Source organism: Schaalia vaccimaxillae DSM 15804, assembly GCF_000420425.1.
GTDB lineage: Bacteria > Actinomycetota > Actinomycetes > Actinomycetales > Actinomycetaceae > Pauljensenia > Pauljensenia vaccimaxillae.
In genome coordinates this window covers 1-230,686 of sequence record NZ_ATUX01000007.1, presented here as the reverse complement: position 1 = coordinate 230,686, position 230,686 = coordinate 1, and the positions used below count along the sequence as shown (strand labels likewise).

Here is a 230,686-nt window from a genome sequence, read left to right as displayed (position 1 = left end):
CTGGGTCCCGCTCCCGAACCGAATATCACGATCTTCTGGGATGAGAACCTGCCCAAGGGTTACAAGGACTTCTGCGCAGCAATCTCGATTGAGACCTCGTCCATCCAGTACGAGTCTGACGGCCAGATCCGCGACCACTGGGGCGACGATGCCGCCATTGCCTGCTGCGTCTCCCCGATGAAGGTCGGTAAGCAGATGCAATTCTTCGGTGCCCGTGTTAACGCCGCTAAGGCCCTGCTTTACGCTCTTAACGGTGGCCGCGACGAAATGTCCGGAAAGCAGGTCGTCGAAGGGCTGCCCGGCATCGAAGGCGACGGCCCGCTCGACTTCGATGAGGTCTGGAGCAAGTACGAGGAAATGCTGGATTGGGTTGTGGGCACCTACGTTGAGGCCCTCAACATCATCCACTACTGCCATGACCGCTACGCCTACGAGTCCATCGAAATGGCGTTGCACGACTCCGAGATCATCCGCACCATGGGCTGCGGTATCGCTGGCCTGTCGATCGTCGCCGATTCTTTGGCTGCGATCAAGTACGCGAAGGTTACTCCGATTCGCGACGAAACCGGACTGATCGTTGATTACAAGACCGAGGGTGACTTCCCGACCTACGGCAATGACGACGATCGCGCCGACGATATTGCCGCAACCATCGTTCACACGGTGATGGACAAGATTCGTGCGATCCCCATGTACCGCGACGCCATCCCGACCCAGTCGGTGCTGACCATCACCTCGAATGTCGTCTACGGCAAGGCCACCGGTAACTTCCCGTCGGGTCACCGCGCAGGCACCCCCTTCGCCCCCGGCGCCAACCCGGAAAACGGCATCGACACCCATGGCATGGTCGCCTCGATGCTCTCTGTAGGCAAGCTCGACTACAACGATGCTCTCGACGGTATCTCCCTGACCAACACGATCACTCCGTCTGGTCTGGGACGCACCAAAGAAGAGCAGATTGAAAACCTCGTCGGCATCCTCGATGCGGGCTTCGTGCCCGACGATGAGTGCGCTGTCGAAATGACCGCTCAGAAGTGACCAATCAGCTCTGGGAGGCCACAAGCCTCCCAGAGCACCCCTAACCGCCACACCCCACCAAGGAGAATCATCATGGCAACCAAGACTTACGAAGAACGTCTGGCCGACATGCGCGCAGCCCGCGCCCAGAACGAGGTCACCGACGGCCTGTACCACGCCAACATCAATGTGCTCGACCGCGCTACCCTCGAGGACGCCATCGAGAACCCCGAGAAGTACCCGAACCTGACGGTGCGTGTCTCCGGCTACGCCGTCAACTTCGTCAAGCTCACTCGCGAACAGCAGCTCGACGTCCTTTCGCGCACCTTCCACCAGTCCGCCTGAGAGCGATCACTACGTTCGAGCTGACGTTCGGCGTGGCTTCTCCTCAAACTCCTGTGGGGCGCAGACCAGGTCTGCGCCCCACAGTATTGGCCCACCATTTCAATTGAGGCACTATGACAACGCAGATTCCGCCCATCATCCCCGTCGGTGACGGTTCAAGCATTGTCTCGCGCGGACCGCGTACCAACGACAGCTCCAAGTCCCTGCAGGATCAAGACTTCCAAGCCCCCACGGCGCGCGCAATGGGATTGGGCACCGCCGGCCTCGTTGAGCTCACCGATATTGAACGCCACGAACGTCTCCAACGCATGCACGACGGCACTTTGGGGTCAGTTCACTCCTGGGAGTTGGTGACGGCCGTTGACGGACCAGGAACCCGCCTGACAGTGTTTCTCAACGGCTGCGGCTTGCGCTGCCTGTACTGCCACAACCCCGACACCTTCCTCATGAAGGACGGGGCTCCGGTGTCTATCGACGAAATCCTGGGCCGTATTCGTCGCTACCGCCGCATCTTCCGCACCACCGGCGGAGGGGTGACAATTTCCGGGGGCGAAGCAATGATGCAACCGGAATTCGTCCGTCGAATCTTCCACGGCGCCAAAGAGATGGGCGTGCACACCTGTCTGGACACCTCCGGTTTCCTGGGCGTCAATTGTGACGACGACATCCTCGATCACCTCGACCTGTGTCTCCTCGACGTCAAAGCCGGAATCCCCGAGCTCTATAAGCGGGTCACCACCGGCGCCCTCCAGCCCACCATCGACTTCGGCGATCGCCTATCGGCTCGAAATAAGACGCGCGTATGGATCAGGTTCGTCCTCGTGCCAGGACTGACCGACGATCCCGAAAACATCCGAGCCATCGGTGACATTATCGGCAGGTGGAAGAATGTCATTGATCGCGTGGAAGTACTCCCCTTCCACCAGATGGGGCGAGACAAATGGAAGAACCTGGGTCTGACGTACGAGCTTGATTCGACAACCCCCCCGACGCCACAAAATACGCAAGAGGTCCGCGACTACTTCAAGAGCCTAGGTTTCGAGGTCCACTGAAAGCCGGGTCTGCCCCAGCCTTCACTTTCGATCGCCTGGCGACTGGCTGACTTCCACGGTTGATCAAGACGGTCCACGTAGAGCGTGCCTGCAAGGTGGTCGTACTCGTGCTGGAAGATTCGGGCAAGCCAGCCCCAAGCCTCAATCTCGATTCGCTGTCCCCTCAACGACAGTCCAGTCAATACGACATTGCCTGCTCGTCGCAGTGGATATTGGTATCCGGGAATTGACAGGCACCCTTCGCACTCACGATCCTCATCCAATTGAGCGGGCAGACCGGCGTTCGCATCCCACTTGTATTCCAATTGTGGGTTGACGACGACACCGGAACTGGGTGCACAAGGTGTGCGAAGCCCCAAAGTGGAACCGTAGAGATCATCAAAGGCAGATTGGCCCGAAAAGCGCCAAACGAAGAGTCTTTGGCCCACACCCACTTGGGGCGCAGCCAAACCGACACCGGGGGCAACCACCATTGTGTCAATCATGTCGTGCGCAAGATCCGCCACTGAACTATCAATCACGTCGATCTCCTGCGCCCGTTGGTGGAGCACAGGATCTCCCGTGATGACAATTGGCAAAATGCTCATGCGACGAGGGTAGTTGCCTTGCGCTGGAGGCGAGGAACGCAAGCTTGAGCTAAATATTCCAAGAGGTTCTGGAGCCCTTCGAGATCAGCGGCAGGATCTTCGGGATGCCATTGAACTCCAAGAACGGGCGCGTATTGATGTTCGATGGCCTCGATCGTGGAGTCTTCGGCGCGCGCTGACACTTTGAGTTCATCGGCAACCTGGTCGATGCACTGGTGGTGGGCTGAGGACACCTCAACGCGACGGTGTGCGTCCAGCACCGATCCAAGAGCTTTTTCCAAGGCAGAGCCCTCTTCAACTTGCACACCGTGACGCGCAAAGCGTTGCTGCGCAACAACCTCGGGGTTGAGATGCTGATCAAGACCATTTTCGATGTGTTGAACGAGGCTTCCGCCCAGCGCCACATTGATCAGTTGCATCCCGCGGCAGATTCCCACAAGTGGAGTTCCCGTTGAAATCGCATGGCGAACCAGCTCAATCTGTCCCAGATCAGCGCGATACCAGTGTCGCCCTTCGCCTTCGTAGCCCTGCTCTCCCGAGTAGACGCAGGGGTGAATATCTTCCCCACCCATAATGACGATGGCATCAGCTTGCTGTGCTTTGAGCACGGATCCTTCTGCACCGTCGAGTTGGGCGTAGTGGCGAATGATGTTCCAGTACGTTCCAGCTGCTTCAATAATGCGGTCCCACAGGCACATGACCAGGACGTTGTATGCGTCGTCCCACGGGCGGTCTGGCAGGACGTTGGAGATCAACAACGTCGGCTTTTCACTGGTCATGGGAATATATTGGCCACTTCAGTTGAGATGACTGCGCCCTCGTCCACTGTTCAGTCGAATGTGAATTCGACTCCGGGACGAGGGCGAGCAGATCAGCTTGCGCTGGTGCGCTTACTGAGCGGCGAGGAAGTCATCGAGTAGTCCAAGCAGACGGGCCCGTTCATCCTCGTCCACCCAGGACACTTCCAGAGAGTTGCGCGCAAGGGTGGCGAGTTCTTCTTGCCCCAACCCGTAGTGCTCGGCCATTGACAGGTAGTTATCTGCAACATAGCCCCCAAAGTAAGCCGGATCGTCAGAGTTGAGCGTGACTTTGGCTCCGCGACGCATGAGATCAATGATCTCCGTGCCCTTCATGTCCTCGGTGACAAAACCATTGGACATGGGACAGCAGGTCAGGCCAATCCCCTTGTCGATGACAAGTTCAACGAGGCTGTCATCTTCAACAATGTTCGTACCATGGTCGAGACGCTCAGTACCCAGTTCGGTAAGCGCGCGGCGGATATTGTCAATGGATCCCACCTGGTCGATATCGCAGTGCATGGTGACGCGTAGCCCGTGTTCTTTGGCCAAAGCGAAAGCATCAGCGAACTTCTCAGGCGGATTGTCGCGTTCGTCCGAATCGAGCCCCACACCAATGAACTTATCCTTGTAGGGCAGTGCAGCTTTTAGGGTTTCGAGAGCGGACTCGGCTGACATATCGCGCAGGAAGCACAGGATGAGGTCTGCTGAAAGGCCGATCGCGCGTGCTTCGTCAACGGCGCGGTAATAGCCGTTGATCACGGTTTCAATGGCGACGCCACGGCTGGTGTGAGCCTGCGGATCAAAGAAGCATTCGGCGCGAACCACACCGTTTTGCCGGGCGCGCTCAAAGTAAGCGGCGGCCAGGTCATGGAAGTCGTCCTCGTCTTGCAAAACATTCATCGCCGGATAGTACACGGCCAGGAATGAGGACAGGTCGTTGAACTGGTATGAAGCTTGGACTTCCTCAATGGTCTTTTGTCCAATGTCGATCCCGTGCTTATTCGCAAGTGCGAGCTTGAGATCTGGTTCGAGGGTGCCTTCCAGGTGCAAGTGAAGTTCGGCTTTGGGGATGCCGCAGGCGAATTCACGGGTGACGGTTGTGGTCACGATTCCTCCATATAGTCATGTGCATGAAAGATCATGCGCGGACTCCTCGATCTTCCCATATTGCCAGCGTGCAGGAGGTCTATCCCTGCAGGTCACCACGGTGGCGTGGATATTGCAGATGACTACTCTTCGCGACCCTGGTCAGCCTCGTAGCCATTCCAATCATCGGCAAAGTCATGTCGTTAGCCAGGGTCTTGAAGGGGACGAGGGCGGGGTCAACGACGCCAGAGTTATTCATCAACGCATCGTCTCATGTTTGCGTCCCCTCCAAGCTGTGGAGGGGACGCAAGCACTGTGAACGAGATCGACTGATCTTAGGCAAGTGTGCCCATCGGATCCCATGCCGGCAGGTGACGCATATCGGCGCTCAGAGCCGGTCGCAGGTCGTCAGGAAGAGCATCAATGTGAACAACAACCTCGAAGACATACTCGGTGAACCAGTCGTCATCCATGGTGAAGAAACCTGAGTCACCGGGCTGATCACCCCAGGAATTTTCAACCCGCCAGCGCCGGCTGCGCCCGTCAGTGTCCAGGTCGACACCAGTAAAAAGCATGGCGTGATTCATCGCGGATTCGCCTGTGAGGACTCGCTGTTCCTTCGTCGTCGACAAGTCCAATCCAAACAACCCGCAGTAGTCGTGCACGCCCTCGACGTACAGTCCTTGGTCACGGTCAGCCTGTTGAGAACAATCAGCCCCGAACCACACTGGCTGGCCTGCAGCAATGGTCTGCGCCGCAATCTCTTTAATCGTTGCCATTTCAGCGTTGATATAGCGAATCTCGCGTCCTCCCACCACGTTACCCAGGTGGTCGACGGTCATCGCTTCGCCCTTGGCATGGCAGGTGCGCGGATCGTCGACAAGGCAGACGTATTGCGTGAGGTCGATGTCGACATAGCGTTCGTAGAACTCTTGCGGAGTCATCACAGGATCACGATGGAATTCGCCTTCGTCATCTTGCCATTCCCACTCAAACTCAGTAGGTGGAACGCCCAAGCTTATGGTCAGGATCCTCCACACGCCCTCGAGCACCTGTTCTTTGGCGCTTTCGACGTCCTCTGCAGGCGCACCACCTGCCACCATGTCACGCAACTCAAGGGCCGAGCGGCGCAGAAGTACTTGGAGTTGAGTATTCATCCGGTGCGTATTGGATGAGGCCTCTGTTTCTGGCATGGCCTGGATCGGCACCAGCCCGTGTTTGAGGTAAAGCGAGACTGCCATGTCCCACTGGCCGCCGTCTCCCAGAACGTCCGCGAGCAAGAATTGGAGAAGGCGCCCGTCCAGAGGTTCGTGTGCCGTATCAATGATGTCGGTGAGGAACCAGTTAGCGCGTTCGAATTTGTCCCAGAACAGAACGTAGTTTTCAGAGAACTCGAAGTTCTTTAACCCCATCTTCTTTCGGGCTGACGAACGCAGAAGATTCAGAGACGAAAAAAGCCAGCAGCGTCCCGATTTCTTCTGCCAGGTGACTTTCCAGTCATCAATCCGATGAGAGACAACTGGAGGATTGGCGATAACTTTCGCCCGATCTAAGCTCACCGAATCAATTCCGCTGGTGGTCACCGCATTGCGCGCAATATGGGCAGCAGTGTCCGTAGCAGTCTCACGCATCCGCTCAATCAGGGCCTGATCGATTACGCCAGCGGATCGGCTTTTCACCATTTCCCGCTCTTCCTTTCATCGGATCATCAACGAAGCATCTGGCTGTGTGCCCGATGCACTCGCACAGGCTACTCGTCGTCATCGCTGACCTCAACGCTGGTGCCGTAGAATCTGATCGGAGCAACGCCGCTCCAATTTTGCGAAAGTGAGGACCATCGTGACTGCACGCACTGCTTCGGGCACCGAAATTGTTTTATATTCGGGAGATTATCAAGCTCGAATTGTCACAGTCGGCGCAGGATTGGCGTCGCTGACCTTGGATGGTCACGATCTCATCATTGGCCATCGCGCCGATGAGATTCCTCAGGGCTACCTCGGCAAAACACTCATGCCGTGGCCAAACCGTATCGCCCACTCCAGCTACACGTGGGAAGGCGTCGAATACCAGCTCCCCATCAACGAACCATCCACCGGAGCAGCCCTCCACGGCCTCGTCGTGTGGCAGGACTGGTCAATCATTCACTCAGATCTGGACTCAGCCACGCTGGGCACCACGATTGCTCCTCAGCCGGGATACCCGTGGCCCCTGGACGTATGGGTGACATACGCGTTGGACGCTAAGCGTGGGCTCAGCGTCACTCTCACCGCTAAGAATGTGGGAAGTGGTCCTGCTCCCTATGGGGTCTCCCTGCACCCATACCTAACGGTAGACCTGGCACCCACAGACAGCTACGAGCTCACTGCTCCCGTGGCAACCGTCCTCTTGACCGATGAAAAGCTCAACCCTGCGGGCTTGGAACCCAGCGCAGATCATGGCTTTGATTTCACCGAAACTCGGGTTGTGGGGTCCACGCAGATCGACAACGCGTTCACCGATCTTCCAGAGGGCGAGTGGACTGTCACCCTGCGTGACCCGTCCACTGGAATTTCCTCTTCTCTGACTTCTAACTGCCGTTGGGTTCAGCTCTTCACCGCCGACAACATTGGCCGTACCGGCGTAGCTGTCGAGCCTATGACCTGCCCGCCCAACGCTTTCAACACAGGCGAGGATGTCATTGTGTTGGCTCCCGAAGAAGAACACACCATGACCTTTACGATCAGCGGTCAGATCCCCCAGGCATAACCAGACATCCCAGAGATATCTATAGGTGACCTGCGGTCTCATGGCCGCAGGCCAACAGCATCAAAACGATTGGTTATAGGCGGCTGGCTGCCGCACTGACAAGAGTGACAGCCACTGCACCAGCAGTGGAGGAACGCAGCACGTTGCGTCCCAAACCGACCAGGTGTGCACCCGCTGCCTCTAGTGCGGCAGTTTCATCAGGATCAATACCTCCCTCGGGCCCAACGACAACCACGCACGCATTTCCCACCGCACAAGAGGCTGTGCGTTCATGATCCGGTCCGTGGTTAAGAATGCGTTCGGTCAGAGGCATAGTCGCTTCTTCGTGGCAGACAAAGGCTGCGCCGCCCTCGTTGACGATTGCCTGAACGAGGGCGACCAGTTTCTTTGAATCCACCACCTCATGTACCTCAGGTACTGTGCTCCTGCGCGACTGTTTGGCTGCTGCACGCACAACCGATTCCCATTTGGCATGCCCTTTGGCGGCTTTGGGACCTGTCCATCTGACGATCGCACGATTCGACTGCCAGGGCACCACTTCGTCAACACCAAGCTCCGTGCACGTCTCAACAGCCTGTTCGTCTCTACCGCCCTTAGCCAGAGCTTGAACGAGGACGATGCGTGGAGTAACGCCGGCCTCCTCCATGCGTTCTACGACCGTAAGGATGAGCCCCTGTTTCGATGATGCTTCGACGAGGCAGCGTAGGCGTAGCCCCCGCCCATCAACGATGTCGATGCTCTCGCCCGCCTCGATCCGACGGACGGTTGCGGCGTGGCGCCCCTCCTGGCCGCCCAACTCAACACGGTCACCAATCTGGACCTGGGCTGAGGAGGGGCTCAGGTCATCACTGAAGAAAACGGGGCGAGTCATTAGCCACCAAAGGTGTCACGGAGTCGATCAAAGAACCCCTTGTCCTGGCGATGCGGTTCAAAACGGACCTCTTGGCGAAGCGCCGCCAACTCCTCGAGAAGTTCACGCGATTTTGCGTCGAGCTTCTTAGGAATCTCCACGTCAATATGGACGTGCAAGTCTCCCCTACCTTGGCGTTGGAGGCGCCCCACGCCCAGGTCGTCCAGAACAATATCGTCGTGGGGCTGAGTACCAGCTTTAATCGTCAAAGTCTTCTTGCCGTCGAGAGTATCGAGCTCGAATTCAGTGCCCAACGCGGCCGTGGTCATTGGGATCGTGATCCACGTATGCAGATCATCGCCTCGCCGATCAAAAATCGGGTGTTTCTTTTCGCGGATCAGCAGGTAGAGGTCGCCGTTGGGGCCGCCCCCTTCACCAACCTCAGCCTGACCGGTTGCTCGGATCTGGGTACCTTCATCCGCACCGGCTGGAATATCAACTGTAATGGTGCGACTGGTACGCACTCGACCTTTACCCGCACACTCCGAACAGGGATTCGGGATGGTCGTGCCAAAGCCCTGACATGCTGCGCACGGGGACTGCGTCTGCATGCGTCCAAAGAGCGTGGACTGGACACGAGTGATGAAACCCGAACCCGAACATGTCGAACAGGTGACGGGTTGGGTACCCGGCTGGCACATATCGCCGCCACAGGTCTCACACGTGGCATAGGTCGTGTACTTGACGTCTTTCTTCGCTCCGAAGGTTGCCTCCTCAAGGGTGATGTCGACAGCGACTCGTTGGTCTTTACCTCGCTTGACCCGCGAGGCCTGGCCTGCGCCTCCACCCGAGAATCCTGTGGAGAAGCCACCGCCAAACATGGCATCGAAAATATCCCCGAAGCCGCCTGCACCAAATGGTGAGCCTGCGCCGGCTCCTCCTCGCAGAGCTTCCGGGCCACCAATGTCATACATCTGGCGTTTCTCCGGATCTGACAGGGTTTCGTATGCCACTGAAAGCTCTTTGAAAGCCTCTTCTGAATCGGGGCCAGCGTAGTCGGGATGAAGCAGCCGAGCCTTCTTACGGTAGGCCTTTTTGATCTCTTCTTGGCTAGCATCCCGGGCCACGCCCAGGATCTCGTAGTAATCGTTCACTCGGTCGGCTTCCTCATCGGGTTGAAACAGTGTGATGGTCTCATGGTGGCTTAGTGATCTGCCTCAGCGGGTCAAATATCTGGATAGATAGGAGGAGATGGCTCGCACCGACGACATTGTCCGCGAGTAGTCCATTCGGGTCGGGCCAATGATTCCAAGATGCGCGGCGGGCCCCTCCTGAGCGTCAGAAACGCGGTAGGTGCCGGTAATAATTGAGGCTTCGGAAAGCCCATCGTGGGTGTTCTCGGTGCCAATTGAGACATGCAGGTCCTGGTCGGTGTCGAGTTCGGCGAAAAGCCTCATGAGGACCACTTGTTCTTCAAGAGCATCCAGGACAGGAGCAATATCGCGAAAATCGACGGCGCCTCGCGCAAGGTTCGAAATTCCGGCCATCATGATGCGCGATTCAGCCGCTGGTGTCATGAGGTCAATGATGGCACTGCGGATCATTTCTGCGGCTGGGCGCACGTTCGCAGGAGTGGCTTCAACAACCGCTTCGAGAGGCTCTACCATCGCGCGAGAGTTCTTTGATTCGGCTGCTTCATTGAAGCGAGCCCGCATGTCTGAGATGGTTACTTCATCCAATTCGCAGCCCGGCTCCAGAGTGCGTTCTTGAACGCGACCAGCGTCCGTAATGACAATAACGAGGAGGCGTCCGAGCCCAAGATCTACCAGTTCAGCCCTGCGGAGGGTCTGGTTTTCTAGAGTCGGATATTCGACAACGGCGACTTGGCGAGTTACCTGGGCTAGAAGTCGCACCGTGCCAGCCACGACCTCGTCAATGTCGGTGCTTTGAGACAGGAACTTCTCCACGGCCTGGCGTTCCGGAGCACTCATGGGTTTGAAGGCGGCCAGGCGGTCAACAAATACGCGGTAGCCCTTGTCCGTGGGGACGCGTCCGGCACTGGTATGGGGTTGGTAGATCAATCCAGCTTCTTCGAGGACGGCCATGTCGTTGCGTATTGTCGCCGACGAGACTCCGAGGTCATGAGTTTGGGCGATGACTTTGGAGCCCACGGGTTCGCGGGTGTGGACGTATTCGGTGACGATTGCTCGCAGCACGTCAAGCCTGCGCTCTTCACTCATGTCCACTCTCCCTTCCCTCATTCAGCAGCTTGCGTGGCGTTGGCACTCGGTGTTCCTGAGTGCCAATCTTACTCCGAGGCCTCGACGACTTCCTGTTCGCTTAGGGTGATTCAGATCAGCCATGGCCTCCACCAACTCCCCTGCTGCCAAGTCACTCGGTTCCCACAGCGGTCACAAAGTCAATGAGTTCCTCCACTCGCCCCAGGAGGGCTGGCTCGAGGTCACGGTAGTTACGCACAGTGGACAGAATTCGTTTCCATCCCATTGCAATATCTGTCTGGTTAGCGTGAGGCCAGCCCAACGCCTGAAGTGTGCCAACCTTAATATCAGTGCCGCGTGGGATATTCGGCCACCTATGAAGGCCGACACGCTCAGGCTTCACTGCCTGCCACACATCCACGTACGGGTGGCCTAACACCAAGACAGAGTCACCCCAGCGGCGCATCACTGCCTCGGCAATCCGGTACTCTTTCGAACCCGACACCATGTGGTCGACGAGGATTCCCGCGCGCCGCGTGGTTGATGGGCCGTAGATCTGAAGGATTTCTTCAAGGTTGTCTACACCCTCGAGCAGTTGGACAACAACTCCTTCTCCTGCCAGATCGTCACCCCACACATGCTGAATGAGCTCTGCGTCGTGACGCCCCTCGACCCAGATGCGGGAGGCTCGGGCAACGCGAGCACCACGTTCGGGGGCGGCAATGGAGCCGGAGTTCGTCACCACGCGCCCTCCAGGAGTCGTCATAGTCGAGGACGTTCGCCCTCGTGCCAAGGTGGGGTCATCTGCGCCAGGTTTCGGAGGAAGCGCCTCAATGGGCCGTCCTTCCAGCCAAAAGCCGCCACCAAGGGGGAAAGAGCGGACTCGGCCTCGTCGATCCTCCAACTCGACCAGGTACACACCACCCGACTTTTCTACGCGGGTCACAGCGCCCACCCACCCCGTCCCCACGTCTTCTAGAACCATTCCGATCTGGATATGGACCTGGGTGGAACGAGGCCGCCTCGCATTGGGACCGTCGCGGTGCGGATCAGACTCGAAGATATTGGTCCCATAGGGATCGAAAGAAGGGCTTACAGTCACCCGCACACTCTATGGCGCTTTGACGCATGCCATCACCGGCGAAACGCCGTCGGCCCGGCCCTCGTAAAAAGAGGACCGGGCCGACGGCCTTGCGTGATGAGGTTACTTCTTCGAAGCACCGTCCTTGCGCATCTTCGAGTACAAGAAGCCCACGATCGCTGCGAAGAGCAGGACGCCGATCCACTGCGCGGCAGTTGCAAAGGAATCAGGGACCACAGCAAGAGGTTCGTCGGAACCGGAGAAGCCCACGATGCCCGCATAGATGACTCCCCACAGGGATTCGCCGACGATCAAACCTGTAGCAATCAGCGTGCCCATCCGCTTAGCTTTCTCTGGGTCAGCCTGCTTGGAAGCCCACTTGTCGTGGATCATGCCCAGCAGCGCACCGATCGGAACCATGATGGTCACCGACATCGGCAGATACATACCCATGCCGACCGCCAGTCCCGGCAGAGACAGGTTCTTGGTGGTGTGAGTGAGGATCTCGTTGATGATCACCACGACAATGCCAATGATCGCGCCAATACCGATGAGCTTCCAGTTGAGGTCACCACCGAACACTCCCTTGATGAGGTCGGAAATCAGCGAGGCCTGCGGTGCTGCTAGGGCTTTTTCTCCTGCGCCGGGAGCACCGACAAAACCGAAAGCCGTGTGCATGAGGTCAAGGACCGGCGGAATAATGACGGAACCAAAGACCACGCCGATGACGAGCGCCACCTGCTGGCGCCACGGTGTCGCGCCCACGAGTTGGCCGGTCTTGAGGTCCTGGAGGTTGTCATTGGAAATAGTGGCAATGCCGAAGACAATGGCCGCCGTGAACAATGTGTAAGCAACCATGGTGGTGAGCTGGTCGCCGGTGATAGCTCCGTGAACCACCTTGACCACTAGGGCCGCGGAGATGGCAACAATAATGCCTACGCCTGAAATCGGAGAGTTTGAGGCGCCAATGAGGCCTGCCATGTAACCGCAGACCGATGCCACTGCCAGGCCGGTCAATAGGATGAAGAGGATCGAGATAATGACGAGCCCCACCCAGCCGTGAGCCAAGGGAGTGTCTTTAAGGAAAAGCCATAGCAGCAATCCGATGGGCAGCATCGACGCCAGGGTGATGCCAATGACGACCTTTCCTGACAGGTCCTGTTCGGTTAGCGGAACGGTTTCACCTGCGGCGCGCTTGGAGGTCGAAGCCAAGGAATCGCGGATGCCTCCAATGATGGGGCCGATGAGTTTGAGCAGCGTCCATACAGCTGCCACCGCGATAGCGCCTGCGCCGATGAGTCGAACCTCTTGAGAGAAGGTCGAAGAGACGACATCAGCGAACTTTGCCGGGTCATTGATACCTTCTGCATTCGAGCTCAGGATCGGCAACAGTACACCGTAGGAAATGAGCAGGCCAATGATCATAGCGACGCCGACGCCGATTCCAACCAGGTGGCCGATGCCAATCAGAGCCAGGGAGAGGGATCCAGCAAAGAGGGAGCCGCCCGCTCCGACTTTGAAGACGCCTGAAACCTGGGTGGCGACCACTTTCATCGAGCCGAGCAAGGCAAATCCTGCTGAGCACAGCGAGCCCCACAGGATTGCCACCAGACCACGGTGGGATTCTTCTTGGCCTTCAGCCGAGTCTCCGACCTTGAGCACCTCGGCGGCTGCGACGCCTTCGGGGTAGGGCAGGGTGGAGTGGGTGACGAGGGCGCGACGCAGGGGGATGGAGTACATGACGCCCAGAATGCCGCCCAGGGCGATGACGAAGACCGACTGCCAGTAAGGGAATCCGTCTTTCCAGTACCCGACCATGACGAGGCCGGGCAGAACAAAGATAATGGCTGACAGAGTTCCTGCCGCCGAAGCGATTGTCTGGACGATGTTGTTTTCTTGGATCGTGTGACCCTTGAAGTTACGCAGGATGGCCATTGAGATGACCGCTGCGGGAATCGAAGTCGCGAAGGTCAGGCCGGCCTTGAGTCCCAGATAGACATTCGCCGCAGTGAAGACGACGGTGATGAGGCCACCGATGATGACGCCGCGTAACGTCATCTCAGTGACTGTCCTTTGAGCGGATACTTTTTCAGTAGACATGAAAAAATTCTCTCTGTCATGGGATGTGCAAGAAAAAGCTACCACCCCAGAAAAACGATCGATCCCAGACAATGGAGAAAATGATGTCTAGCACACAAATTTTAAGAGAACGTAACATCCAATCCGCCGCCTCGCTCAGCCACCCTCGAGTTATGCCTCCGTCAATGAAAATTGCCATTGTGACCTGCATGGATGCCCGAATTGACGTGTACTACGCCCTAGGCCTACACCCGGGTGAAGCCCATGTCATTCGCAACGCCGGCGGGGTCATCAGTGACGACGTCTTACGCTCCTTGGCAGTGAGCCAAAGAAAGCTCGGAACCGAAGAAATTCTGGTCATCCACCACAGCGACTGCGGCATGCTCACCTTCACCGATGAAGTATTGGAACAAGAAATCGTGAGCGAGACGGGCCACACTCCCACGTGGACGGCCCACACGTTCACCGATCTTGCCCAGGACGTGCGTGACGGAGTTAAAAAAATCCGCAACGCCCCAGAGCTCATCCATAAAGATCGGGTCTCGGGCTACATCCTCGACGTGGAAACCTACGAGTTAACTCCTGTCACCAACTAATCCCCAGCACAGATCGCAGCCGTGCTCCTGTCATTCAATTGATGACGGGAGCGCGGCCTCGTTCAAAATCCCATTAGCTTGCCGGTCACCCGATCAGCAAGTAGACGCCCTCGCAACGTCAGAATCACCCTGCCACGGCGCAATGATGCCTCTTCGATTAAACCGTCGGCAACGAGTTCATCGACTGTGTCGGGACAAACCGCATCCCCGATAGCAACCCCCTCAGCGGTGCGAATATTGAGCAGAACCGTTTCGAGGCTGCGCGTATCCGCGTCTAAAACTTCGCCTGCAGACGCTGGGCTTGCACCGCCAGACACCCGGCCTGCGTATGCCAATGGATGTTTGGCATTCCACCAGCGGTAACGCCCAATGTGGGAGTGGGCACCAGGGCCCAAACCCCACCAATCCCAGTCGTGCCAGTAGGCCAGATTATGGCGCGACGCGTGGCGTAACTGAGCGGCCGGAATATCAGCTTCGTCCTCGTCGACGCGTGCAAAGTTCGAGATTTCGTACCAGCGGTAGCCGGCCTCTGCCAAGACGTCATCGGCGATCTCATACTTGGCAGCCTCGTCATCTGGCTCCGGTGTCGGCAATTCACCTCGACTCACCTGCCCCCACATCTTGGTCCCTTCCTCAATGACGAGGGCGTAGGCGCTGATGTGGTCGGGATTCATCTCCAGAGCCGATTCCAAAGACCGGCGCCAATCTGACAGAGTTTCACCTGGAGTTCCGTAGATGAGATCCACCGAAACGTCTAGTCCCACAGCCCGAGCAGCATCAACAACTTCGGGAACCTTACGCGGATCATGGGTCCGATCAAGGGTGCGCAAAACGTGCGGTACAGCCGACTGCATTCCAAAGGAAATCCTGGTAAATCCGGCGTCCGCAAGGGCCTGAAGGGTCCGATGGTCGACCGTGTCCGGATTTGCTTCGGTAGTGATCTCGGCGCCCTCGGCAATACCGAAACTATCGCGCAATCCAGCAAGGATGGCGCCTAACTCGCCGGCGTCAAGCATAGTGGGTGTGCCTCCGCCGAAGAACACGGTCGAAGCAGGACGTGCTGGCATCCCTGCTCGCTCCAAGATAGACGTCGCCAAATTTGCTTCGGTTAGCACCGAGGACGCGTAGGCTCCAGGCTCAGCTCCCGGACCAAAACCCGTGGTGTAGGTGTTGAAGTCGCAGTAGCCGCATCTCACGCGGCAAAAGGGAACGTGGACGTACAGGCTCAGTGGACGGTCAGATTCGCTTTCAACGAGGACAGGGTCGACAGATCCGTCAGCTGGCCAGGCAATTCCGTCGGGTTGGGATGGGCTCATGCTCCCTCCTCGGTTAGATCAATACGGCCTCGGGCTGCGATTTGCGAGGACACGGTCATCACGAGGAGGGACACAATGAGCGTCAGGAGAGGAGCCATCCAAGTGCCGCTTCGCGAATACAGCCACCCCACAAAGATCGGTCCGACGGCTGCGATGAGATAACCGACGGACTGAACGAACGCCACTACGCGCCGATTAATGTCGATGGTCTGGGAATGTTCGATCACCAAAGTGAAAAGAGCAGTAAAGAGCGCTCCATGTCCCATCCCACAGCACAGGGAGCACAATGGCCACAAGGTCGGCGCCAGGAGAAGACCAATCGGCATCGCCAACCACAGGGCAGATACCGCAAGGAGCACCGTCGCAGTCGAACATCCGAAGCTGCGCCGCATGAACGGCGGAAGCAGCGATCCAATAATGCCCGTGACGTGGAAAACGGTGGCAGCAAGGCCCGCGTCCGTTTCAGTCATTGAACGCAGGTCTGCCAGCATCGTGGGCAGCCATGAGGCGAAGGAATAGTAGACGAAAGTGTGACCGCCAAAGGCCGCTGCCAGAGCCAAAGCCGTCCGCATTTTCCACACAGGCTGACGTTTGACGGCAGGTGCTGAGGTCGACAACGCTTTGTCGTTTGACTGCGTTACGTCACTCTTCGGTGGCCGCCGCGGTGGGAACACCTTGATCCACGCAGCGGTCATCAGGAGTGTTGGCGCCAGTGACCATGCCAGCGTGGCTCCTTTCCAGCCAATTGCCTGAGCGGTTGGGACAGCAACCCCCGTCACCACTGTCACACCAATATTGGACGCAACCGTGTATAGCCCAGTCATGAGCGCTGCCCTCGTGGCAAAGTCGCGTCCAATAATCATCGGGATCACAACATTGGCGATGGCTGTGCCTAAACCCATGATGATGGTGCCTGCAAAGAGCATCCAAACTGACGAGCTTGACCTGATGATCGCCCCGACAACCAGCAGAACCAAAAAGACCAGAGCCGAAGTATTAGGTCCGAGGCGTTTCACCCACGCCGACCCGAGCGGCGTCAAAAAGCCAAAGCAGAGGACAGGAACGGCAGTCAAAGCGCCTAGCGCGACCTCGTCCATTGCCAGGTCGTCGCCGATTCTGGTCAGCAGAGGCGGGACGATATTGAGGGGCGCGCGGACCAATAGGCACAAGCACAGCAAAATTGTCGCTGCAACCAGGGTTCGCCAAGCGTCCCACTGGCCTGACGCTCTGCGTTGCCCTTGCCCGTCAGGCATCAGTACACGAAGTTTCGCCGTCGCCTCGCGGCAAACGCACGCCGACAATGTCGTGAGCTACGCGTCCGGCATCAATCCCACGGGTTTCAAAGTGCGTGACAATGCGGCCGTCAAAGCGGGGGGCAAAACCTCCGCGCTCTGGCTGGGGATCAGCCGGGTCTGGGCGTTCACCCTCGTACGGATTCGCTAGAAGGTCGCAGCCCTCAATGACATCACGCATCTGCCAAGCGTAGTCATCCCAATCCGTTGCAAGTCGCCACACTCCCCCGTCGACCAGGAGCCTGGAGATCTCACGTGCAAACGCATCCGATACGAGGCGCCGCTTGCGGTGACGCGCCTTGCGCCATGGGTCCGGGAAGAATGTCCACACCTCATCAAGGCAGGCTTCGTCGAGGATCACAGGCAACGCTTGGGCAGCGTCGGCTTCTAGGACGCGCACATTCGTCACTCCCGCGGCTACCGCTTTGGACATGAGCTTGGCAATTCCTGGGACCCATACTTCCAGAGCGAGGTAATCGCGTTCCGGGTGACGCGCTGCCGCAGAAACGATCTGTTCTCCCGTTCCCGAGCCAATCTCGAGGGTGACAGGAGCTTTGCGACCGAAGACCTCTTGTAGGTTCAGATGAAAATCCTCAGCCACCGTCGTGTAGCCCAACCCCCGTTCGGGTTCAATGAGGTAAACGTGAGACCACTGGTTCCAGGTACGTTGCAAGTTGGGCGGCAGATCGCGTGAACGACGAGTAAAGGACTTTGTGCGCGCCATAAAGATTTGGCCTTCTCCGGCTTCACCCGGTCGCAAAGTCCGTCGCGATCCTGCCACGCTAGGTCGATCAACCATGACAGCCGATCATTTCTTGCCTGTAGGAACGTCCGAGGTCAAAGCAGCAATGAAGGCCTCTTGCGGGACGTCAACTCGCCCAATGGACTTCATACGCTTCTTGCCCTCTTTCTGCTTCTCCAAGAGTTTGCGCTTACGAGTAATGTCACCGCCGTAGCACTTGGCCAGCATGTCTTTACGCAGTGCCTTAATGGTTTCACGGGCAATGATGCGCGCCCCAACCGCAGCCTGGACTGGGATCTCGAACTGCTGACGAGGAATTAACTCTTTGAGTCGTTTAGTCATCCGCACGCCGTAGGAGTACGCCTGATCCTTGTGAACAATCGCCGAGAACGCATCGACTCGATCGCCGTTGAGAAGAATATCGACCTTGACGAGGTCGGCCACCTGTTCGCCGGACTCCTGGTAATCCAAGGAGGCATATCCGCGAGTGCGGGATTTGAGTTGGTCGAAGAAGTCGAAAACGATCTCGGCCAACGGCAGTTCGTAATGCAACTCGACTCGTTCTTCGGACAGGTAATCCATGCCCTTCATGGTGCCGCGCCGTTCTTGGCACAGTTCCATGATGGTGCCGGTGAAATCGGTCGGTGTCAGGATTGTGGCGTTAACGGTGGGTTCGTGAACCTCTTGGATTTTGCCTTCCGGGAACTCAGACGGGTTATCCACCGTGACCTCGGATCCGTCTTCCTTGACTACCGTGTAGACGACGTTCGGCGCGGTGGCAATCAGGTCAAGGTTGAATTCGCGTTCGAGGCGTTCACGAATGATCTCTAGGTGCAACAAACCAAGGAAGCCGCAGCGGAAACCAAAGCCCAGCGCTGCCGATGACTCGGGCTCATAGGTCAGTGCGGCGTCATTGAGTTGGAGGCGTTCTAGAGCATCACGCAGAACCGGGAAATCGGTGCCATCAACTGGGTAAATACCGGAGAACACCATTGGCTTGGCTTCCTGGTATCCAGCAAGAGGAGTGGTGGCGCCGCGTACCTGCGAGGTGACGGTGTCGCCCACCTTGGACTGGCGAACATCTTTCACACCGGTGATGAGGTAACCGACCTCTCCAGCGCCAATACCCTCAGAGGGAGTGGGCTCAGGTGAGATCACACCAATTTCGAGCAGTTCGTGGGTGGCACCAGTCGACATCATTTTGACGCGCTGGCGGGTTGTCAAGCGCCCGTCGATGACACGCACATAGGTGACCACGCCACGATAGGTGTCATAGACGGAGTCGAAGATCATGGCGCGGGTGGCTGCGTCGGCCTCGCCCTCGGGCGAGGGAACTAACTCGACGATTCTGTCGAGCAACTCAGCCACGCCCTCACCGGTCTTACCCGACACCTTAAGGACTTCGTCTTCTTCGCAGCCAATGAGCTGGGCGACCTCGTGAGCGTACTTTTCCGGTTGAGCACCGGGCAGGTCAATCTTGTTGAGCACGGGAATAATGACGAGGTCATTTTCCATCGCCAGGTAGAGGTTGGCCAATGTTTGGGCCTCAATACCCTGCGCGGCGTCAATAAGGAGGACCGCGCCTTCACATGCGGCCAGAGACCTGGACACCTCGTAGGTGAAGTCAACGTGGCCCGGGGTGTCAATCATGTTGAGCGCATAGGGCTGATCGTCAACAGCCCAGGGCATGCGCACAGCCTGGGACTTAATGGTGATTCCACGCTCGCGCTCAATATCCATGCGGTCTAGGTATTGGTCGCGCATTTCGCGCTGCTCAACAACGCCGGTGAGCTGGAGCATCCTGTCGGCGAGGGTGGATTTCCCATGGTCGATGTGCGCAATGATGCAGAAATTGCGGATGCGGGTCTGCTCCGTATGAGCGGGGCGGATCAGCGCGTCTTGCGCCGACGTGGGTATGGACACGAATACCTCCAACGAATGGTCGTGTCCAATCGTCCCATTGTTCGGCGGGGTTTCGCCAATTACAGCACTGACGGGTCGCGCACATTCGGGAACCAATCCCCCGGACCTCGCTCCTCACACCTTTTAGGCGCCCCGACCAATATTCTCTTCGATTTCATCGAACATAGACCTGACCGCCTCCGCATCCACAGCGGGCCACGTGGGCGGCAGATTTTCCAGGATCCTGCGTCCCCATCTAGCGGCCTGGGCAAGGTCTCCTCGATCCACGCAGACTGCCATCAGCAGCATCCGCGTCGAAGCAGTCATTTCATCGCACTCACCTAAATATCGACGCTCATCCTCAGCCAACACCTTCCACAGGTCCTCCGCCTCTTGAAGATTGCCTGCCAGCCACATGTTCTGGGCAATCTCGTGGCGCACTCGCAAGCCTTGCCTATCTCCTACGGGGAAACAACGAAGCAGAATCTCTAGTATTTCGCGGTACTGGGCGATAGCTTCGTCGAAACATCCAGCCCCCGAAAGGGCCTCGGCATAGTTGTCCATCGCCGTTAAACGCAAGGGGTCGGAATCTTCCATGATCGTGCCCATATCGTCTGCAATACCACGATAAATCTCAGCCGCTCGAGCGAAGTCTCCTCTGCGTTTCAATGGCATCACCGAGTTCGTTCTGACCGCCCAGCTAAGAGACGAGTTCGGCCCCATCGCACGCTCAACATCGGCAAGAAGTTTGGGGAATCGACGCTCAGCGATGTCATCAAAACCCGTCATGCACATCCAGTACAGTTCAGAGCTTCGTAGAGCCAAAAGATTCGGGTCATCGGGGGCAAGGACCCCCTTGGCATCAATGACGCATTGGGAGGCAATTTTTCGACATTCCTGGACGTCACCCAACTCACCGTTCCAATCGATGAGCATTCGAGCGATCCCAATAGCGGCAGCGGGATTGTCCTTTCGATATCGATACAGCAGAGATGTCCCCTGCTCAATCGCTTCCTTGAGGTCGCCCCGCCCTGCAGTTTTAATGACCTGGGCTAGTTCGATGGCAATTTCAGGATTAGCCGGAGCGGTTGAGCATGAGCTTTTCGGCGCGGACATTGGCGGGTCCTCCCCTATTGTGTCGGTTTCTGCTGTCATTGATTCAACTGTGCCGCCGTCACGCATTGGTCCAACAGGCCGACCTGTCAAGCTGTGGATAAGTATCCACTCCTGTTACTTGTGGAAAACATCTCCCGAAGGTGCAGTCCCTCGCTCCCACCGGCTCAAACCTCTAAGGTCAGGTGCAAGAGGTCGACCTACAACGACATCGGCAGAACGAGGAAGGGCACTACCGACATGTCTTCTGGAACGAACAGACTGGTCCGCGCCCTCGTGTCTGCATTGGGCTCACTCATCGGCCAAAGCTTGTCCACCGAGCGTCGCAGTGCTTCTACCCGCAGACCATCGACTTCGCAGACACGCACAAGCAAGCCATTGCCCTCGCCCTCCTCTTCGTCCTCGTCCTCGACAAGCAGCATCCGCGAGGTCACCTTGTCAGAGGCGCTAGCTTCGGCCTCGTACTCCCCTCATGCCGACGGGCAGGCAGATCCAGGCGAAGTCGTGTGGACTTGGATTCCCTACGAGGACGATCCCACCCAAGGCAAAGACCGACCCGTTGTGGTTATTGGACGCAAAGAAAACGGCGTCTACATCCTGCAGATGACCAGCAAGGACCACGACCGCGACGCAGAGCAGGAAGCGCGGTGGGGCCGTTACTGGCTCGACATTGGATCAGGATCGTGGGATCCCAAAGGGCGTCCATCTGAAGTGCGGCTCGACCGCCCCCTGTGGGTGCCGACCAAGCGTGTGCGTCGAGAGGGAGCCACTCTGCCTCGCAGCACCTGGGAAACTATCGTTGCTGCGTTGAAGTCTCAGAAGAAGCGCTAGAAGAGCGGAACTTAGCGCAAGCGTGAGCGTGTTCACGCCAATATTCCAGCTGGGAGTTGGAGACGAAGGGACGAACGCTGGTATTGTTGGCAGTCGGACTCCCGCGCCTGGTCGGGCAGGGGGTCTGGTCTGAACCGTTCACGGATGTCCCCACGTCCCAGTCCCGGTTCTGACACAGCCCTCACCGACCCCATAAGCATTCGAAACAAGGAGTTTTCCGACTGTGGCTAACATTAAGTCCCAGATCAAGCGCATCCGCACTAACGAGAAGCGCCGCGTCCGTAACCAGGCCGTGAAGTCTGAGCTCAAGACGCTCGTGCGTCGCACCCGTGAAGCCGTTGAGGCTGGAGACAAGGAAGCTGCGCTGACCGCGCTGGCCACTGCCTCCCGCAAGCTCGACAAGGCTGTTTCCAAGGGTGTCATTCACAAGAACCAGGCCGCGAACCGCAAGTCCAAGCTTGCCAAGCGCGTGTCTAAGCTCGGCTGACACCTGGCGGATCATCTTCTGATCCATAGCTTCGAAGAGGGCCGCTCCCCAACCCGGGAGCGGCCCTCTTCTTATACCTTCTCGCCGAGAGCAGACCTTATGGTCGTTTTAGGGCACAAAAACAGAGATTTTTGCGCATAAAGTCTGCTCTCGGCGAGGGGAAGGACCGCTACTCCAGTTCGAAAGCACCGGTAGTGAGCTGGTAGTACGTGCCCTTGGCTGCAACAAGCTGGTCATGGTTACCGCGTTCAATAATCCGGCCCTGGTCCAGGACCATGATCGCATCAGCATTACGCACCGTGGAGAGCCGGTGGGCAATGACGAACACTGTTCGCCCTCGCATGAGGTTATCCATGCCTTCTTGCACCAATGCCTCGGTGCGCGTGTCAATCGATGAGGTCGCCTCATCCAAAATCATCACGGGAGGGTCGGCCACAGCTGCCCTGGCAATTGACAAAAGCTGAGCCTGCCCCTGCGACAAATTAGAGCCATTGCCTGCAATCTCGGTCTGATAGCCATTGGGCAACCGTTGGATGAAACCATCAGCATTGGCCAACTTTGCTGCGGCAATGCATTCCTCATCCGTGGCATCCAATCGCCCATAGCGGATATTGTCCATGACAGTTCCGGTAAAGAGTTTGACATCCTGGAGGACAACTCCGAGGGACCGCCGCAGGTCCGCTTTGGCAAGCTTGGTGATGTTAATGCCGTCGTAGCGAATCTTGCCGTCGTCAATGTCGTAGAAGCGATTAATGAGGTTTGTGATGGTCGTTTTGCCGGCACCCGTAGCGCCAACGAAGGCAATCTTTTGCCCGGGCTTAGCCCACAGCGACACGTCATGGAGCACCGTTTTCACGCCGTCGTAGGAAAAGTCCACATTCTCCATGACGATCTCGCCGCGAAGTTGCGTGTAGGTCACAGAGTCGTCAGCCTGGTGGGGGTGACGCCAGGCCCACATGGACGTCTTATGGTCACTCGGTTCAATCTGGCCGTCGGCTGTTTCCACTGCATCAACCAGCTCAACGTAGCCGGAGTCAGATTCGGGTTTGTCGTCGATCAGAGCAAAGACCCTGGCTGCACCCGCCAGCCCCATAGCAATCAGGCCGACCTGCATGGAGCCTTGCCCAATGGTCTGCGATAGTTGGCGCACCATGGCCAGGTAGGACACGATGATGCCCACGGTAACAACACTCATTCCGGATAGAGCAACATTGTGCACGTCGTATTGGATGAGTAGGCCACCAGCAATCGCCACAATGACATAGAGAAGATTGCCCATGTTGCCTAGTGCCGGCATCAAGACGTTGGCGTATTGATTAGCTTTCTGTGTGTCGGCAAAAAGCTGGTGGTTGTATTCAAGGAAGTCCTGCTTGGCGGCGTCCTCGTGGTTGAACACCTGGACGACTTTCTGGCCGTCCATGATTTCTTCAATGAATCCTTCCTCGGCAGCCAACGACTGCTGTTGAGCAACCATGAAGGTCGAAGACGCGCCCCCAAGTTTTGCGGTGACCGCAACCATGAGGACAGCGAAGGCGACGACAATGATCGTCAGCCACAGGCTGTAGTAGACCATCATCGCAACCATGGCAACGATGGTGAGGCCGGACTGAATGAGAGTGGGGATGGACTGGCCAATGAGCTGGCGGATCGCGTCCGTGTCATTGGTGTACGTCGACATAATGGCGCCGTGAGCGTTGGTGTCGAAGTATTTGATTGGCAGGGTCTGCATGCGGTCGAACATGTCGTCTCGCATGTTTTTAAGGATCCCCTGGGTCACGTTGGCCATAATCTGCGTGTAAATGGCCGTGGTGACAATACCGAGGACGTACACCGTTCCCATCGCCACCATAATGCGCATGAGAACGGGCATCACTGCAGGTAATCCCTGTTCCATACCAGGGGTGATGACCTCATCGACAACGCGCTGCATAAAGATCGATGCCACGGTCGTCGAAATGGATGCGATCACGATGCAAATCGCGACGATCGTGAGCCGCACCGGGTAGCGGCTGAAGATGTATGAGTTCAACCGTTTGAATGGCTTGTCAGCTTTCGCGTCGAGGTGCAATTTCTGTGTGCTCATTTCACGCCACCTCCTCGTGATCATCCTTATTTTGCGAGGCGTAAATCTGTTGGTATTCCCCACCTAGCGTGATGAGTTCGTCGTGGCTTCCTTGCTCAATAATCCGCCCATTGTCCAGGACGATTATGTGGTCTGCGTGAGCCACCGATGAGAGGCGTTGAGCGATGATGACCTGAGTGGTGTCGGGGATTTCGCGTGTGAAAGCCGCGCGGATCAGAGCATCGGTCTTGGTATCAACGGCGGATGTTGAGTCGTCAAAAATAATGACTTTAGGCTTCTTCAGTAGGGCTCTCGCAATACACAAGCGTTGCTTTTGACCACCTGAAACATTGGTGCCGCCCTGCTCAATGCGAGTGTCGTATCCGTTGGGGAATCCCATGATGAAGTCGTGAGCCTGAGCAAGTTTGGCTGCGTGAACGAGTTCTTCGTCCGTGGCATCCGGGTTGCCCCAGCGCAGGTTGTCTTTGATGGTTCCTGCAAAGAGCACGTTCTTTTGTAGGACGACCGCAACCTGGTCACGCAAGGTTTGTAGGTCGTAGTCACGCACGTCAATACCGCCTACGCTCACACGCCCCTCTGTGACATCGTAGAGGCGACAGATCAACTGGATGAGTGTGGTTTTGGATGAGCCGGTGCCTCCTACAATTCCCAGGATTGAGCCGCTTGGAATCGTCAGGTCAATATTGGCGAGGGCGTCAGCTTGCGCTTCAGGCGAGTACCGGAAGGACACGTTGTCGAATCGGATCTGTCCGTTGGGCACCTTTCTGATTCCGTCTGCCGGCGATGTCAGTGTTGGCTCGTGTTGGAGCACTTCGGCGATCCTGTTGGCTGACTCGGCCGACATGGAGACCATGACGAAAATAAAGGCGAGCATCATCATGGAAGCCAGGATTTGCACCCCGTAAGTCATCAGGGATGACAGGGATCCTGTGGTCAGTTCGCTACCACCCGAGGAGATGATCATGCGCGCGCCAATGTAGTTGACGAGCATCATCGCCGTGTAGATGAAGAACACCATGATCGGGTTGTTCAGTGCGAGAACTTTTTCTGCATATGTGAAGTCGGCGCGCACTTCTTGGGATGCCCGACCAAATTTGGACTTCTCGTGTTCTTCGGTAACAAAGGACTTGACGACGCGGATAGCGGAGATGTTCTCCTGAACGGAATTATTCAGAGCGTCGTATTTTTTGAAGATCCTTTTGAAGATCGGGAAAACGTATCTGGCTAGTCCGAGGAGTGCTGCAGCAAGGAAGGGCAGCATGATTAAGAAGATCAGCGCCATCTTCGGGTTGATCGTCAATGTCATGACGATTGAGAAGATCACCATGAGGGGCACACGGACCGCTATGCGGATGAGCATCTGGTAGGCGTTTTGCACGTTGGTCACGTCGGTGGTCATGCGGGTGACGAGCGACGAGGTCGAGAACTTGTCGATATCAGCAAAAGAAAAGTCCTGGACCTTGAAGAAGATGTCTTGGCGCAGGTGGCGAGCAAAACCCGCGGCGGCTGTGGCTGCTCGCGCTCCAGCAAGGACACCGAAGACTAGCGAGATCATGGCCATGATGAGCAAGGCGAGTCCCACTTGAAGGATGGGGCCCATTGATTCGCCGGTGAGCCGGTCGATGAGTTCGGCCATCATGAATGGCAAAACACATTCAAGGATCACTTCGAAGGTGACGAAGATCGGCGTCTGCAGGGATTCTTTCTTATATTCGCGCAGGCTGCGCGCGAGAACGCGCACCGTTTTCATATGTGTCTTTCGTTGTTTCGGCCCGCAGATCCTGGCCGGATCTCAAATTCGGGATGTTAGTTGCGCCCTCGCAGGCGGCAGATGGTGATGACCGCTTTTTCGACGGCCCTTTCGGGATCTTTCGACAAGCCTTTAGTTTCTGCGTCAGCCACTGCGATCGCTTTAATCGCACCGGCTAAGGATTGGTCGGACCATGCGCGCAGATCGCGGCGTGCTCGATCAATCTGCCAGGGTGCCATCTTGAGGACGCCCGGGCCGGCTGAGCCGGCGATCGACACCTTCGCCATGGCTCGGACTTTCATAGCCAATGCGATCACCAGCGGGGTGGGATCAACGCCGGTTGCGAAGGCGTGGCGTAAAAGAGTCAAGGCTTGAGCGGTGTTTCCAGCGATTGCTGCGTCGGCAACGTCGAATCCGGTGGCTTCAACCCTGCCTGCCTGGTAGCGCTTGACGTCGTCGGCGGTGATGCGGCCGGGGACGTCTGCGATGAGTTGGGCAACGGCCGCTGCCATGGAGCGCAGGTCTGAGCCGAGGGCATCGACGATGGCTTGCATGGCGTCTTGATCCATCTGCCGGTGGGCATTGCGCACATCGGCACGGATGAGATCAAGTTTGTCTTTGTCATTCTTGAGCGGGTCCGCTGGGATGATCGGGTGTTTGGCTTTTGCGATCGTGTCGAGAACCTTTTTACCTCGCGCATTACCGCCCGGGTGGACAAGGAAGAGCCACACGTCGGGTGCGGGAGTCTGAACATAGGCAACCAGGTCTTCGGCAAGAGCATCCGACATGGTTTCCAGGTCATTGATGATGATCATGCGTGATTCGCCAAAGAGCGAGGGCGAGGTGATGACGTCGAGTTGTCCTGCTTGGTATGAGGCTGCAGCAAGATCAGTACGTTCGAGGGCGGGGTCGGCCTCGTGCGCCAGGTAGCGCAATCGCTCCAGTGCCCGATCAACGAGGAGGCCTTCGGATCCCTTAACGAGAACCACGGGAGCCAGTGTGATCTCAACGGGGGCTTTACTGCGCGGCGCACGTCCTGCCATGGCTCTCCCCCTCATTCAGGTCATGTGGCGGCCTTGTGCCGTCTCCAATGATTTTTCCATGAAGCGTGGGCATCTGGGGTTCTCAGGAAGTGTGAGAATCGGTGTTCGTGGGAGGTCTCACGCCCTCGCCTCCGATCCACGCCTCTGACCGGTTCCTGTTCCTGTTCCTGTTGCGCATTCTCATTCCTTCTTTCCACGCAAGCCACACGCCAGCAGCTACAACGAAGCCGACAACCACGCCTCGTGCGCCTCCAGGAATCGGCACCGTCGCTGCGGGCCACTGGGCCACATATTGCGCAACACCGGCAATCCAGCCGGTAAAAAGAGATGAAGCGGAGGCCAACAACTGCCCCGCTGATAGCGACAGGGGCGAAACCAGGGCGGCCGTGAGCGCCAGGATCGTGGCTGGAGCAACGGCGGGCGCGGCGAGGATATTGGCACACACGCCCCACAAGGGCGCTTTGTCATCAAGGACAAGAAGTAAGGGCAAAACAAATAGTTGGCAACACGCTGGGATAGAAAGTGCACCGAGAGCTTTTTGGCAGATTCTTCCCCCAACGGTGTCGCTGCGCAGGTGGGTGGTTGCCCACCGGCTAATAGCAGCCGCGGGCCCAACCACTGCAACGGTGGCCACCACGGATAAGGCAAAGCCATAACTGCGCGCAGACCACGGATCTATCAGCAGGAAGGCGATGACGACTGCACCCAGCGCCGCCATGGATTGGCCGCTGCGGTGCAGTAGAAGGCCTGCCACCCCGACGGTCGCGACGCTGACCGACCGCAGCACGGAGGCTTGCGGCCCAACCAGGGCAACAATCGTGGCTAGGACAACAAGTGTGGCCAGTGCTTTGATGAGGCGGTTGCCTGGCAGCAGGTGGGCCAGCACGGCCAAAATGATGGCGATATGGCTACCCGATATGGCGACGAGGTGAGTCAACGAGGCTGTGCGCATGGCGTCCTCAAGTTCGCGATTCATCTGCCTGTCATCTCCTACTGCCATTCCTGGCACCAGGGCTTTTCCCTGGTCTGATAGGGAGGCGCAGGCTTGGACAAGGGAATGGCGAATGTGGCGTACCCAGGCGGTCCAGCCGTCTGGACGGTGGAGTAATTGGCTGGATTGGACGCGAATCGAACCGACGTAGGGTGGGTCGGCGTGGAAGCCGGTGTCGACACTGCCTCGGATGAGGAGTTCATCGCCGCGGGCATATTTCGCCCATCCCTGTCCTTGTGCCCAGATCATGGCGCCAGAGTGGCCCGTGGTCTCGTCGACGGTGGTGACGTTGAGAATTCGAGCGTTCGCCCCGAAGTGGCCTTGTGAAAATGACGTGCGGATGGGTGCCGGGTCTTGAGTGAGCCGTATGCGCATCGTGACCGGAGCACCTGGGAATTCTTCGACTGCCCGCGTCACAACATCGCGCCGATGCTGAGCGAGGGCGTCGGCTCCTGTTAGCCCCGTGCAGGTGGCAACGGCAAAAGCCAGGACGAGGGCGAGGCGGATGGATCCTCCTGGTGTTAAAGCGTGTTTGGGCGGCTCTAACCGGTGGCGGAGAATCCATGACCAGGTAAGGCCAATCATCGCTGTGATTCCGACGGCAAGTAGCCAGATTTTCGTTGTGTCCGCAATCTGTGTACTTGTCGCTATCCAGGATGAGGCCCATCCAGAGCACGCTGGAAGAAGTAGCCGCAGGTCAATCATGTGGGGGCTACGCGTTTTGCTGCGGGTAGAGTCCGTGTTGGATTGGGGCTGCGGCTGAGGCTCTGGCTGTATTTCAGCCGTGCTACATGTTTCCGGTTCAGCCTGCGTTTTAGACTCTCCGGGCAATCCGAACCTGCGTCGACAAACAAATGGATGAGCGTTCATAAGCAGGCCTTGGTTCGGATTTTCTCCAGCATCGCTGGACCTATGCCGGATACGGCATCGAGTTGTTCCACTGTCGCGATGGAGCCGACCTGTTGGCGGTAGTCAACAATTCGGCTTGAGAGCGCCGGGCCCACTCCGTCAAGTTCTTGAAGTTCATCCTGAGAAGCAGTGTTGAGGTTGATACAGGTTTGTTGCGGTGTTTCGGCGAGAGTCTGAGCGTTCGGTGACGCTGATTCTCCTGGGCCGGGGATGTTGATTTGTTCCCCATCATGTATGCGTTGCGCCAGGTTAATGCCCGCCAGGTTCGCGTCTGAGTGAGCTCCGCCAGCTGCTTGCACAGCGTCGATAATCCGCGAGCCCTCGGGTAGAGAATAGACGCCAGGTGCTTCAACCTTGCCAACGACGTGGATGATGAGGAGGCGCTGGGCGTCGCGCTGCATCTGCTCGTCCCTTTGGCTCGATTCGTCTGAAACTAGCGAATTGGTGTTCAACGACTGCGCCGGGGCCTCGTCATCGCGGATATGGTCGTTTGACTGTGCGGCAGGTTGCGGGCTTGGTCCGAGCCAGAGTGAGAGTCCAGTAATGATCCCGACAACGCAGACGAGGACGATCACCGTCGCCGCGTTGGGCAGGAACCGGCTGCGAGATGACGGTTCGCCGGGGTCAATGGCGGAAGAGTCATAAACGGCGCGCGTAAGCCTCTTGAGTTTGAGGCGCGCCATGGGATCCATGATTTCAACGCTATGCGGATACTCGGCTTCCGAGCACTATCTCCCTCTCAGCCTGTGGATGAGCCTCCTTGTATTACCCCTGTGGATACGGATGCATCTGATTTGGCCCGCCTTTCTACTACGCTTGTGCACAGTTACCAGGTTCATGCAATCCACCAACGCGATGCCACACAGACAGACGCATTCGGGCCTGCATGAATGCCGCCCTAATGGAGGACCCGCCATGAGTGACGAGATCGAAGAGCTGCGTGCTCAACTTGCCGCAGCCGAAGCCACCGCAAAGGCAGCCGAAGCAGAAGCAGCGCGAGCTAAAGCCGAGGCCCTCAAAGCCCAGTTGGCGGCTGCACAAAGCGCCGCCAACACCGAGGCCTCCGACGGCACCGCACAGGACACTGCCATCACCTCCACTGAACAGGTTCGCGAAAGCGCAGCGCCGACAACTGGACTTTCAGACTTTGCTACTGAAATCCACAGTGCTTATTCCTTCGATGTTCCCTCCCTCACCCTTGGGGCTCTCATCGATGAAGGCTCGCGTGTTCCCACAGTGAAAACCTCTTTGCCCTTGGGAATGCTCAACCGGCACCTCTTGGTTGCTGGGGCAACCGGCACCGGCAAGACCCGTACCCTGCAACTCCTAGCTGAAGGACTTTCGGCAGCCGGCACCTCCGTGCTCCTGTGCGACGTCAAAGGCGACCTAACGGGATTGGCCGAAGCAGGTGCCTCATCGGATAAGCTCCTGGCGCGTACCGCAGCAAATGGGCAAAACTGGGCTCCGGCCTCGTTCCCCGTCGAATTGCTCAACCTAGGGGGACTTGCGCAGCAATTCACCGGAACACCCATACGAGCACGAATCTGTGACTTCGGTCCGATCCTGCTGGCCCGCGCCCTCGATCTGAACACCATCCAAGAACAGGCCCTCCAACTTATGTTCTCCTGGGCCGATCAGAATCAACTCGAACTCATTGACCTGGCTGACCTGCGTTCTGTTATTGCCTTCCTGACTTCTGACGAGGGCGCAGCCGAGCTGACGTCAATTGGCGGAGTGTCCAAAGCAACCGCCGGCGTCATTTTGCGGACCCTGACCGCGCTGGAGTCTCAAGGTGCCGACCAGTTCTTCGGTGATCCTGGTTTTGACACAGATGACCTCATCCGTGCCAACAGCGACGGAAAAGGCGTTATTTCTCTCCTAGGCGTCGGGGACATTACCAGCCGGCCAGGACTCGTATCCGCCGTCATTATGTGGTTGCTGGCAGACCTGTTCACCGGACTGCCGGAAGTCGGCGACACCGATAAACCCAAACTCGTCTTCTTCTTCGACGAGGCCCACCTGCTTTTTGCTGACGCAACGAAGGAGTTCTTGCGCCAAGTCGTCCAAACTGTTCGACTCATCCGTTCCAAAGGTGTCGGTATTGTTTTCGTCACTCAGACACCCAAGGACATTCCCTCCGACGTTTTGGCCCAACTGGGTTCACGTATCCAGCATGGCCTGCGCGCTGTCACCCCAGACGACCAGAAGAAACTCAAGGCAACGGTCCAGACCTTCCCCCAGACTGACCTCGCCCTCGACGAAGTCCTTACCAACCTAGGAACCGGCGAAGCGGTCGTCACGGTCCTGAACCCCAAGGGCAATCCGACGCCGGTGGCACCTACTGCGATCTGGGCGCCCGCCTCAGTTATGGGACCCGCATCAGCTGAGGCAATCAACCAGATCAACGTCTCCTCCCCGATTAACGCCAAGTATGCGACAGCCATAAACCCCGAATCTGCTGAAGAAAAACTCGCCCAACGCCGCGCCCAAGCAGAAGCAGAAAAGGCCCGGGCCATTGCCGAAGCAGAAGCCAAGAAACGCCAAGAGAAAGAAGCCGCTGAGCTCGAGAAACAACTGGCGAAAGAGCAGGCTGCTGCGCAGAAAGAAGCCGAACGGCAGTTGCGCGAAGCCGAGAAGGCACACCAAAAGGAGGAAGCCGCCAAGCAGCGGGCGGCCGAACGCAGAGCCAAGCAGATTGAGTCGGCCCTTGGATCGGTATTGCGTACCGCAGGACGCGAAATTACTCGGTCCATCTTTGGAACCCGACGGCGATAATTCGCTTGTGAATTCTGCGGACATCCCAGATACGGTTGCCCGCTTCACGCTAGATTAAGCCCGGCGACGTTCACTCGTCGCACCAGCGCCCATTATCGACACGGGAGACAGCGATGCGGATCGGATTCATCGGGACGGGGGCGATGGCACGTGCCATCGCACGCGGCGCAGTGAATGGTGGCCTAGTCGGGTCTGACCTACTCTTCACCGATATCAACACCGAAGCCAGTGCGTCTTTAGCGTCAGAACTGGGCGCAACCGCCATCGATTCCAATATCGATCTAGCCACCCAAGCTGACCTCATCGTCCTGGCCGTCAAGCCGCACATCCAAAGCCTCGTGATCGCTGAAATCGCTGACACTGTGCGCTCCCGCCCCCAAGCGGTGGTCGTCTCCATCGCCGCTGGACGTACGCTGTCGACAATCATCGACGATTTCGGATTCGGCGTGCGCCTGGTTCGAGTCATGCCCAACGTCAATGCGCAGATTGGCCAGTCAATGAGCTCTGTCTGCTCGGCTAACGCCAGTGACGAGGACGTGGCCGCCGTTGTCAAACTCATGGAAACGGTTGGGCGTGCCCTGGTTGTTCCTGAATCGCAATTCCCCGCTTTCCAGGCCCTCGCAGCCTGCTCACCTGCCTGGGTTTTCCAAATGATTGAGGACTTAGCCCGTGCAGGAGTCAAGCACGGTCTGACTAAAACTACGGCCACGCAGATCGCTGCACAAGCGTTTGCTGGCTCAGCGGCTTTGGTCCTCGACAGACAGTCTTGCGAGGGCACCGTGCCCAGCCAGCTCGTCGACCAGGTGTGCTCCCCGGGCGGAACCACCATCGCCGGTTTGCTCGCCGCCCAGGAACACGGTTTATCTTCCGCACTCGTCCATGCCGTCGACGCGGCAATCTCCCGAGACGCTGAACTGTCCTAACTTCCAGAACTTTTCATCCCAGTTTTTCAACATAAACCCCAACACAGGATCCTCATGAACGCCGTTCTTCTCTCCGTTCTCATCATGCTCGTGCTGTCAGTCGCACGAGTACACGTGGTGATTTCCCTATTCATTGCCTCACTGGTCGGCGGCCTCGTAGCCGGCCTTGGCCTGCAAGACACCATGGTGGCCTTCCAAGAAGGTTTGGCTGGTGGCGCGCAGATTGCCCTGTCCTACGCGCTCCTCGGCGCCTTCGCAATGGCGGTCGCCCACTCGGGTCTGCCCCAACTTCTAGCGAACTGGATTATCGGCAAGGTTGAGGGAGCCAACGAATCAACCTCAGAGAAGGTCGCTCGTTTCGCCCGTTTTGCCATCATGGGCGGCATTGTCATCATGGGTGTCCTGGCGGAAAATCTCATTCCCATCCACATCGCCTTTATTCCGCTGCTGATCCCACCGCTCATCGGCGTGATGACAGCGCTGCGCATGGATCGACGCGCCATTGCCTGTGCGATCACCTTCGGTGTGGTCACCGCCTACATGTTCTTGCCTATCGGCTTTGGCCGCATCTACCTGCACGACATTCTTTTTGGCAACATTGAAAAAGCCGGAATGAACTTGGACGGAATCTCCCCCATCACGGCAATGGCGATCCCGGCTCTATCTATGTTCATTGGTCTGCTCATCGCCGTTTTTGTCACCTACCGCAAGCCACGCACATACCAGACCGTGTCCGGCGACTTCAACGCCAACGCCGACAAGCCGATCGACATGAAGAAGGTGTGGGCAGCCGTTGTCGCCATCTTCGCCTGCTTCATCATCCAAACGTGGCTGTCTATCGCAGGCACCGAAGCCGATCCCCTGCTCATTGGTTCACTGGTTGGCCTGTGCCTCATGCTCTTCATGCGCGTCGTGCCCTGGACCAAGGCAGACGACGTCTTCACCGGCGGCATGAAGATGATGTCCCTCATTGGCCTCATTATGATCACCGCCCAGGGTTATGCGTCGGTCCTGAAAGCCTCGGGCCACATTGAACCTCTGGTTGAAGACACAGCTGCGATCTTTGCCGGCTCAAAGCTGCTGGCCTCCCTCGCCATGCTCATTGTTGGCTTGATCATCACCATGGGTATCGGGTCATCTTTCTCCACTCTGCCGATCATTTCGGCCATCTACGTACCGCTGTGCGCCGCTCTCGGTTTCTCTCCCCTGGCAACCGTTGCCCTCATTGGCACATCCGGAGCACTGGGAGACGCAGGTTCGCCGGCGTCGGATTCAACCTTGGGCCCCACCACGGGTCTGAATGTTGACGGCCAGCACGACCACATTCGTGACACTGTGATCCCGACGTTTATCCACTTCAATATCCCGCTGCTCTTTGGCGGCTGGATTGCGTCGATGGTCCTGTGATCGCGTAGGCTTGACAGGTACTAGTCCACGACTCGGATGGAGAATAGAAGAATATGGGCGAGCGTCCCGACATCACCCCCACAACCGTTGCTGCGCCACAGGTTCCGGACCGCGTAGGTGCCGAGGGGCTCGAAGCAAAGTGGAATGATCAGTGGGAGGCATTGGCCGCCTACTCTTTTGATCGCACGGCCTCACGCGAGCAGGTCTATTCGATTGACACTCCTCCGCCCACAGTTTCTGGCTCCCTTCACGTGGGCCACGTGTTCTCTTACACGCACACCGACGTCGTGGCCCGCTACCAGCGCATGACTGGCAAAGCCGTCTTCTACCCCATGGGGTGGGACGACAATGGTTTGCCTACCGAGCGTCGCGTCCAGAACTACTTTGGTGTCCGCGTCGACCCGACGTTGCCCTACGTTGAGGGTTTTGTTCCTCCGCACGAGGGCGGGGACGGCAAGTCCATTAAGGCACGCGACCAGCAGCCGATCTCGCGTAAGAACTTCGTGGAATTGTGCGAGCGTCTGACCGTCGAGGACGAAGCCCAGTTTGAGGCTCTGTGGCGTTACCTGGGTCTGTCGGTGGATTGGAAGCAGAACTACCAGACCATTGGTAAGCGCGCCCGCAAGGTCGCTCAGGCTGCTTTCTTGCGTAACCTGGCTCGCGGCGAGGCCTATCAGGCTGAAGCTCCTGGCTTGTGGGATGTCACTTTCCAGACTGCGGTTGCCCAAGCTGAGTTGGAGTCGCGCGAGTACCCGGGCTTCTACCATCGTATTGCTTTCCATTTGACCGACGAGGCTGCAGCTGCCGAAGCTCTAGCGGCTGGCGCTCCGGTGGAAAACGGCGTGGACGTGTGCATTGAGACGACTCGCCCTGAACTGCTGGCCGCCTGCGTCGCCCTCGTTGCCCATCCTGACGATGAGCGTTACAAGCCTCTCTTTGGCAAGACCGTGAAGTCGCCTGCCTACAGCGTTGAGGTTCCTGTCTTGGCCCACCCGGAAGCCGAGATGGATAAGGGTGCGGGTATTGCCATGTGCTGTACCTTCGGCGACACCACCGATATTGACTGGTGGCGCGACCTGGGCCTGCCGCTGCGTGCGATCCTACGTAAGGATGGGCGCATTGTGGCTGAGACTCCCGAGTGGATCACGGACCCTGCCGGCGTTGAAGCCTACGAGGAGATTGCCGGTAAGACGACTTTCTCAGCTCGTGAAGCTCTGGTGGCGCGCCTGCGTGAATCGGGTGAGCTGCGCGGCGAACCCACCAAGACGGTACGTCAGACCAACTTCTTTGAAAAGGGCGACAAGCCCTTGGAGATTGTCACGTCACGCCAGTGGTACATCCGCAACGGTGGTAAGCCGTGGACCAACCCGGCATCTGGCAAAGACCTGAACGCTGAGTTGGTTGAGCGTGGCCGCGAGTTAGAGTTCCACCCTGACTTTATGCGTGTGCGCTACGAGAACTGGGTGACTGGCCTAAATAACGACTGGCTGGTGTCCCGTCAGCGTTTCTTCGGCGTGCCTTTCCCCCTGTGGTATCGGGTAGATGCCGACGGTGATGTCAACTACGACGACATCATTACCCCCAACGAGTCAGCTCTTCCCGTTGACCCGTCTTCGGATGTGCCTGAGGGCTACACGGCGGAGCAGCGCGGTGTGCCCGGCGGGTTCGTTGGCGAATTGGACATTATGGATACGTGGGCGACCTCGTCCTTGTCTCCCCAGATTGCCACCGGTTGGCTCGAGGACGAGGATCTGTTCTCTCGCACCTACCCGATGGATCTGCGTCCCCAGGGTCAAGACATTATTCGCACGTGGCTGTTCTCCACCGTGGTGCGCGCCGACTTGGAATTCGGTGAGTTGCCGTGGAAGCACGCGGGTATTTCCGGGTGGATTCTGGATCCTGACCACAAGAAGATGTCGAAGTCGAAGGGTAACGTTGTTACCCCCATGGGCCTGCTAGAAAAGTACGGTTCGGACGCGGTGCGTTACTGGGCTGCTTCGGCTCGCCTGGGCTTGGATGCCACCTTTGATGAGGCTCAGATGAAGATTGGTCGTCGCCTGGCGATTAAGGTACTCAATGCGTCGAAGTTTGCGTTGACCATGGGCGGTGAGGGCGCAGATCTTGACCTGGATCCGACCCATGTCACGCAGCCACTGGATCGTTCAGTGATTGCTGAGCTACGCGAAGTAATCGATGTGGCGTCGAAGGCTTTGGCTTCCTACGACCACACGCGTGCCCTTGAGGTCACGGAGTCCTTCTTCTGGACTTTCTGTGATGACTACTTGGAGTTGGTGAAGGAACGCGCCTACAACCGCGATGGTCAGTGGGCCAATGATGAGGCGGCGTCGGCTCGCGCAGCACTGGCAATTGTTATTGACAATGTTGTGCGTCTCTTGGCCCCCTACCTGCCTTTCGTCACCGAAGAGGTGTGGTCTTGGTACCGCCCTGGCTCAGTGCACTTGGCTGCTTGGCCGACCAGCGAAACACTGTCCGAGGTCGGTGGGGATCGTGCGGTGCTCTCGGCTGCGTCTAGCGCGCTCATTGCTTTGCGTCGCGTCAAGTCGGAGGCCAAGGTGTCGCCGCGTACCCCGTTCCTTGCGGTAACCGTTGAGGCTCCGGCGTCCTTCGCAGATGCGTTGCAGGCTGTGTCGGGTGACCTTGAAGCTGCCTCGAAGGCACCTGGTGCCCTATCGATCGTGGTTGGGGATGATTCGATGGACGAGGCCGAGGGCGCGCGTGTCACGAGCTTCGAGTTGGGTGAAGCCCCCGCCAAGCGCAAGGCCTGATCTTTCACACGCGTAAGAGTTGGGGCGTTGGCTTGCGAGTCAACGCCCCAACTATGTGTTCCGATGAGCGATCGGAGTGAACAGCGTTCGTGTCGGCCGCGAACCCGTCACCACCCTTTTGTTCTATGGTGAACAGGTCAAGTCACTTCACACGTAGGGACGCATCATGAGCCACGAGAACGACCCGGCACTTGAGGATCATCAGGATGAGGCTACCGAAGCTTCACCTAAGTCCGCTGATACTCAGGCTCTTGAATGGCATGCGCCCGTCCTCGTACGCGTCGACGAGCATACGACGATCCCGCACCTACTCAAGCAGCGGGTGCAGCGTTCTGCACGCCGGCCGCTGATCATGCGCAAGCGCGCCATGTCTGACCAGTGGATTCCCGTGTCGGCCCGTGACTTCTACTCCGAGGTTCTCAAACTTGCATCCGGCTTTATCGGAATGGGCTTAGACGCGGGCGATCGCGTGGCGATTATGTCGCGAACCCGCTATGAGTGGACTCTCTTGGATTTCGCCTGCTGGCAGGCCGCCCTCGTCCCTGTTCCCATCTACGAAACCAGCTCTTTGGAGCAGGTCAGTCACGTGCTTACCGACTCTGAAGCAAAGGTTGTCGTCACCGAGACCATCACGATGGCTGAGTTGGTGCGCGCTGCAGCAGAACGCACCGGCATGCAGGTTGAGGTCCTCTCATTGGATTCTGACGGCTTGGAAACGATCTCAGATCACTCGGCTGGTGTGCGCCCAGCAGACCTCGATGCTCGCACGGATTCGCTCACCACCGATTCCATTGCCACTATCGTTTACACCTCTGGCACTACCGGCACCCCCAAAGGCACCATCCTCAGTCACTCAAACTTCACTGACCTGTGTCTCAATGCCCACGCCTGGATGCCAGAGATCGCTATGGGTAAGGACTCTCGCCTCCTGCTCTTCCTACCGCTAGCACACGTGTTTGCGCGTTTCCTTGAGGTCTTCCAGATGACTGGCGAGGGCGTCATTGGCCACGTTCCCGATATTAAGAACCTCCTTCCAGACCTGGCATCCTTCCGGCCCAGCTACCTGCTGGTGGTGCCGCGAGTGTTGGAAAAGATCTACAACTCCGCTGACGCGAAGGCATCCCGTGGAGCCAAGAAGAAGATATTCCGGTGGGCCGCGCAAGTTGCCATTGACTATTCGAAAGCGCTAGACACTGCTGAGGGTCCTTCGCAGTCTCTGAAAGCTCAGCACGCCTTGGCCGACAAGCTGGTGTATCAGACGATCCTCAAGCTTGTGGGCGGCAATGCCGACTACATTATTTCCGGCGGTGCTCCCCTATCCATGCGCCTTGCCCACTTCTACCGCGGCCTAGGGATTCCGGTCCTTGAAGGCTACGGGCTGACGGAAACTGTTGGCCCCGTTTCGGTCAATACGCCGCGTTTGTCCAAGATTGGCACCATTGGCCCGCCGCTTCCTCCAATGTCTGTGCGTATTTCGGACGAGGGCGAGATCCTCCTCAAAGGCCCATCCGTCTTCCAGGGATACAACAATAATCCTGAAGCGACCGCGGCGTCTTTCACCGAGGACGGGTGGTTCCGAACTGGGGATCTGGGGTCGTTGGATCGTGACGGCTACGTGAGGATCACGGGCCGCGCCAAAGAGATCATTGTGACTGCTGGTGGGAAGAATGTGTCTCCGGCAGCGTTGGAGAACTCTCTACGGTCCCATCCGCTCATTTCTCAAGCCCTAGTTGTGGGTGACCAGAGGCCCTTCATTGGTGCGCTCATCACTTTGGATGGCGAGATGCTGCCAACGTGGCTACATGCACGCGGTCTACCTGCTATGTCTGTGGCGGAGGCCGCTTCAAATATCGAGGTTCTTGCGTCTTTGGAGAAAGCCGTAGCTCATGCGAACGAGCATGTCTCTCGCGCTGAATCAATCCGCAAGATCAAGGTATTGACCACCGATTTTACCGAGGCCAACGGCTTGCTCACCCCGTCGATGAAGGTCAAGAGGAATGTTGCTTTAGAACGTTTCTCCACCGTCATTGATGACTTGTATGGCGGCTCGGGATCCTCTCAATGAGCGGCTTGCACGCGGCTCAGAGGGCAACGTGTGAATCAACAGATTGGGCCGCGTGATATTCGGCCTTAATGTCCTCGTGGTGCCGGATGACCTCGGTGACCATGAAGTTGAGGAACTTCTCGGCAAAGTCCGGGTCGAGGCCTGATTGTTCTGCCAGCGCGCGCAGGCGTTCAATCTGGCGTGATTCTCGGGCTGGGTCTGCTGGAGGCAGATCATGCTGAGCTTTGATGTGTCCCACGCGTTGAGTGCAGCGGAAACGTTCGGCGAGGATGTGTACGAGGGCGGCGTCGATATTGTCGATCGTCATACGCGCCTCGGCTAATTCGCTGGGAACACCGGTCACTCCTGCGTCAGCGCTGCCCGCCCAAGCTTCGTGGTTTTGATCCATCTGATTCTCCGATCAGGCGGTGCGGATTCCCTGGGAACGCTCCGGGTAGAGTTCGGCCTGGCCCACGCCCTCCACATACTCGCGGGTAATGACCACGCGAGCCACGTCATCTCGGCTCGGCAGTTCGAACATCAACTCCGACAGGGTCGATTCCATAATCGACGACAGGCCACGTGCACCGGTTTTGCGTTCGTTGGCCAAAGCCGCTACAGCCAGCAGAGCGTCGTGGGTGAACTCTAGCTCAATGTCATCGAGTTCGAAAAGATGCTGGTACTGGTGAACCAGAGAGTTTTGAGGTTCAGTCAGGACGCGAACCAGGTCTTCTTCAGTCAGTTCCTTAGTGGAAGTCAAGATCGGTAGGCGGCCAATGAATTCGGGGATCATACCGAACTTATGCAGGTCCTCAGCCGTGACTGACTCGTAGAGATCACCCATCTCTGTGGCCGACTTGAGTTCAGACCCAAAACCTGTTGAACGTTGACCAAGGCGAGCTTTGACAATGTCTTCAATGCCAGCGAAAGCACCTGCTGCGATGAAGAGGATGCCGGAGGTGTCAATCTCAAGGAATTGTTGGTGGGGGTGCTTGCGTCCTCCCTGCGGGGGCACCGACGCTACGGTTCCTTCAATAATCTTTAGGAGTGCCTGCTGGACGCCCTCGCCGGACACGTCTCGTGTGATGGACGCGTTTTCTCCCTTGCGGCCAATCTTGTCGATCTCATCAACGTAGATGATGCCGCGCTCAGCCTTCTTAATGTCATTGTCGGCCTCTTGGATGAGGCGCAGAAGGATGTTTTCCACGTCCTCGCCCACGTATCCGGCTTCGGTCAGAGCCGTTGCGTCGACGATCGCGAAAGGCACGTGCAGGAGGCGTGCCAGTGAGCGAGCCAAGTGAGTTTTGCCAGTTCCCGTAGGTCCCAGCAGCAAGATGTTCGACTTGGTGCCCAGCATGTCTTCTTCGTTGCCCGCTTCGCGCGAGCGAACACGCTTGTAGTGGTTGTAAACAGCGACGGCCAGGGCGCGTTTGGCTCGGTCTTGCCCAATCACCCAGGAATCGAGGAATTCGTTGATTTCACGGGGCTTGGGTAGCGGTGTTGACGAGGTTTCCTCGACCTTTTCACCAAGTTCTTCTTCGATGATTTCGTTGCACAGTTCGATGCATTCGTCGCAAATGTAGACACCGGATCCGCCGATGAGCTTGCGGACCTGCTTTTGGCTCTTGCCGCAGAAAGAGCATTTGAGCAGTTCAGCTCCGTCGGTCAATCGAGCCACAACCGGCCTCCGTGTTCATCTGGTCAGCACCCATTTTTAGGCACAATTACTATGAATAACCCTATTCCAGGTGGTGGCGCAACGCTATTCGGCACGCAGTAACTTCCCTAACGCGGTGCGGGTCCTACTTCGTTGGAGTAGGACCCGCACTTTGCTTGAGGATCGAAGTATCAGCCTTTACGGGACTCGAGCACCTGGTCGATCAGGCCATATTCCTTAGCCTGGGCAGCCGTCAAGATCTTGTCGCGCTCAATGTCGCGGCGAATCTGCTCAACGGGAGTACCCGAATGGTGCGCCAAAGTGTCTTCAAGCCACGCACGCATGCGGTCAATCTCATCGGCGACAATCTGAATATCAGAAGCCTGACCGTGCATGCCTTCCATAGCCGGCTGATGGATCAACACGCGGGCATTGGGAAGAGCCAGGCGCTTTCCAGGAGAGCCAGCAGCAAGCAGCACAGCAGCAGCCGAGGCCGCCTGGCCCAAGCAGACCGTCTGCACCTGGGGCTTGATGTACTGCATGGTGTCGTAGATAGCCGTCAGTGCGGTGAAGGAACCGCCAGGGCTATTGATGTACATGGTGATGAGCGAATCGGGATCCTGAGACTCCAGGACCAGGAGCTGCGCCATGACATCATCAGCGGAAGCATCATCGACCTGCACACCGAGGAAGACAATCCTGTCCTCGAAGAGCTTGGCGTACGGATCTTGACGCTTAAAACCGTAAGCGGTTCGTTCCTCGAAGTTGGGCAGAACGTAGCGGGCCTGCGGCATCTGGCGGGCGACGGCCTCAAAATAGGGCTGGGTGCTCATCAGTTTTCACCTTCCTGGCGGTGGCCGATCTCCTGGGGGGTTTCCACGACATGGTCGACGAAACCATATTCGAGAGCTTCACGGGCACTGAACCAGTGATCGCGGTCAGCGTCAGCTTCAACCTGTTCAACAGACTTACCAGTGCGTTCAGCGGTGATTTCAGCCAATTCCTTCTTCATCTTGAGGATGAGGTCGGCGTTGATACGGATCTCCGTTGCCGAACCACCCGCACCGCCCAGGGGCTGGTGGAGCAGTACGCGCGTGTGGGGCGTGATGTAACGCTTTCCGGGAGCTCCAGCCGTCAAAAGGAACTGTCCCATGGAGGCAGCCAAACCCATACCGACGGTTGCAACATCAGGCTTGATGTACTGCATGGTGTCGTAGATGGCCATACCAGCAGTCACGGAACCACCGGGGCTGTTGATGTACAGGTAAATGTCTTTATCGGGGTCCTCGGCCGCCAGTAGAAGCATCTGGGCGCAGATGGCGTTAGCGTTCTCGTCACGGACTTCACCGCCCAGCCAGATGATGCGTTCTTTAAGTAGGCGCTGGTAGACGGAATCTCCCAGCCCCATGTGGTTGTCTGCACCGGCCACTGCGGTGATCTGCACGTCGCTCACGTGCTCCTCCTCATGATCCGGGTTCGCTTACCGAACCCCATTGGTTCAAAACCTACCGGGTCGCATCGCCCCAAGCCGCCCGACAGGGGGTCTTTTCGCTGTGGGCGCACCTGGAGATATACAAGGCGTGTCTATAAAACATCGTGGGTCGACACCTCAAGGGTGCCGACCCACGATTCTGAGTTTGAAAAGACCTCAGCGGGCTACTGACATCACTCTTCGGTGGCGTCTTCTTCAGCCTCGCCAGTTTCCTCAGCTTCGTCGGCCGGAGCATCGCCCAGGAAGGCCGACAGGTCGACATCGTTGCCGTCGGTGTCCTTGACGGTCACTAGACGCAGGGCCTCGATGAGGGCCTTAGCGCGACCGAGGTCGGCCACGACGTTAGCCATCTGCTGAGAGGAAGAGAAGAGCTGGTTGATGTCGATACCGAAGTTCTGCGACATCTGGATCGCGTAGTCGATCAGTTCCTGCTGAGAGACCTGGACATCCAGCTTCTTAGCGATTGCCTCGGACAGAAGCTCGGTGCGCAGGTTCTTCTCGACCTCTTCGCGCGCTTCCTTCTTTTCCTTCGGCTTAGCATCCTCACCGACACGGTGTCCGACCTCGTGGTCGACGACCGATTCGGGCAGGAGAATCTCAACCTTGGACAGCAATTCGGTCACCAGGTTGTCGCGGGCCTGCAGGGCCTGCTGGGAGGTCTTGGTGGAGGCAGCCTGGGTGCGCAGGTCTTCCATGAGTTCATCCATGGTGTCGAACTCGGACACCATCTGAGCGAAGTCGTCGTCAGCCTTGGGCAGTTCGCGAGCCTTCACGGACTTGATGTTGATGACAACGTCGGCTTCTTCGCCCTCATGTTCGCCGCCCTTGAGCTTGGAAGTGAAGGTCACCTCTTCGCCGGCCTTGGTTCCACGAAGGGCCTTGTCCTGGCCGTCGAGCATGTTGCCCGAACCGATTTCGTAGGACACGTCAGAGACTGAGTCGATCTCTTCGCCGTCAATGGTGGCCACCATATCGATGGTGGCGAAGTCACCGGTCTTGGCCTTACGGGTAATGGTCTTGAGGGTGGCGAAACGGCCACGCAACTCGTCAAGTTCCTTGGCGACGTCCTCGTCGGACACCTCGGTAGAGTCGACGGTGATGACGGTCTTCTCATCAAACTCGGGAACCTCGAAGTCCGGGACAACCGGAACCTCAGCAGTGAACACCAGTTGGCCAGAGAACTCACCGGTGGTCGCGGGGATCTCGGTGACCTCGATCTCAGGCTGAGCCATCGGGCGCAGTTCATTTTCGCCAACCGCGTCGGAGTAGTGGTTCGGGAGCACCTCGTTGACGACCTGTTCGATGACGGCGGCGCGGCCAAAACGCTGGTCGATAATGCGGGGCGGGACGTGGCCCTTGCGGAAGCCGGGGATCTGAACCTGACCGGCAATATTCTTGTACGCCTTGTCCATTTCGGACTTCAGTTCCTCGGCGGGAACCTCAATGGTCAGGCGAACCTTGGTGGGTTCGAGGGTCTCAACGGTGCTCTTCACGTGCGTGCACTCCAAAACGTCTTCATGAATATGGGCGCCGCGTTGGGCGCATGACAACTCCGACAGTCTACGCCAGTGGCCGAGTGCTGTCGCCGTCCGTTCACCCCAAGGACATCAAATGCGGGCGATTCCACTCATTGCGAAAAATCCGCATCCCCATAGCCAAGACTCTCCGCGTAAACTCCCTCACACCAAAGTGATCTAGGGCACGCTTAAGTCATGGCCACGACGCTGACTTTTCTAGGAGGAGCCGGAACCGTCACCGGCTCAAAGCACCTCATCACCGTGGAACGAGCGGACGGCGATAGGCGAATCCTCATCGACGCCGGCATGTTCCAAGGAATCAAGAAACTGCGCCTCATGAACTGGGCAGACTTCCCCGTCCCGCCCTCGTCCATCACCGACATCTTGCTGACCCACGCCCACATGGACCACACGGGATACCTACCACGCCTAGTGAAGAAAGGCTTCACCGGATCCATCTGGGGCACCGACGCAACCCTGGCACTGACCGAAATCGTGCTGCGAGACTCCGCCTACCTGCAAGAGCGTGATGCCGACTTCGCCAACGCGCACGGCTTTTCCCGCCACGCAACAGCTCAACCGCTGTACCGCATTGGCGACGTCGAAAAGACCCTGCCCCTGTTCCGGTCAATCGATTTCCACCGGACCCTGGATCTGGGCGATGGAATCAGCGCAACATGGAGCCGCGCTGGTCACATCCTGGGTTCAGGCTCAATTCGACTGATCACCCCCGATGGGACGATCCTCTTTTCTGGCGATCTGGGCCGCGGCGTGCATCCAGTGTTGCGCGAACGAGAGGTGCCCGAGGGCGCAGACATCCTCCTCATCGAATCAACATATGGCGACCGCGAACATCCCGAGCCAGAGGGACCCGAACATAAGCCTTTCGCTCAGGCGATTCGAGACGCAGTGGATGCGGGCGGATCGGTTCTGGTACCTGCGTTCGCCGTGGACCGGACAGAGGTCGTACTACTGGCCCTAGACGAAATGGTTAAGCGAGGGCGTATTCCGCAAGTTCCCGTGTTCGTGGACTCCCCTATGGCCCTAGCCTCGTTGGAGATTTACAGGGCCCGGTCCCAGGCTGACGAACTAGCCGAAAGCGCTGACGGACTCAGACTGACTCATCTCGACCTTCGCCAAGTTCGCTCCGTCGACGAATCCAAGGCCCTCAATTCGCTCAGACAACCCTCGATCATCATTTCCGCGTCCGGTATGGCTACCGGCGGGCGGGTACTGCACCATCTGGAACGCATGCTGCCCGACGAAAAGAATTGCGTCGTCCTCACGGGATACCAGGCTGTGGGGACACGAGGCCGGTCACTGCTCGACGGAGCGACATCGTTGAAGATGCATGGGGCGCAGGTGGCGGTTCGCGCCAAGATCGTGCGCGACGAAGAGTTCTCCGTCCATGCTGACTGTTCGGAACTACTGGACTGGGCGCGCGGCGTCTCCCCCGCTCCACGCAGTGTCTACTGCGTGCACGGCGAGGACGACTCATCGACAGCGTTGGCGCACAAGCTGCACGAAGAACTCGGTTTAGCCGCCGAAGTTGCTCAAGCGGGAGCAACTATTGCCGTGACAAATTCAGCCCACTCACGCGGACGTTAGGAATTATGCGCCTGAGCTTGCACGTCGTCTTTTTTCTGTTTGCGCCGTTTTGACGGTGCCGCGGGGTAACCAGAACGCCAGACGTAAACGCCAGCAAGGATGAAACCGCCGATCAGCCAGACAATCCACCACGGGAATCCCGGAATCTCGGGACGGCTTCCTGCCTTCTCAATGTCAGCAATCGGGGTGGGTGTGATGCGTTCGCCGGTCACAAGGATCCTGTGGGTGTTAATGCCTAGCGGTGTACACGTTACGAGAGTTGCCAGGTCTTCCCCTTCGACGGCGCGCAGGGATTCAGTCTGTTCAGGTTCAACAACTGTTGTATCGATAACTCGATAGGTGAGAACCTCACCAAAGACCTCAATGGTGAAAGTGTCGCCGATGTCGACCTTGTCGAGGTTCGTGAACATTGTGGCGTTTGCCAGACCCCTGTGTCCCGTGATCACTGACCGGGTGCCGGCACCGCCGACGGGCAGTGAAGTGCCTTCAAGGTGACCGAGTCCAGCAAGAAGAGTTTGATCAGAGGTCCCGTGGTAAATAGGCAGGTCGAGGTCGATCACCGGAATCTTTAAACGGGCCATCAGACCTCCGCCATTTGCGTCGAGGATGGCGTTGTAATTCAACGACTGGTCACTCGACGTACCTTCCCCTTCGGGAACGTGGGAGTTAGCTGCCAGTATGGCTCCCACCGACAAAGCTTCGTTGTAGGCATGAGCTTCCTGAAGCTGAACACCCGCTTCAGGATTAGCTGTCGAGACCTCGTTTTGGTAATCCGAAACAATCTTTGACTGGTTGTACTGAGAGATCCACGAGGCGACTGTTGGATAGGACAGCAGGCACATGCCGACAACTCCAATGATCGCCGGTATCAGTGAGAATGGAGAGAACTTCCATTTTCGACGCGACGAGGACGGCCCATGTTGTGGTCGGCTTCGAGCCAAAATCATCTCTCCTGTGTCTCGTGTCGTGAATAGGCACGACTCGGTGAATCTGCCAGCCGGCTGAGCGAGACTCTAGTTCTTGCGCCGCCGTACGAGTGCAAGACCGACCGCAACGCCGCCAGTCAATGTTCCCGCCCAAATGAACCCGTCGGCTCCGACTCCGCCGGTCAGGGGCAGCGTCGGCACATGAATCATGTGATTCTCGATTCCCTGATCGAAAACATACTCAGGCTTATCGGCCGTCAACCTGATCTGGTACTGCTTATCTGATCGGATATATCCGGCAGGAGCTTGAGTTTCCACTAGCGTGTACACCTCGTCACTGATGTCCAACCCAGTGACTCTAAAAGCGCCTGCCGTGGGGTTTTCATCGCGCGGCCCGATTCCTTGGCAGTTGCCACTGACGCAGTCAGAAATGACGACTCCTTCGCCTGGGAGTCCCGGACCAGTGAGTTTCCATTGAGATCCGGATAGAGATCTCTTGGAATTTGCGTCGATTTTGCTCCAGATGATGGTGCCTGTAACCGGTTTCGGCGTATTTGGTAGAACGGCTTCGTTGGAGGCTCCATCATCGTCCACAGTCACTTCGATAGGCTCTTTGGCCAACTCGTAGCCTTGGGGCGGAGTGACTTCGTAAACGTAGTACGTGCCAGGTTTCTTGACCGTGACATTTACGATCGATTCAACTCCGTTGACCACCTTAGTTGTGCGCAGATAACCATCTTGGACAAAAATGGGAGTCGTTTCTCCGGCAACGATTGCCGCGTCCTGGCCCCGACCATCCTTGACAACAAAACGAGCGTTGGGATCGTTGATGATCTTGTTGACGTTCTCAGCGTCGGTCTTGCGCACGGTCAAGGGATAATCGTTCGACGGCGTAATGGTTGTTGTCGTACCGCCTACTGAGTTGATAATCGGAACGCCTTCAACGAGCTTGGCGGCATATTTGACGAGGATGTTGACGCCGATTGTGCCAGCTTGAGCTGTCAATTTTTTCCCATCTTTCGATGAGATCGTCACTGTCCTTGTTTCTTTGGAATAAACGGCAGTCAGATAGTCGCCCATGTCGCCGCTTTGAGTGGACTGCGGGGCTTCATCGTCGACGTTCGCTTCAGCCACGAATCCGACGAATTCGACTTGCTCTGGCAGATGGTCATGGATTGGCACGATTGTTGCATTCCAGCCCTTGTGAGCTGACACCTCAATGCGATAGACCGCGTACGGGTCTTTCGGAGTGGAGTCTTCATTGAGTTCAATACGGGTAGAAGACACCCATTTCCCGTTCTTTCGGTCTCGAACGGTTTTCGATTCGTCCACCACGGAACCGAAAGAGTCAATCGTTTGGGACGCATCCGAGAAGTGCTTTGGCTGTTGGTCGGCTCCGTAAAGGTTCGCGTGGTTTTCAACCACTTGGACCATCCCTTGGTTGAATACCTTCGTCGGAACTGTCACAGAGATATTCAGAGCACCTGGTGTGCCGTTGGGCCACTGGCTATCAGTCTTTGATGTCATGCCGATACGAAGAACTCCCGCGTTATCAACGGTGACATCGAGAGTGCCTGAAGCCGCCGTCAGGCGTACCGGGTCGTCAGCCCAATAGGCATTTTTTCCTGTGACCGAGGACGTGATTACAGACGTGTTGGAGAGGTCGAAGACGGTTGTGTCGAGTTTGTCGATGATCGACATTCCCGCATAGCCTTTATCGGAAGCAACAAAGAAGTTATAGGTCACCGAACCAGCTGTTTTGTTGATTGATGAGGGCTGAACAACATCACTGACTGACTTCTTAAAACTCCAGGATTGATCTGTGCCTTCGAAGTCAGGGGTATGAACGATCGAAGTGCTGGCACCACGAGGAACGATCTTGTCCTGGTAGTAGTAATACGCGATATTAGGAACACTCCAATGGGACGTGTTCGTGTTGGTGTCAACCCACGGGGTGAGTCCTTTGAGGTTGGTGATCCGCGCTTTAAGGTTGAGCACCGCCTGCGTGGTTGTCTCTTTACCGACATTGGCAATAAAGGTGCGTCCGTCAACACAGTATTGCCCAACATATGCATCTGAACGCATGGTTGCAGCTGTGCAGCTCGCAACGTTGACGCGAGCGAGCGTAATACCTGAGGCTGTGAGGAATTCAGGGTCTTGCGAGAACCACTCAACGTGTTCATCAAGAGTGTCTTCAATCACCACATTCTGGGTGATAGGTAGAGGATATGAAGGCGTCGCGCGTGCAACCAGTTTCTTAATGTCAGCTGTTAGCGTGTAGGTAACGTCAACGGCAGGAGTGAGTGTTCCATCGGCTTGTGCCGGAGGAGTTTTGATCCTCGTTTCATAAGGGTTGGCGGTCTTGGAAAATGCACCCTCGTCGTATGTCGCTGGTGGGATCTCTTTATATCCGATCCAAGACTCTGTAGTCGCAGACGGATGCCCGGGCACATCCACCGTGTTCTTAACGTTGACTTTAATATTGCCGCCAGAGCCTTTGACTTGATCGTATTGGTCTTGAAGACTCTTCTGTAATGCGTCACGTGCAGCCTTATCCGGGATCTGCGCCTGATAGCGGATCACTAATTGAGATTTTGCAGGCATGGTGACGGGAATGGTGGCGGTCTGGCCCGACACCACCACTCCATCGAGGGATAGAACCGTGTCCGTTTGGCGCCCTTCGTCATCCCACGTGGTTAATGTGGCTTGAAAGCTTCCGGGAACGTGAGTGAGCGGAGCAGTAAGCGTATCCGTGACATTGCCCGAGAAGGCCTCGACGGTTCTTAGGGTAACGCCGTAGTCAGTCTTTTTTCCGATCCAGGAGTCATCAAGGATCACTCGCTCATTTTCGATTCTGACCTCTGATCCCCAGAAACCCCCTCCCCATTTCGACGTGGTGTCCTGGGTTGGGCGCGGGTCCGGTCCTGGAGTCGGGTTTGGATCCGGCTGGGGTTGAGGCTGAGGTTGAGGATCTTCGACAAGGATCGCCACCGAATCTGATTTGCCGTTGACCTTCCATTCGATCGTATCGGAGCCAGGCTGCGTGGATTCGTTGACAGCCATATCAACGCCAAAGTCAACCTGGCCGATTTGGGCTGGGACACGGTCGATCTCTTGCTTTGTTTTAAAAGTGACAGACAGAACGCCATCTTTGACTGTCGCAGACTCTAAGAAGACTGAGGCATCCTTGACATCAATCTGTCCGTCGACGAGAGAGACAGGGCCGCTAAACTCAACGTTGATCGTTTGCCCGAAAGGGATCTGTGTCCGTTCCGTTTTGATGTCTGCTACAAGCTTTTGCCCCGCTTTGAAGACTTTCTTACCATCTCGGATTTCAGCTTCAACTCCATCGGCTGGACCGACTGTGATCTGCACCCCGCCAACGTTAATGTCTTCAGCAGCTGTAGGAAGCAGAGCCTGAGGGAGCAGAACGAAGAATGTCAATGCAGCAGCGATAACAACGGTAAGCAACCTGCGATAGGCGAATGTTCGAGGGAAGCGACTGGCATGCGCCGCCGCCGTCAAATTCGAGCCCGAGTAGTTGCTCACCAGCTTGGCTCCTTCGATCTAGATCTAACACAGTGGTTTGAGTGCCCCGTTGAGAGAGGGAATTCAAACACACCTTCGGTCAAGGTTGCCAGGTAAGATACCGCGAAAATAGTGACAAAACAAGCCTGTAACAGATCACAGTACAGCACCGCCTCGCCTACACAAGGATCGTGCAGCACATTATCACAGCGCCCCATTATTACACTGGTTCACCCCATTAGAATGTCGCCTACTGTGACTATTGAGACCTACTCGTTCTTGCCTATCCCAGAATTTGATCCCGTCCGCGTACTATCCGTGCCAATTCCACGCGGAGGACCTCAACAACTTCACTTACGGACCTGACCACTCTTTGGTGCACCTTCTGTGCCTCGCCGTCGTCAACCGCTGTAAAGCGCACCATGACACGGGGGTGGCCACTGACAATACCGATATCGAAGGAATCGAGGCGGGTTACAGATCGCGCTTCAGCTTCGACATCACGAGGATCGTAGCCAGATTTCATCAGCCCAACGGTCAGAATCGTTCGATAGCTCGGCACCGGATTACCTTACCCCGATCACATATTTAAGGTTGGTCATCAGGTCTTCCGCGCAACTCTTATCTAAGAATTCTAGCGATACCTCCGACTCTCCTCGGTTTCAAGGCTAAAAACAAGCCTAGGCAGACCGGAGCATCAGCATCATCTAGTCGAGAGTCAAATCCCTCAGCTCAAGATGCATTGAGAGGAAAATGCCACTCTGGCAGTAACCAACTGATCCGCCACGTGCTACACCACCATTGATGCTAGGGCCAACTCACGGGCGCACTCAGTTTCCTAGAATGCAGACGACTCTATGCATGACCAGAATTGTCAGCGAATACTGGCTCCGCCGCAAGAACACCTGTGGAAACCGGTATGACACTCATTAGCAGGCCATCTAGTTCTCCTCACCATTCGGATGATCACAACAAGTGGGGTGTTGGACAATTCTTGCCCAACACCCCACTATCTCAGGTCCCCTAGATCACATGATCCGTTTGGCTCGCAAAACCGCCAAACCAACGAGGGTCAATAGACAAGCACCCGTCAGAATCAGTGACATGTCAGAAGCACCTGTCTTCGCCAAGCTCGAATCCATACCTGCTGCGGCGAGATCGGCAGCCGTAGGAACACACGGCTTCCCGTCCTTTGTCTTCCACTCGATCTTTGAACCCGTGGGTCCGATCTCTGCACCAAGATCGAAGTGTCCATCAGTGACACCACTGGCCGAACCAACATTGAAGGTCAGCGTCGTCGTACCCGACAGTTCCTTACCGTCCTTCGCTTTGGCGGACATGGTAATTCCAACCGTATAGGTTCCCGGCTGGGTAAAAACCCAATTCGGGTGCACATGCGTGTTCGGACGAATCGAGATGGAACCAGAACCGGCAGAGCCGTTGCCACTGAACCAATGCTCACCAACAGCCATCCCCAAGCTTCCAGAGGTGAATACTTCCATGATTCCGGGACCCGAGAAGGACGTGACGGAGATAGTCATGGAACCAGCAGCTTTCTGTCTAAAGCTCTCAGACTGCGTATTGGCTCCGAGCCACGGAATGCCCGCCTGCTGAGTCGAAGAAATCATCCAGACTATTGTGCCTGAAGGGATGGATCCCACCGATTGGTTTGTCTTGATCTTGCTCGCATCACCGACTGCAAAAGCAAGTCCTGCCGGATCTACCCACTGGCCAGGCGATGTGCGGTCATCCTTGACCCGTGGGATCAAGGTGTCCTCACCGGATCCACCAGTGCGAGTCGGGAAACATTGAGCAGCCGCGGCTGAGGTTCCACCTGAGGTAGTCGTCGTTGTAGTGGACGCAGAGCCTACACCAGCGTTGACCTTGGTGTCAGTACCGTTAGCTTGGCCATTGTGATCACGAGGATTGGGCTGAGGAGACGGCTTGGGGGTGGAAGAATCATCCGTCTTCGGTTCTTCAGGAACATTCGTTCCACCAACAATCCACGTGTAGGTAGCTGGTTCGGATTCGACCTTTGCACCACCACCAATGGGAGAAGCTTCAGCTTGCACGGTCATCGTGTATTGGCCCGGCGTCATAAACAGCCAGCTGGCATGGACATGCCCAGGTGTTGCCTGCCGAATGATCTCGTTGCTGGTCACCTCATAGGACTTCGATTCCAGTACCGGACGGATTCCCCTGAAAACAACGTCTTTGAACAGGTAGACCTTGCCATTCTGCGGTCCTGTAACGTCAAGGAATTTGATGTCAACTGCACCGAAGTCCGGCCTCACCCCATTCGTGTCCCAACCTGGCCACAGAATCTTGCTCCCGGAGTTACCACTTTCAGGTAAGTAGTATCCCGAATTAGAAAGCTGTGAGCGTAGAGCTTCAGGCAGATTGACTTTGGTGTTTTCTGGAACTTCGAGGATCAAGTCCTCCGGCCGGTGGGTCCGTGCCGTGCCAGTCGTGTCTTCCTTCGCGTTCAACACAATTTTGCCGTTGTCAGCGATGACATTGAAGATGTCGAAGTGGCCTTTTGCGTAATGCTGTTTCGTTGGAGTTTCCGATTTGCCGGGCTTATCCGCAGTACCTGGTTTATCGGAGTTGCCGGGCGTATCCGCAGGGTCACTGGGAAGCAGCAGATCAATGGCCTTGGGCCCGAATCCGTCAGGTAGAGCGGTTCCATCTCCGACAACGAAAGTAAAGGTCTCAGTATTCGAAGTTGCAGGCGAGGTCAACCCGCTTCGCGCCAAGAGTTTGTCCGCTTCGCGAACTCTGACGGTCAACGAGTAGACGCCTGGATCTGTAAAAAGCCAATGAGCGTGCTCATGCCCAGGTTGACCCTGGTGGATAAAGGTTCCTGGAACGATCCTGTAGGTGAGTTTCTTATCCGAGTCGCGCAAGATCTGCGTGGGCTTTCCATTCGCGCTATCAAAGATGAATGCACTACCCGGACCTGATATCGCGAGGAATTCAATGTCCAAGGGCGGGCATGATTGAGGTGCCCTAGGACAGAACAGCTGCTTAACTGCGCCTGTATCCCAGCCAGGGTAAGGCAACCCATCTTCACCATTCTTATCGAGAAAGTATCCTCGCTCAGCAAGATCGGAAACGTAGGCTTCCGGAAGATTTTTCAGAGCCTTATCTGAAATCCTGATCACGACATCGGAAGGCTTATGTGTCGCCTGACGAGTGGGAGTGTCTTCCTTAACGGACAAAACCATCTTTCCATCAACAGGGGTCACATTGAACAAGTCAATGTGTCCCTCTGAAAGCACCACTTTGGTCGGTCGATCAATCTTGTCTGAAGGTTGGCCCGGTTTTGGGGTCTGCGGATTATTTTCCGGCGCGTCAGGTTGCACTCCCAGCTCCCCGCCATTGTCAGGTTTAGGCGTATCTCCTGGCTTGCTGGGATTCGATGGCACCTGTGGGTCCGTTTCCCCTGACTGTTGATCAAGGTCATTTCGTTCAACTTCCCACGTATAAGTGACCTCTGGTGATCTTCCTACAGTTCCATCTGAGTCAATACCGGCCAGCCTGGCTTTCATCGTGTAGGTGCCGGATTGGCTGAAGAACCACGTGGGATGTTTGTGTCCCTTAATCTCTACCGAAGTGCCGCTTTCAACGTATGGCCGCTTGCCGTCCAGATAAGAAACGAACTGATTGTCAATGTTGCGCGTCCCCAACACGATTTTGCCAGGGCCTGAAACCTCTGTGAACTCAACCTTCGTGGTTGCGTAGCTGGCTCCCCCTGCATTCCTCAGAGTCCATCCTGGAGAGAATCCTTGACCTTTGGTCGTTGCAGTTGAGTAGCCTGATGTTTCCGGAATAGTTTCACCGAAGTCGAGGTCCGTTGCGTACTTTTCAGCCGTGACGACGAAGATGACATCCTCGGGCTTGCGCAGAGCAGACATTCCCGAGTCGTCCTTGACAAGCAGCCTCATGTCGCTGCGGTTGTTGTACAGATAGAACGCATCAATATGGCCCCAGCTCAGACGGCGGATTCCGTCCGAGGGAGCGACATACAACCCTGAAGAGTCTTCCTCAGAAGAAGGCTCGTCCGTCTCACTGGGAGAGTTCTCAGACTCAGGTTCGTCTTCGTCCTCGTCTTGCGCGTCTGGGTCAGTTCCTTCAGCCGGATTCTTTTCAACGTGGAACCTCATGGTGATCTTGTGACCATCTCCATCGACAGTGGTCGGGACGAGATCAACCTCGTAGTCACCACTGTCGGAAAAGAACCAAACCGAAGTGGAGTTCTGGGAGGGCATCCTCAAGATAGAACCCGGCTCAACGAGAGTCGAGGCCTGACCATCCTTGGAAAGGATCTGCTGCGATTCCCCTTCGTCATCCAGCCCAAATACAGCAACGACAGCCTCATTGTTAGGCTTCCGCACTTCTTCGAAGCGTAGCGACGGCTCAGCAGCCCCGTCGATGCTCTCAGCGTCATATCGAATATAACTCGCATATCCACGCTCTAGCCCTGCAGCAAGATCATCACTGGTGTAAGCCGAAGAAGGAAGATCGATCCGTGTGCTTTCAGCAGGATAAGACTGCTGACCAGCCCCTACCCCAGCTTGAAGCGTCAAACGGGGAAGGCTGTCAACGAGAGAGAGTTTCAAAGCGACTGCAGATTTGCCGTCGATTGGATGAATATCTTGAGCATGTGCAATTGGGGCGAGCAAGATCAGCACAAGCGCGCTGATCATCGCCATCACCACTGAGCGAAGCGAATAATGTCTCATTGTGTCTTTCTGTACCATTGCGCCACCTACTCACTATTTGAATGGGCCAACCCCATCCAAGTAGCGAAAGGCTGCTTTGCACTAAACAGGAGTACAGATACTTTAGTTGATAACTATTCTCATATTCAATACACAGAATCACACCGTGCTCATGCAAACAAAAGCCCGGAATGCTATACGAATAGCATTCCGGGCCAAACCGTCGGGGTGACAGGATTTGAACCTGCGACATCCTGCTCCCAAAGCAGGCGCGCTACCAAGCTGCGCTACACCCCGGATACCCTTGACGTCATCATGGGCACGCTCGAATCATAGACGGTTCTGGGTCCCATTTCGCAATCCGGGCGTTTCCCGCTACACTCTTCATCGTTCCCGAAAGGGACACGCGGATGTAGCTCAATGGTAGAGCCTCAGTCTTCCAAACTGATTACGCGGGTTCGATTCCCGTCATCCGCTCCGCTTAGGTTGGAATCGTTTTGGACTCGCGGCGACCTCCTTATTTCTTACCGAGATACGAGTTGACTTTTTCATAATGGCTGCGGCGATTATCACTTCTTTACACCAACCTCCTGTTGCGTTCATCACAACTACCTGCCAGGATTGAGACGCAAGATACATAACGATCACTTCTCGAGTTCAACGACTGAGCTCCACGGCAACGGGAGGTTGCAATGACAAACGACAACGGTTTCCTCGACAAGGTCACGGGCAAAACAAAGGAAGCTGCAGGCAAGGTGACGGGCGACGAGAAGCTCGAAGCCGAAGGCAAGCTGCAGAACCTTGAAGGCAAAGCAAAGGATGTCATTGATGACGTTAAGGGTGCAGCGAGCGCCCTCGCTGATCGCCTCAAGGATGCCTTCGACGGCGACGATAAGACCAAGTGACCGCTTTTCATCTTCCTATCCACCCCGCTATGTGCTTACTGCACATAGCGGGGTTTGTATCCATATTCCTTCTCCGCGCTTCGACTTCAACACCATCACAACAAGCTACATCCAACACATAAGTCATCCAGATTTGATGAGGATAAAGACTAGTCTCCCGCTTCTTACTCACCGTCTCCATTGAGCCCAGGCAACCTGGCGCGCATTACAACCCAGCACGGCAAAATCAGCTGACGAGGGACTTGACAAATACAGAAACCGGTTACCAAAATAGCGGAAACCGGTTTCTGTATTTTGTAAGTAAAAAGGAACGCACGGCGATGATGACGCGTAGCCACACGGCTTCTCTGCTTCCCGCACTCGGGCTCACAACCGTCACCGCCGTATGGGGATCCACGTTCTTTCTCACCAAGAATCTGCTCGAAGACCTACAACCTCTAGACTTCCTTGCGGTGAGATTCACCATCGCAGCTTTAGCTGGATGCATACTCTTTGGCCAGCGGATCAGCAAGGTTAAGCGGCGCACATGGGCACGTGGTTTAACAGCGGGACTTATCTACTTTGCAGCACAATTCCTTCAAACCATCGGTCTGACAACAACCGACGCATCAATCTCGGGATTTATCACAGGGATGTACGTCGTCCTCACACCAGTCGTTGGCTTCCTACTCTTTTCCAATCGTCAGCCAGCAAGAACATGGATTGCCGTCATCATTGCAACCAGTGGACTCATGGTCCTCAGCCTGAACGGACTCTCGTACGGGACAGGAGAAACACTGACGCTAGGCGGAGCTCTCCTTTATGCATTCCACATAGTCGTACTAGGACAATGGGCTGAACGCGACGACCCCCTTGCGCTCGCTACGATCCAACTCATCTCGATCGCAGTTCTAGCCAGTATCGCAGCAGTCCCAGGCGGATACAGCATTCCAACAACCCCAGCGAACTGGATGTCTCTGCTCTACATGGCGCTCATTGCCGCACTAGCCGCCCTCGTGATCCAAACCTGGGCACAGTCTCGCATCCCTGCCGCATCAGCAGCAATCATCATGACCACTGAACCGGCATTCGCATCTTTCTTCGCCATCGCCTTCGGTGGAGAACGCCTAACAGCACGCTTAATCATTGGTGGAATCCTAATGATCGCAGCAATGCTCATCACCGAACTTCGTCCACCAAAAGGCTCTCACAGCATTAATAAGAACCGCTATTCCACAGACAACAACCGCCGTTGACACTCACCACATAGAAAGGATGACAACGATGTCACTCAGAAGAATCACCTCTTTTGCCATCGCCTCAGTACTCGCGTTCTGCACAGTCGCAGGATGCTCCACAGGAGGAAGCACCAACAGATCGGGAGGAACTGTCACTTGGTCAACATGGGGTAACCCAGAAGAACTTGCCGTTTTTGAAGAATTCAACAAGAACTTCATGAAGCGCCACCCCGATATCAAAATCGATTTCCAACCCGTCGCCTCTTACACCGACTATCACTCCAAACTCACAACACAATTGACCTCCGGCACGGCACCCGACGTCTTCTACGTCGGAGATGACCGAATCGCCTCATTGGTAGCCAACAATGTTCTCGAACCCCTCGACCCACATCTGACAGACACCGCGGCTATTAAACTTGACGATTTCTCCGAGCGAATCTACCAAGTGGCCCAACTCAACGGCACCACTTACGCCCTACCGAACGACGTCAATCCAGACGCCTTTTGGTACGACAAACAAGCTCTCGCGCAAGCCGGTATCACCGAAGACCCCGCTGAACTGGCCGCCAACGATCAATGGACTACGCAAGCCTTCTTCTCAATGACGCGCAAACTTGCCGAAGCAGGTATGACAGGCGCAGCATTCTGGAACTACTGGTCAACCACCAATTCCATCATCGAATCCCAAGCAGGCCCCGTATACACCGACGGCGTATACACTGCCAACACAAACCCAGTCGCCATTGACGCCGTTCAGCAATGGGCCGATCGCTTCGCATCTGGAGAACTAGCAGTCGCCGACCTCATGCCCGCTGGACAAGATGCCGACACCTTGTTCGTCACTCACCAGCTTGGTTTCCTCGTGCAAGGGCGCTACACCGTTGCCACTGTTGAAGGCTCGGGCAACTCCATGGACGACTACGACGTCGTACGTTGGCCGACCCCGGACGGCACCGCCGCCTCAACCGGCGTGGCCTCCTCTTTCCTCGCTATCAACAAGAATGCCGCCGACAAAAATGCCGCATTCACTTTCTTCTCCGAGTTCTTGTCACAAGAAGGTCAGACATTACGCCTATCGAACTCTGGAAACGCGCTGCCTTCAATCACAGGAGTCGACGATATCGTCACCGAGTCAGGTAAGCCCGCTCACATCGCAACACTCATCGACATGAGAGATCAAGGATTCGCAAACTACCAGGTTGAGGCGGCTGTACCCGACCTATCCAACACCATTGCGAATGACTACATGTTGCCCATTTACCAAGGAAAACTCACCGCTCAGGAAGGTCTAGACTCCATCGAAAAACTGGTCAAGGAATCAGTGAACAACTGATTGAGCCAAAGAGTTAGTATCATGACCAATTTGCCGCCAACCAGCGGCGTCCGTGAAGGCCTCATGGAGGAGGCGCACATGCCCAGCACTCAGTACGTCTCCTCCAAGGCCCCCTGGCGGCGCAGAGACTCCTATTGGGCCATTTTCTTCCTGGCTCCTCAGTTCATCGGGACTGTAGTATTCACCGTTATTCCATTCCTCCTAGCATTCGCCCTAGCATTCACCGACTGGAATGGCTTCGGTCCGCTACAATTCATCGGATTTACCAACTTCACCAAGCAGATCTCTGATCCACTGTTCATCAGAGCCGTTGCTAACACCTTGGCACTAGCCGCAATCACCGTCCCCGTCGGACTTTTCCTTGCCATCATCATCGCAGTGCTGCTCAACAAGATTCGCAGCAAGACCGTCTACATGGTGATGTTCTTCGCACCCGTCGTTACTTCGTCGGTAGCTGTCGCCTTAATCTGGCAACAGCTCCTGAGGGTAGACGGAGCACTGTCGACCACGATTGCGGCTATCACTGGCCTAGAGGCACCCGACTGGCTGAGCAACCCACGACTGACGCTCATTGCCGTCAGCGCAGTAACAATCTGGTCATCGCTGGGACTCAACGTCGTAATCTTCCAGGCTGGCCTACAGAACATCAGTCCATCGGTCCTGGAAGCCGCATCGATCGATGGGGCATCAGCCTTGCGCTGCTTCCGATCCGTGATTTTACCAATGCTATCTCCCACCATTTTCTTTCAGTCCATTATCGCCTTCATTTCGTCGCTTCAGGCGTTCGATATTGTCTTCGTCCTCGTTAAAAACGCGGGACCAGACAATGCAACAAGAACGATCGTCTACCACATCTACGAACTGGGCATGGAGAAGGGACAAATGGGGATGTCCTCGGCCGCTGCTGTGATCCTGCTCATCCTCTCCGCCGTCATTACGATCATTCAGTTCGGCTTCGAGAAGAGGTTCGTCCACTATGAGAACTGAACGTTCACGGCGTCTTCCCCGAATACGACTCTCAGCCCTCACCATCCATTTCGCCTTGGCAGTTGGTGCCATCGCTATGTTTGCGCCATTCGTATGGATGGTTCTGACAGGATTCAAAACTCTGCCGCAAATCCTTAAAGAACCGCTGAGTTTCATACCACATCCGTGGACCACGCAAAACTTCACTGACGCATGGACCCAAGCTCCCTTTGTCCAGGCATACGCAAATTCGGCCTACATCACAATCGCCATCGTCTGTGGTTCCCTTATCACCACATCGATGGCGGGCTATGCCTTCGCGCGTATTGAGTTCCCCGGGAGCCGCTGGCTATTTGGAGTCATCCTGGTCAGTCAGATGATCCCGAAGCAGGTAACCCTGATCCCCTTCTACCTATTGATGGCAAAGATCGGATGGGTGGACTCTCACTTATCGCTGATGATCCCGGGAATCCTGGTCAATCCTTTCGGCGTATTTTTGGCCCGTCAGTTCATTCTGTCAATTCCCAAGGAATTGGAGGAGGCTGCGACGGTGGATGGAGCTTCTCGTCTGCGTATCTACTGGCAGATCATTCTTCCACTGATCCGTCCGGGTTTGGGAGCTCTAGCGATCATCGTCGCATTGGATGCGTGGAATAACTTCCTCTTGCCGTTGGTTCTGCTCAATCGTTCCCAACTCTTCACCGTGCCGCTGTTGTTGTCGCAGTTCCAAGGTCAGTTCGGCGGCATCAACACCGGGTTGATCATGGCGGCGACAGCTGTGTCGACCATTCCAATGCTCATCGCATTCATCATTGGCCAGAAGCAAATCATGTCGTCGTTGGCGTCATCGGGTCTGGGGGGACGATGACAGCAGGCACATTTTCTTCAAGTTCAACTCGATGCGACTTGCCCTTCGTTGACCTCGACCACGTTGCTTTCAGCGTTCCTCAGTCAAGACTGATCGTTACTAGACAAGGAAACGACCTTCATATTCACGAGGTTCGTTACGAAGTTCCACTTGACTCGTGCCTTCTTGCCATCGCATCCTTCAGGCCACACGGACATAAAATCGATACCATTTCCTGGACCGCTCAAGGTGCGCATTTGAGAACCGATGGAGCCAGCTTGGCGATCATGGGTGAACGCGTTTATCTCGGGCGAGACGAGTATGCGGGCTCTTGGCGATTGCGGGTAGTTGATCCTCAACGAATCGCAGTCAGAGAGCAGGACGATGCTCTGATCGTCAGCGTGCGAGACGACGATGCATCTTGCCAAGGACGCACAGCGCGGGAAGGAGAAGGAACAACAAACACTTCCTTAGGGTCTGATTCCTTCGCAGACTTCGGGGCAGCCGCGGATCGAGTTGTCGACGACTGGATGGCACGCATGCCAGAGTGTGCACCCCACCGCCTCTCAATGATGCGCGAGTGCTGGTGGACACTGGGGATCAACACCATCGACATGCTGATTGATGGACTCGAACAACGGGTCATTGTGCCTTCGAAACGCGGCTACGTTGGCCTATGGCAGTGGGACGCGTATTTTATTGCAATGGGTGTGGCTCATGGTGACCTAGATCTTGCCCTCCAGCAGTTCCATATCGCAATGCGTTTTCAGGGCGATGATGGTCAGCTTCCCGATGTCGTCCACGAGAATGGAGTGCTGGCCTCATCCGATGACTTGCCTCCTGCTGATCGCCTGAAATTGGAAGCAGATGGCTCGGCCAGCATTGGCCTCGGTGCTGTTCCCCTCACTAAACCACCATTGACCGCCTGGGCATTGGAGCAGGTGCTCGCATTCTGCCCGCCCTCGGTACGTGCCCAGCAAATCAAGCGGTTCTCCCACTCTATAGCGAAAAGCCAGGAATGGTGGTTCGCAAGCGGGGGCCGCCCGATGTACGCCCACCCCTATTCCTCAGGCTTGGACGACAGCCCCATATTCGACTACGAGTTGCCTGTAGAAACTGCGGATCTACTGGCCTACCTCGTGCGACAAGATGAAATACTTGCTTCGTGGCACCAGCAGGAACTGCTGAGCTCAAGCAATACCACTAATTTCTACGCTCGTCGTGCGCAAAATACCCGTCATTTCCTACTAGAACTATGGGATCCCGATGAGCTGATGTTCATCGCGCGTAACGACCACCGCCAGATCAAACATCGCACAATCGTTCACTTGCTCGCCTCATTCGCAGGAGGCCTTCCAGAAGAGATCAGTCGGCACCTAGTCAATGATATCCAATCTGGGAACCGCTTCTCCTCACAGTATTCACTACCCGTCGTCTCTTTCGAGGACGAGGCCTACCGCCCGGACATCATGTGGCGCGGACCGGTCTGGGCCAATACCGCATACCTCGTTGCCGACGGTATGCAGGCTTGTGGTCATGAAAGACTCGCCCAAAAACTACGTGCAGCAATCATGAAGATGATCGAAACTGCGGGTCCAGTCGAGTATGTCAATGCGGTAACCGGGGTGCGCTGCGACCAGGCAGCCTCGGCATTCTCCTGGTCAGCCGCCCTGTATGTGGACCTCGCGGTACGAGAGCACCTAGCACTCGGGTAAACGACAGACCTTCACGTCCATTCGGAGTGATGCCGTGGTATCGGTTGCAAGAAAAACAATCGATACCACGGCTCCAAGGGGCACGATTCAGAACGTCGCTGTGTCAATCACGTAGCGATAACGAACTTTGGATGCCACCACGTTGTCATATGCGGCAGTAATGTCCTCTCCCCCAATGATCTCAACCTGCGGGGCGATGCCGTTCTGCGCACAGAAATCGAGCATCTCCTGGGTTTGGGCGATGCCTCCGATCTGGGAACCAGCAAGCGCCTTGTTGCCTCCACACAATGCCGCCAGGTGAATCTTCGAGGGGTGTTCAGGCAGACCAACATCGACGAAAGTGCCAAACGGCTTGAGGGTGCGAATAAATGCCGTGTAGTCAAGGTCGTCAGCGCTGACAGTACAGACGATCAGATCGAAAGTACCTGCCAAAGATTCCAGGGTCCCTTCTTCACTGGTAGCGTAGAAGTGCTTGGCACCAAACTTGAGCGCGTCAGCTTCTTTGGAACGGCCTTGAGAGATCACGGACACTTCGGCTCCCATGGCTGCTGCGATCTGAACAGCCATATGGCCAAGGCCTCCCATTCCTACAATCGCAACTTTCTTGCCAGGCCCTGCCTCGTACCGCTTGAGCGGCGAGTACGTCGTGATCCCAGCGCACAGCAACGGCGCTGCCGTCTCAAAGGGGATTTCGTCTGGGATGTGGCAAGCAAAGCGCTCAGAAACCGTAAACCCTTGTGCGTAACCTCCGGCTGTTGGATTACCGTCAGCGTCGTCGCCGTAGGTCCACAGAGTGCCCGGTAGGCCGCCCTCTGTGCCAACGCAGAATTGTTCATAGCCTGCGTTGCAGTATTCGCATTGTCCACACGAGTTGGTCATGCAGCCCACGCCCACCTTGTCACCGACGGAGAACTTGGTGACGCCCTCGCCAACGGCAGCAACGATGCCCGCGATCTCGTGGCCGGGGACGATCGGGTATTTCTTGGGTCCCCATTCACCGCGAGCGGTATGGATGTCAGAGTGGCAAATGCCCGCGTATTTGACATCAAAGTAGATCTCGCCAGGTCCAGGCTCGCGAAGGGAGATCGTTGTTCTGTGGAACTGGGTGGTGGTGTCGTCTGCTGCGTAGGCGAGAACCTCAGGCATGGGGTGGCTCCTAGAGATGGGGTGAAAGTGGTGTCGCGCCGGATAGGCGACCATCGACCATCCGAGTATGCCACCGAAAAGATTCGGACACCCTAGACACAAGTGCCATCAGCGGAAATTCCGCAAGATCGACCTGATTAGTCCAGGGCATCATTGAGTTCAGTGTTCTGTGCTCGATAACCTAGCGCACTGCTTGCAGCCGTGGCAGCACGTGCAACTAGTGGCCCAAGTTCATCAACATTATTAGGTCCGACTCTTTCGTTGGGAAACCCGATACCCAAGACACCTACAAGTCCCCCATCAAATCCAAAAACCGGCGAGGAAATTGAGCCGACTCCTTCATGGCGCTCGCTGAATGCACTCGCGTAGCCAAGATCCTTCACTCGATCAACATCCGCAAGGAGTACGTCCAACGATGTTGGCGTCGCGTCTGTATAACGAGCTAAGTCAGCATCTTTAAGCTCTAGCCTGAGCTCTTCATCATGGGCAACAAAAACCCTCGCTGCCGCACCGGCATACACCGGCATCACCTGACCAACCGCAAATGGCCTGATGACAACATGCCGTGTGTGTGCCACAGCGACGACAACGCGCCAGAGTCCGTCACGCACGTAGAAGCAGGCGGTTTCACCAGTTTGGTCGCGAAGGTCACGCAGGGCGGGTCGGATTCTTTCGGTAATGTCGAGGGCGGCCGTTCCGGCTGAAGCCCACCGTAGCACTCGAACTCCGACGCTATACATGTTGCCTTCGCGGTGTAGGTAGCGTTCCCTGGTCAAATTTTGGACAAGACGCTGGGTTGTAGAAGCTGCTAGTCCCGCTTTTGATCCAATTTGCTGAAGGGTGAGCTCAGGCTCATCCAGAGTGAATGCATCGAGAATCCTGCTGATTTTATCGAGGACGAGAAGACGATTCCCGCCGTCGTCTCGAGCAGTGCCTTTTGTAGCCACAATTTCCCCGCAGTTCTCTTCATCGGCTTCTTGATAGGAACGATTCTATCTTCTTCCCAAACCACCACGAATCCCACAATGCGGGTTTACAACTCACATTGTGGCCTTATATAGTGATTTTAAAACTCACAATACGAGACTACGAGGAGGTAGTGATGTCTACATTCACACCCGCATTTCACACGGCCCAAGAACAAGGAATTAGCCGAATTGGGCTGATTGTTCCATCGTCTAACACCACAATGGAAACAGAATTACCAGAACTCTTTGCCCGGCAAACGGCTGCAACCGGACACCGCTACACATTCCACTCAGCCCGGGCAGCCCTCAAGAACGTCACAACTGAGGAACTTCTTGCAATGGTCGCTCGAGCAGGCGATTGCGCCACGCAGGTCGCCGAAGCCGGAGTCGATGTGATTGCTTACGCTTGCCTCGTTGCAGTCATGGCACAGGGTCCCGGAGCGCACGTCGGATCTGAGGCAACGATTAAAGAAGCCGCAGAAGCTGCGGGGCATCCTGCACCCGCCGTTTCCTCCGCTGGCGCAGTAGTGCGTACGCTCGAAGCAATGGGGGCGAAAAAAGTTGCGATGATCGCCCCCTACATGCCGCCGCTAGTTGCTATGACTCGAGACTACATCACCGGATCTGGAATTGAGGTTTCCCAGGCAATCGGACTCTCCGTCTCGGACAATCTTCAGGTTGGGTGCCTCAACCCGAACAATCTCGTCTCATTATCACAGGATCTTGATCTTGACGGAGTTGACGCTGTTCTCCTCTCCGCCTGCGTGCAAATGCCGTCACTGCCAGCCGTCCAAGTTGTAGAAGACGCGCTCGGAAGCGTCCCCGTAATTACTGCGGCAACCGCAACCACTTACGAAACCCTCATGGCGCTCGGCCATGAGCCTCGCATTAGCGGAGCTGGCCGACTGCTCAGCGGGCAATCAATCGAATCACTCTGCACAGGAGCCGAAGCATGAGCCTGAATGTTATCGCTTTCGCGGTTCTCGCCGTAATCTTCATTTGGGGAACATTCACCCGAGTGAATGCCGGAGTCATCGCCTTTGCAGCAGCATTTATTTTCGGCCCTCTCGTCTTCGACGTTTCTGTCAAAGAAGTTATCGGAGGATTCCCCTCAAGCCTGTTCTTCACGCTGATGGGTGCAACCTTGCTCTTTGCGATTGTCAAAGTCACTGGCACGATCCAGCTCATGTCAGATTTCGCCGAAAGACTGGCACACGGAAGACGTCGACTCATTCCAGTTCTGATGTTCCTCCTGATCACAGTGCTGTGCGCTGCTGGCGCATTCACACCAGCAGCCGTTGCAATCGTCGCGCCGGTAGCACTGGAACTAGCTCACCGTTTCAAAATCTCACGACTCGCTATGGGCTTCGTCATCGTTAACGGAGCAAACGCTGGTGCTTTCTCGCCGACCAATCCTTTCGGCGTGATCTCAAATCAGATGCTCCAAGATGCGGGATTAACAAATGGAGCATTTCCGCTCATGGTTGCGACCTTCGCTTTCAACGCACTTTTGGCTTTCTTGTCATATGTTGCTGCCAACGCGCTAGCACGCGCGATCGATAAGGGCAAGAACACAGAAGGTATGGCCGATGTAGCTACACAGGAAGAACGGGTACTGAATCTTAAGCCGACCCTCATGCAGGTTCTTACGCTGGTCTCTCTAGCCGTTGTGCTAGTTCTGACTCTATTCTTCAGCGTAGATGTGGGTGTGGGAGCCATTATCTTGTCACTCGTCCTCATCACAATAGATTCTTCGATCCAGAAGAAAGCCTTCGACGCCGTTCCATGGTCAGCGGTTCTATTGGTGACAGGTATCGTCACCTACGTCAATCTTCTGTCGACGATGGGAGCCATTGATGCACTGCAAGAAGGCATTGCAGCAATGGGCAGCGGTTCAACTGCTGCCTTGGTCACCTCTTACGTTGTAGCAGCAGTTTCAACCTTCGCTTCGACCACGGGAACTTTAGGCACAATTGCTCCAATTACGGTCAGCATTGCAGCCGATCCGATGGTCTCAGCCCTCGGCACAGTGATTGCTGTGTCTATTGCTTCTGCTGCGGTCGATTCAAGCCCGATGTCCACGGCAGGCGCATTGCTCATTACGAATGCTCCAGAGGGACAGGAAAAGTTGTTCTTCCGAGCACTCATCGGATGGGCAATTCTGATGGTTGCGGTCGTTCCTTTGGCTGTCTGGTTCATCTTCGTCGAAACCGGACTGTTCTAATCAGACGGATCACCAAAGGGCCCTCCACCGTTGTCGATGGAGGGCCCCTCACTTCCCGCTCTTCCGCCGAGAGCAGACTTTGTGGTTAAAATTCGGCATTTTCGAAGCCGAAAACAACCACAAGGTCTGCTCTCGGCGAGAATGAGCGCAAAAGTAAAATCCCCGAGGCGCTTGGCCTTGGAGATTGAACCGGGTGGCTGACGGGACTCGAACCCGCGACGTCCTGGACCACAACCAGGTGCTCTACCAACTGAACTACAGCCACCATCGTTGCCACAAGTGCAACGCAGGAAACTCTACCAAAGACTTGCAGCGAGACGAAATCGCAGACAACACCGTTACCGTGTCATCCCCCACAACACTTAGGCCCATCCCATCTCGTGAAGCTGCTCGTCATCAAGCCCAAAATAGTGACCAATTTCGTGAACGACGGTAATCCGAACTTCTTCGGCCACTTCTTGCACACTGTCACATATCGCCAACGTGGGGTTACGGAAGACCAGCACCCGATCAGGGAGAAAGCCTGCGTAGTCTCCGCGCTCAGTCAAAGCAACGCCGTCATACAAGCCAAGCAGGTCCGAGGGTTCCCCTTCCGGAGGGTCATCCTCGACAAAAACCGCCACGTTGTCCAGCTGTGCCCAAAACTCCTCAGGAATCTTATCGAGGGCGTCAGTGACGAGAGTTTCGAAGTCCTCCCGACTCATTTCAACGGCCACGTCACGGCTCCTACTTGCGCACCGCTGGCCCAGAAAAGCCCATCAGCAAACCCGTCTGCCTCACCAGTGGGCTCGCACCGAGATCGCATCGGCAAAGTTACCTAGAGCCTCTGGCGTCGCACCCAAATACAGGTCAGCATCCACCAACGACACCTCCATCACCAGGAAGGACCCTTCGCCGTCTGGAACGAAGTCCACCCGGTTAAACAAGAAGAGCTCATCACGGCCAGTGCGCTCACGCACATAGGAATGCAGGACTTTACGAATCTCCTCACCCCACTGCCATGCCTGCGTGTTTGCGGTATCGGCAGTCACCACAGCCTCATGCACATTCGGATCGGAGATCGACGAGGGATGCAGCGCCGGATGCTTCTCCACCGAATGAGATACCAATCCGTTGAAGAACACCAACGAAATCTCGCCGTGGGTATCGACCTGCTCCACGTAGCGCTGGATCATCACAGGGCGCCCTTTGCCCAACAGCTCCTGCACCTGAGCGATAGCAGCCTGACGCTGAGAGGTTGAATTTGTCGTGTATCGACCAATGTCACGTACACCTGAAGACACAGCAGGTTTGACAATGAACTCACCCGACGCGGGGAATCGCGTATGAATCTGGTGCTTCGTCAGATTCTGCTCGGGCTCCAACCATGTCGTAGGAATGGTCGGCAGGCCACGCTTGGCCAAGGATCGCAGGTAGGTTTTGTGGGTGTTCCACTGCAGGATGTCAGGGTGGTTGAGTATCTTAGGAACAGTCTTCGTCCACGCTAAGAACTCGTCACGCTGCGTCGGGTAGTCAGACACCGACCGCACAACCACCATTCCTGCTTCGGTCCAGTCAACGTCGGGGTCATTCCAGACTTTAATGGAAGGGTCGCAGCCGCGTTCGGCAAGCGCATCCAAAATGCCTTCCTCACCGCGGTAGAGGTTCGGCATTGTCGAAGAGGTGACCAGTGTGACCTTGGGCTTAGACGTCATGGGCACACAATACCGTTACCGACGCCCCGTCGCGGACTTGAAAACGTGCGCAGCGTCTGGCAAATCGTTCAGCGCAGTCCGAGATCGCGCGAAGCAGCCTCTTCCAACAGCGCATCGAGCAGGCGCGGGTAGTCCAACCCTCCCCTATCCCACATCTGCGGATACATCGAAATCGGCGTGAAACCGGGCATCGTATTCACCTCATTAATGAGGATTGTGCCTGTTTCCTCATCATAGAAGAAGTCGACTCGAGCGAGCCCCTCACATTCGAGGGCTTCGAAAGCCGCGAGCGCGGTACGACGGATTGCAGTAGCGGCATCTTGCGGCAGATCCGCCGGACAGACGAGGCCGATCGCCTCAGTATCGACGTATTTGAGTTCGTAGTCGTAAAACTCCCCTTCGGGTACTTCGATTTCACCCAGAGGAGCGGTGGCTGACTGCCAGCCGTCACGGCCACCGATCACACCACATTCAATTTCACGCCCCGAAACACCGGCTTCAACAATGACCCGCGGATCGTGGTTACGCGCTTCCTTGATGGCCGTAGCCAGTCCTTCTGCCTCATCAACTCGTGAAATACCGATGGAGGATCCCGCACGGCAGGGTTTAACAAACACGGGGAACCCAAGTCCGGCGGCGCGATCCACACATTCTTGCGGGTCAAGTTCCCACTGGCTGGGCGTAATAAGTTCCCAGTGACCGACATTGATTCCTGCGGCAGCCAGAACAGTCTTTGTCAGATGCTTATCCATACAAATCGCCGACGAGGTCACGCCGCAGCCCACGTATCGTACATCAGCCATCTCGAACAGCCCCTGGATTGTGCCGTCTTCCCCGTAGGGGCCGTGCAGCAGAGGTAACACGATGTCGATACGCCCCAGGTCCTCGGCGCCCACAATGCGCGACTCTGGGGATTCAGGGTCGCCCTCGTAGGTGAACTCGATCATCGATCCGCCGCCGGGGGTCAACGCTACGCGCGTGGCACCGGCTTGGACGCTTTGGCCGCGACCGTTACGGAACTCGAAGGCTTGCGGATCATCCTCGACGCGCACCCACTGACCATCGCGAGTGATCCCTAAAGGCAGCACGTCCCATTTCGTGCGGTCGATGGCGCGCAGAATGCCTGCTGCGGTTGCGCAGGAGACCTCGTGCTCACCGGATCGGCCGCCAAAGACGATAAGGACGCGAGGGCGAGTTGCTTGAGTCATGCCGACAACCCTAACCCTGGGATCTAGATCGGCAAGAATGCATCGCCCTGGTTAGAGCAGTTCGATTTTCCACCCATCCATTTTTTGGGGGCGCCCCAGAAGCATCTCCCCCATTTCTTCGATCGTTGCTTCACCCGAAACGACACGCACCACCGCTTCCGTGATGGGCATGTCAACGCCGTGGGAGCGCGCCAGTGACAGGATTGGCGAGGCCGCGCGCACGCCCTCGACAACGCCGGAGGAGCGTTCCAGTGCTTCTGGCAGACTCAAACCGCGACCCAACCTGTGCCCCAAAGAGAAGTTGCGGGAGAGCTTGGATGAGCAGGTGGCCATGAGGTCACCGATTCCGGCAAGGCCCGAAAAGGTTCCCGGATCTGCTCCCAGGGCGGTCCCTAGGCGCGTCATCTCAGCCAGTCCCCTGGTGATCAATGTTGAACGGGTATTGAGGCCCAGGCCCAATCCTTCTGCGGCTCCAATGGCAACCGCGATGACATTCTTTGTTGCCCCGGCAATCTCTGTTCCAATGACATCACCGGACACGTACGGCCGGAAATAGGAGTTGTGGCAGGCCTTGGCGATAGCAACGGCAAGCGCCTGGTTTTGTGAGGCAACTACTGTGGCGGTGGGATGGTGTTCAGCGATTTCGCGGGACAAGTTGGGGCCAGACATGACGGCCACCCGTGAGGAATCCACCTGTGCGGCCTCGGCGACAATCTGGTCGACGGTCTTGAGGGACTCGAGTTCTAGTCCCTTAGCCAAGGAAACGATGGCTGTGTCTGGGCCCAAGGCTGGTCGCGCTTGCTCCAGGGCGGGACGAACGCCTGCCACGGGTACCACCACCGCGACCAGATCGGCGCCCGTAACGGCCTCGGTAATGCTGGTAGTTGCACGGATCGTGTCAGATAATTCGATGCCAGGAAGATACCGGGAATTTTCCCCCGTGTTGATCAGGTCGACTACTCCTTGGCTGCGTCCCCACATCGACACTGAGTGTCCGGCATCAGCCAGAACCTGGGCGAAAGTCGTTCCCCACGCGCCGGTTCCCAGAACTGCAACCCTTCGAATCTCAATTCCTGCGTCTGTCGTCATGGCCCGCACACTACTAGGATCGTTGGTGCAACTCAGCGTGGGACGCCCCCACTCGTCCAAGGAGGCCGAATGTCCAATCGTCGTGCACGTAATCTTTACGCCGTCATGGTGCCGCTTGTGGCTTTGGGTTTGGCAGCGTGCTCGCCCAACTCGGATGCAACTTCTGGCACCCAGAGCACCGCCTCCCCATCGGCCCAGTCGCAGTCCACGCAACCTCAGTCCTCTGACACATCAGCACAGTCTGCGGCTGCAGCCGCTCAAGATGCCCTGACAGCGAGCGCTAAGGCAGCCGAGGCGACAATGACGACACCGATTAACGGCGATGCGTGGGTCACGTCCTTGGAGCCCCTCGAACCGACATATTCCGCCCCGGGCCTAGTGTTCCACGACATGCGAGTGGGTGAACATGATGGTTTCTACCGCGTCGTCATTGAGTTTGCTGGCCAGGGCACACCTGGACTCATGCAATCGTGGGCCGACAAGCCGCTCGAACAGGGACGAGGACGCGAACTACCCGTTCAGGGCCCAGCCTGGCTCGACCTCGTACTGACTGGTACGACAATGCCGGTAACCGACGGCCTCAACGCCCTGTATTACGACGGTGAACGCCAGATGCAAATTGGCCCACTTGACGTGCGAGAGGACGGCACCTTTGAGGACACCACCCATATCGTCATTGGAATGGATGAGGCTCGCGAGTTCCAGATCGGATTCCTTGAGAGCCCGGCCCGCGCGGTCATTGACATTAGGAAGTAGCTCAGGCTTTGGGGTCCCAGAGTTGCTCGGGCCCCTGTTCTCCTCGGATCTCTTCTAAGCCCGCAACGACGGCCTGCTCCATCCTGCGCGTAGCTTCAGCCACCGCCTCGTGATCTTGCGAGCCTCGTTCGCTCATCAGGTCGGATAGGTCGATGGGGGTACCAAAGCGGTAGTGAATAGGGCGACGAGGACGCAGGTCAATGCCGAACTTGTAGGGACGCAGAACCTTCTGTGCTCCCCACTGGGATAGTGGAATCACTGGGACGCCCGTGTCCAAAGCCAGCCTGGCAGCCCCGGATTTGAAGGCCATCGGCCACATCTGCGGGTCACGTGTCAAAGTGCCCTCCGGATAGATGCCGACTACTTCGCCGCCCAGGAGTGCCTGGCGCGTGGGGGCTAGAACTGCCGACGGTTCAACAGTGCGATCAACGGGGATCAATCCCATCCCCTTGAAGATCCAGCCAAAAAAGGGCACGGAGAACATGGACTTTTTCGCCATGTAACGCACCGCCACATCCCTCTTCATGAAGAACCAGCAGGAGCACACAGGGTCAATATTCGACAGGTGGTTGGCAACCAGTAGGTACCCGCCCTCGGATGGAAGGTTTTCGGTTCCGGTCGCTTCAAACTTGATCCACGGGCCCATGAGAGGGGTCAGTACTGCCTTGGCGAAACGGTAGAACCCTATTACTCGACTCATGGATCCCGATCGTAGTGGCAGGGCCTCGCTAAATGAGGACGTCTACAACGTGCGGCGCAACCTCGGCCGTGAATGGGATCCGAGCCACGCGATCACCGTCGGCCATGGCGATCATGCCTGCCGGTTCAAGGACCTCGATGGTGTGGATCGTCCGGCAACTCAAAACATCTCCGCGAGCCGCGCGCCCCGCAAGAGCTCGAGCCAGAATGGGCAGAGCTTTCATTGCCGACACGGGGCCTGCGTGCATAAGTTCGATGACACCATCATGAAGATCAGACTCAGGCACCAAAGTGATGCCGCCACCAAAGCGCCCCGAATTTGATATGGACGCCAGCCATCCACCTAAGTCCGTTTCTTCACCATCGACGAGGGCGCGAATGGGCTGGTGCTGGTGAGTGGTGAAGGCTGCGACAGCCCCATAGCCGTAAGCCAAAGGACCGTTGTTGAGGGAAGACTCGTTCGCGATGAGGTTAGCTTTGGCGTCGACTCCCAAAGAAATGACGCCCAGCACCAGGCGTTTACCGTCAGCTGAATTGACCCAGATGCCATCCAAACCACGGATGCGCTCGACGAAACCATCGTTTTCTTCGATCAGGCCGAGGCCGGCGAGCGCCCTCGCCCTTTCAATGGGATCCGTGCCAATTCCTAACGCACGACACAGGTCATTACCTCGCCCGCCGGGAATCGGGGCAAAAACTAAGCCCGACTCGAAGCATCCGCGAGCTGTAGCCGCAATATAGCCGTCGCCTCCCAGGGCGGCGGTCACGTCCTCGTTCGTCGATGCAGCAATCGCAACCGGATCGTCGGAGGCCGAAGTCACTGACACTCTGACGTGCCAATCTCCCGCACGGAGGATACTCACAACACGCCTGCCTGCCCCCACTGATCGACCACCAGCAGACATGGAGGAGATGAGCAGATGGATGCTGCGACGGCCTACGCAGCCGGAATCAATATTGGATCCCATGCGTCATTGGGAAACGTAGTCGACACGGGCATCGAGTTGGCGCAGCTTAGTGGTGAAGTGCTCGTATCCGCGCGCGATGACATCGATCCCAGACACCGTCGACGTGCCATCGGCAGCAAGGGCAGCAATGAGGTGAGAGAAGCCTCCTCGCAAGTCCGGGACCTCAATGTCGGCCGCGCGCAGAGGGGTCGGGCCTGAGATCACTGCCGAATGGAAGAAGTTACGTTGGCCGAAACGGCACGGAGTTCCGCCCAAGCACTCCCGATAGACCTGAATATTCGCACCCATCTTGCGAAGGGCCTCAGTGAAGCCAAAGCGGTTCTCATACACTGTTTCATGCACGATGGACAGGCCTTGCGCCTGCGTCAACGCGACTACCAAGGGCTGTTGCCAATCCGTCATAAACCCAGGATGCACAGCAGTTTCAAGAGCCAATGACTTAAGCTGCCCGCCAGGATGATAGAAACGAATGCCCTCATTGTCGATGTCGAAGGCTCCCCCAACTTTGCGGAAAGTATTCAGGAAAGTCGTCATATCGGGCTGGTGTGCACCTAGGACATAAATATCCCCGTGGGTGGCCAGAGCAGCAGCAGCCCAAGACGCGGCCTCGATCCGATCCGGCAAGGCCTGGTGTTTGAATCCGGTCATGGATTCAACGCCTTCGATACGGATGGTGCGGTCCGTGTCAACCGAAATGATCGCACCCATCTTCTGCAGCACATTGATCAAATCCATGATCTCGGGTTCAATGGCCGCACCCTTGAGGATGGTTTGCCCCTGGACGCGCACCGCGGTGAGCAGCGTTTGCTCGGTGGCTCCAACGGATGGGAAAGGAAGATCAATAATTGCTCCACGCAGGCCCTCAGCTGGCTGCGTGATGTGGATGCCGTCTGCACGTTTATCCACAATGGCTCCGAATTGACGCAAGCCATCTAGGTGGAAGTCAATGGGACGTCCGCCAATGGCGCATCCACCAAGCTCTGGGATAAAAGCTTCACCAAGTTGATGCAGCAACGGGCCACAGAAAAGGATCGGAATACGCGATGCGCCGCCCAGAGAGTCAATGTCGGAGCGCGAAGCGACCTTGACGTTGGTCGGGTCCAATGTCATGTGGCCGCGCTTCTGGTCGAAGTTGACGCTGACACCGTGCAGGCGCAAAAGGTCAGAGACAACATCAACGTCGCGAATCAGAGGGACATTGCCTAACTGCGACGGGGTATCACCCAGGAGGGAAGCGACCATCGCTTTGGGAACGAAGTTCTTCGCGCCGCGCACGGTAATGGTGCCGTTGAGCGGGTGGCCGCCCTCGACCTTCAGAACGGACGCCATGGTGAATCAACTCCTGACGGTGAGACACGGATCCAGCAGAACAAACTGTGTCCAACTGTAGATGAGGACGGGGCCATCCCACCGGCCACTGACCGTCGGGTGGCCCACATCCTCATTTTTCGTCTAGTCATTTCATCACTGACGCGTCGTGGGCAACCCCAGTTCCACCGGCACCGGCCGGGCGGGTGTGACTTCTTCCTTCGGCAGGTATTTAGCGGGTAAAGTCTTGGGTTTAAAGGACAGGCGTTGAGCTTCGTAAGTGCGAATGGCGTCTTCTTCACGCATTGTTAAGGCGATGTCGTCCAGTCCCTCCATGAGCATCCAGCGCACATAGTCATCAATCTGGAAGGTGCAATGAACTGGGCCACAGGCAACTGTGCGGTCAACGAGTGACACGGTGATTTCGGTGCCCGGCTCGTTTTCGAGGACCTTCCACAAGGATTCGCAGTCCTCTTGGCTGATAATGCCGGTCACCAGGCCTTGCTTGCCTGAGTTGCCGCGGAAAATATCGGCAAACTTGGGGGCGAGCACCACACGGAATCCGTAGTCCTTGAGAGCCCACACGGCGTGTTCACGCGAGGACCCTGTTCCGAAATCGGGGCCTGCTACCAACACTGACCCTGCACTGTAGGCAGGCTGGTTGAGCACGAATTCCGGATCCCCGCGCCAAGCAGCAAAGAGGGCGTCCTCGAAACCCGTTCGAGTAATGCGCTTGAGGTAGACGGCTGGGATGATTTGGTCGGTGTCAACGTTGGAACGACGCAGAGGAACACCAATGCCGGTGTGAGTCGTGAACTTCTCCATGATTACTCCTTGGTTCTCGCGCGTTTCACAGATCCGACGGACTGGACAAGGTGCCGCGAACAGCGGTAGCTGCAGCCACTAGAGGGGACACCAGGTGAGTGCGTCCGCCTTTGCCTTGGCGTCCTTCAAAGTTACGGTTCGAGGTCGAAGCCGAACGTTCTCCTGGAGACAGAGTGTCCGGGTTCATTCCCAGGCACATAGAGCATCCGGCATTACGCCATTCGGCTCCGAAGTCCTTGAAGATCTTGTCGAGCCCTTCGGCCTCGGCTTGCAGACGTACGCGCGCAGAACCGGGGACTACGAGCATTCGCAGTCCATCAGCCATTTTTCGACCTTTAATGACAGCTGCCGCTGCGCGTAGATCTTCGATGCGACCGTTGGTGCACGAACCGAGGAACACTGTGTCGACGCGAATATCGCGCATCGGGGTTCCGGCTTTGAGATCCATGTATTCGAGGGCTCGTTCTGCTGCGACCCGCTGGGTTTCATCACCAATTTGTTCGGGGTCTGGCACAGTGGCTGACAGTGGCACGCCCTGACCGGGGTTGGTGCCCCAGGTCACGAAGGGTTCAATATCTTCTGCTTCCAGAATGACCTCTGCGTCGAAGACAGCGTCCTCGTCTGAAGGCAAAGTCTTCCAGTATTCGACTGCGTGATCCCACTCTTCGCCCTCGGGAGCATGGGGACGGCCCTTGATATAGTCGAAGGTGGTCTGGTCAGGAGCGACCATGCCGGCGCGGGCTCCGGCTTCGATGGACATGTTGCAGATGGTCATTCGACCTTCCATCGACAATTCGCGGATGGCTTGGCCACGATATTCGAGAACGTAGCCCTGGCCGCCACCCGTACCGATCTTGGCGATGACCGCCAAGATGATGTCTTTGGCGGTAGAACCGGGCGGTAGGGAACCGTTGACGGTGACGGCCATGGTCTTGAAGGGCGCCATGGGGAGGGTCTGGGTGGCCAACACGTGTTCGACTTGGCTTGTGCCAATACCGAAGGCGAGTGACCCAAAAGCTCCGTGAGTTGAGGTGTGAGAGTCACCACATACGACTGTCAGTCCTGGCTGGGTGAGCCCAAGCTGAGGACCAACCACGTGCACGATGCCCTGGTCCGCGTCGCCGAGGGAGTGCAGGCGGATACCGAACTCTTCGGCATTGGAACGCAGAGTATGGATCTGGGTGCGGCTCGTCTCATCCGCAATCGGTAGATCAATGTCAAGAGTCGGTGTGTTGTGGTCTTCCGTAGCAATAGTCTGGTCGGGCCTGCGGACTTTACGTCCGGCCAAACGCAGGCCTTCGAAGGCTTGCGGACTTGTAACTTCGTGAACCAGGTGTAGATCGATGTAGAGAAGGTCGGGGGCTCCTGCTTCCCCCTTCTTGACGATGTGGTCACGCCACACTTTTTCGGCCATTGTGCCGGTCATGGTGTCCTCCTTCTACGTTTCGTTTGCCGTTGATCGAATCGAATAAAACGGCCCCAAAAGAATTGATCGGAGGTCATGTTTGAGACGCTCCGACGGTTCTTACGATCCCATCGTCAGCCTGTTTCACAATGCGACGACTTGATATCTCACCTAATGAGATGTAAGGATTGATTCATGGAGGACTCGACAACGAGTGGCGTAGGAGTCCTGGACAAGGCCGCAATGGTTCTCGGCGCTTTGGAAGCCGGACCCGCAACCTTGGCCCAGTTGGTCTCCGCCACTGGCCTTGCACGCCCCACGGCCCACCGTCTCGCAGTTGCCCTCGAATACCACCGTATGGTGGCCCGAGACATGCAGGGACGCTTCGTTCTGGGACCGCGGCTCCAGGAGCTTTCATCCGCTGCTGGGGAAGACCGTCTACTGGCTGCAGCCATGCCCGTTCTGCAGGCTTTGCGAGATCACACGAAAGAGTCATCACAGCTATTCCGCCGCCAGGGCGAGTACCGCGTATGTGTGGCCGCCTCAGAACGCGAAATGGGACTGCGTGATTCCATCCCAGTGGGCGCCACTCTGTCGATGAGCGCAGGTTCAGCTGCTCAAGTTTTGCTTGCTTGGGAGGAGCCTGACCGTCTCCACCGAGGCCTGTACGGAGCATCCTTTAACGCCACGATGCTCTCCCAGGTTCGTCGACGCGGATGGGCTCAATCTGTTGGTGAGCGAGAAGCTGGTGTCGCTTCCGTGTCGGCTCCCGTGCGCGGCCCGTCGGGTCGAGTCTTAGCCGCGCTGTCTATTTCCGGACCGATTGAACGTATGGGGCGTCAACCTGGCCGTCAACACGGTCCTTCTGTTGTGGCTGCAGCTAACCGCCTGTCTGACTTCCTGCGCAGTGTCGACGAGGTCGAGTTCTAACTCTCGCTTTGGACGCCGATTCGCACCGAGATCCAGGGTTATCCGTCGACGCCGGTCAGTAGACGAACACCCATCGGCGTATAACGCTGGGCGTCGATGCGTCACCCTGGGCGCAGCCGCGAAACAGCGCGCGTGGCTGCACAACAGTTGAGTTGGTCTCGAGAAGACACTGGTAAAAACACCAAGAGGCGGAACCCAACGGGTTCCGCCTCTCACTTGTACCCCCAACCGGATTTGAACCGGTGTTAACGCCGTGAGAGGGCGTCGTCCTAGGCCGCTAGACGATGGGGGCTTATAACCTGTTTCCAGGTATTTGTTCATCCTGAGGATGAGTACCCCCAACCGGATTTGAACCGGTGTTAACGCCGTGAGAGGGCGTCGTCCTAGGCCGCTAGACGATGGGGGCCTGATCGAGATATTCGCAAAGAATATCGATCGCTGGGGTACCAGGACTCGAACCTAGAATGGCTGAACCAGAATCAGCTGTGTTGCCAATTACACCATACCCCAAGGGCTGTCTCCGCAGACCTTGTGAGTCTTTGGCGACGAAAGAAAACCATAGCCGACCGGCATACCCGATGCCAAATCAGCAATGCGTGGCCCCTCTCACTCAGCCAATTTTGGTCGCCAATTGTTCAATCCGGCGCAGAGTCTCATCCCGCCCCAGGATCGCCATCGAATCAACCACCGGCAAAGACACATTCGATCCGGTCATCGCCACAAACAAAGGACCAAAAGCAAAACGAGGCTTCACCTCCATTTCTTCGACCAGCTTGGCATCCAAAGCCGATTTAATGGCCTTAGGCGTGAACTCACCCAGACCACCCAACACCTCAGATGCGCCGCGCAAAACGTCGCCAGCACTATCGCGCAACTTACCCAGAGCCTTCTCATCGAATTCAATCTGGTCAGCTTCGATGAAGAGGAAGCGCATGAGGGGACCAATCTCGCCCAGCATCTGGATGCGAGTCTGCGCCAGTGGTGCCGCGGCATCAAGGATCCGCTGTTCTTCGGCGTTGAGTTCCTCATACGAGGACGCATCCACCAAGCCATCCCGCTTCAGGAAAGGCACCAGTCGGCCTCTAAAATCCACCACGTCGAGCAAACGAATCTGCTCGGCGTTAATTGCCACAGCTTTCTTCTGGTCGAAGCGAGCAGGATTTGGATTCACATCCGAAATATCAAATGCTTCGGCGAGCTCCCGCATGGAGAAAATATCGCGGTCCGGACCGATCGACCAGCCGAGCAGAGCCAGGTAATTATTCAGTCCCTCAGGGATCATGCCTGCTTCGCGATGGAGTAGCAGATTCGACTCAGGGTCACGCTTCGACAGTTTCTTATTCCCCTCACCCATAACGTAGGGCAAGTGACCAAAGCGCGGCATGAACTTAGCGACGCCAATCTGTTCCAGCGCTCGGTAGAGCACAATCTGGCGGGGCGTTGACGATAGCAGGTCCTCACCGCGCAGAACATGCGTGATCTGCATCAGCGCATCATCAACGGGGTTCACCAGCGTGTAGAGCGGGTCACCGTTAGCGCGCACAATCACGTAGTCCGGCACGGATCCGACCTTGAAAGTGATTTCGCCGCGGATTAGATCGGTGAAGGTGACATCTTCATCAGGCATGCGCATGCGCAGCACAGGCTTACGGCCTTCAGCTTTGAAAGCAGCGATCTGTTCAGCGGACAGATCCCGATCAAAGCCGTCATATCCCAGCTTGGGGTCTTCGCCCTTGGCTTTATGGCGCGCTTCAATCTCCTCGGGAGTCGAGTACGACTCGTAAGCAAAACCCGCATCCAGCAGCTTGGCAGCAACATCCTTATAGATGTCCATACGCTCGGACTGCCGGTAAGGGCCGTGGGGCCCGCCCTTGTCTACGCCCTCGTCCCAATCCAGGCCCAGCCAACGCAAAGACTCGAGGATTTGATCCATCGATTCTTGGGAGTCTCTGGCAGCGTCTGTGTCTTCAATGCGGAAGACAAAAGTGCCTCCCGTGTGGCGGGCGTAAGCCCAGTTGAAGAGGCAGGTGCGGACCATTCCAACGTGGGGGGTTCCTGTGGGCGAGGGGCAGAAGCGGACGCGGACGTCGGCTCCAGTAGCAGTTGTTTCACTCATGATGAGGCCAATCTTACCCTCGTGCTGCCCAAGCACGATTCGCCTGGATGTTGCATTGGCTCACGCTCAGGTTCCCCGGATGCAACTGCGCCGTGGGTGACTACTCTTAAATCAGTAGACATTGCGATGAGGTATAAGGAGTTTTAGCATGTCCGTCCGCATTTTCTCCGAGGAAGAACTGCGTGACACCGCTTCACTCAAGTGGAGCGGTATCACTACTTCAAACGGCGATCCCACCATTGGCGCCTGGGTTGCGGAAATGGACTTTGCTACCGCCCCAACCGTTGCTGAACGCATGAAGAAGGCCATTGATGACGGACTGCTAGGATATCAGCCGACATGGCTGGCTGGCGCTGTAGCCGAGGCGACCAGCGCATTCCAACTCAAGCGCTTCGGTTGGAGTGTTCCAGCCGATCAGGTTCGCCTTGTCGCGTCGGTTTTGCCTGCCCTACGTGCGACGATCTCTCACCTCGTTCGCCCGGGAGCACCGATCATTGTGCCCACCCCCGCCTATATGCCTTTCCTGACCATCCCCGGCCAGTTAGACCATCCCGTAATCGAGGTTCCGTCCTTGCACGGCGAGGCCGCCCAAGGGCGCGGATGGACGCTTAATCTTGAGGGAATTAAAGACGGGCTCGAGGCCGGGGCAGGACTGGTTGTCCTGTGTAATCCGTGGAATCCGACGGGCCGAGTTCTGTCCGAGGAAGAACTGCGGGCTCTAGGCGATCTAGTGAGCCAATATGACGCCTTGGTCTTTTCGGACGAAATCCACTCCCCTTTGATCCTGACGGATACGCCATTCTTGTCGTATGCGCGCTTAGACCCGACGTATGCGGCGCACACAGTGACAGCTACTGCCGCGTCGAAGGGCTGGAATATTGCAGGCCTGCCAAGCGCCCAGGTCATTCTTCCTGACGAGCAGCTGTGCGAAAGATGGGATGAGTTTGGTGCTGAAGTCCGCTTCGAAGCCTCCGTCATCGGATCATTGGGCACAATCGCCGCATATGAAAACGGTGACGATTGGCAGCGGAAGGTGCTAGACATCATCACCGGCAATGTTGCAATTGTTGAGCAGGGCTTGGCGGGCACAGGGATTGACTTCACTCGTCCCGAGGGCACATACCTGACGTGGTGGGGATTCCAAAATCTTGGCCTGCCGTCCTCGCCGGCGACAATTCTGCGTGATCGAGCGCGGGTAGCGGCTAACGATGGGAAGACCCTGGGTGCGGGCTACGAACAGTGGGCGCGCATTAATCTGGCCTGTTCTACCGAGGTTGCCCACCGCATTGTTGACGCGGTGGTCTCCACTCTCGGGTAACGAGAGCGGAGACCGGCAAGCGTGTCAGACAGCTTCGAGAACAGCCTCAATCCCCTTGCGCACAGTAACTGCAGCCGCAGCCGCAGCCTCGACAACCTGCGTGGGATCGGTTGGTGTCTGAGCAAAAGACAGGTCCGACACTACGGACATGCCCGCGACTTTGACACCAAGTGAGTGCAAACAGATCGCTTCCATGATCGTTGACATGCCAACGCAGTCCGCACCAGTCGACGCCAAGAACCGGCTCTCTGCCATCGTCTGATACTCCGGGCCTCGCATAATCGCGTAGGTACCTCGCCGCTGGCACACCTGCGCCAGAGTGCTTGCCAACTGGGGGTCCCAAGTGCCCGAAATATCAGTAAACAAAGTGCCGTCAAAAGGCGAGGACCCGCTGAAATTCAGGTGATCATCAATCACCATGACATCTCCGAGTTCCCAAGGCCGCAAACACCCATTGGCATTAACTAACACCCCTCGTTGGATACCAGCCGCAACCGCTGCCCTTGAAAGGGCCGTCACTTGGGACGGGGACACGCCCTCGTACAGATGAGTTCTACCCAACGCGACCAAAACCCGTTTGCCTGCAACCTCGTAGGAACGTAATTCGTCGACGTGTCCGTCGGCGACGGGAGCCAAAACTCCCGGCAGGTCGGAGAGCTTCATCCGCACTACAGGGCTCCCCCACCCATCAGCTGTATCAAGAGCTTGAGCCAATCCTGATCCGAGGACAACGAGAGCATCGTGTCGATCGGCCCCAGTCTTTTCAGTGATGAGCTGGGCTCCCCCGCGGGCATCCTCGTCAATGAGGGCAGAAGCGAAACGCGGATCGACCTCGCTCATTTCACTGCTTCCGCGAAAGGACGTGACGGTGACTGTTCCTGCTTGCGGACGCGCCCCGCCGACGTCAGGAGGTAACCGACAAAACCAATGACCAGGGCCAAGAGGATGCCGATATTCGAATACGCCCACGCCCCATCTTTGCCGCCGATCAGGCCCAGAAGGAACCCTTGCCATTCAAGCCAAGAAGCCGAGGTATTGACCACGAAGCCCCAGCCCAGGATGGAAGCGACAATGAGGGTGATGACGGCTCCCCAGTTGACCGAGCCGTACAAGCCATTAGCAACGAATAGCGAGGGCTCGTCGTAGTCCTTCTTGCGCAAAGCAATATCAGCGAGCATGACGCCACCCCAGGCAGCAATAACTACACCCAGGGTCGTCAGGAAGCCCTGGAATGGCCCGAAGAAGGAGTCTGAGAAGAACACGATGACAATGGTTCCGACCGTCATGATCGTGCCATCGATGGCCGTGGCGACGGGGCGAGAAGCGGGGAATCCGGTGGCCAGCAGAGACAGGCCCGACGAATAAATGTCCATGATGATGCCGCCAATCAACCCGAGGACCGCGACGAGGGCGAAGGGGATCAAGAACCAAGTTGGCAAGATTGTTGTCAAAGCACCGATCGGGTCGTTGGAAACGGCCTCGTTGAGTTCCGGATTGGAACCGGCCAGCAGCAAACCAAAGAAGACGAGGACGACGGTGGGCAGGGCTGCACCGAAAGTCGTCCACCCAACGACACCACCGGTGGAGGCGTTACGAGGCAGGTAGCGCGAATAATCTGCCGCGGCGTTGATCCAACCAAAACCAAAGCCCACCAGCAGCATGCACCCGGCTCCAATAACAGCCGCCAACGATCCCGAAGGCAGGGCCATAACCGCATCCATATTGATCGTGGGGAAAGCCAGGATCAGATAGATGATGGTCAGGACGGCGGTGGCCCAGGTGATCCACGTCTGGACTTTCATGATCATGTCGAAACCGAGGATGCCCGATCCGGCCGCGAGCGCCACCACCAGGATCAACGCAATAATCTGCGCCATTAGATGGTTCTGGAAGCCCAGCGCTCCCATGACGGTTGCGGTGGCTTGGACTGCCATAACGCACAGGAATGTCTCCCAACCGACGGTGAGAATCCAGGAAATCACCGCTGAAATACGGTTGCCGTTGTAGCCAAAAGCTGCGCGAGATAGAACCAAAGTTGGTGTTGAGCCGCGTTTACCGGCAATCGCGATCAGACCACACACCAGGAAGGACAGGGACACTCCGACCACGGAAATGATGACCGCTTGAACGAAAGAGATTCCAAAGCCCAGTACCCACGAACCCCAGGAGATACCAAGAACAGAAATATTTGCAGCAAACCAAGGCATAAACAGGTCGGAAGGCTTGCCTTTACGGTCCGACTCCGGAATAACATCCAGGCCGACCATTTCGACAGCAACGGCACCGTCAACGGTTTTTTGGGGAACAGTGGTTTCTGACATGTTAGTAACCTCAGTTGGCGTCGACCACAGGGTTCGACAGGGTTCCAATACCTTCAATAGTCACTTCGACGCGCTGGCCAGCTTCGATAGGGCCAATACCCGCCGGAGTTCCCGTAATGATGACGTCACCGGGCAACAGGGTGAACACCCGAGACACATAGGACACCAATTCTTTGACTGGCATCAGCATGTTGGCGGTGGTGTCTTGTTGGCGTATTTGGCCGTCGACAGTGGTGGTGATCGCGAGGTTTTGCACGTCCAGGTTCGGGTCGACCGTGATCCAGGGGCCCAACGGGCAGGATGTGTCAAAGCCTTTGGCTCGTGTCCACTGGCCGTCCTCGCGTTGTTTGTCGCGTGCGGTCACGTCATTGGCGCACATGTAGCCGAGGATGACCTCATCGACTTTTTCCACGGGCACATCTTTGGCTAGAGACTTGATGACAACGGCAAGCTCGCCCTCGTAATGAACCTCATCGGACCAGTTGGGACGGGTGATCGGGTCATCCGGGCCAATGACGGATGTGTTGGGCTTAAGGAAGATCACCGGTTCAACTGGGGGTTCGCCTCCCATTTCACGCGCATGGTCCGCATAGTTTTTACCAATGCCAACCACTTTGGAACGTGGGATCACCGGGGACAGCAGACGAACCTCGTCAAGTTCAACGATTCGTCCATCGGGTTCGACCGGGTTGAACAGCGGGTCGCCTTTAAGGACAACAATTCGCGTCGAATCATCGTCGAGGGCGCCGTAACGCGGACCATCAGTATCTGCAAAGCGAACGATTCTCATGGCTCCAGCGTATTGCTTTCAGCTCTTTTCGACAGCCTCCACGCTACTAGAAGTCCACACATCTCCCTCAAGAGAAGCGGGTAGATACTTATTATCGGTAGCCACAAAGACAGGCTCAGACACTCCGGCTTTACGTTGTGCCTCGTAATCGCGCAGCAATGCGGTGCCCCACTTAACCAAGAAAATCAGCGCAACAAGGTTGACGATCGTATTGATCGCCATAGCAATGTCGACGGCATTCCACACCAGATCGAGGGACAGCACGGCTCCCGCGGTTGCCGACACCACGGACAGGACACGCACGAACCATGAGCCCCACTGCTTACCGCCAGTCATAAAGGACATGTTCGTATCCGAATAGACGTAGGCCGCGATGATCGAAGAGTAAGCCAGGACGAAAATCAGGATCACCATGGGAACGATAGTCCACGAACCCAACTCGTTGGCCACGGCCAGGGTAGTCAGATTGGATGGGTTCGCGCCCTCGCTCCCCCACACGTCCGCCCCTGCGATCAATATGACGAAAGCGGTTGCGGTACACACGACGACCGTGTCAATGAACACGCCCAGGGATTGGATGAGGCCCTGCCGCACGGGGTGCGTGACCGTAGCGGTTGCCGCGGCATTGGGTGCCGTACCCTGGCCGGCTTCATTGGAGAAGAGGCCGCGTTTGGTGCCGTTGATGAGGGCTGCGAGGATGCCGCCTCCAAGGCCTCCCACAGCCGGTTCGGGGGCGAATGCACTGGAGAAGATTTGTCCGAGGACAGTGCCGAACTGCCCGAGGTTCGTCACGCAAATGATGAACACCATGATGATGTAGATGAGCGCCATGATCGGCGCCATCCACTCGGTCACGCGAGCAACCGCTCGAATGCCTCCAAAGATCACCATGGAAGTGAAAACGAAGATCAAGCCAGCGACGGTCAGCTGAGCTGCCGTGTAGCCGCCAAAACCTTGCAGCGGCTGGTTGGCTCCCGTACCAAATGCTGCGGTCAGAGTTCCGGCAACGGCGTTGGACTGCACAGACGTGATGATGAAGCCACAGGTCACAACCATGATGATGGCGAATACATTGGCGAAGGCTTTGTTTTTCAGGCCGCGCGCAATATAGAAGGCTGGGCCACCGCGGAAAGTGCCGTCTGCAGCTCGGACTTTGAAAAGCTGAGCCAAAGTGGCTTCAAAAAAGGCGGTTGCCATACCGACCAGCGCCACGATCCACATCCAAAAGATTGCACCCGGTCCACCCACGAGCAGGGCCGCAGCGACGCCGAACACGTTGCCAACCCCAACGCGGGCTGCCAGTGAGATCGCGAAAGCCTGGAAAGAGGAAATACCTCCAGCGGCGCCCTTACGCGACCCGCCGACGGATCGGATCATCTCGGGTAAGAGTCGCAGTTGGACCCCGCGAGAGCGAATCGTCAGATACAGGCCCGTGCCGATCAGGACCCACACGGTGATATGCAGGGTAATCCAGTCAGCAACTTCTAAGACCGCGTTGGCCAGGCTTTCCATTTCCGATTCCCTTCATGGGCGGAGCCGCTAATTTGGCAGGCCAGTGGACCCGTGCGGCTGAGCGATGAGACGGGCCAAGAATGACACGACATGGTGGCTTTGATGGGAGGCCATCCATCTATTGATCGCAGGTGAACGCGCAGGGCCGTCCTCGCAGGAGGCAAATAGCGGCGGGACGAGGGCGCCCTCGTCCCCAGATGAGTACGGTCAATGAAACAATGGCTCTATGACGGCGATGCTCAACGAACTACTCGACGACCTGGAAGACCAGGGCAAACTCAACGACGTCGATGCTTTGTACGAGGCATTCACATCGTGGGCTCAGGGCACAGGACGCCCGCTGTACCCCCACCAGGAAGAGGCTCTGCTACAGGTCCTTGACGGTAATCACGTTATCGCCGCGACACCGACCGGGTCGGGAAAGTCCATGATTGCCTTGGCCGCTCACTTTGTGTCCATGGCTCACGGTGGGCGCAGCTACTACACGGCGCCGCTCAAAGCCTTGGTGTCTGAAAAGTTCTTCGACCTCGTCGCCCTTTTTGGGGCAGATAACGTCGGGATGGTGACCGGCGATGTCTCCTTGAATGCGGATGCGCCAATCATCTGCTGCACAGCAGAGATTCTGGCTAATCAGGCTTTGCGCGAAGGCCCCGCTTTGGATACCGACATGGTGGTGATGGACGAGTTCCATTTCTACGGTGATCCTCAGCGTGGATGGGCGTGGCAGGTTCCGTTATTAGAACTGACTCGTCCCCAATTCGTTGCCATGTCTGCCACTCTTGGGGACACGTCGCGATTTGAGGCTCAGTGGAAGCAACGCACGGGCCGCGATGTGGCTTTAGTTGACGATGCTGAGCGTCCGGTTCCCCTCGAATTTGAGTACGTTGTCGATGCATTGGATGTGACCATCCAACGACTTTTGAGTGAGGGACGTTGGCCGGTTTATATCGTGCATTTTGCGCAAAAAGATGCGGTGGAGACGGCTCAGTCTTTTGACCGTGTCAAGCTCATTAATGACGAGCAGAAGAAGAAAATTTCCCAGGCGTTGTCTACGGTGAGCTTTGGCCGAGGCTTCGGTCAGACACTCCGCTCTCTCTTAGCCCAAGGCATAGGTGTTCATCACGCGGGGATGTTGCCGCGCTACCGGCGCCTGGTTGAACGCCTGACCCAGCAGGGATTGCTGCCGATCGTGTGTGGCACAGACACTTTAGGAGTGGGGATCAACGTTCCCATCCGCACCGTGCTCATCACGTCTCTGGTGAAATTCGATGGCGAGAGAATGCGCCATCTTTCTGCTCGCGAGTTCCACCAGATTGCGGGACGCGCAGGACGCGCCGGATTCGACACCGTTGGATTTGTCCGCGTTTTGGCTCCCGAACACGAGGTCGAGGCTGCCCGTGAGAAAGCGCGTTTAACGGCCGCGCAGGAGGCCGCCCGCGATGCTCGCGATCTCAAGCGCGCCAAGAAGAAGTCAGCGAAGAAACGCAAGGCTCCGGCCGATGGTCAAATTTCTTGGACGAAAGCGACTTTTGAGCGCCTCGTGACCGCGGCCCCTGAACAATTGCAGTCGCGTTTCGCTATGACCCACTCGATGGTGCTTAATGTCCTGGCGGGTGCCGAAGTGGCGGGCCGCGATCCTGGCGAGCACCTCGTCGAGTTGGCAACAGAAAACGATGATTCTCCCCAGGTTGCAAACCCGCATCTGCGACGCCTCGGGGACATTTATTCGTCAATGAGGCGCAGTGGCGTCGTCGACCACGTGTCCAGTACGCAGGCTCAAGCTGATGGCCGCCCTCGTCTGAGGGCAGCCACCGACCTACCTGACGACTTTGCGTTGAACCAGCCGCTTTCCCCCTTTGCATTGGCGGCGTTGGAATTGCTCGATGCTGAGTCCCCCACCTACGCCCTGGACATCGTGTCCGTCATTGAATCTGTGTTAGAGGATCCGCGTCCGGTTTTGTACGGGCAGCAGCGGGTGGCTCGCGGCGAAGCTGTGTCTGCTATGAAAGCCGAAGGCATGGAGTACGACGACCGCATGGAGGCCTTGGAGTCCGTGACATGGCCCAAGCCTTTAGAGGAGTTGTTGGACGCAGCGTTTACTACCTATGTGGCGGCCAATCCTTGGGTCGGTGGACTTGAGTTGTCTCCGAAGTCGGTGGTGCGCGAGATGGTGGAAAATGCCATGACGTTCACCGAGTTGGTTTCTCGTTATGACATTGGACGTTCCGAGGGCGTGGTGTTGCGTTATCTGACGGACGCGTACCGCAGTTTGCGTCAGATAGTGCCCGACGAACTCATGACTGAGGACGTGGACGCGATTGCCGAGTGGTTGGGGGCTTTGGTCCGCGCGGTTGATTCATCTTTGTTGGATGAGTGGGAGGCGTTGGCCGAGGGCCGCGAACTTACCCAGGACGACGCCGCTGTGGGCACCGAGTTGGCTTTTGGCGCTGACGAGGACGGCAATGTCGCATTCTCTGCGAATAAACATGTGTTCCGTACGGCGATTCGTAAAGATCTGTTCCACCGGGTCGAGTTGATGAGCCGCGACGATGTTGAGGGACTGGCTCGTCTTGATGGGACGTCAGGTTGGGGTGAGGATCGTTGGGATCATGTTTTGGAGCGTTACTGGGCAGAACACGATTGGATCGGCATTGATCAGAGTGCCCGCTCAGCCTCCCTGTGCGTGATTGATGAGTCGCCAGATCGCTCAACTATTTTGGCCAGCGGCGGTAGCGATGACACGGCAGACAAGGCCCAGGATCAACCGGGAGCGTATTGGCTGGCTACGCAAACGATTCTTGATCCGGCTGAGAATTTGGACTGGCGAATCGCTGCTTTGGTAGACGTGACTGCCTCGGATCGGGCTGGCGCCGTTGACCTAAAGGTCCTGGCGGTGGGGCCATGGTGACAACTACAATTAAGTTCTACTTGTAGAACATTTTAAGGAGGAGCATGTCGAACGCAGCCATCACACCCGAGGGACGGACCGTTACGCTGCGCAATCTGAATCAGCACTCCGGCCAGATTGTGGCAGACGTTCGCAGCTCTGGGCACGCTGTCACAATCACAGACAGGGGGCGACCAGTCGCACGTTTGATCCCCTTCGAGGAGGAAACTACGCCCTTGCAACGCCTACGGTTACAAGGGCGCGTCAGAATGCCTCGAACTGATTTTCGAGTACTGCCGAAACACTCGATGCCGAACGGCATGACTCTTCGTGAACTATTGGACGAAGATCGGGACGAGAGCTAATGCTCTACCTTGATACCTCATTCGCAGGCTTAATCCTTTTGGATCAGGAGCATTCAATTGCCGCTGAATCCATGTTGCTCAAGTACTCTCAAAGCCACGCCCTTGTTTCATCTGTGCTCTTGGAACTTGAACTCACACGACTTGCCCGCAGGACCGGGCTAAACATCCGAGCCGTCCACGCATTTACCGACGCACTAGCTTTGGTTTCGATAGACGAGGAAGTAATCGCTGAAGCTTGCGCATTGACCGGCAGCCTCAAATCTCTCGACGCGATCCACCTGGCAACCGCAAAAATACTGGACTCCGTCGGCGATCCCGTCATCGTTGCGACACATGACATCAAGCTGGCGCATGCTTGCCAATCACGAAGCCTTCAAGTGCTCTCACCTACAAGTGAGATCCCTAGTAACGCCACTCCTGCGCTTTGAGGTCAGCAACCTCAGCACCGGCCAATTCAATGAGGTCAAGAGGCGACAGCTCTACCGATAGGCCTCGGCGACCACCCGAAACCAACATTGTTTCGTGATCCAAACAGGACTCGTCAACAAAAGTCCGGTGTTCTGTTGTTTGGCCGAGCGGAGAAATACCCCCGACAACATAGCCAGTGCGTCGTTGAGCAACGGCAGGCTCTGCCATCTGAGCATTCTTTGCCCCGGCAGCGTGAGCAATGAGCTTCATCGACAGATGTTCGAGAACAGGAATACAACCGATAACGAATTCACCGGTATTGAGTCGCACCATCAGCGTTTTGAACGTCCTCGCCGGATCAACGCCGAGCTTGGCAACCGTTTCTTCGCCGAAAAATCTAGCGTCCGATGAATGCTCATACTCATGGATAGTGAACGTGACCCCGGCCGCTGTCAGGGCCTCAATCGCCCTCGTCGCCCCGCCCGTATGGTCGGTGGATCTGTGCTTACCCACGTTTAGAGAATCGAGGCGTTCGGGTCCGATACCACCTGCTTGCCGAACGGGAAACAGGTCACCGGAATCATCTTGATATTCGCGATCGCCAGGGGGATTCCAATAATGGTCACTGCTTGTGCTACGGCAGTCGTGACGTGGCCGATTGCAAGCCACAGGCCCGCAACAAGGAACCACACAACATTCATGACGGTGGATCCGGCACCTGCCTCGGGCACCTCGACTACCGAACGGCCAAACGGCCACAGCACATACTTGGCGATACGGAAACAGGCGATACCCGCGGGGATCGTCACGATGAAGATGCAGGCAACCACACCTGCCAGCAGGTATGACAGCCACAGCCAAAATCCGCCAAGGAAGAACCAGATGAGGTTGAGCAGTGTTCGCACGATGTTCGCATGTCTCCTTTTCGTCCTGAGTTTTAATTCTTTCACCTTGAGCGTGCGGACACCATCGGGAACTTCCCTGATTTGGGCGTCCCTCGCGGAGAAACGAGGATCACGAAAACGAGTATTAATCGAGTATCAAGAGAACAAGGATCATAGAGGACGTCCCAGGGAATCGAAGCAAGCCTGGATCAACCGTTTATCAACTTTTCCTCCGAGCGTCAGCGGTATTTCTTCCACAATCCGCACAGCCGTCGGCATCTCATGGTGGGCCAAAACGTCCAACAAATCCCCCCTCATGCCGTCCAGTGTTACTTCAACCGTGTCATCTAGCACAACGACCGCAACGGGAACCTCCCCATAGACCTCGTGTGGAGCTGCCACCACTGCAGCATCTGTGATACCCAACACCGATCTCAAAGCTTCCTCAACATCGACGCAGCAAACCTTCTCCCCTCCCCGATTGACAATGTCTTTAATCCGATCAACAACGAATAGGTAACCATCCTCGTCAATACGGCCAACATCCCCTGTCGCCAGCCATTCGCCATCGACCAGACCACCACCCTCAATACTGTCGTATCCGATAGTGATGTTTGTCCCTCGTAAGAACACCTCACCCGTTTGCCCAATAGGAACTTCAACCCCGTTAGTATCCCGGATACTCAGGTCCAGCCCGGGCACGACAATGCCGGACGAGCCGATCTTGTCGCTTGTGGCGGCATCCACCGGCATGATCGTAGCCGGCGATGTCGTCTCCGTTAACCCATACACAGTACGGAATTGCATCTGAGGCATCCACTCGTGCAGGGCGCGGATTAACGTCACCGGCATATGAGCCGCTCCGCACGCCAACATCCGCACCGAATCCAGACGCGGATGTCGCTGTCGAGCCTGCTCCAACACCGTGAACACCGAGGGCGAAGCGTGGACGAAGGTCACCTGCTCGGCCTCGATTGCTGTCAGGAACAAATCGGCAGCCAAGCGTCGTTGAATAAGCAGACGCCCGCCAACCGCAGCCATCAATGCGATGATCGCGACCAGCCCAGTGATGTGGTACAGAGGAGTCGCCACAAGGCAGGTATCCGAATTGTTAACCCCCAATGTCGCCCGATATACCTCGGCAGCGTGAACGACCGCCCGATTAGTCAGCCGAACCCCTTTCGACTCTGCGGTCGTTCCAGAAGTAAACATGAGGATCGCAACATCGTCCTCAGGTGGATCACGACGAACCAAACGTTCACGACTCTCGAAGGTGTCCAGCACCCATGAGGCGTTTCCATTTTGACCTCGCACACACCGCAACATCGGAGGGAGAGACGAAGACGAAGCCTGTGCAGCATCTTTGAGGGCATCCGCACGCTCGTCCTCGACCAGCAGTACGCTCATCCCGGCTTTGTCGATCAGGCGGACTAGTTCCTCATCGCGATATTTCCCAGGAAGGGGGCATGTTGTTCCTCCACATGCATTAATCGCCATGAATGAAACAGCGAATTCAACGCTATTGTCCATCAGCAATCCAACGCGAACACCACGACGCACTCCCACACTGACCAGCAGTTGCGCCGTTGAGCGACTCTCTGCCTCATATTGAGCAAAAGTCAGCCGTGTTCCCCAATCATCTTCGAGGGCGACTGTTCGGGGGGTACGAGTACAAGCACGCCATACGTAGTCGCACGGTCGACGCACAACCTGACGATACGCAAAAGTTCCATGCCCGTCGTCGTACATTGCCTCACACACATCGAGCGGCCACAAGTCGCTTCCTGAAATCATGTATTGCTCCCTCTTGACTCGTTCCGCTGTCACTGTATCGGCGCCAACAACCCGAAAACGCCTCCTCTGACTGTCACCCTCATATATCAACGGGGGCGGGCTAGTGACCAAACCCGCCTCCGTTGACGTCTTGTTAGGCCTCGTAGCACCTGATAAGCGCGGCCACTGCCTGACCACCGCCGATGCACATCGATACCATGCCCAACTCCTTGTCTGTGCGACGCAGGCTCAGCAGGGTACGCAAGGTTAGGATCGCGCCCGTTGCCCCTACCGGGTGTCCCAAAGCAATGGCCCCACCTAAGGGGTTCGTCTTTTCCATATCCAAGCCAACGTCTCGGATAACCGCCAGAGCCTGGGCAGCAAAGGCTTCATTGAGTTCCACCCAGTCAATATCGGCAACCGTCAGAGCGTTGCGTTCCAACAGCCGTTCAATGGCATAGCGAGGGGCGTAACCCATGATGTCGGGGGCGACACCAGCCTTGGCGAAATCAACAAGTTCTCCCAAGATCGGCATGTCTTTCTCCTTTGCCACCTCCTCGGTTGTCATGATCAGCATGGCTGCGCCGTCGTTAATACCCGACGAGTTTCCTGCAGTCACAGTTGCCTGCTCGTCGCGCATAAAGGCAGTGCGTAGACGCGCCAGGGATTGCGCAGTAGTACCGGGACGCAGGTGCTCATCCTGGTCAAAAACCTTCTCGCTTTTACCTTCACGCACTGTGATCGCTGCAATCTCGTCTGCGAATAGGCCTACTTCCTGAGCTGCAGCAGCACGAGCCTGGGACATGGCGGCAAACTCATCCTGATCGGCGCGGCTGATACCAAACTGTCGGGCCACATTCTCCGCAGTTAAACCCATGGGCCCTCCCGAGAAAGGATCGGTGACAAGGGACAGGGTGCCGTCAACCAGCGTATGGTTACCCATCCGCCACCCGTTGCGCGCTTCGAAATCCATGAAGGGTTGGCGTGACATGTTCTCGCTACCCCCAGCGGCGACAATCATCGAGTCACCTCGCGCCAATTCCATGGCACCCGAATGCAATGCCTGTAAGCCAGAACCACATAGACGATTAACGGTCATAGCCGTTGAATCCTCGCGTACGCCGGCATCAACCGCGATGCGCCTAGCCAGGAAGGCGTCGCCTCCAACCTGCCCAACACAGCCGACAATAACCTCGTCAATGTCAGTAGCTGCCAATCCAGCACGCTCCAGAGCAGCTGTCAGAGCGTGGGAGCCAAGCTTGTAGTTATCGGTGCCCGACAGAGAACCGGAGTACCCGCCGATGGCAGTTCTAGCTCCCGATGCGAAAACTATCTTGGAGCCGTAGGAGCCAGTAATAGTCACCATTGTCATTCCTTTCGTTAGAGGTGATTTTTAATTGACGGCAGCATGAGCAAGAGCCGCGCCCGCTTCGTCGGTGTCGTCGACCTCGACAACGCTCCAACCGTCTTCAGTGAGCTGCAACGTGTAGTACTCGGTGCACACGTACACTTCCTGGCCCTTGAGCAGAGCTGCTTTACCGTTGAAAGTCAGATGATCGACCTCGTCCACCCACTTGGGATGCCGCGAGGATGCCGACATAAGGAAACAAATACGGCGGGCTCCATCCACGATGTCCATGAAGCCGCCGCAACCGACCGCCTGACCAGCGAAGGCCGAAACATTGACATTGCCGATCGGATCGATCTGCCCCACTCCCATGAAGGTGATATCGCAGCCCCCTCCGTTATAGAAGTCGAACTGGTTGGGGTGAGGAATCAACGCTTGCGGGTGCAGAGCGCAACCGAAGTCCACGCCACCCAACGGCACTCCACCGTAGGTTCCGGACTCCACGGTGAGCGTCACCTCAGCGAGCAAACCGGACTCCGCCAATGCAGGACCAACCGTATCGCCGGGGATACCGGTACCCAGATTAATGATGTCTCCCGCCTTAACCAGCTGGGTTCCGCGTTGCCCAATTGACGCGCGTTTATCATCCAATTCATTGGCAGACAACATTTCCGCCGCCTTCTCAGCGGTGAAGCGCCCGGTGATGAGATCCATCGTGACCTCGGGGTAACCGTTGGTCTGCCGGTGGTAGGTAGCCGGGTCTGAACACACCATCACAGCGTCAATGAGGACGCCGGGAACCTTGACGTCGCGGGCGCCAATCTTGCCTGCTTCTACAATCTCTTTGACCTGACAGATCACAATGCCGTTGTTATTGTGAACGGCCTGGGCAATAGCCAGGGAGTCCAGGATCGTTGGATCGTCTTCCTGAGACAGGTTGCCTTCAGTGTCAATACGGGTACCACGGATGATCGCAACATCAATGGGGAAGGACTTGTAGAACAGGTACTCACGCCCATCAACCATCATCACTTCAACATACTCAGTGGCACCAACATTGGCTCGGGTCTTAGCGTTAAGACGTCCTCCATCGAGGCGTGGGTCCACAAAAGTACCCAAGCCCACAGTAGACAACTGACCCGGTCGTCCAGCCGCAATAGTGCGGTACAGGGTGGAGATTTGCCCCTGGGGCAGGCACACGCATTCAACTTCGTCAGCCCCCAACATCTTGGCCATCGGAGGGTTAAGACCCCAGTGGGGTCCGATCACGCGGGAAACGAGGCCGGGGTGAGAAATGCGAGCCAATCCATCCACACGGTTGGACTGCCCGGCTGCATGCACCCAGGTCAGATCACACGGATGCGAAGTCTCCAGGAAAGACTTTTCGACGTTGAGGTAGATCTCGTCTGCGACGGACATCATGGTGAAACCGTCGGAGGCCACGGTTGCGCCGTCAGGAATAAGGGAAGCGACTTCGTCAGGACGAACAATCCGGTAGCTCACAGCTTGAACCCTCCGCCCACATTGATGACCTCACCGGTTACGTAGGCGGAGTCATCGCTCGACAGGAAGGCAACGACACGGGCAACGTCCTCGGGTTGGCCGATGCGGCGCAACGGAATACGGGCGAGCATCTGGTCGAAAGCGTCTTGCGGCATGGACCGAGTCATCTCGGTTTCGATGAAGCCGGGGCAAATGGCATTTGCGGTAACGTTCTTGAAGGCCAATTCCTTAGCGATCGAACGGGTTAGGGATACGACGCCGCCCTTGGCCGCTGCGTAATTCGTCTGGCCGATGTTGCCCATCCACGAAGCCGACGCGATGTTGACGATACGTCCATAGCCGTTACCTCGCATGTGAGTACCGACAGCGCGACACAGGTAGAACACTCCGGACAGGTCAACCGCAATGACCGCGTCCCACTGTTCATCAGTCATCTTATGCAGCATGGCGTCACGGTTGATTCCCGCGTTGTTGACCAGGATGTCGATGCGCGAATGTTCCTCGATAACACGGGCTACAAAGTCGTTGACGGCGGCAGCATCGGACACGTTCAGGGTGTAACCCACAGACCCGTTGCCACAGTCCGCTGCGGTCCTAGCAGCGGCATCGGCATCCATATCAACGACGAGGACTCTGGCTCCACGTACCGCCAGTTCCAAGGCGATGCCGCGACCAATTCCGCGGCCTGCTCCGGTGACGATCGCAATCTTATCGTTGAGGGTGCTTGACATTGTTCTTCCTTAAGTGTCCTGGTCTGTGCCCGCGAAAGTGGATTTCAACGTCCCGTACAGCCGCAGGTGCGTCCGATCATGAGCGAATGGGCACAGATGATGTCTTCGTTGGTTTTTCTTGTCGGATCTGGGTTGAGCAGGAGATCTATGGCTTTGCATGCCATCTCACCGCGCGGTTGGGCTATCGTGGTTAATCCGACCAGTCTCGAGGCTGATGACACGAGACCGTCGTAACCGGTCACAGCGATGTCATCGGGGCAGCCAATACCTGCTTCGGCCAGGCTGGAAATCAGGCCAAGGGCAATAGCATCAGCTCCGCAGACGACCGCTTCAGGTAGATCCCCATGTTCGAGTAGATAACGAGCTGCGGCATGACCGCCCTCAGCAGATAAGCGGGTGCGTAAGAAACGATCTGTCCGGATCTGCACTCCCCTATTCGCCGCTGCATCCTTCATTCCCCGCGCACGTTGCGCCGATGAGGACGAAGTATGGGGACCGACAGCGATGCAGATGTCCCGGTAGCCATGGTCAAGAATATGTTCCATGACTTCATATCCGGCGGAATAATCATCAACCCCAACAAATGCCCCATTGAAGTACTGGGATTTGCGTGATACCTGAACACAGGAAACCCCAGCAGATCGAAGTAGGGGCATAAGCGAAGCGTCGTTAGCCCTCGCAACTGTCAAAATCAGTCCGGATACGCCGTGGCCGAGCATGGTTTTTACTGCGGATTGAATCGCAGATTCTTCATCATCAGTATGAGAGAGAATCACTTCTGCGTTTGAGCGGCGAGCTGCGTCCGAAGCAGATACCGCCAGTTCTGAATAGAAGCGATTTCCAACATCGGCCAGAATCATTCCCAACAGTACAGCGTCAGTGGTATTAATCCCTCCGAGCATCGGCAACTCGTAGCGTCGTGCGGCCGCCAGGATCTGTTCACGGAGTTGATCCGACACTCCCGGTTTTCCGTTCAGCGCATATGAGACGGTTGCACGTGAGACTCCAAACTCAGCCGCGATGCGGGCTGCGACACCCCTACATTTGTCACCCATGGATACTCTCTCTCCTTCGGTAGTTGTGAGATGTAGAAGAACCATCGATAGTACTTACTGAGGTGCCGCAGCCGTATGAAAAGTCAGTGAGTCGAAATTTCTCCTCTCTTTTCCTTAACTAGGAACTGGAGGACGACGCCGAGGATGGCTGCAATCATCATGAAGATGAAGGCCACGTTGTATCCCGCAACCTGCTTCCAACCACCGAACATAGAGATCATGAAACCGATGGCCAGAGGAGCGATACCGCCACCGATGAACATGGCGGTAGTAATGAATCCGTTCGCTGTTCCCGACGCGTTCTTCGGTGCGGCATCAGTCGCAGCCGCGTAGAACACTGGCCATGGGGCGTTGGCCACCAAGCCGAGGAACAGTTGCAGGCCAATGTAAGCGGTCAGCGAATGAGCGAAGTAAAAGGCTCCGGCGGCCAGGCCCATCCAGATGCCGCAAATGATGAGGGTGTTGCGTCGTCCAAGGCGGTCCGACAGTGTCGGCCAGAAAATCTGACCGATGATGCCGGTGATTGTGAAAACGATCGAGTAGGCAGCGGCTTCACCGAAGCTCAAGCCGACAATGTTAGCCAAGTACAGTGGCAGGATGTAGCTGATGCCGTTGTAGACGATCTGAGTGAGCAAGGTAGTGCCGGAGGTCAGCATGATAGTGCGGTTCCTCCAGCAAGCGCCGATAGCTCCCCGGGCTTCTTCGACTTGTCCCATGGTCTGCTGTTCGGCGGCGAAGGAAGTCATACCGGCCTCATCGAGGAGCCTCTGGGTTTTGTCGTAGGTCTTTTGCGAGGAATAAAAGTACCAGAATGCCATGACGGGGATGGAGACAATGAGGCCGACGTAGAAGACGTAGGACCAGTTCTCCTCTCCAAAGATCTTAAACATCCACGCGATGACGAGGCCCGACAGTAGGGCGCCAACGGGGTATCCGGTGTGGTGGACGCCGAGGGCGAAGCCGCGGCGTTCCTTGGGCCACCATTCAGTCGTGTTGGAGATACCGACGGGTTCTCCCCAGCCTGCGCCAAGGTTGACACCAATACGCAAAGCAACGAAAACGACGACATTCTTGATGGCGAAGCCCATGCCTGAGATCGCAGAAATCACGTTATAGCCGATGACGAGCGGAACCTGGAACACTGCGCGTTTCCAGCCAACGCCATGTTTGTCGCTCATGCGCGATCCAGGGATCGCCATGACTGCTAGTGCGAAGAAAACGAGTGATGTAATCGTTCCCCATGCTTCAGGAGTCAGGTTGAAGTGGTCTGAGATGACCGGTCCCAAGCGCAGGATCACTTCGCGATCAAAGGCGTTGATCACCCAGATCATCCACGTGATGCCTAGGGCCACCCAGGAACCTGATGGCACTGCGAGCAGTGATGCTTTCTTTGGAGGTTTGACAGACGCGTTCATGCCATGATCCCTTCATGAATGTCGGTAGCTGCAAAGCGCGGGACCGGATTGCCGCGCACGCCCAAGTTGTCGATAACGTAAAGGGAGCCGCGTTCGGGGCCGTCCTCGGGGAATCTAGGAAGGGGTGGGCGTCCCATGGTGGTGACATAAAGGCGGTCGAGGTCGGGGCCGCCGAATGCGGGGCAGGTGACCTTGCGTACGGGGAATTCGATGGATCGTTCCAAGGTTCCATCGGGGTCGTAGCGGTTGAGTTTTCCACCGTAGACGTGGGCTTGCCAGACAAATCCGTCTGAGTCAACGGTCATGCCGTCGACTGCTCCCCCATCGGATGTGTCAACAGTGGTGAAGATGCGACGGTTGGAGGCTTCGCCAGTGTCCAAGTTGTAGTCGTATGCCCAAATGTCACCGGTCCATGTGTCTGCGAAGTACAGGATGGAACCGTCGGGACTGAAGCAAGGTCCGTTCGAACAGATAATCCCTTCGTCGAGGACATGAACGGACAGGTCGGGATCAATCCGATAGAGACGTCCGTTAGGATCGTCCTCCATCATGTCCATCGAACCGACAATAAATCGACCCTTGGGGTCTACTTTTCCGTCGTTCAGGCGATTCTTGGGCTGGTCAGGTTCAGGATCAATAATGAGGGTGCGTTCGTCGGTTGCGGTGTCGTACGCGTACAGGCCGGTTTCTTGGGCGAGGAGAAGATGATGTCCATCGGCAAACAGCGCCATGGATCCAAGTTTTTCCCGTGCGTCCCAGACTTTTAGGCCGTTACCATTCTCGTCGTGACGGTAAATCCGGCCTTCGATGGAGTCGATCCACCATAGGTTATATGTTTCAGCATCCCAGACTGGGCCCTCACCCAGACTGGGTTTGATATCGATAATTGTTGAGATACGCACGTCAGCTCCTTTGCTCGTGGTCAGTCGTCGGTACTGTCAGCCTCGTCCTTGTGATGGATAGTCGGTGGCAGCTTTCGCGTGTTCGTCGGACGAGGGTTTACTTCGACCTTGTTATGGTGACTGAGACCACAGATGTTAAGCGAACGTTAAGTTCAGCACGATCGCTTAACCGAACCCTGATAGATTCCACCCCTTCCAGATGCTTAATATGCCTTCTCCTTGGTCAAATACCAACCAAACGCCGAAGGACACAAAATCGTCCTTGGTGTTTCCTATCGCAAATCCGGCTTTTCAGTAGATCCTCACTTTGGGCGTCCCTCACGAAAGTTTTGGGCGTCCCTCGCGGGGGTAGGATGCCGGGCATGATGATTCTTGAGGCGATTGAAGCTGCCCGCCAGCGCATCGATGACGCAACAGCAGCTGCCGGACGCTCTGACACAGCCAAACTCGAGCTCGCTGTGAAAACCCGAACGCCAGATGAATGCCGCCAAGCCGCTCACGCTCTTTCACAGCTCGGCCAGCCAATCCTTCTCGGCCATAACCGCGTCCAAGAAGCTCGTGAGACTCTTGACGCCATTCGAGCAGTTCCTGGCTCACGTCTGCACCTTATTGGACCTCTACAAACCAACAAGATCAATCATGCTCTGGCATGCATCGACGCCCTCGAAACTTTGGATTCACCGCGCTTGGCCGCAGCCCTCGACAAACGACTCAATCGCCAACTTGACGTGTTTATTGAAGTCAATGTCTCAGGTGAAGTTACCAAACACGGCTGCCAGCCCAGCGACGTACCCGCCCTCGTCGATGCGGTCGCCGCGTCCCAACATCTCATGCTGGCCGGTTTGATGACCGTTGGCCTCAACTCCACCCAGGAATCGTCAGTGCGTCGTTCCTATGCTCACCTGCGTAACCTGCGAGATCAAACCTGCGCGCGGCTGGGATTGTGTGAGAACAACCTAGAGCTTTCGATGGGAATGTCAGCCGACCTGGAATGGGCTATCGCAGAAGGCGCCACAATCGTGCGCCTTGGAACTGCGATCTTTGGCCAGAGGCGCTGATTTCAAGGCCTGAGAGCCAAGAGTGGGAAAGTCACAGCGCCTCGGCCCGCGCTGTAAGCCGCTCCAGTACCTGAAATTACTGCGACAAACGAGGGCGGCTGTGGTGCAGCAATTTGGTCGACAACTGAGGCCAACCCGTTGAGTCCTTCTTTGACTGCTCCCCCGCCGAGCTTGACCTCAATAGCTGCCCAACGTCCGTCTGGAAGTTCCAGAATCGCATCCGCTTCGTACCCATTTGAATCTCGGTAGTGGTAGATTCGTCCACCCATGGCTTCAACCATCACTGCTAGGTCATGAATCACTGCTGATTCGAAGAGGAATCCTAGCGTCTGAAGGTCGGACTCCAGAGTTTGAGGTGTTGCGCGAAGCGCTGCGGCCGCAAGCGAAGCATCTGCCAGATGGAATTTTCGTGATGTTCTCATTCGTGCACGCGAGCGCAACTGAGGGGTCCAGGCAGGGATTGTTTCAACAACAAAAAGGCGCATCAAAAATCGTATATATGAGGCCACGGTTTGTTCTTTGATATCTGGGGCTACTCGAGCTAGATCACGTCGGATTGTTGCAAGTGTTGCTTCAGATGCACTGGCACGTGCCAGCGATCTAATGAGTTGTTCAATGACGACCGGATCATGGCGAACTGATCCAATCTGAGGGATGTCGGTTCTCGCAATTTCCTCGAGATAGGCAGTGAGAACCTGAGATGCTTCCTCTGGCCTGAGCTTGGTTTGCGCAGGGAATCCCGACGTAAGTAATGCGGCAATAATTTGGTCTAGCTAATAGGTGTTCGTTGTAGGTTCAACCAAATCGCCATTGAAAAGTCCTTCCAGCGAAACAGTCGGCTCGCCCTGGTCTTTCTCGTACCACGTCATTGTGCGTTGGTGAATGCGCAAGAACCGGGCCGCACCAAAATGACGGGTCATATCATCGTCGGGGACGGATGAACCCGTGAGGATAAAATGCCCAAATCCGTCCAGAGCATCAACTCGACGGCGCACCAGGTTCCACATCCGGGGTTCTAGTTGCCATTCATCGACAAGGCGAGGAGACTGTCCATTCAAAGCTATGCCGGGGTCAACGTTCAGCATTTCTTGGATAGCAAGATCATCAAGGAATACAGCCGAGGCCGAGTGATGGAGGCCGGTCATTGTCTTGCCACAGCCCCTGGGTCCTTCGAGCAGAATAGCCCCGCTGATCCCAAGACCTGCAGCGAGCTGTTTGTCGACCGTCCTAGGCATGTAGCTTTTCCCTAGTTTTTCAACGTATCCACGGAATCAGTTTAACCAATAGGGGAGGAAATGCAGACGGTCTAGGGGAGGAAATGCAGAATTACCTATGTCGCAGATCACAATTAAGTGTAGAAGAACCCGCAGGCGACGCGCCGCCAAGGCCGCACTCGTCAACTAGTCAACTCCACCGCACCGATCACGGAATGCGATGCACCCACTCGTGCGTCGCAAACTTCGTTTCACAGCGCTCACGCGCCACCTCGATATCAGCCTCGGTGATCTGCCCGTCAGTCGCGTTGTACTTCTTCTTAAAGTAGTTGTAGAAGGTGTCCAAGATCTGCTCGCGCGACAAACCTGTCTGGGACCGCATGGGATCAACCCTCTTAACTGCGCTCCGCGTGCCCTTGTCGCGCAGCTTTTCCATACCGATGCGTAAAACCTCGTTCATCTTGACCGCATCAATGTCGTAGGACATTGTCACGTGATGAACCATGTAGCCGTTGGCCCAACGCTTTTGTGCGGCCCCGCCGATCTTGCCAAGCTCGGAGGCAATGTCATTGAGGGGAATGTACTTCGCTTTGATGCCCAATTCAACCAGGACCTCCATGACCCACTGGTCAAGGAACGGGTATGACTGTTCGAAACTCATTCCCTCAACAAGGGCCGTAGGAATAACCAATGAGTAGGTCACGCAGTTGCCCGGCTCCATGAACATCGCTCCCCCGCCGGTCACGCGACGCGACACCGTGATGCCGTGGCGGTCACGGCCCTCGGGCTGGATTTCATTCTGATACGACTGGAAAGAGCCGATGACGACTTGCGGGCGGTCCCATTCCCACAGGCGCATAAAAGGTTTGCGCCTGCCGGCTGCAACATCTTCAACAAGGGTTTCATCCATAGCGACGTTAATCATTGGATCCACCACAGGACCGTGGATGACCTCGAAATCAATGTCTTCCCAGGACAGTGCAGCCCCCAGCGCGCGACGTACAGCAATACCGATCGCATCCGGGGTAATGCCCATCAGGGTGTCGGTATCGTCAAGGACGGAGGCAACCCGTTGAGCTAAGTCTTTAGCAGAAGATGAAACTGGGGCTCCTTCAAGAGCAGCCCTCATGCGGAAGAGAGCATCGTCAGGGTCAAGGAAGAAGTCCCCGGAAATCTTGACCTCCGCAAGCGCATCCTGGTCGACTTCTAAATCAACAACGACGAGCTTGCCACCGGGGACCTTGTATTCACCATGCATGCCTGCATTGTCTCCCGCACTCGCAAAGAACGACAAACGCAACGACGCGGCGCAAAGCCAGGCCCGTTTGCACGGTATGCTTCCGCCTCAACCCGCGATTGAACCGAACTCTTCTATTCCCTCAGCAAGGGCTGCGCACCCGAATGCAACAGACCCCACCAGTAAGCCTCAAACAGAGCCTCCCAGGATGCTTCGATTACGTCAGTGCCAATCCCCACGGTGTTCCAGGTTTTCTTGCCGTCGGTCGTCTGAATAAGCACTCGGATCGAAGCATCGGTACCGCCGCGTTCCTCGTCAAGAATGCGGACTTTAAAGTCGGTGAGTTCAAAGTTTGCGCACACCGGGTAGTCGCGGGTCATGACGTGGCGTAGAGCCCGGTCGAGGGCGTGAACAGGACCGTTGCCCTCGGCTGTGCGAATGTGCCTGCGATCAGTGTGGATCTTGACGGTAGCCTCTGTCTGAGTAAAAGGCTCGCCTTGGACTTCGGCAATTTCCTGGGAGGTGACTTTCCAGGATTCAACGCGCACAAACCTGGGCAATCGGCCAAGTTCCTCAAGAGCCAGCAGTTCGAATGACGCGTCTGCCGCGTCGTAGGTGTAGCCCTGGGCTTCGCGTTCTTTGACGCGCGAAGCCAGCCTCTTCGCGGCATCGGGAGTGTGGGACAGGTCCAGACCAAGTTCCTGGGCTTTGAGTTCGATCGAGGATTTGCCCGCCATCTCAGACACCAACATCCGCATTCCGTTACCCACCAGGCTCGGGTCGATGTGCTGGTAGAGATCAGGGTCGATGCGAATAGCCGAAGCATGTAACCCAGCCTTGTGGGCAAAAGCTGACGAGCCGACATACGGTTCGCGCGCAAAGGGCGAAATATTGACGATTTCACCAATGCGGCGCGACACCGAATCCAAAAGTGACAAGGAGTCTTCGGAGATGACGTCGTATCCGAGCTTGAGCTGCAAGTTGGCCGCGCAGGTCAGCAGGTTGGCGTTGCCGGTTCGCTCGCCATACCCGTTAACGGTTCCTTGGACTTGGCGGGCACCGTTTTCAACTGCGGCAACCGCATTGGCCACCGCGCACCCGGTGTCATTGTGCGTGTGGATCCCCAATACCGTCTGAGTACAGCCTGTTTCGTCGAGGGCGCTGCGCGCTTGCCCGACCCACTGCCCTATTTGGCTGGGAAGATTGCCTCCATTGGTATCGCAAGGAATGACTGCGCGCGCACCCGCCCGCGCAGCTTCAAGTAGCACATCGAGGCTATATTTTGGATCGGCTTCGAGTCCGTCGAAATAGTGTTCGAGGTCGACCATGACCTCAATTCCCTCGGCTGTTAAGAACTCGACGGTGTCACGCACCATCCGCAGGTTCTCATCCAAGGTAGTTCGCAGCGCGCGCGTGACGTGGCGCGGGTCAGCTTTTGCGACGAGGGCGACCGCGGGCGCACCGCTGCCCAGCAGCGCCAGGACCTGAGGATCCTGGTCGGCTGGCACCCCAGCTTTGGCGGTAGCACCGAAAGCAACGAGCTTGGCATTTTCGAGCGTCACGCGGCTAGCCCGTTCAAAGAACACGGTGTCTTTCGGGATAGCGCCAGGCCATCCGCCTTCGATGTAGTCCACGCCAAGCTCGTCCAAGATCGGCAGGGCTGCCAATTTGTCGGCGACCGACAGGGAGATACCTTCCTGTTGGGCACCATCTCGCAGCGTCGTGTCATAGAGGGCCACGTGTTCTGCCATGTATCCTCCTACGTCAAGGCAGCTCGGCTGTCTGGCTCAGTTGGGCGCCGAAACGAGGACGCGCCTCGTTAGCGCAGCACACGTGTCACGTCGCGCGCGGCTCCCTTCGACGCGGACATCGCGGTCGCAGCGTACAACTGGAGAGCTGGCGAGACCTGACGGTCACGATTCTTCGGCGTCCAAGGGTGTTCACGAGCTTCTTGGGCTGCTCGGCGGCGCTCGATCTCTTCGTCACTGACGTCAAGGCGAAGAACCGACTCGTTGACATCAATGATGATGCGGTCGCCGTCCTCGACAAGTCCGATGAGACCACCATCGGCGGCCTCCGGGGAAATGTGCCCAACGGAAATGCCGGAGGTTCCTCCAGAAAAACGCCCGTCGGTGATGAGTGCGCAGGCCTTACCCAGGCCTCGCCCCTTGAGGAAGGACGTGGGATAGAGCATTTCTTGCATGCCGGGACCACCCGCCGGACCCTCATAGCGGATGACGACGACGTCGCCGGCTTCAACCGTCTTGTCGAGGATGCGGTCGATGGCTTCTTCTTGGGATTCCATGACACGCGCACGCCCCTCGAAGTGGAAGAGCTCAGGATCAATTCCCGCTGACTTGATGATTGCGCCCTCGGGGGCAAGATTGCCAAAGAGCACGGTCAGGCCGCCGTTGGCGGTGTAGGCGTGTTCGACGTCGCGGATGCAGCCACCCTCCCCGTCCAAGTCAAGTTCTTTCCAACGATTCGATGTCGAGAATGCCTCAGTGGTACGGACATTACCTGGAGCTGCCGACCACAGTTGCATCGCTTCAGCGCTGGCAGTTTCAGACTTGGGATCCCACTGGGCCAGCCAGGAAGCAAGGTCGTTGGAGTGGACCGAGTGCACCGTGTGGCGCAAGAATCCGGACCTATCCAGTTCTCCCAGCAGGCGCGGGATTCCGCCGGCACGGTGGACGTCCTCCATGTGGTAGTCATTATGGTTGGGAGCCACCTTCGACAGGCACGGCACCGTGCGACCAAGTTCAGCAATATCTTCGAGGTCGAAGTCCACGCCGCCCTCGTGGGCAACAGCCAACAGGTGCAGAACCGTGTTGGACGAGCCACCCATCGCCATGTCCAGGGTCATGGCATTCCAGAAAGCATCCTTCGTGGCGATGCCGCGAGGAGCAACTGAGTCGTCCTCGTCCTCGTAGTAGCGACGGCACAGGTCAACGATGGTGTGCCCGGCTTGAACAAAAAGGTTGCGGCGGTCAGAGTGGGTTGCCAAGGTCGAGCCGTTGCCGGGCAGAGAGAGGCCGAGAGCTTCAGTCAAGCAATTCATCGAGTTGGCGGTGAACATTCCCGAGCAGGAACCACACGTCGGGCACGCCAGGCGTTCAATGGCCAACAGTGTTTCGTCCGAAACGTCGTCGTTGGCGGTCGCATTCATGACGGTAATGAGGTTGCCATGTCCGGTCGTTGCCGGCCCCACGATGGCCGATATATCGATGTTCTTGCCAGCTTCCATCGGGCCACCGGAAACGAAGACGGCGGGAATGTTCAGCCTCATGGCAGCGATGAGCATACCGGGCGTGATCTTGTCACAGTTGGAAATACACACCATGGCGTCGGCGCAGTGGGCATTGACCATGTACTCCACAGAATCGGCAATGACTTCGCGGCTGGGCAGCGAGTAGAGCATGCCACTGTGTCCCATGGCGATGCCGTCATCGACGGCAATAGTGTTCATTTCTTTGGCGACGCCGCCGGCCTCGACAATTGCGTCGGCAACGAGTTTGCCGACGTCACGCAGGTGGACGTGTCCGGGGACGAACTCGGTGAAGGAATTGACAACGGCGATGATGGGTTTGCCGAAGTCGTTGTCTCCCATGCCGGTGGCTCGCCATAGGGCGCGGGCCCCTGCCATATTGCGTCCCTGAGTGGAAGTCGCAGAGCGAAGCTGACGGCTCATTGTGTGGTCCTCCTGGTTGTCAAATACTCAACCAGACTATGAGCAAGCCACACAAAGGGCGCGAGAAGATCGACTGCTGGACGCTGAAACCCCTTATTTGGAGCCATTCGTGCGACTGGTCACGTGGCGGACACCGTTTGGCAGACCTCAACAAAACGCAAAGCCTTCGCCAAAGAATTAAACGATCTTCCTCTGATGCCTCAGGCGTTGACAGTCGCTAAGTATTTACTGCTCGTCGAGCGTTGGATCGGGCGTAAAGCAAAACGTCGCTGTTCCACCCGAACCCGACGCAAAAGAAAAGATGCTCGGCTCAGATTGCATGAGGGTGAAAGTACCTACCCCACGATGAGTGACAGATTCACCGACTACCAGTTCCTGACTGATGTAGACCTGCGGAACATTGGCGTCCTGCATATATCCGCCCTCGAGCGTTGCAGACTCGACTCCGACTCTAATTTTGACGCCTCGTACTGAGTACGCTGGGAAAGGATCGGTAGTTGGACGAAAAACAGTCGTCTCCTGAATCGTAATGACGCGACCGGTTGAGCAATCCATTTCAGTCCTCCTCGACATTGATTTCCACCCGACTTGTGTTGACAGATACAAGCCACATAACGCGATGAACATGACGGCAACTGCGACAATGACGAACCAACGCCTCACGGGTAACCGCCTCCCACGTCAATAGAATCGAAAGCTCTTTCGAACTCTTCCCACGAGAGGGTAATTTCTGAAGGAGCGTAACCATTGCCGCCAGCGGACGGATTGTGTCCCCACGGGTTGATCAAAGTGATTGAGTTGTCATCGGCACGGATCACTGCATACTCGTGCGATCGAATGATCTCCACCTGCGCGGCCTTCTGCCGACCGTTCGCATCACTGTATGTTGCCGTAACTGGTACCGGATCGGAGTTGATGATCGAGCTGTTAACCGTTCCGGCGGTCACGGGACGCCCTGAGTCAAGTGTTTCAGTGACGCCACCTCGAACTTCAGGCGAATAATGATGGTTAAGTATCGGACGATTAAACCTGGTCGATGGGACTCCAGTCAGATCCTCCATCGCTTCAGAACCGAACCCTCCACTAATCCCATCACGCCACAACGTAGAACTACCAGTGCCGTGGTGACGGCCCTGCGCATACGCGACCTCGAACAGTGAGGCAACGGACGGCGCTTTGCCACTGGCATTGAGTGTCCCCCTCGGGTAATAGCTTGTGACTAGGACGACGTCGGCGCCATCGGGGTTCGGGTTTGTCGGATCGTCATAAATCGTCACGTAGTAGCCGTCGATATTTCCATTCGGCCCGTAGTGGGGTTCAATGCAGCTTTGAAGAAAACGCTTCCCTTCCTCTGAGTTCATCATCGAAATTAAAGACGCAAGGTAGTAGCAGTCGCCGATGCCGCCTTGTCGAACGTCGTAGGGGTCCATGTTCGCGATTGCTTGAGCAAGATAGCCGATATCTCTTGATGAGAAAGACTCCAAGTCTGCGATATTTTCTACGCTTGCGGTATTCGGGTTGTCTCTGAGGTTCTCTGCCTCAATGTGCAGGGCATTGCGCAGATCGGCGGCGCATCGCACCGAATCGTCACGGACACCGTTAATTCGTTCGTTGTAACGTTGGGAGTAGGCGGCTAAAAGTGCTTGGAACTTGGGAAGTTGATCCATTTGCTCTTGCGGAGTCAGGGATTCCCACCTGATGTCTAGACCTCGAGCCTCATCTCGTAACTGATCGACGCGATCATTATGTGTCTTGAGCGCATCGGCGAAGCGTTCAAGAGCACGTTGACCATCTTCTAAACCATCCTCCAGGGCGTAGAAAGCTTTCTTGGCATCGAAGAATGCTCGATCGAAAGCGTCGGCGGCTTCTCCTTCCCACGAGAGCGCAAGGGTTGGTGAAGAGTCATAGTCCCCTTTGATTCGGGCGATTGACTCTCCCTGTATTTTCAGGTCGGCGGCAAGGTTGCGCACGCCCGCCTCGTTGCCAGGCAGGTCACCGATACTGTCCGCAAAAATACCCATGATTAATAGTCGCCCGTTTGATACTTGTTTTTATCCCAGGTGAAAGAGAGCGCCCAATCTTCGTCGTGCCTCTCGTTCTGTTTGCGAGTATCACTGACTGCTACTGAGATTCCTCGCAGCCACTTGGCTAAGCCTCGTATCCGTTCGTCACCTTCATCGCGAAAGACATCGAAGGAGCTTGTCAAAGCTGTCGTAGCGAGAACGGTCATTCCTGGATTCGCAGGTATCTTCTCATCGTTGAGGGATTGCGAAACGTCTAGCAAATGGGAAGCGAGGTTTTTCAATTCGCCAGTATCAACATGAAAAGAACCCACGTTTGCCTCTTAGCGGCTCGAATACACAGGGAATGAAAAGTAATGCCAGTCACAACAATTTTCAGCATACCTGGTCCGCATATCCCCGTCGATAGTTCAAGAGGATTTCTTCTGCAGTCACCCATTTGTATTAACGTCACAATAGCCCGCTGCTCGGACATAACACAGCCCTTGTTCAGGACCACCCTAATGTTATGCGTGAACCTGAAATGACCTGGACGAAAGGCTTCCCATGACGATCCGCACCACCCACGTGGGTTCTCTCCCCCGTACCAATACACTCTTGGATGCGAATAAGGCACGCCGCGAGGGCTCGCTGGACGATGCAGCTTTCAAATCCCTCCTCCAAAACGAAGTCAATGGTGTGATCAAGCGCCAGTCCGATCTGGGTATCGACATCGTCAATGACGGCGAATACGGACACGCCATGCTTGACGTCGTTGATTACGGAGCATGGTGGACCTATTCCTTCTCACGCTTTGGTGGCCTGTCTTTCGAGGACACCTCACGTTTCGACGTGCATCCCCCGGCTGGACGTGACGGGCGCATTTCGTTGTCCTCCTTTGCTAAGCGCCGCGACTGGCAGCGCTTTGCTGATGCCTACGCCGATCCAGATTCCGGCATCCACATCGCCAACAAGAATCCCATCGCATTCCCCACAATCACCGATCAGCTCACCTACATTGGTACCGACGCCGTTGACCAAGACATTCAGGGAACCCTGGCAGCCCTCGAAGCTGCAGGCAAGCCCGCTTCGGATGGCTTCGTTGCGGCAATTTCTCCGGGTTCTGCTTCTCGCGTAGCCAATGCGTTCTACGAGGATGATGAGGCTGTTGTATGGGCGTGTGCAGATGTTCTGCGTGAGGAATACAAGCGCATCACTGACGCGGGCCTGACGGTTCAGATTGACGCTCCCGATATTGCCGAAGCTTGGGATCAGATCAACCCCGAGCCATCCCTTGAGGATTACCGTGCGTTCTCCCAGGTGCGCATTGACGCGCTGAATCATGCGCTTGAGGGGATCGATCCTGATCTGGTTCGTTTCCACGTGTGTTGGGGTTCGTGGCACGGTCCTCACACCACAGACATTCCTTTTAAGCACATTGTTGATTTGGCTCTGTCGGTTAATGCCAATGGCCTGACTTTCGAAGCTGCGAACGCCCAGCACGCTCACGAGTGGGCTATCTGGAAAGACATTGAGCTGCCCGAAGGCAAGTACCTCATCCCCGGCGTCGTGTCCCACTCAACCAATGTTGTTGAGCACCCTGAGTTAGTAGCCCAGCGCATCCGTCAGTTCGCCGACATTGTTGGTGATGAGCGCGTTGTTGCTTCAACCGACTGTGGTTTAGGTGGGCGCATCTACCCGTCGATTGCGTGGGCAAAACTCGAGTCGCTGACAGAGGGCGCGCGCCTGGCGTCGAGGTGATCGTGTCTGGCACGGCAAAGTCATGAGTTGAGCCGGTTGGCATTGAAGCCAGCCGGCTCAACTGCATTTGGATAGGGATTCGTGCTGGTGGAAGTTAAGCTGCGCCCATGACGGTTCTGGTTATCCAGCACGAGGCCGATGTCCCCCTCGGCCTTTTGAGTGAGCTTTTGTCTTCACCGCGCATCCTGCGCATGTGGGAAGACCCTTTGGCAGTATCTGAGGTGTTGCAGTGGATCGACGAGGGCGAGCCGATGCCTGACTCAGTGCTGGTTCTAGGTGGTCGGCAGAATGCTTATGCGGATGAGGCTTGGCCGTGGCTTTCTGACGTGCGTGAACTCATTCGACGCTGCATTGACTCCGATGTGCGTGTATTGGGTGTGTGTTTGGGGGCTCAACTCATTGCGGTCGCAGCGGGTGGCAAGGTCGAAGTGGGAGCGGCTGCGGGTCCTGAATACGGGGTGACTCGAATTTCTTGGTCCGATGATTTTTCCGCTGATCCATTGGTGAGCGGCCTAAGAAACACTAGATGGGTGTTTGAAGATCACGGGGATGCTATTGCGACCTTGCCCGCAGGCGGGCAAGTGTGGGCGTCCTCGGAAAAATATCCGCAGGTCATTAGTGTTGGTTGTGCGATCGGCACCCAATTCCATCCCGAGGTCACCGAGACGATCGTGCGCGACTGGCAGGCCGACAATGCTGACACAGACACCGAAGAGATTGTCGCTGGTTTCCTCGCTCATCGAGACGAGCTCGCGCAGACATGTCGCGTCTTGGCGGCCTGGATCCACTAACCGCCCCTCATTCTTCCCTCCCCCGAGGGACGCCCAAAACTCCCCCGAGGGACGCCCAAAAGTTTGCCGAGGGACGCCCATATCAGGGCGCAGCAACCTGCAGCATCCGCCCTTTCCCACGCGCAAAAAGTTTCTGTTCGCTTGCCGACACAAAAGCAGCATCTCCGCGCTGCAAGTCCAGCTGTGAATCTTGCGTACGTACCGAAATGTCACCGTCGACTACGAGGACGATTCTGGCCCCCTCGCCGGGAACCACAACTTCACCATCGGCCTGGCCCAATGTTGTCACCGCCAACTCGAACTCTTGGGCTGGGACCAAAAACCGGTCAGTCGTTTCAGAGGGATGTTCCGGAGCTACACGGATCGGAGGAAGCGCCGAAAACTCAGCGATCTCCACCAATTGCGCCGAATCAACATACTTTCCCGTAAGCCCAGCACGAATGACGTTGTCCGAAGATGCCATGACCTCAATACCCAGGCCCGACTGATAGGCGTGAATCTGACGCGGAGGAATATGCACGGCCTCGCCTGGACGCAAAGACACCGGATTCATCAAGAAGGCAACGATGATGCCGGGATCACCTGGATGTTTGCGCCCCAGAGCATCCACCAAACGGTCCGTCCGCACCGATGGGGAGCGTCCAGTACTGAGGCGAGCCCGACATTCCTCAACGAACTCATCAACGGCTTGCGGCGTCGCAGGCGAATCTTCGTCCATGAGCCACGCAGTCAACGCCCTCAAACCCCCACGAACTGTGGACAGTTGAAGACGGTGACGCAACTTGGAGGCCAACTCGCATTCCAAACCGTCCAGCAATTCACGGGCTTTACGTGGGACACGGAAACCAACCAACGCCTCGAAGTCAGTCAGGGCGTAAATCATCTCCGGCTTGTGGTTCATATCGCGGTAGCTGCGATGAGCGTCGGTGCGGCCAACTCCTAAGACTTCTTCGCGCAAATAGCCTTCACGGGCGATTTCCTTGGTGGGGTGGACTTGCAGAGATAGCGTCTGCGCCGGCGCAATAATCTTCATCAAGAAAGGCAAGGTTGGACCAAAGGCATACAACAAGCCTGCCCCCAAGGTTCCTCGCGGATCCTCCTCGATGAATTGGGCCAAAGTACGCCCATCGGCTAAAAGGGTGGGCCCATCCCGATGTGCACCAAACCAAATTTCAGAAACGGGACTACCGTTGGCCCGATCCCCTAGGAATGTCGGGATCGCATCGAGGGATCCCCACTCGTCGGCTTTAGCCCATCCCTGAAGAATCTGCATAAGGCGATCCTATCCCCGGCGGCTTCACACACTGCTTTCCCGCGCAACCAAGGTGGCAAGCGCACCTTGACGCCCCATGAGTTCGCTGTAAGCTCCCTCTTCGACGACCCGCCCAGAATCCATGACGATAATGTGGTCAGCATCGGCGACCGTTGAAATCCTGTGGGCAATAACAACCAAGGTTTTCCCAGCGGTCCCGCGCCGTATCCGATCAAGAACAACCTGTTCAGTTGCAGAATCAACCTGGCTGGTTGCTTCGTCCAAGACAATCACTGGGGCTTGGCGCAGGAGGGCTCGCGCGAGGGCGAGACGCTGACGTTGCCCACCGGATAGCCTCTCCCCCATTTCTCCGACGTTGGTGTCCATGCCATCAGGTTCGCTTGCGAGCCACTGGTCGAGGCCGACGAGGGCGACTGCTTCTTCTAGTTCGGACGCGCTTGCTTGCGGGCGGGCCAGACGCAGGTTAGCTGCAACCGATTCGTTGAAGATGTACGGGCGTTGGGGTGCGGATGCGACGAGGTCGCGTAGCCGCTCACGTGCGAGGTTGCGAATGCTGGTGCTGCCAATGCTGATGTCTCCAGCATCTGGGTCGTAGGTGCGTGTCAGTAGCGCCGCCACAGTGGACTTACCGGAGCCGGAGGCGCCAACAATCGCGGTGGTTTTTCCTGCTTGGAAGCGCATGGAAACGTTGTGTAGAACTTGGGGACGAGGCGGCTGCTGGGTATCCGATCCCAGGTTGATCACGGGATAGGAGAAGGACACGCCGTCCACAACTATGTCCCCCATGCCGTCAGATTCTTCGGGGTCGTCGGGATCTGCGACAAGAGGTGGCCGGTCGGTGACAGCAAAGACGCGGGCTGCTGAGGCGTAGGCCTGATCGAGGTCGGCCATGAAGTCTTCAACAGCGGTCACTGGCCCGAATGATCCCAGTGCCAATCCCACTGCAATGCCGATTTGTGGGGCTGTGATGGTTCCTTGGGAGTACAGGTGAATGGCGACGATGCCGACGCTGAGTACCATGAGGGCCAGGACGCTTTGGTTCAGTCCGCGCCTGGTTGCAACCCAAGATGCGCTGGTGCGTTGAGATGAAGCGATTTGGTTTTCCAGGACACGCATCTCATCTAAACGTCGTTGCTGGGCTCCAAAGGAGACGATTTCGCGCACGCCTTGCACCGAGTCGGTGACGTGAGTGGCCAGTTCTCCTCTGTCTCGTCGCAGACGCCTGGCCGCAGCATCCGTGCTCTTGCCTCCCAACATGGGAATGACCAGGGCGGAGATGATGAGGAAGGGCACGAGGGTTGCGGCGATGAGCCAACTGGTACTCAACCCCGCCCACACCACCGTGGCAGCGGGGACGACGATGGCTGTCAGGAGAGGGCCCAGAGTGTGAGCGAAGAACACTTCGATGCGGTCAATATCTTTTGTGACGCGGTTGAGCAGGTCGCCCGCGTCTTGCCCTTCGGTGACTGCTGGCGCTTGGGGTTCGAGCTGGTCGTAAAAGTAGTTGCGCAGGATTGCCAGCGAATGGAAGGCGACGAAGTGGCCAGCGAATTGCTCGAGGTAGCGGGCTATCCCCTTAAGTAGAGACATGACGATGAGGGCGAGAATGACCCTCTCGATGGTCCACAGTGATGTGGTTGTTCTGTCCAAAGGCAGGTAGATGATGGCCCATCCCGCGAGCGCATAGAGACCAATTCCGAGCAGCAGGAATACTGTTCGAGCAACGATGGACCAGGCTAGGGGTGGCAGAACTCGCCTGGTGATAGTCAGCAGCCGTTTGGATAGATCCATTCGCGTCATTGGATCTTCCCTTCCACCAGGTCGACGCGGCGTGATGCATCCTCGATGGTTGCTTGCCGATGTGACACGGTCACTGTGGTTTTACCCACCGAGGCCTGGGACAGGGCAGCGAGTATTTCGCGTTCTGATGTCAGGTCAACGTGGGCGGTGGGTTCGTCGAGTAAGAGGATCGGAGCGTCTTTGAGCAGGGCTCGCGCAATAGCGACGCGTTGGGCTTCTCCTCCAGAAAGGGCCAGGCCGCGTGATCCAACTTGGGTGTCGAGTCCTTCTGGCAGGCGTTTGAGCAGGTCTTGGAGGTGGGCGGCGTTGAGCGCAGCGATGAGGTCTTCGTCGGTCGCGTCAGGGGCAGCGATCAGAAGGTTGTCACGCAAAGTGCCTGAGAAAAGATACGTCGTTTGTTCGACGACTCCGGCGCGTGACCGCACCCACGCGAGGGGTGCGCAAGCCACATCGATCCCTTCGATGAGAACTTTGCCGGATGCGGGTTGCACGTGCCCTTGAAGAAGTGCAAGCAGCGTCGACTTTCCAGCTCCCGACGGCCCTGCGAGGACGATGTGTTCACCGGCTTGCACACTTAGGTCAGCATTTACGAGGACGGGCACGTCTTCGTTGTAAGCGAAGTCGACTCCCTGGATGGACAGCGTTCCCGGCGCGGGCACCGACTGAGGTTCGGTGACGCCGGGCGCGTCGCAGGCGGTGGGAACTTGTGCGTTGAACGCCTTGATTTCGCGGCCTGCCGCAATGCCTCCCATGCCGATGTAGAAGAATTGTCCAATTCGGTCGAGCGGATCCAGCATGATCGATGACAGAAGAACCAGAGCCAAGCCCTGGCCGATGGAAATTGCTCCGGCCTCGACTCGCACCAACCCTAAAGCTGCGGCTCCTGTAATCATGCCCAGGCTAAACACTGAGTCAATGACGAGCAGCGTTACCTGGTTGCCAGCAAGGTAACGCATGACGTTGAAACGCACATTTTCGGCCTCGTCAGCCAGGACGCGCCCCATGCGTTTGCCTGCATTCATCAGCGACAGCGCACCGAGCCCCTGGATGGCGTCGAGTTCTTGGGCGGCGAGTTTTCGCGAGGACGCTCGATAGCGCTTAGACACTGGCCTAAAAGCCATCTGGAAGAGGCCAACGGAAAGTGGTACTAGAGGGATCACAATCGCAAGGAATCCCGCGCTCACCCAGTCGATGAATACACCAACAATGAGGACCACTAAAACGGGGGTCGCCAAAGAGGCGATCATGGGTGCAATGAAGGTGGCGCGGTAGGTTGCGTTGCGTTCAACCCCATCGGTGGCTGAGTTGACGATACGGCCGCTTCGTTCACGGGTCCGCTGGGAAGGGCCAAGCATGAATACTTGGGAGACGAGGCCGCGGCGTAACTGTGGTTCCAGGTCAGCTAATTCGAAGCCTCCCATGAGCGACACTGCGAAAGCGCACACTCCGGACACGACGGCTGTGCCCACAGCCCACAACCACTGCGGCGCCGGCAAATCGCTAAGAACTGCGTCCAATCCCTGTCCGATTGCCATATACGTCATGGCCAAGGCTAGGGACGATACCCATAACAGGAGAACGACAACAACGCGCTTCATCACACGATGCGGTAAGTCCAGCCGTAGGGGTCTTCGGCGCGGCCAGTTTGGATATCGGTGATCTGGCGGTGGATCGACTTTGTGGTCTCGCCGACGGGAACGTCAATCTCGAAACCGTCTCCACCCAATTTGCTAATCGGGGTGATGACAGCGGCCGTACCACAGGCAAAAACTTCAGCTACTTCACCGGATTCGATTCCTGCCAAGAGGTCGTCGAATGCAATCTGTTCTTCTCGCACCTCCACGCCCTGGTCGCGCAGCAGACGAATAATGGCAGAGCGGGTACCTCCCTCGAGGATGACTCCGGTGAGCTTCGGGGTGCGGACCACGCCGTTTGCCATGACGACAAACATATTCATGCCGCCAAGTTCTTCAATGTACTTTTCTTCGTAGGTGTCCAGGAAGCACACCTGCGAATAGCCCTTCTCAGCGGCTTCAATCTGGGGAAGGAGCGAGGCCGCGTAGTTGCCGCCGCACTTGGCTGCCCCCGTTCCACCGGGGCCGGCGCGGTGGTATCCCTTGGCCACCCAAATAGCCACGCCCTTGAACCCGGCCTTGAAGTAGGGGCCTGACGGCGAGCCAATGACGTAGTAGTCGACCACATCGGCTGCTTGGACACCCACGAATTCTTCGGAAGCAAACATGAAAGGCCGCAGGTAAAGGGAAGAACCTTCGCCGCCTGGAACCCACTTAGCGTCCGCGCGTACGTAATCCACCAGCGAGGCAATGAAGTCTTCGCGGTCCATTTCCGGCAATGCGAGTCTGCGGGCTGAGGCGTTGAGCCGTGCGGCATTGAAGCCGGGACGGAAGGTCCAGATGGAGCCGTCCTCGTGACGGTAGGCCTTGATGCCTTCGAACACTTCCTGCGCATAGTGCAAAACAGAGGCGCCGGGAGTGAGAGTCAGCGGACCGAAAGGAATGACCTCTTTTTGGCTCCAGCCTTCACCGCGGGTCCACCGCATGTGAGCCATATGGTCGGTGAAGTGGCGCCCAAAATCGAGGTCGGTCATGATCTGACGGAACTGAGATTCGGGGGTTGGGTTCTCGTTGGAAGTCAGCGGGAATCGACCAGCCAGGGAATCGGCTACCGCAATTGCTTGATCTCCCAGGCGCTCTAGCTCTGTGGGAATGTGGCTTTGCGTTGCCATTGCTGACCTCCTGGTCGTTGTATGCGCGTCGGATACGCGCGAGAACTCCTTTTAAGGATATGGCTCTGACGAGGCCTTGAAGCGGGGCTTCCGTCATGTGACCCCTTTTCAAGAACAGGCTCGCTGTCGAAGTTCTCACATGCTTCTGGCTTACGAGGCGCTTCGTTTTTGCCGTAACGTCGCCGTTGCGATCGCACGCCGATGTTACGACGCACCGGCGTGTGAACCACCATGGGCTAGTGCGGGCAAGCGCATTGTCGGCGTGCACAAGAAAGGCAAGAGCCACAGTGCACAACACATCCCAACCCGTTGCGATGCAGGCCCACGAAGCGCCCACTGCTGAGAAGATCTCCCCCGATCTCATCGGAGCCATCATTGCAACGGCTATCCTGTCCTTCCTCGGTCTCTTCCTGGAGACCGTCCTCAATGTTCTTTTCCCCGCCCTCATGAACGATTTCGGCGTGGGTATGTCGGATGTCCAGTGGATGACGTCTGGCTATCTGCTGGTGGTGTCGGTCGTTATGCCGATCACCGGCTGGCTTCAACGCCGCTTCACCCAGCGCAGCCTCTTCTTCACGGCCGCCGCAACTATTTTCGCCGGCGCTTTGATTGCCGCTCTCGCGCCCTCGTACCCGATACTGCTAGCCGGTCGCCTCCTCCAGGGTGTGGGCACCGGCATCATCACGCCTTTGATGTTCACGATTATTTTGACGCGTTCTCCGCGTTCTAAGCTCGGTCAGCTCATGGGTATTGGCGCCTTGTCTTTGGGTGTGGCTCCCGCACTTGGCCCTTTCATCGGAGGCATCGTCGGCGAGGTTTCCTCGTGGCGCGCGATCTTTTGGGCGGCGCTGGTTTTGGTGTCCGTGTCATTTGCTTGCGGGTGGGCTTCTATCAAGGGCGACAAAACTGAGTCGGTGGCTCTGGACTGGCGTCAAGTTGGTCTAATTGCGATCACTTTCGTCGGTTTAATTCTGGGCATTGAACGCCTGGGAGCCACGCTATCGGGTAGTGGCAGGGCCTCAGACCTTGCTGTGTCGCTCATCTTGATCGTTGTTGGCGTGGCCGCAGCTGTGGCATTCGTGGCAGTCAATACTCGTTCAACTTCCCCCGTGATCCGCCTGTCTGTTCTAGCTCATCCGACCTACCGCTACGGGCTGTTGGCTTTCTCGTTCTTCCAGTTTGCGGCACTGGGGTTGGGTTATCTATTGCCTAACGCCGCACAGTTGGCGTTGGGGATGGGGTCGCTTCAAGCCGGTCTTTTGGTGTTGCCTGGTGCGGTTCTGGGTGGTCTGATGGCTCCCGTATCTGGCTCCTTGCTGGATCGTTTTGGTCCTCGTACACCGATTCTTGCAGGCTCTGGCGTTGCTTTGGTGGCCACCGTCATGCTGGCTATTCGTGGCACTGCCCTGGATGGAATGTGGATGGCTGCATTCTATTTCCTGTTCATGTTCGGTTTCGGTTTGGCGTACACAAATACACAGACTCACGCGATGGCTCATGCGCAGCGCGAGCTCACGGCCGACGGCACCGCATTGATGAACACTATCCAGCAGTTCTTTGGGGCAGTTTCAATGACCATTTTGGCTACCGTTGTGGCACTGTCGCAGGCTGGAACCACTGCTGGGAGTGACGCCTACATGGGTGCCACTTCGACTGGCGTTTTCTACGGTTTCGTCATTGTTGCGGTGATCGTTGCCGTTGCTTTGGCGTTTGAGTGGGCGTCCATGCGGTCCTCGAAGATGGTGGCCCTCTCCCGTTCTATTGACGAGGGCGACCAGGGCGCGGGCAGTTTTGACGAGGTCGAGGCTCGCATCGACGTCGCCTAAGCCCTGAGCATTCTTTGCCCGGCCGAGCCAACGCAATCCAGTTCCTGCTGGATAGCACTTGGCTCGGCCGGGTTGTCGTATCCAGGCTTACAATCGAGCAATGAACCAGATGCCAACAATCCCCCCTCAAGTTACGGATCTATTGCCGACAACCGATCGACGCGAACCGGCAATCCTCTTCGAAGACGGGCGCTGGGTTGTCGCTGGCCGCTACGCAATAATCCTTGCCGATCCCGGTAGCCACGCCACGTCCGGTCAAGACGAGGATGGGGTCGAACGCACGGCCTCGGTCATTGATTCGGGCATGTGGTACGAGGTTCAAACGGCGCGTTGGGATGGAGACAGCCGCACTCTGACGTGTACGTGGGTGGATCCGGAGCGGCCTACTTTGTCGGGCGTGACCGTGTCGGAGGATCCTGAGATATTCATGCGTGTTGTCACCGAGAGGGTCCATCACACGATGGTGACGTCAAAGCAGGTCAAAGCCCACAATGGGACGACTTTGACCTGTTGGATTCGTCGACGTGAAGACAACGAGTTGTTTTCGATTTTGACAGCTGATGGGCCTTTGGATGAGTCGGGGCTTGAGTTGGCGTCGCGTTTCGAAGCTCAGATGCGAGAAGGCGTCGGCCTCGACTAACCGCCCTCGTTAGCCCCTCCCTCATTTCATTTCCCGCGAAGGACGCCCATAACTTCCGCGAAGGACGCACAAAAGTTCCCCGAGGGACGCTCGTTTCAAGACTGCGGGATCATCGCCAGCCTCAAGACAGGCACCTCGGGGAACGTGTCACTCACTCAGAAAGCATTTTGCGCTCGAAAGGATCAACCGAGATCCCTTCTTCAAGAACCTTTGCCGCCCATTCTTTCGCCGAGAACAGCGAGTGATCCCTGTAGTTACCGCAGGAGTAAATGTCGGTGCCCGGCACATCTTCCCATGTGACTTCTTCAGCGATTGCACGCAGAGAATCGGTGACAACACGGGTGATGTCCTCAACTGAAGGAGTACCCCACGTAATCATGTGGAATCCGGTTGCACAGCCAAAAGGCGAACAATCAATCATCCCGTCCATGCGATCGCGGATCAGTGAAGCAAGCAGATGCTCGATGGTGTGCAAGCCCGAGGACGGGATGGAGTTTTCATTCGGCTGCACAAATCGCAGATCAAAGTTAGAAATTTTGTCACCGTTGGGGCCTGTTTCGACGTCAATCAGACGCACATAAGGGGCCTTAACCGCTGTGTGATCCAGAGTGAAGGACTCAACTTCTGCCATGGGTTCTCCTTAGATGGGGTATTCCGCGATATCAGGCGATAACGCGAAAGTGGAGTAACTACGAATGGAATCTTCCCACATTTCACGCACCGATGATTGGGGACATCTCGACGCTAAGCGCCCAGATCCCCAATTTGGGACTGGGATTTTCCCACCATACAAATGCTGAGTTGTGATGTGAATAAAATAAACAGGGCCCGAACTCTTTCGAGTCCGGGCCCTGTCTCAGCCTATGTCAGCCTCAGTCGTTACGACGACGGTTGAAGCTCAAAGCTGCTGCACCCATCAGGCCTAGGCCAGTGGCCCACAGAAGGATGGATCCTTCAGCACCTGTCTTGGCGAGCTTGCTCTTGCGCTTGACATGAGCGTAAGCGGGATCTTCAGGAGATTCCACAGGCGTGGGCGGCTCGTTCGGAGCCGTCGGCTCACCGGGGATCGGTGTCGGCGGCGTCTTGGTCGGAGGAACACCCGTTGCCTTAGCAACGTTGTGGTGAACCGTTCCAGCCTTAGGAGCCTTGATGGTGGCCGAGCAGATGGAGGTCTGACCAGCCTTCAGGTACGCGATCGTGTCATTGCCAGTGCCGGGGCACACGATGCCCGACTTGATCACCGAGTCGGTGACCTTGACGTTGACCAGATCCACCTTGCCATCGTTAGTGACTTCGAAGGTGACCTTCATGTCCGAACCGGCCTTCACCTCAACACCCGGGCGAGTATTGGCGTCGTCACCGTTGATCTTCTTGACGATCGCCAGCGAAGGAACGCCAGCGTGGCCCTCATCCGGCGGCGAAGAAATCGGCGTCGGCGGGGTGTTGGAGTTCGGATCCTTCGGAGGCGTGCCATGAGCAACCGCAACGTTCACGTGGTGTCCACCGGCTGCCTTGGGGGCAATAACGGTGGCCGTGAAGAAGGCGTACTCTCCCGGAGCAAGGGTTCCAGTGAAGTCAGAGGACTGACCTTCTTGGTTCCACTTGAGAGTGGGCGCGGTGATGTCTTTCGCCTTGATCTTGTCATCAGTGACGTTGACATCGTTGAGCGTGCGGTTGCCGGTATTGGTCACCAGGTAGGTCACCTGGATCTCGGAGCCGGGCTTCACAGCAATCGGGTCGTCCGCATCCGCGTCGAAACCGTTGAGCTTCTTCTCAATGGTGATCGACGGTTCATTCGGGGTGTGAGCGTTGCCCGGGTCCTCCGGGGACTCGTAAGGAGTTTCCGGAGTGTAGGGCGGGTTGCCAGGCTGGTTCGGATCGTTCGGATCCGGGGTATCCGGATGGTTCGGGTCCGGGCTGTTCGGATCGTTCGGGTCCTTGGGCAGCGGCGTGGTCGGAGGCACGCCAGTCGCCTTGGCGACGTTGGTGTGCAAACCGTTGCCTTCTGCCGGGGCCTTCATCGTTGCCTCGCAGGTGATCGACTCACCCGGTTCGAGGCTGACCGAAGTTTCGGACAGCTTGGCACCGTCACATGTGATCTGGTCGAGAGTCGGAGCAACTGCGTCACCAACGGTGACGTTGTCGATGATCTTGACCTGGTCCATGCGTACCTTGCCCTCGTTGGTGACGAGGTAGGTGATCCTCATGTCGGATCCTGCAACCACTGCCACACCGGGGGCTTCGTTGGCGTCGTCACCGTTGATCTTCTTAACGATCGTCAGCTTCGGCGTCTCAGCGTTGCCGTCGTCCGAGGGCGGCGGGTTCTTCGGATCATCATTCGGATAGATCGGCGGAACATCCGGGTTTTCCGGCGGGTTGTTCGGATCCGGCGGTGTGGTCGGATCCTCCGGCGGGAAGCCGTTGGTAGTCGCCACGTTGCGGTGACTTTGACCGGCTTCTTGCGGTGCCTTGATCGTTGCGGTGTAGATCGCGTACTCGCCGAGGTCGAGGGCACCCTTGTAGGCACCAACTTCCTTGCCGTCCTTGTCGTAACGGACTGCGGGAGCGGTGATCTTGTCAGCGGAGACTTGATCGTCAGTTACGGTGATGCCTGTGACAATCTGGTTGCCGGTGTTGCGCACGATGAAGGACACTGCCATGTCTTCACCGGGCTTGACCACAACGGGGTTGTCAACCGAGGCATCGCGGCCATTGATCTTCTTGGTGATCGACAGGCTCGGCGACTTCGGGGTCTTTGCGTTACCCGGATCCTCGGGCGACTCGACCGGAGGAACCGTGGGGTTATTCGGGTCGTTGGGGTCGTCCGGGTTGGGAGCCGGAGGAGTGTTCGGATCGTTGGGAACCGGCGTGGGTGTCGGCGGGTTCTTGGGAGTTCCCTCAGCCTTGGCGTAGTTCGTGTGCAGCTGGCCACCGTAGGCAGGTGCCGTAATAGTGGTTGTGCATTCGATCGTTTCACCAACCGCGAGATCCGTCTTCGGGCAGGTAATGCCCTCAACGGCCAGGTTCTCCTGGGTTGCAATTCGGTCGCTGACCTTGATGTCGGTCAAAGGTGTCTTGCCATCGTTGGTCACCTTGTAGGTGATCGTCATTGGCTCGCCAACCTTGACAGAGACCGCGGTCTCTTCGGTGTCCGCGTCTTGGCCATTAATGAGCTTCTTAATGGCGATGGAGGGGACTCCCGCGTGACCGTCGTCCGAGGGCGGCGGGTTCTTCGGATCATCCTCGGGGTAGATCGGAGGAACGTTCGGCGGGTTGTCCGGGTCCGGCGGATTATTCGGGTCCGGCGGGTTATTCGGATCCTCCGGCGGGTAACCGTTAGTCGTCGCGACATTGTGGTGCGTCTTAGTGTCACCCTCAGGAGCCTTCAGGGTCGTCGTGTAGATGACGTATTCGCCGACACCGAGGGCGCCCTTGTAGGCACCAGCGGGGTTGCCCTCAGCATCGTAGCGTTCAGCGCCAGCGACGATCTGGGCACCCTGCTTCTTAGCAATGTCGTCTTCCACCTTGATGTTGGTGACGACAGTGGTTCCGGTGTTACGCACGATGAAGGAAACCTTCATGTCCTCACCCGGCTTGACCACAACCGGACTGTCTTCAGACGTGTCGTAGCCGTTGATTCGCTTGGTGATTGACAATGCCGCCTTGTCTGGCGTCCGAGCATTGGCGGGGTCCTCGTCCTCAACCGTCGGGGGGACGGTCTCAGGCGGGGTCGTGCCATCGGGGGTTTCAGGAGGAGTACCGTTTGACGGCGGTGTACCTGTCACCTTGGCAACGTTGGTGTGCAAGACACCCGCGCCAGCCGGAGCGGTCATGGTTGCGGTGCACGTCATGGATGCACCCGCAGCCAGCTTCGTCTCCGGGCAGGACAGATCAGTCGGAGCATTGCCGCCGCCGGCAGTCACTTGGTCAGTGAGTTCAACGTTGGTCAACTCAGTCAAACCCTTGTTCGTCACCTTGTAGGTGACGTTCATCGTCGAACCGGGAGCCACCTCGACAGCATTGGCAGCTTCGTTGGCATCTTGGCCGTTGATGTATTTAATGACTTCAATACCAGGCTTGTTAGCGTAAGCGTCGTCTTCTGGCTCCTCAGGAGTCGTCGGAGGTGTGTTCGGCGGATTGTCGTTCGGATCATCCGGATTTGGTGGATTCTTCGGATCTTCCGGCGGGTAGCCGCTGGCTTTGCCAACATTATGGTGCTGCTCACCGGCCGCTGGAGCAGGCGCTGTAGCGGTGAAGACGGCAGTCTGCCCAGGGGCAAGCATCCCGTGGAAGCCCGGCACGATGGTTCCATCGGCAGCGTAGCGTTGTGTCGGAGCAGTAACGATAATCGATGGGATCGAATCGGTGACAGTAACGTTGGTCATCACCGTGTTGCCCGTGTTCTTGACCTCGTAGGTCAGGTTCATCGTGTCTCCAACCGCAACACCGGGGGCAGCGTCCGCGTTGTAACCGTTGATCTTCTTCTCGATCGTCAGACCAGGCTTGATAATCGGTACGCAAGCGTCATTGTCGCCATCCGAGCCGTCATCACCGGGCATGGAAACAATGTTGAAAGCTCCCTTGCCAGGTGTCCCCTTACCATCGGTTTCACAAACATTGGCAACGGAATCCTCGGTCCAGCTATATTCCGCAGGCGCGTTGCCAGTGATCACGATGTCATAGGTAATGGTCGCGTCCTCACCAATTATCGTGTTCGCACGAGCGAGAGTGATTGGGCGTCCCGAAGCTGCACGTGGATCAGGCAGATTGTTCACAGTCATTTTTGTGACTCTGAATCCCTGGGGAAGGGTCGGTGTGTCTGTCAAGGGACCGAAAACAGTCTGGGGACCCTTATTAGTTACGGTAACCGTGTACTTTGCTGTGAAATTGCCGTCCTTATCAACGAGGGCCGAAGCGGTGGTGGCATCCTTCTTCACACTTAGTGACGGCTTCAAAGTGATGCAGTCGTCGTTGTCGCCGTCCTCGTCACCTGTGTCGCCGTTGGCAGCGACATAGTTGTAGCCACCGTAGTTCGATGTGCCACGTCCCTCACCAGACTTACATACAGCCTTGTCAACCCAGTCGACGGTGGCCAATTTATCCGTGTGGACAGTGATGACGACTTTGGCGCTCTTCTCACCCGTTGTATCTCCATTTTTTGCGGGAACCATTGTTCCCTTGGGAAACACTGTGAAAGAACCATCGGCCTTCGTTGTGACGGAGGTAGCTCCCTCGACGGTATCACCAATTTTAACGTCGGTGACCTTGAAGTCCGGGGAGATGGCTGGTGTATCGATAACGTCAGACTGGGTAGCCGCTTCAGTATCACCGGAATTCTCCAGCGTCACTGTGTAAATAAGGGTTGCATTGCCGTTGCCATCGACATGCACTTCCTTGTAATCGGCAACCTTTTTAACGTTAAGCGATGAGGCGACAATATTAATGCAGTCATCATTGTCATCAGTGGAGGTGGCGGGTTCTCCGTCAAGAGTGACCGCGTTGTAGCCACCAAAATTAGGGGTGCCAGGCCCGTCGGAAGGCTTGCATTCACCAATCTTCTCCGGTCCAGTGACCTGAGTAAGAGCCTCGGCACTGAGCTCGGCCTCAATGACGACCTTGTAGGACTTGGTTCCGGGAACCACAGAGCCTTCAGCACTAACCGTGGCGGCGGGCACAACTTGGTTGGCAGACGCGATCTCGAAGGGAGCATCGTTGGTCGGGGTGGGGCTGACCACCTCACCGTCAACCGTCACCTTGGTCAGAGTAAAGCCTTCGGGCAGTCCAGGCGTATCGGTGAGAGGGCCGAATACTTGGTCCTTCGTGTAGTCGTTGGAAACCGTCACCGTATAAGGCAGAGTCACTTTATTGTTGTAAACACGCACAGATGTCGTATCTGCTGTCTTCGCAACCGTTGGCTTAGGATCATCGCCATACTGGTTGACATAGCGACAGGTGATGGCCAGAGTAGCCGTGGAATCCGCCATGGCAATATCTCTTAGGCTGACAGTCCGACCTGCAAGGTCAGAGTTGATCGTTGTTCCTGCACGAGTTGTCACCAACGGATAAGTATTGCGATCAGTCCAGTTTCGAACAGGTTCTGGTTCATACTTGCCGTCACCGTTCGAGTCCTCAGCCGGACCTTGGACACATTGGAGAGCTGTCAGTGTCCAATTCGGCTGCAGATCACGTTCCATGACATCAACGCCGTCGATAGGCACGAGCATTTCCTGCTGCGATGTGGCGACACCATTAGACGTATTAGTGAAGGTACCAGTGGCCAGATCGAAGGCACTGGGCGTCAGGGAAATATCTTTGACAACATCCGGAGTGTCGTTCATTTCGAAGTCGAAGGCCGGTATGTTCGTCTCGGCAGTTTCAGGTGCCTTCTGAACCTCTTTCTGGATAACCAGAGGTCGTTCCTGCTCCCACGAAGCATAAAGACAACCGTAGGTCAAAGCATTCTCTTTGGTGATGAATTCGTTAGTCACATTGTTGGTCGCAGGAGAGGCCGGACAAGTAACCGAACCGTCACCATTCGCACTCGGCTCAGTAAAGCCACGGATGACCAAGCGATAGGGCATACCACCAGAAGTGGTAAAGACCTTGGTAGACCTAATCTCGGAGAACTTCGTGATGTCATCGACGTCAGATGCAGGCTTTGGATAAAGGAAATCCAAGTTGCCAGTTTCCACGAATATCCGATCCGGTGTCGTGTAGGTTTGTGCAGTATTCGGATACCAGTAGCCATTGGCAGCCTGATAGAAATGGTAATAAAGAACTTTGCCATCGCCATCACGCTGAGCAACTACAGCGGGATCTTGACCGTTGTAAACTCGTGTCGATCTCAGCTCAGCACTGTAGTTACCAGCGGTACCAACAACATTCCAATACAGGAATGCGCCGTCTTCCCCCACCTCATACCTGGGTTCGGCGACATTGCGAGTTTCCTCAAGATTCCAAGAAAATGAGTCTCCCTGGCTCCCTGTTGCAGCACCCGAGAAGTGAACGTTGAGATCTCCGTAGAAGAGCGATGCTGCATCTCCAACATCTTGACGCATATCAGAGATCACCCAGTTTTGGTGCTGTACCTGACCGAGGAGAAAGGCTTCACCTGCGACTGCTTCCGCCGGCGCCATGGGTGAGAATCCGATAGAGCTCTGGCGCGTCACAAGTGCAGGTTCTGTGCTCAGAGGACAACCTTCACCAGAGAAAGCTGGAACACCGTGAGCAAGGAAGCTCGTCGAGCCATTACCAACGTTCGGATTGTCACCGGGCTTCGTGACATTACCATCCGCATCTCGACTCGCAGAGCGAATACACGTCACCGACGCATCGCCCCGTATTGCCGTGGCAAGCTCATCATCGGTAGTCGTGTACACGCTCCTGTCCGGAGTCAGCGAAGCAGTGAACTCGCCCATTTGGATCGTCTGCGGTCCCGCAGCCTGTGCTGGTGTCGGCGCAGCCACATGGCCGACAACGAGGGTCGAGAGAGCCAGTGCGAACACCGACGTCACCCCTACCCCACGTCGCCAGCGGCGCGCTATTGGATTGATTTTCATGAGATCTTCCTTCGAAACGGTCCTATATCGATGGACAAGACACGCTCAAAATCCTAAAGGATTGGTTCTTCGATAACCAGAAAAATGAAAACAATCACGAGTAACTATCGAGTGGTTCACCGAACAAAGAAAATCAGGATAGAAAAGTGAGATAGTACCTACGACTTCACCATGACGAAGACAAGTAATCCCGCTCATTAAGAGACTGTTTTCGCTCCTCAAGACGTATTAGGTCACGAAAGGCCTCCGCATAATTTGCGTCGTCTTCATTCATTCGTTGCAGCTTTGCGCGAGCCTCTCCCATGCGCCTCGTCAAATCCATTCTGACCAGGGCAGCCACAACACCACGACAGTAGGAACGCACAACCTGATCGTCCTCGCGCCCCTGTCCCATGCCTTCCGCCTGTCGCGACGAACTCGCAACAGGTAGAGGCGCAACAGCCAGCTCCGTGACAATCGCATCAATATGAGGGACTGATTCTTGACGAACCATCTCGACGAAGACTCGCGAGGCGGAATCGACGGCCCCCTCCCCGACCGAACTCGACTCCTCAGCTCGTTGAAGCATCTGGGTAAAAGCATCCAATCCACCTACAGCACGAATCGCATCATGGACGGCACGATGTGCGGGCACAGTAAAGGACGTGCCTTCAAGTTCCTCAAAACCAGAACCGATCACTGCCATTGGATGCTGCAAAACAGCTTCCAAAGCTTGGCGTTCGATCTTGGCAACTGGATCTTCTGGGCCCGACCGGCGCTGCGCCGGCAGCGGACGACCAGCCCCAGCCATCTCAACCTCGCCAGCGCGCAATTCCTGGGGTTGGCCAGAAGACATACGCGGAATCTGACGCACTTGCTGTTCCACCGTGCGAATGTCCATTCCCAGCCAACCAGCCAGCGAACGCGTGTACTCAGAACGCAATGCCCGGTCCTTAATACCAGCCACAACCGGAGCAGAAGCGCGCAACGCAGCCACACGTCCCTCAGCAGAGCCAAGATCAACCTGAGCCAAAACCGACTTAATGACGAACTCAAATAACGGAGTGCGCTGGCGAATCAACTCCAGCACAGCCACATCTCCCCTAGCCATACGCAGATCGCACGGATCCATACCGGAAGCCTCAACTGCAACGAAGGTCTGCGCGGCAAAGTTTTGATCCTCGTTGTAGGCCCGAAGCGCAGCCTTTTGGCCAGCCTCATCACCATCGAAAGTAAAGATCACTTCGGCGCCGCGCGCCCTACCAGTGGATAGGACAACCCCCGCGGCAGGGTCGGCAACATCGCCAAGCAGCCTTCGGATGATCTTGACGTGTTCAGACCCGAAAGCTGTTCCACACGTGGCCACAGCGCAGGGTTCACCCGCCACGTGCGCCGCCATGACATCCGTATACCCCTCAACAACGACCACTCGGCGATTCTTCGAAATCTCTTTCTTGGCCAGGTCCAGGCCATACAACAACTGAGACTTCTTATAAATCGGCGTCTCCGTTGTATTGAGGTACTTCGGGGACTCCTTGTCATCATTGAGGCGACGCGCACCAAACCCAACGGTGGCGCCCGTAATGTCGCGGATCGGCCACATCAGCCTGCCGCGGAAGCGGTCATAAACTCCACGATTTCCTTGGGATACTAGGCCAGCAATCTGCAGTTCTTGATCAGTAAACCCTTTGGAACGCAGGTGCCGGGTCAATGCGTCCCACGAGTTCGGTGAATAGCCGACGCCAAAGTGTTCACACATCTGCTGATTGAAACCGCGTTCTGCCAGGAAAGTGCGGCCAACGTGCGCTTCGGGGGATGCTAGTTGGGCGCGGTAGAACTCTTCGGCAACCCGGTGAGCGTCAATGAGGCGCTGGCGACGGCCCGGCTCTTCGGCGCGCACCTGGCGCCCGCCCTCTTCATAATGCAGGGTCATGCCCAGGCGCTGGGCCAGCATTTCAACGGTTTCAGTAAAAGATAGGTGGTCGATCTTTTGGACGAAAGAGATGACGTCGCCGCCCTCCCCGCACCCGAAGCAATGCCACATGCCCAGGTGAGGACGGACGTGGAAACTGGGGGTTCGTTCATCGTGGAAGGGGCACAGGCCCTTGAGGGAGCCAACTCCGGCGGGGCGCAGGGTCACATGTTCGCCGACAATATCTTCGATCTTCGCTGCGTCCCTGACGGCAGCGATGTCTTCTTTGCGAATGAGCCCTGGCATGCCGCAAGTCTACCGATGCGCGTGCTCACTTGCGTCCCGGCTGACCGGGGTCACAGCTGGCTCGACAACATCCCGCACAATCGCGCATGCCACGCAGAAGCCGAAGAATCCGTCAACGACGCAACCTGGTCAATAACCACCCGCAGCCTGGTATCATCGCTGTCCGTGGCGCGCCATTGAGCAGCAAACTGGGGTTCAAGCTGATCTGGCCCCGCGCTGTAAAGGGCGTCAACGAGGTCGGCCAAGAGCGTGCCCTGCTGGTAATACACAGGCTCGGACTCTCTCGGGCTCATCACATAGTGGACTGCCATGCCTTTAAGAATCTGAATCTCAGCGCGCGTCTGCGTAGGCACCACAAGGTCAGCCAAATAGCGGCCAAGCGGCTCATCACCAAAAGCCTCGCGAGTCGTGCGTACGGTTGCCGAACAAAAGCGGCCAATCAGATGGCTGGTGAGGTTTTTGAGCCGAGCCAAATCCTCATAACTGCCGTCAAATCCTTCGAGCCACCCATCCATCCTAGCGATGCGTTCAACCGCGTCCTCCAAATCGGTGCGGGTCACAGCCTTGCCGTACCAGCCAATTGTCGAATCGATAATGGCGGCCACAGCCCGGTCGTCACGCAGGTGGGCGGGGTTGAACTTCATGGTGGCAATGGCGTCCTCGACGTCATGGACGGAATAGCCGATGTCATCGGATAAATCCATGATCTGCGCCTCCAGGCAGCGTCTACCCGCTGGCGCCCCCTGCCTCATCCAGTTGAATACCTCAACGTCGTCGTCATAAACGGAAAATTTGCGCGTGGACTTAGCCAGGTCGGGTCCCTTGCCTTTGGCCCACGGGTATTTGCAGATAGCGTCCAGGGTGGCGCGCGTCAGGTTCAGGCCTGCAGGCTGGCCGGTGGAGGTGATGACTTTGGGTTCAAGTCGGGCCACGATCCGCAAAGTTTGCGCGTTTCCTTCGAAACCGCCAATGTCGCTGGCAATGGTGTCGAGGAGGCGTTCACCGTTGTGCCCGAAAGGCGGGTGACCAAGGTCGTGGCTCAGGCACGCGGCGTCGACAACATCGGGGTCGGCGCCCAGTTCCTTACCCAATTCACGCCCCACTTGTGCAACTTCAAGGGAGTGAGTTAGGCGGGTGCGCACAAAGTCGTCAGTTGCTGGCCCCAGCACCTGGGTTTTTTCGCCGAGGCGGCGCAGCGCAGACGAGTGCAACACGCGGGCACGGTCGCGTTCAAAGTCGGTTCGCATGGGTGACTTGGGGCGTTCGGCGACCATCCGTTCGCGGTCATCAACGCTGTATGTCAGACGCTGGGAGACAACCGGTTCGACGGTGTCTGCTCCTGAGGTTGCATGGGTTAAAAAGTCACTCACTGTTTAAGACTATCTGTGGACGCGGTTCGAATTCGAGTGACACCTTGTGCTTACATGATCTCGTGCACGATGACGTACGCGAGACGACGACTATCCGGACCTCGTTGATCCACAGGATCACCAGGGGTCCGATTCCGTGGTGGCATACCGCTGTGATCTGTGATGTTACTGGTGGTGTGGATGACGCTCAGCTTGCTGAGGTTGGTTCTTTGCTGCCGCAAATCGCCAGTTCTGGTTTCGACGCGATCTGCGTGCGTCCCGAGCACGTCGATTCGGTGTGGGGACCGACTTCTCCCCTTCCGGGTTTCGTCGAAGCCGCCCACGACGCCGGCTTGAAGATCATCGTGCGTTTGCCGGGTTCCTCCATCCGGCGCATTGATGCTGATTTCTTCGACAATCATGTTGCTTTCGACGCGTTGGTTCGTCGCGCTCAAGCTGCGTTGGCTGCGGGCGCTGATGGTATCGATTTGGGGTCGGTGGCTCCCCGTGTCGAGGTCGTTCAGTCGGTGATCCAGGCTGCTCGTTTGCGGGCTGGGATCTCACGGTTGGCTCGTGTCATTCAAGCCGAGATCGCCATGTTTGATGATCAGCCGGTGCTGACGGCTTCAGTTTCGGGGATTAACCCGGAGGCTATTGGCCACCATCTGACGGAGGATTGGTTCCATCATTTGCGTGATGGCTCGCTGCGTCAGGCTCCGTGGGAGGCTTCGCAGATCATGGACGCGGCAGCAGCGTCTATGGCCATGCATGATCCGTTGGGTGCGGTGTGTCCGTGGTATTGGTCGAGGGCGCGGCGCACGATTGCCGTTGCTGGAGATTCTTTGGGCGACGATGGTTTTTCATCGTGGGAGTCGGGCGCCGACACAGCTCGCCACGGAGCAATGACTCTTTTTGGTTTGTCGTTGCCAGGCGCTGCCTACGTGGCTTTTGGTCAGTTTGGCGGTGGGCGTTTGGACGAGGGCGAAGAGACGACGCATCGTTCGTGGGCAGCCAACGAAGAGGCTGCTGCTCAAGCCAATGTGGTTGCCTCTGCTCTGCGCATTCGGCGTGAACGCGAGATGGGTTCGGGTTCTTTGGGTGTGGTGTCGGGTCTTGAATGGGCCGGCCCTGGGGTTTCGGTCCACGTTTGCGGTGGCGTGACAGTGGTCCTCAATACCGACGCTGAAGCGGTTGCGGTTCCTGGAGATCATGCTCCTTTGCTGTCCTCCCAGCCGACGATGCATGGGATGGACGGAAGCACCGTTGTCCCGCCCTCGACGTGTACGTGGTTCGTTTCGGCTCCTGTGCGTCCGGTTCAAGCGGATTATTGGGACTAGGCAACTAGTGCAACATATTTGTTGCACGCTTAGAATGTAGGGATGACTCGCACCCCATCCCAACATGACGCTGATATTTTCCCACTCAAAGTCCGCGACGCGGCCAACATCTTGGGAAACCAGTCGAAATTAGCCGAATGGCTGGGAGTTTCACGCAGTCAGGCAACCCGCTGGACATCGGGGCAAACTGAACCGACCTACGCGGCGCAACGCGCCATCATCGACCTCGAATTCATCATTGCGCGCGCCCGTATGGTCTGGGACGAAAACACTGTGGTCGACTGGCTTTCGGGCTCCAACGCATTCTTGTCCGGCGCCTCCCCTTTGGAGATGATTCGTCGAGACCGAACCTCGGAGGTACTTGAAGCGATTGTTGCCGACGAGATCGGCGTCTACGCCTAATGCGTGTCTTCCGCGTCCACCCCTGGGATCAAAAAGCTCGACCCGACGAGCCTTTCGGAGCGCTGTATATTCCACGAGGCCAAGGAGTTGGGCGCTGGGACAACCCCGACCTCTACAGGCTTCGATACTTTTCCACAACACCGCAAGGAGCAATCGCCGAAACTTTCGGCGCCCTCGCCTCCTGGTCCAACACGATGTTCCACTTTCCCGGACCGCCTTCGCTGCCGCGCGCGCTGAGCAGCTACGAACTCAGTGATGACATTCGTATCGCCGACTTGGCTGACATCACCACTTTGACCACGCTTGGTATCAACCGCTTCACGGACATCACCCAACGTAACAAAAGACAAACTCAGCGCCTGGCAGCGACCATTGACGAATCCGGCCGCTGGGACGCGATCAGCTGGTGGAGCTACTACCACCCCACAATCACACTGGTCGCCACCTGGACTGATGAGCACATTGAATTGGTCGACACCACAGCATTGACGATTGATAACCCCGCAGTCATTGAAGCGGCCAACCTCATCGTGCGACCGTTTCGTGATGCCCCCACGGGATCGGCAATGAACGCCTAGATGATGCTCCTTCAACAAAGACCATCCGCCTCGTGATGTTGTCAGATTCGGGCAGACCGCTGACTATCCCACTAAATCCAACATCATACGAGTCTGCTTGGCTGTCATTTGACCGGGAGCACTGGCCTCACCGACAGTGGCGAAAGTCGCCGCACTTGCCAAGTGCGAGCCCGAAAGACGAGTGATCGCCCCAGCTTCCCCCATGGCAATAGCGATAATCGGTCGATCAAAAGCCGCCCTCGCCCACACCTGGGCTCCCAGCACACGCACCACATCAAAGGGGCTTTGTGCTTGGCACGCAATCTTCAAAATATCTGCGCCGCCGCGATTCATCAGCTGGAACACCTCAGTCAAACGGTCGTCATCCGGTGTCTGATCGAAGTCATGGTTGGAAGCAACCACTACAGCGCCAGCACGGTGGGCGGCGGCAATGATGCCAGGGGCATCCTCGCGCATAATCTCAACATCAACAGCAGGGAACACGGCTGCTAAAAGTCCCACCAGGTGCGCATAGTCTTCGTCATTAAGCTGCGCAAGGCCGCCCTCGTTCGCGGTACGGATCGTCGCAATCACGGGCAGCGGACAGGAAGCAGCCACCGTGCGTCCCGCCTCGACCAACGTAGCCCCGACCTCGTTCACGGGCGTTCCCGTCATGGCGGCGATCATCGCGTCTGCCCGCCACTCCACCATGTCCACGGGTTGGCCCGCGAGAGCGTCAATCTGCCCGAGTACAACATCCACGCTGGACCCCATCAACGGGACAATAATTCGAGTGTGCCCACCTAACTCGCATCCACCAATATTGACCATTCGGGGCCCGCCTGCCTGTATTTGAGTTTTCACGCTCATCAGCCTCCACTAACGTCCAACTCAGCTAGGTGCAACTGCTCGCGTTGAGCATCCGTCAAATACGGCGTATCTAGCCACCCATCAGGCAAGTGTGGTGTCTTCTCGCCGCCTGCTCGGCCTCGTGGCCCCTCCCCCGCCTTGGGGAAAGGCTGGTCCAAGTCCAACTCATGCAGACGCTCATGCAACTCAGATAAGGACGAAACCATACCCAAAGCGTGGCGGGCAGACCCGCCCACGGCAAAACCACGCAGATACCAGCCAATGTGTTTACGCATCTCACGCAGAGCCCGCAACTCGTCGTCTTGATCCCCCACCACCCACGCGGCGTGGCGCTCAATGATCTCCACAACCTCGCGCAAAGTAGGCCCAGGAACCACACCGCCACCATGAATGGCAGCCACAATGTCACGGAACAGCCAGGGCCTGCCCTGGCAGCCACGCCCAATGGTCACGGCATCGCAGCCAGTCTGTTCCATCATCGCCAGAGCATCCGAGCCGGAGAACACGTCCCCATTGCCAAACACGGGGATCTTCACCGCATCCTTGAGCCGCGCAATGAGATTCCAGTCAGCCTGGCCCGCATAGTGTTGGGTCTGGGTGCGAGCATGCAGGCAGACGCCCGCCACCCCAGCATTGCCGGCCGCACGCGCAGCATCCAGGTAGGTGACATGCTCATCGTCGATTCCAACGCGCATCTTGACCGTCACCGGAATATCTCGGCCCACCGCACGCCCAGCCCGTTCGGCTGCGCCCACCACCGAGGTCACTAAATCCTCAAAGAGGTCCTTCTTCCATGGCAGGGCCGCTCCCCCACCCTTCTTCGTGACCTTGGGGACGGGGCATCCGAAGTTGAGGTCGATGTGGTCCACTAGGTCGCGGTCGATGAGGATCTGCGTGGCCTGAGCCATCACCGCCGGATTCACCCCATATAGCTGAATGGAGCGGACCCGCTCAGCAGGGTCGGTGCGCACCATCTCCAGGGTGCGCACATTGCCTTCGACGAGGGCGCGGCTGGTAACCATCTCGGTGACATACAAGCCCGCCGGAGCATCCACACCGCGCACTCCATTCTCCGGGTCAAGGTGAGCTGGCAAGCCTTCCTCACCAAAAAGACGGCACAGACGCCGGAAGGGCACGTCGGTCACGCCGGCCATGGGAGCCAGGATCACCGGCGACCACAGGCGCAGCGGCCCGACCATGAGGGGCGAGGCCACGAGGGAAGCAATCGAAACCCGTGAGGTCGCGTCCGGTGGAATCATAGGTTCATTCTGCATGGACTCAGACAATAGTCGCCTCACCCGCTCAAAGTTTTGCTGCTAAACACATAGCAAAGCACGTGATCTGCAATACACTCTAGCCATGAATAGCAAGGCGCATATTTTGTCTAAGAGACACCTCCGATGAAACGACCTATGCTGATCCTATCCGTGATTGTCGTCGCTATATTGTTGAACGCCTGTGCCCTGAGCCCCGCTAAGACCCGCGCAGCCGAAGGATTTACAACCCAGGGCCAAGCACTCGCGATACAACTCAGTAAATCGGCCATTCGATATGTAGGAACGCCATCGGAAACCGGATACATGATTCTGTCTGACTCCTCAGGTCAGACCCGCGCGTTCAAATCCGGTCAGATGTTCGCGGCCCAGCCCCTCTGGACCGAATATGGGTTGTTCTACGGGGGAGCAAACTCTGAATTTCTCACTACTGACGAAGGAACACAACAAATTCCCCGAGATATCGAACCCGACGGGGAACTGGCTAGATATGAAAGAAACAACGGTCGAGGATTCATGAGTTTCTACAACATGGGATCCGATCGGGAAGGATATCAACAACCGGTTCTCATCGGGAGCGCCGATGGCACTGAAAGCATCGATGTTCGAGGCGCATACATGAACATGGGCGCATGCGGAGATAGCCTCTACGCTGTCGGCCAGACGAAATTCGCTCCCAACCTGCTTGACCAAGCCAAATCCATTTATCAAGAACACAAGGGAGATACCACCGTCACCCCAGCGCAGGACGAAAACTTTGACATACTCGTTCAGGTACACCCTGCGAACCACCCGCAAAATCCGACAGTCATCGAAAGCTTCCCGCATGATGAGAGGTATTCGCGAGGAACTCGGGAATTCATCTGTCACAACAATAGCATCTATCTCCTGAGCTTCCTGCTCGACAACCCTAACGCCCAAAGGGGAGACGGCACGGATCCTCGTGCCGGGCACGCGGCACTCGAGATTTGGGATTTGCAAAACCACGAACGCCGTTCACTTGATATCGTTGATCGCGACGGCTCTTTCGTTGATCTGCTTACGGATGACGTGACGATCCCGACGGGAAGTTTCAAAGGTACGGAGTACCGTTTCGTAACGATGACAGGAAAAGTTTTCTCAGTGGATGTGACCACCGGTATCGGAAATCATCTCTACACCTTCGAAGAATCTCCTGATGGCGGAGCAGTCCCCCGCTTCGATGTGACAGACCAGGCAATCTACCGACTCGACAACGGCAAGAACATCAACTCGCCCCTCAACTTCTCCCGTTATGTCTTCGACACGGGACAGTATGAGCACCTATTCGATGTGGAAAGCCTGGGCTCCTATCGACGTGGCGAAATCAATATCGAAGGAATCGCCGTGAACCCGTCCTGGGAGAAAACAACATTCTAAATGCCGCAGCCACGGGGCAGACCGTGATGACCTCGTATGGTTCTCACCGTCTGCCCCATGTACCAAGCGAAAAGAACCCGCTCAGAGGACACCCATCTTGTCGATGAGGTAATTCTTGACGTTAGCCAGCGGGATACGCTCTTGGATCATCGTGTCGCGCTCGCGGATGGTCACAGCATGATCCTCAACCGAATCAAAGTCGTAGGTAATGCAGAAAGGCGTACCAATTTCGTCCTGGCGACGGTATCGGCGACCGACGGCGCCGGCGTCGTCGTAGTCGACGTTCCACAGCTTGCGCAGATCGGCGGCCAATTCGCGGGCCGGGCCCTGCAGCTCTTCCTTACGTGACAGCGGCAGCACAGCGGCCTTAACCGGCGATAGGCGCGGGTCCAGCTTGAGGACGGTCCGCTTATCAACGCCACCCTTAGTATTGGGGGCCTCATCCTCGTGGTAGGCCTCAATGAGGAATGCCATGAGGGAACGAGTCAGGCCGGCACTCGGTTCGATGACGTAGGGAGTCCAGCGTTCGCCGGTGGTCTGGTCGAAGAAGTCGAGCTTCTGGCCGGAGTGTTCGGCGTGAGTCGACAGGTCGAAGTCGGTGCGGTTGGCGATTCCTTCGAGTTCGCCCCATTCTGACCCCTGGAATCCGAAGCGGTACTCGAGGTCGACGGTGCGCTTGGAGTAGTGGGAGAGCTTTTCTTGGGGGTGCTCGTAGAAGCGCAGGTTGTCGGGGTCGATGCCCAGGCCCACGTACCAGTCGTGGCGGTAGTCGATCCAGTATTGGTGCCATTCTTCATCGGTGCCGGGCGCACAGAAGAACTCCAGTTCCATCTGTTCGAACTCACGGGTGCGGAATATGAAGTTGCCAGGGGTGATCTCGTTGCGGAAGGACTTGCCGATCTGGCCGATGCCGAAGGGAGGCTTCTTGCGCGAGGCGGCGGCGACGTTCGCGTAGTTGATGAAGATGCCCTGCGCGGTTTCGGGGCGCAGGTAGTGCAGGCCGGCCTCGTCGTCGACGGGACCCAGGTAGGTCTTGAGCAGGCCGGAGAAGGCGCGAGGTTCGGTCCAAGAGCCGGGCTGGCCGGTCACGGGGTCGGGCACCATGTCGAGGGTCACGGTGTCGGGATCTAAGCCCTTACGCTGTGCGTACTCTTCGATGAGCTGATCAGCGCGATAGCGTTTGTGGGTGTGCAGGGATTCGACGAGGGGGTCGGTGAAGGCTTTGACGTGGCCGGAGGCAACCCAGGTTTCTCGGGGCAGGATGACGGAGGAGTCTAAGCCCACGACGTCTTCGCGCGAGCGGACCATGTACTGCCACCACTGCTTCTTGATGTTTTCTTTAAGTTCGACGCCCAGGGGTCCGTAGTCCCATGCAGAGCGGGTACCGCCGTAGATGTCGCCGCAGGGGAAGACGAAGCCACGTCGTTTGGCGAGACTGATGACGGAATCGAGGCGGGAGGGGGCTGCCACTGTATGCACTCCTTGGTGTGTGACCGCACCTGGCTGGCGCGGCGATCGGTAGACACGAGTCTATCGGACTGGTCGGGTGGGTTCAGATTCCGGGGGTGGTTGGTGGTTGTGGGGTTTATCCCTGGGACGAGGGCGCCGCGAGGGCGAGGAGGTCGTTGGGCGTCCCTCGCCAGAGTTATGGGCGTCCCTCGCGAGAGGAGGATTGTTGACAACGAGTCTCATTAAGGGGGATGATGAACGCATGACCTCACCCCGTTGCCTCATTGCCGGTGCGGCTGTTGCAGCCCTCATTTTGAGTGCATGTTCCTCTGGCCCCTCAGCCCCTCAATCCGCAAACGGCCAGTCATCCTCACTTTCAGCCGATTCTGCAAGCTCCAAGCTTGACGTCATGGCATCCTTCTACCCCTTGGCATACCTGACGCAGGAAATCGGGGGCGACCTCGTGGAAGTCTCCTCGCTGACGCCCGACGGCGCAGAACCTCACGACCTCGAACTCTCCCCCGCCAAGGTCATGCAGATCGGGCGCGCAGACGCTGTCGTCTACTTAGCTGGATTCCAAAGCACAGTAGACGAAGCCATCGAACACAGCGAACCGAAGAACGTTATCGATGTGTCACAGGCAGTCTCACTGGTGGAAACCTCGGCCGACGGCAACCACCCTGCACACGACCATGACCACGAGGGCGCAGAACACGAAGCAACCGACGAACATGGCGACCACAACCACGCGGATCACGCCCATGAAATGACCACAGACCCGCACTTCTGGCTCGATCCTGACCGAATGGGCCAAGCCGCTACGGCCATCGGCCAGGCGCTAGCCAAAGCGGACCCTGACAACGCTCAGACGTACACGGCCAACGCAGCTTCCATCGCCAAGAAAATGACTGCACTGTCTGCCGAACTGATCGATGGAACTGCCTCATGTAAAACAACGACCTTCGTCACCAGCCACGCTGCCTTTGGCTACCTAGCTGACCGCACCAAACTGACCCAGGTTGGTATCTCTGGCCTCGACCCAGAATCGGCTCCCTCAGCGGCTCGACTCAAAGAAATCTCAGAGGTTGTTAAAACCGAGGGCGTCACCACTATCTTCACCGAAGCCCTGGTCGACCCCAAGGTTGCCCAAACACTGGCCGATGACCTCGGAATCACCACGGCTGTCCTTGATCCCATCGAGTCCCAATCCGACCCAGCTAAGGATTACGTCGACGTCATGCACGACAACATCAATGCGTTGCGTACAGCTCTGAACTGTCAATGACCGCACCGCGCCACGAGACTACGGCAGCGGGGACCCCTGGGGTGGGGGTGCCCGCTGCCGTCCTCGATATTGAGAACCTCACCGTCGCCTGGGATGACCACATCGTCCTGGACTCAGTCAGCCTCTCCGTTAGCGCAGGCCAAGTCGTTGCCCTGACCGGTGCCAACGGATCTGGAAAGTCGACCCTGGTTAAAGCCATCCTCGCCAACGCGCCGCGCAGTAGTGGCACCGTGCGCATCTTTGGAGTTGATAACCGCGTCAGCCGCCGCGTCCCGTGGCAGCGCATCGGATACGTCCCCCAAAGAGTCACCGAAAACGGGGGAATATCAACCTCCGTCCTGGAAGTTGTTTCCTCGGGCCTGCTGGGGCCACGCAAGTTCTGGTCAGGCAGGGAAGACAAGAAGCGCGCTATGGAGGCTCTACGTCAGGTCGGCCTCGAAGAGCGCGCACAGGATCCGTTGGCGATCTTGTCGGGAGGCCAGAAACAGCGTGCCCTTATTGCGCGGGCTTTGGTCCGCAACCCCGATCTGCTCATTATGGATGAGCCGTTGGCTGGGGTTGACTCAGACTCAAAAGCTCAGGTCGTTGACATTATCGAGGCGGCCAAGAATGGTGGAACCACGGTGCTGATTGTTCTACACGAACTGGCCGTCCTCGGGCATGTCCTCGACCACGAAGTACACCTGCACGGTGGTCTCCTCACCTACGATGGCCCCGCTCGGATCGAAGCCACCACCCAATCGCAGTCAGGCGCAACCACCCAGTTCCAGACAGACGAGGACGAGGCATGAACGACATCCTCATCGCACTCACCGACATGGTGGCTTCGCCTCTCATGCAACGCTCCCTCATCGCAGCCATCCTCATTGGCCTGGCTGCACCCGTGGTCGGCACCTACCTGGTGGACCGGCGCCTCGCCATGCTCGGAGACGGCATCGGACACATCTCGCTGACCGGCGTTGCCCTCGGCTGGCTGGCAGGAACCGTCGCCAACGCCAACCCACACGACCAGTGGGCCATTCCCGGAGCGGTCATCGTGTCCATCTTGGGTGCAGTCACCATCGAATTGGTCAGGCAGTCTGGGCGCACCTCAGCCGACGTCGCCCTCGCCATGTTGTTCTACGGCGGCATAGCCGGAGGAGTCCTGCTCATCGGCATCGCCGGAGGAACTTCCGCCCAACTCACCAGCTACCTATTCGGCTCGATCACCACCGTCAATTGGACTGACATCTGGATGATCTCAATTTTGTCCATCGTCATTCTTATTGTTGGGATCGGCCTATCCCCTGCTTTGCGCTCGGTAACCCACGATGAAGAATTTGCGCGCTCAACGGGCCTGCCCGTAAACGCCTTGTCGATGCTTATTGCGATCCTGTCGGCGTTGACGGTGGCTGTGGCAATGCGGGTTGTCGGGTCGTTATTGGTTTCAGCGCTGATGATTATTCCCGTTGCTATCTCCCAGCTTTCGGCTCGGTCTTTTCACGCAACGATGCGACAGGCAATGGCGTTAGGCGCTCTCATTTGCACGATTGGACTAATCCTGACTTATTTCGTTGACCTCTCGCCCGGAGCCGCCATCGTCGTCCTCGCTATTGGAATCTATGGCGCCGTTTTCGCTGGTAAAAGTCTGGTCTCCGCGATCATTCGAGGCACCAAAGTTCGCAGCGGTGAAGCAAGCCAGAAACCGTCCACTGGGCTCCTTGGGAGGTGAGTTTCATGACGACCCGAAACGCTTTGGTAGCAAAACGCGGTAGCCTGGATGCCAAGGACCGCCAAAGCGGCACTATTTCGACGAATGCAGGAGGCAGCATGCAGCGCATGACTAAGCAGCGCCAAGCCGTATTCGAAGAACTCCAACGAGTCGTTGATTTCCGCTCGGCCCAACAGATTTTCGAGGACCTGCAAAAGTCTGGCCAAAAGGTAGGACTGGCCACCGTTTACCGCAACCTGCAGACCTTGGCAGACGATCATCGCGTGGACGTGCTTCGCTCCTCCGAGGGCGAGTCCCTGTACCGGGTGTGTGAGTCGGATGGTCACCATCATCACCTGGTATGTCGGGTATGCGGGCACGCTGAAGAAATTGCCCAGAAACAGATTGAGAAATGGGTGACTGAGGTCGCTGCTCAGCACGGTTTCACCGAGGTATCTCATTCAATGGATCTGTTCGGAGTGTGTGAGAATTGCGCCTCAGCCTGAGCGGCTATCTCCCACTTGAGCTTCACTGAGGCTAACCTAAGAAGCCTACCGTTGGTGTCGTGGCAACGCCCTCGACACACCACTGCATGAAACCGTACCAAGGAGAGCTTCAACAGTGACCCCCGACTGGGCTTCCGAGGGACTCCCCCTCATCATCTTCTTGTTCTTTGTCGTGCTCTTCCGCGCCCAAGGCACCTACTGGCTGGGCAGGCTCGCCGCAGCCGGAGCACTCGCCGGCCAAGGCAAAGACGGCTTCCTTGGAAAACTCGCCGCCTGGTTTAATGGACCAACACCTCGCAAAGGGGCTGCCCTGTTGGAACGGTGGGGACTCATCGTCATCCCCCTATGCTTCCTGACCGTGGGCATCCAAACAGCTGTCAATGCCGCCGCAGGCGTCGTACGCATGAAGTGGCTGACCTACACGCTGTGTATGATTCCCGGCTGCGTCCTGTGGGCACTGCTCTACGGCCTGGGCCTGCTGGCAATCTGGATGTCAACTTTAGGAGCCGTCGCAGGATCTCCCTGGGGATGGGCAGGAATCATCCTCCTCATTTGCCTCGTTTCCTGGCGCATCTGGTCAAAGCGCTCACACCGGTCGGCTCAGGCAGGCGAAGCTGCATAAAGAGCCGCTCAAAGCCGCAAATCAAGCCTCCGAGTTTCGTGGCTCTACGGGCCGGTCATTTTGCCACTGGTAATCGCATCCACAGCACCACCAAAGCGCCGCTCACGGCCCGAATACTCCAAGAGGCAATCCCACAGCGCCTCTCGGTCAAAAGCCGGCCAGGGCGTGGGCGAAAACATCATCTCCGCATACGCCAACTGCCACAGAAGGTAGTTTGAGATCCGTTGCTCACCAGAGGTCCGGATCATCAGGTCGACGTCGGGTACATCGGGAAGATAAAGGTGTCGGGCAAAGTTCTTCTCTGTCACCCCAGCGGGGCTCAGGCGCCCAGCAGCAACCTCTTTGGCAATAGTTTTGGCAGCATCGGCAATCTCAGCGCGTCCCCCGTAATTGACGCACATAACCAGATCCAAGGTGTCATTGTGCTTGGTGGCTTCGTCGGCCCGCTCCAACGCGTGAATGACCGACTTCCAAAGCTTGGGACGACGACCCGACCATCGCACATGCACGCCCCAGTCGTTGAGTTGGTCAGTGCGGCGAGCCAACACGTCACTGGCATAGTTCATGATGAAACGAACCTCTGCGGGCGAGCGTTTCCAATTCTCCGTGGAGAATGTGTAGACGCTCAGGTAGCGCACCCCGGCGTCAATAGCTCCAGCGATTGTGTCCATGAGCGCGTATTCGCCGGCGCGATGCCCTTCGGTTCTGGGCAGGCCACGCGAGTTCGCCCAACGTCCATTCCCGTCCATGACGAGGGCGACGTGGGCGGGCACTTCGTTTGCTGGTATCTGCGGCGCAGCTACCGGCCACTGCCCGGGTCCCAAGAGGCGGGCGCGCGGATCTTCAGGAGCCCGATCCATGGGGGTTGGGCGCAGGGTGGGTGAAGCAGCGTCATCACTCATGTTCGGCTCCTCTCAAGAACCTGCAATGACCTTAAGCGTCGTTCAAGGTGCCACTGAGTGTAGGAGGTGATCAGGCTGGATGCTTCCGAACGCGCATACCCTTGCGAAATATCAGCACTGGCCCAGTCCCCCGACAAAAGGTCACCCATGAGGGCCATCGCGTCGGGCGAGGGCGCAGCTGCCCCCACCGGACGGCAGTTATCGCAGACGGCGCCGCCCTCGGTAATCGAGAAAGCAGAATGTGGCCCCTGGGTCCCGCAGATCGCACAGTCGAAGCACGAGGGCGCCCAGCCGGCCAACGCCAACGAGCGGAGCATGTACGAGGTCAGGATGAGGGGCGGGTCGTGGCGGCGGTGCGCCAAAGCGAAGAGGGCTCCAATGAGGAGCAGATACTGGCTGTGCGCGCCTGATTCTTCGTCAGCAGTGAGCCGTTCGGCGGTTTCGACGACCACGGTGGCGGTGGTGAAGAGGTCGTAATCAGCTGCAATGAGGTCGCCATGGTTAGCGATGGATTCGACCTGCGTGATGGTGTCTAGGGTGCGGCCCTTGTGCAGTTGGACGTCGACGACGCTGAAGGGTTCGAGGCGCGCCCCAAACTTTGAGGTGGTGCGGCGCACCCCTTTGGCAACGGCTCGGACTTGACCGTGTTCGGCTGTCAGCAGCGTGATGATGCGATCAGCTTCGCCGAGCTTGTGGGTCCGCAGGACCACGGCCTCGTCTCGGTAGCTTTTGATCACCGGTCAATTGTCGCATTGTTACACAAGGGATGCGCCTTCGGCACTCAGGAATTTGCCTCCAGGACCTCGCGGTGAACCTTGAGATGGCTGTACAACTCATCTTTGAGCGGGTTCTTCTTATTGGCCACAATCACGTAAACCTGGTAGACGGCCACAGCAATATTTGCCAGCAGGGCAATGAGCGAAACAATGAACAGGGCCCGGGGGTCGTGGGAGGAATCGACCGCAAACTTCGAATCGGTGACGAAGTGAGGCACTGCCATGGTGAACATCATCCACAGGGCCAGGGTGTGGGCACGGTGCTGGAGCCAGGCGCCTTTCTTAATGAAGAAGGCGGGAATGGTGCACGAGATCAGCAGGGCCGCACCCGCGTAGAAAGAGTGGTCGCCGACGCAGTTGTAGACGTAGGCGAAGTTCCACAGGTCATAGGCGATGATCCAGAACCACACCATGTCCGGCCAGATCATGGTCTTGGCTTTGTCGTTGGAGATGATGATGCCGAACCAGCCGCAGATGGTCACCAGGTTGAGCAAGCCTGCGATGCCGTTCATGTAGTTCCATGAACCTGACACCATGAACACGCCGTCGACCATGTGATTGGCTCCCATGGCTCCGACCTCGAAGTCACGGATGCATGCTTCGGCAATGTTGATGGCGAGGATGGCTGCTGGGAAGGTCAGTGCCCATTTGTTGGCGGCAAGGCGCTTGGAGTAGCGGATAGCCATGAACCCGAGGCATCCAGCCAGTGCCGAGTAGACCTTGACCCAGTGGAACCATGTTCCGGTTGATGAGTCGGGGCCGGCCGTGGTGGGCCAAACAAAGATCGTCAAGATGATCGGTAAGACGATGAAGAAGGCGATGCCCGCCCACTTCCAGCGGCGGGTGATTTCGTTGAAGAGGATGAGGGCTGCAAGGACTGCGAACCAAGCTAGCCACGAGTACCAGGGGATCGTGTCGAAGAGAAACATTCCTACTCCTGCGAAGGATGGGTCACGCCTCGGGACTGGGCGTGTGTGGCACCACGGTACGAGGACGTGGTCGCGTTCGCTATGGACATTTTGACGAAAGTGTCTAGTAGTCTTTTATGAGTGTTTCCGCCGATGTGTCTGGTTTAAGTCATCTTGTGTCAAGAAGGGGTGTTGTGGCTACTGACGATGCTCGTCGTTTACTGGCTCACGCGTTGAAGAAGCAGTTGGCGCAGGTGCCTTTATCGAAGGTCACTGTGCGTGGCTTGTGTCAGGATGCAGGCATTAGTCGCCAGGCCTTTTACTATCATTTCTCTACCCTCAACGACCTGGCAGTCTGGACCTTCACAGACGAAATTGCTGACAGGATTTTGTCTCACGCATCGTATGAGGGATGGTCCGACGGATTTCTATCGATGCTCGTGTGGATGCGCGAACACCCCGATCAGACTTTCGCCGTGGTTCGTTCTTTATCAATTGAAGACCTGCAGCTGTTTCTCCACGCTCAATTACGCGCGATGATGGTGGTGATCGTCAATGAGTTATCCGAAGGAATCAAAATTGACGAGGACGACCGCGCCTTCATCATCGATCATTTCACCTTGTCAGTTTTGGGCCACACCATGCAATGGTTGGCAACACGGATGAAAGCCGATCCTTACGTCCTCGTCGAGAGAATCGAGCGGATCCTACGTGGTGGCGTGCGCCGGGCGCTCATTAAGTTTAGTGAAATACAATAGGCTGACACAACGGGGCCTCGTAGCAGACAAGACTACACACGCACAACACCAAACGCGCTTGCATAACACTTAGCTCGAACGTGCGTTTAGTTTAATCACTCTTTCACTTAATTCAAGATTCTCACTCATCTATTCTCGCTCAGTTCTATAATTGATCTGGCATACTTGTCTGCTTTTATTCCTCCTGCGACTATCAGGATAAAAATTATTCCTAATGAACCATAGAACATCTTAATGAGATACCAGAAGGAGGTTGGAAAAGCGCAGATAGCTATTAAGGCTAACCCACTTACAATAAACCCTATAGAGGATATAAGAAATATCCATGCATATCGACGATGAACAGAAGACCAGACATCTCCAGAAAACATTGTATTTCGCGTCCTCAATCCTATGATTTGGTTGAGCGGAAGAGTCCTTGTAACAGCCTTTTTAAACAAAAATAAAAAGAATACGGCTACAAGAATTAATGCGATACCACCAACGCAATAAGCTAGCGATTCTTTATCAAGCACTATGACCTCCTAGTAAGGATGACTAGCGACTCCACCCGCCCGACAGGAGACACCCTTGAACACAAAACGTTCAGCGTGCCATGCACAGAAGCTAAGTCTTTTATAGGCACTATCCCCGATAGTATGCTACCTTCTACCTGCACGGTCATAACGCTGGGCATTAACGTCTCTGATGACATCTAAATAGTCAATCGAAGACCTGCAGTTGTTTCTTCACGCGCAATTACGCGCGATGATGGTGGTGATCGTCGATGAGTTATCCGAAGGAATCGCAATTGACGAGGACGACCGCGCCTTCATCATCGATCATTTCACCTTGTCGGTTTTGGGCGTCCTTCGCGGCAGTTTTGGGCGTCCTTCGCGGGGAGAAGGAGAATGAGGAAGGGAGCTAGGCGTAGGGACTGATGTAGCGCGAGTCTTTAAGGAACGACCACCTGTGGTAGTGATTCACGATCTTGGCGATTGCCCACGGCACAGACGCAATACAGCACGTCACGGCCGTAGTGATCATGAAAAGATTGTCAAACCTCCACAAATGCTGATCCCACAGGGTGGCGCTGATCGTCGCGGCGGTCAGTAGGATCACAAACCACGATCCCAAAAGGGCAAGCTTGTCCTGGCCATTTGTTCGCGGCGGCACTTTCTTGATAAAAGCGCCGCGGGTTCTCTGCCGATACGTTGCTATATAGCCGAAAGGCCCCCTGAACACCGCAAGTACCCACATGGGAAAAGCAATCAGTAGTGCCGCTAACGCATGGCCTGGGATATAAACATCCTCAAGCATGTCGGCCCGATTAAGCAGACCCCAGACCAGGACAATCCACAGGCTCATCACCTCTATGCAGGTGATAGTTCTTGAACGTCGATTTCCATTACCTGCCTCAAGCACCAGATCGACGCTTGGCGCTCTGTCCCATTCCTCAGCTTTGGCAGTAATCCGAGAGCTCAATGCTTGCCCAGGGATGACGAATCCTGACCAAGCCGGTCGAATACGTGTAGGAATCAGATTAGAAGATCGCGCCTTTCCAGTCTGCTGTCCACCTGCGTCGGGGTCTTGCGCAAAGCGACTCATAAAGGTACGCACTAGCCCCAATCTGGCAACCACTGGACCAAACAGAGGAATTATCAGACCAGCAAGCAAGACCATCATGATCATTGCTGGCGGCCCAGAACCCAGAAGTTGAAATACCGCGACAACCATCATCGCAGCAGCGCTCAGAACCAAACAGGTTCGTAACATCCAGCCAACAACGACGGCCTTACGGGCAGAGAAAGCTAATCCTGCATCCAGGTCGCCCTGCGGGAGAGTTTCAATCTCTCGACTGCCAATAGTGGTTGAACTCAAAACCACGCCGGAAAAACCCATTACAAGCGCGGCGCCGAGAATCACCCAAGCAGGCTGCGTGGGTGACGACCCTTCACTCCAGATCAAGGAAAAAACTACGACGAGCATACAGATCAGAAATAACCTCAGGCTCAGTCTGATCCGCCAATGGCCCCTCATGTAAGCGTCCCACTTTTGCCAGGCCAAAGTGCGGCCCAGTAATGGAGGGCGCGCAAGCCCAGTGGCTTTCACTAATACCCAACTGTCGCCTTCGCGCCTGGCATAAAAGCCCGAAGCGAGAGGAATGACGCTGTGGCTGGACACCCACACCCCGTTCGGATGTGGCTGCGTCACTCGTTTTTTGCGAGAACCTTGGCCGTGTTCATGTGTTTGAACGCCCTGGCTATTGGACGTTTCCTCGGGCTCAGCCGTCTCCTCAGTGCTCGCACTTGGTGGGATATCCAGGCCCGGTTTGGAAGCCTCAGCGTTGTCGCCCCCGGATTCGTGCACGGACCAGCCCTGATCGGGACTGAAATTCGACACAGCATGAGGATCTTGCAAACGACCGGACCCAATGGCTCCTACTCCGGTGGCGTCATCCATCTGAGGTGCAGAATCAACTGTCCCATCTTCGTTAGGCGCCCACTTGCTCGGCTCTTTGCCGCGACGCTTAGGCCGTCCCATCAGCGCAAGGCGCGGTTGACGGCGGAGATGACGGCCTTGTACGAGGCCCTGGTGATCGACGAGTCGATGCCCACACCCCACACGATCTGACCGTCAACCGCGGCCTCCACATAGGCAGCGGCCTTCGCGTCGCGCCCCTGACTCATCGCGTGCTCAGAATAATCCAAGACGCGTACATCCAGATCAAAATCATGCAGGCCACTAACGAAGGCGTCGATAGGGCCGGTACCGATGGCAGCCACATCCACAGGCTCCCCAGAATCGAGCACAACCGCACGCAGCTCCACGCTGTCATCATCAAGGGAAACAACCTGAGAACTCTTGAGTTCAAAACGTCCCCACGGTTGCAGGCCCTCAGCCGCAGAATTGGGCAGGTATTCATCAGCGAAGATCGTCCACAGGTTAGCGGCGTTGATTTCGCCGCCAAAAGTATCGGTGTGACGCTGAACAATCCGCGAGAACTCCACTTGGAGGCGACGGGGCAAATCGAGGTTATGTGCCGCCGACATCAGGTAGGCGACGCCTCCCTTTCCGGACTGCGAATTCACGCGCACCACGGCCTCGTAAGAGCGGCCCACGTCATGCGGGTCAATCGGCAGGTAGGGCAGCTCCCATACAACCGCGTCCTCGTTGCCACCGGCAGCATCGACCAACTTCTGGCGCGCAGCAAAACCCTTCTTAATCGCATCTTGATGGGACCCAGAAAAGGACGTGTACACCAAATCGCCAACGTAAGGGGCTCGCACAGGCGTATCCATTTGGGTACAAAACTCGACTGTGCGGCGAATTTCATCCACGTCGGATAGGTCCACGCCCGGGTCGATACCTTGCGAAAACAGGTTCAACCCCAAAGTCAGCAAGTCCACATTGCCGGTACGCTCCCCCTGACCCAGCAAACACCCCTCAACACGATCAGCTCCTGCCAACAACGCCAGTTCAGCTGACGCAACACCCGTACCGCGGTCATTGTGCGGATGGACGGAGATCGCAATGTGTTCGCGTCGGCTCAGGTTGCGGCTCATGAACTCAATCTGGTCGGCGTACACATTCGGGGTGGCACGTTCAACCGTGGCCGGCAGGTTCAAGATGATTTCGCGCCCGTCCTCGGGCTGCCAAATATCCATGACCTTTTCGCAAATTTCCAGCGCAAAGTCTTGCTCTGTATCAACGAAAATTTCCGGAGAGTATTCGAAACCGAAAATCGTTTCTTCGCCAAGTCTCTTCTCCGCCTGGGCCATGACCTCGCGGGTACCGAACTCAGCCAGCTCAACAGTCTGAGTTTTGTCGTTGCCAAAAACGATATTGCGGAACACGGGAGCGGTCGCGTTATACAGGTGGACGGTGGCTCTGGGGAAGCCCACCATCGCTTCGACTGTGCGTTCGATAATCTCTGGGCGCGACTGGGTCAGAACCGACACGGTGACATCCTCGGGCACGGCCTCGTCCTCAATGAGGGAACGCACGAAGTCAAAGTCGGTCTGGGATGCGGCTGGGAAACCAATCTCGATTTCTTTGTAGCCCAGGCTCACCAGCAGGTCGAACATTTTGCGTTTACGTATCGGGTCCATCGGCTCAATGAGCGCCTGGTTGCCGTCACGCAGATCGGTAGACATCCAGCGCGGTGCGCGGGTAATGCGTTTGGACGGCCAGGTTCGATCCGGCAAATCGATAGGGTTGGTGTCAAGGAATGCGCGATATTTTGACGTGGGCATTCCAGAGCCGGTGGGAGTAGGAACGGTGTCTGTGGTTTTCACGAGTGAGTCCTCCGTGCGTTATGCGTGGATCCGAGGGGATTCGAGTCGGACACGCTCAATAAGCCGCGGCGGGGTTCCGACCCGTATCAGGCCCCGACGCGGCGAAGAAGCAGAAGCAGTCCCTGGCGCATACCTCACACTGTAATAGCCGAGGGCAAATCGACGATGTCAAAGAACGAATCGTGGGACACCGGCCCCGCGGGCGTGCCATCATCGAAGACATCTGAACGCACTGACAGACACCTAATTTTGAAAGCCAGGACCAGCGATGTTCCCAACAATGCTGACGATAACGCCCGCTCTTCACGCACTTTTCCCCACTTCGTTTACCCCCTCGACCACCGCGGTGGGAGGCAATGTCTTTTTGACAGCATTGGTTGGGCTTCTTCCTCTCATCGCTTTCTTCGTCCTCATGGGTGTCTTCAAAATCAAAACCCACTGGTGTTCTCTCATCGCTTTGGCCTTGGCTCTCATCATCGCTGTCGTCGGATTCCAGATGCCGGTCGGCATGTCGGTACTGTCGGCCACTCAAGGCGCCGCAATGGGCCTGATCCCCATCGTCTACATCATCATCGCAGCCGTTTGGCTTTATAACCTGACGGAAAAGTCTGGTCGGTCCACCGACCTCAAAGCGGTTTTTAACGTCATCGGCAAAGGCGATCAGCGGGCCCAGGCTCTCATCGTGGCTTTCTCCTTTTGCGGCCTTTTAGAGGGCCTGGCCGGATTCGGAGCTCCCGTCGCCATCTCGGGAGCCATGCTGCTGACCTTAGGAGTCAAGCCTCTCAAGGCTGCCATTGCAACGATTGTTGGTAATGCCATCAATGTTGGTTTCGGGGCGATGGCCATCCCCGTGACCACGGCAGGCAAACTTGGGGGCGTCGATCCACAGGTGGTCGCCATGAATATGGGCCATGTGACTTGGGTGTTCTGCCTGATCGTTCCCCTTATTGTTCTGCTGATTTTAGACGGGGTACGAGGCGTCACCCAACTGTGGCCGCTGGCCCTCGTTGCGGGAGTCGCATCAGCAGTCGGGCACTTCTTTACGCCATCCATCTCCTACGAATTAACCGCGGTAGTCGCATCTTTGCTGGGCCTAGCGGCCTGCTACCTGTTCCTCCTCGTATGGACTCCCAAGACTCCGCAGGAATATCGAACCCATGTGGACGAGGCCGACCGCCCCAACGCAGAACGAGTCACGCTGGCTCTGCTGCCTTATGTTCTGGTCGTGGTCATTATCGCCGTGACGAAACTGTGGAAGGTTGGCGTGGATTTAGCCGCAGCCCTTTCAGCCACCGACATTAAGGTGGGTTGGCCGGGCATCTACGGGCAGCTTTTAGACCAGCAGGGTGAACCGTCCTCCAGCGCTATCTACAACCTACAGACACTTTCCAACCCTGGGACTTGGATTTTCTTAACCGCAGCAATTGTTGCTGCCGTGTACGGGACCCACAGTTCGGGCGGGCGTTTCAAGACGTCGGTGGGAGAAATGTTCGCTGTCCTGCCCAGGACGATCTACAACCTACGGATGTCGATTCTGACCATTGCGTCGGTCATGGCTCTGGCTTTCGTCATGAATTTTTCGGGCCAGACCAGTGCGGTGGGTGCCGCCTTGGCGAGTGCCGGCGCGGCTTTCGCTTTCTTCTCCCCCATCCTGGGGTGGTTGGGCACGGCGGTTGCCGGTTCGGCGACGAGCGCTGGCGCCCTCTTTGCGAATCTGCAGGCCACGGCGGCTCAAGGGGCGGGACTGGATCCTCGGATTTTGCTTGCCGCTAACACAGTGGGCGGAGGCCTTGGCAAGATCGTGTCTCCGCAGAATCTGGCGATTGTGGCTGGGGCGGTCAACGAGCCGGGGACTGATGCGGAGATTTTGAAGAAGGCCGCACCCTATTCCCTTGGGCTTCTTCTCCTGTTGTGCGTGCTGATTCTGGCGGCTTCACAGGGTTGGTTGGGGGCGTATATGCCGGCGTGAAAGCTTGACCAAACCCATTGTTAACAACAAAAAACAAAATTGTCGTTAAGTAATAGGTCCCGCGCCACCGGCCTTGCACACGCCCAGCACACTGGATGAACTGGACACCAGACTGCGATTTTTCCTCAAAAAATCGGGGATAGTGACTCTCGCCCAGCGGCCTTTCCAATATGGCGCGACCTGGGACTTCCTTCCCGGTCGTAACCTGACAGAGCAGGTCCTGCTCGCAGATGAGAAGACCAGGAAAGGAACGCTGATGCGTATAGCTCTGTTCGCTACCTGTCTAGCTGACGCCATGTTTAGTCAAGCAGCTCAGGCAACGGTCGTCCTCCTCGAAAGACTCGGCCACGAAGTGGTGTTCCCAGAAGGCCAGGTGTGCTGCGGCCAGATGCACGCCAACACCGGCTACTTCGACAAAGCCGCAGAAATTACGCGCAATCACATCAAAACCTTCGAACCCGTTCTCGACGGGGAATGGGACGCCATCGTCACCCCTTCTGGTTCGTGCGCTGGGGCAGCTCGACATGAACAGCGCCTCGTCGCCGACCACGTCGGCGATACAGCCCTTGGCAAGCAGGTTGACCGAGTCGGCGCCCACACCTACGACCTGTCCGAACTCCTCGTCGACGTCCTGGGCGTGACCGACGTCGGTGCCTATTTCCCGCACACAGTCACCTACCACCCGACCTGCCATTCCATGCGTGTTGCCCACGTGGGAGACCGCCCGTACCGGCTACTGAAAGCAGTGGACAGTCTGACCTACGTGGAGCTTCCCGACGAAAAAGTCTGCTGCGGTTTTGGCGGCACCTTCTCGGTGAAGAACCCTGAAGTATCAACCGCGATGCTCGCGCAAAAGGTCTCCAACATTATGTCGACCCGAGCCGAAGTGATCTGTACGGGCGACTACTCCTGCCTGATGAATATCGGAGGCGGTTTAGCACGTATGCAGTCCGGCATCCGCATTATGCATTTGGCTGAGATCCTCGCTTCTACGAAAGAAGCCCCCTTCGTCGGCAATATTTCTTTTGCCCCTTCGAGCGCACAGGTGGTGTCCTGACATGTCGACTTTTCTGGGAATGCCCTCCCCCACTGTGATTCCGTCCTCGTCCGAAGTGCACACCGGCGGGTGGCGCACGGACGTTGAGATCCCCAGCGACACCCTGCGCTGGGGACCGACCTTCCGCGAGGGCGCGAAGAAAACCTTGGCGAACACGCAGATGCGCCGCAACTTAGGCCATGCGACCCGCACGATTCGAGACAAGCGACAGATGCGGGTCGACGAGATGCCCGATTGGGAGGCACTGCGTGACGCCGCCGAAGCCGTCAAATTTGAGGTTGCCTCGCGTCTGCCTGACCTCCTTGAAGAGTTTGAAGCCAATGTGACGGCTCGCGGTGGCATTGTCCACTGGGCGCGCAACGCTGCTGAAGCCAACCGCATCGTTGCCAGCATCATCAAGTCCAAAGGCGTTGACGATGTTGTCAAGGTCAAGTCCATGGCTACGCAGGAAACGAACCTCAACGAATATCTCAAAGATGAGGGCATTACTGCTCACGAAACTGACTTGGCCGAAATGATCGTCCAACTGGCTGATGACATGCCCTCCCATATCGTGGTGCCAGCCATCCACCGCAACCGTTCAGAAGTGCGCGGAATCTTCCTGGACCGGATGGAGGACGCTCCCGAGGACCTGTCTGATGATCCCGAAGAACTCGCGGGGGCCGCGCGCGCCCATCTGCGCAAGAAGTTCCTCCACGCCAAGGTTGCGGTGTCGGGAACGAATATGGGTGTTGCTGAGACGGGGACGGTGTCGATCTTCGAATCGGAAGGCAACGGGCGCATGTGCCTGACCTTGCCGGACACACTCATCACGCTGATGGGGATTGAAAAGCTCGTCCCCCGCTACCAGGACATTGAGATTTTCTCCCAGCTGTTGCCGCGCAGCGCAACGGGTGAACGGATGAACCCCTACACCTCGATGTGGACTGGGGTGACGCCAGGCGATGGGCCGCAAGAATTCCACCTGATCCTTATGGATAACGGTCGGACGAAAACACTGTGTGACCCGATTGGACGCCAAGCGCTGGCCTGCATCCGCTGCGGCTCGTGCATGAACATCTGTCCCGTCTACCAGCACACGTCGGGCCATGCTTACGGTTCGATCTACCCCGGGCCGATCGGCGCGATCCTCACACCCCAACTCACCCAGGGTTTGGCTGATGACGATCCGGTGCACACACTGCCTTTCGCTTCGTCTCTTTGCGGAGCCTGCGGGGAGGTTTGCCCCGTCAAGATTGACATTCCCACGATCCTCATCCATTTGCGTGCCCGTTCGGTGGACGTCAAACGCCGAGCTGTTCCTGACATCTGGGATTTGGCAATGAGTGCGACGACGCCAGCGATGAGTAATTCAAAAGTATGGGAGGCGGCCTCGCAGGCTGCCAAGGCTACCCGCTTGTTGGGCGCACGTTCGGGGCGCATCGGACATATCCCCCTTCCCGTTGTTGAAGGGTGGACGCAGTCGCGAGATGTCCCGGTCACGCCGCAGGAGACTTTCCGTCAGTGGTGGAATCGCACGCACCCGGATTCGGATGCTTCAGCTCCGCGCAGCGATGAGCCGGTTAAAGGAATCCCTTTGGCTGGGCCGCACGGAATGACGACCCGCACGAATGATGAGGAGGAGTGACGGTGGACGCGAAGACTGCGATTCTTCTGCGCGCAAAGGATGCGATTTCACGCTCCCAGCAGGGCCGCCCAATTCGCGAGGTTCCGCGCGAGTATATTCGCGTCGGCGAGCACGCCCCTGGGTCTGAACCGGTTGTGGAGGAGATGATCGAGAAGCTTGAGGATTACTCCGCGCAGGTTGCTGTAGCCCCAAGTGAAGACGAGATTGTCGAAGCGATCGACCGTTTTCTCACCGAAGCCAAGGCAGCGTCGGTTGTTGTCCCTTCGGGGCTTCCTGACGCGTATAAAGAAGCTGCTGGGCGCGGCGGGCGCACGGTTTATGAGGATTCGCGGCAGGACCCGATTCCGACGCTGGAGTTGGACAAGATTGACGCTGTGCTGACGTGTTCGCGCGTGTCTATCTCGATCTCGGGCACGATTTGTTTGGACGGCGAGCCTGACCAGGGGCGGCGAGCGATTTCGCTGGTACCGGACACTCATGTGGTGGTCATTGAGCGCGAGATGATTCAGCCGACTGTCCCGCAGGCGGTGGACGTCCTCGGACAGAATCCGACGCGGCCAACGACGTGGATTGCGGGCGGTAGCGCGACCTCGGACATTGAGTTGGTGCGGGTCAACGGCGTGCATGGGCCTCGCCAGTTGCGTGTCGTTATTGCTCATTGACGAGGGCGGGGCGTGTGCCTGGCGTTTAGCCGCCAAAAGGCGGGCGCGTTCGGGTTGGCCTGAAGGATCGTGCCTCCCAGCTGACGTGTTCCTGCCAAAACGCGGGCCGTCCTCGGGCTATCCCTAAACTGGACGTGCACACAACTAGCTATGGGAGGCCAACCACATGCTGAGCGTTGAGCACTTGGCGGACGCAGGAAACGCCGCTTTTATGGCGCGCCTGCTGCCCACCGTTGATCCGGCAACGATTCTGGGGGCCCGCACCCCTGCTTTACGCGCTTTTGCCAAGGATGTTTGGCGCTCGCGCAAGGACGAGGTCGACGCGTTCCTTGAGGCTGTTCCGCACGAGTTGTTCGACGAAAATATGCTCCATGGCCTCTTGGTGGCCCAGGAGGAGGACTTTGATACCTGTTTGGTACGGGTCGAAGAGTTTTTGCCGTATGTTGATAACTGGGCGGTCTGCGACTCAATGAATCCGAGGGCTTTGGCGGCAGATCTTGGGACGTTGGAGTCATATGCGCGCAGGTGGATGGCCGCGGAACATGTGTACACCAGACGTTTCGGCGTCGGGGTCATGATGGAGTATTTCCTTGGCGAGGCGTTTCGGCCAGAGTTTTTGGCCTTGGTGGCTGAGGCGCAGTGCGATGAATACTACGTACAGATGATGATCGCCTGGTACTTCGCGACCGCAGCGGTAAAACAGCCCAACGATGCTCTGCCTTGGCTGGTTGAGGATCGCTTGACTCCTCGGGTTCAGCGGATGGCGATCCAAAAGTGCGTTGAGTCGCGTCGCGTCCCGGACGAGGTGAAGGATCTGCTGCGCGAGGTCCGCGCTGGTATTGGCCGCGACTAGGCATCAAAGAGGCCGAATTAAGGCCGGGATATTGATGCCGGCGCCACTGTGGATGCGGGACCGTTGGCCAGCTCCGCGTCCATTCGCGGCCATGCACCAAGTACTACGTCAGACGATGCCCTGAGCGTTTGAGTGCCGTCTTGTGCACTACTTCGTGCACGCCGTTCGCCTTCTACTATCCAATGCCGGAAGGTCGGTTGTTCAACGAGGGCGGGATCGGCCTCGTCAGTGGTGGGCGATGTTAGGGAACTATTTTTGCGTTTACTGTTCTTTTACAAAACGTGTCAGTAGTGGTCGTCCTTGGGGATCAAGATAGGAATTAAGAAGCTCCACCGGATCCGCATCAATAATCCAAGAAAGTTGAACTAGGTTGGAATAGTTCCTTGCGGTTGCATACATCCGAATATCACGCTGCACCCCATCGGGCCCCACCAACGTACCTTCGCTATATCCATCCAACAGCACCGGCTCCCACCCAGGGCGAATACTGCCTAAATCAGACGGTAACCAAATAGGACGAGGACCAAAAGACGGAGCCAACTGACTCAAAAACCAATTAAACACCGGCACAGGATCAGGCGAACTAATATCAGCAAAACGCCGCTCATTACGCTCAACCGTCCCGTAACACCACCGCCCATCCTCAAACCACACATGAAACTTCAACGACGCATCAAGATAAAAACCCTCGCAGTCGACACAAAAGCCCAACGCCCCGCAGACTCAAAAAACCCAACAACCTCATCCATCCAACCCAACAGGCTTCGACACTCCCCTCAGAACTCCTCTTTATGCCCCATAAAGATTCATGTGCCGTTCGACGTAGCTCCTGGGAAAATGCGTGATCGGCAAATCCCAAGACTGCACAACGCTCCTATACGACTCCACAGCGGAACTGACCGCGACTTGGCAGCTAGAACCCTAGACGTCCCAACATCTTGGGATCGGACTGCCAATCTTTTGCTGTACGCACATGCAGGTCTAAGAAGATGCGGCGCCCCAACAATTCCTCGATTTGCTGCCGGGACTTCGTGCCAATGTCTTTGAGACGCGCCCCACGTTTGCCAATGATGATGGCTTTTTGGGAATCGCGTTCGACGTAAACATTGACGTGAACATCCAGTAGCGGCTCGCGGGTGTCACCTTCACGACGAGGGCGCTCAATAATCTCCTCAACCTGGACAGCCAGCGAATGCGGCAACTCGTCGCGCACGCCTTCAAGCGCGGCCTCGCGAATGAACTCGGCGATCAACGTATCTCGCGATTCGTCAGTGACGTCACCTGCGGGGTACAGCGGTGGCGATAACGGCACGTGGTCAACGAGGACGTCCTTGAGTGTCTCAATACCGTCACCATCAAAAGCAGAAACGGGAACAATCGCAGCGAAGTCACCCATCTGATCAATAGAGAGCAGGTGCTTCATCAGGCGCTCGCGCGACACAAGATCACACTTCGTGGCAACGGCGATCACGGGCCTGCGAACGTCACGAAGCTCGCGCGCAATGAACTGGTCCCCCGGCCCGACTCTCTGGTCGGCCGGCAGACAAAAGACCACGCAATCAACCTCGGCCAGCGCCTCACGCACCATGTCGTTGAGTCGTTTGCCCAACAGCGTGCGGGGCCTGTGATAGCCGGGCGTATCAACGAGGACGAGCTGGGACTTCTCCCCATGTACGATGCCACGAATATTGTGGCGTGTGGTCTCTGGACGCCCAGAGGTGATCGCAATCTTCTGGCCGACCAGCGCATTTGTCAGCGTCGACTTACCAACATTGGGGCGCCCCACAATGGAGATGAACCCCGCGCGGAAGTCTTCTGGATAGTCAGGCATCATCAGCCCCACACCAGCGTTGGCTTCGTCGCGTAAAGCCTGGACGTCAGTCATATGTTCGAAAGCATCAATGTCGATGTTGTCGACGTCCTCGATGCCTTCAAGGTCGTCGACCTCGATGTTTTCGTCGTCGAAGGCGTTGGGTCCGGCCTTGAGTTCTTCGTCGGAGGGAAAGTGCATGGTTACTTCTCCTTCGTTGGGCCTTCGGCGATTGCTTCGGCCTCGTCCGTTTGGTCTTCGATCTTGGAACACACGATGGTGCCGACCTGGCGGCGCCGACCTCGTGCCTCTTCAGCTGCCATGCGCACGCCGGCGGCCTCACCGACGGCACCGGGCAAAGGAACGCGGCCAATTGCCTTGGCCAGCAGGCCACCTACCGAATCCACATCCTCGTCCTCGATCTCAATGTTGAAGATTTCGCCCAATTCTGAAATGGGGAACCTCGAAGGCACCCTCCAGACGCCGGCCTGAATCTCTTCGGGCTCAACAACGTGGCGGTCGTGTTCGTCCGTTAGCTCGCCCACGACCTCTTCAATGAGATCTTCGAGGGTGACCAGGCCCGCGATGCCGCCGTATTCGTCGACGACGATAGCCATATGGAAATGTTCGGCCTGCATTTGTCGCAGGAGGTCATCGGCGGGCTTCATTTCGATGGTGAACTCGGCCGGACGCATCATCTGTTCGGCCGTCAGATCCAGGTCCGTACCGTACATGTCGAGGCGCTGCACCACATCCTTGAAGTAGAGGGTGCCTCGTACGTCGTCCACGTCGTCTCCCACTACGGGCACGCGTGAGAATCCTGAACGGACAAAGAGCCGCAGTGCTTTCGCTGCGGGCAGGTCTGCGTCCGCTGTGACCATGTCGGTTCGTGGGACCATGACTTCACGTACCAGCGTGTGTCCGAGGTCGAGGACGGAACGCAGCATCTCCCGATCCTCTTCTTCCAGGCCTTCTGTTTCACCGACCTCATCGACCATTTCACGCAGGTCATTTGCCATTTCGGCGCGGGCTTCGGCTTCAGTTTGAGCGGGCTGGGGCATACGACCTCGGATCGCTTCAACCAACGGATCAAAGACGCGCGTTGACGCGACCATCTTTGAGACCCAGGTGGCGCCAGCCAACCCGACTTTCTCAGGGTTGCGACTCCCCCACCTGGTGGGCAAGGTAGCAATGAAAAGGAATTGCAGAGCCGAAATCACAGCCAAGGCCAGTAATGCTGCTGCCCACCACGCCAGCCCCGTTCCAACAAACACCAGGGTCAGGCACACGGAATAGACAACTTGAAAGAAGGTACGAAAACCTCTGAGCGCCAAAGAAGAACGGACTCGATGTTCGAGCAGACCATACAGCGTGCGGCTGTGGCGCCTGTCCTCTTCGACAAGGTCCTCGGCTGCTGCCAGGGAGAGCCCTTGGAAAGCCACGTCGATTGCCTGTAGGACACTGGCCAATACGAGGGCCACGAGGCCAACGATGAGCAGTGCAATGACCGGAATGTCAATGATTTCAGCGGTTGATACAGTCATCGCGTCGCCAGGAAAGTCAGGAGGAGTTTGCGTTGCAGGTCAAACATTTCGGCGCGTTCGGCTTCTTCCTGGTGGTCGTATCCAAGCAGGTGAAGCATGCCGTGGGTGGCCAGAAGGAGCATTTCTTCCACGGTTGAATGTCCCGCGTCCCTCGCCTGTTTTTCCGCAACCTGCGGGCAGATACAGATGTCTCCCAGAGTACCCGTCGGCGTGGGATTGTCGGCGGTTCCGGGGCGAAGCTCATCCATAGGGAAACTCATGACGTCGGTGGGGCCGGGCAGGTCGAGCCAGCGGATATGCAGGTCCGTCATGGGTTCGGGGTCGATGAAGAGGATGTTGAGTTCAGCGTCGCTGGCCACGTGCATGGCGTCGAGGACGTAGTCGGCTAGGGCCGAGAACTCCGAGCAGTCGATCTGGTAGTCAGTTTCGTTAATGACCTCAGTCATGAGCGTTCCTCCCTGGATCGGTGCTGGGTTCTGGCGTGCGATCCGCCTCCTGCACGCATACGGCTTCGACCCGATTCGGCGCGGAGTCTGCGCCGTGCCTGGTCTTTTTCATCCCAGCGTGCATAGGCATCAATGATTTGGCCAACGAGTTCGTGGCGGACAACGTCAGCGCTGGTCAGGTGGCAAAACTCGATTCCGTCGATTCCATCCAGGATTCCTTGGATCACGGCCAAACCGGATTGCTGGGCTCCGGGAAGATCCACCTGCGAAATATCGCCGGTGACAACCACTTGGGAGTTAAAACCAAGCCTGGTGAGGAACATTTTCATCTGGTTGGCCGTGGTGTTTTGGGCCTCGTCCAAAATAATGAAGGAATCGTTGAGTGTGCGCCCTCGCATATACGCCAAAGGCGCGACTTCGATGGTGCCCGCGGCCATGAGTTTGGGTAAGGCTTCAGCGTCGAGCATGTCTTTGAGGGCGTCATAGAGGGGACGCAGATACGGGTCGATCTTGTCGGTTAATGAGCCGGGCAGGAAGCCCAAGTTTTCGCCTGCTTCGACGGCTGGGCGAGTTAAAACAATGCGGCGCACCTGGCCAGAAAGGAGCCGTTGGACTGCCTGAGCCATCGCTAAATAGGTTTTACCCGTACCTGCCGGGCCGATCCCAAAGACCACGGTGGAGCGGTCAATAGCGTCGACGTAGTCTTTTTGCCCGGCAGACTTGGGTCGGATCGACCGGCCTCGAACAGACAAAATTTCGTCGGAGGCCGCAGACGCGAGGGCGGTCGCAGTCAGCAAACCTACAGCGTGTTCAACGGCCGCAGCATCCAGGGGTTGGCCGCGTTTAGCCAAGGAGATCAGTTCTTCAAGGAGCTGGGCCGCAGTATCAATATCGTGCTGGCTACCCGTGAGGGTGATTTCGCGTCCAACTACTACGATGCGCATGTGCGCGAAGCCGCGTTCGACGGCGCGCAACACCTGGTCGGATGTCCCCAGCACCATGATCGGATCGAGGTCAGCAGGAATGACGACGCGACGGCTGGTCGCGATGAGGTTTTGGGCGGTGGGCTCACTCATGTGTTAAGGCTGTGCTCCTTGATTTATCGGCTGGAGTCAGTCTACCCGCGGATCGTGGATACTGGTTGGGTGCGCAGCCTCGAAGACCTCATTGCCTCTCCACCAGACCTGCCGGTCGTGTCTGCGCTGCCCGCCATTATCGACGCTGGAGTGCCGGGTCTTGCAAGCGTGGTCACTGCCCCACCGGGCACAGGAAAAACAACGCTGCTCCCGCCGGCTCTGACTGTGGGTTTAGCTGAGGCCGGTGCCGCCGGCAAGGTCCTGGTGACCCAGCCTCGCCGTGTGGCTGTGCGCGCAGCTGCCCGGCGAATCGCCTCCCTGCTGGGAGAAAAGGTTGGCGGCCAAGTCGGCTACACGGTGCGGGGAGACTCCCAGACATCTCGGGCAACCCGCGTTGAAATGGTGACTCCAGGCATCCTGTTGCGCCGCCTCCAGTCTGACCCCGAGCTGCCGGGGGTGTGCGGCGTCGTCCTCGACGAGTTCCACGAACGCGACCTCGACACGGACCTGGCTTTGGCTTTCCTACTAGATGTGCGCTCCACTGTGCGCGAAGACCTCACCCTGTCTTTAACGTCCGCCACCTTGGAAGCCGACCGAACCTCGGCTCTGCTAGCCCAAGCCATCGGTGAAAAACCCGCCACCATCAACATTCCGGGGGTCGCGCATCCGCTAGATATTCGTTGGGCGCCACCTGCGCGGGGCATGGAGGCGCTCGGGCCGGTTGGGCCGGATCGAATCGGGGTGCGACGCGAGTTCCTGGGCCATATTGCCCGAACAATCATGGACGCGTTGGACTCTACTGACGGCGACATTCTGGTGTTCTTACCTGGCGTTGGCGAGATTGAAAGTGTGCGGGCTTTGCTGGGCTCGCCCGATGGCGCTGATGTGCGGGTCCTCCACGGGGCGCTGCCTGCCCGAGACCAAGACGAGGTCCTCTCCCCCGGCTCGCGGCGGCGCATCGTCTTGTCGACTTCCATTGCCGAATCGTCATTAACTGTCCCCGGAGTGCGCGTGGTCATCGACTCCGGTTTAGCCAGGGAGCCGCGATTGGATGCGGGGCGGGCAGTCACCAGATTAGCGACGGTTCCAGCGTCGAGGGCGCGCCTCGAACAACGCGCAGGCCGCGCCGCCCGTCTGGGAGCAGGCGTGGCAATCCGCCTGATGGACGAGGTCGAGTGGGCGCGGCGTCCCTCTCAATCCGCTCCCGGCATCGCAGTAGAAGACCTTACGGACGCTCGCCTGCAGGCAGCCGTGTGGGGGAATGCTGATATGGCATCCCTTGCCCTGCTCGACGCTCCGCCAGTCGGTTCGCTGGAAGCAGCCGGTGGGCGTCTGCGTTCCTTGGGGGCGATTGACGAGGTCGGGGCCCCTACCGCGATGGGACGCGAACTGGCCAGATTCCCCCTTGACCCGCCGCTGGGACGCGCCCTCGTTGACTCTGCGCCCCAGATAGGTCGAGAACGGGCAGCACGCTATGTTGCGTTGCTCAGCGAAGACCCGCGAGTGCCCGCAGCAGACCTGGCCGCTTTTGAACGTCGTCTCTCATCCTCATCAGACCACGGGCTCAAGACTCGTGTGCGCGACCAGAGTGCACGCCTACTCTCCTTGGTCTCTGACACGATTGCGGCTACCCAGGTTGGGGACTCGTCTCTTTCACACGAGGACGCCCTCGCCCTCGTGGTCGCACTGGCCAGGCCCGAATGGATCGCGCGCAAACGCCCGGATTCGCCTGCCTACCTGCTGGCCAACGGTCTAGGTGCCCAACTTCCTGCAAACTCGCCATTGGAAGGCGAAGAATGGCTCGCTGTAGCAGGCATTGACCGAAGCGGCACCTCTCGCCAAGCACGGATTCTGTCCGCTGTACCCATATCGCCAGATGACGCCCTTCGTGCCGCCGCCCCACTGCGCTCCTGTCATGTGACGATATCTCTGCAAGGGGACAAAATTCGTGCTTTCGAATCGGAGAACCTGGGAGCCATCGAGCTCAGCACTCGCCCCACAGATTCCATTGATGAGGCACAAGCCTTCGACATTGTCACTCAAGGCCTATCAAAGCAGGGACTAGCCAGTCTTGGATGGAATGATGCAGCAACGAACCTGCGGGCCCGCATGTCGGCGTTGCATCAGGCGATTGGAGCTCCCTGGCCGGATGTCTCTGACGAAGCGCTCATCAAACGGGCCGACGAATGGCTTGCACCTCATACTTTGAAGTTGGCGCAAGGGACGCCCCTCAGCCAAATTTCCATGCTCGATGCGCTGCGGGCGCTACTGCCGTGGCCTGATGCGGCACGTTTGGATGAACTCGCTCCAGAGTCATTGGAAATCCCCGCTGGCGGACTTAAGAAAATTGACTGGTCCACGGGAACGCCCATCCTGACTTTGCGGGTTCAGCAGGCATTCGGGTGGGTCGATACCCCAGTTCTTGCCGACGGGCGGCTGCCGCTGCTGCTGCATCTGACGGATCCTGCGGGACGGCCCGCTGCAGTAACCTCAGATCTGCGTTCCTTCTGGTCTGGGCCCTACCAGGATGTGCGGTCCCAGTTGCGTGGGCGCTACCCCAAGCATCCGTGGCCCGAAGATCCTGTGACGGCCCAACCGACCTCGCGGGCCAAGCCTCGAGTGCGATGATGGCGGAATAACCCGCCGCCTACGCGCGTTGAACCTGACGTTGTCGTCATTTCACCACCATGAAGGAACTCATGCCTGAATTAGTTGCGCACAGCGCGCCCGTCGCCACCCACTCCTACGATCTCATTGTTATTGGCGGCGGTAAAGCCGGAAAATCGCTTGCCATGAACCGAGCGGCCGCAGGTTGGCGCGTCGCCATGATTGAGCGTCAATACATTGGTGGCACGTGCATCAATGTCGCGTGCATCCCCACAAAAACCTTGGTGACCTCAGCTCGCCGTTTACTTGAAGCTCAGTCGAATGACGAGTACGGCGTCGTAGGTACTGACACTGCCCGCATTGATCTTGCCGGGCTGCGTGAGCGCAAAGAGGGCGTCGTTGGGGCAATGGTCGGGGCTCATGAAAAGATGTTCGCCGCCGACGGACTCGACTTTATGCGAGGCAATGCACGTCTGGAATCGGATCGCTGGGTTAGCGTCGACCTCGAGGACGGTTCCCACAGGCGTATTCACGCAGAGCGGATCCTACTCAACGTCGGTTCGCGCCCAAGCTTGCCGCCTATTGAAGGCCTGTCCGAGGTCGGTGCTTGGACCAATGAGGACATTCTTCGCCTCGAATCTTTGCCGAAGTCCTTGGCGATTATCGGAGGAGGCTATATCGGGGTCGAGTTTGCCTCCATGATGTCGATTTTCGGTGTCGATGTCACCGTCATTTCTTCTTCGGATCACGTGTTGCCCCGCGAGGATGCTGACATTGCTGGGGTCGTCGAGGACGGCCTGGCATCTCAAGGTGTGACTATTGTGCACGGCGTGCGCGCCGAATCCGTGAGCCGGAAGAATAACCAGACCACCGTGGTGCTCTCAGATGGATCAAGTGTGACGGCAGACGAGTTGCTCGTTGCCACGGGCCGCACGCCCAACACCGATGGACTTGGTTTAGAAGAGGCGGGAGTGTCCGTCGATGATCGCGGTTTCATCATCGTGAACGAGCATCTTCGGACCAGTGTCGAGGGCGTGTGGGCGGCTGGCGACGCCGCGGGTTCACCCATGTTCACTCACGCTTCGTGGAATGATTTCCGGGTGATCCGCGCCCAATTCGAGGGCGCTGACCTGTCTGATCCGCAGGCGACGACCCGAGGCCGCCTCATCCCCTATTCGGTGTTTACCACTCCCGAATTGGCGCGCATCGGATTGTCTGAAGAAGACGCCCACGCAGAGGGTCACGATGTTCTGGTCGCCTCGATTCCAGTAGCGCAGGTTCCTCGGGCAAAAACCTTGGGGCATACCGAAGGAGTCTGGAAAGCAGTCGTGGATGCTCAGACTCATCGGATTTTGGGCATGACCCTGGTGGGTCCTGAATCTAGCGAAGTCATTTCAGTTGTCCAGGTTGCGATGGCAGCGCAGATGACCGCGCAGCAGTTGCGTTACCTACCCTTTTCTCACCCCACCATGGCCGAAGGCCTGCAGATCCTCTTGGATCAGTTCAAGTTCTAACGTCAAGCAAATATGCTCTACCGGCATTGCCGGTAGAGCATATTTTTTATCCGAGTCAATATGTCTCAGTCGTCGTTGGATTCGCCGCGTTCTTCCATATCTTCGAGGGTCTGCGGGAAGGAGAAGACGGCAGGATCGCCGCCAACGCGCCCGTCCTCGCGGTGCATGGAATCCAGGGCTGCGAAGTCTTCTTCAGACAGTTCAACGGTGGCTGCAGCGAGGTTTTCAGCCATACGCTCACGATGAGTGGACTTGGGGATGACGACGTGGCCGGCGGCCACGTGCCACGCCAAAACAGCTTGGGCTGGGGTCACACCAAGCTTCTCCGCGATACCAAGCACGGTCGGATCACGCAGGTCTGCCCCCTGGCCAAGTGGAGAGTATGCCTCGACGACGACTCCGAGTTCGCGGCATAGGTCACGCAGTTCTGGTCGATGGAATAAAGGATGCGCTTCAATCTGGTTGACTGCAGGAGCTTCGCCAGAAACATCAACGAGTCGACGCAGGTGTTCGGGGAGGAAGTTTGAGACGCCAATGGACGTTGCTAAGCCCTCATCACGGATCTCCTGAAGGATTTCCCAAGTTTCGAGGTAGAGGTCGGCTGATGGCACAGGCCAATGGATGAGGTACAGGTCGACACGATCTAATCCGAGGGCGTCCAAGGACCGGTTGAAGGCCTCGCGGGCGCGCACCTTGCCTTGATCGTAGTTGCGTAGCTTTGTGGTCACGAAGACCTCGTCGCGTGCCAGATCGGATGCGCGCACAGCTTGACCAACGCCAGCTTCGTTGTAGTACCCGGCGGCGGTGTCGATGTGGCGGTATCCCACTTCGAGGGCTTCTTCAACGGCCTTTTGGGTATCAGCCGGGGGAATTTGGAAAGTTCCGAAACCGACTTGAGGGATTCGGGTTCCAGAGTTGAGATCAATGTAGGCAGAGGTGTTTGTATTCATGTAACCAGCCTAATACCGATCGTTATTAAACAAAAGGGCTGGCGGTAATTCACCTGAAGGTGAATTACCGCCAGCCCTCGTCCGACAAGATCAGTGGTTTCGATGAGCCTTCACAGCCAGACCTGCCACTGAACACAAAGTGATCCCAGCCAGAAGCAGGGCTGTTGCCAATCCAACCACACCAGACTGAACACCGGTGCTAGCCAACTGTGAAGAAGCACCTTTCTTCTTAGCAACGGCCTTGCTTTCTCCAGTCAGATTTGAATTGACAGTATCCGCCTGGGCATCAGAAACCGCAGGGGTGACGGCAGGCTGGGCGGGCTTGACTGTGAACGCCGTGCTCGCAGTTACGTCATCGTCAGCTCGCTCATCGTTGTTACGACCGTAGGCAGCAATCTCAACAGTAAATCCAGTCGGATCAACAGCTTCGAAGGTCAACTGGTCCGAAGTCAGCACGAGCATTCCACCGAAGGAACCATCAGCTGTACCTTCAAGCCCACCAAAGTTGGCTAGCCCAGGAATGGAAACAGTCGCAGCTGTCACCGGTCCAGCTACAGTGACCCGAATATATCCCTGACCAGTGAGTTCAGCTCCTTCGAGAGGCTGCCAATTCTGTCCGTCGGTCGAATACTCAACCGCCGTGACTGTGGGCTTCGGCTGGTCCTTGAGCACCGCTGCCAATGCATTCACGAGGCCAGCTCCGCGGTATTCCTTACCTGCATCCTGAGCCGGATCCGCAAGACGCGAGTACAGCTCACCAGCTTGCTTTTTCATCAAATTAGCCAGCTCTGAAGGTGTCACATCAGGGTGGATCGCTTTGAGAAGAGCAGCGACACCAGCCGCATGCGGTGAGGCCATGGAGGTGCCCGACAGGTTTGCGTACTGGACGCGGTACCCATTGGGAATAGTGGAATAGATGGCTGAGCCGGGTGCTGCAATATCAACCGAGTTTACGCCGTAGTTTGAGAAGTCAGAACGTTCTAAGACGGCTGTGGCCGGGTCAGCGTTTGCGGGTAGGGCGACGGCAGACACCGACAGGATACCGGGAAGCATCGACGGCATGTCGATGCCGTTGGTGACATCGCGCCCAGTGATATGGGTATTGGTGTCGTTGGGAGAGCCATCATCGATAGTGGGGTTGTCATGATCGGCATCAGAATTGCCTTCGGCACCGAAGTTCACAACGCCGTTGTCGGTCGAGTACTGAACGGCGCGACGAACAGCCTCGTAACCAGCGGCCTGGGAAGACTCAGTGGGAACCCAGTATTCCCACGGATCGACGTAGTACGAGTTATTGGTGATATCGATACCGTGAGTGGTAACCCAGTCAAATCCACAGACAACGTATTCGGGATAGAACATGCCGTCAGCGTTCGATACCTTGACTGCTGCCAAGGTTGCTGACGGCGCGACGCCATCAACACCAATCCCATTGTGGGCAGCGGCGATGGTACCGGCAACGTGAGTGCCATGGTAGTGGTCATCGGCCCATGCAGAAGGGGCTGTGTTGGGTAGACCATTGACCTGGCAGCCGACAGACTTCGATGCGTCAACCTGGGCAGCGAGATCTTCATGAGTAGCGTCAATACCGGTGTCGAGGACGGCAACGGTCACCGCTTCGAGGGGCACGTCAACTTTCTGAGCCTCGAGAGCACCGATTGCTGTCAAACCCCAGGCTAAGTCACTGCCGGGGTCCGGAGTGAAATCGTCGAGCTGACTGGTGACGGCAAGCCCAACTTCGAGGTCGGCCTCGCGAGCTGCAGCCACAGGATCGACGCCAGGTGCCACGACCTCGTCGCCACTAATGACGGTACCTCGCGTGGGGCCGATGGAGTGGAGATTGACCGAACCGGAAAGCTGCGCTGCAAGCTTGCTGGCGAAGTCCCCCTGGGCTGCCTGGACGAAGAAGGTCGAGAACGACGAATATTGCGCGAGAGGTACAGCTCCCAGACTCTGCGCTGCAGCGACTGCAGCGTTGAGGGAAGCTTGTGAAGACCCTTCGGCAAGATTGACGGCATAGTTGCGCGGCACACCGTTTTCAACGTCAGAAGTTCCATTGACAAGGAAGTTACGCGAGACAATCGGGTCGGCACCATACGCGGCAGGGGCGACGACGGTCCCGGCTGCGAGGAGGCCGCAGGAGATCGCCAGTGCGCTCCCCACCCGGAGATGGCGGGAGACGTGGTTCATGAGTTTTCCCTTACTCTCACTGTTTGAGGACGTGCCCATTGGCCAACAATGGGACTGTTTCTGTTTTACTCACTGAGAGGATTGTGGACGACAACCATCCACATCTTGGGAATTTCTTTACTCAATAAAGGTTTGCACTTGAGCTACTGAGTCATAATCACAGGCACCAGATTCCAAAAAGGCAGCTTGCTATGCCAGGCAGAGTCATTACACGATACCTCGACTGGTTTTATTTCAGCCCCTCATCCGTTGCTAAAAGATCCTCAATCGTTTGTGGACGGATGATCCAACGCGCAGCCCCACCTTGAGCCAACACAACACCAGGTTTTGTCAGCATGTTGTAGTTCGACGACATCGAGTAGCCATAAGCACCCGTTGCCGGCACCGCTAACAAATCCCCTTGACGAATATCGCCGGGCAGATCAACATCATGAATGACAATGTCACCACTTTCGCAGTGCTTGCCAACGATTCGGCACCGAACGGATCCAGCTCCCTCGAAATCAGGAAGCCGATTCGCTAGTGTCGCCGTGTACTGAGCCCCATACAACGCAGGCCGAATATTGTCGGACATACCGCCATCAATCGCAATGTAGCGGCGAACTCGACCACCCGGCAGGCCAACGTCTTTTATGACACCCACCCGATACACGGTCACCATGGCTGGACCGGCGATGGAACGTCCCGGTTCCACCGACACATGAGGAATAGGCAGATCTCGCTCTTGGCAGGTCTGACGCACCTGAGCTGCCAAGGCTCGGGCGACTTCAACCGGCGGCGTGGGAACCTCATCATCGCCCGTGTAGGCGATCCCCACACCGCCTCCAAGGTCAATAGCACCAACGGCGACTCCCAGATCGTCACGCAGGCGAGCAGCAAATTCGAGGACGATACGCGCAGCCTCGACAAAGGCCTGCGTCCCCACAATTTGAGAACCGATATGACTGTGTAGACCCAGAAACTCCAGGTGGTCGGCTTCGCGAATCGCACGGACAACTTCAAGTGCCTGGCCGTCAGCCAAAGAGACTCCGAACTTCTGGTCCTCATGGGCCGTTGCAATGTACTCGTTTCCACCCGCGTGAATACCAGACTTCAAACGCACCATCACAGGAGCGGTGACTCCCATACGACCCGCGATGCGCTCAATCTGGGCGACCTCGTCCATCGAATCAATGAAGATTCGGTGAATCCCAGCCTGCAAAGCCAAAACGATTTCATCATCCAGTTTGTTATTTCCATGCAAGCCGATGAGCGCGGGGTCAACTCCGGCCCGCAGAGCCAGCGTCATCTCACCCAACGAAGCGGTATCGACCCCCATCCCCTCAGATACCACGGTGCGCGCCACATCCGACGATAAGAAAGCTTTGCCAGCGTAGAAGGCGTCGCCCCCGCTCATCCCGTATCCGTCCCAGAACTCCTCAGCCATTGCCGAGGACCACACTCGTGCGCGTCCTGCAAGATCGTCATGATCGAGGACGAATGCGGGGGTGGCGAAGTCCTGCGCAATCACAGTCAGGGGCACTCCCCCAATTTCCAGGACTCCATCCTCATTGCGACGCGTTGTCCACGGCCACAGATCTGGTCGTTCGCTCGGTTCTGGACACACCAGGGAGCCTACGGGAAGAGAATCAGCGGGGTTGCGCTCCTCGGACACGCTTACATCCTTTCCGGAGCGGCAACGCCCAGCAGGCCCAGGCCCGTGCGCAGCACCTGGGTGACGGCATCATTGAGCCACAGGCGCGCCACGTGTCCTGTCTCAACTGGGTCGTCTCCACGTGGGGTGACGCGACATTGGCCGTACCAGGCGTGATAGGCGGCAGCCAGGGACTCGAGGTAACGAGCCACGCGGTGAGGTTCGCGCAACTCGGCGGCTTGAGCGATCTGTGCGGGGAACTGCGCCAAAACACCCAGAAGGTCCGCATCGGCTGGGGTGTCCAGAGCTCCCGGGTCAAATCCGCTGTCGCGCGTCACCCCGTGCTCGGCAGCATTGCGCGCTACGTTGCAAGTTCGGGCGTGGGCATATTGGACGTAGTAGACGGGATTTTCGTTTGTGTGCTGGGTCAGCAGATCCAAGTCAATGTCGAGGTTGGAATCCATCGAGACTCGCACGAGGGCGTAGCGCGCCGCATCCACGCCCACAGCATCCACGAGGTCATCCAAAGTGACGATGGTGCCTGCCCGCTTGGACATGCGAACCGGCTGTCCGTTCTTGACAAGATTGACCATCTGGCCGATGAGTATCTGCATGTTTGCGCCAGGTTCATCACCGAAGGCCTCGCACATGGCCATCATTCGGCCAATGTAGCCGTGGTGGTCGGCGCCCAGAAGGTAGATCGCCGCGTCTGCACCACGCTTGCGCTTGTCCAGGTAGTAGGCGACGTCTCCGGCAAAGTAGGCTGCCTGGCCATCGGACTTAATGAGGACGCGGTCTTTGTCGTCGCCGTATTTCGTGGTGCGCAACCAGATGGCGCCGTCCTCGTCAAAGACTTCGCCGCGCTGACGCAGAACGTCAATCGCGGCGGCGACTGCGCCGGATTCGTGCAGGGAGTCTTCGTGGAAAAAGACGTCGAACTCGGAACGGAAGTCGGCCAGGCGCTGCTTGATTTCGGCGAACATCAGCTCCACGCCGCGAGCGCGGAAGGCTTCAATGGCGTCGGCCTCGTCCAAGGTGATGGGGTCGGGTTGGCCCGCTGCTTGAGCGTCGGCGCGAACCTGGGCGGCAATATCACCGATGTATTGGCCGCCGTAGCCATCCTCGGGAGCTTCGCGCCCCATTGCCCTGGCGTACAAGGAGTTGGCGAAGCGGTCAATCTGTGAGCCGTGGTCGTTGAAGTAGTACTCACGGGTCACGGTAGCGCCCGAGGCCACCATCAGGCGGGATAGAGAGTCGCCTACTGCTGCCCAGCGCGCGCCGCCCAAGTGGACAGGCCCGGTCGGGTTAGCCGAAACGTATTCGAGGTTGATGTGCGTGCCTGCAAGGGAAGGGTTGGTTCCGTAGGTTTCGCCCGCGGTGACAATTGTGCGGGCAAGCTCACCGGCGGAGGCTGCGGCCAGACGAATGTTAATGAATCCGGGGCCTGCGACCTCAACGGAATCGATTCCTTCGTTAGCGCTCAGCTCATCTACCAGGACCTGCGCGAAGTCACGCGGAGCCATGGAGGCTTTCTTTGCCAGCTGCATCGCAACGTTGGTTGCCCAGTCGCCGTTGTCACGGTTACGAGGGCGTTCAACCTTGACGGCCTCGGGGATGTCATCGGCGGACAGGGATAGGCGCGAGTCGTTGGCTGCTGCTACGAGGGCGTCACGGATCAGGAGTGCAAGTTCTTCTGGAGTCACGTACTCAAGCCTAAAGGTCTAGGCCCCAGGGCCGCGAACTCCCAGGGGGATCATCTCATCACAGCACAAGGGGCAGCCTCGTCAATGAGACCGCCCCTTGCATGAACTATTTGAAGCCATCAGGCCTTGGTACGTTCCTCGTAGGCTCCCATGAGGTCGATACGACGTTGGTGGCGCTCGTCCTGGCTAAAGGGGGTTTCCAAGAAGGCATCGATGAGGGCGAAGATCTCGTCGACGCTGTGTTGGCGAGCACCCACCGAAATGACGTTGGCGTCATTGTGCTCGCGAGCCAGGCGTGCTGTTGCATCGTTCCAGACGAGGGCAGCACGCACTCCCTTGACACAGTTGGCTGCCATCTGTTCGCCGTTGCCAGAACCACCGATGACAATGCCGAGTGAGCCCGGTTCAGCTACGACGGCCTCAGCTGCTTCAATGCAGAACGGCGGGTAGTCGTCGAGGGAGTCGTACTCGTGCGCACCGTGGTCGACGACGTCGTAGCCCTTGTCTGTTAGGTACTCGACGACTGCATTCTTGAGTTCGAAGCCGGCGTGATCGGTGCCGATATGGACTCGCATGGAACCCTCCCTTGGGTTGTATGGTGATTCAACACTCCAAGTATGGCACCGGTCACGACTTCTGGTCATCTCTGCCCAGAACAGGCCGAGCGCAGGCTATGGGCGAGCGAAGGGAAGGCTCTCGGTTCACTGACTATGCGATAGCGCTGCTAGACTCTGGGCGTTGGCCCCGATAGCTCAGTGGATAGAGCGTTCGCCTCCGGAGCGAAAGGTCGCAGGTTCGAATCCTGTTCGGGGCACCCTTTCTTAATGCGGGACTTCCGTCCGTGACCAGACCGTATTGCGCCTTACTTTTGCAAAGTTGTCGCCGTCAATCAGCCCTAGCAACTGGACGGCAGACAAAAATACGGGCGTATTGTTAACAATGTCAGCGTCAACGCCCCCGTGATTTTCGAGGACGCCGCACCAAGCAATTTTGAGAAGAGAATCATGACGTACCAATGGTGGTGTCTCATCCCCTTCATCGCGATGCTCGGCTGCATCGCCGTACTACCAATCGTCCCAGCAACAGCACACTGGTGGGAAAAACGCTCCAGCCAAATGCTCATCGCCTTGGCGTTAGGCATCCCCACAACCATCTGGATGTGGATAATGACAGGACCCGAGTCCTTCATCGGCACCGCCATTGAGTACATTCAGTTCATTGCTTTGCTTTTCGCACTCTTTGCCGTCGCCGGTGGCATTCACCTCGAAGGCGACATCGAGGCCACACCACGCAACAACACGATTTTCTTGGGAATCGGCGGCCTCTTGGCCTCATTCATCGGAACCACAGGGGCCGCGATGCTCCTGATCCGCCCAATTTTGGCAACCAATAAAGAACGCACCCACCGCGTCCACACGGTGATCTTCACAATCCTCATTGTTGCTAACTGCGGAGGCCTGCTCACTCCCCTGGGCGACCCACCGTTATTCCTCGGTTTCCTCCACGGAGTCCCCTTCACTTGGACGCTGGGACTGTGGAAGGAGTGGTTGTTCGTCCTCGCTATGCTGCTTTTGACCTACTATTCCATCGACCGCGTGCGTTACGCCAGCGAAGACACAGCTTCCCTTGTTCGTGACAAAACTGAGATCAAGCCGCTGCGTCTCAAGGGCGCTGCCAACCTATTCCTCTTCGCTGTCATCATCTGCGCCGTTGCCCTGATCCCCTCCATGGATGCTGAGTTCATTGAAGCTGGCCATGCCACCTTCAAAGACATGATCCCGTGGCGCGAGATCGTCATGGTCGCGGCAGCACTGACCTCCTACTTCCTGGGTGATAAGACCGTGCGTTTCAAAGACAATGCCTTTACTTGGGGTCCCATTGCCGAGGTCGCCACACTCTTCATCGGCATCTTTGCGACCATGGCACCGGCTCTACGTTTCCTTGAGCAAGTCGCGCCCTCGCTGCCACTGACCCGCATGACTTTCTTCATTTTCACCGGCGGCCTGTCATCAATCTTGGACAATGCCCCGACCTATATGACCTTCTTCGAGATGGCCAAAGCCCTTGGCGGAGACGGACCAATGGTGGCAGCGACCGGCGTACCGGAGATGTACCTGATCCCCATTTCCCTGGGAGCCGTACTGTGCGGCGCAATCACCTACATTGGCAACGGCCCGAACTTCATGGTCAAGTCGGTTGCCGAAGCAGACGGCGTGGATATGCCTTCCTTCGGCCACTACATCGTCCACACCTTCACGTTATTAGTCCCAGTGTTGGCAGCCATGGCCCTGACCTTTATTGCCAAGGCCGCGTGGTTGCAGATCCTAGGATGGGTACTCACAGCCGTCCTCGTCGGCCTTGCTGTACACCGAATGATGCGAGCGCATCGAGCCGAGGGCGCAGCGGGCTTTAGCGGCCAAGAGTAAACACCAGCCAGATGCCGGTAGTGGTCACTCCCTTGTCGGGCAACGCTTAATACACAGGCTGGCTTAGTCGCGAGGACGCTGTCCTTGGCGTTGCTGGGTTGGCGCCAAGGGAGGCTCCCACAGGCCGCGGGCTTGGAGCAGATCGCGCACCATCTGCGGGCGGTTCGTGACAATGCCATCCACACCTAGCTCAACCAAACGCACGACCTCGTCGGCCTCGTCAATTGTCCATGCGTGAACGGCCAGACCAGCGGTGTGCGCTGCAGCGACGAAACGCTGATCTATCACGGTCACAGGCCCGTAGGTGGCAGGAACCTGAGCTGCAATCGCCCCTTGACGAGGCCCCGGGATACGCCAGAAGGCCGGAGATGTTGCAGTCTTTGCACAGGCCACCAGTCGACACACAGCGTCGATGCCCAAAGACGTGGCAACGCCCGTTGCCATTGCTGCGCGAATCGTGCGTAGTCGAGGCTCAGAAAAAGAGGCCAACAAAACTCGATCTGCGGCGTTGTGTTGGTTAATCACCTGCATGAGAGGACCCTCAACACCCGCGCTCTTGGCGTCGATATTGAAATACATATCGGGGAAGGCTTCTAACGCCTCGTCCAGGAGCATCATTGCTTCGCCGGCTTCATTGTGCAGATCGCTCAGTTCACGCCACGTGAATCGGCGGATCTCACCAGTGGCGTTGTAGCAGCGATCCAGGGTCTCATCGTGGCTAATCACCACTTTGCCGTCGGCACTCAAGTGCACGTCAGTTTCAATGTGGCGCAGGCCCAAACTGCGGGTGTGTTCGAAGGCAGCCCGAGTGTTCTCGACGGCTTCCAGCCCTCCCCCACGGTGAGCCAAGATGATCGGGCCTGCGGCCTGAGTCACCGGCATCATGCGCAGGCTTCTTCCCCAATGTGAATGGCGCCGTGATCTTGCATCCACGCTTGGGGATCAACGGGTTGATCCTGTTCGTCGTGGATTTCAAAGTGCAGGTGGGGCCCTGTGGACCAGCCGTTGGAACCAACAGCACCAATCCTCTGCCCGGCGCTCACTTCATCGCCCTGGGCAACGAGAATCTGATCAATGTACTGGTGCAAGTACAGTGAGTAGAAGACGGTTCCATCCTCTCCCTCATGTCGAATTTTGACGAGGGCACCCGACCGCGAATTTTCAGAAACCTCAACGACCCGACCTGAATACACCGAATACAGTGGCTCACCCATCGCCGCGGAATGATCGACGCCTTCATGCATGAGCAGCTGACCGGTAATCGGCGAGACCCTCATTCCAAAGGGAGAGACCACCGAGTAGGCCCCCTGGGCGATGGGCCAGTACAGCGTCCCCACCTCGGCTTTGACTTCGGTGGCTCCATTAGCCACGCCCGACAGGCACTGGTCGACCACAATGGGGGCTCGGCCTCGTGCGCGAGAAGCTGCCGTCGCAGAACCACCCAAATCAGCTTGCTCGATGGCCGACGTTTGATCAGTCACCCACGTACTGGCTCCCAGGGGTGCTCCCATGGCACGAACGGGAAGAGCAACCGAAGAGTCCGAACCAACGAAACCCGATAAAGGAATCGCAACAGTCATTGCACCTAGAGCAAGAAGAAGGCCTGCGCGCAATCCGCGGCTAGATACCCGCGACTGGCCCTCGGTGATGCGCTCAGCACACTGGCGACCAGAGCTGCCAGAAGCGGTTTGGTCACTAGAAGAAAGAGAAGAAGCGGTGTGACGATCTTGGAGTCCTTGCCATTGCCGACGGCTCGGCAATGGGCAGGTAATGCGCTCGTCAGTCACGACAGACTTCCTCCGCAGGTTTCTACGATCAGTAATGTCACAAATCTACAACGACAATGCCCTCTTGCGCGACGCATCCACAAGAACCGGGTCCTCTTTCACATACTGAGCCCTCCCCGCGCACTCGCAACGTGGCAGGTGAAGTCGTATCAACTGGCCAATATTCATCGCTGCTCGCACACACTCACGGCGGGGCAGATGTCACCTCTGGAGAGAATCGCGGACCTCGCCAACAAGTTCTTCCAAAATGTCTTCAAGGAAGAGCACTCCGCGCACTTCCTCAAAGGAGTCGAGGACGAGGACGCAATGGGTGCCAGCACGCTGCATATTGCGCAAAGCATCCTCGACCTCGTCAGTGTCGCGAACCGAATCGATTCCACGAATACGCCACGGAGTGATCGGTTGATCGCGCTCATCCTGGCCGGCGTAGAGAACATCTTTGAGGTGGATGTATCCGCAAATCGCGCCGGCCTCATCAATCAACGGGAAACGCGAATATCCGGTTGCCGCGACTTCTCGCTCAACCTGGGCGGGAGTCACGGTTGATGGAAGGACCACCAGATCATCCAGAGCGATCATCGCGGTGCCGGCAGTTTCTGTAGAAAACTCCAAGGTTCCGGTGAGCAGCCCCAAATCGTCCTCGATCATGCCCTCAGCTTGGGAACGCTCAACGATGGAGGCTACTTCCTCAACGGTGAAGGTTGCAGAAATCTCTGACCGAGGCTCAAAACCTGCCAAACGCACAAACCAGTTGGCCATGCGGTCCATTGCCTCGATGATTGGATGCACCACATGTCCGAGGGCGACCAGCAGCGGAGCAAGAAACAGCAGCATCCGCTGAGGGGTGGCGATAGAAATATTCTTCGGAATCATCTCGCCCAAAACGACGTGCAAATACAAAACGATCAGCAGGGCCGCGATAAAGCCGACAACATGGGCGCTAGCTGCGGGCAGTCCCCATGACACCAGAGGCCCCTCAATGAGGTGGGCAATGGCCGGCTCAGCAACAACACCTAGGGTGGTTGAGGCCACGGTGACGCCCAGCTGGCAGATCGCCAGCATGAGGGACACATGTTCGAGGGCGTACAGGGCATGCTGCGACCCGCGCACTCCTTGCTCAACGAGAGGCTCAATTTGAGAGCGGCGCGTCGACGTGGTGGCAAACTCTCCCGCAACGAAGAAGGCATTAATGAGCAGCAGCAACGCGGTGATGGTTAATCCCCATACCGGACTCATAGCGTCACCTCCTTGCTGGTGACGGTGGCGGCAGGGGTAACCTGCACCTGAGTCACCCGCCGACCTTGCATCTGGGACACTTCGAGGCCCACTCCTAGGGCATCGACTTTGTCGCCCACTTCGGGCACACGACCCAGCAAGGTCATGACAAGACCAGCAACCGTGTCGTAGGGGCCATCGTCAGGCAGGACTATATCCATGCGTTCACGAACCTCATCGGGGCGAAGGGTTCCAGGGATGAGGAAGGATCCGTCGGGGCGTTGACGAATGCCCAAACGTCTTTGGTCGTGTTCATCGGCTACCTCGCCAACAATTTCCTCGACAATATCTTCGAGTGTGACGATTCCCGAGACTCCTCCGTATTCGTCTACGACAACTGCCATCTGGAGGCCTTCGTCGCGCAACTGGACCAGGAGCGGACCAATCGGCGCGGTTTCAGGAACAGAGGGCGCAGGGGCCATGAGGGACGACGACACCACGGGCACTTCTACTCTACGTTCAAAAGGAACCGCCACGGCTCGACGCAAAGACACCAGGCCCACAATGTCATCGGAGTCATCCCCAATGACAGGGAAACGCGAATGACCGGTCTGCGATGCCACAGCAACCACATCGGCGGCCGTCTGATTCTCAGCAAGAGTGTGAAGAAGTCCGCGGTCGGTCATCACATCGGCGGCAGTTAAGGAACCGATACGAATCGAGTTAGTGAAAAGGGAAGCCGTAGACGTATCCAGGGTGCCCTCTTCGGCACTGTGACGCACCATTGCGGCCAGTTCAGATGCGGACCTGGCCGACGAGATTTCCTCTTGCGGCTCAATCCCAAAGCGTGCCAGGACCCAGTTCGCTGAACCATTGAGCACGATGATGGCCGGTTTGAATATTGCTGTGAACAGCATATGGAAAGGTACAACGATTCTTGCGGTGCGCATGGGGTGAGACAACGCAAGGTTTTTGGGAACAAGTTCCCCAAAGAGCATTGATATGGCGTTGATGAAGATTGCGGCAACGAAAGCGGCGATGGCTCCTGATAGTGCCAGGGCAACGCCAGCGTTACCTAACGCTTGAGTCAGCAGATCCGCAATTGTTGTTTGGGTTGTGTATCCGAGCAGAATAGTTGTCAACGTGATGCCAACTTGGGCACCGGATAGCTGGGTGGACAGAGTCTTCGTTGCTTTAAGGACCTGAGCGGCCGATTTGTCGCCTTCCAAGACTCGTCTTTCGACGACGGCTTGGTCGAGGGCGACCAGGGAAAACTCTGCGGACACAAAGATGAAGGTGCCTGCGGTTAGGACCACTCCCAATAGGAGCATGAGAATATCGACGATCATTGCCGCGCCTCACGATTCGAGGCATCAACGATCTGGGGGCGAGGTAAGGCCTTTTGTCGGCCGCAACTGTCATCGTCCATGGTTTCTTCAGTGTATCTGCGCGCGCCGGTGATGTCGCGGGACGAAGTCTGTGTGCTGTTGGGGCCTTGACCACACGCCCTAGGGTGCGCGTTCTTTATGTTCGGGCGCGTAATCCCCCAATGTCGCCGGGTGACGGTGGATCATAGAACCATTGCAGTCCCCTGATCCAAGGAGCACCAGAATGCGCATCTGCGTGATCGGAGACGAATTGGTAGCCGGCACCGGCGACCCACGCGGACTCGGCTGGGTTGGGCGGGTCGTCGCACGGTCCCAGTTTGACTCACCTCCAGACATCATTTCTCTGTCCGTTCCCGGCGAGACGACGCGCGCTATGGCCGCCCGCTGGGAGTCCGAGGTCATGCTTCGTTTATCCGAGGGCGGGCCGCGCGGCCTCGTCATTGGTGTGGGCACAGCCGACGTCACCGCAGGGATTTCTCCGCCGCGCTCGCGCCTCAACCTCGCTAATATCACCGACCGAGCTGCCGCCCTTGGAGTTCCCTGCTTTGTTGTGGGGCCTGCTCCCCTGGCAGGTGTGGACCAGGCGTCGCTGAAAGCACTGTCGAAGTCGTGTGCCGAAGTGTGTACGAGGCGTGGCCTGCCCTACGTGGACACCTTTACTCCTCTGGTTGCTCACGATCAGTGGTTTGAGGATATGGCGGCGTCGCGAGCTCGCGCGGCCAACGATGCCACTTTGCCCGGGCAATCAGGGTATGCGCTGCTCGCCTGGCTGGTTTTGCACCAAGGTTGGTATGAGTGGACCGGAGCGCAGCCGCGCGCTTGAAAATACACGAATGCCCGGGGCCGTTGGCCTCCGGGCATCGTTTGAGTTTTTACGGCTCAGGCGTTGGGACGCTTGCCGTGGTTAGCGCCCTTCTTGGCGCGAGCTCGACGCTTACGGCCACGCTTCGACATTTCGTTCTCCTCGTTCGTCTGATTCAACTCAAATAGTTTGGCATATTCACGCGCCGATCACCAATGTGCCCACGGTGGGGGCGAGCAAACTCACGCCCTGCTCGCACAGGTCTGGTAGGGTGAAGAACCCGGTTTAGGAGCGTGACGAACGCACTGTTACTGACACTTCTGAGATGCGTTGGACGATGGTGGCCCTGACTGTGGCCGGCACTTCGACCTCGTAGCAGCTTCGCAGAAGGTGGCGCAGATGCTGTTCGGCATGAACTAAATCGCTGCAGTGCCCGCAGTGGGCAATGTGGCGGGCCATGAGCTCTCGCACGCGAGCTTGAGGGCCGTCCACCTGGCCGGAGTCAATGAGGTCACTGATCTCATCACAGGTCTGACAGTCCACCAGGGCAAAGATCTGAGCCTGGACCTCCTGGCATGTGGGCTCGTCACTCCTCATGATCTCCTCCAATTCCGTATTCGCCCGCCACCTGCGTGAGTTTGCCTCGCAGAATCTTGCGTGCCCGATGCAGTCGGGACATGACGGTGCCAATCGGCACGTCTAGCGTCTCGGCAATTTCCTTGTAGCTCAACCCGTCGACGTCGGCCAGTAGCACGATCATTCGGTGTTCTTCCGACAGCGATTCAAGCGCAGCGCGCACCTGCTCTGAGGGAATACCTTCAAGGGCTTCCACCTCGGCCGACACCAGGCCCCGCTCATCGTGAGAGGCGGCCTGAGCCAACTGCCAGTCTTCTACCGTGTCGGTGCCAGCATTTTTGGGAGAGCGCTGGGCCTTGCGATATTGCGTGATGTATGTGTTCGTCAAGATCCGGTAGAGCCAGGCTTTAATATTCGTCCCCGGCTGGTACTGATCGAACTTGGCATAGGCCTTGAGGTAGGTCTCTTGCAAAAGGTCTTCAGCGTCAGCCCTATTGCGCGTCATCCCCAGGGCTGCGCCGAAAAGCTGGTTCATAAGGGGCATGGCCTCAGTAGCGAAACGTTCCTCGCGGTCTTGAGGCTGGGCCAAATCGGCATCGCGGTGGTGGTCCTCGCCATTGAGGTTCGTCGTGGTGTCAGTGCTCATCGAGTCCAAGGATAGTCGTGCAGGTGTGTTCTGGTGCGCCGGTGCGCGGCGGACGAGGACGGCACTTGGACTCATATCTGGTACAACGACATGGACGCCGATCTCATTCCATCTGGTCGGCTGTTAAGCGAACTGGTCCGACCTGTTCGAGGGGTACGGCGCAAAATGCTTGTAATTTTCGGTGGCAAAGTATCCAAAATCACGGACAATAGGGAGTATGAACATTCTTCGCGCAATCGCCAGGCCTCTGCTCGCCACCCCTTTCATCGCTGATGGCGTCTCAGCCATGAAGCACCCAGACGATCACGTTCGCCAAGCGCAGTCTATTAAGCCCCTCCTGAACAAGATTGCTCCTCATCGGCAGATCACCGATGAGGACTTGCGTCGAACAACTCGCGCTTTGGGAGCAGTCACAACGTGTGCGGGAGTATGTTTCGCCCTGGGCAAGGCTCCCCGAGCGGCGGCCGCAACATTGACCGCTGTGGCCGTTCCAATGGCATTGGTGAACAATCCGGTCTGGCAGCAGGGCGATCCAGTTCAAAAGTCGGAGCATCGCACAGGCTTAATTGCTCGTCTTGGATTAGTTGGGGGGCTAGCCATTGCCTCGGTTGATCGCGAGGGACGCCCATCAGCCAAGTGGCATCTGGCGAATTGGCGTACCCATCGGGCAGCTCTGGCCGACGTGCGCTCCACAGAACGAGCTCGCGCCCAGGCCAAGATTGACAGGAAGCTCGGCGAGTGACGGATCTTTGGGCTGCGCCGGTCCATTCTTATCCCCTGAGAGCCACCGTCACGGTCCCCGGATCAAAGTCTCATACTGCTCGCGCCCTTTATCTTGGGGCGGTCGCTAACGCTGAGAGCGTTATTCACGGGGCTCTGCATGCCCGTGATACGCAACTCTTTTGCCGCGCATTGGAACAACTAGGCGCCTCGATTCACCGCGATGGGGATGCTCTGCGCGTCATCCCTATGAAGGTGCCACCGGAACATGAGGTAGCAATCGACTGCGGTCTAGCTGGAACAGTCATGCGTTTCTTGCCGCCGCTAGCCGCATTAGGTTCCCGACCGGCGCGTTTTGACGGTGACGAGGGCGCCAGGGTGAGGCCCTTGGCTCCACTCTTGGATGTGCTCACAAACTTGGGTGCCCAAGTGGTGTACGAGGGCAAGAAAGGTTTCCTCCCACTAACCATCACCGGTCCGCTCAAGGTAGGACCCGGAGCTCGTCTTGAAGTCGACGCCTCCTCGTCCTCGCAATTTTTGTCGGCCCTTTTACTTGCTGCCCCACTTTTGGGCGACGCGGTGACCGTAGAAACAACGGGACGCCTCGTATCAGCTCCCCACGTCGAGATGACTGCGCGGGCTATGCGGATGCGCGGCTGCGACGTCGAAGAAATTGACGAGGGCGACGATTTGACGCGTTGCTGGCACGTCCTGCCCGGCGGCCCTCACGGTGGAGAATTCTTCATCGAACCGGACCTGTCAAATGCCGGGCCCTTCTTGGCCGCGGCGATGGTCTGCGGTGGAACCGTGAATATTCCGGGTTGGCCACGCGATACCGATCAGGCTGGGGATTCGTGGCGGAACCTATTGGCCGACCTGGGCGCTGAGGTGACCTTGAACGATGATTCGCTGAGTGTCACCGGCCCCGGTGCCGGCAATTATGGTGGCCTCAATATTGATCTGTCGGAGGTTGGTGAACTTACCCCAACGCTTGTTGCCATCCTTGCGTTGGCTTCAACGCCATCCACGATTACTGGAATTGGTCACCTGCGCGGTCACGAAACCGACCGGCTGGCGGCTCTGGCCACCGAATTGAGGCGAATGGGCGGGGACGTCGACGAACTCGACGACGGTTTGGTGATTCGACCGCGTCCGCTGCACGGGGCCGACCTTGAGACGTACAAGGACCACCGAATGGCAACCTTCGGCGCAATTTTGGGGTTGGTGGTACCAGGCGTTCGGATACGAGACATCCAGACGACTTCTAAGACATTGCCCGATTTTGAGAGCATGTGGATGGGCATGTTGAAGGAGGGGAAGCTGTGATGGTGCGCGACATTGGAACTGATGATCCACGTGTTCGCGTACGCGCAGGAAAATCCTCGCGCCCACGCACAAAGAACCGGCCCAACTGGACAACAAAACCTCTGGGCCGTGTCATCGGCATTGATCGGGGCCGGTACCGAGTGATCCTCGACGAAGCTAGCGTGGAAGTTCAAGCAGTGCGCGCCAAAGAACTGGGGCGCGGGTCGATCATCATGGGTGACCATGTGCGTTTAACCGGTGACCTGTCGGGACGAGTCGATACTCTGGCACGAATTGTCGCCGTTGAAGAACGCGCCACCGTTTTGCGTCGCAGTCTTGAAGACGCCGCGGATCAAAAAGGCGAGAAAGCAATCGTTGCCAACGCACAGGTGATGTGCATTGTTGTGGCCTTGGCTGATCCACCCCCTCGAACGGGAATGATCGACCGCTGTCTCGTCGCTGCCTTCGAAGCCGGCCTCGAACCTCTTTTGTGTCTGACAAAGGCCGACTTAGCATCTCCCGACGAACTCATCGAGGCTTACCGTGACTTTGATGTCCGCGTTGTGGTGACGAATTTAGGTGGAGCTGACGATTCTTTAAGCCCTGGCAACGACGGCGTTGATGCTATACGAGAACTCCTCGCGGGCCGCTTTTCCGTCCTCGTTGGGCATTCTGGTGTCGGCAAGTCGACTCTCATTAATGCCCTTGTCCCCCACGCTCACAGGGCAGTGGGGCACGTCAACGAGGTGACGGGGCGCGGCCGCCACACCTCGACTTCGTCCCAGGCTTTCGAGCTCCCTACGGGCGGGTGGATCGTCGATACTCCGGGAGTGCGTTCCTTCGGCTTGGGCCACGTTTCCGTTGACGATGTCCTGGGTGTTTTTCCCGATGTCGCCGACGCGACCCAGTGGTGTCTTCCCCTATGCACGCATCTGCCCGATGAGGTCAGTTGTGCTTTGGACACGTGGCGCACAGGCGGCACTCCCTTCGAAGCAATTGACGAGGACGAGGCCGAGCGCAGGAGTCACCGCGTGGAGTCAGCCAGGCGCCTACTTGACGCTGTTGCCACCGCCGAAGCGGTGTCGAAGGCTGCAAGATAGGGCCGCCGGTCAGCGGAACCAGAGGAATCGTCCGACGTTCTGGTAGAGGGTTTTACGTACCTCAGCGGGAATGAGCCGGTAGGCGCCGCGCACGACAACATTGCGCGCATACTGGCCAGGATTAATGATGCGGCTGTCGAGAAGATGTTCTTGGAGGGCAAGCTCTGAGTGGAACATCTGCATTCCGCCGCGGCGCCGGTAGGCTCCATCACCGATGCGATACAGCACCAGCGGCTCTTGCAGATTGCAGCAGGGGATACCCATGTGAACCATGCGAGCAAAGAGCCAGTAGTCCTCCATGTGATCGACGTGTTCGTAGCCGCCAGCGCTGGCCACGGCGCTCTTGGTGTAGACCACCGTCGGGTGGTTAAAGGGATCTCGGTGGGCGATGGTATTGCGAATTTCGCGCGTCCCCATGGGCATACGACGCACCAGGCCAGTGTCGCGCTCATTGGATTCAAATTCGGCAATGGATGAGCCGACCAGCTCAAATCCCTGCTCAATGAGCGGAATCTGAAGGCTGAAACGGCCAGGCAGCGAAATGTCGTCGGCGTCGGCGCGAGCCACGACCTCGTAGCGGCACGCTGCCAAACCTTCATTGAGGGCGTTGGCCAGGCCAGAATTGGTTGCAATTCGCACGACAGTGACGGCCACTCCTGCGGCGAGTTCGGGTCGGCGGCCTTTCTGGCAGGCAGTAATGACTGCGTCAATCCGTGGGTCGACGGGCCCATCGCACACGATGACAATTTGGGAGGGGCGGCGAACCTGGTCTGCACCGATGGAACGGATCGACCGGATGAAGTGTTCTGGTCGATCTGCCTTCCATACGGGCAGTAATACCGAGAACGGCAAGTTGGTGGGAACGTCTTTGCCCGACGGCGCAGGATGTTCTGGGGTACCGGCTTCCAAGACTGCGACCTCGCGTCCCACAGGGGTGTCCCATAGAACTTCGGTGGTTGGTCGCGGAGTGTGAGTGCCGACGTGGAAGCCTCGTGCGAGGTCGCGCAGCCGATCACGTTTATTCGTTGTCCTGGCGAGCATGCGAGCCCAACGCAAAGCTGTGGCTCCAGCGAAAGCTGCGGAGTCGATCGGACCCAGTGCGCGTGATCGAGTAAAGACCCACATTTTGTTGCGTACTTCGTTAAAGAAACGCTCTCCGGGGTCTATATCAGTGGAGTTGGCAAATTCTTTCGTACGGTGTTCGACTCGCGCCGCACCAACATACAAGCCGACGCGGTGGCGTAGCAGGCGAGCGGTGTATTCGAAATCGTCGTTCCACAAGAAGTAGTCGGCGACAGGCAGGCCTTCTTCTCGGATGGCGCGAGCGTCGATGAGAACAGCTACAAAGGACGCCGTGCGGATCTGCTTGGCTCCAACGAGGGCCGCATGTTTTTTGAGTTGGGCGCTGACTCCGAATCGTTCACGCGGGGTATTCATCGGATGTTCGCGCCCGTCAATCCAGTTGGCGCGACAGGCCAGGAGCGCGGGAGTGCCCGGGTATCGGGATCTGGCTCGAAGCAACTCTTCCAGGGCTGTGGCACTGGGAACGGTGTCGTCATCCATGAGCCAGACGAGGTCGGCGCCCGAGCTCACTGCCCGGGCGATACCCGCTGCGAAGCCTCCGGCTCCACCCAAATTCGTGCCGATGGAGACGACGTCGGTGACACGCGGGTGGCTCTGCGCAATGTCGGCGGTGGCGTCAGTAGACGCGTTATCGACGACGACGAGGGCGTCTAGTGGGCGCGTTTGTGCTTCGAGGGCGTCCAGGGTGTCGGGGAGCATGTGGGCGCGGTTGTACGCAACGACAACACCTGCGACTTTCACATGATCCATCCGGTCAGAATATCGGCCTTGCGACCCATCCCCCGCTATGCTGCGCGCAGTGTGATGCAGTCCTCCACCGGTTGTTACGCATCCGTGATCGTCCCTCAACGTTTTCGTGATCATCCCGCGCAATCCGGGCTTGAGTAGCGCATCCCGCTATAGTTTGAGGAAAGCTCTACCCCTCGTAGGAAGGCCGAAATCTCCTCGTGTCGACTTCGCCTAGCGCACAACCCATGACTCTCGAGCGCTTCTACATCACCTCGATCACATGGGAGAGGGTCAACCTGCGTTTCGCGGTCGAGCGGCGCACCGTGGCCGCAGATCCCCTCCATCCCCACGAGCAGGCGATCACAGCTTTAACTGACGAACTCGTAGCTCCTGTGGCCTCGGCCCAGTCTGACCCGAGCAGCCGGATCGTCCTGTGGCGCGCCCGCGAAGCGAGCCATGTCCTGAACGCAGACAGTATTGATTCGCACCATTGGCAGGTCCGCATCAATGTCACGAATTTTGAGAAGCGACGCCAGATCCCCAACGGCACATGGCGTTTGGCTATACGCACGTCAAACGGGTGGGCGCCCGTCCTCTTCGATGTCGAAAAAGCCGATGAGCTTGACGATCTGTCCCGCTCATTCCTGCACGCTAATAACTCGCGCGTCTACACGGTGAACTTCTCTTTAGGTGACACGACGCCCGAACTCGTCATACGCACCTATTTTTTCGCCCGAGGACGAGGCCGCACCCCAGACGTCATCACTGGTGTCCGCCAGGGCCTCAAGCGCCACTGGAAGCGCGGTAAACGCGATGCACTCCTAGCGGCCTATAGGGCTTCCCTGGCCGCCCACCCAAATCGCGCCAATACGATCCTTTTTGCATCCGAAGCTCGCCCCAGCTTGCAGGGCAATCTGCGCGCCATTCGTGATCGGATGCTTGAACGCGGCCTCGACAAGAACTTTGAGTTCCTCTACTCGTTTAGAACCGAAGCAATGAGCGACCGTAAGACGGCCCTGCGTTTGGCCTGGCTGCTGGGCAGTGCGGGGACCATCATCATTGACGACTACTTCGTGCTACTGGATTCTTTCCCAGTAGACGGCAACCACACCATCATCCAGGCATGGCACGCTGGTTCGGGTTTCAAAGACGTTGGCTACTCGCGTTTCGGTAAGGCTGGTTCACCAAGCCTCCGTAATGCCCACCGCCACTACACCTACGCCATTTGTGGTTCTGAAAAGTTGCGCGATGTCTACGCCGAAGTCTTTGGTATCGAACGCGACAATGTCATCCCCACGGGGCTGCCAAGAATCGACGATTTCCTCAACGAGCGTCGTATCGCCTCAGCCAAGAAAACCTTTGCCTCGATGTTCCCGCAGGCTTTAGGAAAACGCGTCATTCTTTTCGCGCCCACGTTCAGAGGTCGCGGCATGACGGATGCCTACTACGACTGGGACCGTTTCGATTTTGAGGCCCTGTACGAGGCTCTTGGGCAAGATTCGGTATTTCTTGTGCGCCAGCATCATTTCGTCGATGCACCAGCGCCAATTCCGAGCCATCTGCGCGACCGGATTATTGACGCGCACGCCTACCCTGACACCAATGATCTTTTGCACAACTGCGACGTAATGATCACCGACTATTCCTCGATCATCTACGAGTACTCGCTCTTGGGTCGCCCAATGGTGTTTTACGCCTACGATCTCGACATGTACGCCGCAACGCGCGGAATGCATCGCGACTATCGAGCAACGGCACCTGGAGAAGTGGCGACAACCTTTGACGAGCTGCTCGATCTACTGGCCAAACCAACCTTGGATGCTCCTAAGACTGCGGCCTTTGTTCAGGACAACTTCGACCACACTGACGCCGCAAACGCGGATCGCTTCATCGATTGGCTGCTGCTGGATCGTATGCCGCAGCGCTACCGCACTGACCGTTCACCAACAGGAGAGATTCGATGAATGTCGCTTTAATTTTCGCCGGCGGCTCGGGAACTCGAATGAATTCGGCTGCCGTACCCAAGCAATTCTTGGAAATTTACGGGCGTCCCGTCATCGTTCACACCCTCCAACAATTCCAAGAACATCCCGATATTGACGCAATCATCGTGGTCATCCTTGAAGAGTTTTTTGACGAGATGATCTCTCTGGTGGACCGTTACAAATTGACGAAGGTCAAGTGGATGGTTCCGGGCGGATCAACCGGCCAAGAATCGCGACACCGGGGACTGAAAACTCTGGCTGAACAGTGCCCGCACGATTCCATCGTGCTCATTCACGACGGAGTGCGTCCGTTGGTCAACGCAGACCTCATCTCTCGCAATATTGACTCGGTGCGCAAATATGGCACAGGAGTCACGTGCACGAAAGCCAATGAAACTATCGTGGTGGCCTCGGGCGATGAATTAACGGATGTCATTCCACGCGACCCACTGTGGACAGCTCAGGCTCCACAGTCTTTCCGCCTGGACGAGGCCCTCTCGGTGTACGACCGTGCCGTGTCCGAAGGCGAGCATGACTCTATTGACACGTGCTCCCTTTATCGTCGCTACGCAATGCCCGTTAAGAAAGTGGCAGGCCCCCACACGAATATCAAGATCACGACGAGTTCAGACTTTTATGTGGCGAGAACCTTCTTCACTCTCTTAGAAGATGAGAAGGCCTTTGGTATTAAGGCGAATGTCGAATGATGCGGCCCAGCGAAACACCGGCAGCTGACCGCCTTCACTTTGTCGAGGACGCCAGTCGGGTTGTCAGTCTGAATCTGCCGTGGGATGCATTGTCGGGACAGTCCATTTTGGTCACCGGCGCCTCGGGAATGATCCCCATGCACACCGCAGTGGTGTTGACACAGGCCAACGATCGGTTCGACCTCGATCTTTCAATCACACTGCTCGTTCGCGACGAAGCCCGGGCACGCGCCAGGCTCGGCTCCCTGTGCGAGCACCCCAACGTCCATCTCATCGCCGCAGACGTGAGCCAAGCCGATCTATCCGGCCGCCATTTCGAAACGATCTTTCACGGCGCATCTCCGGCCCGCCCCAGCCTGCACGCCACCAACCCATCAGGCACGCTCAAAGCCAACGCGATTGGGACAATCCGCATGTTGGATCTACTCGCCGACACAGGTGGGTCCTTTGTACTCATGTCGTCCTCAGAGGTCTACGGAGCCCACCCCGGCGGGGGTCTCCTTTCTGAAACTGACTTTGGGCCCCTGGATCCCTACAATGTGCGCGGCTGCTACTTCGAGGGCAAACGCCTAGCTGAAACATCGGTGGCTGTCTACGCCGAACAATTCGGTATCCGACCAACAGTTGTGCGATTTGGGCACGTCTACGGCCCCGGTATGGCCCTTGACGACGGGCGAGTCCAAGCAGACTTTGCTGCAGACGTCGCTGCCGGACGTGACATTGTTTTAACGGGAGACGGAACAGCCGTACGCACCTACACCTATGTGTCTGACGCTGTAGCTGGAATGTTCACTGCCGTTCTTGTTGGCAAAGATCCCGTGTATAACGTGGCCGACCCTAACGGAGCCGTGTCTATCCGTCAGCTGGCTCAAGCCTTCATTGCCTCGCGCCCCCAGGCCGGTTTATCTGTGCGATTTGCTCAGGGGGCGCCCGCCAAGGGCGTATCTTCCCAAAAGGTTCTCAGTTTAGATTCGACGCGGTTAATCGAATTGGGTTGGGCACCACAAGTGGCGTTGGTCGACGGCGTCACCCGAATGGTCGACGCGCTGTCCTCCAAATAGACGGGATTTGCCATGACTGATATTCAGCGCTGGTCCGCCTCCGACCCGCAGGGCGCGGGTTTCGTGTGGGCGACCCTGCTGCCTGCGGCGCTGTGGCGACGCGTCACGGCTGGCAAGGTACGGCTCACGGTCCGCGGCAAAGGCGTCATCACTCTCATGGCGCGAACCAAAGGCCAATCGTATGAGAAAGCCCAGCTCACAGACGGCACCTCCCTCACTATTGCTTTAACGGATGACTGGTATTGGTTGGCGGGTGAAAGCTCCTCATCCATTGACGAGGTCACCTGGTCCATCGATGAAGAGATCACGCTGAGCCCTGTCGTTGCCATCATCCCAACCATTGGTCGCGTCCGCGAAACCATCGTGCAGGTCGAAGGATTCATGCGCTCAGGCCAAGTCGATCAAGTCCTCGTCATCGATCAGGCCCAGGTTCTAGATAGCAACGACGATTTCGCTTCTGTGATGGCACAGAGCGCAGATCGAGTCCGGCTGATTACCCAAGCTAATTTTGGCGGATCCGGCGGCTACGCGCGGGGCATGATCGAGTCGTTGGCCCTACCAGATCACGCCGTACTCCTGTCCGATGATGACGCCTTCCTCCCCGCTGAGTCCCTGCGCCGCATGCGTGTCTACCAGGCGTTGGCGGCCCAGCGTTCAAAGAGGACGATCATGGGGACACCCGTTCTCGACGTGGACGAACCAACTCGATTACAGATCTGCGCCGAATACGTGCGTGATCGTGATTTCTTCTGGACAAAAGCAGACGCATTAACAACGCCTCGGTCCACGTTAGAAGACCCGGCCGCCCTCGTCGACGCATTGGAACGACACCACCAACCAAACTACACCGGATGGTGGGGATGCCTGCTGCCCCCGGGGACCGTCAACGAGGTCGGACTGCCCGCCCCCTTCTTCCTCAAATGGGATGACGCCGAATATGGGCTTCGCGCCCACCGGCTTGGATACGACATCGAAGTCTTACCCGGCACAGGAGTCTGGCATCCGCGTTGGGACACGACCTCGACACTGTGGAGTTGGACGGGCGTCCTCACCCACAGAAACCGGTTGGCCTCTGCTGCAGCAACCGGCGCCTCCAGAGGAGTCCTAGCATCCTCCCTCGCTCACCAGGCCAAGCACATCCTCTCTTTGCAATACGCAGTCGCCGGATCGTGGGCAAGTGCAGCGCAGCAATTTGGTGCGGGGGCCGGATGGCTCGGCAAAGATCTGCTTGCGGCACGAGCGAACGCACAGTCAATATGGAACCGCGAACACAGTCGAAGCGTCGAACATGGCGCGGCAACGCAAGATCGTGTCGCCAAAGCTGCAACGCGAGTGAGCAATTGGCGCGCCGCCCGCTCTTCCAACACAATCCGCGCTGTCGCCTCGCTCTTTACCCCATCTCGATTCATCCACGACATTCGCGCAGTCCCCGCCCACACCTACGCGTGGTGGGACTCCCTGGGTGCTGACCGAGTCATTGTCGAGGACGGCGAGCACGCACACATATTGGCGCGCGACACCGCGCGGGCGTGGCGGCTTCTAGCAGCCAGCGCAGGCCAGCACGCCGACCTCGCACTACGTTGGAATCAGCTGATCGACGAGTACTCTCGAACACTGGTGCACGCCAGCACCCTGGAGCAGTGGACACACCTACTCCAGATCGACCAGCCAGCGCCCCACGCGTCGGCCCAGCGGAAGGAGAACCCATGAGCCGGGGACACTCCAGCGGCGCCCGTATCAGCCCAACCCAACGCCTCACGGCCATCTGGGATAACCGTCGAATCTTGTGGTTGCTGGTCAAACGTGACCTGAAAGTCCGCTACGCCGACTCAATCCTGGGCTACGTCTGGTCGGTGCTCGACCCGCTGGTCATGGGATTGATCTACTGGTTTGTCTTCACCATTATTTTCCACCGTTCCGTCGGCCAGGAGCCCTACATCATTTTCCTTTTGACCACGCTACTGCCGTGGTTGTGGTTCCAAATCACCCTGACTGACGGGACAAAGTCAATCACCACGCAGCAACGTCTAGTCAGATCCACGGCGATCCCCCGCGAAATTTGGGTACTGCGATCCGTATGCGCTCGCGGCATTGAGTTCCTACTGTCCTTGCCGGTCCTGGTGATTTTCTGTGTCTTTTATCGCCCCGATCTCAACGCCTACCTATGGCTTTTCCCCGTGGGCGCCCTCATGCAATTCCTCTTGCTTACGGGTTTGTGCTTCATTACCGCGCCGCTAATGGTGATTCTTAAAGATATTGAGCCGCTGGTGAGGATGGCAACACGCTTCCTTTTCTACGCCTCCCCCATCATCTACGGCATCGGTGATGTGATCGGTAATGAACGTATGCCCGAGCTCATTCAAAGCCTCTACCTCCTTAATCCTCTGGCGGGCATTTTCACGGCCTTCCGCGCAGGACTTTTCCCCACCGAACTGGACTGGACGGCGATTGGGGTTGGAGCGGTGATCTGCGTGCTGACTTTTATTGCTGGATGCGTGTTCTTTGCGCGTACCGAACGCGCTTTCTTAAAGGAGATCTGATGGGACACAAAGACGCGATCATTCGCGTGCACGACACCGGGGTGTTCTTCAATAAGGGACGCAAGTCAGAATCTTTACGAGACAAACTCCTATTCCGTCCAAAGAACTCGGCAAATTTGCCTCAAGACCAGGCATTCTGGGCTCTGCGCCACGTCAGTTTCGATGTGAAACCCGGCGAAGCCATCGGTGTGGTGGGCCGTAATGGGTCGGGTAAGTCAACGCTTCTCAAACTTGTTTCGGGAGTCATGTTGCCCGATGAAGGCACGATCGATGTGCGCGAACCCGTTGCACCGCTCATTGAGCTCACAGGAGGCTTCGAGCCGAACCTCACCGGCCGCGAAAACATCACCCTGGCTGCGGGTCTGCACGGCATGTCACGGAGCCAATTGGACGACCAATTCGACGAGATCGTTGATTTCTCAGGGGTCAAAGATTTTCTCGACACCCCTTTCCGCCACTACTCCTCCGGCATGAAGGTACGTCTGGCATTCTCAGTGATTTCAGTGTTAGACGCTCCAATCCTCATGGTGGATGAAGTACTGGCCGTGGGCGACCAAGGCTTTAAAGACAAGTGCTACGGACGTATCCAGGAGAGGCTCAACCAGGGGCACACCCTCTTCCTCGTGTCGCACTCAGAAAAAGACCTCACGCGTTTTTGCGACCGCGCCCTTTACCTCAAAGACGGAGCGTTGACCCAAGACGGATCGCTGGCAGAGGTAATGAAGAACTACAAAGCCGACTCCTCTGCATCTAGCTGAAAGCTGTCCGTCATGCTCGTGTCTTCCGAGGCGCCCTGTGTCCGTCGCGATCCGCGCGTCGATTCCCTTAAAGGCATCCTGATCGTCATGGTGGTTATTGGCCACGTCGTCTTGCGATGGGCTCACCGAGAACCACTTTTCGAGTTCGTGTACTGGTTGATCTACCTGGTTCACATGCCCGCTTTCGCGTTCACCTCAGGATTGGTGATATCCAATCCTGCCAGTTCAGCGCGTCGGGCTATCGGTTCGTTAGCCCCTGTGTATCTGGGGTTGTCGGTGCTACATGTTTTCATTCGGGCAATCGAAGTTCCGGGCGATCATGGGATCCAGTGGGAGATTCTGTGGAGGCCGGGGCTGTTGTGGTACCTACTTGCCCTCATGGTGTGGCAACTAGTGTTACCCGCAATAACGCGCCTTAAACGATGGGTAGCGCTGACGGGTGCAGTGTTTGCATCTCTGGGCGTTGGTTTTGTCGAGGGCCTGGACAAAGACTTCTCAATCTCACGCATTATTGTGTTCCTTCCCTTTTTTCTGGCCGGACACTACGTTGGGTTGCCGGGTTTTCAACGGCTTGCGCAAGCAGTGTCAGGGCGCAGGTGGCGCACAGTGTTGCCTGCGGTTACGGTGGTAGCTTTAGCTGCTTTCTTCACCGTGGATGAACGTTTCCGCATCTCGCAGTTGACCGGGCAAAAGCCCTATTGGGACACCGGCGATGAGCTGTGGTACGGCTTGATTGTTCGCATCTGCGTCATTGTCTGCACCAGCATCTTTATCGTTGCCCTCGTTGCCATCATTCCGCAGGACCACTGTCACGCAACACTGTGGGGCAGACGTTCGATGGCTATCTATGTCTTCCACCTTTACGTGGTCTACCTGTTGGATTGGTTCAAAGGTGACGTTCATTCCGTCACGGCAATGATTCTTTTGGCTCTGATCTGGACGGTGCTCGCAGTGCGGATCACGGGCTCACGATTGGCGATGCGCCTTTTGGATCTCATATCGGCTGCTTTGATGCGGGCGTGGGATGTGGTGGTGACTCGTCCTGTCGTAGCTGTCTTCCGTAGACTCACCAGATCGATAGGGCAAGCCCCAACGTCTGTCGGTTAGCGCCCGCATTGGGAGCGCTTTTGTGTCCGGGGCTCATCGCCTAAACGCTTGCACGAAGTTGCTCAAGACTAGGTGGGAGTACGACACGTCAACGCTGGCGGTCTGAGCGCGGATAGCGCGGGCCTCTTCCTCCGGGTAGTACAGGCCGCCATATTGGTCGATTCGCACATTGACGCCTTCAAGATCCAGTTCAGGGTGGAATTGGGTGGCCCACATGCACTCCCCTGCTCGGACCATTTGCACGGGAGCCGAATCTCCTTCAAGGAGGAGTGTCAGGCCCGCCCCAAGTTCGCGCACGCCCTCGTGATGGCCGACGTAGGCGTGGAAGGACTGGGGTGCGCCCTCGAGCAGCAGATCGCCCGACGAGGCCGGAGTTCGGCGTACTTCAATTGCGCCAATTGCCTCACCAAAGGCGGTGTCGACTGCGCCACCGAGCATGAGGTTGAGGGTGCCCAGTCCATAGCAGACCCCCAGAAGAGGGAAGGCTTCGTCGAGGGCGCGCTGGTAGAGAGCGTATAGCCATTGCTCTGCTCGCATCTGAACGAGGCTTTTCGTAGTTTGATCTCCCGACGCATCCCAAGGGGTTCCGCACACGATGATGCCGGAACATTGGGCGAAGTCAATGTCGGGCAGCTCACCGGCTTCCATGCGAACTCGGACGACCTCGTCTTCGCGAAGTCCAGCAATGCGGGGAAGGGCAGCACTTTCCGATTTGCGGACGGGGCCGTCGGGGCGACTCATGAGCATGAGGAAAGGCTTGGACATGGTGGACATGCTATCGGTGCGATCCACGGGTGACGGGTGCGGGTCCAGATCTAAGACACGGTGACACGCTAGTGTGGGGGTATGTCCCAAACGGCTCGTTACAACGATGATCTGCGCCTCGCCCATGTCCTTGCCGACAAGGCCGATGCCATTACTCTTTCTCGCTTCGGCTCCCAGGACCTACTCGTCGAATCTAAGCCAGATCTGACTCCCGTCACCGACGCTGACAGGGCTGTTGAAGATGCGCTGCGTGACACTTTGTCTCACACTCGCTCGCGTGATTCTGTTCTCGGTGAAGAGCGCGGCACCACGGGCCAATCGAATCGTCAGTGGATTATCGATCCCATTGATGGAACGAAGAACTTTGTGCGCGGCGTACCCGTGTGGGCAACTTTGATCGGGCTCGTTGAGGACGGCGAGGTCGTGGTGGGCGTCGTTTCTGCTCCGGCTCTCAAGCGGCGCTGGTGGGCAGCTCAGGGGCAGGGCGCGTGGACAGGCACGTCCCTGTTCAAGGGACGTCAGATTCGTGTATCTCAGGTCGATCAGATCGAGGACGCATCCTTGTCGTACTCGTCGTTGGATGGTTGGCTTCATGCCGACCGAGGGGCTGAGTTCTTGCGCTTGCAGTCGCAGTTCTGGCGTACTCGGGCTTTCGGGGATTTCTGGAATTACATGCTGGTTGCTGAGGGCGCGGTCGATGTGGCGTGCGAACCGGAGCTGGAGCTGTACGACATGGCGGCTCTGGTTCCAATCGTCACCGAAGCTGGTGGTCGTTTTACCTCGCTGAACGGGCAGGATGGTCCGTGGGGTGGCCACGCTTTGGCGACGAATTCTTTGCTTCACGATGACGTCTTGGCTGCGCTAGATTGGCCAGCTCTGGACAGCTAAGACCGTCCTCGTCGTTCGATTCCAATCCGCAGATGCATACGCTCACGTGCACACTAGTGACATGCTGATCCTTCACACTTCCGACTGGCACCTGGGCCGCACCTTGCACGGAGCGGATCTAGGCGACTGTGTTGACGCCTTCATTGAGTGGATCGTGGATCTGGTCAAGGATCGCGGGGTGGATGCCGTGCTGGTCAGCGGCGATCTTTTTGACCGTTCCGTACCGCCTTTGCAGGCGGTGTCGCAACTCAGCCAGGTGCTTGACGGCTTGTGTGCACACACCACGGTGATCGCGACCTCGGGCAATCACGATGGTCCGATCCGTTTAGGCATGTTGTCGGCGATGCTGCGCGACAACTTGCATATTGTCACCGATCCGTTGTCGATTGGTACAGCTATCGAGGTGGGTGGCTCAGACGGGGTTTTGGTCTACCCGATGCCCTATTTGGAACCCGACTTGGTGCGCTTCCAACTCTCCGATCTTCCAATTGAGGACGGCCAGGATCAGCCTCCTGCTCTTCCCCGATCCCACCAGGGGGTAATGGAGGGGGCTTGCCGGCGCATCTATCGTGATCTGGAGCAGCGCCGCGGGCTGGGTGATGATCGGGCGGCCATCGCCATGCCGCACGCTTTTGTTGTGGGGGCCCAAGTCAGTGACTCGGAACGCGACATCCAAGTCGGTGGGGTGGCCAGCGTCTCTGCGTCGGTCTTCGATTCTTTAGGCTGCGAACAAAATCAGCTTACCCACGGGTTAGATTACGTTGCGGCGGGTCATTTACACCGCCCACAAGATATTGGTAGGGCGTCGGTGCCCATCCGCTACAGCGGCTCTCCCCTGGCCTACTCTTTTTCCGAGGCCGAAGCACGCAAGTCCGTGACGCTCGTTGAATTTGATGAACACTCATTGGTCTCCCATGAGGTCATCGAGATTCCAGTGACGCGTCCGGTGATTGTCCTTGAAGGAACCATGGAGACGCTCTTATCGGATGCCGACAAGCATCCATCTCATGCGTTCTATTCGATCACCATCACCGACGATTCACGACCCGAACAGATGTCGTCACGCATACGTGCTGCCTATCCTCATGCATTGGTGGTCCAACATCGTTCGTCCAAAGTTCCCCAATATCGCAGTGCGGCAACGTCACGAGTCCGGCGTGACCCCATTGAGGTCAGTACGGACTTCTTCACCTCGGTGGGTGGACGTGACCTGACTGAGAGTGAACGCATGGTGGTGTCGGATGTGTGGACAGCGATCCGAACGGAGGATGCTTCATGAGGCTGCTGCGCTTGTCCCTGACTGGTATCGGGCCTTTTGCAGGTACCGAGATCATTGACTTTTCTCGCTTTGAAGCCGCTGGGCTGTTCTTGCTGGAAGGCCCTACGGGGGCTGGAAAGTCCACCATTATCGACGCTTTGACCTTTGCTCTTTACGGCGATGTTGCCCGCCAAAAGGATGCGTCAAAAGACCGCTTGCGCTCTAATCTCATTGACGATCAGGCTCCCAGCGAAGTTGACCTGGTATTCGAGGTTGGGTCGGGAATTTACTGCGTGACTCGCACCCCGTCTTTTCAGCCTCAGGGCCGCAAGACCGTTCGTAATTCGCAGGCCACCTTGGTCAAGGTGGCCGAAGATCCTGCGTCGCCAGTAGGCTTCACAACAACCCATGCCTTGGCTTCAGGTCCATCTAAGGTGGGTCCAGAAATCCAGAACCTCGTGGGATTAGATAAGGAACAGTTCCTGCAGACGATTGTCTTGCCGCAGGGCAAGTTCTCCCAGTTCCTCACAGCCACTTCGGATCAGCGTGAGAAGATTCTTCGCGACATTTTCGAAACCCACGATTTTGTGCGATTCCAAGAAGCTCTACTCACCCAGGCTGGCCGCTCACGCCAAGTGATCGACCGGGCAGCTGAATCAGCAAGGGCTGCATTCGACCAGCTCATGGATTCTCCCGTGCCACAGTTGAGCGACCAGCCCAACGAGTCTGCCGATAATGATGGGGCGACAGCCAAGTTCGATCTCGGCGAAGCGCCAGCAGCTTTCGACCCTACCGATGAGAATCCATCTGACGCGTTAGGGTCCGCCCGGGAGCGCGTTGACGCAGTAGCATCTGCGCACGGCTTAGCAACCGACGAATTAGATGCGCTTCGCAACACTCTCGCCGCAGCGCAAAGCGCGCACGCCCTCGCAGTTCAGACAGCAGCAGATATTGAAGAACGCGCCCAGGCGGTTAAGCGGCTTGAGGAGTTGAACGAGCGTCGCGAAGAGTTCTCAGATCTTTCGGCGCGTGTAGTTTTAGCTCAAGAAGCCAGGGAACTCCACGCTTTCATTCGTCACGACCAACAAGCGCAGGAGGCTCTTGAGTCAGCTCAAGCCAGTGTCGCGCAAGCATGTCAGAGCACTGCAGACGAGGCGGGTTTGTGGGACGGCGGTGTCAGTGTCCCTCAATCCGTGGACGAGGGCGAGGCCTTATCTGGTCGAGCCGAGAACCAACGCAGTGGTGTCGAGGCCGCTCGGGCCCGACTCGAAGACCTTGTCGCCCTGGAAGCAGGACTAGCCCAGCGGCGCAGAGACCTCGATGCGGCGCGCGTCGAAATTGACTCCCTGACGAGCCGTATCGCGGCCTCGACCGAAAGTATCCAGACGCTCAACGAGCAGGTTCAAGCAGGCGAGCGGGGTCTTGCCGCTATGCGCACCGACGTCGCAGAGCTACCCGCGATACGCCAGCAACTGGACAATCTCAACCTCAGAATCGACGCCAGTGAGCGCGCCGACATGCTGCGTGCGGGGCTGGAAGCATCAGCGCAGGAAATCCGAGAAGCGAAGATTCACGCCCGGGTAATGAATGCAGCAGCCCAGGATGCACACGATCTGTGGCTACGGTCTACGGCAGCTTTCTTGTCGGCTGAGCTCCAAGATGATCATCCCTGCCCAGTGTGCGGTTCGTTTGAACATCCTCTTCCCGCTCAAGCCGATGGGGATTCCATTTCTCGTGAGGAAGTGAAAGCCAGAGACGAGGCGCGGGATCAGGCTGAGAATCAGCTCATCCAAGCGGAGGCGACTCATCGGCAAAGAGTGCGTGATATTGCCTCGCTTAATGAAGTTGCCAAGGCCGATACTGCCTCCCTTCTCATTGAAAAAGCAGAACTGTCACGCACAGTGGAAGCCCTTGAGGAAGTGGCTGCGCAGATTCCACCTTTGTCGGAGGCGATTGAGCAAGAGACAGCTCGGTTGTCTCATGATCGCCAAGCCGTTGGAGAAGATGAGCAAAAGCTTGCAGCCTTGCAAGCGGCATACGACAAGGATCTGAGTAGCATCGAAAAGGATGAGGAGTCGTGTGTTCAAGCTCGCGGAACGCACGAGTCTTTAGCCCAGGTCGATGAGCTTTACGCAAATAGGCTTGAACGCTTGACGGCGCTTATTTCGGCGGTGACTCGTTGGAAGGGAGCTTCACAGGCCGCGCAGTCAGCTCGCGACAGCCGAGACCAGGCGCTTGCGGAGTCTACTTTTGACAGTGGAGATTCTGGGGCCCGTGACGTTGAGAAGGCCCTCGTACCTCAGGATCAGGTGGCGCACATGCGTCAAGAGATTAGCGACTATGAGCATGAGCGTCGCTCGTTGGAACAGGCTTTAGTGTCCGAGCGATTGACCCGAGTCGATGGGGCCTCTGTGCCAGATCTTGAAGCTTTGCAAGGTGGCGTGGAGGCCGCAACTGACGCCCATGACCAGGCTCTTCACCGAGTAGGGGCTTTGGAGCAGGCGCTGGCTGCACTCAGCTCTTATCACGAGACATTTCTTCGAGCCCTTGACGAGCTTAGGAGAGTGCGGCAAGAAGCGGGTCCTGTGCGCAGATTGGCTGATCTTGCCGGAGCGCGCACACCGGACAATCTGGTTCAGATTCCTCTGAGTGCGTGGGTGCTGGTGTCGCGTCTGGATGAAGTCTTGGAGCGAGCCAACCCACGGCTCTTGGCGATTTCGTCGGGGCGCTATGAGTTGCGCGCAGTCGCTGACGATGGAACACAGTCACGCCGTTCTGGCTTGGGCTTAGCAGTCCTGGACCACGACAGCGATCAGTTGCGTTCGACGCGCACGCTATCGGGTGGAGAAACTTTCTACACATCTTTGTGTTTGGCGCTGGGGCTGGCTGATGTTGTCACAGACGAAGCAGGCGGGGTCGAGTTGCGAACGATGTTCATCGACGAGGGTTTCGGGTCCCTGGATGCGCATACTCTCGAGTTGGTCATGCAGCAGTTGCACAACCTTCGAGATAGCGGCAGGACGGTGGGCGTGATTAGCCACGTTGAAGAGATGGCCCACCAAATCGGCGACCAGATCAATGTCAGGCCTCGGCCACATGCCGGATCGACTTTAAGTATTCGCTCGGTTTAGCCGCTCCCCTCCCCGCGAGGGACGCCCATAACCCCCGCGAGGGACGCCCATAACCCCCGCGAGGGACGCCCAAAAGTCTCCCGAAGGACGCACAAAACCCCGCGAGGGCCACACAAGTTAAAACCTAGCCTCCGTTTTTCCGTTCAATCCGCCCCTCAATCTGGGGCTCAACCGTCATTGGAGGCGAGCATCCTCGCGACCACTTCCCGTTCTTGAATGTCGTACCACTCAAGCGCATATTCCCACAGGTCAGCCACCGCTTGGTCGGCACTGTCTTGGTCTTGCGCGGCGACAACGCTACGCACTGCTTCGCATGCGTCCGAGCCGTCAATCAGGATCGCTTTGACCTGCTTCCAGTCGCATCCGCCCAGACGCACTTCGCCCACACCGTCGACGATGTCTGAAGCAAGGGGAGCTTCGGGAATCTCAATGGCCAATACGACTCGTGATGGAGCATCATCGGGGAAATCTTGAAGAAGAGACAGCGATGCCAAAGCCGCTTCTGTCTGAGCATCATTTTCAAGCTCTTCGATATCGTCGTTGCTTGCCCCCTGGGGAGCAAATGCCGCCCACCCGTGTCGTTGGGGCAGCACGGCGGCGCTCAATTCAGATCCAAGAGCTGGGAAGAAAACACGCATAGACTCAGTGTGTCACACGCGAAGGTTGCCGGCGGCTCCTTTTTCCGGCTCGTTGCCGCCCGCAAAGCGACTCAGTGATTGACACGAGGGCCCGAGCTCCCGCTGACGTGGCTTCAGCGACGGTGATCGGCTGAGCTTTGAGCAGCGAGCGCGTAAAAGCTTCATCTTCGGGAACAACATGAATGGTCTGGCCAGCAAGTATGGGAGCCAAGGCTGCCTGAATGGCGTTGATCGGCCTGGATCCAGCGCCTGCCTGGCTGAGTCGATTGACAATAATTTGGAGCTCTTTCCCGGTGCCAAGCTCATCCCACCATGCTTGAACATGACTGAGCCGATTGATTCCGACGACGTCGCCTCGTACAACACACAGCACACGGTCCGCCGTTTTAAGGACAGCTGCTGTCATGTCGTCGCGACTGCCTTGGTGTCGAATGTCGTCCGGAACCGCATCCAGGGTGACACTCGCCAGATCGACGACCACCCAGTCAGCCATCTGGGCGCTGGCTCGCAGAATGTCGACAAGGGAATGAGGGCCTACTTCTCGCCAGCGGTGCGCGGTGACTAGACCTGTGATGATTGATAGTTCCGGTGAGAGGTTAGCGGCAGCGGCATCAATGTCGGCGGGGACAATGTTGGCACGGGATGCCTGGCGCACAAGGGCGGATAGTGATGAACCGTCGACGGGAAGCCCAAGCATGTGCGCAATAGAAGGATTTGCCGTGTCAGCATCGACGAGGATGCTTTTGCCGTAACGGGATAACGCGTGGGCGAGTCCGATGGCCAGGCTCGACCGCCCGGGAGCACCGGAGGTTCCCCATACCGCAATGATTGTGCCCGCGTGAGGCATGGGTGGAGGTCCTGCCGGCGTCGCGGCTGCGGCTGGTAGAAAATCAGCAGCGGCCGGGTAGGAGATTTCTGCTCCGAAGGCGTCCGGACCTTCCTGCGGCAGTGAGGGTTGAGAGCGGATGATTGCCAGAAGAGATTCAACAACCTGGTCGGCTGCTCCCACGGCGGCATAACCGTCAGCTTCGAGGTGTTGCAGCAAGGGCAGTTGATTGAGCGGGGCCACCAGGACAACATGCATGCGTGCGCGGTGTAGGTCTTCGATGACTCTGGCGTCTAAATCGGGATCGGTGGCATCGAGGACGGCCAAGTCCGCGACGTGCGATCTGGCTGCGGCACGCACTTCGGCGAGGTCTGCGCATCGCCTGACGACGGATAGTCCCTCGGTTTGAGCCAGCGCCTGGACGAGGTTCCCCTCTTCGTCTGGGTGCACCAGGATGACGACATTGTGGATCACGGGCTCATCCCCCTATCGGCACGGCAGCGAGGGCGCCTGGTCCCGAGGTCGCATCCAGAACAGCGGCAATGGTGTCTTGCGGAATGAGCACTTCGATTCGGGTGCCACCTCGGACAACTGACCCTGTTTCTTCGACGCTGACGAGAATGACGTTTGCAGCGATCAGCGAAGATTGGGCGTCCTTCTCGGATGTGGCGTATGCGCCTGGCAGGGCCCATAGTTCCAGAAGATCGCCTGTTTGAACTGATTCGGGCAGGCCATCAGCGACGGTGACCACGAGGCGCCTGCGTGTGAGGTCGTTTTCGGTGGCGACGGCTGAGGACGCGATCAACTCGTCGGCGCCGATTGACCGTGCGGCGACCGCCTCGGATGGGAGTTGTCCGTCGAGCAGGTAGGCGTTGGTACCCGGCCGGGCTTCCACGATTTGAGTGTTGGTGGAGTCAAGTCGTTCCCCCTGGGCAACGGGCCGTGTGGTCTTGTAGACGAGGTCGCCCGAGCGCGCGTCGGCAACGAGCCAGGTGCAGGCAGCGATTGAAAGGGCAATAAGTATGAGCCCTCCCAGTAGGCGCGGATCACGCCATAGAGGTTTTTTCGCTGGTATTTTTACTGAGCTTCGCATGCCGTTCACACGCTCATCATGCATGGGATTTTCCCCGTTGAAAAGTTATCCACAATTTATTGACTCGCACAATCCATTACGGACCCATATTGAACCTCATCAAATGCACGAAATGGGATTATCCACAGGCAAGTGGATCCTCTGGGGCTAACCGGAATTAAGTGGCACAATGGGGGTTATGACTCCACGTTTCCTCACACTTGCAGATGTTGCTGAGACGCTGAATCTGACGATGTCCGCTACTCGTTCTTTGGTCAACTCTGGAGAGTTGCCTGCGATCCAGGTTGGCGGCAAGAAGGTGTGGCGGGTCGAAGAGTCAGTCTTGGAACAATACATTCAAGATCAATACCGTGCAGTTCGTGAAAGGGCCTCGCAGCTGACCTCTGAGTGAGGCTGAGCTTTTTCGAAGCCTCTGCCCTCTGGTCTGCGCCAAGCCTATGAGCGGCGACTGACTTTCTGATCTGCGCCCGATCTTTCAGTGATATCTAGCCACTAATCGATAGATCCCTGCTTGTCACAGCCAGCGATGCTCTAGAAGGTTAACTGCCCGTAAGCCACTGATCAGCAAGCTAATGACGGTATGTTCGATACGGTCCCTACTGTCGACTCGGTGCACGTCTGAGTTTGCAGCAAGGTCGATGTGATCGGCGTAAACACCGGCTATTTTTCCCTGGTGGCGTCCAGCATCGTGATCAATGACGAGTTCAACCCCTTGCTCCGACAATTCACGCAAGACGTGCCCAATGCCAATTCTGCGCCCAAGCGCCTCCGCGTCCCCCACTCCAATTCCAAGCGGCCATACTGCCACGAGGGCAGACAGCGGAACGAGCGATTCGTTTCGCGCATCCCGCAGCAGCATCCACGTGGAGGCTGAATCAACAACCGTCCCACTCAGTACGCGTCCCCCGCGTAATACTGCGCTGATTGCGGTGCCATGAGCTGCACTAATGCGCGCTGCAAGGGTGACTCCAGCACGTTCCGCGTCGGTTAAATCATTGACGAGGGCGTCCATTTCTTGGCGTCGCTCTTCGTCGAATCGCGATTCAAGATCTCGAAGGAACACTTCCATATCCACTCGCCCACCTTCTCACAAACTCACACGAACTGCATCCACTTGACACGATAGAAAATAATCAATCAGACTTAATCCAGTACGAACTGATATGATCAGAGTTGATTGGATAGTGACATGAATGATGCTCCCATCCAGCTGGATCATCGGGGTCCCTTGACCGAACTTGCCCTGTGGACCATTGGTGTTCCTGCAGGCGCTTTACTATGTCTCGCTCTCTACACTTTGAGGGAGCGAGCCAATGTTCATCATCCTGAAGTCCTCATCACCTGCGCAATCTGCGCATTTGCCCTCGCCGCTTTGGCATGGAATCTTTACTGGTCGACTCTGGCCCGACTTTCTGGCCTGGCATTGATTCCACGCCAGATCCGCACATTCATGCAGCAAATGGTGTTGTCCTCGGGTACTCAACGAGCACGGCAGATTGTTTTGCGATCAGGCGCGGGGGCCATCTTAGGTGTCAGCGTCGCTGCTGGGGGCTTGTCTTCCACGGCTTTCGCCGCGCCCACCACCCCGGAAGTACAACCCCAAAACTCCTCTTCAGCTGGGGACGACTGGGCCTGGGGAGCCACGCAGGTTGCGCCGAAAAATGTGCCCAGCCCTCAGCCGACCACACCCAACAGCGACTTGGCACCGCAGAGTTCCAACATAGTGGTTCAAGAAGGCGACTCACTGTGGTCTATCTCTGCGCAGATTCTTGGCCCCGATGTCAGCCCTGAAGACATCAATCAGTATTGGCCTCAGCTATACCAGGCCAATTTGGCAACCATAGGTGACAATCCAGACCTCATTCACCCAGGCCAGGTGTTGGTGAGCGTCGAGGAGGGCTCATGACCACCACACTTGAGCATCCGACCACTGGGGTCTCGCGGCGCTGTTTCCGCTGGGATCTCAACATCGATCTGACTCGACGAGCCCAAGCCGATGCACGCGCATGGCTGCGCACGCCACCCGCGCGTGCCAACGCCGCACCCTTGCCGGATCCCGAAGTTTGGGCAGCCAATATGTCGCGCGCAGTAGTAGAAGTCATTGTGGGCGTTCGGCCCGTAACTCAACTCCAACGGTGGCTGGTTCCGCCCCTCTATGCAGCCTTAGTCCACCTCCATCAGCCACGCGCCCAGTCTGCCTCGCAGCGTCCTTGTCGACCTGTGAGCTGGCGGTCGTGCAGCCCCCGCGATGGGGTTGTCGAGGTCGCCACCGTCGTCGCTGCGCCAGACCGCACACGGATCGTCGCCGTGAGGTTAGAAAACCATCGAGGGCGGTGGATCACCACCGCCCTCGAATTTGCGTGAGTTGACAGGACTCAGCGACGTTTCTTCTTGGCCGCCCGGCGTTGGGCGCGGTTGAGCTGACCAGAAGCAGATGACGCCTCGTCTTGAGAATCAGCTGAAGAATAGCGCAGCCTTTGGGCGACGGACTCCTGACCGACGTTGCCCATGACAGATCGCGCTTTGGCTACGCTCTGAGCGCGCTGGCGGGCTTCTTGTTCAGCTTGCGCACCGGCACGCGCCACGTCCTCAACGCTGGGACCAGCGTCAGAGACGGGGGCACCATTGGGTGTTTGAGCGGCTTGTTCCTGAGCCTGATCGAATGCCTTTTCGAATTGCTTGGCGTATCCAAAGACCTGTTGGACTGATTCTTCACGAATCCGTTCCATCATGGCAGAGAACATTTGGGCGCCCTCGTCCTTGTATTCGACCAAGGGATCACGCTGTCCCATAGCGCGCAAGCCAATACCCTCTTTGAGATAGTCCATCTCGTAGAGGTGCTCACGCCAAAGACGATCGACGGTCGCAATGACGACTCGTCGTTCCAGAGAACGCATGGGATCTTCTCCGAGCTGCCCCAAGGCTAAGGGGTTGTCTTTGAGTCGATCTTCAGTATCGGCGTAGACGGCGTGAATATCTCCGACGAGTTCGGTGATGAGATCGTCGCGGACCAGGGAACCGGCACCGCCGTGCTCGGCTTGGACTTCCTCAGCGGTAACCGAGGGCGGATAGTAGCCGCGCAAGGTGTCCCAGATGACGTCTAGATCCCAGTCCTTGACGGGAACACCCGCGGTTTTTTCGTCAACAATGCCTGTGATGAGAGCTTCCATGAAGGAACGCAACTGTGGTTCGAGGTCTTCGCCTTCCAGGACGCGGCGCCTCTGCTCGTAGATGAGTTCACGCTGCCCTGTCATCACATCGTCGTATTTGAGGACGTTCTTGCGGATCTCAAAGTTGCGGGCCTCGACCTGATGTTGGGCCGAGGCAATTGACCTGGACACCAGACGAGCCTCCAAGGGCATATCTTCCGGGTAGGCGCCAGACTGCATGATCCTTTGCGCGAGCCCAGAGTTGAACAGGCGCATGAGGTCGTCTTCCATGGACAGGTAGAAGCGGGATTCACCCGGGTCTCCCTGGCGGCCTGAACGTCCTCGCAGCTGGTTGTCGATACGCCGTGATTCGTGACGTTCCGAGCCTAGAACGTAGAGGCCGCCAAGTTCGCGCACCTCTTCGCGTTCGGCTTCTACGGCAGCTTCAGCTTCTGCCAGCGCCTTGGGCCATTCTTCGCGGTATTCCTCGGGGTTCTCTTTGGGGTCCAGGCCGCGAGCCTGAAGGTTGGCCTGGGCAATAAACTCAGAGTTACCACCGAGCATAATGTCGGTGCCTCGGCCGGCCATGTTGGTTGCGACTGTGACGGCTCCCTTACGTCCTGCCATGGCCACAACGGCTGCTTCACGCGCGTGCTGTTTGGCGTTAAGGACCTGGTGGGGAATGTGCTTGTCTTTGAGGAGTCGCGACAATAGCTCAGACTTTTCAACCGAAGCGGTACCAACAAGCACGGGCTGGCCGGCTTCGTGACGCTCGACGATGTCCTCAATGATGGCCTTGAGTTTGCCAGCTTCAGTTGGATAGACGAGGTCGGACTGATCCTTGCGGATCATTGGCTTGTTCGTGGGGATCGGGATAACACCAATCTTGTAGGTTGAGGCGAATTCGGCGGCTTCGGTTTCTGCCGTACCGGTCATACCTGCGCGTGAACCCTCCGGATAGAGACGGAAGTAGTTCTGCAGTGTGATCGTCGCCAGAGTTTGGTTCTCGGCTTTGATTTCGACGCCTTCTTTGGCTTCGATGGCCTGGTGCATGCCGTCGTTGTAGCGTCGTCCCGGCAGCACGCGTCCGGTATGTTCGTCAACGATGAGGACTTCACCGTTATCGACGATGTAGTCCTTATCAATGTGGAAGAGTTCCTTGGCTTTGATGGCGTTATTGAGGAAACCAATGAGCGGCGTATTGGCTGCTTCGTAGAGATTCTCCACACCAAGCTGGTCTTCAACGGAGTCAATGCCGGGTTCGAGGACGCCGACAGTTTTCTTCTTTTCGTCGACCTCGTAGTCGACGTCGCGTTCAAGGATGCGGGCAATACGGGCAAATTCGGTGTACCACCGGTTGACGTCACCCGATGCGGGGCCGGAAATAATAAGCGGAGTTCGCGCCTCATCGATGAGGATGGAGTCAACCTCGTCAACGATGACGTAGTTGTGTCCGCGCTGGACCATGTCTTCAACGCGCTGGGCCATATTGTCGCGCAGGTAGTCGAAGCCGAATTCATTGTTCGTGCCGTAGGTGATGTCGCATTCGTACTGCTTGCGACGTTCAGCCGGACTTTGACCAACGAGGACGCAGCCGCAGCTCAGCCCGAGGAAGTTGTAGACGCGAGCCATGATGTCGGACTGGTATTTCGCTAGGTAGTCGTTGACGGTGACAACGTGGACGCCTTTTCCTGTCAGGGCGCGCAGATAGGACGGCATCGTGGCAACAAGGGTTTTGCCTTCACCCGTCTTCATTTCGGCGATGTTGCCCAGGTGTAGGGCGGCGCCACCCATGACCTGGACGTGGAAGGGCCGCATGCGCAGGATGCGCCAGGATGCTTCACGCACGGTGGCGAAGGCTTCGACCATGAGGTCGTCGAGAGTTTCTCCCTCTTCAAGTCTGGCCCGAAACTCTGAGGTCTTGGCCTGGAGCTGCTCGTCGGTGAGGGCCTCGAAATCCTCTTGGAGTGCGTCGACCTGCTTGGCAATATTGTCAAGCTTCTTGAGCGTGCGACCTTCGCCAGCACGGAGGATCTTGTCGATGATGGACACAGGTGCTCCTGACTTCATAACCGAGGGCGGTCCCCGGGTGCGTGTGAGCGCACCGGTCCAGTCTACGAACTTCCGGACCTACTTCTCGACCCAGAATCGGGTGAATCATCATTTTGTTGCACTCTGACCTCTGCTGATGCTTTCTTTCGCCCGTGGAGAAAGGCCTGGATGCAGGTGTCGGAGTGGGCGACGGCAAATGATGAGAGAGGAAATTGGCGCCCTCGCCAAGTAACGCAGCAACGCCGACACAGTGACGAGACGAACGAGGACGCAGCAGAACAGCAACGCACACGAAGTAAAGTAACGAACCCCGCATCAACGAGGATGCGGGGTTCGTTGCGCCGAGTGTCTTTAGACGTCGGTGGTGGTGTTGAGCCTCAGGACGCCGTAGGTCCATCCGTGGCGGTGGTAGACGACGCAGGGCTGGTGAGTTTCCTTGTCAACGAAGAGGAAGAAGGGGTGTCCAACCATTTCCATCTGGTCGAGCGCTTCGTCGACAGTCATGGGTTGGGCTTCGTGGACTTTTTGACGAACGATGATCGGAGAATCTCCGAGCTGTTCTTCGCGAGCCTCGCCGACTTTGAGGTCTTCGGCGGAGCGCAGGCCCGTATCGACGACTTCTTCGGTCTGATCCTCTTCGAGGACCGCGGTGTCGAGGATTTCGGCTTCGTCCAGATCGCGCGGGTAGCGGCGTCGGTGATCCTTGGCGCGGTCGCGGAGTCTACGCAGGCGTTCGAAGAGTTTTCCAGCCGCGATATCCACCGCCGCGTAGCGGTCTGCGGATTCGGCTTCGGCTCGAATGATCGGCCCCTTGCCGTAGACGGTCAGCTCAATTCTTTCTGCTGTGTCGGCCTGGCGGGGGTTACGTTCGTGAGTGAGTTCTACATCGACGCGTTGGGCACGCGGGTAGAACTGGGTGATCTTCGAGACTTTCTCTTCGACGTAGGCGCGGAAATTCGGATGAATTTCGGCGTTTCGTGCGACGACAGTGATGTCCATTCTTTGTCCTCCAAGGGAACTCGGCGGGTTCATTACCCCGCGTTTCGGATGCCCGGGCGCTTCATCACCCCGGACCGTGATCTGAGCTATCACCTCCATCCGGGCGGGCTATGCGCTGCATTGCGCCAAGCCTCGCTTCGTGTGGATCCATCATAGCGACAAACGTGACCCTCGTCATACGGAAAGTGAAAAGGTCGCGACCTAAACCGTACTCAGGCACACCGCTATTTGTGCACGTCCAAGGCACCTTGCCAATTCTGTCAGCGTTGCTCCCGTGGTAACGACGTCGTCAACGAGGACGACCGCAGCGCTGCGTGGAGGAGTGACGCGGGCGCGCATCGTCGCGTGTCGACCACGTCTGCGTTCCTGGCCTCCTCGCCCAGACTGTGACCTGGCCCCCACGCGCAGTCTCACCGCGTCTACGACACTGACTTCAATGGTGTAGATCCCGAGACTATTGAGGCTTTGGGCGATACCGCGTGCCACTGCTTGCGACAGCGGGACTGTGACCGACCGACCATGAAGTCTCCTGCGCCAACTCGAAGGAGCAGGAACCACCCAGACCTCGCGGTAATGATCATCCGGCACAGCCGCTAGGCCGCAGGCTTTTCCAAGGTTGATGCCGGCTTGGGTCAAAAAACTTGTTAAATCTTCTCTTTCGCTGTGTTTGGCGACCAAGATCAGCCGACGCAAAGCACCTTCATACGGGCCCAGAGACACGACAGCTTCTGGGAAGTTCTGGTCAATCGTCGTCAGTTGAGGTGGCCGTCGGGCGATGCTCATGCAATCGGGGCATAGAGTCGTATCCCAACGTCCGCACCCCGCGCATTGGGTGGGTAACACTGCGTCAAGGAGATGTTTCCACCCACGCAACCACACTGTGTTGATTGGGTTCATAGATTGACAATGACAGGGCGCTGGACCTGACGCCAGGGGTTGCTCGGCCTCTGTGGATTGGCAGCGTGAAAATAGCCTGTGGATCAGCCTGCGTAGCGAGCTGATCGAATTGACTCATCCAAAGGCTGCCACAAAGCGCCCGATTGGCACGATACGGACGATTCAGCAAAGACCACGCACAAGCTGGTCGGGCTGGCACCCGCAGTCAATTCCTCTACCCCATCGGGCAGCATGACCACCGCGGGGAATCCGCCAAGGTCCATCGACACGGCTACTGTCTGACCATCCTGATCATCGCCTTGAGAGTAGGCAACAACAACTCCTGATTCCCCTGCCCACGTCACATCAACGACGCCAAGTTCACCGCCCATGAGCTGCTCTCCCGCGGTGACAGCAACGGGTTTACCTGTAGCGTCGCGGGCAACCGTTGCCAACCAGACCGCCGAAGAACCATTGTTCTGGTAGACAAGCAGGGCACGCGCCCCATCGGGAGAAATACGCACCATTGACGCTTGGCCTGTGGCATCCAAATCTAAGTCCACTTCCACGCTGGCTCCCGCTGGGGTGGCTGCAACCATGCCAGATGCCGATACCGCTTGCGGTGTCGGCATCCACGTCCAACCGAAACGGTCAATGGAAGGGGCACCCCCATCGGGTGAGGCTGTCAAACGGTAGGAGGCATCCTCGTCCTCGTTAATGCCGGTGATGACCACCTCGTCGTCGATCCTCCACGCCACCAAGTTGGCTCCCACGGGTGAAATGGCCGGGGATTGCGCACGCTCAGGTACGGGCGTATCAACTGGTAGGGCGGTGGAAACCGATCCAGAAAATAGGGAGGCTCCGCCCGCGTCCAGAACAATCCTCGTGTCGAGTCTGTAGTCGGGTCCCTCGGGTAAATCATCTGTAGGAATATCCTGGCCAGATACGGTCAGTGTCACATTGGAAACGGATGTGGCCTGCACCAATGTCGTCAGAACTGACCATGCGAGGAGTCTGCGCGCTTCCTCGCTTTCTGGCACAGCAGCGTTGAGGCTGACCTTGGCAGTGCGGTCAGAGATTTCTACTCCTTGCGACGGAATGGTTGTACCACCCGGAACAGCATTCGTTACCGCACTATTCAAAGAGGAGCGAGGACCGGCAACCAGGCCCGCCAAAAGATACCCGCTCAGTCTCCTGGCTGGATACCACCGGGGATCTGCCACCAGAGCATCGCCCGTCATGGAAGGGAACCACAGGTTGGTCAACTCGTAAGAAGCCGTGAAGGAACTCTGCGAAATGATGAAGGAATCATCGGGAGAATCGATACGCCACTCCCCATTTTCTTGAACGAGGGTGAACGTCTGGTCAATCTGGCTTCCACTGGCCAACGACAATATGCCTCCCTCGTCAACGCTGGCCACAGCTGGCACATGAACGTCGACGGAGGCTTCACCGCCTGGCCCCTCTCCCGTAGAAACGACCTGCGGAGCGATATCGGTGTCATAGACGAGGGCGTTGGCCTGAGGCTTCCACCTCTTAGACGACGAGCTGGTTAAAAAGAGGCGCGCGGTTGCGAAGTCATCGTTGGGGCCTGCGGCACAAGCTAAGAGGAAGTCTTGGATGAGAGTCCGAGGATTAGCTCCCGCAGTCGGGCCGTCGGCTGACAGCTGGATCGGATCAGAGTCTGGCACCGATGCATCAAAGGGCTGCGGCGAGGAGGCGCTGGGCAGGCTCGAACAACCGGCCAGCGCGAGGCAGGAACTGGCCAGAGCGGCGATCATTGTGCGACGAATATTCACTCGTCCTCCCACAGAGCCAAGGGTTGGGTGCGCACCGGTTCCCCCGCATTCCTGGGCAAGGTCATCAAGAACGAAGCACCGTTTGTAGGCTCCCCCCATGCTTGCAATGTTCCTCCGTGTAATGCGACATCTTCTGTGGCAATCGACAGGCCCAGACCTGTTCCGCCGGTGGTGCGAACCCTGGACGTGTCAGCGCGGTAGAAACGATCGAAAACGTGGGCACTGACTTCGGGGGTCATTCCAATGCCGTGGTCGCGTACTCGCACGGCAACGGCCTCATGGTTCGATGCCAGAGTCACGTCAACGTCCGTGCCGTCAGCGTGCTCAACGGCATTGACGAGGAGGTTGCGCAGCACCCTTTCAATACGCCGAGCATCAATTTCTGCGGCGCACCTGGAATCTGGGACATGGATATGCACCTGGACGCCATTCTTTTCAGCCAGCTCCATGTTGGCTTGCACGACCTTGGCGACGATGGGACGCAGATCTGTCATCTCCGGTTCCAGGAGGGCGGATTGGGCGTCGTAGCGGGATATTTCTAGAAGGTCAGCGAGCATGGAGTCCATACGTTCGGTCTGATCATGAAGCAATTCGGCCGATCGTTTCGCGCCACCTTCAAGCTGGTCACGATTGTCCCAAATGACTGATTCCGCCATCCGAATGGTCGTCAACGGGGTACGCAATTCGTGGGAAACGTCGGACACGAAACGCTGTTGAAGCTGCGAGAGTTCGTCATACTCATTGATCTTGGTTTGCAGCGATTCAGCCATGTCATTGAAGGCCGCACCCAGGTCAGCCATTTCATCAATGCCTTGGGTTGGTACTCGCACGGTCAGGTCACCGTCGGCGATCTGCTTGGCAGCGTCAGCGGTGCGCCGCACTGGCCGCAGCATCCGATATAGGGTCCAAAACACTGCAGCGGGCAGTCCGATGAGAATGGGCACAGCGGCAAAGGAAAGTACGCCCATGAACATGTCGACGCGGGCTTGGTCGGATTCAAGGGAGTACACGATGTAGAGCTCGTGGGCTCCTGCTCGCGGAAGCTGCACCTGCATACCGACGAGTATTGCCGGAGATGTTTCTTGATTGTCAGCCCCCGAAGGAATGCTCACAGACTGCCATTGGGCGCTTCCTCCCGATACGACGGCCTGGCGCATCTGGCTGGTGATCACCTCGTCCATTTGTGCGTCGACGATCTGGTTGATTCGTAGGCTCGAGGACGCTCCCTGCGAACGCAATAAGACGACGGATACAGCTCCGGCACCTGCCGCTGACGACTTGATTGACTCTACCGTCTGACGGGCGGCTTCTTGAACCTGGTCGGGGGTGGTAGCTGTGGACTGTTCGAAAATCGATTGCGCGGATGAGAATCGCACGCCAGCATCGTCGAGGACCTGGTCGCGTCGTGACTCAAACACGGAGGACCGCAGCTGTGCAGAAACGAAAAGCGCAAAGACGGTCATAATCGCCATCAGTGCGATGACCAGTGTCATGGCGGTGCGCAGCGAGAGAGAGGCGCGGACGTTGCGTGCAGGCTTGGATTCCTTGGCCCACTGCCACGCCTTCGAATCTGTGAAACGCTGGCCCCAGCGGGCGAGGAGCCGCCAAAATTCTTCGAGACGCGAGGGAGGTTCAGGAACCGGTTCCGGCACGGTATCCAACCCCGCGAACGGTAATGATGATCTGCGGTTTCTCCGGGTCGCGTTCAATTTTGGAGCGCAGGCGCTGAACGTGAACATTGACGAGGCGCGTGTCTGCGGCGTGACGGTAACCCCAGACTTTCTCAAGTAGTTCCTCGCGACTAAACACCTTCCATGGGGCGCGCGCAAGAGCAACAAGGAGGTCAAACTCAAGCGGGGTCAGGGCAATTGACTGATCGGCGCGGGTTACTGAATGGCCTGGCACATCAATGACGACATCGGCAACATTGAGTCGTTCTTCGCCGTCTTCTTCGCGGCCTCGTAAACGCGCCCGAACACGGGCTACCAACTCTTTGGGCTTGAAAGGCTTGGGAACGTAATCGTCGGCGCCGGCTTCAAGCCCGGACACGACGTCGGCTGTATCCGACCGAGCGGTGAGCATCACGATAGGAACGTCTGACTCGCGACGGATTCTGCGGCACACTTCAATACCGTCCAACCCAGGGAGCATAACGTCGAGGAGGACGAGGTCGGGATTCGTCGTGGAGAACTGTTCGACTGCCTGGGCGCCGTCAGCGCAGGTTGTCACCGCGTAGCCCTCAGCTTCGAGGACGATTCCGATCATCTCGGCCAAAGCGACGTCGTCATCGACGACGAGGATGCGCGAACTCATGTCACGATCGTGTCACGATCCGGCTTCGAATGCATCAGACTCGCGGATGCAACTTCGGGTTTCCTCTTCTTGTCCTCACTGACAGATAGCGCTGACGCTGTGGGCAGATGTAGTCTGATCGGCCCATACATGGCACCATTAAGGATGTTCAATACCATGAGGTCAGGAGTCGAATATGTCCGATCCGAACGGATGGAGCGCACCAGAGTCACACCAGGGTTCATGGTCTGCACCTGAAGCTCCCGGGTGGGGTACTCCTGCAGAATCCGCACCCAACCACACCGTGTCCTCTCCTGCCACGACGCCTGTGACAAATCCGGCGACCCCACGGACGGCGGGTCAAGCGACACAGCCATCAACCACACCCGGCCAGTACAACCAGGGTTGGACTCAGCCCCCGGTCTCCCCCTCAATGCCTTCCATGCCTCCTGCGCCAGGCATGCCAGGCGGATACGGCGCTGCGTGGTCCGCTGCTGCTCAGCCGGGAATTATTCCTCTTCGCCCACTGACAATCGGGGATCTCTTCGAAGGGACCTTCCGGTCAATCCGCACGAATCCAGCGGTTGTCTTCGGTTTCGCTTTCGCAGTGACTGCAGTAGTAGCAGCCCTATCCGCCCTCGTTTATTACTTCATCTTCTCTGCGATGGAAACCTCGATGGGCTTGACAGACCCGCAGGCTTCAATTGACGACGAGCTGACCTTTATCGCCTCCGAATTGGGTGGAATGCTCGTCTCTAGCGGCGTCCTGATGATTTTTTCTCTTCTGTCTTCCATCCTTTTGGTCGGCATCTTGTCGGTGGCGGTTTCAGAAGCCGTCCTGGGTAGCAAACCGACTTTCTCCGAGGCATGGGAGCGTTTCAAGCCGCGTTTTTGGCCGCTGGTTGGCACCGTCGTCGTCATTAGTGTCGTGACAACGGCGGCAATGCTCGTGATTCTCGGGATTGGCTTTGGTCTGATCTTCGCCATAACCTCAGGTTTCTCCTCCGATGTGAGCGGCGGGGCGGTGGTCGGCATCGTCCTCGTCATCCTCGTTTTGGTCGCCGTAGTCTTCATCGCTTCCTTCGGTCTGCAGGTCAAACTCCTGTACGCCCCCATCACCACAGTGTTGGAGGGGCTGGGTCCCGTGGCTTCCATCAAGCGCGCCTGGATCTTGACTAAGGGATCCTTCTGGCGAACCCTTGGCCGACTCATATTGGTTCTGCTGCTCACCGGCGCCATCACGTCTTTTGTTTCCTACGGCGTAGGAATCATTGCAGGTATCTTCGCCGTCACCACGTCCCTGGTGGTCGCTCAGGTCATTACGGTTTTCATCACTTCTTTGCTTCAAGCTGTGGTGGTGCCTGTGACAACCTCGTATGAGGTGTTGATGTATCTCGATGAGCGTTTCCGTAAAGAAAACCTGGCTCCAGTGTTAGCGCAGGCAGCCGCGCAGCGATGATTCTGCCCATCGACGCGCCAATCACTCCCGATTCTGACCAGGCTCGTTCCTGGTTAGAAGAGGAATTGTCGCGCGCCGAATACTCCGATGCACTCAGTCCTCTAACCCGCGGAATCCGGTCGTTCCTACGTTTCTTTATCGATCTGTTCTCGGGCCGCGGCGGCTCAGCACCTCCCATTGAGGTGGTTCTACTGATCATTGTCGCCATCGTGCTGGTAGTCATGGTCATAGTCACCGTCCTCAATCCGGTGCGTCTAGCCAGGTCGCGTCGAGGTCAGGCGGTTTTCGATTCTCCCGATGTCACTGTCGAGGACGCTCAGCTCGCCCGCACCCAAGCTCTGCGCGAAGGCCGCATCAACGAGGCCTACATCTGGGCTTTTAGGATTTTGGTTCTCAAGCTCTCCCGCAGTGACGTCCTCGTGGACAGTCCTGGCCTAACAGCCCACGAGGCTTCGAATCATGCGGGTGCTCTACTGCCAGAGCAAGCCATCGCCCTGACCCACCACGCTGATCTTTTTGACGAAGTCCGCTACGGCGACGGCTCAGCTACAGCCCAAGATCTTGATGATCTTGACCAGCTAACCGATCAGGTTGCCTCAGAGCTGGTAGGAGTGCGCGCATGAGGGCCTCATCTAGCACAGTGATCACCGCTCGCCCATCAACGCGTTTGGCACAGGCAAAACCGGTGCTAGTCATTCTTTTGTTGATGCTCCTGTCCACGGCAGTCATTTTCTTCATTCCCCAGGCCGGCCGCAGTGACGAATATTTGGCAACTGACAATGCCACGCCGAAGGGGGCGCAGGCTCTTGTTCGCGTCCTCGAAGACCAGGGTGTGACGGTGAAGGCGATTGATTCGCCAACGGAATTGGTCACTCGCTCGGGGCCCGACACGACCGCAGTTGTCATTTCTCCATCGCAGATGCAGCCGGATGTGGCCGCCGCGATCAGCGAATTGAACAACGTTGTCTACGTGGGCATGGAGAACCACTACTCGGCTCTTGAAGATTCTGTGTATTCGCAGACCGTCGCCGATACTAGCGGCGCGGTTACTGCCCAATGCGATTCGGCTGGCGCACAACGAGCCGCCGACATCGTCCCTAGACACTTCGGGCTTTCCATCTCTGTCGACCCGTGGCAGTTCGAGGACGATCCGGCGGCCCCTGACAACTGGGAGTCCGATCTGATCGAAGAGGAAGCAACCTTGTCACCGGTGCCCAGTGCGCAGGACTGGAGCCTATGCTTCCCCTTGGGCCCAGAAGTCTACTCTTTCGCGGAATACGAAGGATCTGGCTTCTACAGGGCAGTGTTTGCGGATTCCCAACTGATCACCAACGGGACTATCGCAACTGGCGGCCACGGTGCCCTCGCCATGAACGCCATGGGCCGAACCCCCACAGTCTTGTGGTACTTGGCTAACCCTGACCACGAAATGTTTGACCCGGCTGCCCTTCAGCCCGGTTATCTAATGCCCGCCCTCGTCATCATTGTTGCCGCTGTCATTGTGGGAGGCATCGGCTGGGGGTGGCGCCTGGGACGACTCGTCGTTGAAGATATTGCCACCCCTGTCCCTGCCTCGGAGGTACTCATTGGCAAGGGACGTTTGCTGCGGCGCAGCCGAGCATACGGGTATGCAGCGCAGGCTTTGCGAACGGCGCATGCCAAGCGTATGGCTCGCAAGCTCGGCGTCTCAGTCAGCGGCAGTGCTCACGATTTGCAGACGGATTTAGCCGCACGCGGTATTGATCCGCAACAAAGCCACGACTTGTATTGGGGCCCGGCCCCGACAACAGAAGGCGAGCTCGTACGGCTCGCCCGAGCCCTAGAAGCCCTCGAAGAGGAGTTGGAGAATGACTGAACCAATGCCACACACACCGCAACCTGCCCACCCGGGTGCGGATAGCGTTTTCTCTAGCCCCTCCCCCGTGTCGGGCCGAGAACTCAACGCCGATGAGGCGGCAACCCGCGAGCGCCTCATCGCGCTGCGCTCAGAAATCGGTAAAGCGGTTGTGGGACAGGACGGCGCAGTCACCGGCCTCGTCATCTCGTTGGTTGCGGGTGGGCACGCACTGCTAGAAGGTGTTCCCGGGGTTGCCAAGACTTTGCTGGTACGCACCCTGGCGGCATGTTTGAACGTGGAAATGTCACGTATCCAGTTCACGCCGGATTTAATGCCTGCCGACATTACCGGTTCAATGGTGTGGGATTCGGCCTCGTCGACTTTCGAATTCCGCCCCGGGCCGGTCTTTACCAACCTGGTTTTGGCCGACGAGATTAACCGCACTCCTCCCAAAACTCAGTCGGCGCTGCTCGAAGCGATGGAGGAGCACCAGGTTTCTGTCGATGGTCACACCCATCGCCTTTCTGATCCTTTCATGGTCATTGCTACTCAGAACCCTGTCGAGTATGAGGGAACGTATCCGTTGCCAGAAGCTCAGTTGGACCGTTTCCTGATGAAGCTGACCATGTCGTTGCCGTCGCGGGATGCAGAAATCGAAGTGGTGTCGCGCCACCACAGCGGTTTTAATCCTCTGTCTTTGTCTGATGCGGGGATTGAAGCGGTGGCCGGTCCAGCTGATATTGCTGCGGCTCGCCAGGCTGGCGAAAATGTTGAGGTGTCTGCGGCCGTGTTGGCTTACCTCGTGGATCTGGTGCGCGCTACTCGCACGTCGCCGTCGGTGCGCATCGGCGTGTCTCCACGAGGCGCCACAGCGCTGCTGCGTTCGGCTCGGGTCTGGGCGTTCTTGCAGGGCCGCGGCTTCGTGACCCCTGATGACGTGAAAGCGATGGCTGTTCCGACGCTGGCACACCGTTTGAGCTTGAAAGCCGAAGCCGGATTGGAAGGTATTTCGGCGCGCAATGTCATCGAGTCGGTGCTGTCCCAGGTTGCGGTGCCGCGCTGATGACGTGGTCGTGGAAGGCGGGTTTACTCGTCGCAGTCGGATTAATCCCGGTCGTGCTTTTGCCCTCCACGGGCGTGGCTTGGGCGTGGATTTTTGCAGTGTTGGCCTTGTGCTGCATTGATGCTTTCGCTGCGGCAAGTCCCCGTGATCTTTCCATCGAACGTCGCGTTGAAGGCCCAATTCGCGCTGATGAGACCACTGATAGCGTCGTGCGGGTCGCGAATCCGACGTCGAGGTCTTTGCGGGTCGATGTGCGTGACGCGTGGCCGCCCTCGTTGCGTCAGTCCCCGTCTCGCCACCGACTGAATATGGGGCCTGGGGACCATGCGACGGCCACCACTCGTTTGGCTCCGATGCGTCGTGGGACTCGTCGCGCCGATTATGTGACATTGCGGGTCTGGGGCCCGATGGGTTTGGGAGCCAGGCAGGTGTCGATTCGCGCTGACCTGTCCTTGTCTGTCTTGCCAGAGTTTCGTTCTCGTCGTCTGTTGCCGTCGCGTTTGGCTCGTCTCAATGAGTTGGAGGGGACAACCGCGACGGTTCTGCGCGGTCCGGGAACTGAGTTTGATTCTTTGCGCGAGTATGTGCGCGGCGACGATCCTCGCGACATTGATTGGAAAGCGTCTGCCAGGTCGAAGGATTTGGTGGTGCGCACGTGGCGTCCCGAACGTGATCGTAGGGTGGTCATTGTTTTAGATTCTGGCCGCTTGGGGGCTGCCTTATTGGGGCGTCCTGACGAGGGCGATGATGCTGACCGTATTGCGATTGGTTCGGCGCCTCGTTTGGATTCGGGGATTGAAGCGGCTTTGCTTCTGGGAGCGTTGGCGAATCGGGCTGGGGATCAGACTCATCTGCTGGCAATTGACCGGCAGGTGCGGGCGCGAGTGTCCGGGGTGCGTGGGGATGCTTTCTTAGAGGCTGCAGCTCAGGCTCTGAGTGAGGTATCGGCGTCCTCTGAGCCGATTGACTGGTCTTTGGTTGTTGCGGAGGTTTCGCGTACAGTGCGCCATCCGTCGCTGGTGGTGTTGGCGACGCCGGTGCCTCCGGCTGGTTCAGATCCGGAGTTCCTTGATGCGGTGGCGCAGCTTAAGGCTCGCCACACCGTGATGGTGGCGTCTGCTCAAGACCCTGACATAGTGCGCAGTTTGTATTCGGGGCAGGACGCGGATTCGGTGTTCCGTTCTGCTGCCGCTGCCAGGTCTATAGCCGAGGACGAGGCCGGGCGGCGCGACGCTGAACGAGCGGGCGCATTGGTCGTATCTGCGGACGCTGGCTTGCTGCCTGCACGCACAGCTGACGCGTACCTGGAGTTGAAGAAAGCCGGGCGCCTCTAAGGCGTATTATCCGGCTGTTGCTTTGGTGTAGCCTGCGTCCTCAATGAGGTCTGTGTCGGCTCCAGAGCGAGCGGCTCGTCCGCCAACAACCAGTATGTAGGTCCAGGTTGCGATGAACACGAGTGATCCGAGACCGACTTTGACGAAGTCGGGTAGGTCAGAGGGCGTCACGAAGCCTTCGAGGAGCCCGGATACGAAGAGCAAGATCACGCAACCCATAGCCACTGTGACCATGGCACGTCCCGCTTTGGCCAGGGCTTGAGACCGTGGCAGCGGGCCGGGCACAATGAGCGCCCAGAACACTCTCAGGCCTGCGGCTCCGGAGATGAAGACTGCCAACAGTTCAGGCAGGCCGTGGGGAAGGATGAATCGGAAGAAGTGCCAGGGGCCTGCATATTCCATGACGACGGCGAGGCTGACTCCAAGATTTACTGAGTTTTGAAAGAGGACGTACAGGGGGTAGACACCCGTGATGCCCCCACCCACGCATTGCAGAGCAATCCATGCGTTATTCACCCACACGGACAAGCCAAATTCGGCGTTGGTGTCCTGGTGGTAGTACTGGACGAACTCTGATGTCGCATAGTTTTCAAGTTCAATAGGAGACCCGAGGCTGGCCATGGCGTCGGGAGTGTGAAGCAGGTATGCCGCTTGTGCGCCTCCAATTGCGCAGCACAATGCGATGATCCCAAGGATCCACCAGCGGATGTCGTACAGAGCAACGGGAAGCACGTGCCGGAAGAATCGAGAGATCGCAGTTGTGGAGGCCCCTGCAGTTCCTGTTAGCCGGGCGCGAGCCGATGCAAGGTCAGCTGATAGGCGCCGAATTGTGTCAGGGTCTGGATTTGATGCTCGCACTCTGGCCAAGTCTGATGTGACTCGGCGGTAGAGCAAGTCTAATTCGTCGATTTGGCTGCCAGAGAGTCGGCGTTGTCTGCTCAATTCAGCTAGTCGTTTCCAGTCGACCTCCCGCGAGGCCCTGAGCGCATCAATGTCCACATCCGCTAGCGTGTCATACATGAGTGATGTCGTCGTCCCGATGCGCCGTATTAGGGAAGAATCGATGCTGACGGGCGAGGCCGTCGAGTTAGAAATTCGCCCAGCTTCTCCCCTGGTGCGGATGGGTGCACGGTTCATCGACACGGTGGTGTCCCTTCTGGCCATCTTCGCTGTACTCTTGCTCAGTTCCGATCTCATATCGGCCTTATCGCAATCCATGACGCGGGTCGTGGTCATCACAACTTTGGTGATGTTGATGTTTGTGATTCCCTGGATTGTTGAATCCTCCACACGCGGATCTTCTTTAGGCAAGTGGGCTTTTGGGCTGCGTGCTGTTCGAGACGACGGAGGCGTGGTCACCGTTCGTCACTGTCTGGTGCGCGCCCTGGTGGGAGTGATCGAATTGTGGCTGTCTTTTGGGGCAGCGGCATTGGTGTGCGCGTTGGTGTCTCCACGCGGCAAGAGACTCGGCGATTATGCTGCGGGCACCATGGTAGTGCGTTTGGCAGTTGAGAGGCCCTCTGCCCCGGTCATTATGCCTGCAGAGTTGAACGAGTGGGCGTCGAGCGCCATTGTGCTGCCTCTACCTGCTGATCTTCAGGTCGAGGCCCAAACATTCTTGCGAACAAACCGCGCTTTCACGCCGGCCATTCGAGCCCAAGCCGGAGCAGATTTGGCGTCGCGTGTCATGCGTTGTGTTCAGACTCCTCCCCCGCCGGGTACGGATCCTGAGCGCTTCATTGCGGCTGTGCTGGTCATTGTTCGCGACCGCGAGTATCACCGTGAAGTGGGTCGGCAAAACGAGGCTGTCCACAGGTGGAGAGCGTCGCACGCTTCTGCTTTCGATATTGCCGACCAGTGAAAATTGGCGGTTTCACCACCCGCGCTTGAGTAATGTCAGACTGATCTGAGCTAGTCCTCGTCAGTGTGGCTAATAACCGTGAACTGGGCGCGTCGGCGCGCGTACGGGGATTGTGGGTCAAGTGGGCTGGTTGTATCCGGTTGCCTGACGGTTGTTTCGGCCTCGTGTGCATCTGAAAGTTGAGGGGATGCGAAAGGGCCATATTGGGGCGCTTGATCGCTGCGAGCGGCAGGCCTGCTTGTCGAGTTTTTGGATGAGCGTTGCTCGGATGTCTGCGGTCCTGCGGAGGAGGCAGCCGGGTGCGGCTCCTGGGCTGCTCTCCTGACGGCGTCGACGAGGGCGAGTAGGTCGTCTCCGCTGGGAGGTGCCGGCTCGAAATGGGTGACGAGGCGGACGATCTGCCATCCTTTGGGGGCTGTCAAAGTTTGGGCGTGCTCTTCGCACATGTCGTAGGAATTGGGTTCAGACGCAGTCGCCAACGGGCCAATCACTACAGTGGAGTCGCGATAGTCATAGGTCAAAGTTGCCACGGCAGTGCGTGAACACCCGGGTTTAGAGCAATGTCGAGCCGCAATCACCCGACCACTGTACGGCACCTCTTGCATGCGGGCAGGTCCCCCTCTCGGCGGTTCCTGTCATGAGGTTGGGCTCGAGGAGTTAGCCTGGGCGGGTGAGTCCGAACCCAACTCGTCCTCGTCGCGACCGACACGGTCGAGGTCCTCGCGGTCCCCTCTTTTTCCCAGGCACCCCCGCGTGGAGAACACGGCGAGAAGAGTTCGATCTGATGGTTACTCAGATCATCATGGATTTCACTCGGCGCTGGCCAGGGGTAGCTTCCATAGAGTTTGCCACCGAGGACGTCCCACCTTCTGACCCAGCCCAGTGGGAGTCGCACAGCGAAGTTCTGGCTCGCGTGTTTCCTGCGGATCGTCGTCGTGGTCTGCGCGATCGGATCGTCGTCTATCGTTTGCCGATCGTTCTTCGTTCAACGCCTGCGGAAGTCGTTGACGTCACCAGACGTGTCGTGGCTGAGCGAATCTCTCATATTTTGGTAATTCCACCAGACGAACTGGATGAAGCTTTGGGCTAACCGATCAGACGATCGCCCATCCCAGGTTTTAGTTCTCGATACTCACAGTGCCAGATTGGGTGGCGATTCCCGGAGTCCCGATGGGGCTGACTGCCTGCACAGTCGCGTTGGGTGTGGACGCGCTGATCACCAGGATCGCCCGTATGGGCTGTTCGGATGTCAAGGACGTGGGATCTTGTGGCAGATCAATGACGGTGGCAGTTCCAGCCGCTGCTTGAATCTGCTGGTCGCCAACCGTTACTGACGCATCCTGGTCAGCTACGGAAGGAATGACTAGAACCTGAGCAGAAACAGCTTGGCCACCGGAGTCGGTGGGCTGGGATGTGGGGCGTTTAGGTTCAGAGCTCAGCTGGTCGATAACGATCTTGGCCAGCTCCGTGGCTCCGGGCAGTTGCACCGAGGTGATGGAAGGAGCTGGAGTCAGTGCCGTGCGCGCGCCCCATTTGAGGTCCGAATCGGGGAAAGCCGCGCCTTGGGTGGAAGATGATGCTTGGGCGACAACCGGTACGTCCGATTCGACGAGGACGGCAATAGGTTGGTCGTCGGTGGAGATTGCCCCCAGCGGTAGGTCCAATACGGTTGAGGCATCTACGTCAAGGTCGGCTCCGTCGATGAGCGTGGTGCCGTCAGAGTCGATGACCTTGGCTGTGACATGGGCTGGGTTCTCGCCGGGCACGGCAAGACGCAGATAGGTTTCGGCTTGAGGATCGATTCCACCGATGACCTGCGAGGTCTGCGGTTTCGTTGACGAAACCCACGCCGTTCCGATGGGCACTTCACCGTCCATTCGTGAACTTTGCATCCACACACCCACGCCCGGCCCGTCGGCACTAATACGCAGCGCAAGCCTGGCCTCGTCGGGGAACCAGCCGGCCGGCAGAACAGCAATAGTTTGGGAGGCCGGGACAGTGACTTGTTGGGGAACTTCATCAATGATGCCTGTCGGCCCGTACGCGGTCACCGACACAATGGATGCGCTATCTGACGGGTTAGACATTACGAGGACGGGGTCTTCACCAACGAGCGTGGATCCAAAGGCGATCCATTGTTCTGATGTGGGGGCTGCGCAGCCGGTCGCAGACAATCCGAGTAGCTCACCACCACCTTGGCCAGCAATGACGAGACCGGTGGGTACTTCAAGTGGCTGATCGTCTTCGGCTTGGACGGCGATTGTGGTTGGAGCTGGATCACCTGCGCTCAGTCCCGTACTGGTCCAGACTCCGCCCTGCGATGCCCCTTCGGCAGTGTCGAAGGGGTTCATGGTGCCCGTTGGGCATGCAAGGACGACGGATAGGGGCGATGCCGACACCGTTGGGGCGGCGGCAGGGCTCGGCTGGGTTGCGGGAGCCCACAGATCAAGGGTGGCGGCCGCGGTCAGACTCGCTGCACACACGACGGATCCGATGAGCAATATCGGACGGTTGAGGCGATGCGCTTCAGTCATGGTGGCGCCTCCTTATGGGAATACTCATCGCGGCAGCGAATCCCAGAAGCGTCAGCACACCGATTTGCCAGGGCAGTCGCCACCATGTGGTGTGTTCGACGATGAGGCGTCCTTGTCCTTGCACGCTAAAGGCTTGGAACCACGATCCTTCTACGCTTTCAAGACGCACACCGTCTAATGTGGCCCGCCACCCAGGATCGGCGCGTTCAGCTAGGACCAGTGTTGCGTTGATCGGCTGATCGTAGGTGTGCGTGGCCGTCAGATTGGTGGATTCGACGCTCTTCCATCCGCTGCGATCCATTAGGCGTACTCTGGCGGGTTGGCGCGAGTCGGGGCGAAGCCTCCACACGTCTCCGGCGTCGGTCTGCCCAACCCTTTCCAGGCCTGGAGCGCGATTGAGGGCGTCAGCCAGTTCGCGGTTAGCCTGCGTGCCGGACGGAATCAAAATCGTGTCAACGCCGTGGTCGGCTAGGCGGCCAACCGTAGCCGAATCTGGGTAGACGATGAGGGTCAGCGCCAGACTTGCCAGATCTGCGGCTGCTGGGTCTTGGTAGGAATCATTGCTGATGGCGTCGACCAAGGCCTGAGCTCTGGTCAGTGCAGAGTCATCGGTCATTGACTTTCCGGCGCCTCGCCAAAGTTGGGCGCGGACTTGCGATAGATCGTCGTTGGCCTCGATGACGAGGACGCGCCCCGCCCTCGTTGATTGTTGAGCCTGGCTAGAAACGGCGGATACCTGCGGATGTGTCAATGCGCCAACGTGATCAGCTTGCGCTAGTTCGGAGGTGGTCTTTTCGGCGTCGGCTCCGGCATTGTGCATGCGTGCAACGATGGGGCCGCCCAAGCTGACGGCCGCGGCGATGAGCATGACAGTTCCAAGCTGACCGATCCGGCGCATTTGTGGAGCGTCCCAGGGGATGTTTGCAGGAACCAGGATGAGTACAGCTCCAACAAGAGCCAGGCCTGCAAAAGATAGGGCTGGTGACGCCCAGGCATACGCTATGTGTCCATCGACGAGGGCGACAGGGGTTCGTGAAATGAGGACGGCAATGAGCGTCATGATTCCACTGGTTGCCAGCAAAGCTGCTGTGATCATCGGACGCCAACCCGTCAGCGAGCCGCCTTTCATCACTCGTGCGACGACTCCGACGAGGATCGCGATGATCAGGATCGCGATGGGTGCCATGCTGGCATAGGTGAAGGGCTGCCATCCGGTGTTTGCAGGCAATCCGAGGGCGGTGTACCACGATTGCGACGTCTGGCCCGCGTAGGCACCCCCACCGACAGTGATCAAGGCGTTGAGGTGGTTGCCTGCGATGGAAGCTGCACTGATTGGGGCGACAAGCCCAGCAGCGGGCAGCAGGGCGGCAAGAAGAAGCCAGGCACGCCGGCCAACACGTTTAATTGCCACGAGCGGGAGGATTACGAAGATAAGGAGTGTCCACGGGGCGCAGGCAGCAATGATCGCGGCCGACAATGCGAAGGCTCCATAGGCTCCGGTGCGCGAACGCAGCAATTGGTAGACCACTTCATTGGTGGCTTGCAGTGGTAGTGGCGTGGAGAGTCTGAGCAGCGACATCCATGCGGCCGCAAGAATCGGAAGCGCCAAATGGATGAGCACGCCACCAATGCGTCCTTGATATTGGGACAGTGTCAGAGCAGGAAGGGCCACCCACAATAAGACGGCTGCGGCGCGCAGCGGCAAGTTGGAAGTTAGCCTGCGGCTGAGCGGCCACATAACAATGACCGCGAGGACGGGCGCCACCATGAGGATCCACGCCACTAATGAGGCTGGCACCACTCCTAGCAGGTGGAATGGCCAGGACACAACGGCCAGGATGACAAGGAGTGGGTCTGCAACGGAGGCTGCTCCATCTCCTCCTGGGATCCACGTGGCCCACGCTGCCCGCCACAGGTCAGACCATTGGTACGGCATTGTTGTCCAGGCGGCGCCGGTCAGGCCGGTAGATGAGCTGTGCCAGGTGGCGATGGAGTAGATTCCGGTGACAGCCAGCAGGCCGGCCACAGTCAACGCGGATGAGATTCTGTAGGAGCGTCGTGATGCCAAGGCCAGTGGATCGAGGGTTTCGGCGCGTTGGCCTCGTGCGATTTTGCGATTCAAGGAACGTTGCGCACGAAGAGCTCTGGGGCTTGTTTCAAGACCGCGCAGTGCCGAAGCAGGGATGGTGGCTGCTCGGCGTGCCTGGTAGCGGGCTTTGAGAAGGTGGCCGGTCTTGAGGATCGTTTTGAGCCAGGCGACCAGTTCGGCGCCGGCTAAGTGTCCCATTCCGGTGACGAGGCGCCCGAAGGCTCGGGCCGGGCTCCACACAACTAGCCAGGCCATCATGAGTGGAAGAAGCGGCGCTGGGGTGGCTTTAAGCCAGTTGTAGAGCTGAGCGAAGCGGCGCTGAGCGAAGGACACGTCCTGGGGAGAGTGTTCTTTGCGCGGTGAATCAGAGTGCTCGCTGTCGACGCCAAGGCCGACAACCTCGTCGAAGTGGCTGGAATCAACTTGTTGGGGCTGCCTGGCCAAGGATGCACGGCGGTGACGGAGTCGAGCTTTGGGGGCAACGACAACGCGGAATCCACTGCGGTGAAGCCTGCGCCCAAAATCAAGGCCGTCTCCGAATGGGCCGAGGGCAGCGTCGAATCCTCTCACCTGTTTCCAGGCTGCTGGGTCGACCAGCATGCCTGCTGTTCCGACTGCCAGAACATCACTGGTGGAGTCGTATTGACCTTGGTCGATTTCTCCGACGGTTATGCGTTCGAGGCGTCTGGCGCTGCGGGTCGCGAGGATCCCGACTTCAAGTAGGCGCTCGCCTTCCCAGTCGAATTGTTTGGGGCCGACGGCTGCGATGGTTCTGCCTCGGTCGGCAACCTCCCACTGCTGAGCTAAGCACGTGGGTTCAGGAACCGAGTCGTGGTGCAAAATCCACCACCAGCGCGCATTGGACACTTCTGGAGGTAGGTCCGCCGATTGGGTAGCACGTTCAATGGCTTGGCCGAGGTTCTTGGCTGCCGGGGCGCGCACAACCACCAAGTCAGGAGGGTTCGCAGAATCGCCGGCGGGCAGCGTTGAGATGATGGATCCGTCAGTGGAAGCGTCGATGAGGACGATGCCCGAGGGCGCCATGGTCTGCTGGGCCACGGCGTCCAGGACAGCGGTTAAGTCGGTGCTCGGTGCGTGCGCGACGACGAGGGCGAAGACTCCGCTGCGGGCGAGAAGGGTCACACCGTCATGCGGCGCAGGCGGCGCCGCTCACGTTCGGACAAGCCACCCCAGATACCGAAGCGCTCATCGTTGGCAAGTGCGTATTCCAAGCATTCTTCGCGCACTTCGCAGGACTGACATACGGCCTTGGCTTCGCGCGTCGATCCGCCTTTTTCTGGGAAGAAGGCTTCGGGGTCGGTCTGGGCGCACAGTGCGTGCTGCTGCCAGGCCAGGGGCCCGTCGACGAGGGCGAAAGCGTCAGCATCAGATGCGTCGGACCAAGCTATCGGTCCGTCACCCAGGATGTTCCACACGTGTCCGTCTCCTCATCGCAGAAAAGCTTCAATACGAGAATTACACGCGTGTCATACACACAAGTCAAGCCGATCGAGGTAATTGAGATTCTCGCCCCACGCCTTGCCAAGCGTTCAACTATTCTTTTTTCCGCGCCATTCCGCGGCATATGAGTACCCAATAAGCACAGCCTTTTCGCTAGTCTTCTTTTATGTCTTCCCTCCATGATTTGATCGATTCGCTTACCAGGCGCCCCGGGCCGGTCCTCACCTCTTATTCTCACGAGCGTGTTGAACTAGGAGGCGCTGTGGCTGCGCGCTGGCTCGCGAAGATCGCAAACCTCCTGGGCGAAGAACTCAGCGTCGACCTTTTCTCAGGAGCTGAGATGCCCCCTGGACGCATCCTCCTTAACCTGGATTATTGGCAGCGCGTTGTGTGGGAGATATCAGCGCTCGGCATGGGTTGGACAGTTCTGCCTGCTGCCCCCTCGCCGGCGGCGCCCTCGTCAGTCGATTGCCTGGGACCTGCAGACGTCCTCGTCACCCACAAGGACGGGCCACAAGCCCGCGAGGCTCTCGCACATGGCGCACATGTTCTGCTTCAGCCGCGTGATTTCTTAGCATTCGGATGGGGGCAGACTCTGCCTGCTGGCGCCCTCGACGCGTTGGCGGAACTCATGGCGCAGCCCGACGCGCTGATCACCAGGATCCCCGATCCTGCGCCCGCACTTAACGACGCTGTTTCGAAATCCCTTGAAGGCAATGCTGCTCTCGCGCACGCCACGATTGGCTCGGGAGCGCGCGTTGGCCTCATCGCGGATTCACGTCAGGTGGGCGCGCAAGTCTTAGACCAGTGGCTTGCAGGTCACAGTGTTGTCTTAATCGACCCGACGCTTTACAACGATGGGCAGGCGGAGCAGATTCTCGTAGACGAACGAGCCGACGGCGGTTGGGTTGTGTACCGGTGGTAGTGATCTAGCTGGACTCTGGCCGTGAGCCGAGGCCTCACCAAACCCCCAGAAGCCTGGCGCCTGCCAGTTGAACACCTTCCCATCGGATCCTGCGGATCTGTGGCCACTTGAGGAAGAGCGCGGCGCGGGCAGCGAAGTCGTCTCGTTGAAGAAGATCAATGAGCTGGTCGAGATCTTCGCGGTCCTTAGCCGAGTAAGTATTGGATTTGGCGACCGCTTGAGCCACTTTGATGAATTGATCGCGATAGAAACCAGATTTAAGTTGGTTGAGACGAGAGATGCGTGCGAGAGTTCCAACATTGGCGCCTTGGACATTGCCAGCGTGTTGGCGGTAGTCCAAAGTGGGGTGTTTATCAATGATCCACTTGGCTTGGATACCGCGGGCCAACGCATAGAGGTACCAGTCGTGGACCCCGATCTGGGAGTAGTCCAACGTCGCCAACACGTCGACGATCCGCTTGTGGGCGTCAGGGGTGAAGACGTACGTTGAACCAGGGCCTGCCGCTTCAAAAATGTGGTCCCACTTGCGCTGGGGGCTGCTCTTGCGGATCAAGACCCGCTTCCCCGTTTCATCAAAACGCAAGACGTTGGATGACACGACGTCTGCGGCGTTGTCTTCAAGGATCTGAAGCTGGCGGCTGAGCTTATCCGAATGCCAAATATCATCTTGGTCCGAGAAAGCAACGAATGAGCCATCCGGGGTGTGACCGGTGAACAGGTGCAAGAAGTTCTCTGTCACCCCTGGGTTTCCGTGGCGCTGTGGCAGAACAACAATCCTGGCTTCGTTTTGAGCGCGCGCTTGGAGATGCTCCCTCGTACCGTCCGTTGAGCCATCGTCAGAGACAACCAAGCGAACATCTACTCCCTTCTGATTGAGAATGGAGTCAACTTGCTCGTCAATCCACTGGCGACCGTTAAAGGTCGCCATGAGGACGGTGACGAAGGGCATCATTGTTCTTTCGGATCGTTGAGGGGCGCTCAGTGGCCCTTGGCTGCGTACTTGGCTTCGACTTCGTCCTTGAGTGGCGCCCACCAGGCTTCGTTGGCCTCATACCAGGCAATGGTGTCAGCCAAGCCGGAGCGGAAGTCGGTGAAGTGAGGCTCCCATCCAAGTTCTTCACGCAGTTTAGTGTTGTCGATGGCGTAGCGCAGATCGTGGCCTGCGCGGTCAGCAACGTGGTCAAAGTCGTCAGCCGGGTAGCCCATGAGTTCGTTGAGGATGGCGACAACATCCTTGTTATTGGTTTCTCCGTCGGCACCAATCAGATAGGTTTCGCCGATGCGGCCCTTCATCAGGATGTCCCACACTGCCGTGTTGTGGTCGCGCACATGGATCCAGTCACGCACGTTCAGGCCGTCGCCGTAGAGGCGAGGGCGCACACCGCGGATGCGGTTGGTGATCATGCGGGGAATGAACTTTTCGATGTGCTGGTAGGGGCCGTAGTTGTTCGAGCAGTTGGAAATGGTGGCTTCTACGCCGAAGGAGCGCACCCATGCGCGTACGAGGAGGTCTGAACCGGCCTTCGTTGAAGAGTAGGGTGAGGACGGGTTGTAGGGCGTTTCGGGTGTGAACTTTGCTGGATCATCAAGCTCTAGGTCGCCGTAGACTTCATCGGTCGAGATGTGGTGGAAACGCACCTTGTGGCGGCGGACTGCTTCAAGCAGCGTGTAGGTGCCGATCAGGTTAGTGACAACGAAGGGCGACGGGTCATTCAAAGAGTTGTCGTTGTGGGATTCTGCAGCGAAGTGAACGACCGCATCCGCATCCTTGACGAGGGCGTCAACGAGGTCAGCATCTGCAATGTCGCCTTCGACTACCTGGAGCCGGTTGGGTTGGTCGCCAGGAATATCCGTGAGGGAACCGCGATTACCTGCGTAGGTGAACTTGTCGAGGACGACAACATCAACGTCTGTATGATCCTCAAGCAGCGTGTGCACAAAGTTAGCGCCGATAAAACCGGCACCGCCGGTGACAACGATCTTCACTGGATTAATCCTCTCGTTGGATGAATGGTGCAATTATGCCGCAAGTGAGCACTTTTCAAAGCTAGGCGAGCGCGTGGCTTCTGGTATCAGGCTTGGGGAGTGTTACGAACTTGGAGCAAGTCACGGCCCGCAGTGAGCCAGCCTCGAGAGTAACGTGAATATCTTCCGCGGGTGATTTCACGAACGATAAGGGGAATCCTGGCAATTCTGTTAGCTGGCAGCGCGAAGCGTTGTTCTTGATGAGCCGCGGCTTCAACAACTTTGGATCGATCTGTTTTGGAACCGCATCCGGTCCTCTCGACGTAGGCCGCGGCGCTGCTGGCCCTGGTGAGGCGTCGTAGGTCATCGTCCGGGTCGGGTTTGAGCATCCTATGGAATCGCTGCACGAGTGATTCCTTCTTGGCTCCGATGACGTTGTGTTCATGTTGGCGGTAGTCGATGAGTGGTTCAGGTATCAGTTTCAGTCCATGGCCTAACGCTGCAAGAAATCCCAGCCATTCGTCGTGTATCCAGCCGTCGGGTACTGGCATCGCGGCGCGCGCAAAGTTGCCGTCAACCATGCAGGTTGCTCCGGTGACAAGGTTACGTCTGAGGAGTACCGCGAGGGCGTCGCCTGCTGCAAGGTTGTTGAATTCCCATCGGCTGACGCGAAGTTCTTCGAGTAGCGTTGTACCTAGTGGCTGGCCTTCGCCGTCTACAAGGCGAGCATCAGTGTGGAGCAAGACGGCTCCGCCGCGCTGGCTCAGAAGTGATTCGACTTTGTCATTCCGCCAGACGTCATCTTGATCGCATAAGAAAATGACATCGCCGGTAGTGGCGCTGATTGCATCAGAAAAGTTTCCTCGCACCCCAAGGCCTGGCCGATGGCGACGAATCTGAAAGACGACGCCTGAGTCCGTAAGAAGGCTCTCACAAATCGCGAGGGTCTCATCCGATGAGTTGTCGTCACCAATGATGATCTCGTCGACAGGAACAGTTTGCGCAAGGATCGATCTCAGTTGTTCAGCTATGAAGCGTTCACCGTTATAGGTGCACAGCGCGACGCTGATCGTCATGTTCACTCCTATCGCACGCAGGCTCTCAAGCTGCTTGTTCGAGTGCCGCCAAGTTATCAGCTCTTTAGAAAAGCTATGCCAAAAGACATGATCTGAGTCTCGCCTACACAGCGACACTTTCGGATCTTCAGAGTTGATGATAGTTTCTTCATATCTACAACATCTGCAACATCTGCAACTGGAGCCACAGATGCGTCTTTTTTGCGCGGTAACTTCTACCCTCACCATCGCAGCAGTTTTGACTGCCTCATTTACCCCACCCACATCTGCGGCGGACTCTACAGAACCGGTGGTAACCCTGGAATTGACATCTGAAACTGGTTCTCCAACTACGTCAGCAACTAGCTTGGCTAGCTCCAATTCAATAACCAGCGAATCGCTACCTATCGCAACCTCCGCACTCTCCGTTGATGAATTCCTCGTCACTGGGCTGACGTGGGATGCCGACACTCCTTTATCAAAAGAGAATGAGATTCTTGTCAGAACCGGCAAAGATGATGCTTGGAGTGAGTGGCATGTCCTCGAAGAGGAGGACGGATCAGGACGTGACGATGGTGTCGGTCGCGCAGGTACAGAGCCTTTTATTACGAGCGGTGCTGACGCAGTACAGGTCAAAGTGAATGGCCCTGCATCCACCCTCCCGTCAAATATGGAACTAGCTCTGATACCCGCTAATCCTCAAGGAGAGAAGACTTTATCAGTTGAAGACGCCACGATTGAGACCCCTCCTGAAACCTCACTGCACGACGAAACGCATCAAAAATCTGAACCTTCGTTAACGGATTTTCTCCCCCCTCAGTCTGAAGGGACAGCCACACCAACTGGCGGGTCTGGTTTCTCTGCAGGTGGAACTTCGACTGGTTCTGCAAGGATCGCCAAAATTTTTGCCTCGACAACTTCTCCAAGTTTGCCGATCTCTGTAACCTCGCGAGCTCAGTGGGGAGCAGACGAGCGCGCAATGACATGGGACCCAGAGTATGTTTCTGCCCCGTTTGTGGTCGTCCACCATACGGCAGGAACAAACGACTACACGATGGCTCAGTCAGCTTCAATCGTCAGAGGTATCTACACGTACCACGCAAAAACGCTCGGATGGGGAGATATCGGATACAACTTCCTCGTCGACAAATGGGGCCGCGTCTTCGAAGGTCGCTCCGGCTCACTGACCGCCCCTGCCGGCAAGATGCCAGTTGGGGGACATGCCTACGGTTACAACACCGGAACCATGGGCATCTCAATGCTCGGCACGTACACGTCGCAAACGCCCTCGTCGGCTACTTTGACTGCTGTCGGCAAGCTTGCGGGCTGGCAGCTTTCGCGGGCCGGTGTCAATGATGCTTCGGGCAGTGGCTACTACGCAAATAAATCCGTGACCCTCAGGCGCATCATCGGGCACAGGGACGTCAACGCCACAACCTGCCCAGGCAATGCTGCCTATGCAAAAATGCCCGTCATCCGAACGGCAGCTCAAGGGATCATCAACTCAGGAACCTCCACGCACACCGATCAGACTTCGGATACCGCGATCCCAGATTCATCCACGTCGGGACAGTGGAATCTCACGCTCGGCCGATGGCAATGGATAAAGTCTAACGGCTCAGTCGCAAGCTCCGAATGGGTATACGTCAACGGAGCCTTTTACTACTTCGATGCCTCCTCCTACATGGTCACCGGTTGGCTCAAAGAAGCTAACACCTGGTACTACCTCAACCCCTCAGGAGCCATGGCAACAGGCACCAAAACCATCAAC

At 57.4% G+C, this 230,686-nt stretch carries 193 protein-coding genes and 7 tRNA genes (1 of these 200 cut by a window edge); 79 read left to right on the top strand and 121 right to left on the bottom strand.

The window, feature by feature from the left end; all coding sequences use genetic code 11:
- The 3 genes from G439_RS0106015 to pflA all read left to right on the top strand — a co-directional run.
- A protein-coding gene (locus G439_RS0106015) for a pyruvate formate lyase family protein (protein WP_022868285.1) crosses the window boundary here: on the top strand, positions 1-1,038 show its 3' portion. 1,089 nt of this gene lie to the left of the window's left edge; only the last 1,038 of its 2,127 coding nucleotides appear in the window; its start codon lies beyond the left edge, outside the window; the stop codon is at positions 1,036-1,038.
- Positions 1,039-1,110: 72 nt separating this feature from the next.
- Entirely contained in the window at positions 1,111-1,362 is a 252-nt protein-coding gene (grcA2, locus tag G439_RS0106010; RefSeq protein WP_022868284.1) for an autonomous glycyl radical cofactor GrcA2, read from the top strand.
- Between the two features lie 242 nt (positions 1,363-1,604).
- Complete coding sequence (gene pflA / locus G439_RS0106005) at positions 1,605-2,414, top strand: pyruvate formate-lyase-activating protein (RefSeq protein ID WP_051125734.1); 810 nt, start codon at positions 1,605-1,607, stop codon at positions 2,412-2,414.
- Here pflA and G439_RS0106000 read toward each other — a convergent pair.
- The 5 genes from G439_RS0106000 to G439_RS0105980 all read right to left on the bottom strand — a co-directional run bounded on the left by G439_RS0106000 (position 2,381) and on the right by G439_RS0105980 (position 6,518).
- On the bottom strand, positions 2,381-3,001 hold the full coding sequence (locus G439_RS0106000; RefSeq protein ID WP_022868282.1) for a peptide deformylase: 621 nt from the start codon (positions 2,999-3,001) through the stop codon (positions 2,381-2,383). The two genes, pflA and G439_RS0106000, sit on opposite strands and share 34 nt — an antisense overlap.
- Positions 2,998-3,780, bottom strand: a complete 783-nt coding sequence (locus G439_RS0105995; protein ID WP_022868281.1) for a gamma-glutamyl-gamma-aminobutyrate hydrolase family protein — start codon at positions 3,778-3,780, stop codon at positions 2,998-3,000. The genes G439_RS0106000 and G439_RS0105995 overlap by 4 nt, the downstream gene beginning before the upstream one ends.
- A gap of 111 nt (positions 3,781-3,891) precedes the next feature.
- Complete coding sequence (gene add, locus G439_RS0105990) at positions 3,892-4,908, bottom strand: adenosine deaminase (RefSeq protein WP_022868280.1); 1,017 nt, start codon at positions 4,906-4,908, stop codon at positions 3,892-3,894.
- A 79-nt stretch (positions 4,909-4,987) separates the two neighbouring features.
- Positions 4,988-5,146, bottom strand: a complete 159-nt coding sequence (locus G439_RS12620) for a hypothetical protein (RefSeq protein WP_022868279.1) — start codon at positions 5,144-5,146, stop codon at positions 4,988-4,990.
- A gap of 76 nt (positions 5,147-5,222) precedes the next feature.
- Positions 5,223-6,518 (bottom strand): C1 family peptidase, encoded by a 1,296-nt coding sequence (locus G439_RS0105980; RefSeq protein WP_040434785.1) that lies wholly within the window; start codon positions 6,516-6,518, stop codon positions 5,223-5,225.
- A gap of 208 nt (positions 6,519-6,726) precedes the next feature.
- Here G439_RS0105980 and G439_RS0105975 point away from each other — a divergent pair, with 208 nt between their 5' ends.
- Positions 6,727-7,632 (top strand): aldose-1-epimerase, encoded by a 906-nt coding sequence (locus tag G439_RS0105975; protein ID WP_022868277.1) that lies wholly within the window; start codon positions 6,727-6,729, stop codon positions 7,630-7,632.
- Between the two features lie 73 nt (positions 7,633-7,705).
- Here the strand turns inward: G439_RS0105975 and G439_RS0105970 are convergent, their stop codons facing one another.
- The 5 genes from G439_RS0105970 to G439_RS0105950 form a co-directional block, all read right to left on the bottom strand.
- Positions 7,706-8,503 (bottom strand): 16S rRNA (uracil(1498)-N(3))-methyltransferase, encoded by a 798-nt coding sequence (locus G439_RS0105970; RefSeq protein WP_022868276.1) that lies wholly within the window; start codon positions 8,501-8,503, stop codon positions 7,706-7,708.
- Complete coding sequence (gene dnaJ, locus G439_RS0105965) at positions 8,503-9,636, bottom strand: molecular chaperone DnaJ (RefSeq protein ID WP_022868275.1); 1,134 nt, start codon at positions 9,634-9,636, stop codon at positions 8,503-8,505. The genes G439_RS0105970 and dnaJ overlap by 1 nt, the downstream gene beginning before the upstream one ends.
- 63 nt (positions 9,637-9,699) lie before the next feature.
- Complete coding sequence (hrcA, locus tag G439_RS0105960) at positions 9,700-10,722, bottom strand: heat-inducible transcriptional repressor HrcA (RefSeq protein ID WP_026459448.1); 1,023 nt, start codon at positions 10,720-10,722, stop codon at positions 9,700-9,702.
- Positions 10,723-10,873: 151 nt separating this feature from the next.
- The gene (locus G439_RS0105955) at positions 10,874-11,803 is read right to left on the bottom strand and encodes a DUF3097 family protein (protein ID WP_022868273.1); all 930 of its coding nucleotides are present in this window, start codon (positions 11,801-11,803) and stop codon (positions 10,874-10,876) included.
- Between the two features lie 102 nt (positions 11,804-11,905).
- Positions 11,906-13,882 (bottom strand): OPT family oligopeptide transporter, encoded by a 1,977-nt coding sequence (locus G439_RS0105950; protein WP_022868272.1) that lies wholly within the window; start codon positions 13,880-13,882, stop codon positions 11,906-11,908.
- A 152-nt stretch (positions 13,883-14,034) separates the two neighbouring features.
- Here G439_RS0105950 and G439_RS0105945 point away from each other — a divergent pair, with 152 nt between their 5' ends.
- Positions 14,035-14,457 carry a beta-class carbonic anhydrase gene (locus G439_RS0105945; RefSeq protein WP_243442554.1) on the top strand — a complete coding sequence of 141 codons (423 nt, stop codon included), beginning with the start codon at positions 14,035-14,037 and terminating at the stop codon, positions 14,455-14,457.
- 62 nt (positions 14,458-14,519) lie between these two features.
- On the opposite strand, the gene hemW is transcribed toward G439_RS0105945, so the two are convergent.
- The 5 genes from hemW to G439_RS12165 all read right to left on the bottom strand — a co-directional run bounded on the left by hemW (position 14,520) and on the right by G439_RS12165 (position 20,825).
- Entirely contained in the window at positions 14,520-15,773 is a 1,254-nt protein-coding gene (gene hemW, locus G439_RS0105940) for a radical SAM family heme chaperone HemW (RefSeq protein ID WP_022868270.1), read from the bottom strand.
- Positions 15,770-17,026, bottom strand: a complete 1,257-nt coding sequence (locus G439_RS11350; RefSeq protein ID WP_022868269.1) for an MFS transporter — start codon at positions 17,024-17,026, stop codon at positions 15,770-15,772. Before G439_RS11350 ends, hemW begins: the two co-directional genes overlap by 4 nt.
- A complete protein-coding gene (gene trmB, locus G439_RS0105930; RefSeq protein ID WP_022868268.1) occupies positions 17,019-17,864 on the bottom strand; it encodes a tRNA (guanosine(46)-N7)-methyltransferase TrmB in 846 nt (281 codons plus the stop codon). Before trmB ends, G439_RS11350 begins: the two co-directional genes overlap by 8 nt.
- A gap of 9 nt (positions 17,865-17,873) precedes the next feature.
- Positions 17,874-19,730, bottom strand: coding sequence for a translation elongation factor 4 (gene lepA / locus G439_RS0105925; RefSeq protein WP_022868267.1), 1,857 nt, complete (start codon positions 19,728-19,730; stop codon positions 17,874-17,876).
- Between the two features lie 123 nt (positions 19,731-19,853).
- A complete protein-coding gene (locus G439_RS12165; RefSeq protein ID WP_051125714.1) occupies positions 19,854-20,825 on the bottom strand; it encodes a tetratricopeptide repeat protein in 972 nt (323 codons plus the stop codon).
- Positions 20,826-21,062: 237 nt separating this feature from the next.
- On the opposite strand from G439_RS12165, the gene G439_RS0105915 reads away from it, so the two are divergent.
- Together G439_RS0105915 and rpsT are read left to right on the top strand one after the other, a co-directional pair.
- Positions 21,063-21,653, top strand: a complete 591-nt coding sequence (locus G439_RS0105915) for a type II toxin-antitoxin system PemK/MazF family toxin (RefSeq protein ID WP_022868265.1) — start codon at positions 21,063-21,065, stop codon at positions 21,651-21,653.
- A gap of 223 nt (positions 21,654-21,876) precedes the next feature.
- Positions 21,877-22,140, top strand: coding sequence for a 30S ribosomal protein S20 (rpsT, locus tag G439_RS0105910; RefSeq protein WP_022868264.1), 264 nt, complete (start codon positions 21,877-21,879; stop codon positions 22,138-22,140).
- A gap of 169 nt (positions 22,141-22,309) precedes the next feature.
- Here the strand turns inward: rpsT and G439_RS0105905 are convergent, their stop codons facing one another.
- The 5 genes from G439_RS0105905 to G439_RS0105885 form a co-directional block, all read right to left on the bottom strand.
- Positions 22,310-24,223 carry an ABC transporter ATP-binding protein gene (locus G439_RS0105905; protein WP_022868263.1) on the bottom strand — a complete coding sequence of 638 codons (1,914 nt, stop codon included), beginning with the start codon at positions 24,221-24,223 and terminating at the stop codon, positions 22,310-22,312.
- 1 nt (position 24,224) lies between these two features.
- Entirely contained in the window at positions 24,225-25,973 is a 1,749-nt protein-coding gene (locus G439_RS0105900; protein WP_022868262.1) for an ABC transporter ATP-binding protein, read from the bottom strand.
- A gap of 56 nt (positions 25,974-26,029) precedes the next feature.
- Positions 26,030-27,016, bottom strand: coding sequence for a DNA polymerase III subunit delta (gene holA / locus G439_RS0105895; protein ID WP_022868261.1), 987 nt, complete (start codon positions 27,014-27,016; stop codon positions 26,030-26,032).
- An 82-nt stretch (positions 27,017-27,098) separates the two neighbouring features.
- Positions 27,099-28,592 (bottom strand): ComEC/Rec2 family competence protein, encoded by a 1,494-nt coding sequence (locus G439_RS11340; protein ID WP_051125713.1) that lies wholly within the window; start codon positions 28,590-28,592, stop codon positions 27,099-27,101.
- Positions 28,593-28,873: 281 nt separating this feature from the next.
- The gene (locus G439_RS0105885) at positions 28,874-29,608 is read right to left on the bottom strand and encodes a ComEA family DNA-binding protein (RefSeq protein WP_022868259.1); all 735 of its coding nucleotides are present in this window, start codon (positions 29,606-29,608) and stop codon (positions 28,874-28,876) included.
- A 223-nt stretch (positions 29,609-29,831) separates the two neighbouring features.
- On the opposite strand from G439_RS0105885, the gene G439_RS0105880 reads away from it, so the two are divergent.
- From G439_RS0105880 to G439_RS0105860, 5 genes are all read left to right on the top strand, one after another.
- On the top strand, positions 29,832-31,691 hold the full coding sequence (locus G439_RS0105880) for a helicase HerA-like domain-containing protein (RefSeq protein ID WP_022868258.1): 1,860 nt from the start codon (positions 29,832-29,834) through the stop codon (positions 31,689-31,691).
- A gap of 113 nt (positions 31,692-31,804) precedes the next feature.
- Positions 31,805-32,614, top strand: coding sequence for a pyrroline-5-carboxylate reductase (gene proC, locus G439_RS0105875; protein WP_022868257.1), 810 nt, complete (start codon positions 31,805-31,807; stop codon positions 32,612-32,614).
- 54 nt (positions 32,615-32,668) lie between these two features.
- Positions 32,669-34,021, top strand: a complete 1,353-nt coding sequence (locus G439_RS0105870) for a Na+/H+ antiporter family protein (RefSeq protein ID WP_022868256.1) — start codon at positions 32,669-32,671, stop codon at positions 34,019-34,021.
- A 53-nt stretch (positions 34,022-34,074) separates the two neighbouring features.
- A complete protein-coding gene (gene valS / locus G439_RS0105865; protein ID WP_022868255.1) occupies positions 34,075-36,807 on the top strand; it encodes a valine--tRNA ligase in 2,733 nt (910 codons plus the stop codon).
- Between the two features lie 166 nt (positions 36,808-36,973).
- Positions 36,974-38,872 carry an AMP-dependent synthetase/ligase gene (locus G439_RS0105860; RefSeq protein WP_022868254.1) on the top strand — a complete coding sequence of 633 codons (1,899 nt, stop codon included), beginning with the start codon at positions 36,974-36,976 and terminating at the stop codon, positions 38,870-38,872.
- A gap of 16 nt (positions 38,873-38,888) precedes the next feature.
- On the opposite strand, the gene G439_RS11335 is transcribed toward G439_RS0105860, so the two are convergent.
- The 5 genes from G439_RS11335 to tig form a co-directional block, all read right to left on the bottom strand.
- Positions 38,889-39,260 (bottom strand): chorismate mutase, encoded by a 372-nt coding sequence (locus tag G439_RS11335; protein WP_022868253.1) that lies wholly within the window; start codon positions 39,258-39,260, stop codon positions 38,889-38,891.
- A 12-nt stretch (positions 39,261-39,272) separates the two neighbouring features.
- Entirely contained in the window at positions 39,273-40,529 is a 1,257-nt protein-coding gene (gene clpX / locus G439_RS0105850; protein WP_022868252.1) for an ATP-dependent Clp protease ATP-binding subunit ClpX, read from the bottom strand.
- Positions 40,530-40,699: 170 nt separating this feature from the next.
- Positions 40,700-41,341, bottom strand: a complete 642-nt coding sequence (locus tag G439_RS0105845) for an ATP-dependent Clp protease proteolytic subunit (protein ID WP_022868251.1) — start codon at positions 41,339-41,341, stop codon at positions 40,700-40,702.
- Positions 41,341-41,916, bottom strand: a complete 576-nt coding sequence (locus G439_RS0105840; protein ID WP_051125733.1) for an ATP-dependent Clp protease proteolytic subunit — start codon at positions 41,914-41,916, stop codon at positions 41,341-41,343. The genes G439_RS0105845 and G439_RS0105840 overlap by 1 nt, the downstream gene beginning before the upstream one ends.
- A gap of 257 nt (positions 41,917-42,173) precedes the next feature.
- Positions 42,174-43,493 carry a trigger factor gene (gene tig / locus G439_RS0105835; RefSeq protein ID WP_022868249.1) on the bottom strand — a complete coding sequence of 440 codons (1,320 nt, stop codon included), beginning with the start codon at positions 43,491-43,493 and terminating at the stop codon, positions 42,174-42,176.
- Positions 43,494-43,712: 219 nt separating this feature from the next.
- Between tig and G439_RS0105830 the strand changes: the two genes are divergently transcribed.
- A complete protein-coding gene (locus tag G439_RS0105830; RefSeq protein ID WP_022868248.1) occupies positions 43,713-45,125 on the top strand; it encodes an MBL fold metallo-hydrolase RNA specificity domain-containing protein in 1,413 nt (470 codons plus the stop codon).
- On the opposite strand, the gene G439_RS11330 is transcribed toward G439_RS0105830, so the two are convergent.
- From G439_RS11330 to G439_RS0105805, 5 genes are all read right to left on the bottom strand, one after another.
- Positions 45,122-46,072: a class C sortase gene (locus G439_RS11330; protein ID WP_022868247.1), complete on the bottom strand. Its 951-nt coding sequence runs from the start codon at positions 46,070-46,072 to the stop codon at positions 45,122-45,124. The two genes, G439_RS0105830 and G439_RS11330, sit on opposite strands and share 4 nt — an antisense overlap.
- Positions 46,073-46,138: 66 nt before the next feature.
- Entirely contained in the window at positions 46,139-49,600 is a 3,462-nt protein-coding gene (locus G439_RS0105820; RefSeq protein ID WP_022868246.1) for an MSCRAMM family protein, read from the bottom strand.
- 262 nt (positions 49,601-49,862) lie between these two features.
- On the bottom strand, positions 49,863-50,141 hold the full coding sequence (locus tag G439_RS0105815) for a hypothetical protein (RefSeq protein ID WP_022868245.1): 279 nt from the start codon (positions 50,139-50,141) through the stop codon (positions 49,863-49,865).
- Between the two features lie 466 nt (positions 50,142-50,607).
- Positions 50,608-54,288 carry a TIGR03773 family transporter-associated surface protein gene (locus G439_RS0105810; protein ID WP_165544525.1) on the bottom strand — a complete coding sequence of 1,227 codons (3,681 nt, stop codon included), beginning with the start codon at positions 54,286-54,288 and terminating at the stop codon, positions 50,608-50,610.
- Between the two features lie 238 nt (positions 54,289-54,526).
- A tRNA-Pro gene (locus tag G439_RS0105805) sits at positions 54,527-54,600 on the bottom strand.
- A 109-nt stretch (positions 54,601-54,709) separates the two neighbouring features.
- On the opposite strand from G439_RS0105805, the gene G439_RS0105800 reads away from it, so the two are divergent.
- The 7 genes from G439_RS0105800 (at position 54,710) to G439_RS0105770 (ending at position 61,289) form a co-directional block, all read left to right on the top strand.
- Positions 54,710-54,780: transfer RNA gene (locus tag G439_RS0105800), tRNA-Gly, on the top strand.
- A 215-nt stretch (positions 54,781-54,995) separates the two neighbouring features.
- Entirely contained in the window at positions 54,996-55,208 is a 213-nt protein-coding gene (locus G439_RS0105795) for a CsbD family protein (protein ID WP_022868243.1), read from the top strand.
- 320 nt (positions 55,209-55,528) lie between these two features.
- Positions 55,529-56,443: a DMT family transporter gene (locus G439_RS0105790; protein ID WP_022868242.1), complete on the top strand. Its 915-nt coding sequence runs from the start codon at positions 55,529-55,531 to the stop codon at positions 56,441-56,443.
- A gap of 28 nt (positions 56,444-56,471) precedes the next feature.
- Complete coding sequence (locus tag G439_RS0105785) at positions 56,472-57,761, top strand: ABC transporter substrate-binding protein (protein ID WP_022868241.1); 1,290 nt, start codon at positions 56,472-56,474, stop codon at positions 57,759-57,761.
- Positions 57,762-57,839: 78 nt separating this feature from the next.
- Entirely contained in the window at positions 57,840-58,748 is a 909-nt protein-coding gene (locus G439_RS0105780) for a carbohydrate ABC transporter permease (RefSeq protein WP_083940815.1), read from the top strand.
- Positions 58,738-59,595 carry a carbohydrate ABC transporter permease gene (locus G439_RS0105775; protein WP_022868239.1) on the top strand — a complete coding sequence of 286 codons (858 nt, stop codon included), beginning with the start codon at positions 58,738-58,740 and terminating at the stop codon, positions 59,593-59,595. Before G439_RS0105780 ends, G439_RS0105775 begins: the two co-directional genes overlap by 11 nt.
- 236 nt (positions 59,596-59,831) lie before the next feature.
- Positions 59,832-61,289, top strand: a complete 1,458-nt coding sequence (locus G439_RS0105770) for an MGH1-like glycoside hydrolase domain-containing protein (RefSeq protein WP_131333548.1) — start codon at positions 59,832-59,834, stop codon at positions 61,287-61,289.
- An 87-nt stretch (positions 61,290-61,376) separates the two neighbouring features.
- Here the strand turns inward: G439_RS0105770 and G439_RS0105765 are convergent, their stop codons facing one another.
- The gene (locus tag G439_RS0105765) at positions 61,377-62,435 is read right to left on the bottom strand and encodes an NAD(P)-dependent alcohol dehydrogenase (RefSeq protein WP_022868237.1); all 1,059 of its coding nucleotides are present in this window, start codon (positions 62,433-62,435) and stop codon (positions 61,377-61,379) included.
- Positions 62,436-62,572: 137 nt separating this feature from the next.
- Complete coding sequence (locus G439_RS11325) at positions 62,573-63,382, bottom strand: IclR family transcriptional regulator (RefSeq protein ID WP_022868236.1); 810 nt, start codon at positions 63,380-63,382, stop codon at positions 62,573-62,575.
- 155 nt (positions 63,383-63,537) lie between these two features.
- Between G439_RS11325 and G439_RS0105755 the strand changes: the two genes are divergently transcribed.
- Both G439_RS0105755 and G439_RS0105750 read left to right on the top strand, forming a co-directional pair.
- Positions 63,538-64,359, top strand: coding sequence for a maleate cis-trans isomerase family protein (locus tag G439_RS0105755; protein ID WP_022868235.1), 822 nt, complete (start codon positions 63,538-63,540; stop codon positions 64,357-64,359).
- Positions 64,356-65,627 (top strand): SLC13 family permease, encoded by a 1,272-nt coding sequence (locus tag G439_RS0105750; RefSeq protein ID WP_022868234.1) that lies wholly within the window; start codon positions 64,356-64,358, stop codon positions 65,625-65,627. The genes G439_RS0105755 and G439_RS0105750 overlap by 4 nt, the downstream gene beginning before the upstream one ends.
- A gap of 192 nt (positions 65,628-65,819) precedes the next feature.
- Here G439_RS0105750 and G439_RS0105745 read toward each other — a convergent pair.
- The 5 genes from G439_RS0105745 to G439_RS0105725 all read right to left on the bottom strand — a co-directional run bounded on the left by G439_RS0105745 (position 65,820) and on the right by G439_RS0105725 (position 69,618).
- Positions 65,820-65,892, bottom strand: a tRNA-His gene (locus G439_RS0105745).
- A gap of 97 nt (positions 65,893-65,989) precedes the next feature.
- Positions 65,990-66,343, bottom strand: coding sequence for a metallopeptidase family protein (locus tag G439_RS0105740; protein WP_022868233.1), 354 nt, complete (start codon positions 66,341-66,343; stop codon positions 65,990-65,992).
- Between the two features lie 60 nt (positions 66,344-66,403).
- The gene (locus G439_RS0105735; RefSeq protein ID WP_022868232.1) at positions 66,404-67,321 is read right to left on the bottom strand and encodes an ATP-grasp domain-containing protein; all 918 of its coding nucleotides are present in this window, start codon (positions 67,319-67,321) and stop codon (positions 66,404-66,406) included.
- Between the two features lie 68 nt (positions 67,322-67,389).
- Positions 67,390-68,529 carry a D-alanine--D-alanine ligase family protein gene (locus G439_RS0105730; protein ID WP_022868231.1) on the bottom strand — a complete coding sequence of 380 codons (1,140 nt, stop codon included), beginning with the start codon at positions 68,527-68,529 and terminating at the stop codon, positions 67,390-67,392.
- 51 nt (positions 68,530-68,580) lie between these two features.
- The gene (locus G439_RS0105725; RefSeq protein ID WP_022868230.1) at positions 68,581-69,618 is read right to left on the bottom strand and encodes an NAD(P)H-dependent glycerol-3-phosphate dehydrogenase; all 1,038 of its coding nucleotides are present in this window, start codon (positions 69,616-69,618) and stop codon (positions 68,581-68,583) included.
- A gap of 69 nt (positions 69,619-69,687) precedes the next feature.
- Between G439_RS0105725 and G439_RS12765 the strand changes: the two genes are divergently transcribed.
- Positions 69,688-70,374 carry an AMIN-like domain-containing (lipo)protein gene (locus tag G439_RS12765; RefSeq protein ID WP_022868229.1) on the top strand — a complete coding sequence of 229 codons (687 nt, stop codon included), beginning with the start codon at positions 69,688-69,690 and terminating at the stop codon, positions 70,372-70,374.
- A 1-nt stretch (position 70,375) separates the two neighbouring features.
- Here G439_RS12765 and G439_RS0105715 read toward each other — a convergent pair whose 3' ends face one another.
- The 5 genes from G439_RS0105715 to leuC form a co-directional block, all read right to left on the bottom strand.
- Complete coding sequence (locus tag G439_RS0105715) at positions 70,376-71,074, bottom strand: lysophospholipid acyltransferase family protein (RefSeq protein ID WP_022868228.1); 699 nt, start codon at positions 71,072-71,074, stop codon at positions 70,376-70,378.
- Positions 71,075-71,102: 28 nt separating this feature from the next.
- The gene (locus tag G439_RS0105710) at positions 71,103-72,041 is read right to left on the bottom strand and encodes a diacylglycerol/lipid kinase family protein (protein WP_022868227.1); all 939 of its coding nucleotides are present in this window, start codon (positions 72,039-72,041) and stop codon (positions 71,103-71,105) included.
- Positions 72,042-72,044: 3 nt separating this feature from the next.
- Positions 72,045-73,370 carry a UDP-N-acetylglucosamine 1-carboxyvinyltransferase gene (gene murA / locus G439_RS0105705; RefSeq protein WP_022868226.1) on the bottom strand — a complete coding sequence of 442 codons (1,326 nt, stop codon included), beginning with the start codon at positions 73,368-73,370 and terminating at the stop codon, positions 72,045-72,047.
- A 135-nt stretch (positions 73,371-73,505) separates the two neighbouring features.
- Positions 73,506-74,174: a 3-isopropylmalate dehydratase small subunit gene (leuD, locus tag G439_RS0105700; protein WP_022868225.1), complete on the bottom strand. Its 669-nt coding sequence runs from the start codon at positions 74,172-74,174 to the stop codon at positions 73,506-73,508.
- Between the two features lie 25 nt (positions 74,175-74,199).
- On the bottom strand, positions 74,200-75,600 hold the full coding sequence (gene leuC, locus G439_RS0105695; RefSeq protein ID WP_022868224.1) for a 3-isopropylmalate dehydratase large subunit: 1,401 nt from the start codon (positions 75,598-75,600) through the stop codon (positions 74,200-74,202).
- Positions 75,601-75,774: 174 nt separating this feature from the next.
- On the opposite strand from leuC, the gene G439_RS0105690 reads away from it, so the two are divergent.
- Entirely contained in the window at positions 75,775-76,509 is a 735-nt protein-coding gene (locus G439_RS0105690) for an IclR family transcriptional regulator (protein ID WP_022868223.1), read from the top strand.
- A 219-nt stretch (positions 76,510-76,728) separates the two neighbouring features.
- Here G439_RS0105690 and G439_RS0105685 read toward each other — a convergent pair.
- From G439_RS0105685 to gltX, 4 genes are all read right to left on the bottom strand, one after another.
- Positions 76,729-76,801 (bottom strand) — tRNA-Glu (locus tag G439_RS0105685).
- Between the two features lie 41 nt (positions 76,802-76,842).
- Positions 76,843-76,915: transfer RNA gene (locus G439_RS0105680), tRNA-Glu, on the bottom strand.
- A 32-nt stretch (positions 76,916-76,947) separates the two neighbouring features.
- Positions 76,948-77,019: transfer RNA gene (locus G439_RS0105675), tRNA-Gln, on the bottom strand.
- A 100-nt stretch (positions 77,020-77,119) separates the two neighbouring features.
- On the bottom strand, positions 77,120-78,625 hold the full coding sequence (gltX, locus tag G439_RS0105670) for a glutamate--tRNA ligase (RefSeq protein ID WP_026459438.1): 1,506 nt from the start codon (positions 78,623-78,625) through the stop codon (positions 77,120-77,122).
- A 148-nt stretch (positions 78,626-78,773) separates the two neighbouring features.
- Here gltX and G439_RS0105665 point away from each other — a divergent pair, with 148 nt between their 5' ends.
- Entirely contained in the window at positions 78,774-79,943 is a 1,170-nt protein-coding gene (locus G439_RS0105665) for a MalY/PatB family protein (RefSeq protein WP_022868221.1), read from the top strand.
- Positions 79,944-79,967: 24 nt separating this feature from the next.
- On the opposite strand, the gene G439_RS0105660 is transcribed toward G439_RS0105665, so the two are convergent.
- From G439_RS0105660 to G439_RS0105645, 4 genes are read right to left on the bottom strand one after another with little or no spacing between them, the layout of a single operon-like run.
- On the bottom strand, positions 79,968-80,783 hold the full coding sequence (locus G439_RS0105660) for a purine-nucleoside phosphorylase (protein ID WP_022868220.1): 816 nt from the start codon (positions 80,781-80,783) through the stop codon (positions 79,968-79,970).
- Positions 80,780-82,264 (bottom strand): purine-cytosine permease family protein, encoded by a 1,485-nt coding sequence (locus tag G439_RS0105655; RefSeq protein WP_022868219.1) that lies wholly within the window; start codon positions 82,262-82,264, stop codon positions 80,780-80,782. The genes G439_RS0105660 and G439_RS0105655 overlap by 4 nt, the downstream gene beginning before the upstream one ends.
- Positions 82,265-82,274: 10 nt before the next feature.
- Entirely contained in the window at positions 82,275-83,054 is a 780-nt protein-coding gene (locus G439_RS0105650) for a fumarylacetoacetate hydrolase family protein (RefSeq protein WP_022868218.1), read from the bottom strand.
- 18 nt (positions 83,055-83,072) lie between these two features.
- Entirely contained in the window at positions 83,073-84,566 is a 1,494-nt protein-coding gene (locus tag G439_RS0105645) for an alanine/glycine:cation symporter family protein (RefSeq protein WP_022868217.1), read from the bottom strand.
- A gap of 226 nt (positions 84,567-84,792) precedes the next feature.
- On the opposite strand from G439_RS0105645, the gene G439_RS0105640 reads away from it, so the two are divergent.
- The 3 genes from G439_RS0105640 to G439_RS0105630 are packed head-to-tail and all read left to right on the top strand — an operon-like array spanning position 84,793 to position 88,246.
- A complete protein-coding gene (locus tag G439_RS0105640; protein ID WP_022868216.1) occupies positions 84,793-87,474 on the top strand; it encodes a DEAD/DEAH box helicase in 2,682 nt (893 codons plus the stop codon).
- A gap of 44 nt (positions 87,475-87,518) precedes the next feature.
- Entirely contained in the window at positions 87,519-87,818 is a 300-nt protein-coding gene (locus G439_RS0105635) for a type II toxin-antitoxin system Phd/YefM family antitoxin (RefSeq protein ID WP_022868215.1), read from the top strand.
- Positions 87,818-88,246 (top strand): PIN domain-containing protein, encoded by a 429-nt coding sequence (locus G439_RS0105630; RefSeq protein WP_022868214.1) that lies wholly within the window; start codon positions 87,818-87,820, stop codon positions 88,244-88,246. The genes G439_RS0105635 and G439_RS0105630 overlap by 1 nt, the downstream gene beginning before the upstream one ends.
- Here G439_RS0105630 and ybaK read toward each other — a convergent pair.
- From ybaK to G439_RS0105585, 9 genes are all read right to left on the bottom strand, one after another.
- Positions 88,221-88,739 carry a Cys-tRNA(Pro) deacylase gene (gene ybaK, locus G439_RS0105625; protein ID WP_022868213.1) on the bottom strand — a complete coding sequence of 173 codons (519 nt, stop codon included), beginning with the start codon at positions 88,737-88,739 and terminating at the stop codon, positions 88,221-88,223. The genes G439_RS0105630 and ybaK overlap by 26 nt on opposite strands.
- 2 nt (positions 88,740-88,741) lie before the next feature.
- Positions 88,742-89,131, bottom strand: a complete 390-nt coding sequence (locus tag G439_RS0105620) for a YccF domain-containing protein (RefSeq protein ID WP_022868212.1) — start codon at positions 89,129-89,131, stop codon at positions 88,742-88,744.
- 150 nt (positions 89,132-89,281) lie between these two features.
- Positions 89,282-90,904: a class I adenylate-forming enzyme family protein gene (locus G439_RS11320; protein ID WP_022868211.1), complete on the bottom strand. Its 1,623-nt coding sequence runs from the start codon at positions 90,902-90,904 to the stop codon at positions 89,282-89,284.
- Between the two features lie 133 nt (positions 90,905-91,037).
- Positions 91,038-92,249: a thiolase family protein gene (locus G439_RS0105610; RefSeq protein ID WP_022868210.1), complete on the bottom strand. Its 1,212-nt coding sequence runs from the start codon at positions 92,247-92,249 to the stop codon at positions 91,038-91,040.
- Positions 92,250-92,276: 27 nt separating this feature from the next.
- A complete protein-coding gene (locus G439_RS11315; protein ID WP_022868209.1) occupies positions 92,277-93,734 on the bottom strand; it encodes a CoA-transferase in 1,458 nt (485 codons plus the stop codon).
- Complete coding sequence (gene fabG, locus G439_RS0105600; RefSeq protein ID WP_022868208.1) at positions 93,731-94,465, bottom strand: 3-oxoacyl-ACP reductase FabG; 735 nt, start codon at positions 94,463-94,465, stop codon at positions 93,731-93,733. The genes G439_RS11315 and fabG overlap by 4 nt, the downstream gene beginning before the upstream one ends.
- A gap of 44 nt (positions 94,466-94,509) precedes the next feature.
- The gene (locus G439_RS0105595; protein WP_022868207.1) at positions 94,510-95,520 is read right to left on the bottom strand and encodes a LacI family DNA-binding transcriptional regulator; all 1,011 of its coding nucleotides are present in this window, start codon (positions 95,518-95,520) and stop codon (positions 94,510-94,512) included.
- 83 nt (positions 95,521-95,603) lie between these two features.
- Positions 95,604-96,935 carry an MFS transporter gene (locus G439_RS0105590; RefSeq protein WP_022868206.1) on the bottom strand — a complete coding sequence of 444 codons (1,332 nt, stop codon included), beginning with the start codon at positions 96,933-96,935 and terminating at the stop codon, positions 95,604-95,606.
- On the bottom strand, positions 96,932-97,837 hold the full coding sequence (locus tag G439_RS0105585) for an SMP-30/gluconolactonase/LRE family protein (protein WP_022868205.1): 906 nt from the start codon (positions 97,835-97,837) through the stop codon (positions 96,932-96,934). Before G439_RS0105585 ends, G439_RS0105590 begins: the two co-directional genes overlap by 4 nt.
- 362 nt (positions 97,838-98,199) lie before the next feature.
- On the opposite strand from G439_RS0105585, the gene G439_RS0105580 reads away from it, so the two are divergent.
- Positions 98,200-98,895, top strand: coding sequence for a YggS family pyridoxal phosphate-dependent enzyme (locus G439_RS0105580; RefSeq protein WP_022868204.1), 696 nt, complete (start codon positions 98,200-98,202; stop codon positions 98,893-98,895).
- Positions 98,896-98,897: 2 nt separating this feature from the next.
- Here the strand turns inward: G439_RS0105580 and G439_RS12760 are convergent, their stop codons facing one another.
- The 8 genes from G439_RS12760 to G439_RS0105545 form a co-directional block, all read right to left on the bottom strand.
- Complete coding sequence (locus G439_RS12760; RefSeq protein WP_424133830.1) at positions 98,898-99,551, bottom strand: DUF4143 domain-containing protein; 654 nt, start codon at positions 99,549-99,551, stop codon at positions 98,898-98,900.
- Between the two features lie 117 nt (positions 99,552-99,668).
- Positions 99,669-100,130, bottom strand: a complete 462-nt coding sequence (locus G439_RS12755; RefSeq protein WP_243442552.1) for an ATP-binding protein — start codon at positions 100,128-100,130, stop codon at positions 99,669-99,671.
- Positions 100,131-100,317: 187 nt separating this feature from the next.
- Entirely contained in the window at positions 100,318-101,367 is a 1,050-nt protein-coding gene (gene lplAB / locus G439_RS0105570; protein ID WP_022868203.1) for a lipoate-protein ligase LplAB, read from the bottom strand.
- Between the two features lie 113 nt (positions 101,368-101,480).
- Positions 101,481-103,097, bottom strand: coding sequence for a citramalate synthase (gene cimA, locus G439_RS0105565; protein WP_022868202.1), 1,617 nt, complete (start codon positions 103,095-103,097; stop codon positions 101,481-101,483).
- A 68-nt stretch (positions 103,098-103,165) separates the two neighbouring features.
- Positions 103,166-105,037, bottom strand: coding sequence for a dihydroxy-acid dehydratase (ilvD, locus tag G439_RS0105560; protein ID WP_022868201.1), 1,872 nt, complete (start codon positions 105,035-105,037; stop codon positions 103,166-103,168).
- Between the two features lie 225 nt (positions 105,038-105,262).
- Entirely contained in the window at positions 105,263-105,592 is a 330-nt protein-coding gene (locus tag G439_RS11305) for a hypothetical protein (protein ID WP_022868200.1), read from the bottom strand.
- 104 nt (positions 105,593-105,696) lie between these two features.
- Complete coding sequence (locus tag G439_RS0105550; RefSeq protein ID WP_022868199.1) at positions 105,697-107,058, bottom strand: WXG100 family type VII secretion target; 1,362 nt, start codon at positions 107,056-107,058, stop codon at positions 105,697-105,699.
- A 2-nt stretch (positions 107,059-107,060) separates the two neighbouring features.
- Positions 107,061-107,267, bottom strand: a complete 207-nt coding sequence (locus G439_RS0105545) for a hypothetical protein (RefSeq protein ID WP_165544524.1) — start codon at positions 107,265-107,267, stop codon at positions 107,061-107,063.
- 337 nt (positions 107,268-107,604) lie between these two features.
- On the opposite strand from G439_RS0105545, the gene G439_RS0105540 reads away from it, so the two are divergent.
- Complete coding sequence (locus G439_RS0105540) at positions 107,605-108,798, top strand: cobalamin-independent methionine synthase II family protein (RefSeq protein WP_022868197.1); 1,194 nt, start codon at positions 107,605-107,607, stop codon at positions 108,796-108,798.
- A gap of 107 nt (positions 108,799-108,905) precedes the next feature.
- A complete protein-coding gene (locus G439_RS0105535) occupies positions 108,906-109,589 on the top strand; it encodes a type 1 glutamine amidotransferase (RefSeq protein WP_022868196.1) in 684 nt (227 codons plus the stop codon).
- Positions 109,590-109,671: 82 nt separating this feature from the next.
- On the opposite strand, the gene manA is transcribed toward G439_RS0105535, so the two are convergent.
- The 4 genes from manA to G439_RS0105515 are packed head-to-tail and all read right to left on the bottom strand — an operon-like array spanning position 109,672 to position 115,408.
- On the bottom strand, positions 109,672-110,862 hold the full coding sequence (gene manA, locus G439_RS0105530) for a mannose-6-phosphate isomerase, class I (protein WP_022868195.1): 1,191 nt from the start codon (positions 110,860-110,862) through the stop codon (positions 109,672-109,674).
- A 24-nt stretch (positions 110,863-110,886) separates the two neighbouring features.
- Complete coding sequence (gene cydC, locus G439_RS0105525; protein WP_022868194.1) at positions 110,887-112,662, bottom strand: thiol reductant ABC exporter subunit CydC; 1,776 nt, start codon at positions 112,660-112,662, stop codon at positions 110,887-110,889.
- Positions 112,659-114,260, bottom strand: a complete 1,602-nt coding sequence (locus G439_RS0105520) for an ABC transporter ATP-binding protein/permease (protein WP_022868193.1) — start codon at positions 114,258-114,260, stop codon at positions 112,659-112,661. Before G439_RS0105520 ends, cydC begins: the two co-directional genes overlap by 4 nt.
- On the bottom strand, positions 114,260-115,408 hold the full coding sequence (locus tag G439_RS0105515; RefSeq protein ID WP_022868192.1) for a branched-chain amino acid aminotransferase: 1,149 nt from the start codon (positions 115,406-115,408) through the stop codon (positions 114,260-114,262). The genes G439_RS0105520 and G439_RS0105515 overlap by 1 nt, the downstream gene beginning before the upstream one ends.
- A gap of 287 nt (positions 115,409-115,695) precedes the next feature.
- Here G439_RS0105515 and G439_RS11300 point away from each other — a divergent pair, with 287 nt between their 5' ends.
- Together G439_RS11300 and G439_RS0105505 are read left to right on the top strand one after the other, a co-directional pair.
- The gene (locus G439_RS11300; RefSeq protein WP_022868191.1) at positions 115,696-117,234 is read left to right on the top strand and encodes an MFS transporter; all 1,539 of its coding nucleotides are present in this window, start codon (positions 115,696-115,698) and stop codon (positions 117,232-117,234) included.
- Between the two features lie 100 nt (positions 117,235-117,334).
- Positions 117,335-117,874 (top strand): hypothetical protein, encoded by a 540-nt coding sequence (locus tag G439_RS0105505; protein ID WP_243442551.1) that lies wholly within the window; start codon positions 117,335-117,337, stop codon positions 117,872-117,874.
- A gap of 151 nt (positions 117,875-118,025) precedes the next feature.
- On the opposite strand, the gene G439_RS0105500 is transcribed toward G439_RS0105505, so the two are convergent.
- From G439_RS0105500 to G439_RS0105485, 4 genes are all read right to left on the bottom strand, one after another.
- Positions 118,026-118,505: an S-ribosylhomocysteine lyase gene (locus tag G439_RS0105500; RefSeq protein WP_022868189.1), complete on the bottom strand. Its 480-nt coding sequence runs from the start codon at positions 118,503-118,505 to the stop codon at positions 118,026-118,028.
- A gap of 241 nt (positions 118,506-118,746) precedes the next feature.
- Positions 118,747-125,433: a DUF7507 domain-containing protein gene (locus tag G439_RS0105495; RefSeq protein WP_022868188.1), complete on the bottom strand. Its 6,687-nt coding sequence runs from the start codon at positions 125,431-125,433 to the stop codon at positions 118,747-118,749.
- Positions 125,434-125,599: 166 nt separating this feature from the next.
- Positions 125,600-127,630, bottom strand: coding sequence for a DNA primase (gene dnaG, locus G439_RS0105490; RefSeq protein WP_026459435.1), 2,031 nt, complete (start codon positions 127,628-127,630; stop codon positions 125,600-125,602).
- 50 nt (positions 127,631-127,680) lie between these two features.
- Entirely contained in the window at positions 127,681-128,934 is a 1,254-nt protein-coding gene (locus tag G439_RS0105485) for a deoxyguanosinetriphosphate triphosphohydrolase (RefSeq protein ID WP_279379506.1), read from the bottom strand.
- Positions 128,935-129,152: 218 nt separating this feature from the next.
- Between G439_RS0105485 and G439_RS0105480 the strand changes: the two genes are divergently transcribed.
- From G439_RS0105480 to G439_RS11295, 3 genes are read left to right on the top strand one after another with little or no spacing between them, the layout of a single operon-like run.
- Positions 129,153-130,316 (top strand): hypothetical protein, encoded by a 1,164-nt coding sequence (locus G439_RS0105480; protein WP_131333546.1) that lies wholly within the window; start codon positions 129,153-129,155, stop codon positions 130,314-130,316.
- Between the two features lie 42 nt (positions 130,317-130,358).
- Positions 130,359-130,718: a helix-turn-helix domain-containing protein gene (locus G439_RS0105475; protein WP_022868184.1), complete on the top strand. Its 360-nt coding sequence runs from the start codon at positions 130,359-130,361 to the stop codon at positions 130,716-130,718.
- Positions 130,718-131,296 carry an RES family NAD+ phosphorylase gene (locus G439_RS11295; RefSeq protein ID WP_022868183.1) on the top strand — a complete coding sequence of 193 codons (579 nt, stop codon included), beginning with the start codon at positions 130,718-130,720 and terminating at the stop codon, positions 131,294-131,296. Before G439_RS0105475 ends, G439_RS11295 begins: the two co-directional genes overlap by 1 nt.
- Positions 131,297-131,359: 63 nt before the next feature.
- Here the strand turns inward: G439_RS11295 and aroD are convergent, their stop codons facing one another.
- Both aroD and dusB read right to left on the bottom strand, forming a co-directional pair.
- On the bottom strand, positions 131,360-132,139 hold the full coding sequence (gene aroD / locus G439_RS0105465) for a type I 3-dehydroquinate dehydratase (RefSeq protein WP_243442550.1): 780 nt from the start codon (positions 132,137-132,139) through the stop codon (positions 131,360-131,362).
- A gap of 5 nt (positions 132,140-132,144) precedes the next feature.
- Positions 132,145-133,344 (bottom strand): tRNA dihydrouridine synthase DusB, encoded by a 1,200-nt coding sequence (gene dusB / locus G439_RS0105460; protein WP_279379505.1) that lies wholly within the window; start codon positions 133,342-133,344, stop codon positions 132,145-132,147.
- Between the two features lie 201 nt (positions 133,345-133,545).
- On the opposite strand from dusB, the gene G439_RS0105455 reads away from it, so the two are divergent.
- On the top strand, positions 133,546-134,817 hold the full coding sequence (locus G439_RS0105455; protein ID WP_026459431.1) for a hypothetical protein: 1,272 nt from the start codon (positions 133,546-133,548) through the stop codon (positions 134,815-134,817).
- Between the two features lie 81 nt (positions 134,818-134,898).
- Here G439_RS0105455 and G439_RS0105450 read toward each other — a convergent pair whose 3' ends face one another.
- Positions 134,899-136,287 carry a glycine--tRNA ligase gene (locus tag G439_RS0105450; protein ID WP_022868179.1) on the bottom strand — a complete coding sequence of 463 codons (1,389 nt, stop codon included), beginning with the start codon at positions 136,285-136,287 and terminating at the stop codon, positions 134,899-134,901.
- 241 nt (positions 136,288-136,528) lie between these two features.
- On the opposite strand from G439_RS0105450, the gene G439_RS0105445 reads away from it, so the two are divergent.
- From G439_RS0105445 to G439_RS0105425, 5 genes are all read left to right on the top strand, one after another.
- Complete coding sequence (locus tag G439_RS0105445) at positions 136,529-137,551, top strand: metal ABC transporter substrate-binding protein (protein WP_026459430.1); 1,023 nt, start codon at positions 136,529-136,531, stop codon at positions 137,549-137,551.
- Complete coding sequence (locus G439_RS11290) at positions 137,548-138,342, top strand: metal ABC transporter ATP-binding protein (protein ID WP_083940803.1); 795 nt, start codon at positions 137,548-137,550, stop codon at positions 138,340-138,342. The genes G439_RS0105445 and G439_RS11290 overlap by 4 nt, the downstream gene beginning before the upstream one ends.
- Complete coding sequence (locus G439_RS0105435; protein WP_022868176.1) at positions 138,339-139,262, top strand: metal ABC transporter permease; 924 nt, start codon at positions 138,339-138,341, stop codon at positions 139,260-139,262. The genes G439_RS11290 and G439_RS0105435 overlap by 4 nt, the downstream gene beginning before the upstream one ends.
- Positions 139,263-139,360: 98 nt before the next feature.
- A complete protein-coding gene (locus G439_RS0105430; protein WP_022868175.1) occupies positions 139,361-139,747 on the top strand; it encodes a Fur family transcriptional regulator in 387 nt (128 codons plus the stop codon).
- 115 nt (positions 139,748-139,862) lie between these two features.
- Positions 139,863-140,369, top strand: coding sequence for a hypothetical protein (locus G439_RS0105425; protein WP_022868174.1), 507 nt, complete (start codon positions 139,863-139,865; stop codon positions 140,367-140,369).
- Positions 140,370-140,413: 44 nt separating this feature from the next.
- Here G439_RS0105425 and G439_RS0105420 read toward each other — a convergent pair whose 3' ends face one another.
- Genes G439_RS0105420 through G439_RS0105410 form a run of 3 tightly spaced genes read right to left on the bottom strand, consistent with a single transcriptional unit; the run spans position 140,414 to position 142,976 of the window.
- A complete protein-coding gene (locus G439_RS0105420; RefSeq protein WP_022868173.1) occupies positions 140,414-141,271 on the bottom strand; it encodes an isoprenyl transferase in 858 nt (285 codons plus the stop codon).
- Positions 141,268-142,005 (bottom strand): DNA repair protein RecO, encoded by a 738-nt coding sequence (gene recO, locus G439_RS0105415; protein ID WP_026459428.1) that lies wholly within the window; start codon positions 142,003-142,005, stop codon positions 141,268-141,270. Before recO ends, G439_RS0105420 begins: the two co-directional genes overlap by 4 nt.
- A gap of 47 nt (positions 142,006-142,052) precedes the next feature.
- Complete coding sequence (locus G439_RS0105410; RefSeq protein WP_022868171.1) at positions 142,053-142,976, bottom strand: DUF5692 family protein; 924 nt, start codon at positions 142,974-142,976, stop codon at positions 142,053-142,055.
- 173 nt (positions 142,977-143,149) lie between these two features.
- Between G439_RS0105410 and G439_RS0105405 the strand changes: the two genes are divergently transcribed.
- Positions 143,150-143,713, top strand: coding sequence for a TetR/AcrR family transcriptional regulator (locus G439_RS0105405; RefSeq protein WP_022868170.1), 564 nt, complete (start codon positions 143,150-143,152; stop codon positions 143,711-143,713).
- A gap of 125 nt (positions 143,714-143,838) precedes the next feature.
- Here the strand turns inward: G439_RS0105405 and G439_RS12380 are convergent, their stop codons facing one another.
- A complete protein-coding gene (locus tag G439_RS12380) occupies positions 143,839-144,228 on the bottom strand; it encodes an SdpI family protein (RefSeq protein WP_083940801.1) in 390 nt (129 codons plus the stop codon).
- Between the two features lie 232 nt (positions 144,229-144,460).
- Between G439_RS12380 and G439_RS12615 the strand changes: the two genes are divergently transcribed.
- Positions 144,461-144,607, top strand: a complete 147-nt coding sequence (locus tag G439_RS12615) for a TetR-like C-terminal domain-containing protein (protein ID WP_022868169.1) — start codon at positions 144,461-144,463, stop codon at positions 144,605-144,607.
- A 9-nt stretch (positions 144,608-144,616) separates the two neighbouring features.
- On the opposite strand, the gene G439_RS0105395 is transcribed toward G439_RS12615, so the two are convergent.
- Together G439_RS0105395 and leuA are read right to left on the bottom strand one after the other, a co-directional pair.
- Entirely contained in the window at positions 144,617-145,618 is a 1,002-nt protein-coding gene (locus tag G439_RS0105395; RefSeq protein ID WP_131333544.1) for a hypothetical protein, read from the bottom strand.
- 617 nt (positions 145,619-146,235) lie between these two features.
- Positions 146,236-147,990, bottom strand: coding sequence for a 2-isopropylmalate synthase (leuA, locus tag G439_RS0105390; RefSeq protein WP_022868167.1), 1,755 nt, complete (start codon positions 147,988-147,990; stop codon positions 146,236-146,238).
- A 268-nt stretch (positions 147,991-148,258) separates the two neighbouring features.
- Between leuA and G439_RS0105385 the strand changes: the two genes are divergently transcribed.
- The 5 genes from G439_RS0105385 to G439_RS0105365 all read left to right on the top strand — a co-directional run bounded on the left by G439_RS0105385 (position 148,259) and on the right by G439_RS0105365 (position 154,158).
- Positions 148,259-149,959: an L-lactate permease gene (locus G439_RS0105385; RefSeq protein WP_022868166.1), complete on the top strand. Its 1,701-nt coding sequence runs from the start codon at positions 148,259-148,261 to the stop codon at positions 149,957-149,959.
- 256 nt (positions 149,960-150,215) lie between these two features.
- Positions 150,216-151,016: a (Fe-S)-binding protein gene (locus G439_RS0105380; RefSeq protein ID WP_022868165.1), complete on the top strand. Its 801-nt coding sequence runs from the start codon at positions 150,216-150,218 to the stop codon at positions 151,014-151,016.
- A 1-nt stretch (position 151,017) separates the two neighbouring features.
- Positions 151,018-152,643: a LutB/LldF family L-lactate oxidation iron-sulfur protein gene (locus G439_RS0105375; protein ID WP_022868164.1), complete on the top strand. Its 1,626-nt coding sequence runs from the start codon at positions 151,018-151,020 to the stop codon at positions 152,641-152,643.
- Between the two features lie 2 nt (positions 152,644-152,645).
- Positions 152,646-153,305 carry a LutC/YkgG family protein gene (locus G439_RS0105370; protein WP_026459426.1) on the top strand — a complete coding sequence of 220 codons (660 nt, stop codon included), beginning with the start codon at positions 152,646-152,648 and terminating at the stop codon, positions 153,303-153,305.
- Positions 153,306-153,471: 166 nt separating this feature from the next.
- On the top strand, positions 153,472-154,158 hold the full coding sequence (locus tag G439_RS0105365) for a DNA alkylation repair protein (protein ID WP_022868162.1): 687 nt from the start codon (positions 153,472-153,474) through the stop codon (positions 154,156-154,158).
- Between the two features lie 261 nt (positions 154,159-154,419).
- Here the strand turns inward: G439_RS0105365 and G439_RS12515 are convergent, their stop codons facing one another.
- From G439_RS12515 to G439_RS11280, 5 genes are all read right to left on the bottom strand, one after another.
- Positions 154,420-154,824: a hypothetical protein gene (locus G439_RS12515; RefSeq protein ID WP_131333542.1), complete on the bottom strand. Its 405-nt coding sequence runs from the start codon at positions 154,822-154,824 to the stop codon at positions 154,420-154,422.
- Between the two features lie 247 nt (positions 154,825-155,071).
- Positions 155,072-156,169: a GTPase Era gene (gene era, locus G439_RS0105360; protein WP_022868161.1), complete on the bottom strand. Its 1,098-nt coding sequence runs from the start codon at positions 156,167-156,169 to the stop codon at positions 155,072-155,074.
- A gap of 2 nt (positions 156,170-156,171) precedes the next feature.
- Entirely contained in the window at positions 156,172-157,512 is a 1,341-nt protein-coding gene (locus tag G439_RS11285) for a hemolysin family protein (RefSeq protein WP_022868160.1), read from the bottom strand.
- Positions 157,509-157,958, bottom strand: coding sequence for an rRNA maturation RNase YbeY (gene ybeY / locus G439_RS0105350; RefSeq protein WP_022868159.1), 450 nt, complete (start codon positions 157,956-157,958; stop codon positions 157,509-157,511). Before ybeY ends, G439_RS11285 begins: the two co-directional genes overlap by 4 nt.
- A complete protein-coding gene (locus G439_RS11280; protein WP_022868158.1) occupies positions 157,955-159,034 on the bottom strand; it encodes a PhoH family protein in 1,080 nt (359 codons plus the stop codon). The genes ybeY and G439_RS11280 overlap by 4 nt, the downstream gene beginning before the upstream one ends.
- 54 nt (positions 159,035-159,088) lie before the next feature.
- Here G439_RS11280 and hrpB point away from each other — a divergent pair, with 54 nt between their 5' ends.
- A complete protein-coding gene (gene hrpB, locus G439_RS0105340) occupies positions 159,089-161,662 on the top strand; it encodes an ATP-dependent helicase HrpB (protein WP_022868157.1) in 2,574 nt (857 codons plus the stop codon).
- A 71-nt stretch (positions 161,663-161,733) separates the two neighbouring features.
- Entirely contained in the window at positions 161,734-163,155 is a 1,422-nt protein-coding gene (locus G439_RS0105335; protein WP_022868156.1) for a dihydrolipoyl dehydrogenase family protein, read from the top strand.
- Positions 163,156-163,220: 65 nt separating this feature from the next.
- On the opposite strand, the gene G439_RS0105330 is transcribed toward G439_RS0105335, so the two are convergent.
- The 5 genes from G439_RS0105330 to G439_RS0105310 form a co-directional block, all read right to left on the bottom strand.
- The gene (locus G439_RS0105330; RefSeq protein WP_022868155.1) at positions 163,221-164,105 is read right to left on the bottom strand and encodes an aldo/keto reductase; all 885 of its coding nucleotides are present in this window, start codon (positions 164,103-164,105) and stop codon (positions 163,221-163,223) included.
- A gap of 90 nt (positions 164,106-164,195) precedes the next feature.
- On the bottom strand, positions 164,196-166,295 hold the full coding sequence (locus G439_RS11275; protein ID WP_022868154.1) for a S8 family peptidase: 2,100 nt from the start codon (positions 166,293-166,295) through the stop codon (positions 164,196-164,198).
- A gap of 229 nt (positions 166,296-166,524) precedes the next feature.
- Positions 166,525-167,949, bottom strand: a complete 1,425-nt coding sequence (gene lysA, locus G439_RS0105320; protein ID WP_022868153.1) for a diaminopimelate decarboxylase — start codon at positions 167,947-167,949, stop codon at positions 166,525-166,527.
- Between the two features lie 2 nt (positions 167,950-167,951).
- Positions 167,952-169,631 (bottom strand): arginine--tRNA ligase, encoded by a 1,680-nt coding sequence (gene argS / locus G439_RS0105315; RefSeq protein ID WP_022868152.1) that lies wholly within the window; start codon positions 169,629-169,631, stop codon positions 167,952-167,954.
- A 119-nt stretch (positions 169,632-169,750) separates the two neighbouring features.
- Positions 169,751-170,206 (bottom strand): ribose-5-phosphate isomerase, encoded by a 456-nt coding sequence (locus G439_RS0105310; RefSeq protein ID WP_022868151.1) that lies wholly within the window; start codon positions 170,204-170,206, stop codon positions 169,751-169,753.
- 166 nt (positions 170,207-170,372) lie between these two features.
- Here G439_RS0105310 and G439_RS0105305 point away from each other — a divergent pair.
- Positions 170,373-170,445, top strand: a tRNA-Arg gene (locus G439_RS0105305).
- Positions 170,446-170,635: 190 nt separating this feature from the next.
- The gene (locus tag G439_RS0105300; protein WP_022868150.1) at positions 170,636-172,057 is read left to right on the top strand and encodes a sodium:proton antiporter; all 1,422 of its coding nucleotides are present in this window, start codon (positions 170,636-170,638) and stop codon (positions 172,055-172,057) included.
- A 63-nt stretch (positions 172,058-172,120) separates the two neighbouring features.
- Here G439_RS0105300 and G439_RS11270 read toward each other — a convergent pair whose 3' ends face one another.
- From G439_RS11270 to G439_RS0105280, 4 genes are all read right to left on the bottom strand, one after another.
- Positions 172,121-172,942, bottom strand: a complete 822-nt coding sequence (locus G439_RS11270; protein WP_022868149.1) for a glycerophosphodiester phosphodiesterase family protein — start codon at positions 172,940-172,942, stop codon at positions 172,121-172,123.
- A complete protein-coding gene (locus tag G439_RS11265; protein ID WP_022868148.1) occupies positions 172,939-173,844 on the bottom strand; it encodes a M23 family metallopeptidase in 906 nt (301 codons plus the stop codon). Before G439_RS11265 ends, G439_RS11270 begins: the two co-directional genes overlap by 4 nt.
- 201 nt (positions 173,845-174,045) lie before the next feature.
- On the bottom strand, positions 174,046-175,080 hold the full coding sequence (locus tag G439_RS0105285; protein ID WP_022868147.1) for a hemolysin family protein: 1,035 nt from the start codon (positions 175,078-175,080) through the stop codon (positions 174,046-174,048).
- The gene (locus G439_RS0105280) at positions 175,077-176,405 is read right to left on the bottom strand and encodes a hemolysin family protein (protein ID WP_131333565.1); all 1,329 of its coding nucleotides are present in this window, start codon (positions 176,403-176,405) and stop codon (positions 175,077-175,079) included. Before G439_RS0105280 ends, G439_RS0105285 begins: the two co-directional genes overlap by 4 nt.
- A 265-nt stretch (positions 176,406-176,670) precedes the next feature.
- Here G439_RS0105280 and G439_RS0105275 point away from each other — a divergent pair, with 265 nt between their 5' ends.
- Positions 176,671-177,270 (top strand): GDSL-type esterase/lipase family protein, encoded by a 600-nt coding sequence (locus G439_RS0105275; RefSeq protein WP_022868145.1) that lies wholly within the window; start codon positions 176,671-176,673, stop codon positions 177,268-177,270.
- A gap of 56 nt (positions 177,271-177,326) precedes the next feature.
- On the opposite strand, the gene G439_RS12910 is transcribed toward G439_RS0105275, so the two are convergent.
- From G439_RS12910 to G439_RS11260, 3 genes are all read right to left on the bottom strand, one after another.
- Positions 177,327-177,401 carry a 50S ribosomal protein bL37 gene (locus G439_RS12910; protein WP_424133829.1) on the bottom strand — a complete coding sequence of 25 codons (75 nt, stop codon included), beginning with the start codon at positions 177,399-177,401 and terminating at the stop codon, positions 177,327-177,329.
- 133 nt (positions 177,402-177,534) lie between these two features.
- On the bottom strand, positions 177,535-177,846 hold the full coding sequence (locus tag G439_RS0105270; RefSeq protein ID WP_022868144.1) for an anti-sigma factor RshA: 312 nt from the start codon (positions 177,844-177,846) through the stop codon (positions 177,535-177,537).
- Entirely contained in the window at positions 177,836-178,471 is a 636-nt protein-coding gene (locus G439_RS11260; protein ID WP_051125727.1) for a sigma-70 family RNA polymerase sigma factor, read from the bottom strand. The genes G439_RS0105270 and G439_RS11260 overlap by 11 nt, the downstream gene beginning before the upstream one ends.
- 217 nt (positions 178,472-178,688) lie before the next feature.
- Between G439_RS11260 and G439_RS11255 the strand changes: the two genes are divergently transcribed.
- The 3 genes from G439_RS11255 to rsgA are packed head-to-tail and all read left to right on the top strand — an operon-like array spanning position 178,689 to position 181,596.
- On the top strand, positions 178,689-179,213 hold the full coding sequence (locus G439_RS11255; RefSeq protein ID WP_022868142.1) for a DoxX family membrane protein: 525 nt from the start codon (positions 178,689-178,691) through the stop codon (positions 179,211-179,213).
- On the top strand, positions 179,210-180,517 hold the full coding sequence (gene aroA / locus G439_RS0105255) for a 3-phosphoshikimate 1-carboxyvinyltransferase (RefSeq protein ID WP_022868141.1): 1,308 nt from the start codon (positions 179,210-179,212) through the stop codon (positions 180,515-180,517). Before G439_RS11255 ends, aroA begins: the two co-directional genes overlap by 4 nt.
- Positions 180,514-181,596, top strand: a complete 1,083-nt coding sequence (gene rsgA / locus G439_RS0105250; RefSeq protein ID WP_131333539.1) for a ribosome small subunit-dependent GTPase A — start codon at positions 180,514-180,516, stop codon at positions 181,594-181,596. The genes aroA and rsgA overlap by 4 nt, the downstream gene beginning before the upstream one ends.
- Before the next feature lie 9 nt (positions 181,597-181,605).
- On the opposite strand, the gene G439_RS0105245 is transcribed toward rsgA, so the two are convergent.
- Positions 181,606-183,429 (bottom strand): glycosyltransferase, encoded by a 1,824-nt coding sequence (locus G439_RS0105245; protein ID WP_022868139.1) that lies wholly within the window; start codon positions 183,427-183,429, stop codon positions 181,606-181,608.
- Between the two features lie 224 nt (positions 183,430-183,653).
- On the opposite strand from G439_RS0105245, the gene G439_RS11250 reads away from it, so the two are divergent.
- From G439_RS11250 to G439_RS0105210, 7 genes are read left to right on the top strand one after another with little or no spacing between them, the layout of a single operon-like run.
- Positions 183,654-185,372: a CDP-glycerol glycerophosphotransferase family protein gene (locus tag G439_RS11250; protein WP_131333537.1), complete on the top strand. Its 1,719-nt coding sequence runs from the start codon at positions 183,654-183,656 to the stop codon at positions 185,370-185,372.
- Positions 185,369-186,100, top strand: a complete 732-nt coding sequence (locus G439_RS11245) for an IspD/TarI family cytidylyltransferase (protein WP_022868137.1) — start codon at positions 185,369-185,371, stop codon at positions 186,098-186,100. The genes G439_RS11250 and G439_RS11245 overlap by 4 nt, the downstream gene beginning before the upstream one ends.
- Positions 186,097-187,161, top strand: coding sequence for an NAD-dependent epimerase/dehydratase family protein (locus G439_RS11240; RefSeq protein ID WP_022868136.1), 1,065 nt, complete (start codon positions 186,097-186,099; stop codon positions 187,159-187,161). The genes G439_RS11245 and G439_RS11240 overlap by 4 nt, the downstream gene beginning before the upstream one ends.
- A 12-nt stretch (positions 187,162-187,173) precedes the next feature.
- On the top strand, positions 187,174-188,871 hold the full coding sequence (locus G439_RS0105225) for a glycosyltransferase family 2 protein (RefSeq protein ID WP_022868135.1): 1,698 nt from the start codon (positions 187,174-187,176) through the stop codon (positions 188,869-188,871).
- Positions 188,868-189,701 carry an ABC transporter permease gene (locus G439_RS0105220; protein WP_022868134.1) on the top strand — a complete coding sequence of 278 codons (834 nt, stop codon included), beginning with the start codon at positions 188,868-188,870 and terminating at the stop codon, positions 189,699-189,701. The genes G439_RS0105225 and G439_RS0105220 overlap by 4 nt, the downstream gene beginning before the upstream one ends.
- Positions 189,701-190,459 carry an ABC transporter ATP-binding protein gene (locus G439_RS0105215; RefSeq protein WP_022868133.1) on the top strand — a complete coding sequence of 253 codons (759 nt, stop codon included), beginning with the start codon at positions 189,701-189,703 and terminating at the stop codon, positions 190,457-190,459. The genes G439_RS0105220 and G439_RS0105215 overlap by 1 nt, the downstream gene beginning before the upstream one ends.
- A 12-nt stretch (positions 190,460-190,471) precedes the next feature.
- Positions 190,472-191,566, top strand: a complete 1,095-nt coding sequence (locus tag G439_RS0105210) for an acyltransferase family protein (RefSeq protein ID WP_022868132.1) — start codon at positions 190,472-190,474, stop codon at positions 191,564-191,566.
- A 33-nt stretch (positions 191,567-191,599) separates the two neighbouring features.
- Here the strand turns inward: G439_RS0105210 and G439_RS0105205 are convergent, their stop codons facing one another.
- Positions 191,600-192,331, bottom strand: coding sequence for a glutamine amidotransferase-related protein (locus G439_RS0105205; protein ID WP_026459420.1), 732 nt, complete (start codon positions 192,329-192,331; stop codon positions 191,600-191,602).
- An 81-nt stretch (positions 192,332-192,412) separates the two neighbouring features.
- Between G439_RS0105205 and hisN the strand changes: the two genes are divergently transcribed.
- The 3 genes from hisN to G439_RS0105190 all read left to right on the top strand — a co-directional run bounded on the left by hisN (position 192,413) and on the right by G439_RS0105190 (position 197,608).
- On the top strand, positions 192,413-193,219 hold the full coding sequence (hisN, locus tag G439_RS0105200; RefSeq protein ID WP_022868130.1) for a histidinol-phosphatase: 807 nt from the start codon (positions 192,413-192,415) through the stop codon (positions 193,217-193,219).
- Positions 193,220-193,280: 61 nt separating this feature from the next.
- Positions 193,281-194,498, top strand: a complete 1,218-nt coding sequence (locus tag G439_RS0105195; RefSeq protein WP_022868129.1) for an exonuclease SbcCD subunit D — start codon at positions 193,281-193,283, stop codon at positions 194,496-194,498.
- Positions 194,495-197,608, top strand: a complete 3,114-nt coding sequence (locus tag G439_RS0105190; RefSeq protein ID WP_022868128.1) for an AAA family ATPase — start codon at positions 194,495-194,497, stop codon at positions 197,606-197,608. Before G439_RS0105195 ends, G439_RS0105190 begins: the two co-directional genes overlap by 4 nt.
- 167 nt (positions 197,609-197,775) lie before the next feature.
- Here the strand turns inward: G439_RS0105190 and G439_RS0105185 are convergent, their stop codons facing one another.
- The 3 genes from G439_RS0105185 to G439_RS0105175 are packed head-to-tail and all read right to left on the bottom strand — an operon-like array spanning position 197,776 to position 200,189.
- The gene (locus G439_RS0105185) at positions 197,776-198,246 is read right to left on the bottom strand and encodes a DUF6912 family protein (protein WP_022868127.1); all 471 of its coding nucleotides are present in this window, start codon (positions 198,244-198,246) and stop codon (positions 197,776-197,778) included.
- 4 nt (positions 198,247-198,250) lie between these two features.
- Positions 198,251-199,546 (bottom strand): CpaE/TadZ family protein, encoded by a 1,296-nt coding sequence (locus G439_RS11235; RefSeq protein ID WP_022868126.1) that lies wholly within the window; start codon positions 199,544-199,546, stop codon positions 198,251-198,253.
- A gap of 4 nt (positions 199,547-199,550) precedes the next feature.
- Positions 199,551-200,189, bottom strand: a complete 639-nt coding sequence (locus G439_RS0105175; RefSeq protein WP_022868125.1) for a hypothetical protein — start codon at positions 200,187-200,189, stop codon at positions 199,551-199,553.
- Positions 200,190-200,343: 154 nt separating this feature from the next.
- On the opposite strand from G439_RS0105175, the gene G439_RS0105170 reads away from it, so the two are divergent.
- A complete protein-coding gene (locus tag G439_RS0105170; RefSeq protein WP_022868124.1) occupies positions 200,344-200,556 on the top strand; it encodes a helix-turn-helix domain-containing protein in 213 nt (70 codons plus the stop codon).
- Positions 200,557-200,679: 123 nt separating this feature from the next.
- Here the strand turns inward: G439_RS0105170 and G439_RS0105165 are convergent, their stop codons facing one another.
- Positions 200,680-201,234, bottom strand: a complete 555-nt coding sequence (locus tag G439_RS0105165; RefSeq protein ID WP_243442560.1) for a hypothetical protein — start codon at positions 201,232-201,234, stop codon at positions 200,680-200,682.
- A 120-nt stretch (positions 201,235-201,354) separates the two neighbouring features.
- Here G439_RS0105165 and G439_RS12155 point away from each other — a divergent pair, with 120 nt between their 5' ends.
- Positions 201,355-202,071: a LysM peptidoglycan-binding domain-containing protein gene (locus G439_RS12155; RefSeq protein ID WP_022868122.1), complete on the top strand. Its 717-nt coding sequence runs from the start codon at positions 201,355-201,357 to the stop codon at positions 202,069-202,071.
- Entirely contained in the window at positions 202,068-202,529 is a 462-nt protein-coding gene (locus G439_RS0105155; protein WP_022868121.1) for an Rv3235 family protein, read from the top strand. Before G439_RS12155 ends, G439_RS0105155 begins: the two co-directional genes overlap by 4 nt.
- Before the next feature lie 11 nt (positions 202,530-202,540).
- Here G439_RS0105155 and secA read toward each other — a convergent pair whose 3' ends face one another.
- From secA to mtrA, 6 genes are all read right to left on the bottom strand, one after another.
- Complete coding sequence (gene secA, locus G439_RS0105150; RefSeq protein WP_022868120.1) at positions 202,541-205,366, bottom strand: preprotein translocase subunit SecA; 2,826 nt, start codon at positions 205,364-205,366, stop codon at positions 202,541-202,543.
- A 351-nt stretch (positions 205,367-205,717) separates the two neighbouring features.
- Entirely contained in the window at positions 205,718-206,365 is a 648-nt protein-coding gene (gene hpf / locus G439_RS0105145; protein ID WP_022868119.1) for a ribosome hibernation-promoting factor, HPF/YfiA family, read from the bottom strand.
- Between the two features lie 201 nt (positions 206,366-206,566).
- Positions 206,567-207,148 (bottom strand): competence protein ComF, encoded by a 582-nt coding sequence (locus G439_RS11225; RefSeq protein ID WP_243442549.1) that lies wholly within the window; start codon positions 207,146-207,148, stop codon positions 206,567-206,569.
- 197 nt (positions 207,149-207,345) lie between these two features.
- Positions 207,346-209,040 (bottom strand): LpqB family beta-propeller domain-containing protein, encoded by a 1,695-nt coding sequence (locus G439_RS0105135; RefSeq protein WP_022868117.1) that lies wholly within the window; start codon positions 209,038-209,040, stop codon positions 207,346-207,348.
- Positions 209,037-210,692 (bottom strand): MtrAB system histidine kinase MtrB, encoded by a 1,656-nt coding sequence (gene mtrB, locus G439_RS0105130; protein WP_022868116.1) that lies wholly within the window; start codon positions 210,690-210,692, stop codon positions 209,037-209,039. Before mtrB ends, G439_RS0105135 begins: the two co-directional genes overlap by 4 nt.
- Positions 210,673-211,353 (bottom strand): MtrAB system response regulator MtrA, encoded by a 681-nt coding sequence (mtrA, locus tag G439_RS0105125; RefSeq protein ID WP_022868115.1) that lies wholly within the window; start codon positions 211,351-211,353, stop codon positions 210,673-210,675. Before mtrA ends, mtrB begins: the two co-directional genes overlap by 20 nt.
- 175 nt (positions 211,354-211,528) lie before the next feature.
- On the opposite strand from mtrA, the gene G439_RS0105115 reads away from it, so the two are divergent.
- From G439_RS0105115 to G439_RS0105095, 5 genes are read left to right on the top strand one after another with little or no spacing between them, the layout of a single operon-like run.
- Positions 211,529-212,791, top strand: a complete 1,263-nt coding sequence (locus G439_RS0105115; RefSeq protein ID WP_131333535.1) for a DUF7847 domain-containing protein — start codon at positions 211,529-211,531, stop codon at positions 212,789-212,791.
- A complete protein-coding gene (locus tag G439_RS11220) occupies positions 212,788-213,414 on the top strand; it encodes a DUF4129 domain-containing protein (protein WP_022868112.1) in 627 nt (208 codons plus the stop codon). Before G439_RS0105115 ends, G439_RS11220 begins: the two co-directional genes overlap by 4 nt.
- A complete protein-coding gene (locus tag G439_RS0105105) occupies positions 213,411-214,646 on the top strand; it encodes a DUF4350 domain-containing protein (RefSeq protein WP_022868111.1) in 1,236 nt (411 codons plus the stop codon). Before G439_RS11220 ends, G439_RS0105105 begins: the two co-directional genes overlap by 4 nt.
- The gene (locus tag G439_RS0105100; RefSeq protein WP_022868110.1) at positions 214,639-215,691 is read left to right on the top strand and encodes an AAA family ATPase; all 1,053 of its coding nucleotides are present in this window, start codon (positions 214,639-214,641) and stop codon (positions 215,689-215,691) included. The genes G439_RS0105105 and G439_RS0105100 overlap by 8 nt, the downstream gene beginning before the upstream one ends.
- A complete protein-coding gene (locus tag G439_RS0105095; protein ID WP_022868109.1) occupies positions 215,691-217,025 on the top strand; it encodes a DUF58 domain-containing protein in 1,335 nt (444 codons plus the stop codon). Before G439_RS0105100 ends, G439_RS0105095 begins: the two co-directional genes overlap by 1 nt.
- A 6-nt stretch (positions 217,026-217,031) precedes the next feature.
- On the opposite strand, the gene G439_RS0105090 is transcribed toward G439_RS0105095, so the two are convergent.
- Positions 217,032-218,024 (bottom strand): stage II sporulation protein M, encoded by a 993-nt coding sequence (locus G439_RS0105090; protein WP_026459414.1) that lies wholly within the window; start codon positions 218,022-218,024, stop codon positions 217,032-217,034.
- A 19-nt stretch (positions 218,025-218,043) separates the two neighbouring features.
- Between G439_RS0105090 and G439_RS11215 the strand changes: the two genes are divergently transcribed.
- On the top strand, positions 218,044-218,886 hold the full coding sequence (locus G439_RS11215; protein WP_165544523.1) for an RDD family protein: 843 nt from the start codon (positions 218,044-218,046) through the stop codon (positions 218,884-218,886).
- Positions 218,887-218,936: 50 nt separating this feature from the next.
- Here G439_RS11215 and G439_RS0105080 read toward each other — a convergent pair whose 3' ends face one another.
- Entirely contained in the window at positions 218,937-219,464 is a 528-nt protein-coding gene (locus G439_RS0105080; RefSeq protein WP_026459413.1) for a DUF3499 domain-containing protein, read from the bottom strand.
- A gap of 92 nt (positions 219,465-219,556) precedes the next feature.
- Between G439_RS0105080 and G439_RS11210 the strand changes: the two genes are divergently transcribed.
- Positions 219,557-219,976, top strand: coding sequence for a metallopeptidase family protein (locus tag G439_RS11210; protein ID WP_022868105.1), 420 nt, complete (start codon positions 219,557-219,559; stop codon positions 219,974-219,976).
- Positions 219,977-220,004: 28 nt separating this feature from the next.
- On the opposite strand, the gene G439_RS11205 is transcribed toward G439_RS11210, so the two are convergent.
- Genes G439_RS11205 through G439_RS0105060 form a run of 3 tightly spaced genes read right to left on the bottom strand, consistent with a single transcriptional unit; the run spans position 220,005 to position 224,918 of the window.
- Positions 220,005-221,420 carry a DUF5719 family protein gene (locus G439_RS11205; RefSeq protein WP_022868104.1) on the bottom strand — a complete coding sequence of 472 codons (1,416 nt, stop codon included), beginning with the start codon at positions 221,418-221,420 and terminating at the stop codon, positions 220,005-220,007.
- Positions 221,413-224,652, bottom strand: a complete 3,240-nt coding sequence (locus tag G439_RS0105065) for a glycosyltransferase (protein WP_022868103.1) — start codon at positions 224,650-224,652, stop codon at positions 221,413-221,415. Before G439_RS0105065 ends, G439_RS11205 begins: the two co-directional genes overlap by 8 nt.
- Positions 224,649-224,918, bottom strand: coding sequence for a WhiB family transcriptional regulator (locus tag G439_RS0105060; protein ID WP_424133828.1), 270 nt, complete (start codon positions 224,916-224,918; stop codon positions 224,649-224,651). The genes G439_RS0105065 and G439_RS0105060 overlap by 4 nt, the downstream gene beginning before the upstream one ends.
- 218 nt (positions 224,919-225,136) lie before the next feature.
- Between G439_RS0105060 and G439_RS0105055 the strand changes: the two genes are divergently transcribed.
- Positions 225,137-225,895 carry a TIGR03089 family protein gene (locus G439_RS0105055; protein ID WP_022868101.1) on the top strand — a complete coding sequence of 253 codons (759 nt, stop codon included), beginning with the start codon at positions 225,137-225,139 and terminating at the stop codon, positions 225,893-225,895.
- Positions 225,896-225,929: 34 nt separating this feature from the next.
- Here G439_RS0105055 and G439_RS0105050 read toward each other — a convergent pair whose 3' ends face one another.
- The 3 genes from G439_RS0105050 to G439_RS0105040 all read right to left on the bottom strand — a co-directional run bounded on the left by G439_RS0105050 (position 225,930) and on the right by G439_RS0105040 (position 228,936).
- A complete protein-coding gene (locus tag G439_RS0105050; RefSeq protein ID WP_026459410.1) occupies positions 225,930-226,847 on the bottom strand; it encodes a glycosyltransferase in 918 nt (305 codons plus the stop codon).
- A gap of 26 nt (positions 226,848-226,873) precedes the next feature.
- Positions 226,874-227,881: a dTDP-glucose 4,6-dehydratase gene (rfbB, locus tag G439_RS0105045; RefSeq protein WP_022868099.1), complete on the bottom strand. Its 1,008-nt coding sequence runs from the start codon at positions 227,879-227,881 to the stop codon at positions 226,874-226,876.
- A gap of 86 nt (positions 227,882-227,967) precedes the next feature.
- Positions 227,968-228,936 carry a glycosyltransferase family 2 protein gene (locus tag G439_RS0105040; protein ID WP_040434725.1) on the bottom strand — a complete coding sequence of 323 codons (969 nt, stop codon included), beginning with the start codon at positions 228,934-228,936 and terminating at the stop codon, positions 227,968-227,970.
- A 190-nt stretch (positions 228,937-229,126) separates the two neighbouring features.
- Here G439_RS0105040 and G439_RS11200 point away from each other — a divergent pair.
- Positions 229,127-230,686, top strand: a 1,560-nt coding sequence (locus G439_RS11200) for a peptidoglycan recognition protein family protein (RefSeq protein WP_022868097.1), incomplete at its 3' end; no start/stop codon positions are given.

Bases quoted from the DNA above. Each gene is read 5' to 3' on its own strand.
- G439_RS11225 (WP_243442549.1), bottom strand. From the start codon at position 207,148: ATGAGCATCGCCCGACGGCCACCTCAACTGACGACGATTGACCAGAAC.
- G439_RS0105335 (WP_022868156.1), top strand. From the start codon at position 161,734: ATGCCTGAATTAGTTGCGCACAGCGCGCCCGTCGCCACCCACTCCTAC.
- G439_RS0105710 (WP_022868227.1), bottom strand. From the start codon at position 72,041: ATGGGATCCAATATTGATTCCGGCTGCGTAGGCCGTCGCAGCATCCAT.
- dusB (WP_279379505.1), bottom strand. From the start codon at position 133,344: ATGGTCGGGCCGCTGCGCCTGTGGTCGCCGGTGATCCTGGCTCCCATG.
- G439_RS11255 (WP_022868142.1), top strand. From the start codon at position 178,689: ATGAACATTCTTCGCGCAATCGCCAGGCCTCTGCTCGCCACCCCTTTC.
- G439_RS11205 (WP_022868104.1), bottom strand. From the start codon at position 221,420: ATGACTGAAGCGCATCGCCTCAACCGTCCGATATTGCTCATCGGATCC.
- G439_RS0105880 (WP_022868258.1), top strand. From the start codon at position 29,832: ATGAGTGACGAGATCGAAGAGCTGCGTGCTCAACTTGCCGCAGCCGAA.
- holA (WP_022868261.1), bottom strand. From the start codon at position 27,016: ATGGCAGGACGTGCGCCGCGCAGTAAAGCCCCCGTTGAGATCACACTG.
- G439_RS11275 (WP_022868154.1), bottom strand. From the start codon at position 166,295: ATGAACCACGTCTCCCGCCATCTCCGGGTGGGGAGCGCACTGGCGATC.
- G439_RS0105830 (WP_022868248.1), top strand. From the start codon at position 43,713: ATGGCCACGACGCTGACTTTTCTAGGAGGAGCCGGAACCGTCACCGGC.
- G439_RS0105050 (WP_026459410.1), bottom strand. From the start codon at position 226,847: ATGATGCCCTTCGTCACCGTCCTCATGGCGACCTTTAACGGTCGCCAG.
- G439_RS0105375 (WP_022868164.1), top strand. From the start codon at position 151,018: ATGTCGACTTTTCTGGGAATGCCCTCCCCCACTGTGATTCCGTCCTCG.
- trmB (WP_022868268.1), bottom strand. From the start codon at position 17,864: ATGGTTGATCGACCTAGCGTGGCAGGATCGCGACGGACTTTGCGACCG.
- G439_RS0105885 (WP_022868259.1), bottom strand. From the start codon at position 29,608: ATGGATCCCATGGCGCGCCTCAAACTCAAGAGGCTTACGCGCGCCGTT.
- ybeY (WP_022868159.1), bottom strand. From the start codon at position 157,958: ATGACTGAGGTCATTAACGAAACTGACTACCAGATCGACTGCTCGGAG.
- G439_RS0105420 (WP_022868173.1), bottom strand. From the start codon at position 141,271: ATGAGTGATGACGCTGCTTCACCCACCCTGCGCCCAACCCCCATGGAT.
- G439_RS11290 (WP_083940803.1), top strand. From the start codon at position 137,548: ATGACCGCACCGCGCCACGAGACTACGGCAGCGGGGACCCCTGGGGTG.
- G439_RS0105840 (WP_051125733.1), bottom strand. From the start codon at position 41,916: ATGGGGCTGGGAGATTCCGTCTACCAGCGCCTACTTAAAGAACGCATC.
- G439_RS0105285 (WP_022868147.1), bottom strand. From the start codon at position 175,080: ATGAGTCCGGTATGGGGATTAACCATCACCGCGTTGCTGCTGCTCATT.
- G439_RS0105455 (WP_026459431.1), top strand. From the start codon at position 133,546: ATGAAACGACCTATGCTGATCCTATCCGTGATTGTCGTCGCTATATTG.
- G439_RS0105545 (WP_165544524.1), bottom strand. From the start codon at position 107,267: ATGACCGTTCTCGCTACGACAGCTTTGACAAGCTCCTTCGATGTCTTT.
- G439_RS0105310 (WP_022868151.1), bottom strand. From the start codon at position 170,206: ATGCGAGTCCATATCGGCACCGATCACGCCGGCTTCGAACTCAAGAAT.
- G439_RS0105170 (WP_022868124.1), top strand. From the start codon at position 200,344: ATGACTCCACGTTTCCTCACACTTGCAGATGTTGCTGAGACGCTGAAT.
- G439_RS11285 (WP_022868160.1), bottom strand. From the start codon at position 157,512: ATGACTGTATCAACCGCTGAAATCATTGACATTCCGGTCATTGCACTG.
- G439_RS0105610 (WP_022868210.1), bottom strand. From the start codon at position 92,249: ATGGTGACTATTACTGGCTCCTACGGCTCCAAGATAGTTTTCGCATCG.
- G439_RS0105550 (WP_022868199.1), bottom strand. From the start codon at position 107,058: ATGGGTATTTTTGCGGACAGTATCGGTGACCTGCCTGGCAACGAGGCG.
- G439_RS11240 (WP_022868136.1), top strand. From the start codon at position 186,097: ATGATGCGGCCCAGCGAAACACCGGCAGCTGACCGCCTTCACTTTGTC.
- cydC (WP_022868194.1), bottom strand. From the start codon at position 112,662: ATGACGCGAATGGATCTATCCAAACGGCTGCTGACTATCACCAGGCGA.
- G439_RS0105185 (WP_022868127.1), bottom strand. From the start codon at position 198,246: ATGCGTGTTTTCTTCCCAGCTCTTGGATCTGAATTGAGCGCCGCCGTG.
- G439_RS0105665 (WP_022868221.1), top strand. From the start codon at position 78,774: ATGTCCGTCCGCATTTTCTCCGAGGAAGAACTGCGTGACACCGCTTCA.
- G439_RS0105755 (WP_022868235.1), top strand. From the start codon at position 63,538: ATGTCTACATTCACACCCGCATTTCACACGGCCCAAGAACAAGGAATT.
- G439_RS0105845 (WP_022868251.1), bottom strand. From the start codon at position 41,341: ATGAGCACCCAGCCCTATTTTGAGGCCGTCGCCCGCCAGATGCCGCAG.
- G439_RS0105540 (WP_022868197.1), top strand. From the start codon at position 107,605: ATGACGATCCGCACCACCCACGTGGGTTCTCTCCCCCGTACCAATACA.
- G439_RS11320 (WP_022868211.1), bottom strand. From the start codon at position 90,904: ATGATTTCAGGAAGCGACTTGTGGCCGCTCGATGTGTGTGAGGCAATG.
- G439_RS0105580 (WP_022868204.1), top strand. From the start codon at position 98,200: ATGATGATTCTTGAGGCGATTGAAGCTGCCCGCCAGCGCATCGATGAC.
- G439_RS0106000 (WP_022868282.1), bottom strand. From the start codon at position 3,001: ATGAGCATTTTGCCAATTGTCATCACGGGAGATCCTGTGCTCCACCAA.
- G439_RS0105195 (WP_022868129.1), top strand. From the start codon at position 193,281: ATGCTGATCCTTCACACTTCCGACTGGCACCTGGGCCGCACCTTGCAC.
- G439_RS11350 (WP_022868269.1), bottom strand. From the start codon at position 17,026: ATGCCTGACGGGCAAGGGCAACGCAGAGCGTCAGGCCAGTGGGACGCT.
- G439_RS0105795 (WP_022868243.1), top strand. From the start codon at position 54,996: ATGACAAACGACAACGGTTTCCTCGACAAGGTCACGGGCAAAACAAAG.
- G439_RS0105245 (WP_022868139.1), bottom strand. From the start codon at position 183,429: ATGGATCATGTGAAAGTCGCAGGTGTTGTCGTTGCGTACAACCGCGCC.
- G439_RS0105735 (WP_022868232.1), bottom strand. From the start codon at position 67,321: ATGACGTCTAAGCCCAAGGTCACACTGGTCACCTCTTCGACAATGCCG.
- G439_RS12620 (WP_022868279.1), bottom strand. From the start codon at position 5,146: ATGAATAACTCTGGCGTCGTTGACCCCGCCCTCGTCCCCTTCAAGACC.
- G439_RS0105640 (WP_022868216.1), top strand. From the start codon at position 84,793: ATGACGGCGATGCTCAACGAACTACTCGACGACCTGGAAGACCAGGGC.
- hisN (WP_022868130.1), top strand. From the start codon at position 192,413: ATGTCCCAAACGGCTCGTTACAACGATGATCTGCGCCTCGCCCATGTC.
- G439_RS0105765 (WP_022868237.1), bottom strand. From the start codon at position 62,435: ATGCCTGAGGTTCTCGCCTACGCAGCAGACGACACCACCACCCAGTTC.
- G439_RS12165 (WP_051125714.1), bottom strand. From the start codon at position 20,825: ATGTCCGCGCCGAAAAGCTCATGCTCAACCGCTCCGGCTAATCCTGAA.
- G439_RS11215 (WP_165544523.1), top strand. From the start codon at position 218,044: ATGAGTGATGTCGTCGTCCCGATGCGCCGTATTAGGGAAGAATCGATG.
- G439_RS0105535 (WP_022868196.1), top strand. From the start codon at position 108,906: ATGACGGTTCTGGTTATCCAGCACGAGGCCGATGTCCCCCTCGGCCTT.
- G439_RS0105915 (WP_022868265.1), top strand. From the start codon at position 21,063: ATGTCTTCTGGAACGAACAGACTGGTCCGCGCCCTCGTGTCTGCATTG.
- G439_RS0105690 (WP_022868223.1), top strand. From the start codon at position 75,775: ATGGAGGACTCGACAACGAGTGGCGTAGGAGTCCTGGACAAGGCCGCA.
- G439_RS11330 (WP_022868247.1), bottom strand. From the start codon at position 46,072: ATGATTTTGGCTCGAAGCCGACCACAACATGGGCCGTCCTCGTCGCGT.
- G439_RS12755 (WP_243442552.1), bottom strand. From the start codon at position 100,130: ATGCCTAGGACGGTCGACAAACAGCTCGCTGCAGGTCTTGGGATCAGC.
- G439_RS0105445 (WP_026459430.1), top strand. From the start codon at position 136,529: ATGACCTCACCCCGTTGCCTCATTGCCGGTGCGGCTGTTGCAGCCCTC.
- G439_RS0105435 (WP_022868176.1), top strand. From the start codon at position 138,339: ATGAACGACATCCTCATCGCACTCACCGACATGGTGGCTTCGCCTCTC.
- G439_RS0105725 (WP_022868230.1), bottom strand. From the start codon at position 69,618: ATGACGACAGACGCAGGAATTGAGATTCGAAGGGTTGCAGTTCTGGGA.
- dnaG (WP_026459435.1), bottom strand. From the start codon at position 127,630: ATGCCAGGGCTCATTCGCAAAGAAGACATCGCTGCCGTCAGGGACGCA.
- G439_RS0105715 (WP_022868228.1), bottom strand. From the start codon at position 71,074: ATGAGTCGAGTAATAGGGTTCTACCGTTTCGCCAAGGCAGTACTGACC.
- murA (WP_022868226.1), bottom strand. From the start codon at position 73,370: ATGGCGTCCGTTCTGAAGGTCGAGGGCGGCCACCCGCTCAACGGCACC.
- hrcA (WP_026459448.1), bottom strand. From the start codon at position 10,722: ATGAGTGAAGAGCGCAGGCTTGACGTGCTGCGAGCAATCGTCACCGAA.
- G439_RS0105650 (WP_022868218.1), bottom strand. From the start codon at position 83,054: ATGAGAATCGTTCGCTTTGCAGATACTGATGGTCCGCGTTACGGCGCC.
- hemW (WP_022868270.1), bottom strand. From the start codon at position 15,773: ATGAGCCCATCCCAACCCGACGGAATTGCCTGGCCAGCTGACGGATCT.
- G439_RS0105115 (WP_131333535.1), top strand. From the start codon at position 211,529: ATGTCCGATCCGAACGGATGGAGCGCACCAGAGTCACACCAGGGTTCA.
- manA (WP_022868195.1), bottom strand. From the start codon at position 110,862: ATGCAGATTCTTCAGGGATGGGCTAAAGCCGACGAGTGGGGATCCCTC.
- G439_RS0105980 (WP_040434785.1), bottom strand. From the start codon at position 6,518: ATGCGTGAGACTGCTACGGACACTGCTGCCCATATTGCGCGCAATGCG.
- G439_RS0105810 (WP_165544525.1), bottom strand. From the start codon at position 54,288: ATGATCAGCGCGCTTGTGCTGATCTTGCTCGCCCCAATTGCACATGCT.
- G439_RS11270 (WP_022868149.1), bottom strand. From the start codon at position 172,942: ATGATGCCGGTGACTCAGGCCGCAGGCCCGATCATCTTGGCTCACCGT.
- G439_RS0105515 (WP_022868192.1), bottom strand. From the start codon at position 115,408: ATGGCAACGCAAAGCCACATTCCCACAGAGCTAGAGCGCCTGGGAGAT.
- grcA2 (WP_022868284.1), top strand. From the start codon at position 1,111: ATGGCAACCAAGACTTACGAAGAACGTCTGGCCGACATGCGCGCAGCC.
- era (WP_022868161.1), bottom strand. From the start codon at position 156,169: ATGCACTTTCCCTCCGACGAAGAACTCAAGGCCGGACCCAACGCCTTC.
- G439_RS0105155 (WP_022868121.1), top strand. From the start codon at position 202,068: ATGACCACCACACTTGAGCATCCGACCACTGGGGTCTCGCGGCGCTGT.
- cimA (WP_022868202.1), bottom strand. From the start codon at position 103,097: ATGGCAGAACACGTGGCCCTCTATGACACGACGCTGCGAGATGGTGCC.
- G439_RS0105750 (WP_022868234.1), top strand. From the start codon at position 64,356: ATGAGCCTGAATGTTATCGCTTTCGCGGTTCTCGCCGTAATCTTCATT.
- G439_RS12615 (WP_022868169.1), top strand. From the start codon at position 144,461: ATGATGGTGGTGATCGTCGATGAGTTATCCGAAGGAATCGCAATTGAC.
- leuD (WP_022868225.1), bottom strand. From the start codon at position 74,174: ATGGAGAAGTTCACGACTCACACCGGCATTGGTGTTCCTCTGCGTCGT.
- proC (WP_022868257.1), top strand. From the start codon at position 31,805: ATGCGGATCGGATTCATCGGGACGGGGGCGATGGCACGTGCCATCGCA.
- G439_RS0105860 (WP_022868254.1), top strand. From the start codon at position 36,974: ATGAGCCACGAGAACGACCCGGCACTTGAGGATCATCAGGATGAGGCT.
- G439_RS11245 (WP_022868137.1), top strand. From the start codon at position 185,369: ATGAATGTCGCTTTAATTTTCGCCGGCGGCTCGGGAACTCGAATGAAT.
- G439_RS0105040 (WP_040434725.1), bottom strand. From the start codon at position 228,936: ATGACGATCAGCGTCGCGCTGTGCACCTATAACGGTGAACGCTTCATA.
- G439_RS0105210 (WP_022868132.1), top strand. From the start codon at position 190,472: ATGCTCGTGTCTTCCGAGGCGCCCTGTGTCCGTCGCGATCCGCGCGTC.
- fabG (WP_022868208.1), bottom strand. From the start codon at position 94,465: ATGTCAAGCACCCTCAACGATAAGATTGCGATCGTCACCGGAGCAGGC.
- G439_RS11295 (WP_022868183.1), top strand. From the start codon at position 130,718: ATGCGTGTCTTCCGCGTCCACCCCTGGGATCAAAAAGCTCGACCCGAC.
- gltX (WP_026459438.1), bottom strand. From the start codon at position 78,625: ATGAGTGAAACAACTGCTACTGGAGCCGACGTCCGCGTCCGCTTCTGC.
- G439_RS0105300 (WP_022868150.1), top strand. From the start codon at position 170,636: ATGACGTACCAATGGTGGTGTCTCATCCCCTTCATCGCGATGCTCGGC.
- G439_RS0105645 (WP_022868217.1), bottom strand. From the start codon at position 84,566: ATGGAAAGCCTGGCCAACGCGGTCTTAGAAGTTGCTGACTGGATTACC.
- G439_RS0105970 (WP_022868276.1), bottom strand. From the start codon at position 8,503: ATGACTCGCCCCGTTTTCTTCAGTGATGACCTGAGCCCCTCCTCAGCC.
- G439_RS11260 (WP_051125727.1), bottom strand. From the start codon at position 178,471: ATGAGCACTGACACCACGACGAACCTCAATGGCGAGGACCACCACCGC.
- G439_RS0105950 (WP_022868272.1), bottom strand. From the start codon at position 13,882: ATGTCTACTGAAAAAGTATCCGCTCAAAGGACAGTCACTGAGATGACG.
- G439_RS0105630 (WP_022868214.1), top strand. From the start codon at position 87,818: ATGCTCTACCTTGATACCTCATTCGCAGGCTTAATCCTTTTGGATCAG.
- G439_RS0105385 (WP_022868166.1), top strand. From the start codon at position 148,259: ATGTTCCCAACAATGCTGACGATAACGCCCGCTCTTCACGCACTTTTC.
- G439_RS11335 (WP_022868253.1), bottom strand. From the start codon at position 39,260: ATGGATCAAAACCACGAAGCTTGGGCGGGCAGCGCTGACGCAGGAGTG.
- G439_RS0105900 (WP_022868262.1), bottom strand. From the start codon at position 25,973: ATGAAAACGGTGCGCGTTCTCGCGCGCAGCCTGCGCGAATATAAGAAA.
- valS (WP_022868255.1), top strand. From the start codon at position 34,075: ATGGGCGAGCGTCCCGACATCACCCCCACAACCGTTGCTGCGCCACAG.
- G439_RS0105095 (WP_022868109.1), top strand. From the start codon at position 215,691: ATGACGTGGTCGTGGAAGGCGGGTTTACTCGTCGCAGTCGGATTAATC.
- G439_RS0105475 (WP_022868184.1), top strand. From the start codon at position 130,359: ATGACTCGCACCCCATCCCAACATGACGCTGATATTTTCCCACTCAAA.
- G439_RS0105500 (WP_022868189.1), bottom strand. From the start codon at position 118,505: ATGGCAGAAGTTGAGTCCTTCACTCTGGATCACACAGCGGTTAAGGCC.
- G439_RS0105410 (WP_022868171.1), bottom strand. From the start codon at position 142,976: ATGTTTCTCTTCGACACGATCCCCTGGTACTCGTGGCTAGCTTGGTTC.
- G439_RS0105635 (WP_022868215.1), top strand. From the start codon at position 87,519: ATGTCGAACGCAGCCATCACACCCGAGGGACGGACCGTTACGCTGCGC.
- G439_RS0105590 (WP_022868206.1), bottom strand. From the start codon at position 96,935: ATGAACGCGTCTGTCAAACCTCCAAAGAAAGCATCACTGCTCGCAGTG.
- G439_RS0105190 (WP_022868128.1), top strand. From the start codon at position 194,495: ATGAGGCTGCTGCGCTTGTCCCTGACTGGTATCGGGCCTTTTGCAGGT.
- G439_RS0105165 (WP_243442560.1), bottom strand. From the start codon at position 201,234: ATGGAAGTGTTCCTTCGAGATCTTGAATCGCGATTCGACGAAGAGCGA.
- G439_RS0105995 (WP_022868281.1), bottom strand. From the start codon at position 3,780: ATGACCAGTGAAAAGCCGACGTTGTTGATCTCCAACGTCCTGCCAGAC.
- G439_RS11280 (WP_022868158.1), bottom strand. From the start codon at position 159,034: ATGAGTGAGCCCACCGCCCAAAACCTCATCGCGACCAGCCGTCGCGTC.
- G439_RS12765 (WP_022868229.1), top strand. From the start codon at position 69,688: ATGTCCAATCGTCGTGCACGTAATCTTTACGCCGTCATGGTGCCGCTT.
- G439_RS0105775 (WP_022868239.1), top strand. From the start codon at position 58,738: ATGAGAACTGAACGTTCACGGCGTCTTCCCCGAATACGACTCTCAGCC.
- G439_RS0105055 (WP_022868101.1), top strand. From the start codon at position 225,137: ATGTCTTCCCTCCATGATTTGATCGATTCGCTTACCAGGCGCCCCGGG.
- G439_RS0105730 (WP_022868231.1), bottom strand. From the start codon at position 68,529: ATGACTCAAGCAACTCGCCCTCGCGTCCTTATCGTCTTTGGCGGCCGA.
- G439_RS0105595 (WP_022868207.1), bottom strand. From the start codon at position 95,520: ATGGGTGACAAATGTAGGGGTGTCGCAGCCCGCATCGCGGCTGAGTTT.
- G439_RS11305 (WP_022868200.1), bottom strand. From the start codon at position 105,592: ATGGATTGCTCAACCGGTCGCGTCATTACGATTCAGGAGACGACTGTT.
- leuC (WP_022868224.1), bottom strand. From the start codon at position 75,600: ATGACCGGCACAATGGCCGAAAAAGTGTGGCGTGACCACATCGTCAAG.
- G439_RS0105655 (WP_022868219.1), bottom strand. From the start codon at position 82,264: ATGTCAGAAACCACTGTTCCCCAAAAAACCGTTGACGGTGCCGTTGCT.
- G439_RS0105660 (WP_022868220.1), bottom strand. From the start codon at position 80,783: ATGAGCGAGGTCGATCCGCGTTTCGCTTCTGCCCTCATTGACGAGGAT.
- G439_RS0105520 (WP_022868193.1), bottom strand. From the start codon at position 114,260: ATGAAGCGCGTTGTTGTCGTTCTCCTGTTATGGGTATCGTCCCTAGCC.
- G439_RS11340 (WP_051125713.1), bottom strand. From the start codon at position 28,592: ATGATTGGCCTTACCTGGTCATGGATTCTCCGCCACCGGTTAGAGCCG.
- pflA (WP_051125734.1), top strand. From the start codon at position 1,605: ATGGGATTGGGCACCGCCGGCCTCGTTGAGCTCACCGATATTGAACGC.
- G439_RS0105945 (WP_243442554.1), top strand. From the start codon at position 14,035: ATGCCTCCGTCAATGAAAATTGCCATTGTGACCTGCATGGATGCCCGA.
- G439_RS0105505 (WP_243442551.1), top strand. From the start codon at position 117,335: ATGAACCAGATGCCAACAATCCCCCCTCAAGTTACGGATCTATTGCCG.
- G439_RS0105380 (WP_022868165.1), top strand. From the start codon at position 150,216: ATGCGTATAGCTCTGTTCGCTACCTGTCTAGCTGACGCCATGTTTAGT.
- G439_RS0105175 (WP_022868125.1), bottom strand. From the start codon at position 200,189: ATGCATGATGAGCGTGTGAACGGCATGCGAAGCTCAGTAAAAATACCA.
- G439_RS0105870 (WP_022868256.1), top strand. From the start codon at position 32,669: ATGAACGCCGTTCTTCTCTCCGTTCTCATCATGCTCGTGCTGTCAGTC.
- G439_RS0105785 (WP_022868241.1), top strand. From the start codon at position 56,472: ATGTCACTCAGAAGAATCACCTCTTTTGCCATCGCCTCAGTACTCGCG.
- G439_RS11250 (WP_131333537.1), top strand. From the start codon at position 183,654: ATGACTCTCGAGCGCTTCTACATCACCTCGATCACATGGGAGAGGGTC.
- G439_RS0105225 (WP_022868135.1), top strand. From the start codon at position 187,174: ATGACTGATATTCAGCGCTGGTCCGCCTCCGACCCGCAGGGCGCGGGT.
- G439_RS0105275 (WP_022868145.1), top strand. From the start codon at position 176,671: ATGCGCATCTGCGTGATCGGAGACGAATTGGTAGCCGGCACCGGCGAC.
- G439_RS0105430 (WP_022868175.1), top strand. From the start codon at position 139,361: ATGCAGCGCATGACTAAGCAGCGCCAAGCCGTATTCGAAGAACTCCAA.
- G439_RS0105270 (WP_022868144.1), bottom strand. From the start codon at position 177,846: ATGAGGAGTGACGAGCCCACATGCCAGGAGGTCCAGGCTCAGATCTTT.
- G439_RS0105790 (WP_022868242.1), top strand. From the start codon at position 55,529: ATGATGACGCGTAGCCACACGGCTTCTCTGCTTCCCGCACTCGGGCTC.
- G439_RS12155 (WP_022868122.1), top strand. From the start codon at position 201,355: ATGAATGATGCTCCCATCCAGCTGGATCATCGGGGTCCCTTGACCGAA.
- G439_RS11220 (WP_022868112.1), top strand. From the start codon at position 212,788: ATGATTCTGCCCATCGACGCGCCAATCACTCCCGATTCTGACCAGGCT.
- G439_RS0105215 (WP_022868133.1), top strand. From the start codon at position 189,701: ATGGGACACAAAGACGCGATCATTCGCGTGCACGACACCGGGGTGTTC.
- G439_RS0105330 (WP_022868155.1), bottom strand. From the start codon at position 164,105: ATGAATACAAACACCTCTGCCTACATTGATCTCAACTCTGGAACCCGA.
- lplAB (WP_022868203.1), bottom strand. From the start codon at position 101,367: ATGCATGGTGAATACAAGGTCCCCGGTGGCAAGCTCGTCGTTGTTGAT.
- ilvD (WP_022868201.1), bottom strand. From the start codon at position 105,037: ATGAGCCGTCAGCTTCGCTCTGCGACTTCCACTCAGGGACGCAATATG.
- G439_RS0105100 (WP_022868110.1), top strand. From the start codon at position 214,639: ATGACTGAACCAATGCCACACACACCGCAACCTGCCCACCCGGGTGCG.
- G439_RS0105105 (WP_022868111.1), top strand. From the start codon at position 213,411: ATGAGGGCCTCATCTAGCACAGTGATCACCGCTCGCCCATCAACGCGT.
- G439_RS0105205 (WP_026459420.1), bottom strand. From the start codon at position 192,331: ATGTCCAAGCCTTTCCTCATGCTCATGAGTCGCCCCGACGGCCCCGTC.
- G439_RS0105365 (WP_022868162.1), top strand. From the start codon at position 153,472: ATGCTGAGCGTTGAGCACTTGGCGGACGCAGGAAACGCCGCTTTTATG.
- G439_RS0105780 (WP_083940815.1), top strand. From the start codon at position 57,840: ATGCCCAGCACTCAGTACGTCTCCTCCAAGGCCCCCTGGCGGCGCAGA.
- mtrA (WP_022868115.1), bottom strand. From the start codon at position 211,353: ATGAGTTCGCGCATCCTCGTCGTCGATGACGACGTCGCTTTGGCCGAG.
- hpf (WP_022868119.1), bottom strand. From the start codon at position 206,365: ATGGACATCACTGTCGTCGCACGAAACGCCGAAATTCATCCGAATTTC.
- G439_RS0105220 (WP_022868134.1), top strand. From the start codon at position 188,868: ATGAGCCGGGGACACTCCAGCGGCGCCCGTATCAGCCCAACCCAACGC.
- G439_RS0105905 (WP_022868263.1), bottom strand. From the start codon at position 24,223: ATGAGCACACAGAAATTGCACCTCGACGCGAAAGCTGACAAGCCATTC.
- G439_RS0105495 (WP_022868188.1), bottom strand. From the start codon at position 125,433: ATGAAAATCAATCCAATAGCGCGCCGCTGGCGACGTGGGGTAGGGGTG.